Source organism: Pseudomonas aylmerensis (assembly GCF_001702265.1).
Classification (GTDB): domain Bacteria; phylum Pseudomonadota; class Gammaproteobacteria; order Pseudomonadales; family Pseudomonadaceae; genus Aquipseudomonas; species Aquipseudomonas aylmerensis.
The window spans coordinates 1-175,624 of the sequence record NZ_MAUE01000025.1 but is presented as its reverse complement, the minus strand read 5'-3'; the positions used below and the strand labels follow the sequence as shown (position 1 = coordinate 175,624).

At 59.8% G+C, this 175,624-nt stretch carries 183 protein-coding genes, 1 tRNA gene and 10 pseudogenes; 91 read left to right on the top strand and 103 right to left on the bottom strand.

All coding sequences use genetic code 11. The features are described 5' to 3' along the window. On the bottom strand, window positions 1-1,031 hold a 1,031-nt coding region (locus BBG20_RS17670), incomplete at its 3' end, for a DNA cytosine methyltransferase (RefSeq protein ID WP_141697300.1). Window positions 1,032-1,083: 52 nt separating this feature from the next. On the opposite strand from BBG20_RS17670, the gene BBG20_RS17665 reads away from it, so the two are divergent. Beyond that, window positions 1,084-1,686 carry a hypothetical protein gene (locus tag BBG20_RS17665; protein ID WP_065905535.1) on the top strand — a complete coding sequence of 201 codons (603 nt, stop codon included), beginning with the start codon at window positions 1,084-1,086 and terminating at the stop codon, window positions 1,684-1,686. Window positions 1,687-1,777: 91 nt separating this feature from the next. Here BBG20_RS17665 and BBG20_RS17660 read toward each other — a convergent pair whose 3' ends face one another. Beyond that, complete coding sequence (locus tag BBG20_RS17660; RefSeq protein ID WP_083221422.1) at window positions 1,778-2,296, bottom strand: DUF2303 family protein; 519 nt, start codon at window positions 2,294-2,296, stop codon at window positions 1,778-1,780. A 104-nt stretch (window positions 2,297-2,400) separates the two neighbouring features. On the opposite strand from BBG20_RS17660, the gene BBG20_RS31925 reads away from it, so the two are divergent. Continuing rightward, the gene (locus BBG20_RS31925) at window positions 2,401-3,156 is read left to right on the top strand and encodes a DUF4145 domain-containing protein (RefSeq protein ID WP_083221421.1); all 756 of its coding nucleotides are present in this window, start codon (window positions 2,401-2,403) and stop codon (window positions 3,154-3,156) included. Here BBG20_RS31925 and BBG20_RS17655 read toward each other — a convergent pair. The 11 genes from BBG20_RS17655 to BBG20_RS17610 form a co-directional block, all read right to left on the bottom strand. After that, entirely contained in the window at window positions 3,153-3,497 is a 345-nt protein-coding gene (locus BBG20_RS17655) for a hypothetical protein (RefSeq protein WP_065905534.1), read from the bottom strand. The two genes, BBG20_RS31925 and BBG20_RS17655, sit on opposite strands and share 4 nt — an antisense overlap. 69 nt (window positions 3,498-3,566) lie before the next feature. After that, on the bottom strand, window positions 3,567-4,037 hold the full coding sequence (locus BBG20_RS17650; protein ID WP_065905533.1) for a hypothetical protein: 471 nt from the start codon (window positions 4,035-4,037) through the stop codon (window positions 3,567-3,569). Next, a complete protein-coding gene (locus BBG20_RS17645; protein WP_065905532.1) occupies window positions 4,034-4,276 on the bottom strand; it encodes a hypothetical protein in 243 nt (80 codons plus the stop codon). The genes BBG20_RS17650 and BBG20_RS17645 overlap by 4 nt, the downstream gene beginning before the upstream one ends. Before the next feature lie 9 nt (window positions 4,277-4,285). Then, window positions 4,286-4,957 carry a 3'-5' exonuclease gene (locus BBG20_RS17640; RefSeq protein ID WP_065905531.1) on the bottom strand — a complete coding sequence of 224 codons (672 nt, stop codon included), beginning with the start codon at window positions 4,955-4,957 and terminating at the stop codon, window positions 4,286-4,288. Beyond that, window positions 4,954-5,820, bottom strand: a complete 867-nt coding sequence (locus BBG20_RS17635; protein WP_065905530.1) for an ATP-binding protein — start codon at window positions 5,818-5,820, stop codon at window positions 4,954-4,956. Before BBG20_RS17635 ends, BBG20_RS17640 begins: the two co-directional genes overlap by 4 nt. 10 nt (window positions 5,821-5,830) lie before the next feature. Then, window positions 5,831-5,971 carry a hypothetical protein gene (locus BBG20_RS32950; RefSeq protein ID WP_158267393.1) on the bottom strand — a complete coding sequence of 47 codons (141 nt, stop codon included), beginning with the start codon at window positions 5,969-5,971 and terminating at the stop codon, window positions 5,831-5,833. Continuing rightward, a complete protein-coding gene (locus tag BBG20_RS17630) occupies window positions 5,968-6,462 on the bottom strand; it encodes a hypothetical protein (protein WP_065905529.1) in 495 nt (164 codons plus the stop codon). The genes BBG20_RS32950 and BBG20_RS17630 overlap by 4 nt, the downstream gene beginning before the upstream one ends. 53 nt (window positions 6,463-6,515) lie before the next feature. Beyond that, complete coding sequence (locus BBG20_RS17625) at window positions 6,516-6,734, bottom strand: hypothetical protein (protein ID WP_065905528.1); 219 nt, start codon at window positions 6,732-6,734, stop codon at window positions 6,516-6,518. Continuing rightward, on the bottom strand, window positions 6,731-6,979 hold the full coding sequence (locus tag BBG20_RS17620) for a hypothetical protein (RefSeq protein ID WP_065905542.1): 249 nt from the start codon (window positions 6,977-6,979) through the stop codon (window positions 6,731-6,733). Before BBG20_RS17620 ends, BBG20_RS17625 begins: the two co-directional genes overlap by 4 nt. Window positions 6,980-7,520: 541 nt before the next feature. Beyond that, a complete protein-coding gene (locus BBG20_RS17615) occupies window positions 7,521-7,823 on the bottom strand; it encodes a hypothetical protein (protein ID WP_065905527.1) in 303 nt (100 codons plus the stop codon). A 63-nt stretch (window positions 7,824-7,886) separates the two neighbouring features. Then, window positions 7,887-8,126, bottom strand: a complete 240-nt coding sequence (locus BBG20_RS17610; RefSeq protein WP_065905526.1) for a hypothetical protein — start codon at window positions 8,124-8,126, stop codon at window positions 7,887-7,889. 452 nt (window positions 8,127-8,578) lie between these two features. Here BBG20_RS17610 and BBG20_RS17605 point away from each other — a divergent pair, with 452 nt between their 5' ends. Next, window positions 8,579-8,896 carry a DUF1654 domain-containing protein gene (locus BBG20_RS17605; protein WP_065905525.1) on the top strand — a complete coding sequence of 106 codons (318 nt, stop codon included), beginning with the start codon at window positions 8,579-8,581 and terminating at the stop codon, window positions 8,894-8,896. Window positions 8,897-8,986: 90 nt separating this feature from the next. Here the strand turns inward: BBG20_RS17605 and BBG20_RS17600 are convergent, their stop codons facing one another. The 5 genes and pseudogenes from BBG20_RS17600 to BBG20_RS17580 all read right to left on the bottom strand — a co-directional run bounded on the left by BBG20_RS17600 (window position 8,987) and on the right by BBG20_RS17580 (window position 12,173). After that, window positions 8,987-9,523 (bottom strand): V-type ATP synthase subunit E family protein, encoded by a 537-nt coding sequence (locus tag BBG20_RS17600; protein WP_065905524.1) that lies wholly within the window; start codon window positions 9,521-9,523, stop codon window positions 8,987-8,989. Continuing rightward, window positions 9,516-9,836: an STAS-like domain-containing protein gene (locus tag BBG20_RS17595; protein WP_065905523.1), complete on the bottom strand. Its 321-nt coding sequence runs from the start codon at window positions 9,834-9,836 to the stop codon at window positions 9,516-9,518. Before BBG20_RS17595 ends, BBG20_RS17600 begins: the two co-directional genes overlap by 8 nt. Then, window positions 9,808-10,536, bottom strand: a complete 729-nt coding sequence (locus tag BBG20_RS17590) for a hypothetical protein (protein ID WP_226940000.1) — start codon at window positions 10,534-10,536, stop codon at window positions 9,808-9,810. Before BBG20_RS17590 ends, BBG20_RS17595 begins: the two co-directional genes overlap by 29 nt. A 509-nt stretch (window positions 10,537-11,045) precedes the next feature. Beyond that, a pseudogene (locus BBG20_RS33220) lies at window positions 11,046-11,311 on the bottom strand (hypothetical protein). A 4-nt stretch (window positions 11,312-11,315) separates the two neighbouring features. Further along, window positions 11,316-12,173, bottom strand: a complete 858-nt coding sequence (locus BBG20_RS17580) for a S24 family peptidase (protein ID WP_065905520.1) — start codon at window positions 12,171-12,173, stop codon at window positions 11,316-11,318. Between the two features lie 106 nt (window positions 12,174-12,279). On the opposite strand from BBG20_RS17580, the gene BBG20_RS31920 reads away from it, so the two are divergent. The 8 genes from BBG20_RS31920 (at window position 12,280) to BBG20_RS17545 (ending at window position 17,422) form a co-directional block, all read left to right on the top strand. Continuing rightward, window positions 12,280-12,486 (top strand): Cro/CI family transcriptional regulator, encoded by a 207-nt coding sequence (locus BBG20_RS31920; protein WP_083221418.1) that lies wholly within the window; start codon window positions 12,280-12,282, stop codon window positions 12,484-12,486. Window positions 12,487-12,566: 80 nt separating this feature from the next. After that, entirely contained in the window at window positions 12,567-12,992 is a 426-nt protein-coding gene (locus tag BBG20_RS17575; protein WP_065905519.1) for a phage regulatory CII family protein, read from the top strand. Between the two features lie 69 nt (window positions 12,993-13,061). Next, on the top strand, window positions 13,062-13,922 hold the full coding sequence (locus tag BBG20_RS17570; protein WP_065905518.1) for a BRO-N domain-containing protein: 861 nt from the start codon (window positions 13,062-13,064) through the stop codon (window positions 13,920-13,922). Between the two features lies 1 nt (window position 13,923). After that, window positions 13,924-14,901 carry an SIR2 family protein gene (locus BBG20_RS17565; protein WP_065905517.1) on the top strand — a complete coding sequence of 326 codons (978 nt, stop codon included), beginning with the start codon at window positions 13,924-13,926 and terminating at the stop codon, window positions 14,899-14,901. Then, window positions 14,888-15,685 carry a hypothetical protein gene (locus BBG20_RS17560; protein WP_065905516.1) on the top strand — a complete coding sequence of 266 codons (798 nt, stop codon included), beginning with the start codon at window positions 14,888-14,890 and terminating at the stop codon, window positions 15,683-15,685. Before BBG20_RS17565 ends, BBG20_RS17560 begins: the two co-directional genes overlap by 14 nt. Further along, on the top strand, window positions 15,682-16,152 hold the full coding sequence (locus BBG20_RS17555) for a hypothetical protein (protein ID WP_065905515.1): 471 nt from the start codon (window positions 15,682-15,684) through the stop codon (window positions 16,150-16,152). Before BBG20_RS17560 ends, BBG20_RS17555 begins: the two co-directional genes overlap by 4 nt. Next, complete coding sequence (locus BBG20_RS17550; protein ID WP_065905514.1) at window positions 16,149-16,748, top strand: recombination protein NinG; 600 nt, start codon at window positions 16,149-16,151, stop codon at window positions 16,746-16,748. The genes BBG20_RS17555 and BBG20_RS17550 overlap by 4 nt, the downstream gene beginning before the upstream one ends. Next, on the top strand, window positions 16,745-17,422 hold the full coding sequence (locus BBG20_RS17545) for a hypothetical protein (RefSeq protein ID WP_065905513.1): 678 nt from the start codon (window positions 16,745-16,747) through the stop codon (window positions 17,420-17,422). Before BBG20_RS17550 ends, BBG20_RS17545 begins: the two co-directional genes overlap by 4 nt. A 116-nt stretch (window positions 17,423-17,538) precedes the next feature. On the opposite strand, the gene BBG20_RS17540 is transcribed toward BBG20_RS17545, so the two are convergent. Then, window positions 17,539-18,072, bottom strand: a complete 534-nt coding sequence (locus BBG20_RS17540) for a hypothetical protein (protein ID WP_141697299.1) — start codon at window positions 18,070-18,072, stop codon at window positions 17,539-17,541. Window positions 18,073-18,232: 160 nt separating this feature from the next. Here BBG20_RS17540 and BBG20_RS17535 point away from each other — a divergent pair, with 160 nt between their 5' ends. Both BBG20_RS17535 and BBG20_RS17530 read left to right on the top strand, forming a co-directional pair. Next, complete coding sequence (locus tag BBG20_RS17535) at window positions 18,233-18,604, top strand: chemotaxis protein (protein ID WP_065905511.1); 372 nt, start codon at window positions 18,233-18,235, stop codon at window positions 18,602-18,604. Beyond that, window positions 18,604-18,921, top strand: a complete 318-nt coding sequence (locus BBG20_RS17530; protein WP_065905510.1) for a hypothetical protein — start codon at window positions 18,604-18,606, stop codon at window positions 18,919-18,921. The genes BBG20_RS17535 and BBG20_RS17530 overlap by 1 nt, the downstream gene beginning before the upstream one ends. Before the next feature lie 47 nt (window positions 18,922-18,968). Here BBG20_RS17530 and BBG20_RS17525 read toward each other — a convergent pair whose 3' ends face one another. Together BBG20_RS17525 and BBG20_RS17520 are read right to left on the bottom strand one after the other, a co-directional pair. After that, the gene (locus BBG20_RS17525; RefSeq protein WP_065905509.1) at window positions 18,969-19,355 is read right to left on the bottom strand and encodes a hypothetical protein; all 387 of its coding nucleotides are present in this window, start codon (window positions 19,353-19,355) and stop codon (window positions 18,969-18,971) included. 67 nt (window positions 19,356-19,422) lie between these two features. Further along, window positions 19,423-19,629: a hypothetical protein gene (locus tag BBG20_RS17520; protein ID WP_065905508.1), complete on the bottom strand. Its 207-nt coding sequence runs from the start codon at window positions 19,627-19,629 to the stop codon at window positions 19,423-19,425. 73 nt (window positions 19,630-19,702) lie between these two features. Here BBG20_RS17520 and BBG20_RS17515 point away from each other — a divergent pair, with 73 nt between their 5' ends. From BBG20_RS17515 to BBG20_RS17420, 21 genes are all read left to right on the top strand, one after another. Then, a complete protein-coding gene (locus tag BBG20_RS17515; RefSeq protein ID WP_065905507.1) occupies window positions 19,703-20,326 on the top strand; it encodes a putative metallopeptidase in 624 nt (207 codons plus the stop codon). Between the two features lie 31 nt (window positions 20,327-20,357). Next, the gene (locus BBG20_RS17510; RefSeq protein WP_017479621.1) at window positions 20,358-20,819 is read left to right on the top strand and encodes a DUF2280 domain-containing protein; all 462 of its coding nucleotides are present in this window, start codon (window positions 20,358-20,360) and stop codon (window positions 20,817-20,819) included. Next, window positions 20,806-22,110: a terminase large subunit domain-containing protein gene (locus BBG20_RS17505; protein WP_065905506.1), complete on the top strand. Its 1,305-nt coding sequence runs from the start codon at window positions 20,806-20,808 to the stop codon at window positions 22,108-22,110. Before BBG20_RS17510 ends, BBG20_RS17505 begins: the two co-directional genes overlap by 14 nt. Further along, a complete protein-coding gene (locus BBG20_RS17500; protein ID WP_065905505.1) occupies window positions 22,110-23,570 on the top strand; it encodes a DUF4055 domain-containing protein in 1,461 nt (486 codons plus the stop codon). The genes BBG20_RS17505 and BBG20_RS17500 overlap by 1 nt, the downstream gene beginning before the upstream one ends. Further along, the gene (locus BBG20_RS17495; protein WP_404940342.1) at window positions 23,488-24,600 is read left to right on the top strand and encodes a minor capsid protein; all 1,113 of its coding nucleotides are present in this window, start codon (window positions 23,488-23,490) and stop codon (window positions 24,598-24,600) included. The genes BBG20_RS17500 and BBG20_RS17495 overlap by 83 nt, the downstream gene beginning before the upstream one ends. 8 nt (window positions 24,601-24,608) lie before the next feature. After that, window positions 24,609-24,926, top strand: coding sequence for a DnaT-like ssDNA-binding protein (locus BBG20_RS17490; protein WP_226939999.1), 318 nt, complete (start codon window positions 24,609-24,611; stop codon window positions 24,924-24,926). Window positions 24,927-25,173: 247 nt separating this feature from the next. Next, window positions 25,174-25,299 carry a hypothetical protein gene (locus BBG20_RS33335; RefSeq protein WP_264319398.1) on the top strand — a complete coding sequence of 42 codons (126 nt, stop codon included), beginning with the start codon at window positions 25,174-25,176 and terminating at the stop codon, window positions 25,297-25,299. Window positions 25,300-25,439: 140 nt separating this feature from the next. Further along, window positions 25,440-26,177 carry a hypothetical protein gene (locus BBG20_RS17485; RefSeq protein WP_065905541.1) on the top strand — a complete coding sequence of 246 codons (738 nt, stop codon included), beginning with the start codon at window positions 25,440-25,442 and terminating at the stop codon, window positions 26,175-26,177. A gap of 3 nt (window positions 26,178-26,180) precedes the next feature. Beyond that, window positions 26,181-27,158 (top strand): major capsid protein, encoded by a 978-nt coding sequence (locus BBG20_RS17480; protein WP_003218352.1) that lies wholly within the window; start codon window positions 26,181-26,183, stop codon window positions 27,156-27,158. Window positions 27,159-27,214: 56 nt separating this feature from the next. Further along, window positions 27,215-27,520 (top strand): HeH/LEM domain-containing protein, encoded by a 306-nt coding sequence (locus BBG20_RS17475; protein ID WP_065905503.1) that lies wholly within the window; start codon window positions 27,215-27,217, stop codon window positions 27,518-27,520. Window positions 27,521-27,530: 10 nt separating this feature from the next. Further along, a complete protein-coding gene (locus BBG20_RS17470; RefSeq protein ID WP_065905502.1) occupies window positions 27,531-27,908 on the top strand; it encodes a hypothetical protein in 378 nt (125 codons plus the stop codon). 2 nt (window positions 27,909-27,910) lie between these two features. Beyond that, complete coding sequence (locus tag BBG20_RS17465) at window positions 27,911-28,303, top strand: hypothetical protein (protein WP_065905501.1); 393 nt, start codon at window positions 27,911-27,913, stop codon at window positions 28,301-28,303. A 1-nt stretch (window position 28,304) separates the two neighbouring features. Next, a complete protein-coding gene (locus BBG20_RS17460; RefSeq protein WP_065905500.1) occupies window positions 28,305-28,889 on the top strand; it encodes a hypothetical protein in 585 nt (194 codons plus the stop codon). Then, on the top strand, window positions 28,886-29,305 hold the full coding sequence (locus BBG20_RS17455) for a phage tail terminator-like protein (protein WP_065905499.1): 420 nt from the start codon (window positions 28,886-28,888) through the stop codon (window positions 29,303-29,305). The genes BBG20_RS17460 and BBG20_RS17455 overlap by 4 nt, the downstream gene beginning before the upstream one ends. A gap of 68 nt (window positions 29,306-29,373) precedes the next feature. After that, the gene (locus tag BBG20_RS17450) at window positions 29,374-30,045 is read left to right on the top strand and encodes a phage tail protein (protein ID WP_065905498.1); all 672 of its coding nucleotides are present in this window, start codon (window positions 29,374-29,376) and stop codon (window positions 30,043-30,045) included. A gap of 2 nt (window positions 30,046-30,047) precedes the next feature. Then, window positions 30,048-30,428 (top strand): phage tail assembly chaperone, encoded by a 381-nt coding sequence (locus BBG20_RS17445; protein ID WP_065905497.1) that lies wholly within the window; start codon window positions 30,048-30,050, stop codon window positions 30,426-30,428. 17 nt (window positions 30,429-30,445) lie between these two features. Then, on the top strand, window positions 30,446-30,748 hold the full coding sequence (locus BBG20_RS17440; RefSeq protein WP_065905540.1) for a DUF1799 domain-containing protein: 303 nt from the start codon (window positions 30,446-30,448) through the stop codon (window positions 30,746-30,748). A gap of 27 nt (window positions 30,749-30,775) precedes the next feature. Then, window positions 30,776-33,826 carry a phage tail tape measure protein gene (locus tag BBG20_RS17435; RefSeq protein ID WP_065905496.1) on the top strand — a complete coding sequence of 1,017 codons (3,051 nt, stop codon included), beginning with the start codon at window positions 30,776-30,778 and terminating at the stop codon, window positions 33,824-33,826. After that, window positions 33,826-34,164 carry a phage tail protein gene (locus BBG20_RS17430; RefSeq protein WP_065905539.1) on the top strand — a complete coding sequence of 113 codons (339 nt, stop codon included), beginning with the start codon at window positions 33,826-33,828 and terminating at the stop codon, window positions 34,162-34,164. Before BBG20_RS17435 ends, BBG20_RS17430 begins: the two co-directional genes overlap by 1 nt. Window positions 34,165-34,175: 11 nt before the next feature. Next, complete coding sequence (locus BBG20_RS17425; protein WP_065905495.1) at window positions 34,176-34,928, top strand: phage minor tail protein L; 753 nt, start codon at window positions 34,176-34,178, stop codon at window positions 34,926-34,928. Between the two features lie 2 nt (window positions 34,929-34,930). After that, entirely contained in the window at window positions 34,931-35,722 is a 792-nt protein-coding gene (locus BBG20_RS17420) for a C40 family peptidase (protein WP_065905494.1), read from the top strand. Here the strand turns inward: BBG20_RS17420 and BBG20_RS32605 are convergent. Next, a complete protein-coding gene (locus BBG20_RS32605) occupies window positions 35,679-36,182 on the bottom strand; it encodes a hypothetical protein (RefSeq protein WP_141697298.1) in 504 nt (167 codons plus the stop codon). The genes BBG20_RS17420 and BBG20_RS32605 overlap by 44 nt on opposite strands. 138 nt (window positions 36,183-36,320) lie before the next feature. Here BBG20_RS32605 and BBG20_RS17415 point away from each other — a divergent pair, with 138 nt between their 5' ends. From BBG20_RS17415 to BBG20_RS17390, 6 genes are all read left to right on the top strand, one after another. Beyond that, window positions 36,321-36,743: a hypothetical protein gene (locus tag BBG20_RS17415; RefSeq protein ID WP_065905493.1), complete on the top strand. Its 423-nt coding sequence runs from the start codon at window positions 36,321-36,323 to the stop codon at window positions 36,741-36,743. Window positions 36,744-36,798: 55 nt separating this feature from the next. Next, window positions 36,799-37,392 carry a tail assembly protein gene (locus tag BBG20_RS17410; RefSeq protein ID WP_065905492.1) on the top strand — a complete coding sequence of 198 codons (594 nt, stop codon included), beginning with the start codon at window positions 36,799-36,801 and terminating at the stop codon, window positions 37,390-37,392. Between the two features lie 59 nt (window positions 37,393-37,451). Then, entirely contained in the window at window positions 37,452-41,024 is a 3,573-nt protein-coding gene (locus BBG20_RS17405; protein WP_065905491.1) for a host specificity protein J, read from the top strand. 334 nt (window positions 41,025-41,358) lie between these two features. Next, window positions 41,359-42,015, top strand: a complete 657-nt coding sequence (locus tag BBG20_RS17400; RefSeq protein ID WP_065905490.1) for a hypothetical protein — start codon at window positions 41,359-41,361, stop codon at window positions 42,013-42,015. Window positions 42,016-42,024: 9 nt separating this feature from the next. Continuing rightward, window positions 42,025-43,206: a hypothetical protein gene (locus BBG20_RS33215; protein ID WP_226939998.1), complete on the top strand. Its 1,182-nt coding sequence runs from the start codon at window positions 42,025-42,027 to the stop codon at window positions 43,204-43,206. Between the two features lie 5 nt (window positions 43,207-43,211). Further along, entirely contained in the window at window positions 43,212-43,586 is a 375-nt protein-coding gene (locus tag BBG20_RS17390) for a hypothetical protein (RefSeq protein ID WP_226939997.1), read from the top strand. A 32-nt stretch (window positions 43,587-43,618) separates the two neighbouring features. On the opposite strand, the gene BBG20_RS17385 is transcribed toward BBG20_RS17390, so the two are convergent. Continuing rightward, a complete protein-coding gene (locus BBG20_RS17385; RefSeq protein ID WP_141697297.1) occupies window positions 43,619-43,945 on the bottom strand; it encodes a hypothetical protein in 327 nt (108 codons plus the stop codon). Window positions 43,946-44,096: 151 nt separating this feature from the next. On the opposite strand from BBG20_RS17385, the gene BBG20_RS17380 reads away from it, so the two are divergent. Both BBG20_RS17380 and BBG20_RS17375 read left to right on the top strand, forming a co-directional pair. Then, a complete protein-coding gene (locus BBG20_RS17380) occupies window positions 44,097-44,630 on the top strand; it encodes a glycoside hydrolase family 19 protein (protein ID WP_065905486.1) in 534 nt (177 codons plus the stop codon). Then, a complete protein-coding gene (locus BBG20_RS17375; RefSeq protein WP_065905485.1) occupies window positions 44,627-45,103 on the top strand; it encodes a DUF2514 family protein in 477 nt (158 codons plus the stop codon). The genes BBG20_RS17380 and BBG20_RS17375 overlap by 4 nt, the downstream gene beginning before the upstream one ends. 49 nt (window positions 45,104-45,152) lie before the next feature. Here the strand turns inward: BBG20_RS17375 and BBG20_RS17370 are convergent, their stop codons facing one another. The 3 genes from BBG20_RS17370 to BBG20_RS17365 form a co-directional block, all read right to left on the bottom strand. Continuing rightward, a complete protein-coding gene (locus BBG20_RS17370) occupies window positions 45,153-45,539 on the bottom strand; it encodes a hypothetical protein (RefSeq protein ID WP_065905484.1) in 387 nt (128 codons plus the stop codon). Window positions 45,540-45,892: 353 nt separating this feature from the next. Then, on the bottom strand, window positions 45,893-46,249 hold the full coding sequence (locus BBG20_RS31905) for a hypothetical protein (protein WP_083221415.1): 357 nt from the start codon (window positions 46,247-46,249) through the stop codon (window positions 45,893-45,895). Window positions 46,250-46,590: 341 nt separating this feature from the next. Beyond that, on the bottom strand, window positions 46,591-47,268 hold the full coding sequence (locus BBG20_RS17365) for an SOS response-associated peptidase family protein (protein WP_065905483.1): 678 nt from the start codon (window positions 47,266-47,268) through the stop codon (window positions 46,591-46,593). Between the two features lie 84 nt (window positions 47,269-47,352). On the opposite strand from BBG20_RS17365, the gene BBG20_RS17360 reads away from it, so the two are divergent. From BBG20_RS17360 to umuC, 3 genes are all read left to right on the top strand, one after another. Beyond that, complete coding sequence (locus tag BBG20_RS17360) at window positions 47,353-47,562, top strand: hypothetical protein (RefSeq protein WP_065905482.1); 210 nt, start codon at window positions 47,353-47,355, stop codon at window positions 47,560-47,562. Window positions 47,563-47,658: 96 nt separating this feature from the next. After that, a complete protein-coding gene (locus tag BBG20_RS17355) occupies window positions 47,659-48,084 on the top strand; it encodes a LexA family protein (protein WP_065905481.1) in 426 nt (141 codons plus the stop codon). Beyond that, window positions 48,077-49,351: a translesion error-prone DNA polymerase V subunit UmuC gene (gene umuC / locus BBG20_RS17350; protein ID WP_065905480.1), complete on the top strand. Its 1,275-nt coding sequence runs from the start codon at window positions 48,077-48,079 to the stop codon at window positions 49,349-49,351. The genes BBG20_RS17355 and umuC overlap by 8 nt, the downstream gene beginning before the upstream one ends. Window positions 49,352-49,376: 25 nt before the next feature. Here umuC and BBG20_RS17345 read toward each other — a convergent pair whose 3' ends face one another. Then, window positions 49,377-49,586: a hypothetical protein gene (locus tag BBG20_RS17345; protein ID WP_065905479.1), complete on the bottom strand. Its 210-nt coding sequence runs from the start codon at window positions 49,584-49,586 to the stop codon at window positions 49,377-49,379. 227 nt (window positions 49,587-49,813) lie between these two features. Here BBG20_RS17345 and BBG20_RS17340 point away from each other — a divergent pair, with 227 nt between their 5' ends. Next, window positions 49,814-50,068: a DUF1652 domain-containing protein gene (locus BBG20_RS17340; protein WP_065905478.1), complete on the top strand. Its 255-nt coding sequence runs from the start codon at window positions 49,814-49,816 to the stop codon at window positions 50,066-50,068. 149 nt (window positions 50,069-50,217) lie between these two features. On the opposite strand, the gene BBG20_RS17335 is transcribed toward BBG20_RS17340, so the two are convergent. After that, window positions 50,218-50,304 (bottom strand) — tRNA-Leu (locus tag BBG20_RS17335). A gap of 340 nt (window positions 50,305-50,644) precedes the next feature. Between BBG20_RS17335 and BBG20_RS17330 the strand changes: the two genes are divergently transcribed. Continuing rightward, window positions 50,645-50,836: a DUF2188 domain-containing protein gene (locus BBG20_RS17330; RefSeq protein WP_065905477.1), complete on the top strand. Its 192-nt coding sequence runs from the start codon at window positions 50,645-50,647 to the stop codon at window positions 50,834-50,836. Between the two features lie 46 nt (window positions 50,837-50,882). On the opposite strand, the gene BBG20_RS17325 is transcribed toward BBG20_RS17330, so the two are convergent. Together BBG20_RS17325 and BBG20_RS17320 are read right to left on the bottom strand one after the other, a co-directional pair. Then, the gene (locus tag BBG20_RS17325; RefSeq protein WP_065905476.1) at window positions 50,883-51,164 is read right to left on the bottom strand and encodes a hypothetical protein; all 282 of its coding nucleotides are present in this window, start codon (window positions 51,162-51,164) and stop codon (window positions 50,883-50,885) included. 154 nt (window positions 51,165-51,318) lie between these two features. Further along, the gene (locus tag BBG20_RS17320) at window positions 51,319-51,846 is read right to left on the bottom strand and encodes a DinB family protein (RefSeq protein WP_065905475.1); all 528 of its coding nucleotides are present in this window, start codon (window positions 51,844-51,846) and stop codon (window positions 51,319-51,321) included. Window positions 51,847-51,971: 125 nt separating this feature from the next. Here BBG20_RS17320 and BBG20_RS17315 point away from each other — a divergent pair, with 125 nt between their 5' ends. Continuing rightward, window positions 51,972-52,664: a tellurite resistance TerB family protein gene (locus BBG20_RS17315; protein WP_065905474.1), complete on the top strand. Its 693-nt coding sequence runs from the start codon at window positions 51,972-51,974 to the stop codon at window positions 52,662-52,664. On the opposite strand, the gene BBG20_RS17310 is transcribed toward BBG20_RS17315, so the two are convergent. The 10 genes from BBG20_RS17310 to BBG20_RS17275 all read right to left on the bottom strand — a co-directional run bounded on the left by BBG20_RS17310 (window position 52,661) and on the right by BBG20_RS17275 (window position 61,278). After that, on the bottom strand, window positions 52,661-53,470 hold the full coding sequence (locus BBG20_RS17310; protein ID WP_065905473.1) for a hypothetical protein: 810 nt from the start codon (window positions 53,468-53,470) through the stop codon (window positions 52,661-52,663). The genes BBG20_RS17315 and BBG20_RS17310 overlap by 4 nt on opposite strands. An 18-nt stretch (window positions 53,471-53,488) precedes the next feature. Further along, entirely contained in the window at window positions 53,489-53,836 is a 348-nt protein-coding gene (locus BBG20_RS17305; protein WP_065905472.1) for a DUF2493 domain-containing protein, read from the bottom strand. A gap of 89 nt (window positions 53,837-53,925) precedes the next feature. Then, window positions 53,926-56,640 carry a magnesium-translocating P-type ATPase gene (mgtA, locus tag BBG20_RS17300; RefSeq protein ID WP_065905471.1) on the bottom strand — a complete coding sequence of 905 codons (2,715 nt, stop codon included), beginning with the start codon at window positions 56,638-56,640 and terminating at the stop codon, window positions 53,926-53,928. 223 nt (window positions 56,641-56,863) lie between these two features. Continuing rightward, on the bottom strand, window positions 56,864-57,157 hold the full coding sequence (locus BBG20_RS31900) for a hypothetical protein (protein WP_083221413.1): 294 nt from the start codon (window positions 57,155-57,157) through the stop codon (window positions 56,864-56,866). A 318-nt stretch (window positions 57,158-57,475) separates the two neighbouring features. Then, window positions 57,476-58,087 (bottom strand): LysE family transporter, encoded by a 612-nt coding sequence (locus BBG20_RS17295; protein WP_065905470.1) that lies wholly within the window; start codon window positions 58,085-58,087, stop codon window positions 57,476-57,478. A 74-nt stretch (window positions 58,088-58,161) separates the two neighbouring features. Next, window positions 58,162-58,953, bottom strand: coding sequence for an AraC family transcriptional regulator (locus BBG20_RS17290; protein WP_065905469.1), 792 nt, complete (start codon window positions 58,951-58,953; stop codon window positions 58,162-58,164). 27 nt (window positions 58,954-58,980) lie between these two features. Continuing rightward, window positions 58,981-59,124, bottom strand: a complete 144-nt coding sequence (locus tag BBG20_RS32945) for a hypothetical protein (protein WP_158267392.1) — start codon at window positions 59,122-59,124, stop codon at window positions 58,981-58,983. Continuing rightward, complete coding sequence (locus tag BBG20_RS17285) at window positions 59,121-59,606, bottom strand: arsenate reductase ArsC (RefSeq protein ID WP_065905468.1); 486 nt, start codon at window positions 59,604-59,606, stop codon at window positions 59,121-59,123. Before BBG20_RS17285 ends, BBG20_RS32945 begins: the two co-directional genes overlap by 4 nt. A 12-nt stretch (window positions 59,607-59,618) precedes the next feature. Next, window positions 59,619-60,902 (bottom strand): arsenic transporter, encoded by a 1,284-nt coding sequence (locus tag BBG20_RS17280; protein ID WP_065905467.1) that lies wholly within the window; start codon window positions 60,900-60,902, stop codon window positions 59,619-59,621. 19 nt (window positions 60,903-60,921) lie between these two features. Beyond that, window positions 60,922-61,278 (bottom strand): metalloregulator ArsR/SmtB family transcription factor, encoded by a 357-nt coding sequence (locus BBG20_RS17275; protein WP_065905466.1) that lies wholly within the window; start codon window positions 61,276-61,278, stop codon window positions 60,922-60,924. 179 nt (window positions 61,279-61,457) lie between these two features. Between BBG20_RS17275 and BBG20_RS17270 the strand changes: the two genes are divergently transcribed. The 4 genes from BBG20_RS17270 to BBG20_RS17255 all read left to right on the top strand — a co-directional run bounded on the left by BBG20_RS17270 (window position 61,458) and on the right by BBG20_RS17255 (window position 63,300). Then, window positions 61,458-61,673: a hypothetical protein gene (locus tag BBG20_RS17270; RefSeq protein WP_025856028.1), complete on the top strand. Its 216-nt coding sequence runs from the start codon at window positions 61,458-61,460 to the stop codon at window positions 61,671-61,673. A gap of 71 nt (window positions 61,674-61,744) precedes the next feature. Continuing rightward, on the top strand, window positions 61,745-62,440 hold the full coding sequence (locus tag BBG20_RS17265) for an AzlC family ABC transporter permease (RefSeq protein ID WP_065905465.1): 696 nt from the start codon (window positions 61,745-61,747) through the stop codon (window positions 62,438-62,440). Then, window positions 62,437-62,748, top strand: coding sequence for an AzlD domain-containing protein (locus tag BBG20_RS17260; protein WP_065905464.1), 312 nt, complete (start codon window positions 62,437-62,439; stop codon window positions 62,746-62,748). The genes BBG20_RS17265 and BBG20_RS17260 overlap by 4 nt, the downstream gene beginning before the upstream one ends. A gap of 198 nt (window positions 62,749-62,946) precedes the next feature. After that, window positions 62,947-63,300, top strand: a complete 354-nt coding sequence (locus tag BBG20_RS17255) for a hypothetical protein (RefSeq protein WP_065905463.1) — start codon at window positions 62,947-62,949, stop codon at window positions 63,298-63,300. Between the two features lie 145 nt (window positions 63,301-63,445). Here BBG20_RS17255 and BBG20_RS17250 read toward each other — a convergent pair whose 3' ends face one another. The 8 genes from BBG20_RS17250 to BBG20_RS17215 form a co-directional block, all read right to left on the bottom strand. After that, window positions 63,446-64,150 carry a YoaK family protein gene (locus tag BBG20_RS17250; protein WP_065905462.1) on the bottom strand — a complete coding sequence of 235 codons (705 nt, stop codon included), beginning with the start codon at window positions 64,148-64,150 and terminating at the stop codon, window positions 63,446-63,448. A 69-nt stretch (window positions 64,151-64,219) separates the two neighbouring features. Then, a complete protein-coding gene (locus tag BBG20_RS17245; protein WP_065905538.1) occupies window positions 64,220-65,842 on the bottom strand; it encodes an ATP-binding cassette domain-containing protein in 1,623 nt (540 codons plus the stop codon). Window positions 65,843-65,966: 124 nt separating this feature from the next. Beyond that, window positions 65,967-67,016 (bottom strand): DNA topoisomerase IB, encoded by a 1,050-nt coding sequence (locus tag BBG20_RS17240; RefSeq protein ID WP_065905461.1) that lies wholly within the window; start codon window positions 67,014-67,016, stop codon window positions 65,967-65,969. A gap of 78 nt (window positions 67,017-67,094) precedes the next feature. Then, on the bottom strand, window positions 67,095-68,174 hold the full coding sequence (gene modC / locus BBG20_RS17235; RefSeq protein ID WP_065905460.1) for a molybdenum ABC transporter ATP-binding protein: 1,080 nt from the start codon (window positions 68,172-68,174) through the stop codon (window positions 67,095-67,097). Between the two features lie 5 nt (window positions 68,175-68,179). After that, on the bottom strand, window positions 68,180-68,860 hold the full coding sequence (gene modB / locus BBG20_RS17230) for a molybdate ABC transporter permease subunit (protein WP_065905459.1): 681 nt from the start codon (window positions 68,858-68,860) through the stop codon (window positions 68,180-68,182). Further along, complete coding sequence (gene modA / locus BBG20_RS17225; protein ID WP_065905458.1) at window positions 68,861-69,619, bottom strand: molybdate ABC transporter substrate-binding protein; 759 nt, start codon at window positions 69,617-69,619, stop codon at window positions 68,861-68,863. It lies immediately after the preceding gene. Between the two features lie 119 nt (window positions 69,620-69,738). After that, on the bottom strand, window positions 69,739-70,797 hold the full coding sequence (locus BBG20_RS17220) for an NAD(P)H-dependent flavin oxidoreductase (protein ID WP_065905457.1): 1,059 nt from the start codon (window positions 70,795-70,797) through the stop codon (window positions 69,739-69,741). A 109-nt stretch (window positions 70,798-70,906) separates the two neighbouring features. Next, window positions 70,907-71,785 (bottom strand): alpha/beta fold hydrolase, encoded by an 879-nt coding sequence (locus tag BBG20_RS17215; RefSeq protein WP_065905456.1) that lies wholly within the window; start codon window positions 71,783-71,785, stop codon window positions 70,907-70,909. A gap of 174 nt (window positions 71,786-71,959) precedes the next feature. Here BBG20_RS17215 and BBG20_RS17210 point away from each other — a divergent pair, with 174 nt between their 5' ends. Then, window positions 71,960-72,550, top strand: coding sequence for a CGNR zinc finger domain-containing protein (locus tag BBG20_RS17210; RefSeq protein WP_065905455.1), 591 nt, complete (start codon window positions 71,960-71,962; stop codon window positions 72,548-72,550). Here the strand turns inward: BBG20_RS17210 and ada are convergent. The 4 genes from ada to BBG20_RS17195 all read right to left on the bottom strand — a co-directional run bounded on the left by ada (window position 72,547) and on the right by BBG20_RS17195 (window position 74,833). After that, the gene (gene ada, locus BBG20_RS17205; protein WP_065905454.1) at window positions 72,547-73,593 is read right to left on the bottom strand and encodes a bifunctional DNA-binding transcriptional regulator/O6-methylguanine-DNA methyltransferase Ada; all 1,047 of its coding nucleotides are present in this window, start codon (window positions 73,591-73,593) and stop codon (window positions 72,547-72,549) included. The two genes, BBG20_RS17210 and ada, sit on opposite strands and share 4 nt — an antisense overlap. A 75-nt stretch (window positions 73,594-73,668) precedes the next feature. After that, window positions 73,669-74,334 carry a DNA oxidative demethylase AlkB gene (gene alkB / locus BBG20_RS17200; protein WP_065905453.1) on the bottom strand — a complete coding sequence of 222 codons (666 nt, stop codon included), beginning with the start codon at window positions 74,332-74,334 and terminating at the stop codon, window positions 73,669-73,671. Window positions 74,335-74,337: 3 nt separating this feature from the next. After that, window positions 74,338-74,505, bottom strand: a complete 168-nt coding sequence (locus BBG20_RS32940; RefSeq protein WP_098467678.1) for a hypothetical protein — start codon at window positions 74,503-74,505, stop codon at window positions 74,338-74,340. 25 nt (window positions 74,506-74,530) lie between these two features. Further along, on the bottom strand, window positions 74,531-74,833 hold the full coding sequence (locus tag BBG20_RS17195; RefSeq protein ID WP_065905452.1) for a DUF1883 domain-containing protein: 303 nt from the start codon (window positions 74,831-74,833) through the stop codon (window positions 74,531-74,533). Window positions 74,834-75,045: 212 nt separating this feature from the next. Here BBG20_RS17195 and BBG20_RS17190 point away from each other — a divergent pair, with 212 nt between their 5' ends. From BBG20_RS17190 to BBG20_RS17175, 4 genes are all read left to right on the top strand, one after another. Further along, entirely contained in the window at window positions 75,046-75,396 is a 351-nt protein-coding gene (locus BBG20_RS17190; protein WP_065905451.1) for a hypothetical protein, read from the top strand. A gap of 164 nt (window positions 75,397-75,560) precedes the next feature. Further along, on the top strand, window positions 75,561-76,208 hold the full coding sequence (locus tag BBG20_RS17185; protein WP_065905450.1) for a c-type cytochrome: 648 nt from the start codon (window positions 75,561-75,563) through the stop codon (window positions 76,206-76,208). Beyond that, complete coding sequence (locus BBG20_RS17180; protein WP_065905449.1) at window positions 76,205-77,119, top strand: c-type cytochrome; 915 nt, start codon at window positions 76,205-76,207, stop codon at window positions 77,117-77,119. The genes BBG20_RS17185 and BBG20_RS17180 overlap by 4 nt, the downstream gene beginning before the upstream one ends. A 78-nt stretch (window positions 77,120-77,197) precedes the next feature. Continuing rightward, window positions 77,198-77,428 (top strand): hypothetical protein, encoded by a 231-nt coding sequence (locus tag BBG20_RS17175; protein WP_065905448.1) that lies wholly within the window; start codon window positions 77,198-77,200, stop codon window positions 77,426-77,428. 11 nt (window positions 77,429-77,439) lie between these two features. Here BBG20_RS17175 and BBG20_RS17170 read toward each other — a convergent pair whose 3' ends face one another. Beyond that, on the bottom strand, window positions 77,440-77,721 hold the full coding sequence (locus BBG20_RS17170; RefSeq protein WP_065905447.1) for a hypothetical protein: 282 nt from the start codon (window positions 77,719-77,721) through the stop codon (window positions 77,440-77,442). 144 nt (window positions 77,722-77,865) lie between these two features. After that, window positions 77,866-78,051: a hypothetical protein gene (locus BBG20_RS17165; protein ID WP_016969599.1), complete on the bottom strand. Its 186-nt coding sequence runs from the start codon at window positions 78,049-78,051 to the stop codon at window positions 77,866-77,868. Between the two features lie 309 nt (window positions 78,052-78,360). On the opposite strand from BBG20_RS17165, the gene galU reads away from it, so the two are divergent. Beyond that, entirely contained in the window at window positions 78,361-79,200 is an 840-nt protein-coding gene (gene galU, locus BBG20_RS17160) for a UTP--glucose-1-phosphate uridylyltransferase GalU (RefSeq protein WP_003173830.1), read from the top strand. Window positions 79,201-79,305: 105 nt separating this feature from the next. Continuing rightward, on the top strand, window positions 79,306-80,664 hold the full coding sequence (gorA, locus tag BBG20_RS17155) for a glutathione-disulfide reductase (protein WP_065905446.1): 1,359 nt from the start codon (window positions 79,306-79,308) through the stop codon (window positions 80,662-80,664). Here the strand turns inward: gorA and BBG20_RS17150 are convergent, their stop codons facing one another. Beyond that, complete coding sequence (locus BBG20_RS17150) at window positions 80,665-81,672, bottom strand: DNA-binding protein (RefSeq protein WP_065905445.1); 1,008 nt, start codon at window positions 81,670-81,672, stop codon at window positions 80,665-80,667. 170 nt (window positions 81,673-81,842) lie between these two features. Here BBG20_RS17150 and BBG20_RS17145 point away from each other — a divergent pair, with 170 nt between their 5' ends. From BBG20_RS17145 to ahpF, 3 genes are all read left to right on the top strand, one after another. After that, complete coding sequence (locus BBG20_RS17145) at window positions 81,843-82,775, top strand: site-specific integrase (RefSeq protein ID WP_065905444.1); 933 nt, start codon at window positions 81,843-81,845, stop codon at window positions 82,773-82,775. Between the two features lie 133 nt (window positions 82,776-82,908). Then, window positions 82,909-83,472, top strand: a complete 564-nt coding sequence (ahpC, locus tag BBG20_RS17140) for an alkyl hydroperoxide reductase subunit C (RefSeq protein WP_010210361.1) — start codon at window positions 82,909-82,911, stop codon at window positions 83,470-83,472. Between the two features lie 127 nt (window positions 83,473-83,599). Beyond that, window positions 83,600-85,165 (top strand): alkyl hydroperoxide reductase subunit F, encoded by a 1,566-nt coding sequence (ahpF, locus tag BBG20_RS17135; protein WP_065905443.1) that lies wholly within the window; start codon window positions 83,600-83,602, stop codon window positions 85,163-85,165. Between the two features lie 62 nt (window positions 85,166-85,227). Here the strand turns inward: ahpF and gloA are convergent, their stop codons facing one another. Beyond that, complete coding sequence (gene gloA, locus BBG20_RS17130; protein ID WP_065905442.1) at window positions 85,228-85,749, bottom strand: lactoylglutathione lyase; 522 nt, start codon at window positions 85,747-85,749, stop codon at window positions 85,228-85,230. Window positions 85,750-85,951: 202 nt separating this feature from the next. Here gloA and BBG20_RS17125 point away from each other — a divergent pair, with 202 nt between their 5' ends. After that, window positions 85,952-86,488, top strand: coding sequence for a DUF4946 domain-containing protein (locus tag BBG20_RS17125; protein WP_065905440.1), 537 nt, complete (start codon window positions 85,952-85,954; stop codon window positions 86,486-86,488). A 111-nt stretch (window positions 86,489-86,599) separates the two neighbouring features. On the opposite strand, the gene BBG20_RS17120 is transcribed toward BBG20_RS17125, so the two are convergent. The 3 genes and pseudogenes from BBG20_RS17120 to BBG20_RS33210 form a co-directional block, all read right to left on the bottom strand. Next, entirely contained in the window at window positions 86,600-86,965 is a 366-nt protein-coding gene (locus BBG20_RS17120; protein WP_065905437.1) for a histone-like nucleoid-structuring protein, MvaT/MvaU family, read from the bottom strand. Between the two features lie 198 nt (window positions 86,966-87,163). Next, window positions 87,164-88,705, bottom strand: a complete 1,542-nt coding sequence (locus BBG20_RS17115) for an EAL domain-containing protein (RefSeq protein ID WP_065905434.1) — start codon at window positions 88,703-88,705, stop codon at window positions 87,164-87,166. Window positions 88,706-88,749: 44 nt separating this feature from the next. Continuing rightward, window positions 88,750-88,943, bottom strand: a pseudogene (locus BBG20_RS33210) (LysR family transcriptional regulator); the annotation flags it as partial. Window positions 88,944-89,247: 304 nt separating this feature from the next. Here BBG20_RS33210 and hppD point away from each other — a divergent pair. Beyond that, complete coding sequence (hppD, locus tag BBG20_RS17110; protein WP_065905432.1) at window positions 89,248-90,324, top strand: 4-hydroxyphenylpyruvate dioxygenase; 1,077 nt, start codon at window positions 89,248-89,250, stop codon at window positions 90,322-90,324. Between the two features lie 55 nt (window positions 90,325-90,379). Here the strand turns inward: hppD and rarD are convergent, their stop codons facing one another. The 3 genes from rarD to BBG20_RS17095 all read right to left on the bottom strand — a co-directional run bounded on the left by rarD (window position 90,380) and on the right by BBG20_RS17095 (window position 93,759). Beyond that, the gene (rarD, locus tag BBG20_RS17105) at window positions 90,380-91,261 is read right to left on the bottom strand and encodes an EamA family transporter RarD (RefSeq protein WP_065905429.1); all 882 of its coding nucleotides are present in this window, start codon (window positions 91,259-91,261) and stop codon (window positions 90,380-90,382) included. Window positions 91,262-91,764: 503 nt separating this feature from the next. After that, the gene (locus tag BBG20_RS17100; RefSeq protein ID WP_065905427.1) at window positions 91,765-92,775 is read right to left on the bottom strand and encodes an aldo/keto reductase; all 1,011 of its coding nucleotides are present in this window, start codon (window positions 92,773-92,775) and stop codon (window positions 91,765-91,767) included. A gap of 81 nt (window positions 92,776-92,856) precedes the next feature. Continuing rightward, complete coding sequence (locus tag BBG20_RS17095) at window positions 92,857-93,759, bottom strand: LysR family transcriptional regulator (protein WP_065905426.1); 903 nt, start codon at window positions 93,757-93,759, stop codon at window positions 92,857-92,859. A gap of 101 nt (window positions 93,760-93,860) precedes the next feature. Between BBG20_RS17095 and BBG20_RS17090 the strand changes: the two genes are divergently transcribed. Further along, entirely contained in the window at window positions 93,861-94,565 is a 705-nt protein-coding gene (locus BBG20_RS17090; RefSeq protein ID WP_065905422.1) for an SDR family oxidoreductase, read from the top strand. Between the two features lie 77 nt (window positions 94,566-94,642). On the opposite strand, the gene BBG20_RS17085 is transcribed toward BBG20_RS17090, so the two are convergent. Together BBG20_RS17085 and BBG20_RS17080 are read right to left on the bottom strand one after the other, a co-directional pair. Continuing rightward, entirely contained in the window at window positions 94,643-95,494 is an 852-nt protein-coding gene (locus BBG20_RS17085) for a hypothetical protein (RefSeq protein ID WP_065905420.1), read from the bottom strand. Between the two features lie 170 nt (window positions 95,495-95,664). Then, complete coding sequence (locus BBG20_RS17080) at window positions 95,665-96,975, bottom strand: MFS transporter (RefSeq protein WP_065905419.1); 1,311 nt, start codon at window positions 96,973-96,975, stop codon at window positions 95,665-95,667. A 174-nt stretch (window positions 96,976-97,149) separates the two neighbouring features. On the opposite strand from BBG20_RS17080, the gene BBG20_RS17075 reads away from it, so the two are divergent. From BBG20_RS17075 to BBG20_RS17060, 4 genes are all read left to right on the top strand, one after another. Further along, window positions 97,150-98,256: a sugar diacid recognition domain-containing protein gene (locus tag BBG20_RS17075; protein WP_065905417.1), complete on the top strand. Its 1,107-nt coding sequence runs from the start codon at window positions 97,150-97,152 to the stop codon at window positions 98,254-98,256. Window positions 98,257-98,347: 91 nt separating this feature from the next. Next, window positions 98,348-99,487 (top strand): glycerate kinase, encoded by a 1,140-nt coding sequence (locus BBG20_RS17070; protein ID WP_065905415.1) that lies wholly within the window; start codon window positions 98,348-98,350, stop codon window positions 99,485-99,487. A 53-nt stretch (window positions 99,488-99,540) separates the two neighbouring features. Continuing rightward, the gene (locus BBG20_RS17065; protein WP_065905413.1) at window positions 99,541-100,611 is read left to right on the top strand and encodes a DUF1176 domain-containing protein; all 1,071 of its coding nucleotides are present in this window, start codon (window positions 99,541-99,543) and stop codon (window positions 100,609-100,611) included. Window positions 100,612-100,672: 61 nt separating this feature from the next. Further along, a complete protein-coding gene (locus tag BBG20_RS17060) occupies window positions 100,673-101,185 on the top strand; it encodes a GNAT family N-acetyltransferase (protein WP_065905411.1) in 513 nt (170 codons plus the stop codon). Here the strand turns inward: BBG20_RS17060 and BBG20_RS17055 are convergent. Then, window positions 101,182-101,874, bottom strand: a complete 693-nt coding sequence (locus BBG20_RS17055) for an aspartate/glutamate racemase family protein (protein WP_065905409.1) — start codon at window positions 101,872-101,874, stop codon at window positions 101,182-101,184. The two genes, BBG20_RS17060 and BBG20_RS17055, sit on opposite strands and share 4 nt — an antisense overlap. 437 nt (window positions 101,875-102,311) lie before the next feature. On the opposite strand from BBG20_RS17055, the gene BBG20_RS17050 reads away from it, so the two are divergent. The 4 genes from BBG20_RS17050 (at window position 102,312) to BBG20_RS17040 (ending at window position 106,920) form a co-directional block, all read left to right on the top strand. Beyond that, window positions 102,312-104,537 (top strand): cytochrome P450, encoded by a 2,226-nt coding sequence (locus BBG20_RS17050; protein ID WP_065905408.1) that lies wholly within the window; start codon window positions 102,312-102,314, stop codon window positions 104,535-104,537. Next, window positions 104,534-105,340, top strand: coding sequence for a class I SAM-dependent methyltransferase (locus BBG20_RS17045; protein ID WP_065905407.1), 807 nt, complete (start codon window positions 104,534-104,536; stop codon window positions 105,338-105,340). Before BBG20_RS17050 ends, BBG20_RS17045 begins: the two co-directional genes overlap by 4 nt. A 64-nt stretch (window positions 105,341-105,404) precedes the next feature. Then, on the top strand, window positions 105,405-105,947 hold the full coding sequence (idi, locus tag BBG20_RS31890) for an isopentenyl-diphosphate Delta-isomerase (RefSeq protein WP_083221412.1): 543 nt from the start codon (window positions 105,405-105,407) through the stop codon (window positions 105,945-105,947). Between the two features lie 478 nt (window positions 105,948-106,425). After that, a complete protein-coding gene (locus BBG20_RS17040) occupies window positions 106,426-106,920 on the top strand; it encodes a hypothetical protein (protein WP_065905406.1) in 495 nt (164 codons plus the stop codon). A gap of 45 nt (window positions 106,921-106,965) precedes the next feature. Here BBG20_RS17040 and BBG20_RS33510 read toward each other — a convergent pair whose 3' ends face one another. Both BBG20_RS33510 and BBG20_RS17035 read right to left on the bottom strand, forming a co-directional pair. Further along, entirely contained in the window at window positions 106,966-107,049 is an 84-nt protein-coding gene (locus tag BBG20_RS33510; RefSeq protein ID WP_404940343.1) for a hypothetical protein, read from the bottom strand. A 23-nt stretch (window positions 107,050-107,072) separates the two neighbouring features. After that, window positions 107,073-107,903: pseudogene (locus BBG20_RS17035) on the bottom strand (multiheme c-type cytochrome); the annotation flags it as partial. A gap of 171 nt (window positions 107,904-108,074) precedes the next feature. Here BBG20_RS17035 and BBG20_RS17030 point away from each other — a divergent pair. Further along, window positions 108,075-108,746: a DUF3313 domain-containing protein gene (locus tag BBG20_RS17030; protein WP_065905404.1), complete on the top strand. Its 672-nt coding sequence runs from the start codon at window positions 108,075-108,077 to the stop codon at window positions 108,744-108,746. 3 nt (window positions 108,747-108,749) lie between these two features. Here BBG20_RS17030 and BBG20_RS17025 read toward each other — a convergent pair whose 3' ends face one another. The 9 genes and pseudogenes from BBG20_RS17025 to BBG20_RS16980 all read right to left on the bottom strand — a co-directional run bounded on the left by BBG20_RS17025 (window position 108,750) and on the right by BBG20_RS16980 (window position 118,776). Next, the gene (locus BBG20_RS17025; protein ID WP_065905402.1) at window positions 108,750-109,724 is read right to left on the bottom strand and encodes a DUF3829 domain-containing protein; all 975 of its coding nucleotides are present in this window, start codon (window positions 109,722-109,724) and stop codon (window positions 108,750-108,752) included. Beyond that, window positions 109,721-111,268, bottom strand: a complete 1,548-nt coding sequence (locus BBG20_RS17020; protein ID WP_065905400.1) for a J domain-containing protein — start codon at window positions 111,266-111,268, stop codon at window positions 109,721-109,723. The genes BBG20_RS17025 and BBG20_RS17020 overlap by 4 nt, the downstream gene beginning before the upstream one ends. Before the next feature lie 43 nt (window positions 111,269-111,311). Beyond that, a pseudogene (locus BBG20_RS31885) lies at window positions 111,312-111,805 on the bottom strand (hypothetical protein); the annotation flags it as partial. Then, window positions 111,801-112,139 (bottom strand): annotated as a pseudogene (locus tag BBG20_RS17005) (transporter); the annotation flags it as partial. The pseudogenes BBG20_RS17005 and BBG20_RS31885, both read right to left, overlap by 5 nt. Window positions 112,140-112,213: 74 nt before the next feature. Continuing rightward, the gene (locus tag BBG20_RS17000) at window positions 112,214-113,614 is read right to left on the bottom strand and encodes a DUF1254 domain-containing protein (protein ID WP_065905394.1); all 1,401 of its coding nucleotides are present in this window, start codon (window positions 113,612-113,614) and stop codon (window positions 112,214-112,216) included. A 13-nt stretch (window positions 113,615-113,627) separates the two neighbouring features. After that, a pseudogene (locus BBG20_RS16995) lies at window positions 113,628-114,143 on the bottom strand (DUF1214 domain-containing protein); the annotation flags it as partial. Then, window positions 114,140-114,457 (bottom strand): annotated as a pseudogene (locus BBG20_RS16990) (hypothetical protein); the annotation flags it as partial. The pseudogenes BBG20_RS16995 and BBG20_RS16990, both read right to left, overlap by 4 nt. Window positions 114,458-114,689: 232 nt before the next feature. Further along, a complete protein-coding gene (locus BBG20_RS16985) occupies window positions 114,690-115,052 on the bottom strand; it encodes a response regulator (RefSeq protein WP_065905392.1) in 363 nt (120 codons plus the stop codon). Between the two features lie 193 nt (window positions 115,053-115,245). Then, window positions 115,246-118,776, bottom strand: coding sequence for a hypothetical protein (locus BBG20_RS16980; RefSeq protein WP_141697296.1), 3,531 nt, complete (start codon window positions 118,774-118,776; stop codon window positions 115,246-115,248). A gap of 286 nt (window positions 118,777-119,062) precedes the next feature. Between BBG20_RS16980 and BBG20_RS16970 the strand changes: the two genes are divergently transcribed. The 5 genes from BBG20_RS16970 to BBG20_RS16950 all read left to right on the top strand — a co-directional run bounded on the left by BBG20_RS16970 (window position 119,063) and on the right by BBG20_RS16950 (window position 125,636). After that, window positions 119,063-122,560 (top strand): response regulator, encoded by a 3,498-nt coding sequence (locus tag BBG20_RS16970; RefSeq protein ID WP_065905386.1) that lies wholly within the window; start codon window positions 119,063-119,065, stop codon window positions 122,558-122,560. Further along, the gene (locus BBG20_RS16965) at window positions 122,561-123,391 is read left to right on the top strand and encodes a CheR family methyltransferase (protein WP_371920652.1); all 831 of its coding nucleotides are present in this window, start codon (window positions 122,561-122,563) and stop codon (window positions 123,389-123,391) included. Then, window positions 123,388-123,993: a chemotaxis protein CheB gene (locus tag BBG20_RS16960; protein WP_065905383.1), complete on the top strand. Its 606-nt coding sequence runs from the start codon at window positions 123,388-123,390 to the stop codon at window positions 123,991-123,993. Before BBG20_RS16965 ends, BBG20_RS16960 begins: the two co-directional genes overlap by 4 nt. Next, entirely contained in the window at window positions 123,987-125,180 is a 1,194-nt protein-coding gene (locus BBG20_RS16955; RefSeq protein ID WP_065905381.1) for a hybrid sensor histidine kinase/response regulator, read from the top strand. The genes BBG20_RS16960 and BBG20_RS16955 overlap by 7 nt, the downstream gene beginning before the upstream one ends. Window positions 125,181-125,258: 78 nt before the next feature. Further along, entirely contained in the window at window positions 125,259-125,636 is a 378-nt protein-coding gene (locus tag BBG20_RS16950; protein ID WP_065905380.1) for a response regulator, read from the top strand. Window positions 125,637-125,734: 98 nt separating this feature from the next. Here BBG20_RS16950 and BBG20_RS16945 read toward each other — a convergent pair whose 3' ends face one another. From BBG20_RS16945 to BBG20_RS16935, 3 genes are all read right to left on the bottom strand, one after another. After that, entirely contained in the window at window positions 125,735-127,651 is a 1,917-nt protein-coding gene (locus tag BBG20_RS16945; protein ID WP_141697295.1) for a hypothetical protein, read from the bottom strand. After that, window positions 127,546-129,627, bottom strand: coding sequence for a hypothetical protein (locus tag BBG20_RS16940; protein WP_065905377.1), 2,082 nt, complete (start codon window positions 129,625-129,627; stop codon window positions 127,546-127,548). Before BBG20_RS16940 ends, BBG20_RS16945 begins: the two co-directional genes overlap by 106 nt. A gap of 405 nt (window positions 129,628-130,032) precedes the next feature. Beyond that, on the bottom strand, window positions 130,033-130,503 hold the full coding sequence (locus BBG20_RS16935; RefSeq protein WP_141697294.1) for a hypothetical protein: 471 nt from the start codon (window positions 130,501-130,503) through the stop codon (window positions 130,033-130,035). Between the two features lie 165 nt (window positions 130,504-130,668). On the opposite strand from BBG20_RS16935, the pseudogene BBG20_RS32600 reads away from it, so the two are divergent. Continuing rightward, window positions 130,669-130,734, top strand: a pseudogene (locus BBG20_RS32600) (response regulator); the annotation flags it as partial. 92 nt (window positions 130,735-130,826) lie between these two features. On the opposite strand, the gene BBG20_RS16930 reads toward BBG20_RS32600, so the two are convergent. From BBG20_RS16930 to BBG20_RS16905, 6 genes are all read right to left on the bottom strand, one after another. Then, the gene (locus BBG20_RS16930) at window positions 130,827-134,573 is read right to left on the bottom strand and encodes a hypothetical protein (protein WP_065905370.1); all 3,747 of its coding nucleotides are present in this window, start codon (window positions 134,571-134,573) and stop codon (window positions 130,827-130,829) included. 513 nt (window positions 134,574-135,086) lie between these two features. After that, complete coding sequence (locus BBG20_RS16925; protein ID WP_158267391.1) at window positions 135,087-139,298, bottom strand: YopT-type cysteine protease domain-containing protein; 4,212 nt, start codon at window positions 139,296-139,298, stop codon at window positions 135,087-135,089. A 244-nt stretch (window positions 139,299-139,542) separates the two neighbouring features. Further along, window positions 139,543-141,225 carry an ATP-binding protein gene (locus BBG20_RS16920; protein WP_065905365.1) on the bottom strand — a complete coding sequence of 561 codons (1,683 nt, stop codon included), beginning with the start codon at window positions 141,223-141,225 and terminating at the stop codon, window positions 139,543-139,545. Further along, window positions 141,222-142,724 (bottom strand): ATPase domain-containing protein, encoded by a 1,503-nt coding sequence (locus BBG20_RS16915; protein ID WP_065905363.1) that lies wholly within the window; start codon window positions 142,722-142,724, stop codon window positions 141,222-141,224. Before BBG20_RS16915 ends, BBG20_RS16920 begins: the two co-directional genes overlap by 4 nt. A 120-nt stretch (window positions 142,725-142,844) precedes the next feature. Next, the gene (locus BBG20_RS16910; protein ID WP_065905361.1) at window positions 142,845-143,903 is read right to left on the bottom strand and encodes a tetratricopeptide repeat protein; all 1,059 of its coding nucleotides are present in this window, start codon (window positions 143,901-143,903) and stop codon (window positions 142,845-142,847) included. 76 nt (window positions 143,904-143,979) lie between these two features. Then, window positions 143,980-144,873 carry a bestrophin family protein gene (locus BBG20_RS16905; RefSeq protein ID WP_065905359.1) on the bottom strand — a complete coding sequence of 298 codons (894 nt, stop codon included), beginning with the start codon at window positions 144,871-144,873 and terminating at the stop codon, window positions 143,980-143,982. 222 nt (window positions 144,874-145,095) lie between these two features. Between BBG20_RS16905 and BBG20_RS16900 the strand changes: the two genes are divergently transcribed. Genes BBG20_RS16900 through BBG20_RS16885 form a run of 4 tightly spaced genes read left to right on the top strand, consistent with a single transcriptional unit; the run spans window position 145,096 to window position 148,981 of the window. Then, on the top strand, window positions 145,096-145,863 hold the full coding sequence (locus BBG20_RS16900) for an SDR family NAD(P)-dependent oxidoreductase (protein WP_065905358.1): 768 nt from the start codon (window positions 145,096-145,098) through the stop codon (window positions 145,861-145,863). A gap of 11 nt (window positions 145,864-145,874) precedes the next feature. Then, the gene (locus tag BBG20_RS16895) at window positions 145,875-147,059 is read left to right on the top strand and encodes an acetyl-CoA C-acyltransferase (RefSeq protein WP_065905357.1); all 1,185 of its coding nucleotides are present in this window, start codon (window positions 145,875-145,877) and stop codon (window positions 147,057-147,059) included. A 9-nt stretch (window positions 147,060-147,068) separates the two neighbouring features. Continuing rightward, window positions 147,069-148,196, top strand: coding sequence for an acyl-CoA dehydrogenase (locus tag BBG20_RS16890; protein WP_065905356.1), 1,128 nt, complete (start codon window positions 147,069-147,071; stop codon window positions 148,194-148,196). Between the two features lie 11 nt (window positions 148,197-148,207). Next, the gene (locus BBG20_RS16885) at window positions 148,208-148,981 is read left to right on the top strand and encodes an enoyl-CoA hydratase (RefSeq protein ID WP_065905355.1); all 774 of its coding nucleotides are present in this window, start codon (window positions 148,208-148,210) and stop codon (window positions 148,979-148,981) included. Between the two features lie 139 nt (window positions 148,982-149,120). Here the strand turns inward: BBG20_RS16885 and BBG20_RS16880 are convergent, their stop codons facing one another. The 12 genes from BBG20_RS16880 to arnC form a co-directional block, all read right to left on the bottom strand. Next, the gene (locus BBG20_RS16880; protein WP_065905354.1) at window positions 149,121-150,272 is read right to left on the bottom strand and encodes an acyl-CoA dehydrogenase family protein; all 1,152 of its coding nucleotides are present in this window, start codon (window positions 150,270-150,272) and stop codon (window positions 149,121-149,123) included. A 3-nt stretch (window positions 150,273-150,275) separates the two neighbouring features. After that, window positions 150,276-151,379, bottom strand: a complete 1,104-nt coding sequence (locus BBG20_RS16875; RefSeq protein WP_065905353.1) for an enoyl-CoA hydratase/isomerase family protein — start codon at window positions 151,377-151,379, stop codon at window positions 150,276-150,278. Between the two features lie 142 nt (window positions 151,380-151,521). Continuing rightward, the gene (locus BBG20_RS16870; protein WP_065905352.1) at window positions 151,522-152,232 is read right to left on the bottom strand and encodes an HPP family protein; all 711 of its coding nucleotides are present in this window, start codon (window positions 152,230-152,232) and stop codon (window positions 151,522-151,524) included. A 183-nt stretch (window positions 152,233-152,415) separates the two neighbouring features. Further along, a complete protein-coding gene (locus BBG20_RS32595; RefSeq protein ID WP_257236856.1) occupies window positions 152,416-152,574 on the bottom strand; it encodes a type VI secretion system contractile sheath small subunit in 159 nt (52 codons plus the stop codon). A 289-nt stretch (window positions 152,575-152,863) separates the two neighbouring features. Continuing rightward, window positions 152,864-154,486, bottom strand: a complete 1,623-nt coding sequence (locus BBG20_RS16865) for an ArnT family glycosyltransferase (protein ID WP_065905350.1) — start codon at window positions 154,484-154,486, stop codon at window positions 152,864-152,866. A gap of 3 nt (window positions 154,487-154,489) precedes the next feature. Then, the gene (locus BBG20_RS16860; RefSeq protein ID WP_065905348.1) at window positions 154,490-155,869 is read right to left on the bottom strand and encodes a UDP-glucose dehydrogenase family protein; all 1,380 of its coding nucleotides are present in this window, start codon (window positions 155,867-155,869) and stop codon (window positions 154,490-154,492) included. Then, window positions 155,866-156,267, bottom strand: coding sequence for a 4-amino-4-deoxy-L-arabinose-phosphoundecaprenol flippase subunit ArnF (arnF, locus tag BBG20_RS16855; protein ID WP_065905346.1), 402 nt, complete (start codon window positions 156,265-156,267; stop codon window positions 155,866-155,868). The genes BBG20_RS16860 and arnF overlap by 4 nt, the downstream gene beginning before the upstream one ends. Continuing rightward, window positions 156,264-156,611, bottom strand: coding sequence for a 4-amino-4-deoxy-L-arabinose-phosphoundecaprenol flippase subunit ArnE (arnE, locus tag BBG20_RS16850; protein WP_065905342.1), 348 nt, complete (start codon window positions 156,609-156,611; stop codon window positions 156,264-156,266). Before arnE ends, arnF begins: the two co-directional genes overlap by 4 nt. After that, complete coding sequence (arnT, locus tag BBG20_RS16845; RefSeq protein WP_065905340.1) at window positions 156,608-158,263, bottom strand: lipid IV(A) 4-amino-4-deoxy-L-arabinosyltransferase; 1,656 nt, start codon at window positions 158,261-158,263, stop codon at window positions 156,608-156,610. Before arnT ends, arnE begins: the two co-directional genes overlap by 4 nt. Beyond that, window positions 158,260-159,144, bottom strand: a complete 885-nt coding sequence (arnD, locus tag BBG20_RS16840) for a 4-deoxy-4-formamido-L-arabinose-phosphoundecaprenol deformylase (RefSeq protein ID WP_065905338.1) — start codon at window positions 159,142-159,144, stop codon at window positions 158,260-158,262. The genes arnT and arnD overlap by 4 nt, the downstream gene beginning before the upstream one ends. Beyond that, window positions 159,144-161,135 (bottom strand): bifunctional UDP-4-amino-4-deoxy-L-arabinose formyltransferase/UDP-glucuronic acid oxidase ArnA, encoded by a 1,992-nt coding sequence (gene arnA, locus BBG20_RS16835; RefSeq protein WP_065905336.1) that lies wholly within the window; start codon window positions 161,133-161,135, stop codon window positions 159,144-159,146. The genes arnD and arnA overlap by 1 nt, the downstream gene beginning before the upstream one ends. After that, the gene (gene arnC / locus BBG20_RS16830; RefSeq protein WP_065905334.1) at window positions 161,132-162,169 is read right to left on the bottom strand and encodes an undecaprenyl-phosphate 4-deoxy-4-formamido-L-arabinose transferase; all 1,038 of its coding nucleotides are present in this window, start codon (window positions 162,167-162,169) and stop codon (window positions 161,132-161,134) included. Before arnC ends, arnA begins: the two co-directional genes overlap by 4 nt. 412 nt (window positions 162,170-162,581) lie before the next feature. Between arnC and BBG20_RS16825 the strand changes: the two genes are divergently transcribed. Together BBG20_RS16825 and BBG20_RS16820 are read left to right on the top strand one after the other, a co-directional pair. Beyond that, window positions 162,582-163,394 (top strand): M949_RS01915 family surface polysaccharide biosynthesis protein, encoded by an 813-nt coding sequence (locus BBG20_RS16825; protein WP_065905331.1) that lies wholly within the window; start codon window positions 162,582-162,584, stop codon window positions 163,392-163,394. A gap of 108 nt (window positions 163,395-163,502) precedes the next feature. After that, a complete protein-coding gene (locus BBG20_RS16820) occupies window positions 163,503-164,417 on the top strand; it encodes a site-specific integrase (RefSeq protein ID WP_065905329.1) in 915 nt (304 codons plus the stop codon). 92 nt (window positions 164,418-164,509) lie between these two features. On the opposite strand, the gene BBG20_RS16815 is transcribed toward BBG20_RS16820, so the two are convergent. Next, window positions 164,510-165,367, bottom strand: coding sequence for an SDR family oxidoreductase (locus BBG20_RS16815; RefSeq protein WP_065905536.1), 858 nt, complete (start codon window positions 165,365-165,367; stop codon window positions 164,510-164,512). A gap of 95 nt (window positions 165,368-165,462) precedes the next feature. Beyond that, window positions 165,463-166,365: a LysR family transcriptional regulator gene (locus BBG20_RS16810; RefSeq protein ID WP_065905327.1), complete on the bottom strand. Its 903-nt coding sequence runs from the start codon at window positions 166,363-166,365 to the stop codon at window positions 165,463-165,465. 114 nt (window positions 166,366-166,479) lie between these two features. On the opposite strand from BBG20_RS16810, the gene BBG20_RS16805 reads away from it, so the two are divergent. Beyond that, window positions 166,480-167,091, top strand: coding sequence for a LysE family translocator (locus BBG20_RS16805; protein ID WP_065905325.1), 612 nt, complete (start codon window positions 166,480-166,482; stop codon window positions 167,089-167,091). On the opposite strand, the gene BBG20_RS16800 is transcribed toward BBG20_RS16805, so the two are convergent. Next, entirely contained in the window at window positions 167,088-167,972 is an 885-nt protein-coding gene (locus BBG20_RS16800) for a LysR family transcriptional regulator (protein ID WP_065905323.1), read from the bottom strand. The two genes, BBG20_RS16805 and BBG20_RS16800, sit on opposite strands and share 4 nt — an antisense overlap. A 369-nt stretch (window positions 167,973-168,341) precedes the next feature. Between BBG20_RS16800 and BBG20_RS33640 the strand changes: the two are divergent. From BBG20_RS33640 to BBG20_RS16790, 3 genes and pseudogenes are all read left to right on the top strand, one after another. Next, window positions 168,342-169,058, top strand: a pseudogene (locus tag BBG20_RS33640) (HAMP domain-containing protein); the annotation flags it as partial. Then, on the top strand, window positions 169,050-169,913 hold the full coding sequence (locus tag BBG20_RS33635; protein ID WP_450091344.1) for a methyl-accepting chemotaxis protein: 864 nt from the start codon (window positions 169,050-169,052) through the stop codon (window positions 169,911-169,913). The pseudogene BBG20_RS33640 and the gene BBG20_RS33635, both read left to right, overlap by 9 nt. 4 nt (window positions 169,914-169,917) lie before the next feature. Further along, window positions 169,918-171,936, top strand: a complete 2,019-nt coding sequence (locus tag BBG20_RS16790) for a putative bifunctional diguanylate cyclase/phosphodiesterase (RefSeq protein ID WP_065905318.1) — start codon at window positions 169,918-169,920, stop codon at window positions 171,934-171,936. Here the strand turns inward: BBG20_RS16790 and BBG20_RS16785 are convergent. After that, the gene (locus tag BBG20_RS16785) at window positions 171,860-173,080 is read right to left on the bottom strand and encodes a multidrug effflux MFS transporter (RefSeq protein ID WP_065905316.1); all 1,221 of its coding nucleotides are present in this window, start codon (window positions 173,078-173,080) and stop codon (window positions 171,860-171,862) included. The two genes, BBG20_RS16790 and BBG20_RS16785, sit on opposite strands and share 77 nt — an antisense overlap. A 133-nt stretch (window positions 173,081-173,213) precedes the next feature. Between BBG20_RS16785 and BBG20_RS16780 the strand changes: the two genes are divergently transcribed. Further along, a complete protein-coding gene (locus BBG20_RS16780; RefSeq protein WP_065905312.1) occupies window positions 173,214-174,110 on the top strand; it encodes a LysR family transcriptional regulator in 897 nt (298 codons plus the stop codon). Here BBG20_RS16780 and BBG20_RS16775 read toward each other — a convergent pair. Further along, complete coding sequence (locus BBG20_RS16775) at window positions 174,087-175,283, bottom strand: iron-containing alcohol dehydrogenase (RefSeq protein ID WP_065905306.1); 1,197 nt, start codon at window positions 175,281-175,283, stop codon at window positions 174,087-174,089. The two genes, BBG20_RS16780 and BBG20_RS16775, sit on opposite strands and share 24 nt — an antisense overlap. A 19-nt stretch (window positions 175,284-175,302) precedes the next feature. Next, window positions 175,303-175,624: pseudogene (locus BBG20_RS16770) on the bottom strand (APC family permease); the annotation flags it as partial.

Sequence of the window (175,624 nt, the reverse complement as noted above, 5' to 3'; positions counted from 1 at the left end):
AAGGCACCACCCTTTGGATAGGAGGTGATTGTGCGCAGCGGCTCATCGGCAGACTGCACCGACTCACCCGACCAGTTCGCAATCGGCACAATGAAAGGCGCCGGGTTGTCGATGACGAACTTCTTCATGCCCTTGGCAACCCGGCGCAACGTTGCGTCGGCCAGGTCCTTCTTGCGGCCGAAGATGCTTTTGCCCAGGTCGGTGAAGTCGATGCAGTCAGCGGCGGTCTTCCACTTTTGCTGGCCCTTGACCGGGTTCTTCGCGTGAGTAGGCTCCGGCCAGACGATCGGCCGGCCATCGCACCGGGCGATCATGAACAGGCGCTCCCGGCTGGTCGGTGCGCCGAAGTCGCATGCCCTGATCACCTTCCACTCCACGACATAACCCATCCCTTCCAGCAGCGCCACAAACCGACGCCAGGTGCGGCCACGCTGCTTCGGATCAGGGACCAGGAACTGGTTCGATACCGGCACTTGCTCGCCCGGTGCGGCGATTCGGTTGGTGGTCTTTCCCTTCTTGGTTGGGTGCGGCACCTGGTCCAGGGTCACCACCCGCCCGCTGGCCTTGTCACGCTTGGCGATCAATCGGCCCCACTGCAGGATCTGCTTCACGTTTTCCAGGCTGATCACCCGGGGGCGCTTCTTGCCTCCCCACTTGAGGCCGATCCACGACAGGTTGCGTATCTCACGTTTGCGCGGCTGGCCGCCGGCAGCCTGGCTGTGGTGGGTGCAGTCCGGTGACATGTGGAACCAGCCCACGGCCTTGCCGCCGCATTCGGTGTCCGGGTCACCGTCGAACACGTCGGTGGTGAAGTGCTTGGCGCCTGGGTGATTTACGGTGTGCATGCTGATCGCCGCGGCGCTGTGGTTCTTGGCCACGTTCACCGCGCGGCCCAGGCCCATTTCCAGGCCGGTGCCGGCGCCGCCACCACCACAGAAGCAGTCGACAACGATCTCATCGTCCTGAGGGTTGAAGCCGAGACCGTATTGGGTTTTGAAATCGAAGGGGTGTTTCTTCTGTTGTGCGGACATAGGGATCCTCGCCGAGTATATTTGTCGATCGGACACGTGGGGGAAATGGATGATGCTTAACGATTACGGAAAGGCGCTGTTTAAGCCGCTGGTTTCGGTACAGAATTTTGTACTGGCAGGGAGTTTTATATTTGTTGTGTGGTTATTAATTAGGGTGTTCCATCTTAATAGCTCAGAGATAGCAAGCTGGGTTCAAGCGATTGGTTCGATAGCCGCGATTTTGGGCGCTTTTGCAATAAGTAATATTCAGGTCAAACGCCAGGAAGAGCAGAGATCAATAGTTTCTGAACAGAAGTTTAAAGCATTTTTCGCTGTAGTTAAGCACGCCGTAGATCACGCACGAGGTGTGAGGGACGCGCTCGAGACCTATGAGCTCAAGCGGGATTTCAAGTTGGGCTGGAACACTGGTTATTCAGAAATATTTAAATCGTCTGTGAAATCTATGGGGCTTATCCCTGTTCATGAACTCGGAGATTATGATTTGGTTATCGCACATAATCATATCTTGGCCGCGGTAATAAATATTTCAAAAAGGATAGAAGAGTACGTGCTAGCGGAAAATTTTGTTGAGCAAGAGTTAGAGGTGCTTTGTCTGAATGTCGCCGGGCAGACTGAGATAATAGACTTCTATTGGCCAAACTTTGAAAAAGCTTAGTATCTGTGGCTACCGCAGTCTGGAAAAAAACGGGCTTTCCTCTGGATAAAAGGTCAGGCGCTCGCAAGCGCCCTCAGTCCAGCCAAAAAGATTACTTCGTGTCGAAACTGCCCAGCGACAACACATCGGCTTCACCAATATTGCTTTGCAGCGCAGCTTTGAATTCCTGGGCGATGTCTTCGCGCTGGACCTCTTCGCCAACCCAACGCAGCTTGAGCACTGGCTGCGTGCCGCTGGTGATTACCGACAGGCGAAGAGTGATCACTTGCTCAGTCAGTCCCTCGAACGGGACGGTGCTGAATTGCAGGGAAACCGGCAGGGTTTCTTTGCTGCGGGCCTCGATTTGATCCATAGCGCTGCGGCTGGCGCTGGTCTCGCCCACGGTGGTTTCCGACTCGCTCGACGCGTTGATGGTGATAGTGCGCACGGCGGCAATGGCCTTGGCCACGGGGATGTCGGTGTCGCGGTGATCGCAAGCGCCGTCCCGGGTGGATACCTGTGCCTTGGCCAGATCGGTGACATATCCGGAGCCGCCAAAGCCCCAGAACGACAACCCGTCGCCGACGTAGGCATGGTTCCGGCTGTCTTGCAGGTAGAACTGATCGTCCATGGGTTATCTCCAGTCAGGCTGTCAGCCTCCGCGTCCGAAAACTGCATAGTGGCGAATTTATGGCGTATGTGGTTTATTTCGCCTCCTAAACATGGAGGTGGGGGATGTTATTGAAAAGGCAACAGCTGATTTATGGTTTTGCTACGTCAAATGTTCCAGCATATGGCTGCCCGTACTGTGAAGCAGGAGCGCTGCAGCTGGTTGGAAAACTAGATAGTCAAGTAACAGAGGCATCGAAGAGAGATCAGGATTATGAATTCGACCCTGATGGCGTCGTGCTGACATTTGGCGGTAAGCTCAAATGCGCTTCTTGCTCAGATGTAGTCTTCTTTACTGGGACCGGCGGGCTTGAGATCGAGCACTGCGTGGGAGCTGACGGTGGATGGGAGTCCGAGTGGGTGGAGTACCATAATCCACGATTCTTTTATCCTCCTTTGAAAATAGTGATATGCCCCGAAAAAACTCCCTACCTTGTCAAGGAGAAAATAGTTGCGGCATGTGAGTCTTTTTTTTCACAGCCAGACTCTTGCTGTAACAGCCTCCGCGCCGCGGCTGAAGAGATTCTTACTGACCTTAAAGTCGACCTTAATACGGCATCTGGTGGGTTCCTTCGGTTTTCGGATCGAATAAACAAACTACCTACAGAAAAAGAGGGGGTTAAAGCGTTATTCGACGCTGTTAGGTGGCTTGGCAACCATGGTAGTCACGCAGGATCAGTGCTTACGCGATCCGACGCGATGGATGCATTTGAAATTATGAATCTCTTGCTCGAAGAGCTGTACAGCGATAGCCGCTTAAAGGCCCAAGAGCTTGCTAGACGTATAAATCTAGCAAAAGGACCAGTAGGCAAACATAGCTAGCGAGTTTGTTGGTCAATTACGGGAGCAATAATTTCGTCACCTGGCTTGCGCTTGAGTTCTCGCACGCTCTCATTATGGAGTTCTCGCGCCACGTTTTCGCTAATCATGATTTCGTGGCGCGGATAGCTCAAGAAGGTGATCAACTCGTCGTCTGGCATTAAGTCCATCTTCATGATGGCGATCTGCAGGACTTCGCTGATGATCGGCGTTTTGCCTCTGGCGCGGATCCGGTCCATGGCCTGCTCGATGCCCGGCCTGACCTTGTGCCGCAACTCCTTCTCGGCGACCGCCAGCCGCTTCTGCGCAGCCTTGGCCGATCGTTCCTGCACAGTCTTAGCCATGGCCTACCTCTTCTATTCCGCTGGCCGGCAGTGCGAGCCAGGTTTGACGTTTGCGTTGCTGGGTGCGGGCTATGCGGCGCATGAATCGACCTTCACCTGGTGCCAGGCGCCGACGGCTTCGAAGATGCGCGCGGCGCGTGCCTCGTCCAGTGATATAGCCTCGGGAATGGCAATCCAACCCGAGGCCACCATCTGGTTTTGATTGGCCTCGTCGCGCAGCTTCTTGTAGCAATGATCGATCACGTCTTCCAGGTGGTCGGAGAGGTAAACGCCATCGGGCGCCACCTCCACTGACTTGCTGTATCGGTCACCGCGGGCGTCGATGCAGAGGGCGCTGAGGTAGATCGTCCACCGGTGCGGGATGCCGCATACGGCCTGGCCAATCTTCCCCGGCGCGATGTTCTTGAGCGACTTGTAGTTGATCATGCCCTGGCGGCCACTCGGGTCGATGTTCACCACTGCGACGTGGTTGGCGGCCAGCAGCGACCGGCAGGACCGGTCAATCCGGGCTTTGAGGTTGTGCGGCTTGCGCTTGCTCATAAAGCCTCCGCGAGTTTGCGCAGCGCTTCACGCTCGGCCCGGGTGATGGGCGGCTTGCGGCGCTTGAGGATGGTCTCGGGGTCGATCTTGGTCGAACGCTTGCCGGGGTCTGGATTGATCGGTGGGCTTTCGAGTTGCACGATCTTTCCGTTGGCTGCAAGGTACTGGGCAATCTGCTCGGAAAGGTCAAAAGCGGCACCACGACGCTGCTCGACCAGGTTTAGGTGGTTGCTGATCATGATTCCTCCTCAGCGCATTAGCGCCTTTCGAACAAATGGGTCAAGGTCTGACTGATTCAGGAGCCAGCGCCGATAGTCGCTGGGAAGGTCAGCAAAGGCGGCTCCTTTGTGCTTGCCGAAACCGATGACTTTGGGGATTCGCGCATCCTCTGATATCTGCCACAGCTCTTCCCAGTCACTAACCGGTCGCCCAAGATCGGCAGCGAGTTGGTCGAGAATTTTCACCAGCAGCAGCCGACAATTTTTCACGTCATCCAGCGCTGCGTGGGCGTTGCGGAGCAGGCCCGTCGCTTCGGCGCGGTAGTGCAGGTAGATCATTGCGGACTGGGTGTGGCTGTCGGCGTCTGGCCAGAGCTTTGAGCTCAGTGCTCGTGTACAGATGCGCTTGACGTCCGGCTCCCCGATGACGCGCCAGTCGTAGTCCACGTTGTGCCCGATCAGATATTCAACATCGTTCGGCAAGTTGAAGTCGGTGTGCGGATGGAAGCCAGCAAGCTCTTCGTCAAGGATGTGGCTGGTTGCCAGAGCACTCAACTCGATCGGCTTGCCAGGCTTGTATCGCTGGAGGAAGTCAGCCGTAACCGCGAGGCTGCTGATGCTTTCCAGTTGGAGCCATGCCGCCTCAATTAGGTGTGGATCGTTTAGGCCAGTTGTTTCGCTGTCGAAGATGTATGCGGTCATGCTGATTGCCTTTGTGGGGAGAGTTCATTTTTGCGCTTGTCTTTGGCTGCCACGACCTGCTGGACGAGATCGTCAACGCCGACGGCGATGGCTTTTGCGGCGTTGAACGCCGATTGCAACGAGGCCATGTCCTTGGCTGTGGCAATATCAGCTAAAGCATCCACCAGCAGCTCCTTGGCGCGCTCCTCAGGACTGACGCCAGAATTCAGCCAAGCCAGCAGGCGCGCGCCAGTGTCGGCGCTTATGAGCTCGGGCTGGACGAACAGCTTTGTACGGTCCTTGCTGGCAGTCGCCGTGTGGCCGTCGTGGGTGAGGTCCAGCACCACGGTGAATTCGTAGTCGGTGCCGTCGCGCTGCTCGGACTTCATGCCCAGCTTGAGGATTTTCTTACCCTCGCCCTGGACCGTTTCCGTCTTGCTCCGCATGGTGCAGATGATATGTAGTGAGCTGGTGAGGATCTTGTCTGTTAGCCGGCGGTGGCGCGGCGTTGTCTCGTTCCAAGCTGCCCAGGTATTGCCCCGGAACTTCTGGTGGGCGACCGTCTCGTTGATCTCAAGGCAGCCGCCGGAGCCAGTCCACTCGTGGGAATAGCTGTCGATGATGAGCGTGTCATAGCCGGCTTGCTCGGCAGCGGTGATCACGTCTATGTAGCGTTCTGGCGAATAGGGAGCGTGCAGTTCCATTGCGTCGAAGTCGACCAGATCCGCGTACAGCGATGCGCTTCCGTGCTCGGTGTCCAGTACCGCGATGCGACCGCTCAGTCCCTGTGCAAGAAGCAGGGCGGAGTAGGTTTTTCCTGATCCAGACGGCCCAGCAAGTGCCAGCCGTAGCTTGGCCTGCTTGCGTTCGGCTTTCTTGAACATTTGAGTTTCCTCAGCTTGGTTGGTTGTCCCACTGCCGCTGAATGCGGCGGGCGGCTTCTTCGTACTCTTTGCGCTCGTTGCCGGTGAACCGTTCCGGCGAGAACGCGCCGACAGTCACCCAGTCGAACTGGGCGGCCATTGCAGGGCTCATACGACTCTCCGGGGGCTCAGGCCCATAAGCTGAGATGCCTGGGCCATGGTCTGCGGTTGGATGACGCCCAGGTTGCTGGCCACCCGCTTAACCACTACCAGGTCATCCAGCGTCCGCGCCTTGTCGATGTAGCCGGCCAGGGTGACCAGCTTCGACTGGCTGGCTGTCAATGCCATGCCGAGGTGCACGACGCTGAGCTGGCGAACATCCCGGCCCACCGCGGTGCTGACCGACTCGAAAACCTGCTCCAGCTTCTTCTTGGCGAAGTTCGCCTCGACCTGGGCGCGCTTTCGGTCATCGACTGCGGCCGCAAGCCTGGCTTCCAGGTCCAGCACCATCTCGGCAGACTCGCCAAGCTGCTCAATGCGCTCGCGTTCAGCCTGGCGGTGGGCAGAATCAAGCTCTTCGCGCTCGATCTTGGCGGTGGGCGCAGCGTGGGCAATCGTCCGCAGATCGGCAGCCGATAGGAGGGATTCATTTTCTTGAGACATAGAGCCTCCGGCGCGGCGCCAGAAGGCACCGACGGCGATGGTTGAAATGCGTGTTAGGCAGCAGTTGCGCGGCAGGACTTGTAGATTTCGTCGATACGAGCCTGAAACTCTCGCTGCTCGGTATCGCTGATAACGCGCAGAAGGAACGCCAGGGTTATCGCTGAGCGTGCTGCAGCACTAGCGTTAGGCTTTCCGACCTCTTTGCGGAGCTCCGAAAGCTCGGCATTGATCCATCCGACGGCGGTATCGTGGTCACGCTGCTGTAGGCTCAACGGGGGCGCTCCAAGCTTCGTGCCAGGGTACAAGCTTCGTTGTGGTTGCGGCGAAACCCTTTCACCTTGCCGGTAGTGGAGTCGACGACGTGGAAGAACTCATTGCCGGCCGGGATCACCCGAAACATCGGCGACGTCTTCGGTGCGCTGGAGCCGACCAGGCCGAGGCAAAGCGCCAAGGCCATATTGCGGCGCTGATTCATTGCGAGCGCTACATCGCAGTAAGCGTGCTGACTTTGGATCATGGTCAACTCCATTCGTTGGTTCACCTGTATTCGTCAACACTCATGCCTCCCGCTGGTTGCCGATGGGCGCGGGGGAGGAGTGCTGACGTAATAGAGGTGGGGAAGAGGGCCCAGGCCCGCTACTGGCGACGGCCTGGGTTTGCAGCATCAAGTTGTCCTGGTGCGCTGGGGTGGTCTACCGGATACCCGGCCGATGCGCGGTGACATCAACGACCTACTGTCCGCTGCCTGTATGAGTGTTGGGCGCAGCCTTCAGGCTTGCCACGCCGCGCGGGTAAATCGATGATCTACTTCATGGCCGTATCTCCTGTTGTTCGCTCGCTGGGAAGGCAGTGGTCACCTATTGAGTCTGCATTGGAGATCGCTCGAACCTGGCTGGCGAGTAAACCGTCTTAGCCGCGTTGTTCGTCGCTCTGGCTCGGGTAAAGGTGGCCACCCTGCTATCTCGGGGTAGTCAGCCGAGCGATCTCCAATGCAGCCTGGTGCTGGGGAGTACCAGGGCCTCGGGCAGTTAACGACAGGCTGTCGTGGCGCTAGTTGTTCAGATGACCGCTGTCATGGTCTTGGTGCCGTCGCCATGGTCGGTGGTGAACATCAGCGGAGCAGGGCGGCCATTGCGGCGAATCAACGCATTCGCCTGTGCAAAAACTGGGTAGGGCTCGCCGGCCCCATCAGGCAGCAACGTGTTGCAGGTCAGGTTCGAGCAGTCTTCGCCATTCGGGCCTTCGCCATCGTGACCAATGGAAAAACTCGCCATCATCGCGATGCCGTGCTCCTTGCTGATCGCAATGACCTGCTGCATGAGCGGGCTGATCTGAGCGTCGTAAATCTGTTCTTTGTTCATGGTCATGCTCCGGTTGTTTTCCCGCTGCCCACCGCTCTGGATGGGCATCAGTGAAAAGGTCCGTCACACCAAAACGTTGTTGTCGTACTGCCGGGCGCCCGTGTCGCAATGGCTATGGCCTTGGGCAATGGCGTCGTAGTGGTAGAACAGCGAACCAGTAGCGCGGCACTCTCCGCTTTCTTCATCGGCGATCACGACCGCTGTGATCCGAGTGTTTCGAGCGCTGCTGGTGAAGTGAGCGCTGTATTCACCCATACGTGCGATGGTCTTTCCGTTTTCTTGAGTGCTGGTGAAATTGAACATTGCATCGCCCTCCAGGGCTCGGTTGTCATCCCAAGCAGCCCTCGCAAGAAGGCTGCTCAGTGATGCTTTCCGCCGTGACCCGCTACTGGCGTCGGTCACCGGCTTGAATCAAATGTTCTTCCAGCCGCGGGCCTTTCGGCTTGTTCTCCCGCTGGATAACTGTTCTTGGCGCTTTACGCTGCACGCCCGGGTCAGTTGCCAACCCTCTGAACCGTTTAGGCCGGTTCATCGCTGCCTTGAAACTGGGCCGGTGGTGATCCGGCAAGGGGTGAAACCAAAGAGCGGCGGGTTGTGAGGCCCTGGCGAGTCCCTGTTTGGTGACTCGATGGAGTGAAGATTAACCAGCGGTTATGTTGCGAGTCAATACCGGCGGTTAATTAATTTCGCGTAACAGAGATGTATGCTTATCGATTACTGGATATGTATACAGTTCTTGGGTGGGAGGTAATGGTATGGCTAAGGTGACAAAGCAAGCGCGACCAGTGGAACGCGAAGAAATAAGCGGAATGGAGCGCCTTGCACTACGCGTCTCATCGATGATCAACCACCCCGTGGCGCAGGCGCAGCGCTGGGTGACGATTCATCGCCTGGACACAGATGGGGATCGGGAGTGGGAAGAGGTGCTGAGCGTGATCGCTGACACTGACGAGCTTGAGTTGACGCTCAATGACGACGGCAGCGTGACGGTGAGATGGGAGCAGCAGGAAGTCGAGGTAGTGGGGAGGGGAGAGGTTGCATTCGAGCCGGAAGAAGGTGCGGCACCTTTCTGAAGGGCATGAAAAAGCCCGCTCAGAGGCGGGCTTTTCAGTAAGATCGGGAATACACAAGGAGATCGGCTTAGTGGTCAATCTGCATTATTATTAAGGAATATCAAGCTTATCAAGCTCCTGGCCAAGCTTGTGCTTCAATGAACCTGAAGCTGTTGAAATTGCAATGATTGTTGCGGATCTTGGCGCGGAAGATTCACGCCTATGTGACTGAAATTCCCCACCCGTGACGGCCTGCTTGAAAGATAGAAAATCGGAGCTCGCACGAGGCCAAAGAACTGCGCTATATCTGCTGAAGCGTGACGATATGTCCTTAATCTTTGTATTTATTACAACGCCAGACGTCCCCGTTTCGCTTCCTGGTTTCATCCAGTAATCGATAGCAAGAGCTGTCAATTCCTCAATGTCCCTGTGAATTTGCTCGACCCTTTGCCTTCGCTGGTCTTTCTCGCGATCACTGCTAGCCTTCGCCTCAGCTGCAAGTCTCAACCCTTCAGCTTTCGACTCAGCAGCAACCCGCAGCTCTTCTGCCCTAGAATTAGCCTTTTTCTGAGCGTATGCCGTCCAGATCGAGATAATTAAGGCGAACCAGGCAGGTACATCTCCCAAATCCATTCCGGGCTCAGGCATGGGCTGCGTCAATGTATTGCCAAATCTCATCTATAACGTAAGGATCTTCTTTGTAGTGAAACTTTAATTTCTTGTGAAGCGTTTCTTTGGTGAATTTTTTCAAGCGCACCAAGCCACCAAACGCCTCCTCAAGAAAAGAGGACCCGTAACCCATGGAGCCGTCCAGGTCTACCTCAACTACATCGTATTTAAGCAACCTAGGCTCCAGAAGGTCATCCCTAAACACCTCGCCAGAAAAAGCGCCATCAACGCGGTAACGCCCCGCTGGGTACTGACTGAACTCACTAGCGATTGCTATGGTTGTCATGCTCATCTTCCAAATCCTGCATTTCTTTAACCGGGATTGCCCATTGGATCACTGTCCCGAGTATAGATTCAGTGTACGCACCGTCTTTATATGTGGGCGGAGTGGTGGAAAAATCAATACCGACAGCTCCCATGTTGCTATAGACCGACAGGCGGCCACCAAGGTCCTGGGCGGCCTTGAGGATATTTCGCCTCATCCCTTTGCCACGATGGTCCTGTTCTGTACGCGTACGGCCAAGCTCAAGAGACCGCCTGATCATGTTCCTGTCTTTTTTACCTTCGGAAAGCATAGTGAGCTTCACTATGTCCTCAATCTGTTCTGCCCACTTCTCGGGCAATGTGACCGGAATGCCAAGGCCAAGGTCACAAAATGCCACATGCAACCATCCATCTAAGACCTCAGCAAAAACCCACCAACGTCGCTCGTCAGCGGATGCCGAGCCGCTTAACCTGTCTCCGCGAGGCCTAAGATAGGCGTGATGCACGGCATTATCCATGGCCTCGCCCACTCCTGTTACAAGTTTTTTGTAGCCTGCAGGTAACTGGGCTTGGATTATCTTCATAAGTGCATCAGCGCTTACCTGATTTACACTCACGTCTGAAGCATATCGCCATTTCGCGACCGTAGTGTCTTCATCAGTCACCTGAAGCCGATGCCGCTTTTCCAAAATGTCAAATAGACCGATCTGCTGGAAAACTTTTTCCACAGTTTCGTCTTTAGGATAACCGCATTTCAGTCTGCACCTACCTCGCAGTGACCGGGTTATCCTGTCGATCTCCGCCAGCATCAGCAACGTTCCGCAGGAATTAACCTTCTCCGTTTGGGCAAAACTAATTGTTACACTGCTGCGTCTTGTGCAGGCTTTCCTAAGGTTTCGGAGGAAAACCACAAGTTCAGCCTGGATATTTTTGTTATACAGACCAATCACTTTAGGGGCGATCAGAGGCTCTGGCCTTGTACCTCGTCCCTTCGTTTTAGTTCGCGAGGAGGGAGGTTTGCCTCGACACCTTGACGCGAGCCTATTCCTGGCAATACGTCTTTGTCGTGAAAAATAGTCATCCGGGTTGAGCTTCAAGTTTCACTCCTTGGTAATGGAACAATCTCTGCATCTCGATGATTTTCAATGCGTCAGCGATCTGCCCATCCTTGGTTCCACCTTGCGTTTATTAAATTGTTAAGCGCCTGGGTACAATGGTGTGCCAAATAATGGCGCGCTCAGTTGGCACTGGGCAAGCCAATCATCCAATCAACTTCCCTCCGTACTATCCTGACCGCCTTCACCTCATCCGCATAGCCGGCCATCCGATCCTCGTCAGCTTGAAGCACCGAGCACATCCTCGGCACGGCCTGGGTGTCTGCCTCATTGCCTGCCAGTCTCAGCCGCTCTGCAATCCTCATCAGCTCTACGGCTGACTACTTAAGGTCAGAGGTTACACCTTGAAGGTCTCGTTTAGGTCTTGGTTTGGCTTGGTCAGAGACATGATGTCACACCGGCTGTCCGTTCCACACGTAAAGCACCCGAGCGAGTATGTGGGTGTCATCCACACGAATTTCTTCTATGTCGTGATGCTTGTTGTCCGAGATCATCTTGAAGCGGTCCTTACCTTTCTTCTGCAGGCGCTTCACGTACAGCATGTCGTCATGAGAGAAGAGGTAGATACCGTCGCCTGTGAACTCCCGGATTGTGATGTCCACGAGAAGAGGGTCTCGATCCTTGATCGTCGGGGCCATCGATTGCCCCCACCCGGTGATCATCTTGAGATGGAAGTGCTCTTTGAAGGTGACGCCCAGGTCACGCAAGTGCTTTGGGCTGACCCTTATGTCCTGGAGCATTTCTGGGTATTCGTGCGGGATCTGCCCGCCGCCCATGGCCGCGCGAACGTCGTAGTGAGCAATCCACACCTCGTCACCTACTTGCCCAGGCTGGTAATACTTGATCTCCGTCGAGTCATCCGATTCAGCGGCAGCAAGCAGGCGTCGACGAGACTCCTCAGAAAGTCCCTTTCCCTGCTTCGTCAACATCTGTCGCACTAATTCAGCAGCAGAAAGTCCCGCGTCGGCCGATCCCTCCCCTCCGCTTGTCAGCCCGCTGATCTCTTTCGCAAGTCGTTTGCTGAATTTCTCAACAGGCACATCCAACAGGCGGGATAGCACTGCCGCGAATTTTGGATTGAGTGGATTGGTTCCGTTTAGATACATCGCGACAGCTGCCGCAGAAATATCCGCGGCCTCGGCAAGGCTCGCCTGGGTAAGCCCAAGCGCATTTTTCTTCGATACGAATAAAGCCTTGGCTGCTTCGCACTCGGCTTTCAGTTCGGGTGATAACTCTTTCTTTTTGCTCATCCGTGAAATTTAACCGTTGGTTAACTTAAAAGCGGCAACCGGCGGTATTGCTACAAATCTAACCGCCGGTTAATATTGGGCTGACAAATATTGCTGAGGCAACGACATGAAGAAGACGCCACTGCCAGAACTGGTTGAGCGAATTGGTCAGTCCGCTGTCGCCAAGGGCCTTGGCGTTAGCGCACCAGCCATTTCCAAAGCCCTGAAGGCTTCCAGGGAGATCCTTGTAATTGAACACGAAGACGGAAGGCTGACTGCGGAAGAGGTTCGACCGTTTCCGTGCCAGCTATCTGTACAAAAGAGAGCTGCCTGACATCCCTATCCGCCGTTCCATTGAACAAATGATCGCCTCTGCACCTGCAGGGCGCCACGTAAAGAATTTCGAGGTGTTACATGCAGGAATTGATGAAGGCGATCTATGACGTCGTGGACGACCACGGGGCAGGGCGGATTGCAGAGGGTGCCAGTTTCTCTTCGAAGACACTGCTTTCCCAGAAAGCGAACCCGGACTACGACAGCCACAAGCTGAACGTCCAGGAGCTGCACCGGATTATGAAGTTCACCCAGGACTTCCGCCCACTGAAGGCATGGGCTGAGGCTTTTGGCTTCGACTTGGTGCCGAAGGAAAAGCCCGAGGGCATCAACCTCAACACAGCACTGCTTCGCCTGCACGCCGACCTGGCCGATGTGACCCGCCTTGCGTTCGACGCCCAGGCCGATGGTCGCGTTTGCTCTCGCGAGAAATCCGAACTGCTCAAGGAGGCTGAGGAAGTGATCGTCAGCCTGGAAGTGTTCAAGCAGTCCGTGAAGGCAGCCTGAATTAAAGACACAAAAAAGCCACCGGACGAGGGTGGCTTTTTCTACAGCGGTAAACAACTGGAGCGAATCATGCACCAACACACAGAATCGATCAATAGCCCCAACATTTCCGCGCCACGTTTTTCGCAATCTGAAAACGTGGCGCGGATTAAACCAGTGACACCTTTCGACTTCCATGGCTTCCCCGTCCGCGTAATTGACGACGGCCACGGGGAGCCTTGGTTTATCGCCAAAGACATCGCCGAAGCCCTGGGTTACGCCAACACCTCGAAGGCGATCAATGTTCACTGCAAAGCGGTCAGCACCTGCCATACCGAAATGGGAGGTCAGGTCCGCGCAGTGCAAATTATCCCTGAACGCGATCTCTACCGCCTGGTGATGAAGTCCAAGCTTCCGGCCGCTGAACAGTTCGAAGAATGGGTGGTGGGCCAGGTGCTGCCGACCATTCGAAAGACCGGCTCTTACACTGCCCAGGAGACGAACAATTCCAAGGTCATTGGCGAACTCGCCATTCTGGAATGCTTCGATCGCCTGCTGAAGCCGGCGCCCTCCAGCAAAATGATGATGCTCGCCCAGATCGCCACCAACAACGGCCTGGACGCCAAGTTCCTCCCAGGCTACGCCGTCGACGCCGCGCCAGATGCCGCTGGCGGCTCTTCGATGCCCACCAAGGCAATTACCGCCCTAATCAAAGATCACGCCATCGCCAGCACCGCGCGCGCCTTCAACCTTGCACTTGAAGCCCACGGCTTCCTCAAGGTCCTCCAGCGCAAAAACTCCAAGCAGGAGATGGTCGACTTTTGGTCCGTGACCGAGAAGGGCATGGCCTACGGCAAGAACCTCACCAGCCCTCAATGCCCCCGCGAGACGCAGCCTCACTGGTACGTGGATCGCTTCCTTAAATTGGCCGCAAAGGTCGGGAAGGCCTGACATGCAATACACCGTCACGATTAACCAGGTGAAGGCGCTGGAGTGGGGGCTGAATTCTCAGCAGGCCCTGCTGTTCGCCTTCGTCTACGGCTGCCCGAGCTGGACCAAGCCAATCAAGACCGATGACGGGATCTTCTTCGCGCTGAGCAAGGCCAAGATCATCGAGGAGCTGCCGCTGCTCACCGATAAGCCGGACACCGCTTACCGCATGCTGAAGGCCCTGGAAGAGGCCGGTTTGATTGAGCTTTCCAGCACCTCGAACATCACGCTTTTCCGCCTCACAGAGAAGGCCGTCGAGTGGAACCAGAAGCTCGACGGGTCGGAAAAATATCCGACCCCACCAAACAATAAGGGTCGGAAAAAAATCCGATCTACCTCGGATAAATCTCCGAGCAAGGTCGGAAAAAAATCCGGGCAAGGGTCGGATAAATCTCCGACAAATCAGGATACCAATCATCAGGGTACCAATCAGGACACCAGTCAGAACTTGCAGGACCCCACCGGCAAGCCGGCTCAGTCCCGCGGCTTGGTGCTGGTGGTTGATCGTACCGATACCCCACGGGTCGAGATCCCCGCCGACATGCCGGGCCCCAAAGACCAGACCTGCAAAACCTTCAAGGTCTGGGCGAACTACGCCATGGCTTACCGCAAACGCTACAGCGCCTGGCCGGTGTGGAACGCAAAGGTCGGCGGCCAGCTCGGTCAGTTGGTTGACCGCCTCGGCGCCGACGTTGCCCACCACGTCGCTGCCCACTTCCTGAAAACCAGCGATGCCGCTGTGCTGCGCAAGTGCCACAGCCTCAACGAGCTGCTGGCCAACGCCGAGAGCTATCACACCCAGTGGGTGACCGGGCAGCGCATCAACGGCACGACCGCCCGCCAGATGGAACGGACAGAAGCGAACCACTCCGCAGCGGAGCAGGCCGCCCAGATGGTTTTGGCCAAACGCCAAGCAGGTGACCGCAATGAATACCTTTGAAATGAATGACCAGCAGGTTGCCGGATTGGCCGCCGCCATCTGCGCCACAGCCGAGGCCATGGGCCAGGAAATGAACCCGGGCACTGCCGCGATGATGGCTGAAGACCTCTGCGCGTATCCGGTGCCCGTCGTCAAAGCCGCATTGAAGGCCTGCCGCTTCGAGGTGAAGGGCAAGTTGGCAATGGCTGACATCCTGCAGCGCGTCCAGTCCTCCGACGGCCGTCCCGGCAAGGATGAGGCCTGGGCTATCGCTATGACCACCAACGACGAATTTGAAACCGTGGTGCTGACCGACGAGATCCAGCTGGCCCTGGCCGCTGCGAAGCCCATCTTGGATGGCGGCGACAAGATCGGTGCGCGCATGGCGTTCATCGATGCCTACCAGCGGTTCGTGGGCCAGGCCCGCGAGGATGCGAAGTTGGTCAACTGGCACGTGTCGGTGGGCTTCGACGCCAATCGCCGCATCCAGGCTGTGACCAAGGCGATGGAGCTGAAGAGAATCCCGCGCGAACACGCCCAGAAGTACCTGACGGACCTGAGCGTCGAGCCAATCACTGAGGACGGTCGCGCCATCGCCGGCTTGCTCACTGGCACCGTCACACGGCCAGAGCCCCAGCTTCGGCAGAAATTGGAACTGGTGAAAAACTCGATGCTGGATATGCGCAAGGCCAGTGCCGAACGGAAAACCGAAATGCGGATTGACGCGGCAAATGAGTTGGCGGATCGCAGGGCGCTGCTCATCAAGCAAGCTCAGGAACTGGAAGCGAAGAGGGCGGCGCCGTGACCGACAAGATCAGCGTCAACTGCCAGGCCAAGCTCTCTGAGGCTATCACCAAGTTGAGCGCCATGTACCGAGACAAGAAGTTCGTGGTGGTCTCCCTGCGCGCGGGCAAGGACCGCACGCTTGACCAGAACCGGTTGTGGTTCGGGATGTACAAGCGCATCGCCGAAATGACCCAGATCGGTGACGCGGCTGACGCCCGGCGCTATTGCAAGCTGCACTTTGGCGTGCAGATCCTGCTGAACGAGGATGCCGGCTTTCAGGCCGAGTGGTACCGGGTCATGCGCCATCTGCCGTACGAAACGAAGCTGGCCATGATGGGGGAGTGTCATCTGTTCGGCCCCGACGGTTTCCCGGTGACCAGCCTGTTCAATCGCGCCCAGGGCATCAATTACACCGACCGCATCGCCGCCTATTTCACAGGCCAAGGTGTGGTTTTCACTGATCTACTCAGCAAGGAGGCTGCATGATCGCCAAGCAACCCAAACCGAAGAAATGCAAGAACCCAGCGTGCGGCATCAGCTTTCCGCCGCAGCGCCTCGGACAGGCCGTATGCAGCCCGAAGTGTGGCTTGGCAATCAAGAACGTAAATCAGGCGAAGGCGCGTAAGTCTCTGGCTCAAGTTGAGCGGCGCGAGATCAAAGTCCGCAAGGAGAAGCTGAAGAGCAGGGCGGACCACCTGCGCGAAGCCCAGGCGGCGGTTAATGAGTACGTGCGCCTGCGTGACGCGCACCTGCCCTGCATCAGCTGCGACTCGACGCCTAACGACAACGACCTCATCACCGGAAGCCGGTGGGACGCAGGGCATTACCGCTCTGTTGGTGCCTGCCCAGAGCTGCGCTTTGAGCCGCTGAACATCCACCGACAGTGTGTGAAGTGCAATCGCAACTTATCCGGCAACGCCGTGGAGTACCGCATCCGCTTGGTGCTACGCATCGGCGCCGAGAAGGTGGCATGGCTGGAGGGCCTGCACGCGCCGTGCAAGTACACCGTGGAAGAGATCAAGGCCATCAAGGCCGACTACCGGGCAAAGACCAAAGAACTGAAGAAGGGGCTCGCAGCATGAAACTGATCAACGCAAGGCAGGTATGGACTGAGGCTCAGCACGAATCGAACGCGTCGATCAGCGCTGTGGCCATCGACAAAGCGCAATCGGTGCCGATCAAGAAGGGGCAGCGCATGCGCCGCGCTGAGGCTGTGTTCGCTGCGCTGGGGGAAGACAAGGAGGAGCGCATTCAGGTTGTGCGCCAGAAGATCAGCATCAGCGAAACCCGGCGCACACCTGCTGGCCGGTCAACCGCCCGTGCCGCTCACCTTGCCACCATCGGTAAGGTGTTGCGCGCCATCGACACACTGCCGTTCCAGGTGCAACAGTTTGGACACTATCTCTACCACCCGGCAATGAACATGCGGCACCTGCTGAATGCGGTACTGCTGATCACCGCCAAAGCGGCGCTGCCTGACCTGACTTCGGCCAAGCGAGTGAAGGCGCAGTACCTGGTTACCCTGGCCCTGCAATCGTACAAGGGGGAGGTCGCCGGATCGGCAGAGTGGGGGCCGGCGCGGGTAGCCGCTGAGATGCTGACATTCTTCGGCGTGACCATCGACCCGAAGAACTGGACGCGTGACTGGCTCGACCTGTGGAAATCCCTGAAAGAAGTTATCAGGGAAGTGGATATTCAGGCACAGCAGCCACTATGGCAGGTGATTCACTCGGAAAAAGATCAAGAGGCGGCATAATAATATTGACATGACGGGGTTTTGCGCGTACTTTCCCCACAGTGCACAAGTAACGCGAAACGCACACTAATTACTCTAAAACCCGGCCACCGAGCCGGGTTTTGTGTGTGTAGTTTTTATCCTTTCGTGTGATCTGCCGAGTCATCGTATTCTTGGTCTACCGCGTTTAGATTTTGGTCAACCTTGCTCAGGCAGTAAGCGTTAATTGCATTGCAGATTTGGAGTAGTGGATGAGTTCCCAGTACACCTGGGTCGTTTTTTTCGTAGATGTAACGCCACTCCACAAAAACTCTGTCGTACTGACGTAAACCCTCTCCAATATCACCGAAATATCCTTCACCTCTCGCAAATTGACCAATTGACTCACGCGCGTCTTCTGGCAAATTTTCAAAAATTTTGCTCAGGTGGTGACCTTGTCCCCCTGGTGCGATTTTTAGAGTGTCGTCACGGCCAATCGATACCGCTACCCCGCCTGGTTGCTCTTCTTCGTCGAGAATGTAGGTCATTGTTGCGTTGATTGATTTGAGAAATATTTCTGTCGCTAGGCAAATATTAATCATGCCTGGCACAAATAAGTTACTTTGGCCAGACTCGATTAAATGTCTTCCGGCCTCGCCGAATGCCAGCCCTTGATGGTAGATGGCGCCCATGCAGGGGTACGTAATCACTCGTTTGTATGTCGACTTCACTAGCGAATCCATTTGTTAGGTTGTTGAATTTTGATTATGCCTCAATCGTGTGGCACTTGGTTTTTCAGTTAACCAATCAAATCGAACCGCATGTTATGGCGTGCCTTTTTCCGGAGTAACTATGGATCCGACCGACCTCGGCCCAGGCACAGCTACCTGGCTGGGCGGTAGCGCCACCGTAGTACTGGGTGGGCTTCTTTGGCTGCGCAGGTTTCTCTCCAAGGACGCAACCGACCGGGCAATGGATAGCGCCGATATCGGCACGCTGAAGCGGCTGAACGAACTGCTGAACCAAGAGCGCGCCGCCCGCAAAGAGGCCGAGGCCCGCGCCGATCAATTTGCGAAAGAGCGGAATGACCTGGCCGCCGCCGTTGGGCGCATGGAAGGCAAGATCGAAGCGCTGACCAGCCAGGTCGCTCAACTCACTGACCGCGTGACGCAACAGAGCGACGAGATCACTCGCCTGCGCACCAAGCTGGGAGGAGTCGCCTGATGGACAGATGCGCATTGGAATTTATCGCCCGCCGCTGGTGGCGCCGGGCCGAAGTCTGGGCGATTGCCGTCGTGCTGGTTGGTGGTGGATCTGTTCTGGGTTACCAGGCCGCCTACTGGTCGCTCGCCGAGTACCAGAGCAATCAGGTCACTGACATTCGCAAGGCCTACGACACCGCAATGGGTGAGCGAGACAAGCGCCTGGAAGAGCTTACACGGCAGACCGGTACCGCCGCCGACAAGGCCACGAAGGCTGCAACTACTGCGGCCCAGGCTGCCGACAAAGCGGACGAAGCCCTCAACCGGGTATCGCAGTAATCCGCGCCACGTTTTCTAATGCGCCAAATCGTGGCGTAGTTCTTAAGCTAAGAGTTTGTCTTGAGAGATCCTTGAATATTGTGAAGCGCGTACGAAAGCTCGTGCTCTACCTCATGAAGTCCCTGGTTCCACTTTTCGCTACGTGGACTTGTATCGGTCCTCATTCGAAAGTTCGCGGACGTGCTCCTAACGGCTGGACCAAAGAAGAACTGCTCCAAGTCTGTTTTTGGAACTTTCCTGCGCGATAGTGTTTCGTGCTTGGCCGCGTCTTTGATCTCATCCTTCAGCTTGGTCAGCCGGATTTTTAAATGGTCGATGCTGTTTGACGACAGTTTTGACTTATCGGCGGCATCATCGATCAGGCTCCGGGCTTCGTCATGCCATCGCTGGAGCTCGGCAATAATGGCCAGAGCCTCGTTGTGGTCCAGTTCCATTTGTTCCTCCATCGTGCGCGCGCGGGCAGGTGTGCCGCAGGTGAGTGCGGCACGGGTGCCTAGCTATTTACGTCTTTTCAATTGCTGCCTGAATTTTATCTGCATAGCTCGACAACCTGTCCAGTTCAAATTCAAGGACGGTACTTGAGCTAGCAGTTATCTTTTTGGAGATTAAGTCGAGGGCTGATGCAACTGCAAAGTGACGCTTGCCCTTTGCGTCAGATTTGAAGTACCCAGGTACATTCAGGATTCCGTTAGGGCCAGTATCAGACATATTGCATTCCTTCCGTTGAGTTGATCCTCACCAATACCGGCAACGCGCCACTATTTCAAGCTCAAGGTGATCCATGGATAGGCCATACCCTCCATCGTCACTGCTTGAGCTGTCTGACCTATCCGACTTCGGCATACGCCTGACCCCAGCTCCCGAAGTGTGGGAGTGGCTCCAGGCCGAGATCCTCGCCGAGAGCGGCACCATTCACAACGAAGACCATGCCCACCTACTGGATGCAAACTTCAGGATCATGTGGGCGTCGTCGAGCTTCACCAAGCAGGGCCGCACAGTCTTGGGCCAGGCCGAACAGGTAGCGTTCCGTGCTGGCGGCTGGCAGAAGGCGCGGATGGAACAACAGATGCGTGATTGGTTCGGTGATGTGCCGGCCTTCATCATCACGTTGGCTGCTGATTACTGCGCGCAGTGCAGCGACCTTGAGTTCTGCGCCCTGATCGAGCACGAGCTGTATCACCTGGCTCACGCGACCGACAAGTACGGTCAACCTGCATTCACCCAAGACGGGGCACCGAAGATCAAGCTTCAGGGTCACGATGTCGAGGAGTTCGTCGGTGTCGTCCGCCGCTATGGTGCAAGCCCTGACGTTCAAGCGTTGGTGGATGCTGCAAACAGTCCTGCTGAGGTGGGGAAATTGAACATTGCGAGGGCCTGCGGAACCTGTCTGCTCAAGCTGGCTTAATCCTTGACAGCCCTTGACGGAAAACGAATCTATGGCAGCCCTGAAAGATGAGGTGAAGGCCTTTATTGTCCAAGCCCTGGCCTGCTTCGACACCCCCAGTCAGGTTTGTCAGGCCGTCAAGGAGCAATACGGCATCGAGGTGTCCCGCCAACTGTGTGAGCGATACGACCCAACCAAGTATTCCGGTCGAGACCTCGGGCAGAAGTGGAAGACCTTTTTTGAAGAGTGCCGTAAGCGCTTCAGGGAAGAGACTGTCGATATCCCGATTGCCAACCGTGCCTTCCGCCTGCGAGCCATGAACCGTTTCGTGGAGAAGGCCGAGACGATGAAGAACATCGGCCTGGCCATGCAGATCCTCGAACAGGCCGCGAAGGAAACCGGCGACATCTACGTCAACCGGGCCCGGAAGGAAGAGGTTGGCGATGAACCGGTGATCCCGACCCGCATCCAGGTCGACGTGGTGGATGCGAGGAAGCCGAATGCCGAGCCTTAATGTTCCGCAGGCTCAGTTCCTCACGCTGCCCCATAAATTCCGTGCGTTCGTTGCCGGGTTCGGCTCAGGCAAGACCTGGGTGGGATGCTCGGCACTGAGCAAGCACTTCATGGAGTGGCCCGGCGTTAACGCTGGCTACTTCGCACCGACTTACCCGCAGATCCGGGACATCTTCTATCCAACCATGGATGAGGTGGCCTACGACTGGGGGCTGAAGACCAAGATCAACCAGGCGAACCACGAAGTTCACATCTACAGCGGCCGGCAGTACCGCGGCACTGTGATTTGCCGGTCGATGGAGAAGCCGCAGACCATCGTCGGCTTCAAGATCGGCCAGGCCCTGGTCGATGAGCTGGACGTGATGAGCTTGCTGAAGGCTCAGCAGGCCTGGCGCAAGATCATTGCGCGGATGCGTTACAACTTGCCCGGGCTGAAGAACGGCGTGGACGTAACCACGACGCCGGAAGGCTTCAAGTTCGTCTACCAGCAGTTCGTAAAGCAACTGCGTGACAAGCCGGCGCTGAACGACATGTACGGCCTGGTACAGGCAAGCACGTTCGATAACGAGCTGAACCTGCCGGATGATTACATCGCATCGCTGATGGAGTCGTACCCGCCACAACTGATTCAAGCGTATCTGCGTGGCCAGTTCGTCAACCTGACGTCCGGCACGATTTACACGGCCTACGACCGCAAGCTGAACCAGTGCTTCGACACTGTGCAGCCGGGCGAGCCGCTGTTCATCGGCATGGACTTCAACGTCGGCAAAATGGCCGCCATCACACACGTCAAGCGCGACCAGGGACTGCCCAGGGCCGTGGATGAGCTGATCGACGGCTACGACACGCCCGACATGATCCGCCGGATCAAAGAGAGGTACTGGCAGCACGACGGCAACGATTTCAAGAAAACGTGCGAGATCAGGATCTACCCTGATGCCTCGGGCGACTCGCGGAAATCCGTGAACGCCAGTATCACCGACCTGGCCATGCTCAAGCAGGCCGGGTTCATGGTCATCGCGCCCGCGGCAAACCCGCCGGTGAAGGACCGTATCAATGCGATGAACGCCGTCTTCTGCAATGCGCAGGGGGGTCGCCGCTACTTGATCAACCCTTTTACCTGTCCTACCTATGCCGATGGCCTGGAGCAGCAAGTGTGGGGCGCGAACGGTGAGCCAGACAAAACCGCCGGCATCGATCATGCGAACGACGCCGGCGGCTACTTCATCCATCGCGAGTACCCAATTATCAAACGCACAGGCGGAACACGCCGAATTGGAGGCTTGGCCTGATGCCAGTGCAATCGACAAACCCCGACTACGACGCGCACATCGCCGAGTGGGAGATGATGGACGACGCGCTCGAGGGTGAGTGCGCCGTGAAGCGCAACGAGCGCAACCTGCCCAAGCCGAGCGGTATGGTTGAGGCTGAAAAGATCGACGGCGCCGGCAACAAGTACCTCTACGAGAATTACACGAACCGGGCTCAGTACGAGCACTGGGTGCGCGACTCGCTGCGTTCGATGATGGGCCTGGTCTCCCGGTTGATCCCGGAGATCGAGTTGCCCACCGGCCTGAAAGGGCTGGAGGATAACGCTACAGCCGACGGCTTCGGCCTGAAGCAGTTGTTCTTCCGCATGGTGCGCCAGGCCATTTCCCACGGTCGGGTACCGTTGGTGGTGAATATCGACGAGAGCGGCGAGCCGTATTTCTCGACTTACGCGACGCGCAACGCGATCAACTGGGACACCGCTGATCAAGGCGGCCGGCAGGACCTGGTGCTTTCTGTGTTCCGCGAGTTCCGCAAGAAGGGCGGCGATCGCTACAGCCATGACTGCATCACGGTTTTCCGTGAGTTCTTCATGCTAAACGAGGTCTGCTACACCGCCGTGCGGAATGAAGGCGGTGAGCTGATCGAGGACGAGAGGCCGCTGGGCACCACCGGTACCGACAACCGCCTGATCAAAGGCCTGCCATACCTGCCCGTGATCTACTGCGGTTCCACCGACAACTCCCCGGATGTCGATGAGGTGCCGCTGCTCACCATGGCGCGGGCCGCGCTGAAGTCCTACCAGTTGAGCGCTGACTACTTCACCTCGCTGCACCAGACCAGCCACCCGCAGCCGTGGGTCTCTGGTTTGGATGAGGCGGTGGAGCTGAGCGTCACCGGCCCATCGGCGGCATGGGACCTTGGTCCGAATGGCGAGTGCGGTTACCTGGAATTCCAAGGCGCCGGCATCGAAGCCGTGCGCAAAGCCATGGATGACCAGAAGAACGCCGCGCTTGAGGCAGGCGCCAAGGTCATGGACGTGGCCGGCACCGAGTCGGGCGAGGCGCGTAAAACACGCCAGAACGACCAGCACGCGACACTGCACAGCATCGTTATCACTGTGGCCGAGGCGGTGGAGCAGGGCCTGCGATACGCGGCAGAGTGGAAGGGCTACGACCCCAAGCAGGTCAAGTTCAAGGTGAACCCTGAGTTCGTGACCCCGGTGGTCGACGCCCAGGTGCTCGCCGAGCTTCTCAAGGGCGTGATGGCCGGCACGCTCAGCGCCGACACCTACTGGCAGTACCTCACCACCGGCAAGCTGCCGGACCGCCCATACGAAGAAGAGGCCGACCTGATCAGCGATGAACGCGAGTCGGCCGGCATCAACCTGGACAACGACGATGCCAACGACAAATCTGGTGCGGGCGGACAGCCAACTGCTGGAGCAGACGACTCGCCACTCGGTAATGCTGGAGCGGCTTAAGGCTGGCGAGGTCAAGAAATTTGAGAAGTACCTGCGCCAGATCGACAAGCTGGTGCGGGAGCAACTCACCCGCAAGGAGCTGACCACCTACAGCCGGGATCGCCTTGAGCAGTTCCTGGCCCGGGTGGACGGCAAGCTGCTGGAGATCTACAAGGCCTACGGTGACCTGGTGCAGGCTGATCTGGTCGACATCGCGCTTTACGAATCGAGTTTTGAGTCCAAAAGCCTCAGCAATGCGCTCTCCATCGACGCGGTGGTGCCGGCCAACACGGTGATCCGCGCGGCGGTGTTCTCCTATCCGCTGCAGGTGAAAGGTATCGACGGTGGAAAGCTGCTGAAGAGCTTCGTCAGCGGCTGGACGCGGACCGAGACAATGCGTGTGACGAACACGATCCGGCTCGGCTTCGGCCAGGGCCAGACCAACGCCCAGATCATCCAGGCGATTCGCGGCACCGCGGCGCAGAACTTCACGGATGGCATTCTGGCGGTGAGCAACCGCAATGCTGCTGCCGTGGTGCAGACGGCAATCCAGCATGTGGCCACGACGGCACGAATGGAGACGCTGAAGGCCAACAGTGACGTGGTTCTGGGCTACCGCTGGGTGTCGACGCTCGACCGCAAGACCTCTCAGCAGTGCAAGGGCCTGGATGGGATGCGCTTCGACCTGGGTAAAGGCCCGCTGCCGCCGGCGCATATCAACTGCCGGTCAACTACGGTGCCCACCACCAGGCTTTCGGAGATGTTCGCCAAGGACGCCACGCGCGCCTCGGTGGGCGATAACGGTGGGGCCCAGGTCGACGCCGGCCTGAATTATTACGAATGGCTGGCAACGCAACCGGCGAGCTTCCAAGACCATGCCCTTGGGCCGGTCCGAGGCAAGTTGTTCCGCGACGGCGGGTTGACGCCGGAGAAGTTCGCCAAGCTGCAGCTCGACAAATCGTTCAAGCCGCTGACCCTGGCGCAGTTGAAGGAAGCAGAACCTGACATGTTCACACGAGCAGGCGTTACACTTGGCGCTCAACCAGGTTGAGATAGCACATGCAGATCATCGTTGAGGACGGGAAGGGAAGGCCCAACGCGAATAGCTTCGTGCAGCTGGAGAAGCTGACCTTCTACCGCGACTACTACGGGTTCCGGATACCTGAAACTGAGGCTGATCAGGTCGAACTGCTGCTGCGCGCTGCGGCCGACATCAACGCTCGCCAATGGAAAGGTCGTAAGGCCAACCCCGATCAGTCGATGGCCTGGCCCCGGCGTGACTGCAAGATCGAATACCAGACGCTATCCGAGACGTTCGTGCCCTTTGAGCTTGAGTGGGGGCAGGTACGGCTGGCGGTCGAGCTGTACGCCGCCTAGCAGGGCCTCCAGATCGAAGAACCGACCCACTGCACTGAGCCGAGTGGACGGCGCACGCGCCTCAACCGCGATACGCCTGGGCTGCGCATGCGGCCACCGCCATACGCACCCAGCAGGACGCAGCTCGCTGATTACCTCGTAATGCGTGGTTTGTCTGTCATAAGTTGAAACGCTAATTTCTTGCCGAAATTTTTCGAAATGTATATAAAACCGCGCCGCTGTACCATTTCAATCAGAGGCGATCGACATGCCGGTAGAAATCGAAAACACAGAAATTGACGACGAGATCGAAGAGGAAGAGGGGCCGGAAGAGCTTGATCCGATGGATCAGGAAGGCTGGGAAGACAATATTGAACGCTTGAACGACCTCTAACGCTTCCTCATCGATTCAACCGAGTCAAAGAAACCGCCCTAGTGGCGGTTTTTTTAATACCAGAATTCACACCAAACCGCCCAATGGGCGGTTTTTTTATGCCTGCAAAGCGGGCTGACCAAACCCAAGGGGTGCACCAAGTGGCAGACGAAAACCAGATTGACCTTGAAGACCCGGCAGTTAAATCCGCGATCGCCGAAGCGGTGGAAGCGGCCACTCTGGGCCTCAAGAACAAAAATACCGAGCTGCTTGGCTCACTCCGGACCACCAAAACTGAACTGGACGGTTTCAAATCCCAGTTTGAAGGCCTGGACATCGCAGCCGTGAAGGGCCTGCTTACCAAGGTAGGCCAGGATGAAGAGACCAAGCTGATTGCCGAGGGCAAGCTGGACGAGGTCATCACCCGCCGCACAGAGCGCCTGCGCACCGACTACGACACCAAGCTGGCCGCCGAGAAGGCTCGCGCCGACAAGGCCGAGCAATTCGCCGCCAAGTACAGCGACAAGGTGTTGGCCGATTCCATCCGCGCTGCTGCCATCAAGGCCGGCGCGCTCCCTGAGGCTGCCGAGGACATCATCCTGCGCGCCCGGGGCACTTTCAAACTCAGTGAAGACGGCGAAGCGATTGCCACCGACCGTGACGGCGAGGTCGTTTACGGGAAGGACGGGAAAACCCCACTGTCCCCGCTCGAATGGGCGGAATCTCTGCGTGAAACAGCAACACACCTGTGGCCAAGGGCTCAGGGTGCCGGGCAGACCGGCGACAACGGTGGCAAGGCCACGAAAAAGTGGGGTGAGTACACGGAAACCGAACGCGCTGCGATCGCCCGTGACAACCCTGAGCTCTTCAAGAAAATCCAGGCCACCAAAGGAACCTAATCCATGGCAACTACCCAACTGACCGACATCTTCGTCGGTGACTACTACGCCTCGCTGGCGCCGGTTAACAGCCCGGAAAAGACCGCTGTTTATGAGTCGGGCATCGTGACTCGCTCCCCTGTGCTGGACGCGATTGCCTCCGGCAGCCAGGGTACCGCCGAGATCAGCTACTGGCAGGATCTGAACGCTGATGAAGCCCCGAACATCAGCAACGACGACCCGAACGACCAGGGTGAAGTCGGCAAAGTCACTCAGGACAGCATGCGTGCCCGCGTCCTGTACCTCAACAAAGGCTACGGCGTCACCGACCTGACCGCCGAGCTGGCGAACACCGAACCTCAACAGCAGATCCGCAACCGCTTCGGCACCTACTGGACCCGCCAGTGGCAGCGTTACACCCTGGGCGCGGCTCGCGGCATCATCGCCTCGAACATCGCGAACAACGGCGGTGACATGGTCATCGACGCGGGCGCGACCATCAGTGCCAACGCCTTCCAGGATGCTGCGTTCACCGCCGGCGATGCCGCTGACCAGTTCGGTGCGATCGGCGTGCACTCCGTGGTGATGAACCAGATGGTCAAGCAGGACCTCATCGAGTACCTGCGCGACTCCGACGGCAAGATCATCCTGGCCACCTACCTCGGCAAGCCAGTCTTCATGGACGACGCGCTGGTATATGGCGCGGGCAAGTACCTGTCCGTGTTCTTCGGCCAGGGCGCTTTCGGCTACGGCGAAGGAACTCCCAAGGTGCCGGTAGAGCTGGAGCGTAAGCCAGGCGGCGGTAACGGCGGTGGTGCCGAGGTGCTGTGGGAGCGGAAGACCTACATCCTCCAGCCCGCCGGCTTCAGTTGGAAGGGCTCCGAGGCTCAGAACCTCAGCCCAACCGCGACTCAGTACGCCGCGGCTGCGAACTGGCAGCGTGTGTTCAGCCGCAAGCAGGTTCCCTTCGCTGCTGTCATCAGCGGTACCACCACGCCGTAATCCGGCCCACACAACCTGGCGTCTTTATGGACGCCGGGATGCTTTTGAGGTGACTCATGAAAGTGATCTACACGGACAAGCTGGGCAAAGAGCGCGGCGTGTGCTACCGCCTGCTGAGTGAATTCTTCGGTGTCATCGGTTCCGCCACTGAGGTGGTCGTCGATGGCGATGCGCCGGATATCTTCGATGCTTACCAGGCCGTCGGCATCAAGGTTTCCGACGGCAAGGAGCAGGAAGCACCTGAAACCGACCCTCTCAAAATGAAGGTCCCCGAGCTGAAAGAGTGGCTGACCGCCAAAGGCATTGCCTTCGACGCGACTGCCAAGAAAGAAGACCTGCAGGCCCTGGTGCCAGCGGAATAAGGACAAACACATGACCGACTTCATCACCGTTGCCGATGTTGATGCCTCGCTGGGTCCTGACTGGGCCGGCACCGGTGATCCGGTCCTTGCTGTGGCCATGGCCAATGCCTGGCTCACAGCCAAGATTAAGCGGGCTGTTCCTGATCCGGTTCCGGCCGAGATCAAAATAGCCGGCGCCCAGGTTGCCAAAGAGGCAGCGGCGGGCAAGCTGTACACGGCCACGCAGAAGGAAGTGCAGAGCAAGACAGTATCCGCGCAGTCCGGCACGTCCGTGAGCAAGACCTACGTGGCGGGCTCTACCGATCAGTCGGCGGGCGTGAACTTCGCCCTGGCCTTACTGGAGCCGTGGATCAAGCGCTCCGGCGTGATGATGCTGAAGAGGGTCTGACCGTGGGCATGCGTGAAGATATCCAGGCCGAACTGGCCGAAGCGTTCAACGATCCTGATGGCTTGGCCGACGCAGTCAAGCCGGTCACAGGCGTGCGCAAGGTGGCGGGCGAGTACGACCCTGACCTGGGCGGCGAAACGCCGGAGATCACCGTGACGTACTCGGGGCGCGGCGTTCTTGGCAGCTACCTGTCCAAAGAAATAGACGGCTCCCTCATCCAGACCAGCGACAAGAAGCTGCTGGTGCTGCAAAACGAGCTGTTCGTATCGGAGGCTGGCGTTCCGACGGCGGTACCGGCTGCCCCGGCTATTGGCGATATCGTCAACGGGTTGCGGGTGATGAACTTGTCCGCCGACCCGGCTGATGCGACGTGGACGGCGCAACTGAGGAAATGACATGGCGACTCAATCCGGCAGCTTCGCCCTGAGCCTGGCCGAGTTCGCCGCCCAGACCAGCGAAGCCATCGATGCCAGCGTGCGTGAAATCATCATCGAGGTCGGAAGCAGCCTGATCCGCATGTCTCCCGTGGGTAACCCGGAGATCTGGGCGCAGAACGCAGTGGCCACCCAGTACAACAAGGCCGTCGACGATCACAACAGCGCGCTGCGTAGTGACCCGGCCAACCTCACGAAGGGCGGCAGGCTCAAGAAGGGCCGCAAGCTCAACGACGGCATGGACATCAAGGCGCCAGAGGGCTATGTCGGCGGCCGGTTCCGTGCGAACTGGCACATCTCGCTCGGCGTGGTCGAGAGCGTCACGTTCGATGAGGTTGACCCGAGCGGCACCGAGACAGTGGCTGCCCTGGTCGCTGCGATGAGCGATTTCACCGCCGGCCAGATGGCCTACATCATCAACAACTTGCCCTATGCGATTCCGCTGGAGTTCGGCCATTCCACTCAGGCCCCCGGCGGCATGGTCCGGGTAACTGTGGCTCGCTTCCAGCAGATCGTGCTGGAGGCCATCAGGAACAACCAGGTATGAGTCACGCAATCATCGCTTCAATCTACGAGGCCAAGCTCATCGCCTGGAACGCTGCCAGGTCGGAGAAGTTGAAGATCGTCTTCGAGAACACGGCGTACACACCGATGGTGGGCGAGACCTACCTGCGGGCTTTCACGATCCCGGGCGACACCGCGAGCAACACGCTCGGCGGCGACCACCGGCTGTTCACTGGCGTGTTTCAGATCAGCATCATCGCGCCGGCAGGCACCGGTAAGACCAAGACCAATCCGATTGCGGATGAGCTGACTTCCCTGTTCCCGCTTTACGTGCGGGATACCAAAAACGGGTTCGTCGTTACGCCGATGACACCTGTTGACCAGGGACCCGGCATCACGGGCGACTCAACCTACACCGTCCCGCTGTCGTTCTCCTACCGATCCGACACCACGCCGTAACCCGCCCGTTGGGCAAATCCTGAACCCGCCCTATGCGGGTTTTGTCATTTCTGCAAAGAGGAAAACCCATGTCTGTTTACTTCCCCAACGGGGCCACACTGGCGCTCTCGACCGGCTTTGCTGCTGCGAAGGTGATCACCAGCATCACGAACGCGAACCCTGGTGTCGCCACTGCGCTTGCCAACGGCTTTGCCAATGGCGACATCCTGCTAATTACTTCCGGCTGGGAAGATATCAACGAGCGCGCCGTGCGTGTCGCTGCAGCCGCTGCGGGAGCCTTCACTCTGGAAGGTATCGATACTTCCAACACGTCGTTCTTCCCGGACGGCATCAGCGCGGGCACTGCCAAAAAGGTCACCGGCTGGGTTGCGGTGAATCAGGTGATTGGCAACTCGATGTCCGGGGGGGAGCAGCAGTACTGGACCTACGCACCGCTCGAGGCGCGCCGTGACAAGCAGATCCCAACCACCAAGAACGCTCAGTCTTTTTCGTTCCAGCTCGCTGACGACGACAGCCTTGCCTGGTACGACGAACTGGACAAGGCCGACCGCGAGAAGGAAGTGCGGATCCTGCGTATGTCGCTGCCCAACGGCAAGACGATCTACTACGCCGGCTATCCATCGTTCAACAAGAGCCCAACGCTGGTGCGCAACGAAGGTGCGGCTGTTGCTTTCGGTTTCACCATCAATGCTGAAATCACCGCGTATCGCGCTCCAGTAGCGGCCGGCGGTGGGAGCTGATTATGGCGAAGTTCAAGATTGCTCAGGCCCCGACGTTCAAAGGGCTGGTACTCATTCCCGTCGTTGGGCAAGCGCCCGCGAAGGTTGAGTTCACCTTCAAGTATCGCGATCGGGTTGACCTTGCCGCACTTTTTGATGAATGGAATCAGCGCCGCAAGGAAGGGGTTGAGCGTCTCGGAGACAAGCCCTCTCTCTCTGATGTGGTGGCCCTCGACACCGAGCACCAGGTACACCAGATAAAGGATCTGGTGGTCGGCTGGGGGTTCGACGACAAGTTCAATGACGAGAGCATCAAGGCGCTGGTGACCTCGTGCCACGGCACAGCCGAGGCTGTTGTGGACGCCTACCAAGCAGCTTTCGCCAAGGCTCGCACGGGAAACTGATTCGCGCCGCCCGCGCTCTGTATGAGCCCCCACCAGACGCGGAGCAACTCGCCGTGTTCGGCCTGGATGCTGAGGATATGGAAGAAGAGTTCGAGATTTGGCCGTGCCTTTGGCCGGCTTTTTTCCTTTTCAACCGGATGTCGACTCAGTGGCGGGCGGGCGCTGGCGGCGCGATCGGTCTCGACTACAGCTGCATCCGCGACGTGGCCGGGTTCCTCGGCATCAAGAAAAAGAAACTCGCTGAAATCTTCCCTGACCTTCAGGTGCTGGAAGGCGAAGCCCTGCGCGTTATGGCGGAGGAAAGGGAAAACAGCGCGTAACCACGGGCACTTATTCAAGGTGAGTCGATGAACATTGCAGAACTCGGCGTCAAGATCGACTCGGCCGATGCAATCCAGGCGAAAACGAGTCTGGATGAAATGGCGAAGGCCGGCGGCCGGGCCGAGCAGTCCGCTGCTTCGCTGATGAACGAAATGCAGGCGCTGGAAAAGTCGCTGTCCACCAGCGCCAAAACCACCCAGGACCTGGCAAAGCAGCGTGACGCTCTCGCCAAGCTGACCAAGACCGGCGCCTATGGCGAGGCCGAGGCAGCGAAGATCTCGGCGCAGCTCGACAAGCAGCAGGTAGCCCTGGCCAAGTCCGCCATGGACGAGCAAAAGGCCCTGAACAGCCTTCTGGGTGCCATCGACCCGGCCCGTGCTGCACTGGCGAAGCTAGATACGCAGGTCGAGCAACTGGGCAAACACCTGGACGCCGGCCGCATCAGCCAGGATCAGTACAACACTGCCCTGGGTAAGATCGACAAGGACTACGCCAAACTCGAAAAGACCACCACGGGCTTCGACAAGCTACGCCTCGGCACCCGCCAGGCGCAGGAAAACGTCGTTCAGTTGGGTAATGCTCTTTCCTCGGGTGACTTGGGTAGCGGCGTGCGTGCGGTTGCTCAACTGGGGGCCGGGGCTGGAGCAGGCGCTGCCGGGTTGCTCGCCATCCTGGGACCGCTGGCGCTTGCAACAGCTGCTGTCGGTGGACTGGCCTACGCCTACCACAAGGGCAGTGAAGAACAGGACAACTACAGCAAGTCACTGATCCTCACCGGTAACTTTGCCGGTGTGAGTGCGGGCCAGCTGGGTGAAATGGCGCGCCAGGTCAGCGCAACTGTGGGCACTACCGGCCAGGCCGCCGCAGTCCTGGCAATGCTGGCGGACAACGGCAAGATCGCCGGCGAGAGTTTCGAGGGTATCACCCAGGCCGCCGTGTCGATGCAGGAGGCCACCGGTAAAGCCGTCAGCGAGACAGTCGCCGAGTTCGTGAAGCTTGCCGACGACCCGGTTAAGGCTTCCGCTGCTCTGAATGAGCAGTATCACTATCTTACGGCTTCGGTGTTCTCACAGATCGCCGCGCTGGAAGAGCAGCGCGACCATGCTGGCGCCGTAAAGCTTGCGACCGAGTCTTACGCTGACGCGATCAACGAGCGCACGCCGAAGATTTTGGAGAACCTGAGCTTCTGGGAGAAAGGTTACAACGCGGTCGCACGCGCTGCTGACAGCCTCAAGAACATCGGGCGCCCGGACATTGGCGCAGATATTGAGCAGGCACGCCGAGACCTGGCGAGCGCGCAGTCCGGCGACGTTGGTCTGTTCCAAAACAAGCAGGAGATGATTGATCTCTATCAAAACCGCTTGAATATGCTTGAGGACCAGAAGGCGGCACAGGCTGAAATTGCAAAGCTGGAAGGCGATCAGGCAAAAGCCCAACAAGCCGCGATCACCTCGATGCAAAAGGTTGACGCCCTCACCAAGTCCTCTTGGACGAATGAGCAGAAGCGTACCGACGCACTCAAGGACTACAAAAAACAACTCGACGATATCCGCAAGGTAGCGCCGAACGATCCGCGCCTGGCCCAGGCGACGGTCGACAAAAATATCGCCAACATCAACGACAAGTTCAAGGACCCGAAGGCCGCCGGCACCCAGGTCGATCTGACCAGTTTCAACAACGCCAAAAACGACCTGGCGGCGATCACTGACATCTACAAAAACTACCAAAAGGAACTGGAGGCGGCGCAGAAGGCTGGCCTGCTGTCTGAGGAAGATTATCTGCTGCGGCGCCAGGCGCTGATCGGCAACCAACTCGACCAAACGACGGCAGCCTACCAGGCCGAGATTGCCGCGCTGGAAGCCGCCAAGGGCAAGAAGACAACGTCGGCCGCGCAAAGCATCCAGCTGGACCAGAAGATCGCTGACGCACGCGCAGGGATGGTCAAGGCGCAGAAGGATGCCGACAGCCAGCTTGAGGTGTTGGCGACCAATGAGACTGGGCGACTCGCCAAGCAGGAGCGGGCGATCAGCACTTACGTGCAGGCGTTGGGCCAGCAACAGCGGGCTTTGGAACTGGCAGGCCAGCGCGCAGTGCTCGGCGTGGGGCAGGGCGATCGCCAGAACGCGCTCAGCGGCGAACTGAATAGCCAGCAAGACCGGTTTGCTCAGCAGTCGCTGGAACTCGCCAACCAAAAGTCCGACCCGTCGCGCAACATGTCGGAAGAGGAGTTCAAGCGGAAGTCGCAGGCGCTCGCTGACGCGAACAAGGCGGCTACCGACCAGATCCGGCAAAACTATGCGGACGTTGAGGCCGCTCAGGGCGACTGGACCAATGGTGCTACGTCGGCTTGGGCGAATTATCTGGATTCGGCGAGGAACATTGCTGGCCAGACTAAGACGCTGTTCGGTAACGCTTTCAGCTCCATGGAGGATGCAGTCGTCAACTTCGCCATGACTGGGAAGCTGTCGTTTGCTGACTTCGCTAAATCAATCCTCGCCGACATGGCGCGCATTGCCACTCGGCAGGCAAGTTCAGCTCTGCTCAGCAGCCTGTTTGGTGCTGGCCTCAGCTACTTCAGTGGCGGCGGTGGTGGAAATGGGCTGGCTGCGGGTTCAGCAGGGGCGAATTCGTCGAACCTCGGTGCATCTGCAGACGGTTATTCCAGCACATACTTCCCGCAAGCAAAGGGCGGCGCCTGGTCGGGCGGTGTGCAGCTGTTTGCCGATGGCGGTGCCTTCACGAACTCCATCGTCAGCAAGCCCACAGCGTTCGGCATGGCCAATGGCAAGACCGGCGTCATGGGCGAGGCTGGGGAGGAGGCAATTATGCCCCTGACCCGGACTTCGAGCGGCAAGCTTGGGGTTATGGCCATGGGCGGCGGTGGGGCTGGCGGAACGCAGATCAATGTCGAGGTGCACATCGATGGCGATGGCAATGCATCGTCCACCGCCGACGCACCTGGCTACGACCTCTTCGGCAAGGAACTGGCGACGTTCGTAGAGCAGAAATATCAGGAACTGCGCTCTAAGGATATGCGCCAGGGCGGCGTCATCAACAATGCAATCAAGGGGCGATGATGGCTATCGAGCGATTCATCTGGGCAACGGAGAAGGGCGCGGAGGGTGATATCACCCAGCGCGTCCGGGCCAAAAAGTTTGGCGATGGCTATGAGCAGACGGTCGAGGACGGACTGAACAATCAGTCGGAATCCTGGCCGGTGACGTTTACCGGTATGGCCGCGCGAATCCTGGAGATCAGGAAGTTCCTCGACAAGCACAAAGGGGCAAAGGCGTTTCTCTGGACGCCACCTCTTGGCGTGCTTGGGCTCTACAAGTGCAACGGCTACAAGCCAGTGCACCGCGGTGGCCAGGTCTACGCCATCACCGCGACTTTCCAGCAAACCTTCCACCCCTGAGATAACCGCCCATGGCACTGATCACGGACATCCAGAAACTGGTGCCCGGCGGCGAGATTCGCCTGTTCGAAATTGACGGTACCGAATACGGCGCCGATTACTTGCGATTCCACGGCCACGCTATCCCGCACACACCAGAGGAATTGCTGGCCTACGAGGGCTCCGAAGAGGACCTGCCCGCCAAGTCTATTATCTGGCAGGGGCAGGAGTACGCAGCCTGGCCGGTGCAGATTGAGGGTATTTCCTCGAGCAGCGACGGCACCGCCTCTCGGCCGACCTTCGCCGCCGGCAACGTCAACGGGCGCGTCACGGCGCTGTGCCTGGCCTTCGAGGACATGCTCAAGTTCAAGCTCACAGTCCGAGAGACCCTGGCCCAGTACCTGGATGCAGCCAACTTTCCGGACGGCAACCCAACCGCAGACCCGGCTCAAGAGGCGCTGGAGATCTGGTATATCGACCAGAAAACCAGCGAGGACGGGGAAGCCGTGGTCTGGGAGCTTTCCTCCCCGGGAGAGATCGACAATCACGGATTGCCCGGCCGCCAGATGACAACGTTCTGCCACTGGGCCATGACCAATGGTTACCGGGGGCCGGACTGCGGCTACACCGGCGCGGCCATGTTCGACGACGAGGACAACCCCACGGATGACCCAGCACTGGACCAGTGCAAGGGGTGCCTGTCGTCCTGCAAGCTGCGCTTCGGCGAGAACAACGAACTGTCCTTCGGTGGATTCCCCGCCGTGTCCCTAATCGCCCGGAGTTGACCATGCGCAAGCACATCATTGCGGCCATCCAGGCGCACGCGGCGGCTCAGTACCCGAAAGAGTGCTGCGGGTTGCTGCTGGCCATCGGCCGCAAGCAGAAGTACTTCCCGTGTCGGAACATCGCCACGGAACCGAACGAAGAGTTCCGCCTTGATCCAGAGGACTATGTTGCGGCGGAAGACCTGGGCGAGGTGATAGGCATCGTTCACTCACACCCGGACGCCACCAGCAGGCCGTCACCCCACGATCTGGCCATGTGTGAGGCTACGGCCTTGCCCTGGCACATTCTGTCTTGGCCCGAGGGCGACATGCGCACAATCACTCCCACGGCCAGCACGCCGCTACTCAATCGCCCGTTCGTGCACGGCGCGTGGGACTGCTGGCAGGTCTGCGCTGATTGGTACGCGCGGGAATGGGGTTTGGAGTTCGAAGCCTTCCAGCGCACCGATGGCTGGTGGGAGAGTGCGGAGAACGCCAGCCTATACGAGCAGCACTACGAGGCAGCCGGGTTTGTACGCGTCGACCGACCGCTGCGCGGTGACATGATCGTTATGCAGGTTGGCCGGACGGCTCACCCGAACCACGCTGGCATATACCTTGGCACCGAACCGTCGCTGCCTGGTGAGGATTCAGGTGTGTTCGGCCCAGGCCCGTTCCTGTTGCACCACCTGTACGGCAGGCCGTCGGAAATTATCGTCTTTGGCGGCCCATGGCATGACCGGGCGCGCCTGATTCTCAGACATAGAAAGACTATTGTTCAGGAACGCCTGGCTTCGTCGCAGCGCACCGTCTAACTTGCACTGCAAGTGATGCGATCATGGTGTTATCCTCGGGGTCAGTGATATTTGCTGAGGTTTTCAAATACTTATTGTAAATGCCTTCATCAAGATACGCCAAGGCTTGTATTTGCAGCTTTGACTTTAATTTTTTTGCAGGTGTTCTAATCTCGCGCTCAAAATCATTTGCTGCGATAGTTGCATCGCCAAGCTGCTTGTATATATTTAGTGCGTCATTGCAGTACTTGGTTCGGGCGTTGAACTCTCTTTCTTGAAGAAGTGACTCTTTTTCTTTGGCGGACTTAACATTTTCTAATGCTAATAATTGTTCCTGCTTCAGCCTCTCAATCGAAAGAGCACTTTCTTGCTTTAGTTTTTCTAGTTCTTTATTTGTTTGATTGTTTTCGTAAGTTGCATACCCAGCCGTAAGCGATGTAAAAATGACAGACACGACAGCAACCCAGTTAGCACCGCTCATTGAGTATTCTCTTTAGTAAAAGGCCGAATGATAGCGAAAGGCCTTCTTTTTTGCACCTTCGGAGTATGCCGAAACATGGAGCAATTCTGCCCCACGCCAACCGGTGCTACAGTTCAGCCAAACCAAAGAGGGAACGACATGCGGATTTTGATAGCGGCGGCAGCGGTGGCGATGCTGGCGGGGTGCGCCTCCACGGCAATTTCAGTGCGAGACGCAAAGCCGGTGCCGGCTGATGAGGTTTATGCTTTCCAGTCCAAGCCATCTGGCGAAAGCGGGAGAATTACTGTTGTGCGCGACTCCGGCGCCGTAGGTTCTGGCTGCGATATCGTCGTCTATGTAGATGGGCGCAAGGCTGCGAAAATTGGTACGGGTCAGCGTGCGACCTTTTATCTTCCGCCAGGCTCGCCAAATATAGGCGCCGGCCTCGCCGGATCAGGTCTGTGCGCAGGTGCCGCAATCCGTACCATCGCAGCAACGGTGCAGCCAGGTAAGGAAAGCCTTTATCGAATCAGCGGAGACATGGCCGGCTTCTACATCGGCCCCTATGTCGACTACGACTGAAAAACGAAAATCATAAAGCCGCCTCCGGGCGGTTTTTTATCGCCTGGAGAAAAAGATGCACGCGTCAGCGATCAATTACCAACCTATGACAACGATTCGTCTGCACGGGCAGTTACGGCAGTTCGGGAAGTCTTTCCGGCTCGCGGTGAGGTCCCCGGCAGAGGCAATTAAGGCGCTGTGTATCCAGATCCCCGGTTTTGAGCGCTTCCTATCAAACGCCAAGTCGCGAGGGTTGGAGTTCGCTGTGTTCCGCGATAAACGCAACATTGGTGAGAGGGAGTTGAGCTACAACGGTGCCGGCGACATTCGTATTGCCCCCGTGGTAGTGGGCAGCAAGCGCGGCGGCGTGCTTCAGACCATCGTCGGCGCGATCCTGATCGTTGTCGGTGTCATCTTTTCCGCTACACCCTTCGGTACGCCACTGATTGGCGCGGGTATCGGCCTTGTAGCCGGTGGCGTGATCCAGATGCTCAGCCCCCAGGCCGGCGGACTCAAGACAAGCGCAGCGCCCGAGAACACCCCCGGCTACGCCTTCGGCAGCGCGAAGAACACAACGGCCTCCGGCAATCCTGTTTCACTGTGTGCAGGCCGGCGACGCTGGGGTGGTGCGATCATCAGCGCCGCCATTTACGCCGAAGACCAGATGTAGCCAACACCCGAAAAACTGAAGCCGCCCAAGAGGCGGTTTTTTTATGCCTGGAGAAAAGCATGGGCGCAGCACGCAAGATCGATGTTTATGGTGCCAAGGGCGGTTCCGAGAAGCCTAAAACCCCAACCGAGGCACCAGACAGCCTGCGTTCCGTCGCCATTGCGAAAATGCTCATTGCGGTGGGTGAGGGTGAGTTTGACGGTGCTCCGACTGCCAAGGACATCTTTCTCGACAATACGCCGCTGCAAGACCCGCAGGGGAACATGAACTTCCCGAACGTGAAGTGGGAGTGGCGCAGCGGGGCTGTGGACCAGTCCTATATCCAGGGCATCCCATCGGTCGAGAACGAAACAACCATCAGCACGGAGCTGCGCAGCGGCACGCCGTGGGTTCGAGCAATCACTAATACCCAGCTCTCGGCTGTCCGTGTGCGCTTTGCCTGGCCTGCGCTCCAATCGGTGGATTCCGGCGGCAACATCAACGGCTACACGATCGGGTATAAAGTCGAACTCACAACGGATGGGGGCACATACCAGGAGGTTTTGAACGAGGCGGTGTCCGGCAAGACCACCAGCCTGTACGAGAGAACTCGCCGCATCAATCTGCCGCGCGCGACAACCGGGTGGCTTCTGCGGATCACCCGACTGACTGCAAACCAGAACAACAACAAAATCTCCGACACCATGCAGATTGCCGGCTTCACCGAGGTGATCGACGCCAAGATCCGGTACCCGAACACCGCGCTGCTTTACATCGAGTTTTCTGCTGAGCAGTTCCGCAGCATCCCGGCAGTGACGATCGAATGCGATGGCCGGAAATGGCAGGTGCCGAGCAACTACGACACCAGGTCGCGCACCTACACAGGTATCTGGGACGGAACCTTTAAGGAAGCCTGGACCGACAACCCTGTTTGGCACACTTACGGCATCACCACGAACGACCGTTTCGGCCTTGGCCGTCGTATCAAGCCGTGGATGGTGGACAAGTGGGAGCTCTACCGCATCTCGCAGTACTGCGACCAGCTGGTGCCGGACGGGAAGGGTGGCCAGGAACCGCGCTTCATTTGCAACCTGAACCTGCAGAGCAAGGCCGACGCCTGGTCGCTGTTGCGTGATATCTCGGCGATCTATCGAGGCATGACTTACTGGGCCCAGGGTCAGGTCTTTACCCTGGCGGATATGCCGCGCGCTACCGACTTCGACTTTGCCTACACCCGGGCGAATGTCATCGATGGCAAGTTCACCTACTCGAGCGCATCGGAGCGCACCCGCTACACGCGGGCGCTGATCAGCTACGACAACCCGGGGAACAACTTCGACACCGACGTCACAGCTGTGACCGATGCCAAGTTGCAGCGGCGCTACGGCGACAACCCGCTAGAGATAAGCGCTATTGCCTGCACCCGCGAATCCGAGGCCCAGCGCCGGGGCAAGTGGGCGCTGCTCACGAACTCCAAGGATCGGGCGGTTACCTTCAAGGTCGGCCTCGACGGGCGCATCCCGCTGCCTGGCTACGTGATCCCGATCGCCGACGAGCTGCTAGCCGGTCGGCCGGTTGGCGGTCGTATCTCGGCGGTGAATGGCAAGGTCATCACCCTGGACCGGGACACCCAGGCCAAGCCTGGTGATCGGCTTATCCTCAACCTGCCGGACGGCAAGTGCGAGGGCCGCACCGTGCAGTTGGTCAGCGGTCGGCAGGTCACCGTCACCGTAGCTTATTCCGTGCCGCCGGAGCGTGAGCTGGTGTGGGCGCTGGATGCTGACGACCTGGCCATCCCGCTTTATCGCGTGGTCAGCGTGGCGCGGCCGGAGCCTGGTGTGTTTGAAATCTCGGCAGTTCAGTACGACCCGAGCAAGTTCGATCACATCGACACCGGTGCCCGCCTGGAAGAGCGGCCAATCAGTGTTGTGCCTATCACCGTTGTTCCCGCTCCTGCGAGCGTCGACATCACGTCGAACTACTCCGTGGATCAGGGCCTGGCGATCAGCACCATGAACATCTCATGGCCTGCTGTGGCGGGCGCTGTCGCTTATGACGTGGAGTGGCGAAAGGACAGCGGCAACTGGATCAAGCTGCAGCGAACGGGCGCGACAAGCGTGGACGTCACCGGCACTTACTCGGGCGCCTACCTTGCCCGCGTTCGCTCGGTGAGCGCCTTCGAGATCTCTTCGATCTGGAAGAGCTCCAATCTGACCAACCTGGAAGGGAAGATTGGCTTGCCGCCGGCGGTGGCGTTCCTGACCACCACCAGCGAACTGTTCGGTATCGGTTTGAAAGTAGGTTTCCCACCAGGTGCAGAAGATACCCAGCGGACGGAATTTTGGTATGGGCAGGCGAATGATTTGGCGTCGGCTACCAAGCTGACCGACCTGACCTACCCCCAGGCGGACTACAGCATGCAGGCCCTCAAGGCTGGCGCGCAGTTCTTCTTCTGGGCGCGCCTGGTGGACCGGACCGGGAATATCGGGCCGTTCTATCCAGACGGCAACGGTGTGATGGGGATGGCCAGCGCCGATGCGGCGCCGGTGCTGGACCTGATCGCCGGCCAGGTCGGGCGCACGGAGCTCGGCCAGGACATCAACGACGAGATCGACAAGATCCCAGGCCTGCAGGCGCAGATCGATGCGCTTGATGGGCTGTCGGCATACGACCCGGAGTCTGTCTACCTTGAGGGCGACCTGGTGGTGGTTGGCAAGCGGATCTACCAGGCCACGCAGTTAGTGCCGGTCGATACTTCGCCGCCGAACGCTGCGTACTGGGTGGACGTGGGCCAGGTGCTTGTCACTGCCAACGGACTGGCGCGCCAGGTTGAGATCAACACCACCAGCATCACCGAGCTGGATGGAGTGGTCATGGCGGCCGCGTCGAGCCTTCAGGCTTTGCAGGCGGCATATCGGGATGACACCGGGGAGGGCGACCTCGCAGATGCGCTTCAGGGCTACAACGCTTCGGCGAGCTTTGCGCAAGAAGTGAAGACGCGCGCCTCGCAGAATGCGGCCATGGTGCAGCGCCAGACCGAGCTCACTGCTGAGGTGGGCGAAGTCAGTGGCTCGGTGAGCGAACTCGAAAGCGTGGTGGTTACGGATCGCGAGGCGACTTCTCAGGCAATTCAGCAGGTCAGGGCAGAAATCGGAGAGACTTCGGCGGCCGTGCAGGTCGTGAGCGAGGCCCAGGCCGATACCGACGGCAAGTTCAAAACGATGTACTCCGTGAAGATGCAGGTGAATGCCGACGGCCAATTGGTTGCTGCCGGCTTTGGCTTGGGTATCGAGCAGGATGAAGAAGGTGTGCTTCAAAGCCAGTTCCTCGTGAGTGCCGATCGTTTCGCCATTGTCAGCACGTTGGCCGGGGGCCAGGTGTTCACGCCATTCACGGTGCAGGATGGGCAAGTCTTCATGCGCTCGGCGTTCATCCAGGATGCTTCGATTGGTGTAGCGAAGCTCACCCAAAGCATCCAATCGGAGAACTATGTCCCAGGGCGATTGGGGCTGATGATCAATTTCGTCACCGGAGAGTTCGAGTTAAACAGCACCGTTGGCGTAGGTGGCCGTCAGACCATCAATAATCGTGGCGGGAAGGTCTATGACGAGAACGACAAGAAACGCTTCCAGTGGGGGGATCTTGAGGCATGAGTTACGGCATACGGGTATGGGGCGCGACCGGCGCCCTTGAGCTTGATGAGAATTCATTCACCGTGAGGATCACCTACTCGGCACTTGTTCAAAAAACAGCAGCAATTCAAAGTCGGTCGATATTTATACCAATCGCTGGGGTAACACCCGCAACGCATTCGGCGGTTTGCATTCCCGTTGCGGCATATCCTACCGACGCACAAGACAATAGAGGAATTCAATACACACCAATTGTGGGCAATGGCGGTGTTACGTTGTTCTTCGGCCAGCCGAGTACAAATTCTGGTCCGCTTGGTATTGCAGTGCAAAGACTGCTCGTTATGAGGTACAGGTGATGTCTTTTGGTATTGAGTTCTCAAATAACGATGACGTTGTGGTGCTTGACTCCGAGTTTGCCAGACTTGTAACTCTAGATAGAGGCACATGGAGCGGTAACGGATCGGGTGTGTTTGTTCCATTTGCGAAAGTAATAAACTCCGTTGAGCCGCCTCTTGTCTTCGTCAGGTTGAACCAATCGAACACGCTTTGCTTCTGCTTGATCACAGGATCCGCTGGCGCTTGGACGGGGTTTTCCTTCAGAGGCATCTCCGGCGTGGGCACATCAGGGGCGTGGTTTGCTGCAGCGTTCAAGTCGGAACCTACGGCGAGGTATGGGTTTCGAATTTGGGATGCCACATCAAAACTACTGTTTGATAGTGGAACTCCCGCTGCACAGTTCACACGCACTATCACGGGCTGGAGTTATCTCGGTGCTGAACAAACTAGCCAGGGGGTCTTTAGACTTAGCTGGACAGCATATAGCCCATTAAATATAGGTGATTATATGTTGTTAAACAACATTGCAATGGATATTGCTGGCAGCACATCTCGGCAAGGCAACATGTATGCAGTCTGGGACTACGGAAACAACAGGCTGGTCATGCAGGTCATTGGCGTTGACATCCAAACCTCCCTTTACACACCTGTAGTTTTCGCCAAGCCTATTTCTTAGGGGATTTATATGACCTGGTACAAAACAGGCACAGTTGCTGTGACACCTGGCAGCAATGCCGTGCTCGGCACTGGCACATCCTTCATCGCGAACGCTCGCGTCGGTGATGCGTTCCGCGGGCCTGACGGTGAGTGGTACGAAGTCATCAATATCGCCAGTAATACGGCGCTCTCGGTCGCGCCAGATTATCAGGGCGCAGCCGTGACTGCGGGTGCTTACTCGCTGGCGCCTATGCAGGGGTACGTCAAAGATTCGGCTGATGCCTTGCGGGCTGCCACTCAGGTGATTGCGAGTGGCGTTGCTGACATGCAGGAGCAGGTTGCGGCCGCAACCGAGGCGGCACAGTCAGCAGGGCAGTCGAAGGCTGTGGCCACTGATCAGGCGGACATCGCAACCACTGCCGCTGAGGCTTCGAGTGACAACAAGAACGCCGCGCAGCTGGCCGCTCAGCAAAGCCAGAGCTCAGCCCAGACGTCCGGGGAGGCTGCCGAACGGTCTGAAACAGCTCGTGATTCTATTATCCAGTCGGAGCAAGCGGCGGCAGCTTCAGCTGCTGCGGCTAAAGACTCCGCAGACCGCGCTGAAGAGGTTACCGAAGGCAAGGCAGCGAGCGGTGACAACAACGACATCACTTCGCTGCGCGCTCTGACTGCTGATGGATTCGACAAGTTGAGGCAAGGCCTCGCGGCAATGGTGGGCGCAACGCCAACTGCTGCGGGTGTCAAAGGTTTGGTGCCTGTGGCCTCAATCGCTGATCGACTGAAAGTATTGAGTGGTGCGGGAACATGGGTGCCATTGCCAACGGGCGGCATCTGGGGGGCGATTACCGGAACGCTCTCGGATCAGGCGGACCTCAAGACGGCCTTGGATTCAAAGATGACCGGGTCTCCACAGCAACTATCTACGGCATGGGTTAACTTTGACGGGATAACTGGTGCGATCAAAGGAAGCTACAATGTCGCAAGTGTGACTCGCAGTGCTGTCGGAACTTATCGCATAAATTTCATTACTCCTATGACGAACGTTAACTACGTGCCGGTATGTTTATCTAATGCATTGATTGCTACAGATCAGGGGAATCAGGCGTATCCTGTGGCTCTAAATCTTGCCTATGTTGACGTAGTAAACAGGGTTAGCGGAGCTTTTATTGATCGTCCTTTCTACGGCGTTTCAATTACTGGAGGAAGATGATGAGGATGTTATTTAACAATGAAGGATTTGTGGTCAATCTAGCTGAGGAGATTGATATTGACGAATACGCACTACTTATAGGCGGAACAATTGTGCAAATGGTTTACGATCGCCCTAGTGATAGGCATCAGGCGCTAATGACCGGCGAATGGGAAGTGCCGAAGGATGTCATTTACGCCGAGAACATTCTCACAGAAAACCAGTGGCGCGACTCGCAAATGCCACTGGCCCAGCAAAACGTCACTGCCATCGAGTACGGGGAGGAAGGCATTCCCGGCACTGCCCAGCAGTGGCAGAAGTATTGGCTGGCCCTACGAAAGTGGACGGCTGATAACCCTGATTTTCCCAAAAAAGAGAGTCGACCGATTAAACCACAGTGAGTAGATATCCATGCTAGATGGCTATTTCGTGCTTAGTAGGTTTCCATCTTCGCGGTGAGCAGAAAATCACTAAGTTCCTGATATTTTTCGGTCTTAACGATGGCCTCATTAAAGCTGGTTTTCAGATTAGGCAGGGGATGCGCTCTGACTAGCACTATCGCTTCGGATGATGTGATAAAATCTTTTATATCTGTCACATTTATTTTTCCGATATCCGGGAATAAGTGCTCGGCATACTTGGCTATTTCCAAACTGTTAGGGGTCCACATTCTGTTTGTTTTATAGCGGTTTACAGCTCTATAAAGGCAGCTAAGCAAGTCGGCTTGATTTGAACTTAGGTAAAAATTTTCATCGGTCATATTTCGTCCCTAAAATTTCCGGTTTATATCTGCGCAGTTTTTTAGCGCGCTACCAAGTGATATCTGAATTTCCGTAGACGCATCATTTGTCGCCGACTGAAAAACTCTTAAACATCCAACCCTATTATAAGCTTATTATCTGGAGACAAGCATGCCCATCATCCAGCAGCAGTTGCTGCAGATTCTACCGAACGCCGGCCGCCAAGCCGGCGTTTTTGTTCCTGTCCTGAATGCTGCCATGGGCAAGTACGGGATCGTTACCAAGCTGCGTATCGCCGCATTTATCGCCCAGGTCGGGCATGAGTCAGGCCAGTTGCGCTACGTGCGCGAGATCTGGGGGCCGACGGCGCAGCAGGCCGGCTACGAAGGCCGCGTCGATCTCGGCAATACCGTGCCGGGTGATGGCTCCAAATACCGTGGCCGGGGCCTGATCCAGATAACGGGCCGTGCGAACAATGCGGCTTGCGGCGAGGCGCTGGGCCTGGACCTGATCAATCAACCCACACTGTTGGAACAACCGCAGTACGCCGCGATGTCGGCGGCCTGGTTCTGGTCGATGCGCGGGCTGAATACGTTGGCGGATCAGGGCGAGTTCGTGAAGATCACCCGTCGCATCAATGGCGGCCTGAATGGGTTGGCCGATCGCCAGGCGCTGTACGAGAAGGCGTTGAAGGTGCTGGCATGACGCCCGGGCAGATCCTGGCCGCGATTCTGCTGGCGATGGTGATCACCGCCGCTGGCACTTGGCAGGTGCAGGACTGGCGCTACGGAGAGCAGCTTGCCGAGATCGACAGGGATCAAGCTGTCGCCCTCAAAAATGCGGGCGACGACGCTCGCCAAGAAGAACAGCGCCGTCAGGCAAGCGTGAATAAGGAAGCAAGCAATGCGCGAGAACAGAACAAGGCTGCAGATGTTGATGCTGGTGCCGCTGATGCTGCTGGTGACCGGTTGCACGTCGAAGCCAACCAGTTTGCCGCCACTTCCTGCGGCGATCCCGGAGCTGCCCAACGAGGCGCGTCAGCCACCCGCGCCGCTATGGTGCTCTCCGACCTGCTCCAGCGGGCTGACAAAAGAGCGGGAGAGCTGGCGGTTGCTTATGACCGAGCCCGAATAGCTGGTCAAGCCTGTGAGGCGTCATATGCTGCCTTGGTCAAATGACTGGAGCTGATCTGTGAAGCGCAGCTAACCTGACTCCGCCGCCAAATCACTAGGCGCTTAACAGGCTGCGTAGCTTCTCGTCGTCCAGAATGATGTCTCTGTCATGGGCCAACAAATTGGCGATTGTCGGAACCAATGGAATCAGCTTCGTCTGTCCCGTGGGTTCGGCGTAGTTCTTGCCACTGATCCAGAACGCACATCCACCGCCAAGAGAGCCGCTTTTATCAAGATAAATTTTTGACGGTTTGCATTGCTTGGTGAGCCGAACGCCGCTCACTCGAGCCAATGTGTAATGGTTCATGTGGCCTTGCCCCATATAAATAATCAGTGAGTCACCGACCTGTGGGGGCACTTCCAAAAAGTAAGCGCGGGTGCTGTCGTCGTCAAAGTTCAAACGGCGTCGGGCAAAAATTATGTCGAAGGGTTCTGAGTACATGATAGCGCTTCCTGAGTTGATGTCGGCTGTCTACTAGTCGACTCGCCGCGTGCTTGCTCAAGGCCAACAGCCTGAAGGTGAACGATAGGGCTCTGGTGACGGCTGTCGGTGAAGGTCTCGCTCAGAGCGTGCCCAACGAATTGTCGCCATCACCGATGCCGGCGACCAAGGACTGATCGCACTGCGGGCGTGTCAGGCTACGTCAGGGCGACCAATCGCTGGCCTACATTTGTGGGTGCAAAAATCAACACGCGCTTAACTCATGTGAGAAAAACGGAATAGGGCAGGGCCCAGATTTTTCGAAACAATGCACGTATGGCTAAGCGGAATAGACTGGTCAGCAGGCAAGGCGGTCAATCATCGAGAAGCTTTTTACCGTACTTGTAAGCGAAATAACCACCAAGCCCAATTGCTAAGGTTCCGCCTACCACCCAGCCGACAACTGGCACTGCGCTTGCCGCAGCAGCGGTACCTGCAATTACAGAGACCCCGCCTGCCATTCCCGCTCCGCCAGCCGCTACGGCTCCTCCACCAGCAGTTGCCAGGGCAGCTGTTGTCGCGGCTGCACCAGCTCCAGCCGTTCCAAGTGCCGCAGCCGCAGTAGCTGAAGCAGATGTAGCTGCGCCTGTGACACCAATAAATCCACCAATCCCCGCTCCGGCGGCAGCCCCTACACCAGCAGCAATTGCGTCATCCGTTTCAATAGCCATGCTTACCTTGTCATTTGCTGAGCGATTAAGTTGCTAATGACATCATATTGGCATCAATAAGTGAAGTGTTCCGGGCTTCGCGAGGTATCTCCGCCAGGGCGACATGGCGGCACAACACTTACCGGCGGGCGTCATTCCGCGCCACGCTTTACATCCACATAATTCGTGGCGTGCAATAGTCAAAAGTCTGTCTAAAACTACCTCGACTTATCACGGTTTCATTGGGCGAAACAGGCGCTATCACACTGGCCCGTTTTAGACAGCGGGTCGTTGTAAGCCACGCAGTCAGCGGCGCGCGACCGTCTCCAGCCCATGCCGCTACAGTAGTGGGGTGAGGGGTTTTAAATTGGGCTGATCAGCTCCGACCCTTTGTTCCGCACGTTGCCCACCGCCGGGCCGACCTTAAACCATTCGAAGGCCTCGGCCGGCTCGCCCTGCTGCAGCAACATCTGCTCGGCACGCTCCTTGGGCGTATCCGGGTCCAACCATTCCCGAGCCAGGTTCGGCGTCAGCACCACCGGGCGCCGGTCGTGGATGTCCACCATGCCGCCAGCGCTGTCGGCGGTGATGATCACGAATCCGTCATGCTCCCCCGGGCCTTCATCGCTGTCTGGTAGTTGGCCAATGGCTGCGCACAGCACGGGCTCGCCATCCCGCCGGCGTATCAGGTAGGGCTGTTTCTTCGGTCCGCCTTCGTCCACCCACTCAAACCAGTTATCGATCGGCGTGATTGCCCTGTGTGGCCAGATCGCCCTGAAGAACGGGCCGTGGGCCACCTTCTCGACGCGGGCATTGATGGGGGCGGCTCGGTCTTTGGCCCAGTGCGGTCTCCATCCCCAGCGCACCAGGTCGGCGTGCAAAAGATCGCCCTGCAGGTGGAGCAGGGCGACTTGGGTTGTCGGTGCGACGTTGTAGCGCTCGAGCGGCAATTCACCGACGGAGTTCGCCAGGGCATTGGGCATGCTCAAAGCCGCAACAAAGTCATGGATGCCGCTGTACTGGGAAAGTCTTCCGCACATAGTCGTCTCCGCTCGTCGGCCCCAGTGAACAGCTGAGGGCCAGGCCAATCTCTACACTGTAGACACTGGCCCCGGGTATTCGTCATGGCAATCAACATCGATCAAATCAACGCAATGGAGGCGTGGTTTTCCCTGCGAAACGATCCGGACTTCATCTCAGCCACGCCGGAAGAGCGTTACGAGAGGCGCCTGTCGCTGGCTGACGACATGAAAGAGCGCGGCATAATCGACAGCGACGAGTGGCGGGAACTCACAGAAGAGGCTGTCGCCGCGTACGCAGATGAGTTGGGCTGACGCGGCCGCCTGTCAGATATCTCTTACACCAAATTGACCGCAAGCCATATGCGATATTAACTGTACATTCGTACAGTATTTGCATAAGGCAGCACCATGAGCTTCAACATTCTGGGCCCAATTGCGGGCGGCGGTGCAAAACTGCCTCTCTGCTCGTTTCATGTGCCGGCCGGTTTCCCGTCCCCGGCGGCCGATCACATCGAGCAGCACATTTCCCTAGATGAAGTACTGAATATCAGGGCGCCCCATGTCTACCTGGTGATGATTACGGGTGAGAGCATGCAGGGCGCGGGGATTTTCGAAGGCGACCTGGCAGTGGTGGATCGCTCAATTGAGCCTGCGCACGGGCACATAGTTGTTGCCCTCCTGAACAACGACCCCATGTGCAAGCGGCTCTGCAAGCGCGGCAAGGAGGTGATACTGCTTTCCGAAAACCCGAAGTACCCGGCGCGATACGTGCTGGAAGGCGACGAGCTATCGATCTGGGGCGTGATCACCAGCACTGTGCGCAGCCATGTCTAATCCGCCAGTATTCGCTCTGATCGACTGCAACAGCTTCTACGCAAGTTGCGAGCGTGTATTCCGGCCGGACCTCGCTAAAACGCCGATTGTCGTGCTGAGCAACAACGACGGCTGCGTGATTGCCCGAAGCTACGACGCCAAGCCCTTTATCAAGATGGGCGAGCCGTATTTCCAGATTAAACAGAAGCTCAAACAGCATGGAATCGTCCCGTTCTCGTCGAACTACGCGCTTTACGGCGACATGAGCGAGAGAGTGATGTCGCTGATAGAGAGCATGGTGCCCGCAGTCGAGATCTACAGCATCGACGAAGCCTTTGCTGACCTCACCGGTATTGGAGGGCTTGACGCGCTCGGCCGGCAGATCCGCGCGCAGGTGCTGCGGTGCACCGGCATCCCCGTCGGCGTCGGCATCGCCAATACAAAGACGCTGGCAAAGCTTGCGAACCACACCGCCAAGCGCTTGCAGGCCCAAACCGGTGGCGTGGTGAACATCACTGATCCAATCAAACGGGACTGGGTGCTGCGCAATACCGATGTGTCCGAGGTCTGGGGTGTTGGCCGAAAAATGAAGCTCCACCTGGACACGATGGGCATCAAGACAGCGATGGACCTGGCCAAGGCCGACCCCTGGACGCTCCGCAAGAAATTCAGTGTTGTGATCGAGAAGACGGCACGGGAACTAGCAGGCACATCCTGCCTCGAGTTGGACGAGCCCGACCCACCGAAGCAGGAGATCTGCTGCAGTCGGATGTTTGGTAAGCGGTTGACCGACCTGGCGCCGATCAAGGAGGCCGTGGCCACTTACATGATGCGGGCCTCAGAAAAGCTCCGCGCGCAAAACTCGCTCTGCAAGAAAGTCCGGGTCTGCATCCGCACCGGCATGTTCAATCCGGATGAGGCGAAATACGCCAACGGGGTAGTGGTGGATATGCCGTACCCGACCGACGACGTGCGGCTGCTGACCAAAGCCGCCGTCGATGCCCTCGACCACATCTACCGCCCTGGATTCAAATACAGCAAGGCCGAGGTGATGTTGCTCAACCTGTGCCAGCCAGGCGAATACACGGACGATCTATTCGCGGTGTCCCAGCCGGCCGAGGCCACCCGGGTGATGAGCGTGCTGGACCAGATCAATGAAAAATGGGGGAGGGGAACACTGAGGTCGGCCAGTGTGCCGACGAACCCTGAGTGGGGGATGCGCCGGGAAATGATGAGCCAGAGCTACACCACGAAGCTCGATCAGCTGTGGTCGGTTGCTTGCAAGTAATGAAGCGCTCAGCGCCAGATCAACTTCACTCGGGCGACATGAGGACCGCCAGAGTCAGCTTGATGAACTCCTCGTTCTCATCGATGGTGTGCAGAGCGCCGCGGATGTTCTCCGCCACATCGGCTGAGCCACGCTGCTCGACCCAGTTCGATAACTCCATGATCGAGGCTTCGAGGGCCAGCTGGTTTTCGTACAGCCTGGAGAGCAGGCAAGGGAGCAGGTCTGAGTTTGGCATCGGCGTTCCTCTGGTGGAGTGAACAGCGTAGCAGCAGGTATTCAGAGTGGTTTCCCATAAAGCGGCAGGGGCAAATGACCGGCGGCTGTCGGAACAGCTACGAGGCGTGAACCACGTCTCAAAAATCAAACTAACATGTACTAACTTGAACGTTTTTACATTTAGGTTCCCTAAGCCACATCGCCGCGCCGAAAGGCCTCTATCCATTGGTTTTAAAGGGTCACGTGATGATCTCTACCTTAGAGTTACGCCATATAATTGAGACGGCGTTCCTTCCCACCAGGTGCGTGTGCTCCATCAGGTTTGACTCACTCAACATTCAGCTGATCGACCCTATGACTCAGCAGGAATTGTTGACGGTCGCCGGGGTTGATCCAAAAACTCTAGGATCAAGCCGCGCAATCGCCAGGCTCATCGCGGAGATAAAAGAGGAGGTAAGACTTCGAGGGGATGCTGCGCTTGAGGAAGTTGGCCAAGCCTGAAAAGGGAGCCCGTATGTATTCAGGGTTATTGAGGTTGGTGCTCGGTCGGCAGAACGCCGGAGAGGGGAATTGCGGAACACATCCCAAAATTGCGGAACACAAAAGATAAGGGCCTGCATGAAGTTCATCATGCAAGCCCTTGATATCTTTGGTGCCCGAACCCGGAATCGAACCGGGACGCCCTTACGAGCGGGGGATTTTAAGTCCCATGCGTCTACCAGTTTCGCCATTCGGGCGGCAGCGCGTTGTAGCAGGGTTGGGAATATATAGATCCGCACGCTCGGGCGCAAGGTCGAAGGGCAGCTTTCTTGCTGAAGGCTTGAGTGAAAAAGCTCGGCAGATCAGTGATCTACAGGGGGTATTGAGGCTATTAGGACGACTCCGCTGGCGACAGAACAAGAGCCATAAATGACAGCTTTGGCTACTTGCCATACCCGCCGGCCAGTAAGTGAATCAGCTGCAGCTTGGTGTTCATGAATGCAGCCATTTCGGTACGACACATGGTCGACTCCTGGGCCCGATGCGGGTGTAAGGTGGGGCTGCAACGCCAGAAAATCTCAGGAAAGCGAGGTGACTATGAGCGCTCCAATGCTGACGAAGCTGCATCTGAATGGCTACGACATCGTGCAGGTCAACCATGGACCGTGGCGGGTATGTACGCCCCAGGACCGGTTGGCGACCTTCAATTCCCGCGAACAGGCATTTGCGTATGCCGCTACCTTGCCAGGGTACAAGGCACGCAACCGGCCGGTGTCCAATGATGATTGAACGCAAAAAAAAGCCCCGGCCTGGCCGGGGCTTTTGCATGGGCAGCCTAGACGAAAGGCTGGCCGCTGAACCCGCGTGGCAGGCGCTGCAGGCCTGGCAAGTCGGTCAGGCGTTGCGTCCACGCGCTGCGCCAGTCGGTTGCGGTATGAGTCTTGGCTTTGCGTGACGCGCGTCGAGCGGCGTTGCGTTGGGTGCGGCGCGCTTCCTTGTAGGCTTCGGTGTTGCGGCAGGTGCGGCATTTGACCCGGTTCAACTCGGTGCTGGACGGGAGGTTGGTGCCGTGATGGCCGCAAGCCAGATGCCCGGCGACCTTGAAGTGAATGACCATGTAAGCGTCTCCTTCTTATGGGGTACGCGCATCGGTAGACCCACAATGCGCGCGGGGAGGGCGGGAGCGGAAAAATCCCGGCACCTGAAGTTACGACCCCATCGGTGGTGTGACGTTCGTTTATCCCCCCAAACGGATAGGTACGCGGCTACGGCTAGTCGATCAGCGCCAATAGATCGGTATCGCCCACATCCACGCCGGCCTGGGTCAGCAACGTCGTCACCTGGCCGCGGTGATGGGTCTGGTGATTGAAGAAATGCACCAGCAGGCTGAAAAACGGCTTGTCCGCCGCGACTCCGCGCATGTTGTGGTAGTGCAGGCGATGGTCGAGATCACCATCGCTCAAGCCGTGGGCCCACTCGATGATCAGTTCATCCAACCAGACGCGCCGGGACGCGAGTGCGCACAGATCGGCGAAGGCCAGGTGCTTGAGGTCGCGTGGTGCCTCGATGGCGCTCAACGGGGCCAGTGCCGAAAAGCCGACAGGGTGCAGCGCAAAGCGCTTGAGCCAGACCGTATCGCCCAGCACCAGGTGGTTCAGCGTGCCGAAGATCGAGCCGAAAAACGCTTGGCGGTCCTCCAGCAATGCGGCGTGGTCCAGGGTGCCGGCCGCGTCATAGACCTTGCGATTCATCCACTGGTTGTAGGTCGCCATCAGTGCGATCTGTTCGATACGGTTCACGGGGTGTGTCTCTTGTTGGCGGGATCGCGCCATCATAAGGCGTGGCCGCCCGGCGGTCATGGTGTTCCCGCAGTGGCGGGCTATGGTTGTTAGACGCCAACACCACGCCCTGGGAGGGTGAAACCATGAACACCAGCGACTTACTTGAACAACTGCTGCGCGCCGGGCAGCCGGGCGGTGGCTCCGCGGGCGGTGGTCTTGGCGGGCTGCTTGGTGGTCTGTTGAAAGGCACCAACAGCGCCAATGCGCCTGCCGGTGGCGGCCTCGGTGGGTTATTGGGTGGCTTGGGCGGCATGCTTGGGGGTGGAGCTGCCGCGCGCCCGGCCCAGGGGCGTACTGGCGGGATGAACTATGCGGCGTTGGCCTCCCTGGGAATGATGGCTTTCCAAGCGTATCAGGCCTGGCAGAGCCAGCAGGCGGCCAAGCCACAAGCGGCATTCCAGACCGTCGACCAGCTCCACGGCGCCGAAGCCGAAGCCCACAGTCACGCAGTCTTGCGTGCATTGATTGCGGCCGCGAAGGCCGACGGCGAGATCGACGAAAAAGAGCGGCAGTTGATCTCGAATGAAGTACGCCGACATACCGACGACCCACAGTTGCAACAGTGGCTCGACGCCGAAGTCGCCAAGCCCCTGGATGCGGCGGATTTTGCCGAGTTTGCGCAAGACCCGGCAGTGGCGGCCGAGATGTACCTGGCCAGTGTGCTGCTGGTCGATGACCAGCAGGAAGCCGAACGCAACTACTTGGATGACCTCGCGGGGCAGTTGCAGATCGATCCGCAGTTGCAGTTGCGGTTGGAGCAACAGGCCAAGGCCTAGAACCGCAGTGTCGCACCGGTGGTCAGCCACTGGTCGCGGGCGCCGGTCAGGCTGCGCCCCAGTATCAGGTCGACGTCGACAAATTCCCCCAGGTGCAGGCGCGGTCCGGCCTGCCAGGCCTGGTCGCCGCCGGCCTGGCCATAGCGCTCGGCGATCAGCGTCAGGGCGTGCGCAAGCTCGTACTCCAAGCCGCTGCCCCAGGTCAGGCGATGTTGCTGATCGCCGTCGTTGTAGGCATGAGTCCAGCCGGCGTTGAGGTTCAGGCGCAAGGCTTCAAAGGCTTGCCAGGTGAACGGGACGTTCAGGTCAGCGCCATCAAACCCGTGTTGTCGATCCAGCGCCAGGTGCGCGCCAGCGGAAACGGCGATTTCCACGCCCAGGTCTTGTCGGGACAGCACCTGGGCCTTGAGTTGTGGGCTGACCTGAGTCTCATGGTCGGCCCGTGACAGCGCCGTGCCCCATTGCACAGAGGGCATGGCGGCGAAGGTGCAGGCCGGCGACAGCGTCTCGCTGTGGGTGCTGCCATCGTGGCGATTGACGCTGTACCAGGCGTCGACGTTGCATGCTCCTGGCGCATTGATCGCGCCGTCGTCGACCACGTAGGCACCGCCGGCCGCGTGGGCTTTCGACACCAGGGCCACCAGCAGGATCAGGCCCAGCGTGAGGCCGATAAAGATCAAATTGCGCCGCAGCGCCCGACGTTTCGCCGGTGGCAACAGCAGCAGGCTATTGCGCGCACCGCGATAGTGGCGCGCACGGTATTTGGCAAACCCGTCGGGGCGTTGAGGGGTGTGTTTTTTGTGCATGATGCACCTCGCGTGAATTCAGCTTTCTACGGTGAGTACCGAGATACCGCTGGCGTTGGCCTGGCAGACCAGCTCGAAGGTGTCATCGCCACCGGGCAGGGCGATGACCACATCGGGGCGGCTGTCGGTCAGCATGAAATGGTTGCGTTGGCGTTCCGCCTGCTTGCCGTGGTGTTGCCAGTTGGGCGGGTAGCGCACCACGTCGATGCCCAGCTCGCGTGCCCATTCCTCGATGTCGCTGCCGAGGAACTGGTTGCCGCCGTGGATCAATACCTGCACCGGGCGCAGGCGGTGGTAAGCGTCCAGCACCTGGCGGGACTTTTTGGTGTCGGCGTAATGACGACCTGCACAGATCAAGACGCGCATAAGAAATTTCCTTGCAATGCAAACGCTGCCTGGGTGTAGGAGCCGGCTTGCCGGCAAGCCGGCTCCTACGAGGCATGGCAGGGTGAAACTCAGTACCACTGCTTGAAGCGGCGGATGTAGAGGGTTTTCATCAGTTGGGCCACGCAGCAGTAGGCGAGAAGGGTGCCGACCAACCACGGGAAGTACGCCAGCGGCAGCGGTTGCAGGCCGACCAGGGTGCCCAGCGGCGAGAACGGCACGTAGATCCCCAGCCCGATGACCACGGCGGTCATCATCAGCACCGGCCACGCGGCTGTGCTCTGGAAGAACGGGATCTTGCGCGTGCGCAACATATGCACCACCAGGGTTTGCGAGAGCAGCCCCTCGATAAACCAGCCGGACTGGAACAGGGTCTGCATTTCGACACTGTTGGCGGCGAACACGTACCACATCAGCGCAAACGTGGTGATGTCGAAGATCGACGAGGTCGGCCCGATCCAGATCATGAAGCGGCCGATGTTCTTGGCATCCCACTTGCGCGGCTTGGCCAGGTATTCCTTGTCCATCTTGTCCCACGGCAAGGCCAGCTGGGAGATGTCGTACATCAGGTTCTGCAGCAGCAAGTGGATCGACAGCATCGGCAGGAACGGAATGAACGCACTGGCGACCAGCACCGAGAACACGTTGCCGAAGTTGGAGCTGGCGGTCATGTTCAGGTACTTCATGATATTGCCGAAGGTTTCGCGGCCCTTGAGCACGCCTTCTTCAAGCACCATCAGGCTCTTTTCCAGCAAGATGATGTCGGCCGATTCCTTGGCGATATCGGTACCGCTGTCCACCGAGATACCCACGTCGGCATCACGCAGCGCCGGTGCATCGTTGATGCCGTCACCGAGGAAACCGACCGTGTGACCGTTGGCCTGCAAAGCCTTGAGCACTCGGGATTTCTGCAGTGGCGTGAGCTTGGCGAACACCGTGCGCTCTTCCACGCGGCGCAGCAGGGTCGCGTCGTCCATCGCTTCGATTTCCACCCCCAGCAGCGGCTGGCCTGGATCGAGCCCGACCTGGCGGCAGATCTTGCTGGTGACCACCGCGTTGTCGCCGGTCAGCACTTTGACCGCCACGCCGATTTGTTGCAGCGCGGCAATCGCCGGGCCCGCGGTTTCCTTCGGTGGATCGAGGAAGGTCAGGAAGCCCTGGATCACCAGGTTGCGTTCATCAGCGGTGGTGTACTGCTGGCGCGCCAGCGATTTTGGGATGTGACGGTTGGCCACCACCAGCACCCGGAAGCCGTCTTCGTTGTAGTCGTTGGCAATCGCCAGCAACGCTTCGCGGCGGTGCTCATCCAGCGGCACGGCCTTGCCTGCCTCCATCACGTGGGTGGAAATGCCCAGCATCTCCTCCACTGCGCCCTTGCACACCAGCAGGTGGTCGTCGGCGGCGTCCTTGACCACGATCGACAGGCGACGGCGCACAAAGTCGAAGGGCAATTCATCGACCTTGCTGTAGGCAAATGGCACTTGGAACTTGGGGTTCTGCTCGGCGAACTGCACCACGGCCTGGTCCATCAGGTTCTTCATGCCGCTCTGGTGATAGCTGTTGAGCCACGCCAGGGACAGCACCGCGTCATCCCGCTGGCCAAAGGCGTTGACGTGATGCTCGAGGATGATTTTGTCCTGGGTCAGCGTGCCGGTCTTGTCGGTGCACAGCACGTCCATCGAACCAAAGTTCTGGATCGCGTTGAGGCGCTTGACCACCACCTTGCGCTTGGCCATGGCCGTGGCGCCCTTGGCCAGGTTGGCGCTGACGATCATCGGCAGCATTTCCGGGGTCAGCCCCACGGCCACCGCCAGTGCAAACAGGAACGCATCGCCCCAGTCGCCCTTGGAGAAACCATTGAGCAGGAACACGATCGGCACCATCACCAGCATGAAGCGGATCAGCAGCCAGCTGACGCTGTTCACCCCGCGATCAAAGGCGGTTTGCACCCGCGAACCGACAATCGCCTTGGCCAGCGAGCCAAAGTAAGTACGTGGTCCGGTGGCGACTACCACGGCTTTGGCGCGGCCGCTGACCACATTGGTGCCCATGAAGCAGATGTTCGGCAGGTCCAGCAGGTTGCCCTGGTCGGCGGCCAAGGCGCTGGCGGATTTTTGCGTGACCTCACCCAGGGTGTCGTATTTCTCCACCGGCAAGGCTTCGCCGGTGAGCACGGCCTGGCTGATGAACAGGTCGCGGGACTCGATCAGGCGGATATCGGCGGGGATCATGTCGCCGGCCGACAACTGCACGATGTCGCCGGCTACCAGTTCGCGCATCGGCACTTCGCGCAGGGCGGGCTGGCCGCCCACTTGCTCGCGGCGCAGCACAGTCGCCGTGGTGCGCACCATGGCTTTCAACGCTTCGGCGGACTTGGCCGAGCGGTGCTCCTGCCAGAAGCGCAGCAGGCTGCTGAGCAGCACCATGGTCATGATGATGATGACTTTGGTGGGGTCGGCCTCTTCGCCATCCTGCATCGGCAGCCAGCAGTCAGTGAAGAAACTGATGCCGCCCAGGGTCAGCAGCACATAGATGAACGGGTTGTTCAGGGCCTGCAGGAACTGGACGATGGCGTGAGGCGGCTTGTCGTGCGCCACTTCGTTGTAGCCTTCGCGTTGCAGGCGGGCAGCGGCGTCCAGTTCGGTCAGGCCATCCTGGGTGGCGCGAACGTTAGCGAGGGTGGCGGATAGGCCGTTGTGGGCTTCGCGGGCGGCACGCATCGACAGTTTGGTGTCGGCGTCGGTGCCCTTTTTCTTCTGCAGTGGCGTGTTTTTTACGGCGCTCATGGTGTGTACTCCTGTCGCCAGTTGTCGACAAAACAGGCCCGTTACTTGCCTGCATACAGGCGAGTGAAAGCCGGCCGAGCCGCTAACTTGGCGATCGGTTCAAATAAGGTGTTTACCTAACTTTGACGGCGGCGTTAGTTAACTAACGCGCAGCCGATTACATCTGGAAGTGTTCATGAGGAACTCCAGGGTATTGATCAGATAGTTGCTGTTTCCAGCGGGGTTAAGCTGCGCGAGCGCTCACATACAGACCGAGCATCAAGCCAGCTTGCGCCAGGCGGGAAACGGTCGGTCTCTGTGGGTCTTGAGGGTCGGCGTGATCCCAGTGCTGCTGCAATTGGCCAGTGGCTGGGCAGATACGCCAGTGCGCCAGCGGGTGGGCCGGGCGCACTTGAGGGGAGGGTACGGCAAGTGGCGAGCGGGTCGGCGAAAAACCCACGGGCTCGCGGCACAACTTGGCGCGCAGGGCGGCGGCCAGTGTGCGTACATCAGGTAAAACAAAGGCTTGGAAGGTCATAACACACCTCGGGACCGGATACGCATCCGGCGAGGCAGTTACGGAGGAGCATCAAGCTCTAGCGCAGCTTACCGGACCTGGAAGGCGAGTCCTGTCATATTCTGGGTTTGGCGCCCGATGCCCGCAAACGCGGTGCTCGGACAGCGACTAGATACTGTGTCCATTGGCTTCTTTTGTGAGGTTTAAAAAAGGCCCCAGTAGCGGGCACGGGCAATCTACTCAGGCAGTTACAAAATGTCAACGGATGATTAATTAAATAACCCGCGGTTCAGAGTTCATTCAGATAAGAGGCACTCTGAAGTTGCCGGTTATATAACTTCATATGCCCTGTGTCGCGAGAATAGCCAGATAGATCAAGACCACGCCGCAGGCGCCGTAACTGATGCGTTGCCACAACGGCGAAGCGTTCTGGCGCAACAGATTCACCAGCGCCGCAATCAAAAAGCACGACAACACCGAGGCCAGCATGAACCCCGCAAAAAACGTCAGCGTCTGCCCGTGGCTGGGTGTCGCGCCGACGATGCCGGACAAGGCGCTGCCCAACGCGCCCCAATAGACGATGTTCTTCGGGTTGGCCAACGAAATCGCCGCGCCTACCGCCAGCGCATTTTTACCGGAGCGGGCTACGTTGCTGTCAGCTTCGGGCAGGTGCCAGGCGTCGAGCAGGCTGCGCACGCCCAGCCAGGCCAGGTACAGCGCACAGACCACCGTCAGCGGCACGCGCACCGCGTCATGCTGGATCAGCAACGCGATACCGGTAAGCCCGATCACCGCCCAGACGGCATCGCCCACCAGCGAACCGACCTGCACCAGCAAGGCTGGGGTGAAACCGTGCAACAGGCCACGGCGCAGGGTTTCCGCCAGCACCGCGCCGGGAGAGAGGCAAAACACAAAACCGAATACCAGCGCGTAAAAGAAGATCGTCAGCATGCCCGCGTTCCTTCAAATGATGCCGGGCAGTGTGCGCAGGGATGGGTGTGCAGTCTTGAACCAGATTGCGCTGTTCAGCGTTTCACTACGCTCTGGTAGCGACCGGGAGTGATGCCGTAGGCCGCGCGAAAATGCCGATTCAGGTGGCTCTGATCGGCAAAGCCCAGCGTGTGCGCGACTTCACTGGCCGCCACGCCGTTGCGCAACAGGCCCTTGGCACGGCGAGTGCGCAATTGCATGGCCCATTGCCGGGGACTGAGCCCGGTTTCTTTCTGGAAGGTGCGCAGCAGATGGAATTTGGACAACCCCAGCTCATCGCCCAACTGCTCCAACGGTACGGACTGATGCAGCTGTCCGGCGAGCAGCTCCTGGGCGCGGCCGATCAGGCTTTTGCCAGTGGCCGCGGTGCCGGGCAGGCGCACACCACTGAGGCCGACCACTTCGCCGAGCAACAGCAGCAAAGCCTCTTCGTGCAACTCGCGCACCCGCGCATCGCTACTCAATGCGCCTTTCACCGCCGCCGCCAGGCGCTGGGCCAGGTCCGGCTGGACACACAGCGAGCGGTCGAACTCCACCTGTGCCAGCCCCAGATCACCGGCCAATTGGTCGGCGGTCACGTACAGGCTGACAAACTGCCAAGGCGCGCCCTCGGCAGCGCCGCCGCCCTGAATCTGCCCGGGGTTATACAGGGTGATCGAGCCCGGCCCCGCCGCAAACTCGCGGCGGTCCAGCCAGACTTTTTCCTCGCCCAGCAGGTTCACGCCGATCACGCACTCATCATGGCTGTGGCGCGCAAAGGTCAGGCCGGTGCAGGTCGTGCTGCTGAGTTCGTAGTTGCCCAGCCAGGCGTGTTGCATGGCGCTCATCGAGGTGGCTCGCTAGGAGTGAGGGCCTCAGCATACGCTGGCAGCGCGGTACAAATCGACCGTTGATTGTTCGCGGGTCGACCCGTGCAGCAGCAGGATGCGCGGGGCCTGGGTCGAATCCAGTGGGCCGGGCGGGAGCAGCGATACATCCAGGTTTGGCAGGGGGCTCATGGGTTCTCTGGTGACAACTGCGCAATGCGCTCAAGTTGTGTTTTCAGGTCAGCAGGGCTGAGGTCGGCGACAGGCAGGGCGAAAAATGCACGGCAGCGTGCGGCGATAATCGCCAGCGTGGCATCGAATGCGGCTTGGATCGAGGCTTCATCGCCTTGCACGTCGGAGGGATCCTTCAGGCCCCAATGCGCCTTCACCGCCGGCCCGAAATAAACCGGGCAGGCCTCGCCGGCGGCTTTGTCACACACGGTGATGACCACGTCCGGCGGGCTGCCTTCAAAGGCCTCGTTGCCTTTGCTGTACAGCCCCTTGGTGCTGATGCCCGCCGCCTGCAACGTGCCGAGGCTGCGTGGCAGCACCTGGCCCTTGGGGAAACTGCCGGAGCTGATCGCTGCAAAGCCGCGCGGCGCCAGGTGATTGAACACGGCTTCGGACAAGATGCTGCGGCAGCTGTTGGCGGTACACATGAACAGGACTTTCATTGCTCGATTCCTTCAAAGACTCAGGCGCAAGGCGAGGGCGGCGAGGGTGATCAACAGCACCGGCAGGGTCAGCACGATCCCGACCCTGAAGTAGTAGCCCCAGGTGATGGTGATGCCTTTGCGCGCCAGGATGTGCAGCCACAACAACGTGGCGAGGCTGCCGATCGGGGTGATCTTCGGACCCAGGTCACTGCCGATCACGTTGGCGTAGATCATCGCGTCCTTGACCACGCCCACGGCATGGCTGGACTCGATGGACAGCGCGCCGATCAACACTGTCGGCAGGTTATTCATCGCCGACGACAACAACGCGGTCAGCACGCCCGTGCCCATGGCGGCGCCCCATACGCCGTGCTGCGCAAAGGTATCCAGCCAGGTCGCCAGGTAGGTGGTGAGCCCGGCATTACGCAGGCCATAAACCACCAGGTACATGCCCAGGGAGAAGATCACGATTTGCCAGGGCGCTTCCTTGAGTACTTTGCGCGTGGAAATCTTGTGGCCCTTGGCGGCAATCACCAGGAGCAGCACGGCGCACGCCGCCGAGATGGCACTGATCGGAATGCCCAGCGGTTCGAGGGCAAAGCAACCGACCAGCAGGATGCCCAGCACCCACCAGCCGGCGCGGAAGGTGGCGCGGTCGTGCACGGCACTCGCAGGGTCTTCCAGGTCAGCCGGGTCGTAGGTCTGCGGGATGTCGCGGCGGAAAAACCACAGCAACACCGCCAAGGTTGCGGCGACGCTGACAAGGTTCACCGGCACCATGACGGCGGCGTATTCGTTGAAGCCGATCTTGAAATAATCCGCCGAGACGATGTTTACCAGGTTCGACACCACCAGCGGCAGGCTCGCCGTGTCGGCGATAAAGCCTGCGCCCATGACAAACGCCAGGGTCGCGCTCGGGGAAAAACGCAGCGCCAGCAGCATCGACATCACAATCGGCGTGAGGATCAGCGCCGCGCCGTCGTTGGCAAACAGCGCCGAGACCAGGGCACCGAGCAGCACCATATAGGCAAACAAGCGCCGGCCGCGTCCACGGCCCCAGCGCGCCACATGCAAGGCGGTCCAGGCAAAGAAGCCGGCTTCATCGAGCAACAGGCTGATGATGATCAGTGCGACAAACGTGGCGGTGGCGTTCCAGATGATGTGCCACACCACCGGGATGTCGGCCAGGCTGATCACGCCGCAGGCCAGGGCCAGGATCGCGCCCAGCGTGGCACTCCAGCCCACGCCGAGGCCCTTGGGCTGCCAGATGACCAGCACGATGGTGAGGATAAAAATAGCAACTGCGACAAGCATGAATAAACGCTCCGTTGGCTCAGCAGCAGGCGCTGGCCCGTTGTGGTCTGTCGCCCATTGCTTCCAGGCGTTGTGCGTCGCTGTGCAACCAGGTCTGGTTGGCTTGCAGGGTGGTCTGCAACACCTCGGTCACCCAGCCAGGCAGCGCCGGGTTGAGGCGGTAGTAGATCCATTGGCCCTGGCGACGATCCAGCACCAGCCCGCAACTGCGCAGTTGCGCCAGGTGGCGGGAAATTTTTGGCTGGCTGTCGTCCAAGGCATGGATCAGTTCGCAGACGCAAAGTTCGCCTTCGCGCAGGATCAACAACGTCAGGCGCGCGCGGGTGGCGTCAGCCAGGCATTTGAACAATGTGGGTGGAGAGAAGAGGTCCGACATGCGCAGGCCTGTTTGTAATATATGGAAATACGAATATACGGATATCCATATATTTAGGTCAAACCTTGTTTCAATTGACGTGGATCAAATCCGCGGAAATCAGCCACAAGTGTTTGAAATTAAAATGAAACAAGAATGTCCTAAAGTGCCTGCCCATTGCTGATGAAGGATGACCCCGCGTGACCCGTGCCACTCGCAACCTGCGCAAGACCCTGGATTCCGTCGCGGAAAATAACGAAACCGCGGCGTTCGACCTGATGCGTGCCGTCGAAAAACTCGGCGATGAAGTCCTGCGCCAACGTCTGCTCAATACCATCCACCGCCTCAACCAGGATGCCCACGAACTGCGCGAAGCGCGGGATTCGGTGGAGCAGGTGTCGGTACGCCTGGCCTGAGCAAGATCGTTCAAGACAAGCCCCTCGTTGCGCTGGCATGCTTGTCGACTGTCTGTCGATGAGCCGTCTCCATGCCTACTGCCTTACCTCATTACGCCTTCGCTCGCGGCGCAATCGCCGTCATTCCCCTGTCCCTGGCCTGTGCGCCCTGGGGCCTGCTGGCCGGTTCGATGGCCATCGATGCGCAATTCACCCCACTGCAAGCCCAAGGTTTGTCGGCCATCGTGTTTGCCGGCGCGGCGCAGTTGGTCGCCATCGGCATGGTCAAGAGCGGCGCCAGCCTGATCTCCATCGTGCTCACCACGCTGCTGCTGACATCCCAGCACTTGCTCTACGGCATGCACCTGCGCCCGATTATTTCCCCGCTTAAAAGCCGCTGGCGCATGAGCCTGGGCTTTCTGTTGACCGACGAATTCTTCGCCCTGGTCAGCCACTACGACCGCGAAACCTTCAATCGCTGGTATGCGCTGGGGGTCGGCCTGACGTTCTACATCGCCTGGAACCTGTTCACCCTGGCCGGCATCGTGCTCGGCAAAAGCATCCCCGGCCTGGATCAACTGGGCCTGGAGTTCTCGATTGCCGCCACCTTTATTGCCTTGATCACGCCGGTGGTGCGCGACGTGCCGACAGTGGTCTGTGTGGCCGTGTCATTGTTGTGTTCAGTGTGGTTGAGCTTCCTGCACTGGGAGTCGGCGGTGGTGGTGTCCGGCGTGCTGGGCATGAGTGCCGGGTTTGTGTGCAAACGCCTGGGAGTAGGGCAGCGATGATCTACCTGATGATTGTGGCCATGGGCCTGGTGGTGTTTCTCAACCGTTACCTGTTTATCGAGCCGCGCTTGCCGGTGCGCCTCAATCGCGGGGCGCGCGAGTTCCTGGGGTTTGCGGTGCCGGGCATGCTCACGGCGATCTGCGGGCCGATCATTTTTCTCGCCGACCACCAGCTCAACCTGAGCCCGTCCAACCCTTACCTGCTGGCAGCCATCTGCGCGGTAGGGCTGATGTTCTGGACGCGTAACGTGTTGATCACCGTGCTGCTGAGCATGGCGTTGTTCTACCTGTTTCGTTGGTGGCTCTGACGCACAGGCGAAAAAAAGCCCGCGGGAGAGCGGGCAGAAGGGAGACTTCTTAAAAATGAGCCTGCCGACTATAGGCGGCGCGATCGCCCCTCACAGTGAAACTAAATTCATGCTGCGTGCGGGGCAGGTTTCTGCCTGGCTTTCGCATCGACGGTTCCGCTAATGGTAGAGTCGCGTTTTTTTCCAAGGAACGATGGCATGCACAAGGTCGTAATAGGCGCATTGGTACTGGCCGCCCTGGCCGGTTGCGCGGGCTCGAAGATGAAAGAGGCGCGCGCCGGCAACCCCTACAAGACCATGACCTCGGACAAGGCCACCCTGGTGGTTGCCGAGTGCATTCAGTTCGGTTGGCAGGATGAAAGTGTGTTTGGCGTCGACGCCGGCGGCTTCAAGGAGCCCACCGGAGCGGGTGGTTTTACCGTCTACACCACCGCTGGCGATTACTTTGTCGACGTGCTGAGCGCCGGCGCCGGATCGACCGTCAAGTACTACGCAGCGCAAGACAACATGCCGGCCAAACGCCGCCTGGCGGCCCTCGCGACCTGTCTGTAATCCATTGCCTTAGTGCTTTTAGGAATCGCCCGGCGGGACAGCCGCCGGACATTCGCTTATGATGCACGCGCTCGCCCGACATGATGGCTCTTTACCAGTACACGGACGTCGAGGCCTAAACGTCGGGCGAGCATCCTTTCAACCCTTAGCGCGGCATAAAACCCAGGTGCCAGCGACGGGGAATCTTCAGCGACACCAACCCCAGCACCCCCGCCAATGCGCCGCTGACCCACAGCGCCCGCAGGCCCAGCTGTTGTTCCAGCAGCGCGCCAATCACCGCTCCGATAAACATCCCCGCCCATGGAATCAGTTGCACCCGCCAGCCGTTGCGGCGTTCGCCGAGCATCCAGCGACCCAGCCCACGCCCGAAGCGTGACAGCGCTCCGGTGACGTAGGTGAGACCCACCGGCAAGCCGTTGACCTCTTCCACTGCCGCATTGAGCATGCCCATCGCGATGATCGCCGCCAGCAGCGCGGGCAACGTGTCGGCGAAGGGCAGCAGCGCGCCGCCGCAGAGCAAGGTTGCAATGCACAACAGCAAAGGCAAGGCATGCCGCCGGCTGAGGCGGCTGACCACTACGCCCAAGGCGTTGCCCACCACGAATGTCGCAACCAGCAACAGCAGGCGTGCGGTCAAGCCGAGATCGCCGGCACTGATCGCCACCGCCAGGCGCGTGGTGTTGCCGCTCATGAACGACACAAAGTCACCGCTGGCCATAAAGCCGATGGCGTCGGTCATGCCCGCCAGCACCGACAGGCTGGCCACCAGCATCAGGCCGACGCGACCCCGCCAGCGCTGTTGATGGGCGAGTGCGGCATTGGCGAAGGGCTTGCGCGGCGAAGGTAGCATGGGGCCGGGTTCCTCGGTGAGATTATCCGGCCACTACCGTAGGACGCTTTGCGGCGCCATGCAATGACCTCAGACACTCTCCAGGCGCCACCCCTCCGGCTGCCAGCGTAAATGATGCGTCGGCCGAATCGCCTGCACGAACGCCGGGTCATGCGAGACCACCAGCATCGCCCCGTCGAACCCCTGCAGCGCCTGCTCGAAGGCGAGCACCGATTCCAGGTCAAGGTGGTTGGTAGGCTCGTCGAGCAACAGCAGTTGCGCGGGCGTTGCTCGCCACAGGGCAATTGCCATCGCGGCCTTCAAGCGCTCGCCGCCGCTGAGTTGGCCGGCCGGCTGGGTGACCCGTAATGCATCCAGTTGCAGCAAGGCCAGGCGCGTGCGCAACTGGGCTTCGGCCAAGGGGGTGTCGAGCAGGTTGAGTTGGTCGATGATCGAGCGTTGGTCGTCGAGCAGCGCCAGATGCTGGTCGATGTAGGCGCTGGGTACCGGCACTGTGCATTCGCCCCTGACCGGCTGCCACAGGCCTGCCAGCACTTTGAGCAGAGTGGATTTCCCACAGCCGTTCGGCCCTTGCACCGCCACGCGCACCGGCCCGATCAAATCGAGTGTCAGCGGCGGCTGTGACAGCCAGGGTAATTGAACCTCGGCCAGGGCAATCACGCGGCGGCCATTGGGCACTGCCGAGCCGGGCAAGGCCAGCAGGGTCGGTGTTTCGTCCTCGACGCGCGCGTAGGCCTCGCGCACTTGATCATCCAGCTCGCTTTTGTGCGTGTGATGCGCGCTGCGCACAGTACTGACGATTTCGGTGGCGGCGCCTTTCCAGCGCGCCTTGGTAAAGCGGTCGACATTGGCCGTCTCGGCATGTTTGCGCGAGCGCGCGGCATTGCGCTGCAGGCTGTCATGATCCTTTTGCAGGCGCCGGCGTTCGCGGCTGCGCTCCAGGCGCGCGTGTTCCAGCGCGGCGATGGCGGCGTGCTGTTCGGTGTCGCGCTGCAGGCGATAGGCAGCATAGTTGCCGCCATACACCTGAGTACCGAGCGGCGACAGCTCAATGATGCGCCCGAGGGTGTTGAGCAATTGCCGATCATGGCTGACCACCACCAGGCCGCCGCGCCATGCCTGCAGCACCTGCAACAGCCAGGTGCGGCCGTCGCCGTCGAGGTGGTTGGTAGGTTCATCGAGTACCAGCAGTTGCGGTTCCGCGAGCATCGCACCGATCACCGCGACCCGCGCCAGCTGGCCACCACTGAGCTGATCGGCGCGCGTGTCAAAACCAAGCGCGGCCAGGCCTGCGGCGTCCAGGGCGGTGCGCAGACGTTCGGCCAGGTCCCACCGATCATCGATCACCTCAAGATCATCGACCCGCGCCACGCCCGCCGCCATGCGTGCGAGGGCCGCCAGGGGCTCGGCGGTACCGGTGATATCGGCGACGGTTTGCCCAGCATTCACCACCACGGCCTGCGGCACGTAAGCCACGCGAGCCGAACAGTCGAGCGAACCGGAGGAGGGCGGCAATACCCCGGCGATCAATTGCGCGAGGATGCTTTTGCCGCGGCCATTGCGCCCGACGATCCCCGTGGGGGTGTGATCAATGGACAGGGACAGGTCGTGCAGCAAGGTTTCGCCATTGGCGAATTGGAAGCTCAGGTGTTGCAGTGAAACCAGGACGGGCAGCCGGTTGACGTCAGTCATCAGCACCTCCAAAAAAATGTCGGACAGGCCAACAAGCACGCCAGGCGGCTCGTTGCAGATACATTTTGGAAGGCTTAGTGGTTCACGTCGGCGGTCATCCCGGGCGTCAGAAGGGAGACAGAGCCTAACCTGCCTTGGCTTTTTCTGGCAAGTCGGCGCTCAGTTTCTCCAGGAACATGGCCAGCGCAACTTCCTCGGCTTTCAAACCTTTGCGCAGGCGCGGCTTGGGCAGGCGGGACAGTTCACCCAGGCTGAAATGCTCCAGCACGGCCGGGTGGATATAGCACTTGCGGCACACGGCCGGGGTGTTGCCGAGTTGCTTGGCGACATCCTTGACCATCGCCACCACATGCCGTTTGGCGTCGGATTCCGGCTGCCATTCCAACTCGCGCAGCACTGCCAGCGCCATCGCGGTACCGGCCCAGGTGCGGTAATCCTTGGCGGTGAAATCGGCGCCGGTGAGGCTGTGCAGGTACGCGTTGACGTCATGCGAGCTGACCGTGTGGCGCTCGCCGTCCTCGTCCAGGTACTGGAACAGGTTCTGCCCCGGCAACTCCAGGCAGCGCTTGACCACTGTGGCCAGGCGCCGGTCCTTGACGCTGACCTGGTGCTCCACGCCGCTCTTGCCGCGAAACTGGAACTGGATCTCACTGCCCTTGATGTCGACATGGCGGTTGCGCAGGGTGGTCAAGCCGTAGGATTTGTTGTCCCGCGCGTACTGGGTATTGCCGACGCGGATCAAGGTCGCATCCAGCAGCATCACCACGGTAGCCAGCACCTTTTCGCGGGTGAAACCGGGCTCGGCCAATTGCGCTTCGAGTTGCTTGCGCAGTTTGGGCAGGGCGTTGCCGAATTCCTGCAGGCGTGAATATTTGTCGGTGTCACGCACTTCGCGCCAGCGCGTGTGGTAGCGGTATTGCTTGCGTCCCCGCGCGTCGCGACCGGTCGCCTGCAGATGGCCGCGCGGGTCGGCGCAGATCCACACGTCGGTGTAGGCCGGGGGCACTGCCAGGGCATTCAGGCGCTTGATCTCGTCGGCATCCTGGATGCGTTCGCCCTTGGCATCGAAGTACTGGAACTTGCCGCGCAGGCGCTTGCGGCGGATGCCGGGTTGGGTGTCATCAACGTAATGCAGGTCGCGGGGCAGGTCGGCGGGCAGCGCGGAGTCGGGCATGGTGCAGGTTCCTTGGCAACAGATCAGGCCGGTATTCCTGATTGACCGTAGCCGTTTGCGGTCGTGCCAAAAGGTTTTTTACGCGAGCACCGCCACCGCCTTGATCTGTGCCCATAGCCGCTGACCGGGGTGCAGTTGCAGCTGATCGCGGGAGAACCGCGTGATCCGCGCGAGCAGCGGCGTGCCATCGGCTTCCAGGCGCACCAGCACGTGAGCACTGTTGTCTGCCGGGATTTCCTGGGTGACCGTCACCGGCAGGCGATTGAGAATGCTGCTGGCTTCCTCGGCTTGCAGGCTGAGGCTCACGTCCCGCGCCTGCACCTTGACCCGCAACGCCTTGCCCAGCGCCAGCGGCGCATGCGCCACGCGCAGGTGCTGGGCACTGTCCGGCAGTTGCAGCGTGAGCAATTGGTAATGATCGTCGTAGGCGCTGACGCTGCCGTTGATGACCACGCCAGCGTCGTCGCCCAGCGCCATCGGCAGGTCGAGACGCGCCAGGGTTTCGCCAATCGGGCCGCTCGCCAGGGCCTTGCCGTCGCTGAGCAGCACGATGTGATCGGCCAGGCGCGCGACTTCATCCTGGGCATGGCTGACGTACAGCACCGGGATGTCCAGTTCATCGTGCAGGCGTTCCAGGTACGGCAGGATCTCGCCTTTGCGCTTGCTGTCGAGCGCGGCCAGCGGTTCGTCCATCAACAGCAGGCTTGGGCTGGTCAGCAATGCACGGGCGATGCCGATGCGCTGGCGTTCACCGCCGGACAAGTGCTGGGGATGGCGATCCAGTAGATGGCTGATCCCGAGCAATTCGCTGGCCTGGGCCATATCGACCCGCCGCTGCGCGCGCGGGATGCGCTTGAGGCCAAACTCCAGGTTCGCCCGGACCGACAAATGCGCAAACAGGCTCGCCTCCTGGAACACGTAGCCCAGGGCCCGTTTGTGCGGCGGCACGAACAGCCCGGTGCGGCTGTCCTGCCAGACTTCATCGTTGATCTGCACAAAGCCCTCTTCGGCACGCTCCAGCCCGGCGATACAGCGCAGGCAGGTGGTCTTGCCGGAGCCGGAATGCCCGTACAACGCGGTCACGCCGCGTCCGGGCAAATGCAGGTCCACGTCCAGCGCAAAGCCTGCGTATTTCACATTGAGGCGCACATCAATCATCGGTATCAGCTCCAGCCCATCTTGGATTTACGGCTGGAGTAGAGCGCCAGCAACACGAGGAACGCGAACACCACCATGGAGCCGGCCAGCCAGTGGGCCTGGGCATATTCCATGGCTTCGACATGGTCGTAGATCTGCACCGAGACCACGCGGGTCTTGTCGGGGATATTGCCGCCGATCATCAGCACCACGCCGAATTCGCCGACGGTATGCGCGAAGCCGAGGATGGACGCGGTGATAAACCCCGGGCGTGCCAGGGGCAGGATCACGGTAAAGAAGGTATCCCACGGGTTGGCGCGCAAGGTCGCGGCCACTTCCAGCGGGCGCGTGCCGATGGCGGAGAAGGCGTTTTGCAACGGCTGCACCACAAACGGCATGGAATAGATCACCGAGCCAATCACCAGCCCGGCGAAACTGAAGGTCAGGGTACCCAGGCCCAGCCATTGGGTGAACTGGCCGAAGTAGCCATGGGGGCCCATCGTCAACAGCAGGTAGAACCCAATCACCGTCGGTGGCAGCACCAACGGCAAGGCCACGACTGCACCAATGGGGCCGCGCCACCAGGAGCGGGTGCGCGACAACCACAGGGCAATCGGAGTGCCGATGACCAGCAGGATCACGGTGGTCAGTGACGCCAGTTTGATGGTCAGCCAGATAGCGGAAAAATCGGCACTCGACAGCGGCATTTACTGGGCCAGCTCGTAGCCGTAGGACTTGATCACCGCAGCGGCTTTCGGGCCCTTGAGGTACTCGACCAGGGCTTTGGCAGCGGCGCTGTCCTTGCCTTTGTTGAGGATCACTGCGTCTTGCTTGATCGGATCATGCAGGGACGCCGGCACGATCCAGGCCGAACCGCTGGTGACTTTGCCGTCCTTGTAGATCTGCGACAGCGCGACGAAACCCAGCTCGGCATTGCCGGTGGAGACAAACTGATACGCCTGGGTAATGTTCTGGCCTTCGACGATCTTGTCCTTGACCTTGTCGGTCAGGCCTTCTTTGGCCAGCACTTGGGTCGCGGCAAGGCCGTAAGGTGCGGCTTTCGGGTTGGCGATGGACAGGTGCTTGAATTGGTTTTTCTTCAGCACTTCGCCCTTGGCGTCGACGTAACCTTCCTTGGCCGACCACAATGCCAGGGTGCCCACGGCGTAGGTAAAGCGCGAGCCTTTGACGGTGTCGCCTTCGGTTTCAAGTTTTTGCGGGGTAGTGTCGTCGGCACTCAGGAACACTTCGAACGGCGCGCCGTTCTTGATCTGGGTGTAGAACTGCCCAGTGGCGCCGTAGGCTGCGACCAGCTTGTGGCCGGTGTCTTTTTCGAAGTCGGCGGCAATCGCCTGGATCGGTGCGGTGAAGTTGGCGGCAACGGCCACCTGGACTTCATCGGCGTGGGCCGAACCGAAGGCGAGGGCGGCGACCAGCATGGCCAGGCGTGAGGCGTGAATCTTCATGAAGCAGCTCCTTGAGGATTGTACGGCTTGTTATAGGGAGAAGGCTTAACCGCTATGTATGGGAATATATAGCGGTTGGCCATTGCCGGTACAGTGCAAAGTTGCTTCAGCTGCTGCCGCTAGTTGAGCTTGGCCAGGGCCTGTTCGGCCAGTTCGCGGGTCAGTTCGTATGTGGGGGTTTCCTTGCCCAGGCGTAATGCCTGGCCCGCCCACAGGTTGCTGAACCCGGCTTCGTCCTTGGCCTTGAGCGGGATCAACGCGCCGCCGGACGTGGGAAATGCCGGCGCTGCCGGGTTGATCGCCCCCAATTCACGCATCACGCGGTTGACGATGCCTCGCGCCGGGCGGCCGGTGAAGAGGTTGGTCAATGCGGTTTCGCTGGCCTGGGCTGTGCGCAATGCATGGTGGTGGGAGGCGCTGACGTTGGCTTCAGGGGTGAACAGGTAGGCAGTGCCAATCTGGACGGCCGAAGCACCGAGGGCAAATGCCGCGACAATCCCGCGCGCATCCCCAATCCCCCCGGCGGCAATCACCGGCACGCTGACGGCGTCGACGATTTGCGGCAGCAGGGCGAACAGCCCGATCTGGGTATTGAGGTCGTCGCTGAGAAACAACCCACGATGGCCGCCGGCCTCGATGCCCATGGCGATGATGGCGTCGCAGCCGTGCTGTTCCAGCCAGATCGCTTCTTCAACCGTGGTGGCAGACGACAGCACTTTCGCGCCGGTGGCTTTTACCCGGTCCAGCAGAGATTTTTCCGGCAAGCCGAAGTGAAAACTCACGACCTCGGGGCGAAAGGCTTCGACCACGTGGCACGCGGCTTCGTTGAACGGCTCACGGTTGGACACCGGTGTCGGCGCATCGAAATCGGCGCCCAGTTCGCGGTAGTAGGGTTCCAGCAGCGCTTTCCAGCGTTTGTCACGGGCGGCGTCGGCCGGGGGCGGCTGGTGGCAGAAGAAATTCACGTTGAGGGCGCGCGTACTGGCTTGGCGGATAGTGCTCAGAGCCTCGCGCAGTTGCTCGATGCTCAGCGCCGCGGCGGGCATCGAGCCCAGTGCGCCGGCGTTGCTGGCGGCAATCACCATGGCGGTGGTGGTAGCTCCCGCCATCGGGGCCTGAATGATGGGTACGTCGATGCCCAGCAGGTCGAGAATGCGCGTGTCTGGCCAGGTGCTCATGGGGTGCGTCTCCAGCGATAGTGAGGCTTTGCGCTGTTTTAGCAGGGCCCTTGGCACCCGGCCAGTCTGTTTTATTCACTGGACGAAGCGGGCGTTTCGTGGTGCGCCATCAGTTGATGGCATCCCCCAGCACGGCATGGATACGCTCGGCGATACGGCTGGCATGGGTTTCCAGGGCAAAGTGGCCGGTATCCAGCAGTTCGACTACCGCGTTCGGGTTGTCGGTTTTATACGCGTGGGCGCCAGGCGGGATGAAGAACGGATCGTTCTGGCCCCAGATCACCAGCGTCGGGACCTGAGTGGCCCTGAAGAATGCCTGGAAGGCCGGGTACAGCGTGAGGTTGTTGCGGTAGTCGAGGAACAGGTCCAGCTGGATTTCGTCATTGCCGGGACGCTGCATCAGCAACACGTCGAGCATGTAGGACTCGGGCGCAACCCACTCCGGGTGGTCTACACCGTGCAGGTATTGGTAGCGCGTGCCTTCCAGGCTGATTACCGCATTGCGAATCACCTCGCGATTAGCCTGGCTCGGCTCGGCCCAGTAAGCCTGGATCGGTGCCCAGGCATCACCCAGGCCTTGCAGGTACGCGTTGCCATTTTGCGAGACCAGCGCGCTGACCCGCCCAGGGTGCGCGACTGCCAGGCGCAGGCCGACCGGTGCGCCGTAATCGAAGACATACAGCGCGTAGCGGCTCAACGCCAACGCATCGACAAAATGCCCCACGGTAGTCGCGAGGTTGTCGAAGCTGTAGACGTACTCGCGTTCCTCCGGCACCTCGGTGAAGCCGAAGCCGGGGAGGTCCGGCGCGATCACCCGATAGCGGCTGGCGAGCAGCGGGATCAGGTTGCGGTACATATGCGACGAGCTGGGAAAACCGTGCAACAGCAGGATCACCGGGGCGCCAGGGTCGCCGGCTTCGCGGTAGAACATGCGTACGCCATCGACGTCGACGTGATGGTAGTGAACAACGGGGGCATGCGTGGTCATGGTAAGTACGCCTATTGTAACTTGATAAAGTTGATATACGGGTTACCGTGTTAAAAAGCTGCGCTTAAAAAGGTAACCTGTCAAATTGTTTTATCAGGTTAGTGTTTTGTCGTGAGTAACTATCCAGGCGAGCCAATAGCGGTTACCATTCCAGCGCTCTCAAGAGGATCGATCATGGCCATTTCCCCACCCCCTGCCGTCCCGCTGGAACCCTACGTGCTCGCCGATGACCCGGTGCTGGACATGCTCAACACGCGCGCCAATGTCGATGGCCAGCCTTTCGAGTTCTGGCAACACGATGCGGATGTCGAGCGTTGGCTGGTGCGTCTGGGATGGGCCGAGGAGGGGCGCGTGCCGACGTTCGAGCACGGGGCTTTGCTCGCGGCGGCCTTGAAGTTGCGTGAAGTGATTCGGCTGTTACTCGAACAGCGCAAGGCCGGTACGCAAGGCGACCCCGAGCCCCTCAACGGTTTCCTGCGCAAGGCCGTGAGCCATCCGCAATTGGCGTGGCCGGCGCCCGGTGAACTGCGGCTGGAGCGTCAGCGCAAACTGCAAACCGCTGAACAGTTTCTCGCGCCGATTGCCGAGGCGGCTGCGGGTTTGCTGGTGGGTGGGGATTTCAACCTGATCCGTACCTGCGAACATCCGGAATGCGTGCTGTGGTTTTACGATCGCACCAAAGCCCACAAGCGCCGCTGGTGCAGCATGGCGTTGTGTGGCAATCGGCATAAGGTTGCGCAGTTTCGCAAGCGCCAGTCGCTCTAGACTTCGCTTTCGCGCGCAAGCAACTGGCGTTTACGCTCGACGCCCCAGCGGTAGCCCGACACATCGCCATTGCTGCGCACCACGCGATGGCAGGGGATCGCCACCGCCAGGCTGTTGGCCCCGCAGGCCTGGGCCACGGCGCGAAATGACTTGGGCGCGCCGATACGCTCGGCGATCTGCGCATAGCTGGCCGTGCTGCCCACCGGAATCTCGCGCAGCGCTTGCCAGACCCGTTCCTGAAACGCCGTGCCGCGCAGGTCCAGTGGTAAGTCCAGGCCCAGCGCGGGTGCCTCGATAAACCCGACCACCTGGGCGATCAGTTGCTCGAAACGGCGGTCGGCGCCGACCAGGTTGGCCTTGGGGAATTGATCCTGCAGGTCACGCACCAGTGCGTCCGGATCATCCCCGAGCAGAATGGCGCACACGCCGCGCGCGCTTTGCGCCACCAGGATGGCGCCCAGCGAGCATTGGCCGACGGCGAACAGGATCTCGCTGTTGGTGCCCCCGGCCTTGTAGTCGCTGGGCTTCATACCGAGCAACCGGTTGGCCGACTCGTAAAAGCGGCTGTTGGAATTGAAGCCTGCGTCGTACAGCGCGTCCGTCACCGAATGCTGGCCCTTGAGCCCATCGCGCACTTTGCGTGAGCGGTGGGCGCTGGCGTAGCCCTTGGGGGTCAGGCCGGTCACGCTTTTGAACACGCGGTGGAAATGAAAAGCGCTGAGGCCGGCCTGCGCCGCCAGCGTGTTGAGGCTGGGCGCGGTGTCGGCCGACTCGATGTGCCGGCAAGCATCGGCCACCACTTGCGCGTGGTGCGCGGCCAGTTGCGTCTGGTCGCCGGCCGCGCGTTTGCTCGGGCGATAACCGGCCGCCTCGGCGTGCGCGGCAGTGTCGAAGAACTCGATATTTTCCGGGCGCGGCAACCGCGAGGCGCTGCTGGGGCGGCAATACACGCCGGTGGTCTTCACGCCGTAGACGAACAGCCCATCGGCCTTCGGGTCGCGGGCGAGAATGGCAGCCCAGCGCGGGTCTTGTTCGGTAGTCATGCTCGGCACTCTTGACGGATTCTGGCCAGATTAGACCTGCCGCGAGGGCCTGGCACTCCGAAGCTTGCGGTCAAATCAGCCAGCGGCGCGAAAGGTCAGGTTGATGCGCTGCGGGCCCATGACCGGATGCACGCCTTCCTTGATCGGCATCACCCCATGAAAGCGCAGGCGATCGACGCCGCCCCAGACCACCACGTCGCCATGGAACAGCGAAATCTTCTGGGTCTTGCCGCTGCGTTCATGGCCACCAAACAGGAAAATCGCTGGCAGCCCCAGGGAGACTGACACTACCGGTTCACTGTAGCGGCGTTCGTTTTTGTCCTGGTGCAGGGACATCTTCGCGCCCGGCACATAGCGATTGATCAGGCAGGCATCCGGCCTGAAGTCGACGAAGCCGGCGTCTGCCGCGGCTTCCATGGCCAATTGGCGCAAGGTCTCCGGCATGGACGGCCAGGGCTGCTGACTACGCGGATCGAGGGGGGTGTAGCGGTAGCCGGTCGCGTCGGTGGTCCAGCCCAGGTCGCCGCAACTGCTCAAGGCCGCCGACATGGTGAAGCCGCCGGGCGTTACCATCTGTCGAAACGGCGATTGGGCCAGCACGCGGCGCAGCTCTGGCAGCAGTCGTTCAATCCAGGGCAGGGCGTAGCCCCTAAGGACGTAGGACTCTTCGCCGATCTGCTCGCGCCCAGCCGGTTGCTGCAGGGCGTCATCGGCGAACAGGTCGGCGGTGGGGCCGGGCATGGCTTACAGCGCCTTGCTCACATTGATGTCGGTGATTTCATCACTGGCATCGTGGATTTTGGCCAGCGCTTGTTTGGCTTCCTCCACGCTATTGGTGTGCAGTTGCGCGAATTCGAAGCGGCGTTCGCCGTTGAGTTTGTACTTGATGACGTATTTGGTAGTGGCAGTCACGATCATTTCCTGGAAAGGGTACGGGTCAGCTCAGTTTCGAACTGGTACGGCGCACGATGCGAATCTTGTGCGACAGCGCGGGCTTCTTGGTGACGCTGATCGCGCGGCGCGTGACCACGTCGAGGGTAATGTTCCAGAACCCTGTGCTCGGTGCGGTGATCTTGGCAGGGAATTTGTCGAAGGCGCCACCGTGGTAGGTATGGCGGCCGCCATTCTTGAAGCTGCGAAAGTTCGCATCACTCATCAGACGAATATTACAAGTCTGCGAGCATTCGATGACGACAATGTCTCCCTCGTTGAGGTGCTCGCGCTGGTGGATGAATTTCATGCGGGTGTCTCCGGAAGGGCTTTTTCTGAAAAATCAGAACGATACGTAGGTTAAGATGGAGTTTATCAGCCCCAGCGCGTTTATTATCGGCCCGTGTTCGATCGCGTCGACAATTTAAAACAGTTATTTACCGAGTTATCAGGGATAAATCCTACTTGGGCGGGAGAAATTTACCATCCCCGCTGTCGTAGGGTCTTTATCGGAGGTTTTATATGAAGTGGAGTGTGTTGGTTCTGGCCTTGGCGATAGGTGGGTGTGCTTCGGTTGCAGATATCAAGCAGACGCCGCCGACATTGGCTGTCATCTCAGGGAAAAAACCGCAGGAATATGCCGCTTGTGTCGTGCGCAAATTGTCCACCACGCGCCGTCCGCCACAGATCGAGCCGCATAAGGACGGTGTTCAGGTCATCGTGCCGCAGAAGTTCTCGGCAGATCCGTCGGCCATTTTCGAGATCGAAGAGCGCTCCAGCGGCAGCAGCATCAAGCTCTACGAGAGCATGTCCAATGTGCCTATTCGTCCGGGTGACGTGAAGAAGGCTGGCGAAGAGTGCATTTCCGGCTGAAACCGGCCCTTTACCCCGCAAGTTCGAATTCGATAAAAGCCTGACCCTGCCCCTGGCAGCGTCAGGCTTTTTTTTTGGGTGTTGTTCCTATGCGTTCATTCCCCTACCATTTGTAGGCTTATGCCATAAATGCCTAAGCATATAACTATAAAAATGGAGTCGTGATGATGTCATTGGAACGCATGCTGATGGGCAGCGCGCTGCTGTTGATGTTGGGCAATGCCCACGCGCTGGACGGGAACAAGATTTTTACCGAGGGAGGATCGCAGGCGGGCGCCATGCCCTGTGTCGCCTGTCATGGCGCTGACGGGCTGGGCATGGCGGCCGCGGGCTTTCCCCGCTTGGCCGGTTTGCCGGCAGCGTACACGCGTAAACAGCTGGAAGACTTCAAGCGCGCCAGTCGAAGTCATCCGGTGATGGAGCCGGTGGCGAAAGCCCTGACTGACGCGGAAATCGATGCGGTGAGCCAGGCCTTGGCCGCGATGCCTGCGCCTGCGCCGACCGTGGCGCATCGCAGCGAAATGCCGAGCAACCCCGCGCAGAAACTCGCCCTGCAGGGCGCATGGGAGCGGCAGATTCCGGCCTGTGTCAGTTGTCATGGACCGGCCGGCAGCGGGGTCGGCGATGCCTTTCCGCCGTTGGCCGGCCAGCCTGCGGCCTACCTGAAGGCGCAATTGTTGGCTTGGCAGGGCGGCACCCGACACAACGATCCGAATGATCTGATGGGACACATCGCCAAATCGCTGACGGCAGACGAGGTACAGAGCGTGGCCGAGTATTTCGCGGGGCTCAGCCCGGAGGTGAAGCCATGAAAGCCTTTATGTTGCTCGGAATGCTGGTCGTGTTGCCCGCGCATGCCGCGACCATCGCCATGGAAGACCAGTCGCAACTTCAACCGGCGACCGCCCACCCGCCAGCCGCGCCTTTCCAGCCACCCCAGGAAAGCGAACTGCCTGACAACGCCTACGGCAAGCTGGTCCGGCAAGGCTACGCGTTGTTCGTCGATACCCAGCGGCTCGCGCCACAGTTTGTCGGCAACGGCCTCAATTGCAGCAATTGCCACCTCGACCAGGGACGCCTGGCCAATTCGGCGCCGCTGTGGGGCGCTTATCCGATGTACCCGGCCTATCGAAAGAAGAACGACAAGGTCAACACCTTTGCCGAGCGCTTGCAGGGCTGCTTTCAGTTCAGCATGAATGGTGGTACGCCGCCCGCAGCCGACAGCCCCGAGATCACTGCGCTGTCGGTGTACGCCTATTGGTTGGCCAGCAAGGCGCCCTTGGGCGTCGAGTTGCCGGGGCGCGGCTATCCCGACGTGGCGCAACTGGCCAAAGGTTACGACCTGGCGCAAGGCGCGCAGGTGTACAAAGGGCAGTGTGCGGTGTGTCATGGCGCCGAAGGGCAAGGGCAAAAAGTCGGTGACAGCTACGTGATGCCGCCGCTCTGGGGTAAGGATTCCTACAACTGGGGCGCGGGCATGCACCGAATCAACACGGCGGCGTCCTTCATCAAGCACAACATGCCATTGGGCAAGGGCGGCAGCCTGAGCGATCAGCAGGCGTGGGATGTGGCGGCCTACGTCAACAGTCATGAACGGCCGCAGGACCCGCGGCTGATCGAGGGTTCGGTGGAGAAAACCCGGGTGAAGTTTCATGCCAATGATGGGGTCAATCTCTACGGGCAAACCGTAGATGGCGTGCTGATCGGGCAGGGCATCCGTTAAACTGTCGGCCATTCACTGCAAAAATGCCGCGCAACCCCTGGGTTTGCGCGGCATTGGTCTTTTCCTGGAAATAATCTCATGAAGCGCGAACACGTCAGAGCTCACCACGCCGAGGGTCAGATCTCGGCCACCCATGTCATCCAGAATCCCGCCGATCTGGGCGAGTGGATCGTATTCTTCAAGAAAAGCGGCGGGCGCAGTTTCTTCCTGGTCGATGATCAGGATGAAGTCGAGTCATTCGAGCGCCTGGATGACCTGATCGAGACCATTCGCGGCCTGGGCATCAAGTTCGCCGAAATCCACATGTAGGACACGCGTGCCTACTTGCACACCACCACGACGCTGCGGCTCTTGAAGTTGCCGACATCCTTGCCCAGGGTCTTGTCGTCCTCGCTCAGCGCAGGGGTGCCTTCGGTACCGACGATGCGGTAGCCGGTGCCGGCACAGGACGCATCAGCCTTTTCGTAGCAACTGGCCCAGGAATTGGCCTCGCCGGAGCAGTCGATGGTCAGACCTTGTTCACCGTTTTTCAGGTAGACGTCAGAGGTGGTGGTGCAGCCGGCCAGCGCCAGTACCGCAATCAGTGCCAGGATCTTGTTCATGTGGGTTCGTCGTCAAAGGGTGTTGGGAGGGGCGCGCTGACAGTGTCGTTGGGCGTTTTCGGCAGATTATAGCGATCTGCCACCTAGGTACAGACAATCGCAAAAAAGCCCCGTTCAACGGGGCTTCTGGTCGTGTCGCGAGCCTTACTTGCCTTTGGGGCGCTTGCTCGACGCGTGGCCAGCTTCGTCCACAAACACTTCGGCTACCGCAATCGCTTCACGCTCGGTCGCGAACGTCCCTGCGACGCTGTCTCCGTGGAAGTTGATCAAGTGCCAGCCATCTGCTCGCTGAGTGATCAAGTAGCCGTTCACGCCTTTTGGTTCTGACATCTATTAAGAATCTCGTGGTCTGGTTCAAGGGCCTAATGATAGCGCCAAATGTCGCGGGTCAGCGCAAGTTATTCTAGGTCAGTGTTACGGGTTGAAAAGCGTGCTAAAAAGGTTGCAGGCCTTGGTGACGACAAGGTGCAGGCAGTTTTGGCCGTGTTGGTGATAACGCTCTTCGTAAGATAAGCGGAACTTACGCTGACATTTTTTCTCTATGTTGACATCGCAACGCCAGCAGGACCCATTGTAAGGTGACTGCGGCCTGATTAGACTGCGCCGAATTCGTACGCACAGCCCTTTGTAAGGACCCATATGATCAAGAAATGCTTGTTCCCAGCAGCCGGTTACGGCACTCGCTTCTTGCCAGCGACCAAGGCCATGCCCAAAGAGATGCTGCCGGTGGTGAACAAGCCACTGATTCAGTACGGCGTCGAAGAGGCACTGGATGCCGGTCTGAACGAAATCTCCATCGTGACTGGCCGTGGTAAGCGCGCGCTGGAAGACCACTTCGACATCAGCTACGAGCTGGAAAACCAGATCAAGGGCACCGACAAGGAAAAATACCTGGTCGGTATCCGTAAACTGCTCGACGAGTGCTCGTTCTCCTACACCCGTCAGACCCAGATGAAAGGCCTCGGCCACGCCATCCTGACTGGCCGCCCGCTGATCGGTGACGAACCGTTCGCCGTGGTCCTGGCGGATGACCTGTGTGTCAACCTGGAAGGCGACGGTGTGCTGACCCAGATGGTCAAGCTCTACCAGAAGTACCGCTGCACCATCGTTGCGGTCATGGAAGTGAACCCGACCGAAACCAACAAGTACGGCGTTATCGCCGGCGACGACATTGGTGATGGCCTGATCCGCGTTCGCGACATGGTTGAGAAGCCAGCACCGGAAGATGCGCCCTCGAACCTGGCGATCATCGGTCGTTACATCCTGACCCCGGACATCTTCAAGTTGATCGAAGAAACCGAGCCAGGCAAAGGCGGCGAGATCCAGATCACCGACGCCCTGCTCAAGCAAGCCAAAGACGGTTGCGTGATTGCCTACAAATTCAAAGGCCAGCGTTTCGACTGCGGTGGCGCTGAAGGCTACATCGAGGCGACCAACTTCTGCTACGAGCACTTCTACAAGACTGGCAAGGCTTACTGATTCACGGTAAGCGTCGCCTGCTCTAAAAAAGCCACCTTCGGGTGGCTTTTTCGTTTTTCAGCCCCATGTAAGTCGGTATGCTGATGTCCTGCCGAGGAGAGTGAAATGGCCTACGATTTTGACCTGTATGTAATTGGCGCCGGTTCCGGCGGTGTTCGCGCGGCGCGCTTTGCTGCTGGCTTTGGCGCCAAGGTGGCCGTGGCGGAAAGCCGCTACCTGGGCGGTACCTGCGTTAACGTCGGCTGCGTGCCGAAAAAACTGCTGGTCTACGGCGCGCACTTTGCCGAAGATTTCGAGCAAGCCAGCGGTTTCGGCTGGTCGCTGGGTGAGGCGAACTTTGATTGGGCGACGCTGATCGCCAACAAGGACCGCGAGATCAATCGCCTCAACGGCATCTACCGTAATCTGCTGGTCAACAGTGGCGTGACGCTGCATGAAGGGCATGCGCGCCTGGTGGATCCGCACCAGGTGGAAATCAATGGCGAGCGCTTCACCGCCAAGCACATCCTGATCGCCACCGGTGGCTGGCCGCAGATTCCGGAGATTGCCGGCCGTGAGCACGCAATCGGTTCGAATGAAGCGTTCTTCCTCAAAGAGCTGCCCAAGCGCGTGCTGGTGGTGGGCGGTGGCTACATTGCCGTCGAGTTCGCCGGGATTTTCCATGGTTTGGGTGCGCAGACCACGCTGCTGTACCGCGGTGACCTGTTCCTGCGCGGCTTCGACGGTTCGGTGCGCACGCACCTTAAGGAAGAGTTGACCAAGCGCGGCCTGGACCTGCAATTCAATGCCGACATCGAGCGCATCGACAAACAGCCCGATGGCAGCCTCAAGGCCACGCTGAAAGACGGCCGTGTACTGGAAGCTGATTGCGTGTTCTACGCCACCGGCCGCCGCCCGATGCTGGACAACCTCGGGTTGGAGAACACCGGGGTCAAGCTCGACAAGCGGGGCTTTGTCGAAGTCGACGACCTGTACCAGACCGCTGAATCATCGATCCTGGCAATCGGCGATGTGATCGGTCGCGTACAACTGACGCCGGTGGCCCTGGCCGAAGGCATGGCCGTGGCGCGGCGCTTGTTCAAGCCTGAGCAGTATCGCCCGGTGGATTACGCGATGATCCCGACGGCGGTGTTCAGCCTGCCCAACATCGGCACCGTTGGCCTGACCGAAGAGGAGGCCAGGGACAAGGGGCATAAGGTCCAGATCTTTGAAAGCCGCTTCCGTCCGATGAAGCTGACCTTGACCGATTGCCAGGAGAAAACCCTGATGAAGTTGGTGGTCGATGCCGACACCGACAAGGTGCTGGGCTGCCACATGGTCGGCCCGGATGCCGGGGAAATCGTGCAGGGCCTGGCGATCGCGCTCAAGGCGGGCGCGACCAAGCAGCATTTCGACGAGACCATCGGCGTGCATCCTACGGCGGCGGAAGAATTCGTCACCATGCGCACGCCTGTGGCCAACTGATCAGGCGTTGGGTGTTGCCTCTGGCGTCGTCGCAACGACGGCGGCCAGGCGCAACGCCTCTATCGTCGCCTGGGCCTTGATCAGGTCCAGTTCCAGGGTTTTATGGTTGTGTTGCTGTTCGGTCAGCGCGTCCTGGCGTGACTGGCTTTCCAGCACGGCTACGCGCAAACGCTCTTGCAGCAGCGTGCGTTCGCTATCAATCAGGCTGACCTGTTCGCTCAACGCGAGCTGTCGAGCCTGATCCTTGCGGCTTTGCTCCTGCAAGGCGCTCAGCTCCTTCGCCGTGACCCGGTGCTCGATCAATAGCCGCTCATTGTCGCGGTGCAACTGGGTGATTTCATCCTGACGCACCATGGCGCTTTGCTGGGCCTGGCGCAATTCGGCTTGCAGTTGTTGCAGCTGGCCCTCGTGGCGGCGCTGTTCCTGTTCGCGCTGCTCCTTGATGGCGTTGCGGTAGTGCTCCAGCGCATCGCGGGCGTGCAGGTGCTTTTCTTCCAGTGAACGAATCTGTTCGTCCTTGTCATTGATGCGTAGTTCGTAATCGCTGCAGGCCTGGCTGAGCCCGGCGTTGCGGGTTTGCTCGGTCTGCAGGCTGGTGCTGGCGGTTTGCAGGGCTGCGCTTTCTTCCGCCAGGGCGGCGGCCTGGATATCAAATTGCTGCTGGAGCTGGCCTTGGGCTTCTTCAAGTGCCTCTACCTGGGCGAGCAGGGCGGTTTTCTGCTGCTCGAACTGCGCCAGGGCCAGGTCGATGGGCTCCTGGGCCTTGTCTTTCAGGCGCTGGGCCAGGCGCGCGACCAGCTCGCCAAGCTCGTCATCAATCGGCGCCTCGGTAATGGTGAGACGGCTTTCACTGTCGTCCAGCTCCTTCAAATAGCGATGAATCGTGGTTTTCGAGCCGGTATTGCCCATTTCGATGCGTACTGCATCGATGCTGGGGTTTTCGCCACGGGCGAGGATTGCCAGGCGTGCCGTTTGAACTACTGCTTTGTTGATGCCGCCGCGAGCCATGGGGTCTCCGTCGATTTAGTACTGTGGTATGTAGTATGTATATACGTACTATAACATGAATGAAGTCGCCTTTAAATTCATGATTTAACGAATGGGATATTCGCGTATTATCCCGTGTCATAGCCGTTTTGGTTGCCGACACACCCCATTGCCGTACGAATAGGCCCTGCATGAGCGATCTGGATCGTTACCTCAACGCGGCAACCCGCGATAACACGCGCCGCAGCTATCGTGCGGCGATCGAGCATTTCGAGGTGAGTTGGGGCGGGTTCCTGCCGGCCACCAGTGACAGCGTCGCGCGGTATCTGGTGGCGCATGCCGGGGTGTTGGCAGTCAACACCTTGAAGCTGCGGCTCTCGGCGTTGGCGCAATGGCACACCAGCCAGGGGTTTCCCGACCCGACCAAGGCGCCGGTGGTGCGCAAGGTGCTCAAGGGCATCCGCGCCGTGCACCCTGCGCAGGAAAAGCAGGCTGAGCCGCTGCAGCTCCAGCAACTGGAGCAGGTGGTGGCGTCTCTCGACGCCGAGGCTGCCCGCGCCAGCGCCGATCAGGATCAGCCGCGCCTGCTGCGCGCCAAGCGCGACACCGCGCTGATTCTGCTGGGCTTCTGGCGCGGCTTTCGCAGCGATGAGCTGTGCCGCCTGCAGATCGAACACGTACGCGCCACGCCCGGTGCGGGGATCAGCCTGTATCTGCCCCGCAGTAAAAGCGACCGCGACAATCTCGGCAAAACCTACCAAACCCCGGCGCTGCTGCGTCTGTGCCCGGTGCAGGCCTACAGCGAATGGCTCAGCGCCTCGGCCCTGGTGCGTGGTCCGGTGTTTCGCGGGATTGATCGCTGGGGCAACCTGGGCGAGGAGGGCTTGCACCCCAACAGTGTGATTCCACTATTGCGCCAGGCGCTGGAGCGCGCCGGCCTGCCTGCCGAGCAGTACACCAGCCACTCGCTGCGGCGCGGCTTTGCTACCTGGGCGCATCGCAGCGGCTGGGACTTGAAGTCATTGATGAGTTACGTCGGTTGGAGCGACATGAAATCTGCCATGCGCTATGTTGAAGCGACGCCCTTTCTCGGCATGACCTTGGCGACGCAACCGCTGCTTTGAGATTTCTTCTATTAATACAGTTACCTGATAGGGAAAACCAATCGTCAGCATCAGGTTTGCCAATGAGCCAACCGCCGAGAAGGTGGGTAGGATTCACCTCATCAACTTCTTAACCCCTGACGGAGAGTCAACGATGCCTATCATCAACAGCCAAGTAAAACCGTTCAAAGCTACCGCATACAAAAACGGCAACTTCGTAGACGTGTCGGACGCTGACCTGAAAGGCAAATGGTCGGTAGTCTTCTTCTACCCAGCCGACTTCACCTTCGTTTGTCCAACCGAACTGGAAGACCTGGCTGACAACTACGCCGAATTCCAGAAACTGGGCGTCGAAATCTACAGCGTTTCCACCGACACCCACTTTGCCCACGCTGCCTGGCACAACACCTCGCCAGCCATCGGCAAAATCCAGTACACCATGATCGGCGACCCAACCCTGACCATCTCGCGCAACTTCGACGTGCTGATCGAAGAAGCTGGCCTGGCAGACCGTGGCACCTTCGTGATCAACCCAGAAGGTCAGATCAAGATCGTTGAGCTGAACGACGGTGGTGTTGGCCGTGACGCTTCCGAGCTGCTGCGCAAAATCAAGGCTGCCCAGTACGTTGCTGCCCACCCAGGCGAAGTGTGCCCAGCCAAGTGGAAAGAAGGCGAAGCCACCCTGGCTCCGTCCCTGGACCTGGTCGGCAAGATCTAAGTCTGTGAAGTATCAAGGGCGGGTTTCCGCACTTAAGTAAGCTGCATCCGCCCTCAAAACGCCCGGGCGAGATTCGCTCGGGCGTTTTTTTGTCTGCAATAAACCGAATTAATAGGAAATCGCCCGTATGTTGGACGCCAATCTTAAAGCTCAGTTGAAGTCATACCTGGAACGGGTCACCCAGCCGATCGAGATCGTCGCCTCCCTCGACGACGGTGCGAAATCCCAGGAAATGCTGGCCCTTTTGCAAGATGTAACCAGCCTCTCCACGCTGATTACCCTGATCACCGATGGCAACGATGCGCGCAAGCCTTCGTTCTCCATCAACCGCCCGGGTGCCGATATCAGCCTGCGTTTCGCCGGCATCCCCATGGGCCATGAATTCACTTCGTTGGTGCTGGCCCTGCTGCAAGTCGGTGGCCACCCGTCGAAGGCCAGTGTCGAAGTGATTGAGCAGATCCGTGCGCTCAAGGGCGAGTTCAGCTTCGAGACGTACTTCTCGCTGTCGTGCCAGAACTGCCCGGACGTGGTCCAGGCGCTGAACCTGATGGCCGTGCTCAACCCGAACATCCGCCACGTCGCCATCGACGGCGCGCTGTTCCAGGCTGAAGTCGACGAGCGCCAGATCATGGCGGTGCCAAGTGTCTACCTCAACGGTGTGAACTTTGGCCAGGGCCGTATGGGCCTGGAAGAAATCCTCGCCAAGCTCGACACGAGTGGCATCGAAAAGGCTGCCGAAAAAATCAGCGCCAAAGACGCCTTTGATGTGCTGGTGGTCGGCGGTGGCCCAGCCGGTTCTGCGGCGGCTATCTACGCCGCACGTAAAGGTATCCGCACTGGTGTAGCGGCGGAGCGTTTCGGCGGCCAGGTGCTGGACACCATGTCCATCGAGAACTTCATCTCGGTGCAGGAAACCGAAGGCCCGAAACTCGCCAGCGCCCTCGAGGCCCACGTGCGTCAATACGACGTGGACATCATGAACCTGCAGCGCGCCAGCAGCCTGGTGCCAGCGAAAAATGCCGGCGACCTGCACGAAATCCGTTTCGAAAGCGGTGCGACCCTGAAGTCCAAGACCGTCATCCTGGCGACCGGCGCGCGCTGGCGCGAAATGGGTGTGCCAGGCGAGCAGGAATACAAAGCCAAGGGCGTATGCTTCTGCCCGCACTGCGATGGCCCGCTGTTCAAGGGCAAGCGCGTGGCGGTGATCGGCGGCGGTAACTCCGGCGTTGAAGCGGCCATCGACCTGGCTGGTATTGTCAGCCACGTGACCTTGCTCGAGTTCGACAGCAAGCTGCGCGCCGATGCGGTTCTGCAGCGCAAGCTGTACAGCCTGCCCAACGTTGATGTGATCACCAGCGCGCTGACCAGTGAAGTCAAAGGTGACGGCCAGAAAGTGACCGGCCTGGCCTACAAGGACCGTGACAGCGGCGAGTTCAAGACCATCGACCTGGAAGGGATCTTTGTCCAGATCGGCTTGCTGCCTAACACCGACTGGCTCAAAGGCACCGTCGAGCTGTCGCCCCGTGGCGAGATCATTGTCGACGCCCGTGGCGAGACTTCACTGCCAGGCGTATTCGCCGCCGGTGACGTCACGACCGTGCCGTACAAGCAGATCGTGATTGCCGTAGGCGAGGGCGCGAAGGCTTCCCTGAGCGCTTTCGATCACCTGATCCGCACCTCCGCCCCGGCGTAAATCCGGCGCCGCAAATGAAAAACCCCATGAGCGATCATGGGGTTTTTTATTGCGTGGGGCTTTTACAGCGGCGCTGGCTGAATGATCTCGACCCAGTACGCATCCGGGTCCTTGATGAACGCCAGGCTTTTCATGCGGCCATCGCTCAGGCGTTTCTGGAAGTCGCAACCCAGGGCTTCGAAGCGCTCGCACGCGGCCACGATATCCGGCACCGAGATGCAGATATGGCCAAAACCACGCGGGTCGGTGTTGCCATTGTGGTAGGCGAAGTCGGCGTCGTTTTCGGTGCCGTGGTTATGGGTCAGTTCGAGGATGCCCGGGATCGACTTCATCCATTCGGTCCGTTGTGCGACATCGGCCGGGATCTGGGATTTGTCGACCAGGGCCAGGAAGTACAGGCTGAATTCGGCTTCCGGGAAGTCGCGTTTCTCAACCAGGGAAAAACCCAGGACGCGGGTGTAGAAATCCAGCGACTTGGTGATGTCCTTGACCCGCAACATGGTGTGGTTGAACACAAAGTTTGCAGTGGCGGTGTCAGGTTGGGCGGTGACGCCCGGGAAGGTGTTCAATTCGTGCAGGCTCATGGGCCCTCCAGAAAAAAATGGGGCAAACGCGGCTCCAGTGAAAAGCGAGGAGCGATCCCTTGGCTTGCGGCAGGCATCCGTGCAGCCGAGCCATGATACGCAAGGCTCGGCGGTGGCGCCAAATGAAAAAGCCGCTGCAAGCCTTGCGAGCTGCGGGTGGCGGGCTCACACTTTGTCGCTTGAACCTTGGGTATTTGTCGCAATGATCGAATTTCGTAAACCGCTGTTGAGTGCCGTATGCGTGCTGTTGGCCAGCCCCGTGGTCATGGCGGCCGATCCGGAAATCCATTGGCCCAGCGGCTGGCAGGTGGAAGAAGTCGTGCCTGACGACCAGGCCCCGGCAGTGCCCGCCACGGTGTCGCGTCAACGGGCGATCAAGAACGATGAAAACGGCACGACCTTGATGGTCATGGAACTGACCGGTACCCCCATCGAGGCCGGGCATAAAGTTAATCTTCAGGGCGTATTGCTGGAAATGCGCAAATCCATCCAGAAGGACTTTGCCCAAGGTGGCTATCAAAGCGTCTGCACCAAGATGCACCCAACAACATTGAGCCGACTTGACGCGTTGGAAACTACTTGTGTGATTACCGAGAACGGACGACACGTGCTGTCACAAACATTGGTCGGCGCTGTTGATACCGATAAGGCCTATGTTTTTTCATATGCGGGGCAGGCGCAAACCTACGAAGCGAGCAAGGATGAAGTCAGTTCGGTGCGCGACAGCCTGAAACTTTAAATCGGTTATGTCGATCGATCTTGAATACGGTGAAATGTTATTTAAGTTTGCGTTCGAATCCTCCAATAAAAAAGCCCCGCATCGGCGGGGCTCTTTATGGGTAGTGCCTGATCACTTGCGCAGCCATGACTCTACAGTGGCTGCACCGTGCTCTTCTTTCCAGGCCTTGAGGCCGCGGTGGTTGCCGCCTTTGGTCTCGATCAGCTCGCCGGTGTGCGGGTTCTGGTAGACCTTGACGACGCGTGCGCGGCGCTGTTTTGGTGCGGTGGTGGCTGCAGCGCTGGTCTTGCCCAGGGTAGGGTCAAGGATGGCGATGATGTCACGCAGGCTCTTGCCGTAAGTCTTCATCAGGCCCTGGAGCTTTTCTTCGAATTCGATTTCTTTTTTCAGGCCGGCGTCGTTCTTCAGGGATTCCAGCTGGGCGAGCTGCTCTTGAAGGGCTTTTTCTGCTGCGCGAAATTCGGCGAGTCTGGACAAAATAGGTACTCCAATAGTGTTGTTGGCTGATATCAATTACAGACAAAGCTATAAGCCAAGCGCTTTAAGGCAACTCAGGAAAGACGCCTTCCTGCGAGTTCTGCACAGGCAGGAAAAATTGTAGTAGTTAATGCGCTACGAGTAAATCACGTCTTTTGTATTACTTACATTATTTCAACCTGTCTAGTACCGGGCTATTCATTGGTGGTCCAGGGATTTAATCAATTCATCGCTGGGCACAGGCTTTCCGAACAGGTAACCCTGCAGGAAATCCACGCCACGCGCCGCCAGGTATTCGCATTGCTCGACTGTTTCCACGCCTTCGGCAACGATGCCCAGATCGAGCTTGCCGGACAGTTCTATGATGCTGTCGAGAATATGCCGGGAGAGTGCATCGGCGCCGATCATGGCGACAAAACTCTGATCAATCTTCAAATAGTCCACATTGAAGTTGCGCAAGTAGCCCAGGCTGGAATGGCCCGTACCGAAGTCGTCAATGGCGATCATCACCCCCAGTTCATGCAACGCATCGAACAGGCGGCGGGTAATATCCGTGGGTTCGATCAGCTCGCGCTCGGTCAACTCCAGTACCAGGGTGACCTGGCCAACAGGAAAGGCTGCCAGAAACTCTCGGCAATCGTCCACCAGCGCCAGGTCCTGGCAGTGGCGGGCGGTAATATTCACGCCAATATGAAACCCCGGGCTGAAGCGCGCCGCGTGGGGTGCCAGTTGCGCGGCGGTCTGGCGGAGCAGGGCGCGCGTCATCGGCACAATTAGCCCGCATTCCTCGGCGAGTGGAATAAACAGGTCCGGGCGTACCAGGCCTTCCTTCGGGTGTTTCCAGCGCATCAGCACTTCACAGCCCGCCCACTCCCGCGTGTCGCCGCGTACCACGGGCTGGAAGTACGGGATGAATTCATTCGCCCCCAGCGCCCGTTGTAATTCATGGGTTGGCGCAGTCACGCGCTTTTGCAGGGCGTGCGCAAGGACGCCGGCCAACAGGCCAAAAAACACCACCAGGCTGAACATTGCAGGGTATCGGTCCTGCATATAGCGCCACACTTCACCGGCCGGCATACCGGCGTCGACACTGTAGCGATAGCGCTCGGACGCCAGGTGATGATGGGCCACGGCAAACACCGGTACCTGCGTGTTGCGCACTTTGCCGTCGGCACCCAGCCAGTTGGGCCCGACCTGCAGGATCAGATTCGCATAACGGCTGATCAGGCGCAGCGCGTTGGTCAGGTGGTAGCCGTCGATCGAGGCAAACGCGGCCTTGTCGCCCTCCACCAGGCGGTACACCAGCAAGGCCGTATCCGGCGTCACCGGGTTGCCGTTCATCAACCACAGCCGCCCATCCACGTAGTCATCCGGGTTCACCCGCGACTCGTACTGGCTGCCGAACAGCGAGCTGCAATAGATGTTTTTCTGCCAGGACAATGTGGTTGCGCGCACAAACGGCCGGCGTGTGACCTGCTCGCGCAGTGCCAGCTGCGCACTGCTGTCGCACGGCTGTCCGGCGAGTGGCAGCAATTCCTGGGCGGCGAGGGCGGTGTTGTCGAGCATCAGATCGAATTGGCGCACGGCTTCCTGCGCGGTCTGCGCGGTGCTTTTCTCAAGGGTGCGTTCGGCTTGCCAGTGCAGGATGAGCACACCCAGCAGGATGGGCAGCAGCCCGCACAGCACACTGATCGAATGGCGAGTGAAGGACTTTCGAGGGCCTGTGACAGTCAGGGGCATGAATTCCGGGCCTGTTGCGCGAGAGGGCGGTGACGGTAGGGCAGTCAGGGATGCCCGGATGATAGACGGCCCGGTTCAAATATGCTCGTCAGCCCCAGCGATTGTGCGATCTCGATAAAGGCCAGGGCGGCAGGCGAGGACTGCCGGTGGTCCAGCACCGCCAAGCCGTTACGGCGCGACACCCGGGCGACAGCGGCCGGTATACGTAGCGCGGGTCATGATCGCGCGGCAACGCTGCTGGGCAGTTACCTGTGCAACAAACCGCTTGCGCAGGCCAAGGCAATAGGGATTTGATGAAGACTGCGGACAAACACGGTTACGCTGTGTAGAATCGATTTACGCATACAAGAATATGGACTTGCGCTCACGCAAGCCTCGGCCGTCAGAGACTGATGACACCATGAAGCTACTCGGCTCCCCCCTCATCTTTGGTGACTTCCTCGCCCGCAGTGTGCGAGGCCTTTCCTGCGCGCCTCCCTTCGACCTCATCCTTGCTCGCAACTAATCAATTGCTACCCAACAAGAATGATGAGGCACCGAACATGACCGACCATTTAGACAACCCAATGGGCCTGATGGGCTTTGAATTCATCGAATTCGCATCGCCGACCCCGGGCACCCTGGAGCCGATCTTCGAGATCATGGGCTTCACGAAGGTCGCGACCCACCGCTCCAAGAATGTGCACCTGTACCGCCAGGGCGAGATCAACCTGATCCTCAACAACGAGCCCAACAGCATTGCCTCCTACTTCGCGGCGGAGCATGGCCCGTCGGTGTGCGGCATGGCGTTTCGCGTCAAGGATTCGCAGCAAGCCTACAACCGCGCGCTGGAGTTGGGTGCGCAGCCGATCCATATCGAAACCGGCCCGATGGAACTGAACCTGCCGGCGATCAAAGGCATCGGCGGCGCGCCGCTGTACCTGATCGACCGCTTCGGTGAAGGCAGCTCGATCTATGACATCGACTTTGTCTACCTCGACGGCGTAGACCGCAACCCGGTCGGTGCCGGCCTCAAGGTCATCGACCACCTGACCCACAACGTGTATCGCGGCCGCATGGTCTACTGGGCCAACTTCTACGAGAAACTGTTCAACTTCCGTGAAGCGCGCTACTTCGACATCAAGGGTGAATACACTGGCCTGACCTCCAAGGCCATGAGTGCGCCGGACGGCATGATCCGCATCCCGCTGAACGAAGAGTCGTCCAAGGGCGCCGGGCAGATCGAAGAGTTCCTGATGCAGTTCAACGGCGAGGGCATCCAGCACGTGGCGTTCCTCACCGACGACCTGGTCAAGACCTGGGACGCGTTGAAGGGCATCGGCATGCGCTTCATGACCGCACCGCCGGACACCTACTACGAAATGCTCGAAGGCCGCCTGCCGAATCACGGTGAGCCGGTCGATCAACTGCAATCGCGCGGCATCCTGCTGGACGGCTCGTCGATTGAAGGCGACAAGCGCCTGTTGCTGCAAATCTTCTCGGAGACCCTGATGGGCCCGGTGTTCTTCGAGTTCATCCAGCGCAAGGGTGATGATGGCTTTGGCGAAGGCAACTTCAAGGCGCTGTTCGAATCCATCGAGCGTGACCAGGTGCGTCGTGGTGTACTGACCGCCGACTGAAGGTAAAAAAGCTCGGCCGGGATTGCTCCCGGCCGGGCTTTTTATTGCCTGCGGATCAGGCTTTGCGCTGACGCACCAGATGCTTGAAGCCTTCATACACCAGCACCATCACCGCCAGCCAGATCGGGATATAGGTCAGCCATTGACCACCCTTGATCCCTTCACCCAGCAGTAACGCCACTGCCAGCAACAGCACCGGTTCGACATAGCTGAGCAGCCCGAACAGGCTGAATGCCAGCAACCGGCTGGCGATGATGTAGCTCACCAGCGCCGATGCGCTGATCAGGCCTAGCGTTGGAATCAAGGCATACAGCTTCGGATAGGCGTCGAGCACGGCAAACCCCTGTTCGCCGCTCTGCACGAACCACCAGGCCACTGGCAGCATCAGTGCCATGTCCAGCCATAGACCGCCCAGGTGATCGGTGGACAAGTATTTACGCACCACGAAGTAGACCGGATAGCCGATGATCACGACCAGCGTGGCCCAGGAGAAACCGCCGGCTTGATACAGCTCATTGAGCACGCCGAGCGCGGCAAACACGACGGCGATCTGCTGCAGGCGCGACAACCGCTCGCCGTAGACCAGGCGTCCCGTCAATACCATGGTCAGCGGCAACAGGAAGTAACCCACCGACACATCCAGGCTGCGCCCGTTCAGTGGCGCCCACATGAAGAGCCACAACTGCACGCCGAGCAATGCCGAAGACAGCACCACGCCGCCGATCAACCGCGGCTTGGCCGCCAGCCTGCGCAGCAATTCCCACACACGGCGCCATTCGCCGCTGACGATCATGAACACCGTCATGCACGGCACGGTCAGCAACATGCGCCAGCCGAAAATCTCCAGGCCGCTCAACGGCGTGAGCAGCGACGTGAAGTAATACATCACGGCAAACAACACCGACGCCGCCACGGATAAAACAACACCTTTAGACACACTGTCCTCGCCAAAACCGGTTGCTACAAAAGAAGAGAGAAATTCAGGAGGGGATTATGGAGCTTTTGACGGGAGACGGTTGCGCTGTTTTGGGGCGTTTTGCGCGAAAATTTTCATGGGCCGAGGTTTGGAGGGGGTGATAGAGACAAACCTCCTTTGATGAACCCACTTCCCATGGCGGGCCAGTTTGTTGTGGCGAGCGGGGTTATTGTGGTGAGCGGGCTTGCCCCGCGTTGGGCTGCGAAGCAGCCCCAGTCAGCGAGCACGCGGTGGATCAGGTACTCCTCGCCGACTGGTTTTGGGGCGGCTTCGCCACCCAACGCGGGGCAAGCCCGCTCACCACATGAAGCCTAGTCACCACACCAAGCCTGTTTGCCACATGAAGCTGTTTGCAGCCACAAGCCTGTTCACCACAGAAAGCCCGCTTGCCACAACAAGCCCGCTCACCACAGGAAACAGCTCAGCACAAAAAGCCCCGCTTGCTACAAGGCACTATTCCCCGCTTACAAACGAGCTATCCGCCCGGACACAAAGTGCCCCACATCATTGAACCCCGGCGTGGACGAGTGCCCGGGCGTCACCAGCGAATCGATGAAGGCTTCATCTTCCGCCGAGATCTTCACGTCGAGCGCGCCGATGTAGGCATCCCACTGTGCTTCCGTGCGCGGCCCGACAATCGCCGAGCTCACCGCGGCATTGTTGAGCACCCAGGCAATCGCAAACTCGACAGTCCCCACGCCACGGCCTTGAGTGTACTGCTGGATCTGCTGGGCGATGCGCAACGACTCCACGCGCCATTCGGTTTCCAGGATGCGTTTGTCCTGGCGCGCCGCGCGGCTGCCGGCTTCGGGGGTTACATCCGGCGCGTACTTGCCGCTGAGTACGCCACGCGCCAATGGGCTGTAAGGCACCACGCCCAAGCCATAGGCGGCGGCCGCAGTGATCTGCTCGACCTCGGCCTGGCGATTGACGATGTTGTACAGCGGCTGGCTGATCACCGGCTTGTCCACGCCCAGGCGCTCGGCGACGCGAATCACTTCGGCGATGCGCCAGCCGCGATAGTTGGACAAGCCCCAATAGCGGATCTTGCCCTGGCGGATCAGGTCACCTATCGCCGACACCGTGACGTCCAGCGGCGTGTCGTGGTCTTCGCGGTGCAGGTAGTAGATGTCGAGGTAGTCGGTATCCAGGCGCGTCAGGCTGGCTTCCAGCGCATTGAAGATGCGCTTGCGGCTCAAGCCACTGCGATTGGGCAGGCCGTCGGTGGGGCCGATGGCGACTTTGGAGGCCAGCACCCAATCCTCACGATGGCGCGCAATGGCCTCGCCGACGATTTCCTCGGAGCGTCCGCCGGTGTAGACGTCCGCGGTGTCGATAAAATTGATGCCCTGGTCCCAGGCCTTGTCGATGATGCGCAGCGAGTCCTCGGTGTTGGTCTGTTCGCCAAACATCATGGTGCCCAGGGTCAGGGCGCTGACCTTCAGTCCGGACTGGCCCAATGTGCGGTAAATCATGCAAAGCTCCTCAAGGCAGGGAAACGTGACCTATGCAATACCAGACTCGAGGGCTCTGGAACAAGCCCTGCGCGCGTTTCTTCATTCGTGCAGCAACGCCTCGCAGCGTGCCTGCAAAAACCGGTGCAGCACTTTTACCCGCTCCGACACCTGCAGGCGGTGCGGGCACATCAGGTTGAACGGTGTGGGTTCGCCCTGCCAGTCAGGCAGCAACGGCACCAGCCGCCCGGCGTTGATGTCGCGGGCAACATCCAGGTTGGCCTTATAGGCGATACCGTGGCCGGCCAGGGCCCAGCGGCGCACGATCTCACCGTCATCGCTGAGGTAGTCACCGCTGACCTCGACCTCCTCCAACTGTGCGCCCTGGCGGAAATACCAGGTGCTGTTGGCGCGCCCGCGACGCATATAGCGCAGCGTGCTGTGCTGCGCCAGGTCCGCCGGTGTGCGGGGTGTGCCGTGGCGTGCGAGGTAGTCGGGGCTGGCGCACGCGATGCGGTGGTGGCCGGGCACCACCGGCAGCGCCACCAGGCTGGAGTCCTGCGGCACGCCAAAGCGCAGGGCAATGTCAACGGTGTCGCGAAACAGGTCGGCGTTGCTGTCATTGAGCAGCAGTTGCAGGCGGATAGCCGGGTGTTCGACCTTGAATTCATCCAGCCAGCCCAGCAATACGTTGCGCCCGAAGTCCGAAGGCGCCGCCAATTGCAACAAGCCGCTGAGGCTCTGGCCTTGCTGCTTGATCGCTTGCTCGCCCTCGGACAGTGCTTCCAGCGCCACGCGCACGCTGTCCAGATAGCGCCGGCCTTCTTCGGTGAGGCGCATGCTGCGAGTCGAACGCGCGAGCAGGCGAATACCCAGGCGGGTTTCCAGGCGTTTGAGCGCGATGCTCGCCGCGGCCGGCGTCAGGTTAAGGCTGCGTGCGGCGGCCGAGAGACTGCCGGTGTCGGCGGTGCGTACAAACACGTCCAGATCGAGGATTGAGCTCATTTGTAAAAATCCTTTAAAGATCTTGTCGTTTTACCGGGATTTTTCGTCGATTGCCAAGCTGGGAAGATGAACGCTCACTTTCTGACCCAGGACACTTCTTCATGACTTCTACCCTCAACGGCAAAACGGTGATCGTCATCGGCGGCAGCAGCGGTATTGGCGCCGCCGTGGCCAAGGCCGCCGCAGCACGGGGCGCCCAAGTGGTACTGGCCGGGCGTCGTTTGTCTGCGGGCAACGAAAACGGCCTGCGCAGCGAGCCGGTAGACGTTACCGATGCCGCTTCGCTGCAGCGACTGTTCGAAAGCGTGGGGCGGTTTCATCATCTGGTCTATACATCCGGGCCATCGGTGCGCGCCAAGACGCTGGCCGAGACCGACCTGGATGAGGCCCAGGCAAACTTCAATGTGAAACTCTGGGGTTCACTGCGGGCCATTCAACTGGCGCTGCCGTTTCTCGACGAGCATGGCAGCATCAGCCTGACCTCCGGGCAGTTGGGGCGTAAAGCGGCGGCTGGCCAATTCATCAAGACCGGCATCAACGCCGCGACCGAGGCATTGGGCAAGCAGTTGGCTAAAGAACTCGCGCCACGGCGCGTCAATGTGATCAGCCCCGGGGTCATTGATACACCGGCCTATGCGGGGTTGACCGAAGAGCAGCGCCTGGCGATGTTCGCCAAGGCCGGCGGCGCCTTGCCGGTAGGGCGTGTCGGGCAGGCTGGGGAAGTGGCGGCGGGGTATGTGCTGGCCATGGAGAATGGCTTCATGACCGGCGCCGTGATCGACATCGACGGCGGCGGCTTGCTCTGATTGCCGGTGCGAATGCCAATCCTCAGGCGATGCGGTCGGGGGCGAGCCCCGACCGTTGCGTCTGCAAAGGCACTCGTTCAATCAGCTGGCAGTGGTTCGCGGACATTGAAGTTGCCCTTGACCTTAAACGCCTTGCCGTCTGGCTTAAGCATTGAACAGTTGAAGGAACCTTTGGCGTGTCCGCTTTTGGGCAGTCCAGTCAGCGTTAATATGCCGTCGTAAGCGCGCATGATGCCCAGTCCATTCAGATCAGCAAACACGATGCCGACATCAAGTGCGTCATTGCCGAGTTTGTGTTTGCCGAGAGTCACATTTTCATAAACCTGGATGGAAAGTAGATATCGATTGGGTGGCAGGGCCTGGGTTTGCTCACCTATCACGAGATAGTAGTAACGCCCACCCACCCAATCCCAATTTTTCTCGATGCTCAGCACATTGGCATTGAACGACGGCGTTGGAAGGGGGTAGTCAGTGAACGCAGCGGTAAATTTGCCATGGGCCGTCTGGAGCTCCAGGTGACCTTGGCTGGCGATGATCGTACCGGCTCCATTGTTTGCGGCAAAATTGAAGGTTGCCTTCATTCGACCGTTCTTCAGCGATACCCTGATCTCACCGTTTACAGAGTGATAAGCCGGGCCGTCGGCACGGAACTGACCGACGGCCTGGTCAGGCTGTTCAGTTGGACCGAATGGAAAATTATGCTGTTTACCATCGTCAGCGAAGTTGCTGGGCAACACGATATAGAACAGATAACGCTCAACGGGTGAAATAACCTGTTCTACCGAAATCGTCCATACATTGTCTTCATTCTTGAACAGGTGCAGCTTAGCGTCATCAGCATTAAAGAAGTGGTTGGTCGCGCCCTTCACATTGGCGTAGAAAAAGCCGCGCGTCGCGGTAATCTCGGGTTGGTAACTGAGTAGGCTCATCGTGTTGCTCCTATGGTTAGAGGCAATCTGATGCTACCTAGGCAAAAAACATCGATCTACTGTCAAAAATGACAGGTTTAACCGTCAGGGTTTTAATTCCGAAAAGACTGGAAAAAGACGTGCTGACCCTGAGCCAAGGCGCACACGTCTTTAACTTCCAGAGCTGCCGGTTAGCTTTGCAGCGTTCGCGTCATCCGCAACGCCAGCACGCTACCCGCCACGATCACCGCCGCCAGCAAGTACAGCGCCACATCCGTGGAGCCGGTGGCATCTTTCACGAAGCCGACGATATACGGGCTGAGGAAGCCGGCCATCTGGCCCATGGAGTTGATCAACGCCAGGCCCCCGGCCGCTGCGCCGGCACTGAGCATGGCGGTCGGCACTGGCCAGAACATCGGCAGGCCGGTGAGGGCGCCCATCGTCGCGATGGTCAGGCCGAGGATGGCAATGGCCGGGGTGGTGGCGAAATTCACCGCGATCACCAGGCCGATCGCGCCCATCAACATCGGCACCACCAAGTGCCAGCGGCGCTCTTTGCGCAAGTCCGCCGAACGACCGACCAGCAACATGAAGACTGCAGCCAGCAGGTAGGGGATCGCGCTGAGCCAGCCAATCACCAGGTTATCGCTGAACCCCAGGTTCTTGATGATCGACGGCAGCCAGAAGTTGATCGCGTACACGCCGCTCTGGATGCAGAAGTAAATCAGGCCGAACGCCCAGATCGCCGGGTTCTTGAACACTTCCGCCAACGAGTCGGTGGTGGTTTTCGGCTTGTTCGCGAGGTCCGTCGCCTGGTCGGCTTCCAGCACCGCGCGTTCGTGCGGCGTGAGCCACTTGGCGTTGGCGAAGCTGTCGCTGAGCAGGAAGTAGGCGAGGGCGCCGAGGATCACGGTCGGGATGCCCTGCAGCAGGAACATCCACTGCCAGCCCGCCAGGCCGCCTTGGCCGGCGGCGAAGTGGTTGAGGATCCAGCCGGAAAACGGGCTGCCGAGCAGGCCGGACACCGGGATCGCCGACATGAACAACGCCATGATCCGCCCACGGCGGAAGGTCGGGAACCACTGCGAGAGGTACAGCACCACACCCGGGAAGAAGCCGGCTTCGGCCGCACCGGTAAACAGGCGCAGGGTGTAGAAATGCGTCGGCGTGGTGACGAACAGCAGGCAGGTGGACAGGGTGCCCCAGACGATCATCATCAACGCGATCCAGCGCCTCGGACCGAATTTGGTCAGCGCCAGGTTGCTCGGCACGCCGCACAGCACGTAGCCGATAAAGAAGATCCCGGCACCCAGGCCGTACACGGTTTCGCTGAATTTCAATGCATCGAGCATCTGCAACTTGGCGAAGCCAACGTTTACCCGGTCGAGGTAGTTGAACAGATAGCAGATGAAAATGAAGGGGATCAGGCGCAGGGTAATGCGCTTGTAGATGGCGTTTTTATCGTCATCGGTGGCCAGTGTGGCAGCGGCGCTCTGTGACATGGGGAGTCTCTCTTTATTATGATTTTTCGCGATGCGCAGGTAACGTTGATCGCCCAAAGAGTCTCAGCCACGTGGCAGGGTGCTGTCTTTGTGCTTGCGCACAGTGAAGCATCAATTGCGCTGTGCTGATGAACAACCTGCGTTTTCAAGCACTTCTTTCAAGGAGATGGCCCCATGTTCGAGCTGGATCATGACCTGGCTCAGGATATCGTCGATCGCACCATGGCGATCCTGCCGCACAACGTCAATGTCATGGACAGCCAGGGCCTGATCCTTGGCAGCGGTGAACCGGAGCGCATCAATACCCGCCATGAGGGCGCCCAACTGGTCCTGGCCAATGGGCGCGTGGTCGAGATCGACGGGCAGACCGCCAAGCACCTCAAGGGCGTGCAGCCGGGCATCAACCTGCCGCTGATGCACGACCAGCGTCTGATCGGCGTGCTGGGCATCACCGGTGAGCCGGAAGGCCTGCGCACTTACGCCGAGCTGGTGCGCATGACCGCCGAGATGCTCGTCAGCCATCGGCACCAGCAGGTCGAACAACAATGGCGGCGCCAGCGCTGCGATGACTTGCTGGCCTTGCTGCTCGCCGACACTGGCGACTCGCCGCGCCTGGTGGACGAGGCGCAACAACTGGGCCTCAAGCCGCAGCTGCCGCGCACCCCGTACCTGTTCGAGCTGGGTGTGGGGCAATCGGCGGAGGCGTTGAGTGCCTGGCTGACGTCGCGCTATCCGGACAGCTGGTGTGTCAGCTCGGCGCAGTTTTCGCTGCTGTGGTGCCGGCCTGCCGCGCTGCAGGTCGACAATCCGCGCTTGTTGGAAAAGCTCGAAGGCCTGGGCTGGCACGTTCTGCGCGTGGCCGTGGGTGGGCAAGCCGATGGCTTGGCGGGGCTGCGCCGCTGTTACCGGCGTGTCGGTGATCTGCTCGCGTATGGGCGCGATATCCTGCCGCAATCGCGGCTGCTGACCCTCAACCGTTATCGCCTGCCCGTCATGCTCTGGCGCCATCGCAATGACGATGCCCTGGACGAATTGCTCAAGCCGCTGCACAAGGTGCTGGCCAAAGACACCAACGGCCAGTTGCTCGCGACCTTGCGCAGTTGGTGCGACCACGACGGACAAAGCCAGGCGTGCGCCGACGCCCTCGGCATTCATCGCAATAGCCTGCGTTATCGCATGGAGCGCATCGCTGAGCTGAGCGGCGTTGATCCGCTGACCCTGGACGGCATGCTGGCGCTGTACCTCGGCGTACAGCTGCTGCCCCAGGCTTTGTCGGAATGAACAACAAACCTGAGCCAGACTTGTGCATCGGACCGGCGTCATTCCCGAAGCCAACTGGCAGCATGGGCGTCATAAAAACCGGAGAAAGCCCATGAAAATCATCATCGCCCCCGACTCGTTCAAGGACAGCCTGAGTGCCGAGGGCGTCGCCCAGGCCATTGCCGCCGGGCTGGCGCAGGTCTGGCCGGATGCGCAAAGCGTCTTGTGCCCCATGGCGGACGGTGGTGAAGGGACGGTGGATGCGGTGCTTGCGGCCTGCAACGGCGAGTTGCGGCGCCAGGCGGTGCGGGGCCCGTTGGGGGCCACGGTGCAAGCGCGTTGGGGCTGGTTGGCTGACAGCCACACCGCGATTATCGAAATGGCCGAAGCCAGCGGCCTGCAACTGGTGCCGCCGGGCCAGCGGGATGCCTGCAGCAGCAGTACGTTCGGCACCGGTGAGCTGATCCGCGCCGCCCTCGACCTGGGTGCCCAGCGCATCATCCTGGCGATTGGCGGCAGCGCCACCAACGATGGCGGGGCCGGCGCGATGCAGGCGCTCGGCGTGCAATTGTTCGACGCCGATCACCAGGCCCTGGCACCCGGTGGCCTGGCCTTGGCTGGACTGGCGCGGATCAGCCTGGAGAACCTTGACCCACGGCTGGCGCAGGTACGCTTTGAAATCGCCGCCGATGTGAATAATCCACTGTGCGGCCCCCACGGCGCGTCGGCGATATTTGGTCCGCAAAAAGGCGCCAATCCCGAGCAGGTGCAACAGCTGGACGCCGCCCTCGGCCACTTCGCCGACCAGTGTGCCCAGGTGTTGCCCAAGGATGTGCGCGATGAGCCCGGCAGCGGCGCCGCCGGCGGCCTGGGTTTTGCCGCCAAGGCGTTTCTCGGTGCGCAGTTCCGGGCCGGGGTGGACGTGGTCGCCGAGCTGGTCGGCCTGGACGCCGCCGTACGGGGCGCCGACCTGGTGATCACCGGTGAAGGCCGCTTCGACGCCCAGACCCTGCGCGGCAAAACCCCGTTCGGGGTCGCGCGCATTGCCCGCCAACATGGGGTGCCGGTGATTGTCATCGCTGGCACCCTGGGCGATGGCTACGAACAGATGTACGCCCATGGCGTGAATGCCGCGTTTGCCTTGCCGTCGGGCCCGATGAGCCTGGAGCAGGCCTGCAGTGAAGCCCCGCGATTGTTGGCCGAGCGCGCGGCGGATATTGCGCGGGTATGGCGCACGGCTGCCGGGCGCTGACTTGAACCCTTGAACATGGGACAATCCGCGCCTTTTTGACACGGAGAGTCCCCATGCTGCGCCCCGCATTCCTGGCCATGCTGCTGGCTGGTATCAGCCCTCACGTCCTCGCCCAACCCGCGACTGAAACCGTACCGCTGCTGCGGGAAATCAAAAACTGGGTCACCGGTTGCGACAACTTGCGCAATTGCCACGCGCTCAGTTCACCCAGCGGCGTCGATGAAGAAGACTACAGTTCGCTGACCTTGCATATCTTTCACCAGGCAGGTCCCGAAGGGTACTTGCGCCTGCGCTTTGATCACCGCGGCGAAGACCTCGACCTTTCCACCTTGCTGCTGGATGGCCAGCCCTTGGGGCAGGCATTGACGCGCGACTTGCATGTGGAGCTGGACGATGAAGGCGGCGACCCCGAGATGCACTTCTACAGCGTCATCGAGGACGCGCCGGCGCGGCGCTGGTTGCAGCGGTTGCGCAATGGCCAGCGCCTGCAGTTGCCCGGCGATGACAACGCGAAGGTGTCGCTGAGCGGGCTGAGTGCTTCGCTGTTGTTGATGGACGCGGTGCAGGGGCGGGTAGACAACGTCACCGCGCTGGCCCGGCCGGGCAAGGCTGCTGCCAGCGAGGTGCCGGCTCGCCAGCCGACCCCGGTGCTGCGCAAGTTCCCGACCGCCCCCGCGCTGACCGCGCAAGAACAGGCCGGCCTGGCTGCGGCGGCGATCAAGGCGCTGACCAACACCGACACCGAAATGAAACCCGACGCCGAGGCCGGGGCCTTGAGTGCCGACCAGGCCATGATGGTGGTGCGCACTGACTGCGCGGCCTACAACTGCGAGTACGAAATCAGCAGCCGTGAGCGCAAGCCGCCTTACACCGAAACGTTGCTGAGCATTCAGCCTTTGCCGTTGGACGGCGCCGCGTTCGAAGGCTCCGTGGGGTATGACGAAACCACCGGCACCTTGAGTTATTTCTACAAGCTGCGCGGGATCGGTGATTGCGGTGCGGGCGGGGTCTGGGTCTTTGACGGCAAGGCGTTCCAGTTGCGTGAGTTTAAGATGATGCCGCGCTGCACCGGGAGCCCCTACGGGGATTGGCCGGCGTTGTGGACAACCCTGCCGGCGCCCTAGCCAGGCAGCGTGCGTGGCCTCTACACTGGTCGGCCACGTGTCTTTCAAAGGATGAAACACCATGCACGCCCCTGAACCGCATATCGTGATCCAGCGCTTTGGCGAAACCCACCTCGAAGGCGTGGCTGCGCTCTATAACGATCCGGCCGTGTGCCGACAGGTGCTGCAGATGCCGTTTCAGTCGGTAGAGGCCTGGCGCAACAAGCTGGTCACCGACAATGAGCGCCGGCTACAACTGGTCGCCGTGCACGGCGGCGAGGTCATTGGCCAGCTGGGCCTGGAACAGTACCCACGCGTGCGCCGGGCGCATGTCGGCTCGTTCGGCATGGGCGTGGCGCCGGCCTGGCAGGGCAAGGGCGTCGGGTCGCGCTTGTTGGCCGCCGCGCTGGACGTGGCCGACAACTGGATGAACCTGCGCCGCGTGGAACTGACGGTGTACGCCGACAACGAAGCCGCGCATCACCTGTATCGCAAGTTCGGCTTCGAAGTCGAAGGGCGCATGCGCGACTACGCCCTGCGTGACGGTGTTTTTGTCGACACCTTGAGCATGGCGCGCCTGCGCCAATCGGCTTAATCCTGCAGTGCAAACGTCACCGCAGCCTGCGCATGCAGCTCGGTGGTGTCCAACAGCGGCAGCGTGCTGTGCTCGGGCTTGACCAGCAGGCTGATTTCCGTGCAACCGAGGATGATCGCCTGGGCGCCCCGTGCGGCCAGGCCTTCGATCACCCGCAGGTAGACCGCGCGTGACGCATCGCTGATCACGCCGACACACAATTCGTCATAGATGATCCGGTGCACGGCCTGGCGCTCGTCGGCGTCCGGCACCTGCACGGTCAGGCCCTGGGCGGCGAGGCGCGTCTTGAGAAAGTCCCGCTCCATGGTGAACGCCGTGCCGAGCAAGCCGACGGTCAGCGTGCCGGCGGCCACGGCAGCGGCGCCGGCCGCATCGGCGATATGCAGGAAGGGAATCGACACCGCCGCCTCGATGCGCGGCGCGACCAAATGCATGGTGTTGGTGCACAACACCACACACTCGGCGCCACCGGCCTGCAGGCGAAGCGCGGCATCTTCGAGGATCAGCGCGGCGTCATCCCAGCGCCCGGCATGCTGGGCTTGTTCCATCGGGCCGAAATCCACGCTGTACATCAACAGTTGCGCCGAGCGCAGCGGGCCGAGCTGGTCGCGCACGCGCTGGTTGATGATGCGGTAGTACTCGGCGCTGGACTCCCAGCTCATGCCGCCGATAAGGCCGATAGTGCGCATGCGATGCTCCTGACAAGGAAAGTCGCTTCACCTTACCCAGCGGCTGCCGATTAGTCATACGCAGTTGCCAACTCATTCACCATAGCAGTTCAAATAACGGCGTTTGCCGATCGCAGCCAGCGTGCTGGGGGACTCGTCCATACCTGTAAGAAATGACAGTATATTTCGAATCAATGCGCGTATCTAATCAGCAGTGGCGAGCAATCAATACACCTGCCAGACCGCTGGGACGGGAGGGGTAGGGATGGCGGTTCACCCCCCCACACTCTGAGAGGCATTGTCCGGGTCGACTTAAGGCAATGCCCACATTTCAAGAAATTAGCTTCAAGTAAGATCAGGCCGGTTGAAGAAACTACGATCTATTCTGCTTCGTCGTGACGGCAGGCGTTGCAGCCGGAGCCCAATCTTATAAAAAGTTGATTCAGGAGGAATCCCTCATGGCATCGCAACCCTGCGAAGGCGATCCCGGCACCGGCCAACGCGATCACTTATCACCGACACCGCTCATTATTCCCGAAATCCATCTGCCTTTCGCTGGTCCGCCACCGCGTTCCGACCGTGAGCCGTTGCGTGCACATGCTCTCGCCTGGGCGCAGCGGTATGGCTTGATCGGACGCCGCGGTGCGCATCGGTTGAGTACCACTGCGCTGCTCGAACTGGGCATTGCGCTGTGCGGAAGGGCGCCCACGCCACAAGCCGAGATTCTGGTCTGCTGGTACCTGTGGGCGCTGATCCTCGATGACCGAATCGATGATGGCCCTTGGGCGGAAAAAGGTGCACTGGATCGTTTCATCACCGCGGTACAGGCTTTGACCGACGGTTGCGAGGCTGATCCTGCAGCTGAAACCAGCCGTTTTGATGACCCGATGCTCAGTGTTCTGGTCGATGACCTGTGGCCTCAGACCCAGCGTTTGGGGGACGACCATTGGCGAAATAGGCTCGTGCGGCATTTGATCCAACATCTGCGAGCGCAGGCGACGCTGGTCCGCGTGCGGGAAACCGACACGGCGCTCACGTTGGCCGAGTACCTGCCTTTACGCCGTAACTCTTTCGGCGCACTGTTCTTCTTTGATCTCATCGATGCGGCTGAAACGCTCGATCCGTACGCGGATGCAGCGGACACCGAATGGTGGAACACGCTGCGTGAGCACGCTGCCGATATAATTGCCTGGACGAACGACATCCATTCGATTGCCAAAGATGTGGTGTGTGGCGAGCGCTTCAACCTGGTGTCGATCCTTGCCGATACCAGAAGCCTGGACTGGCCTGCCGCGATTGAATCGGCCCATCAGATGGTGAACACGGCGGTTGCGCAGTTCACCGCGGTCGCCGCCCAGCCTGCGAATCATCGGCGCTCCGCCGCGACTGACCCCGATCGGCTGCGCCAGGTTGTCCGGGCGGCGGGCGACTGGCACCGGAGCGTTTCTCGCTATCACCTGCAAGCTGCCGACGCTTCGGCACAGGATAACCGGCAAGTGGATCTGAAACTGACCCCGCCGACCCTTAAATCCCGTCAATTCGAAGTCGACCCGTACCCATTGTATGAGCGTTTGCGTACCTCGTTACCGATCGTTTACGACGAGCCCACCGATGTGTGGCTGGTCAGTCGGTATGTGGATGTGAAGGCGGCGCTGACCCATCCTGGGGCGAGCAACAACAACTACAGTTGGCAGATTGGACCGTTGCTGGGACACACAATTGTCACTATGGACGGATGCGAGCACGCTCAGCACCGAGCGTTGCTGAGTCCATCGTTTCGCAGCAATGCCCTCGCGGCGCTTGAGACCTCCATCATCGCGGTAACCACAGACCTTCTGGCGCAAATGCAGGGTCGACGTCAGGTGGACCTCATTGCCGATTTCACCGCGGCACTGCCCGTGCGGGTGATGGCTCGCGCACTGGGTCTCCCGGCTGAAACCCGCGAGGAAGTGGAGCGGCTTAAACGTTGGTGTGCCGTGGGCTTTGCTTATATGGGCAACTATCGACAGGACCCGGCACTGTTGACCGGTGGGTTATCCAACCGAGACAGTTTCTACGACTTCATCCAGCCACACATCGACGCCCGCCGTTCTGAACCCTCAGATGATTTGATTTCGCAGCTCCTGGCGGCTCAGATCGACGGCAAGCCGTTGTCGGAGACGTTCGTCCGGTCCTACTGTGCGATCCTGATGACGGCGGGTAGCGAGACCAGTCACGGTGCGCTGGCGAATCTGATTGTCAACCTGCTGAACGAGCCGGGTGTCAAAGACGCGGTGATGGCCAATCCAGAGCTGATGGATAATGCGCTCGCCGAAACCCTGCGACGCAACCCGCCTTTGCAACTTGTACTGCGGGAGGCCCGTGAATCGCTGCAGCTGCCGTCGGGAACGATTCCTGCCGGAGCGACCCTGGCCTGTCTGATCGGCTCGGCCAACCGTGATCCAGACCAATTCACCGATCCGGACACTTTCAACATGTCGCGCACCGAACACGCAGCCAGCCATTTCGCCTTTGGCGCGGGGCGCCACTTCTGTCTGGGCTCAATGCTGGCACGGATGGAGATCACGATCAGCGCTCGCATGCTGCTACAGGCCTTTCCAAACCTGCGCTGGGCTCCTGGGTTCAAGCCTACCGAGCACGGATTCCTCAATCGGTGCCCTGGACGACTGGAGGTCGCACTATGAGCACTACTGACTTCACTGAGGATACCGGCTACACCAGCAGTTATCTTGCCGATCAGCACGCAGGCCAATTGGCCCGTTTACGCACCCTGGAGCGTGCTTTTGACCCCTTGAGCCAGGAGGTTTTTAATCAGTTGGATCTTACGCACACGTCTGCCATCCTCGATCTCGGCGCCGGTGCCGGATCCTTCGCGAGATGGCTGAGCAAGCGATATCTCGACGCGACGGTCACTGCCACTGACATCGATACCCGATTCCTGGCCGATATTCCCGGCATTCGGGTGCTGACCCACAATGCGGCGACTGATGGTTTTCCTGCTGCCTCCTTTGACGTGGTGCATGCTCGGGCGCTGCTGTGTCACCTCAGCGAACGCGAAGAAATCTTGACGCGAGCCGCAACCTGGGTCCGCCCGGGCGGTTGGTTGGTGATCGAAGACGTGAGTCTGCAACCGAGCTTGAGCACTGCGAACCCGCTGTTTCGAAAAGTAGCCGAGGCCGGAGTCACCCTCCTGGAGCAGACCATCGGCTCCAACATGCGCTGGGCTGATACGCTTGCCGCTGGATTACGTGCTCGGGGACTCTCCGGCGTCGGGCAGCGTACCCTCGAAGGTCGAATCGGTGACAACAGCCTCGCCGATGCCTTTTGGGCTGCAACCACCGCCCAGGCTGGACCGGCGCTGCTGAAACTGGCGTTACTCACTCAAGACGACCTTGACGCCATGGCCCGCCTGCGTGCCGATCCAGGGTTCGACGAGGCAGCGCTGACGTTCGTCAGCGCCTGGGGGCAAGTCCCCTTACCTGAGTAAACCTCGCGCACTGAAAGCAGTGTGCGGGGGAGGGCATGCGTAATTGCACGGAAGGGAATGCACAATGAACAATGATGTAGTGTTAGTTGACGCTCAGGATGTACAGATCGGAGTGTGTGACAAACGCACAGCACACCTGGGAGCGGGAAAGCTTCATCGCGCATTTTCAGTGCACCTGATCGACAGCGATGGGCGTCATCTACTTCAGCGTCGTGCCGCCGGAAAAATGCTCTGGCCAGGGTTCTGGTCGAATGCGTGCTGCAGTCATCCGGCTCCGGGAGAGACTATCCTGGATGCCGCAGCTCGTCGTCTGCGTGAGGAATTAGGCGTCACGGCCTCGTGCCGTTTTTTATACAGTTTTGAGTACCATGCGCGCTTTGGTTCAATCGGCGCGGAACACGAATTTTGTCATGTATTGGTTGCGCAATCTGACGCTTTGGTCAGCCCGGCACTTGAAGAAGTCAGCGAGATCAAGTGGTGGACACGAGCCGAAATATCCGCGCGCCTTTCAGAATCGCAAGAACAGTTCACTCCCTGGTTTCGAATGGAGTGGCGTCAGCTTTTATCGGAGCATCCCTCTTTCGATACACCTGTATTGCAGGCCTGATCAAGCCGCAATGGGCGTCATGCGAATCCCCTGAAATCCTCAATCCCAGGCGAGGATCTTGCGCGTGCTGCAGTGTGTGCCTGTAGCACGCAACACCGTCATGACAGGTATAAACCTGTTAATTCTAACAGTAGACGGTAAGCGTTTTGGCGCTGTTAATGGAGGTCAGGCCTATTCCATGCAGGCTTGATCCATTGATAGACGAAGGAATTGCATATCGACTACGGCGCTTACGTTAACAAGCGCGCCGTTCATCGATCAGCCGTGGCGCAATATCCCGCCGCTGAAACGCCAGCCCAGGGCTGACACGTCAACCGCACCTTCCATTGCATTCCACGTTGAGGCCGGGGCGCCCGGGTTGGAGTTGATCCAACGGTCAGCGACGAGCCGCGCCTCATGCTGGTGTTTAGTCATACGCTGAGTGGCCGCATCTGCCATGATCAGGCTTCGCAATCTGGCTCACCCAAGGAAATCCGCAATGGACGATGTACAGCAACTGGGCGAGATGCTTCGTCATTACGCTGATAGCGAAGCGCACAAAAAACAGCAATTTGACCTGCAGTCGGCGCGCTGGACGCACAAGCTCAGCGAGTTGTTCGGGCAGATCGAGCAGTGGCTCGAACCGGTCAAGCAGGTGGGGTTGCTCGAAGTCCACCGTGAGCCCTATGTGGCCAGCGGGCCGAGCGTGCCGGTCGAGGCCTCGACCTTCAAGACCGAGAAGCTGACCGTGCAGATCACCGGCAAACCGGTGGAGTTCGTGCCGGACGTGATGGGCGTGGGCGGCTTGATTTCCGTCGCCGTGATGGGCCTGACCGCTGCGCGCCACGGCAGTGTGTCGCTGGTGCTGGCGGCGGATAAAAATGACTGGATCTGGAAGAAAACCAACGGCCTGAAAGACCCGGACACTTTTGCCTTCGACGCCAACTTCCTCGCCTCGCAATTGCAGAGCCTGATTCCGCGCGAACGCGGCTGAGGCACACGGCCCTCGCCGGCACGTCGGTGCCGACTGAGGACGTGTCTATTTCAGCGCCGGGTCGCCGGGGTTGAGCGCCTTCCAGCTTTGCAGCACGGCCTGCGCCTTGGGTTCCTGGCCATTTTCCAGGTAGTACTGGATCAGCGACAGCCGCGCAGTGCGGTGATAGGGCTGACGCTTGAGCAGGTCTTCCTCAAATCCACGGCAAACCCGGCGTGCACCGCATCAGTGTTTTTGGCGGTCCACTGCAGGTGGTTGGAGGCCGGGCCATGACAGGCCTGGCAGCCCACGCCGAGGCTGTTCCATTGACCGTTAAAGCGGTTGTTGAGCGCATCGAAGTTGCGTTTGTAGCCGGTGGTGTGGCATTCCACGCACATGAAGTTGGCGTTCTGGTTGGGTTTGCTCCAGTGCAACGGGCTCTTGAAGGTGACGCCCTGGCCTGGATAGAGATGAAACCAGCGGCCTTTCTGTGTATCCCAGGCCACGCCCAGGGCTTGCAAGCGACCGTCGCCGACTTCGAGCAGATATTGCTGCAACGGTGCGATGCCAAAGGTGTAGGCCACCTTGAAGTCGACCGCCTTGCCATCGCTGCCCGGGGTGTTGGCCCAGAACTCATCGCCGCGTTGATAGAACCGCGTGGTTTCACCTTCGGCACTGAACGAGGCGTTGTTGAAATCCGCCGGGACCGTCTGCGGCGTGGCGGGCTGCATCGCCAGCTGGTGGTGCGAGCCTTGCCAGTCCTTGGCCTGGGCCTGGTGGCAGCCCTGGCACTGCTGCTCGTCGACCAGTTGCGCAGGGGGCGCGATGATCACCGGTTTGGTCGCCGCCACGGGCGCCGGAGCCGGTAACCGAGGCGTGCTGGCCTGCAGGAAAAACCAGATACCGGCCATGGCCGCCAACAGCAGCACACTCAGCACGGGGTACAGGTAACGACGGGGCGAATCACGGAGGGGTACGACAGGCGCTTGTTTGGGCTTGGGCATTCCGACTTCCGCTGTCTTGATGCATGGACGCTCTACGGCGTTCTTAAGCTCCGTGCAGCTATGACGCTGGCCGCAGTCCTGTCAAACGGGCAGGTGAAAAAGCACTATTTCTCCAGGATTGGCTATACCTACAGCTCAGTGTTTTGACGAAGACCGCCAGGGAGTTCAATGATGAAACTAAGGCTAATGATCAGCACCGTGTGCATCGCAACCCTCGCCATGAGCGGTTGCGCCAGCAAGGTCACGCAACCGGATGAGTACTCGGGTTTTCTCTCCGACTACAGCCAGCTCAAGGAGGCCCATTCGCCTTCGGGGGCCGAAGTGATGCGCTGGGTCGATCCCAAGCTGGACCTGAGTCACTACAACGCGGTGTACATCGAACCGACCCAGTTCTACCCCAAGCCCCAGGCCACCGCGAAAATCCCGGACAACACCCTCAATGGCATCAACACCTACTACAACCAGGCGCTCAAGCGTGAGCTGGCGAAGTCGTTGCCGCTGGCCAATGCCCCCGGCCCTGGCGTGATAGTGGTGCGTGCGGCGATCACTGCGATAAGCAGCAAGACCGAGTCCCTCAAGCCGTATGAGTACATTCCGGTTGCCCTGGTGGCGGCGGCGGTGAGTACCGGCACCGGCATCCGCGACCAGGAAACCACCCTCGGCACCGAGGCACAGTTCCTCGACGGCGCCAGTGGCAAGGTGCTCGCCCAGGTCGTGCGCAAAGGCACCGGCAAGCCACTGGCGAACGACTCGCAGGTGATGAAGGCCGACGATGTCAAAAGCGTCACTGATGGCTGGGCATCGGACCTGCATCAGTCTTACCTGAAGCTGAAAAAGCACTGACGCTTAAAACGCATTCCTGGCCGGTTTGTTGTAGTAGCTGAGCAGGGCATCGTAGCGGCGGGTGACGAGGTAATAGTCGTCACTCAGTTGCTGCGGTGGGGCGTGTTCGTGCCAGTGCTGGGTGAGCGTGCGCAAGGCTGACAGGTACGCGTCGGCCGGCTCGTTCAGGGTGTACCAGAGAAAATGGGCTTCTTCGTCGAGCTTGCCGCCCGGATGGGTACGCACATATGCGCGGGCGCTGTCTGCCGCCTGTTGCACGGTGTCGGCCAAGGCTGCCACGGCAGGCGGCGTCAGGCTGGCGTTGCGCATGCCTTGCTCGATCTGGTTCACAGCCTGGCGCGCGGCGATCATGTAATTGAGCACCTGCCAGTGCATGTCCCGGCCGAAGCGTGCCTCGATCAACGCCAGCTGCGCCGGGCGCACCGCCATGTCGGCCTGCTCCAGCGGCGTGCGCAGCGCGGTCGAGGCCGCCAGGTAGTCCTGGCCTTTCTCGGCCAGTTGCAACGCATACTGTTTTCTCACGGCTTCGACGAGGATTTGCTGTGCGGCAGACGTCCACTCCGGCAGCGTGACCCGATCAGCCAGCGAGGTGAAGCTGTTCAGGCTGGCCGCGTAGGTCGCGGCGGGCCCGAGCAGTGGGCTGTCGGGTTGCTGGCGCCGCAGTTTCAGGGTGTACAGCTCAGAGCAGACCGACGCGCGGATATAGCGGGCATCGGGCTCGCTGCGGTCGCCGAATTTATCGTAGCTGCGCACTTCCTCCTGCCCGGTACTCATGAAGTAGTAGGCCAGGCGTGTTTCCCGATCGACGCGGTTTACGCAATCAATGATCGGCGCAATGGCGCTGGCCGCCGCGGTGTAGGGGCTGTCGCGCTGGTCGAGCCACAACTGGGCGTATTGCAGCGGTTTGGTGGCGCCGGCTACGCCGAGCAAGCCCAGGCCGAGCACCAGGCCGATAGGCACCAGCCATTTCGGATTCATTGCGTAGCCTCCTGTCCATACCACTGCGCCTCGGTGGCGGGGGCCTGGCACGCGGTGTCGGTGCGCGGCATGCGACTGCACAGGCGTTCGGTCCAGGGTTGCAGGCCCTGGTTGCGGGTGACGCGGTGCTGGCTGTCGAGCAGGGCCAGGCCCGCGTACAGCACAATCCCCAGGATCACCAAGAGTGCCATGCCCAGTGCGGCCCAGCGCGGATTGCGCGCGGTCCACGGGGTGTGACTGTTCATCAAGGGGCGCTTGATCACGCCGATAAGCGCCAGCACCGCCACCAGTGTCAGGCTGGCAAACGGGCTGAAGACATACCCCAGCGTGGCGGCGAGGATCAGTCCAGGCACCAGGTCCCGTATCGGCAGCAATGGCAAGTGCGTAGGGCTGAGCCAGCGGGGCAGGCGTTGACTGAGCTGCTCATCCAGCACGCGGTACTGATGGGCCAGCGGGCGCCAGGCCTGCCAGGCCACGCCGGCGCCGATCACTGCCGCGAATGCCCATAACACGCCGTAGCCCAGCGTCGGTACCACGTTGCCGGCCAGGGTTTCGGCCTTTGCCAGCGCGCCGACCAGGCAACTCAGCACCAGCGCGACGATCCACGGCCAGGTGTCCATCGCCGTGTCCCAGCCTTGCCAGAAATACACAGTGCCGCCGGGCATCGCCTCGGCTTCGGCCACGTGGTCGGCGTAGATGTCGGCGCTGAGCGCCTGGCAGGCTTTCCAGTCGTGTTCGTTGAAGCGCTGGGCGAAGGCACGCCGCTGGCCCAGGCTCAGCGGTGCCAGCAGCAACCGCGCGGCCCGTTGTTGCGGGGTGTTGGGGGCTTCGGCCGCCAGGGCACGCTGGCGCGCCATGAAGATTGGCGCTTGCTGGCGCCGCAACAGCAGCGTCCACTCGTCTGCCGGGCAGTCATGACCCGCGCCGCCGTGCCAGTGCTGGCCGGCGCAGACTGCCTCGAATACGGCGCTCGACCAGTAGTGACTCTGCGCCAGCAGCCGCGCCAGCCAGTGGTTGAACCACTCGGCATGTGGGTGATTGTTCACCCACGGGTGCTCGTCGCGCGCTGCATAAGCGGCCAGGAACGCCGCCTCATCCTTGTGCTCCAGAGCCTCGCGCAGCGGTTGCTGCAAGGCCGCGCGGTGCTTGCGCTCGAGCTTTTCGACCAGCTCGGCGGGCAATTCCAGGCGCTGCCAGGCGGTCAGCCAGTTGAACGTTTCAAAGGCCCAGCGCGTGTCTTCGGGGTTGAGGTCGCCTTCGATGTCGCGCAGCAGCAGGTGGATTTCGAAGTGCAGGGCGCCGCCATTACCGAGCGCCGCCTGGTAACGCTCGGCCAGGGTCTCGCCATGGGTCTCGATGATGACTTCGTCGGCTTCCTGCGGGTCCTCGCTCCACGTCAGCGCGGCCTCATAGGCTTCGCGCAGGCGCTGGAAACCCTCGGGGTCGTCATCCGGCCGGGTCTTCTTCAGCAGCGCCGCGTAAGTGCGCTTGATCGTGCGGCTATCGGCATCCGGCGGCAGGCCAAGGACATTCCAGCAAGTCATGTGCGGTGCAACTCCCTAAACAATCGCGCGCACATTACCTGTTTTACGGGGTGATAAACCAGCGGTAGTAGGGGTTGGCGCTGTCTTGCTGCAAAACATCGCGAATATCCCGGCCCCAGGCATCGCGGTCGCCGTCGTAGGCATGCAGGCTCGCGCGGTAGAACTGCAGCAGGCGTTGCTGCTCGGCGGCCACGGTGCGGCTGAAGGCTGCATCAGCATTGACCAGCGGCGCCGGCACCCGCAGGTCGAGCAACGCCGGCAGCACCCGCGTGATCTCCTGGCTGCGCACCCACGGCGCGTATTCGATGCGCGGCTGGTCGTCGGTGACCGGCAATGCATCGGCAGCCATTGCGCCAGCAGGCCCTGTTTGCCCAGGCGCGTGGCCGCCAGTTGGTAGAAGTCTTGGGAATACAGGTTGACCATGCCAGCGGCGGAGGGCGGCGGCGGTTCCAGGGTTATCAGGTCATAGGTTTGCGGGTTGCGCAGCAGTTCCTGGCGACCGTCGCGCAGGCGTACCTCCACGCCCGGGTCACCCGCCGTTGTGCTTGATGCCGTCGAAGAAGCGCGCATTGTCGAACGACGCCGAGACATCCGCGTACGGCTGGATGAACTGAATGGCGCTGTTGCGCCCGTCAATGCCGAACGAGCGCGCGTAGCGGAACAGGTAGAGGTCGGCATTCAACGACAGGCCGGTGATCGGCAGCGTGGTGTCGATGGGGGTGTTGGTGTCGACTCGGTTGTAATAGCCGAACACCATGTTCAAGTCAGTGGGCGTGTTCTGCCAGTCCCTGGCGTTGTCGGCAAATCCCATGCCTGGCACCAGGGCCAATGTCGATGCACAGAACGCACTCAGTCGGGCACGTGAAATCATGGCGCTACTCCTTGTCGGCCTGATATCTGGGGCTACATGCCCGGTCTACCCCTGTTGCGACCGGGCAGGCAGTGCTACTTCAACGGGGTCAAGGGCGGCAGTTTCCATTGACCATTACCCACCTCAGGCTTGGGCAGGTAAATCCGCAGTACCGCGTAAAACGGACCGGGTGGGGCCGGCAGCCAGTTGCTCTGCTCGGCCTTCGGTGGTTCGTGATGCTGCAACGCCAGGGTCAGGCCGCCATCGGCGTCCAGCTTGAGGTTGGGCAGCATGCGCGAATTGATCAGGTAGCGTTTCTTGTGGTTGGGCACCAGCAGCTTGGTCTTGCCGTCGTACATGGTCAGCGACCAGAACGCGTCGGCCGGTGGCAGCTGGTCCTTGGCGAAATGCACAGTGTAGCTGTGGCGTGCGCCGTTGGCCGGCTTGCCCTCGCTGTCGACGAAGTAACCCAGGTAGGCGGCCTCATCGGTGGAATTGCCGAAAATCCCCATGTCCGCACCGGCGTAGCGGTACAGGTAGTTGTTCTGCAGGTGATCGCGGCTGCCGAACAGGTCACCGCTGCTGACCTGGTGGGTGTCGACCTTGTCTTTCTTGAAGGCGGCGAATTCGGCGCGGGCGTCGGCAATCCCTTCTTCCAGGGACTTGCGCTGTTCAGCCGTCAGGTCCTTGACCTTGAACGGCGCGCCGGGGGCGATACCGATCTTGGCAAAGCGCGCCAGCAGGTCTTTTTCACTGTCCTGGGGGGCGGCGAAGGCCAGCATGAAGTTCAGGTAGCGAAACAGCTGCGGGCCTTCCGTCATGGTCGCCATGGGCTTGGGCCATTCGATCTTCGGTGCCTTGGCCGGCGCCGCTTGCTTCACGTAGCTGCTCAGCGGCTGCACCTTGTAGCCATTCTGGATCTGCTTGACCTTGTTCAGGTCCTTCTCGTCAAACAGTTGCGTGCGGTACAGGGCATAGGCGATGTTGCTTTCGCTGTAGACCACGCGGTCGATGTCGACCGGCTGCTGACCTTTCCAGTCCGGGCCGGCGATCATGTAGTGGCCGCCGTTATTGCCGGTGCTGCGCGTGCCCAGGTAGGCGAAGTTCTGCGTGTAGAGGTCGATCAGCTGCACCGAGTAGTAACGGTTGTCTTCGATCTTGGGCAGGGTCAGCACTTGCGGCTCGCTGCGCAGGTCCAGCCAGACAAAGGAGTAGGGCGTGTCCGAGTTCGGGGTGACGAAAGCGCTGTCCTTGGGCGTGAAGACCTGGGCGGTGTTGCCGATATGGTTGAACGGTGCCTTGAAGTTGGCACCGCCCTTGTCGACGGCTTGGGTGTAGAGCGTCTTGTACATTTCCACCACCGGGTAGCCATACAAGTAGGCTTCCTTGGCAATGGCCCGGGCTTCGCTGGGCGTCGCGGTGAAATCGGCCCAGGCGCCGGTACTCATGAGTATCGAGAGGCTCGCCAACAGCAGGCGCGTCGGTTTTCTGATCATGTTGTTGCGTCTCTTAGGGAACTGGGGTGATGTCGTCGAGTTTCCAGCTTTTATCGAAGTAGGCCTCGGTCGGCGCGTACAGTCGGAAATAGCTGAACCAATGTTTGCCGGGGAGAGTTTGCACCCAGTTGCTCTCGAAGTCTTTTGGCGCGTGCGGTCCGAAGTAAAGATCGATCGATCCATCGGGGTTTTTCTTTAAATCCTGGCGTGAAGACAGGTCGGCCTTGCGTTGTGGGTTGTCGATCAGGCAGCGGCTGTCGATGTCGTAGACCGTCAGTGACCAGAATTGCCTGGCGGGTGGATTGGCGCCTACATGCAGCGTGTAGTGTTTGCCGCCGTCGAGCCATTGGCCGTCTTTATCGGTGTCGGCGCCGAGGTAGGTCTGGCCCAGGCCCGGGGTCTTGGACACCATGCCCTTGGTGTTGGTGACCGCCTCGTAGAACCAGGCGCTACGTTCCCACCGCTGGTCGTAGTAGCCAAGATGCTGGGAGGGTTCGACGATGTTCAGCACTGTGTCCCACTGCCGGTCTTGAGCAGGAAAATATCGAACAGGTTGAGGTCGCCGATGCCGGTGCTGTAGCCACTGTGCGGATCCGGGCGGGTGCTGATCGGCAGCGTGGCACGCAACAGCTGCGGCACGCCGATGAAGTCCGACGGTGCAATCGGCAATGTACCGCGCAGCAACAGGTCATTGGTGTGCGCGTTGCTGTCATACAACCTGGGCGTGTAGTAGTCCTGCAAGTTGGCGCCCGGCGCCAGGTTGAGCGGGTTGTTACTCTTGTTGGCGGTATCGGCGGTATCGGCGTGTGCAGAAAACGTCGGCAAGGTGAACGCGGCCAGCATCAATGCTGGAACAAGCGATGATCTGGACATGACAATTCCCCAATTCCATGGTGACTTGCCCGGCAACATCTGCGTGCTCGGGCTGCCCCGCGTCATAAACGCTGCAGGACCTGTCGATTGAAATTAGCAGCTATATCCAGACGCGCTAGCAACCCGAATGAATTAGTTGTTTAGAAAGGGGAAGAGCAGTGGCCTACCGCTCCAAAGAGCGATAGGCGGCAACGGGGAAGTGTCAGACTGCCAGTATGACTTTGACTTTGTCGCGCAGTTGATCGATGGAAAACGGCTTGCCAATCACGTGCATGCCCTCGGGCACATCGATGCTGTCGGCATAGCCGCTGGCAAACAGGATCGGCAGTTCAGCACGCAGTTCGCGCACTTTGGTCGCCAGTTGCTTGCCATCCATGTCCGGCAGGCCGACATCGGTCATCATCAGGTTGATGACCTTGCTGGAGTCTTCCACCACTTTCAGGGCCTCTTCGGCGTCGGCAGCCTCCAGCACCTGGAACTCCAACTCTTCAAGCACATCGACGATCAACATGCGCACGATGGCATCGTCTTCGACGACAAGGATGGTGGGGGCGGTGGCGGACATAATGAGGGTTCCCGAAAAGTGAGGTGCAGGTCGTGCTCAGTGCAAAGACCATCTTCTAATGAGTGGCTTCGATCCTGGCAAGTTCCCGCAGCAGGTCTTCATTGTGAAGGCAATGGACAAGAATGTCCCGCTCGGGAGCGGACCCTGCGCCTCACGTGGTCGAGTGAGGCGAGGGCTATTCACGTGCCAGGCATTATAACGGCGTCATCAACTGCGCTACGGCCGCACCGTCAACCTTGTCGGCAGCCAAATCGCGCGCTTGGAATTCGCTGACGTTGTAGGTCAGCGTGCCGTGTTTTTTGCCATAGGGCCTGCGCGTCACCGCAGTCAGCCCGCTGCTTAACGCTTTATCCAGGCCTTCCTGCATCGATTGCAATGTTTGGAATTTCACCAGCCCTGCGTCCGGGTCGTAAAAAAACCATTCTGTTTCTCCGTTCTTGACCTTGATGCCGGCTAACAGCCCATGATCTTTCTCACCGATCCTCAGGGTTTTCGAGGTGGGGGAGTTGGTCAGGTCTTCGATGATTTGCGCGGCCGTGCATTTTGTGACGGTTTGGTCCAGGTGAAAGCTTTTTTTGTCGCCGACCACATCTTGAAAAGTTCTCAGGGTCTTGATGAAGGTTTGCGATTCGGGGGTCAAGGGCGCGTCGGCGGCGCGGTACAGGTTGGTGAGGAACACGTCTTCTTTGCCATGCTCGATCGCCAGCGCCATCGTATTTGCCATTGCCGCGCACTCGCCGCGGGAGGCGGGGTCGACATGCGCGTGGTAGTGGGTCTGTGACGCCGGGAATAACCGCACACCGGGTGCATCGACGTCACAGTTCAGAAGATGTGAGGCGTATTGTGCATTCTCTATGGCCTTCGACTTGATTTCCTTGGCAAGCATGCCAATTTCTTCCGCAGTCCGGCCGGGCTTGGAAATCAGTTCGATGAGCCCTTGCGCGCTGATATCTGGGTAATAATCGCGAAGACGGGTCACATCGCCACTTTCAAAGCCACGATTGAAATCAGCGCGATTATGCGGCCACTGCGCACGCTCGAGGTTGTTCTTGAACCCTTCGTGATGAGGCCCGATCGGTGCTCCAGCGTCGATAGGGCCTGGCCTGCCATTCAGAGGGGTGAAGTGCTGCAAGGGCGCGCCAAATGCCTCCTGCTTGAGCGGATTGTAGGCGTACCAGTTGCCATTGCGATGGACAGCGACCCCGTCGACAGAACCCTCGGCGACTTTATACGACCCCAGGGCTGCCGCCCCATATTCCTTGTTGGCCGCCTTCAGCAGGTCATAGCTCCCCGATGCGCCCCGAACCTTGTTGATCAGCCATTGGCCTGAATGGCTGAACATTCTGGCGCCCTGGGTCGCCAATGCGGCTGTACCGATGGCCAGGCCCTTGGCGCCGCTCAAAGGGTTGAGTGCGCTGATCAGGGCGCCGCCGATGATGCGTCCCGCGTGCGCAGCCTTCACCGCAGTGGAGGCACCCGTCGAGGCTACCTTGGCGACTTTTGCGCCGGCTCCGTAGCCCGCGGTCAAGAGACCGAACGCATCCAGGCCAAGGTCGATAAGGCCCGACTCGTAGTCACCCTGGCGAAAATTGACAATGGCCGACCTCAAGGGAATCAAATTGAGGAAAAACTCCTTGACGCGCTCACCCCCGGCTTTCTGCTGATCCAGTGTCGTGGTTCCAAAGGCTTGCGTGCGTTGATCATGGCCACCGATATCCAAGTGTTTAAAAAAAGCGTCGGCGAGGTAGTGTGTGCGTGCGGAAGTAAAGCTCAAAGGGACTGGCGCCGAATCCACCGGTGTTTTTTCAGGCGCTTGGCGGTCATGGTCATCCGGTATGAATTTTTCTATGCGGGTCTGGATATTGCTGTTGCGTTGATCGCCCCGGGTAATCGCCGCTTCCGAGCGCTTGATGATGCGGCTGTTTAAAATGTCCACTTCATACACGCACACCTGCGGTTTTCCATCCACCATTCGCTGCGTTTTTATCAGCAACTCATTGCGTCTGGAGCGAAAGACGGGCGGGTTTATAAACCCTGTATCAATGACATATTGGTTTTTTTGGTAAAGATCAATTTTACCCAGTTCGAGGTTTTTTCGATCTTCCAGGGGCAGTTCAGAGATCAAGTGCCTTATTTGGGTCTTGACGCCTTTTTCCAGGGAGTCGACAGCGGTTTCGTACTGGCCGAGAAACTCGCCGTTGACGTTAAGCCTGGGCCGCTCGTTGATCGCGTCGATGGGGATTCGGCTATCGTCGGTTTTCCAGCGGACATTGATCCCCATCATCGCCATGTCGAGCATCGAATGCTTGCCATCCAACTGCTTGGATTTGTCATCCGAAACCGTCGTGAGACATTTCTCCTCGAACGGTAGGCCTTCGCCAAACTGTTGCTTGAGCTTCTCCAGGGCAATCGCTTTGCGACTTGGAATGCTGGCCCCGAGTAATTCAGAGGCCGTGGTTCTTTCGTTGATTTGCTGATTGAACGCGGTCCTGACGGTTTCCACCTCCTGCGGGGTGTAGAGCGCGTCCTCTTTCCTGGCGACAAGGCCATTGATCACGCCCCAATCCAGCAGCAAGGCCTGGGTGATGTGGTCCGGGGGATCATTCAGCGCTTGTGCCGCGCTCATGACATGGCCGTAGCTCATCTGTGACGCCGTTCCCGGCGCAATCGCCTCGATCTTGGCCACTGCCCGACAGAAATTGACCCAGGCCTGGCTGCCATTGACCACGCTGCCGGGAATATCCTGGACCAGCAACTGCGGCGCCACGCGTGCCAGCAACACGTGGGTGGCGAGTTTGGCTTCGGCCTGCGTGACCCGGCCGGCAGTCACCAGATGGCGACTCAGCCCATCGACGACAGTGGCCGCGGGCATGCCCCAATACGCTTCCTGACCCAGATCAAAGCCGGCGACCGACTGCCGCCGGGGTTGCTCGACGGACTCACGGTCCAGGCCAATGTTAATGGCGGCCATCACGTAATCGCCGAGGCTGGTGGGCGTGGCAATGCCATTCAGGCCGTCCTGCACGGCTTGGCCTATCGCCTGGGCCTTGGGTGACTTGAGCAGGGTTTGCAGGGCCTGGGCCGGTTCCTGCAATTGGGCCTCCGACAACGAGGCGGCGTTTATCAGCGCACCCAATGCGCCTCGGGCCAATCGCGTCTGGGTGTCGGAGGAGGGGGTCTGGTTATCACTGCGCAGGATGCTGGAATCGACAATGACCCGGACCTTGCGTTGCTCCTCCTGCGTCAGGGGATGGGGCCAGGACAGCGATCCGCCGAGATTGCCCTCTGGCTGTTGCAGGGCGTGAGCGTGAGCGGCTTCGGCCAGGTGAGCCAGGTCGGATCGGGTCTGAGGGATGGGCAAATCATGATGCTTGATAAACATTTCGAGGCTGACAGAGGGCACGCCGCCCAAGGCGTTGAACCGATGATCGTCGGAGCGCGCATCAATCGCGACCTGAGTGTTTTTCAAATGGGCCAGCACGGCAGAGGGCGCCGCGTCCTCGGCCAGGCTTTTTGCCGCGCGGGTCAGCTGTTGTGCCAGGTTCTTCCAATTGCGTGCGTTTGCTTGCGCACGCGACTGGGATGAATCCGATGGGGGCGCACCTGGCGTGTTCGCCGGGGGGGTGTCGTTTACGTCGGCAGCCGTGTGGGTAGATTGCGCTGACGTTGCAGGATGGGCGTGCTCTGTGACTCGGGGCTGTAGTTGCGAAACGGACGAAGACATCATCGTTATCACCTTTGCAGATTAGGATAATCGCCTACAAAAAAGCCTCACTGCGCGTGAGGCCTACTGCAAATGAGTGACGAGCCGAACTGAGCAGTTCCGGTGGGACCGCCTGCAGAAATGTCATAAATGTTTTGGTTGGGCGGATGTAACAGACTTGGCGGGCGGCACAGGTCGTGGCGCAGGAATCTGTACGCTTAATCCTCAATACACATTAGAAACGTAGCCCTGTACCGCCACTTTGGGGCAAACTCCCGGTTTTTCCATACTTGGCCAAGGCATGCCCATGACTCCTGCGTCGTCCGTCGATGAAAAGAGCTTTCGTACACTGCTCAGCCGAAACGTGGCTTTGCCCCTGGGTGTGGGCGTGCTCAGTGCGGTGTTTTTCGTCTGTCTGATCACCTATTTGCTCTCGGTTATCCAGTGGGTGGAGCACACCGACCGGGTCATCAACAACCTCAACGAGTCGTCCAAGCTGACGGTGGACCTGGAAACCGGCTTGCGCGGCTTCCTGATCACCGGTGACGAGCATTTCCTCGACCCGTATGAAGTGGCCAAGCCGCGCATCATTGGTGATTTACACAATTTGCAGGAGCTGGTGGCGGATAACCCTCAGCAAGTGGATCGGCTCAAGCGCCTGGAGGCGATGCAGGCCGAGTGGAACAAGTACGCCCAATCGATGATTGACCTGCAACGCCAGAGCGGCGATTACCGGGGGGCGGTGAAGTCCGGTCGCGGCAAGAGCCTGACCGACGCGATTCGCCAGGAATATGCAGACGCCGTGGAGATGGAGCAGCAGTTCCGTGTCGCGCGCAATCAAGATGTCACCCGCACCACCGTGATCAGCGTTACCGCTTACCTGGCTTTCGTGCTGGGCCTGAGTGGTTTTCTCGCCTATATCGGTCGTAAGAATTTACTTGCACTTTCAGATAGTTACAGCGCAAACCTCGCGTCACAACAGAAGATCGCGCGGCGCCTCGAACAACAAGCCTGGCTGCGTAACGGCCAGACCGAACTGGCCGAACAGGTGCTGGGCCAACTGACCCTGAACATGCTCGGGCGCAACATCCTGCAATTCTTTGCCCAGTACATGGGCTCGGCCGTCGCCGCGTTGTATGTGCGTGAGGAGCACGGCGGCCTCAAGCGCGTGGCCACTTATGGCTTCTCCCGCGAGCAGGAACAGTTGGAACAGTCGATCTACAGCGACGAGGGCATCGTCGGCCAGGCTGCCCAGCTGGACCGCCTGATTCGCCTCGACGACGTGCCGGTGGATTACTTCAAGGTCAGCTCCGGCCTTGGCGATGGCCCGACCCGCAGTGTGCTGGTGGTGCCGACCAGCGACGACGACCGCGTCAATGGGGTGATCGAGCTGGGGTTCCTGCGCCCGCTGGAAGAGCGTGATGTAGAGCTGCTGGAGCTGATTGCCGGGAACATCGGCACATCCATCGAGGCCGCGCGTTATCGCCAGCGTCTGCAGGAAGTCCTCGCCGAAACCCAGCAGCTCAACGAAGAACTGCAGGTGCAGCAGGAAGAGCTCAAGACCGCCAACGAGGAACTGGAAGAACAGTCGCGCATCCTCAAGGAGTCCCAGGCCCACCTGGAAACCCAGCAGGCGGAGCTGGAGCAGACCAACGAGCAGTTGGCCGAACAGACCCAGACCCTGGCCGAGCAGCGCGACGCCATGGACCGCAAGAACGTCGAGCTCAACCAGGCCCAGCTCGAGCTGGAAGACCGCGCCGAAGAACTGCAGCGCTCGAGCAAGTACAAGTCCGAATTTCTCGCCAATATGTCCCACGAGCTGCGCACGCCGCTGAACAGCTCGCTGATCCTGGCCAAGTTGCTGGCGGAGAACCCGCAGGAAAACCTCAGCGCCGAACAGGTCAAGTTCGCCGAGTCGATCTATTCGGCCGGCAATGACCTGCTCAACCTGATCAACGACATCCTCGATATTTCCAAGGTCGAAGCCGGCAAGCTCGAAATGCGCCCGGAAAACTCCAGCGTGGCGCGCCTGGTCGACGGCCTGCGCGGCATGTTCGAACCGCTGGCTGCCGACCGCAAGCTGGGTTTCCAGGTGGAGGTCCAGGAAGGCACACCGGCGATGCTGTTCACCGACCGCCAGCGGCTGGAGCAGATCCTCAAGAACCTGCTGTCCAACGCGGTCAAGTTTACCGAACAGGGCCAAGTGAGCCTGTCGGTGTACCGTGCGGCAGGCGAAGGCATTGCGTTCAGCGTGCGCGACTCCGGCATCGGCATTGCCCCGGACCAGCAGGAAAGCATCTTTGAGGCCTTCCGCCAGGCCGACGGCACCACCAACCGCCGTTATGGCGGCACCGGCCTGGGCCTGTCGATCTCGCGCGACCTGGCCAGCTTGCTCGGCGGCTATATCAGCGTGACCAGCGAGCCTGGCAAGGGCAGCGTGTTTACCCTGGTCTTGCCTGAGCAGTACGTCGAACGCCAGGATGACGCCCCGCCTATCGAGCAGCCGCGCCAGGTGGTGGCCGCCCCTGCGCCCAAGCCCATCGCGGTGTCGCCGCTGCCGGTGGCCGATGCGCACCTGATCCCGCGGTTTGCCGATGACCGCGACAAGGCACCGTTCACCACGCGCTGCATCCTGGTGGTGGAGGACGAGCCGAATTTCGCCCGTATTCTCTTCGACCTGGCCCATGAGCTGGGTTACCACTGCCTGGTGGCCCACGGCGCGGACGAGGGCTACAGCCTGGCCGAGGAATACACTCCGGACGCGATCCTGTTGGACATGCGCCTGCCGGATCATTCCGGGCTGACCGTGTTGCAACGCCTCAAGGAACACGCCAGTACCCGCCACATCCCGGTGCATGTGATTTCCGTGGAAGACCGCGTCGAAGCCGCCATGCACATGGGCGCGATCGGTTATGCGGTGAAGCCCACCACCCGTGAGGAGCTCAAGGACGTGTTCGCGCGCCTGGAGGCCAAGCTGACCCAGAAGGTCAAGCGCGTGCTGCTGGTGGAAGATGATGACCTGCAGCGCGACAGCATTGCCCGCTTGATCGGCGACGATGACATTGAAATCACCGATGTTGGCTATGCCCAGGCCGCCCTCGACCTGCTGCGCACCAATATCTATGACTGCATGATCATCGACCTGAAGTTGCCGGACATGCTCGGCAACGAATTGCTCAAGCGCATGGCCACCGAGGATATCTGCTCGTTCCCGCCGGTGATTGTCTACACCGGGCGCAACCTGACCCGCGATGAAGAAACCGAACTGCGCAAGTATTCGCGCTCGATCATCATCAAGGGCGCGCGCTCGCCAGAGCGCCTGCTGGATGAAGTCACACTCTTTCTGCACAAAGTCGAATCCCAGCTGTCCCATGATCGCCAGAAGATGCTCAAGACCGCCCGCAGTCGCGACAAAGTCTTCGAGGGGCGCAAGATCCTGCTGGTGGACGACGATGTGCGCAACATCTTCGCCCTGACCAGCGCCCTGGAGCACAAAGGCGCCGTGGTGGTGATCGGGCGTAACGGCCGCGAGGCCATCGACAAACTCAACGAAGTCGAGGACATCGATCTGGTGCTGATGGACGTGATGATGCCGGAAATGGACGGTTACGAGGCCACTGCCCTGATCCGCCAGGACCCGCGCTGGAAGAAGCTGCCGATCATTGCCGTGACGGCCAAGGCCATGAAGGACGATCAGGAACGCTGCCTGGCGGCGGGTTCCAACGATTACCTGGCCAAGCCGATTGATCTGGACCGTCTGTTCTCGCTGATTCGCGTATGGCTACCGAAGATGGAACGCATTTAAGTGGAGCGAAGTTTTTTGGAGAAGAGCAGCGATATTGAGCTGCGCCTGTTGATCGAGGCGATTTACCTCAAGTACAGCTACGACTTTCGCGACTACTCCGGTGCGTCAGTCAAACGCCGCGTGGCGCACGCCTTGCGCCAGTTTGATTGTGCGACCATTTCGGCGCTGCAGGAGCGGGTGCTGCACGACCCGGCAGCGTTCATGCAACTGCTGCAGTTCCTGACGATTCCGGTGAGCGAGATGTTTCGCGATCCGTCGCACTTCCTGGCAATCCGTCAGGAAGTGGTGCCGCTGCTCAAGACCTACCCGTCGATCAAGATCTGGATCGCCGGCTGCAGCACGGGGGAGGAGGTGTACTCCATGGCCATCCTGTTGCGCGAGGAGGGCTTGCTGGAGCGCACGATCATCTACGCGACGGACATCAACCCGGCGTCCCTGGACAAGGCCAAGCAGGGCATCTTTTCCCTGGAGAATGTGCGGGCCTACACCGCCAACTATCAGCAGGCCGGTGGCCAACGTTCATTTGCCGACTACTACACCGCGGCTTACGATTACGCGATCTTCGATAAGTCGCTGCGTGAGAACGTGACATTCGCCGATCACAGTCTGGCGACCGACAGCGTGTTCTCAGAAACACAATTAATTTCATGTCGTAACGTATTGATTTACTTCAATAAAAAATTGCAGGATCGAGCATTCGGATTGTTTCATGAGTCGCTGTGCCATCGCGGCTTCCTGGTGCTGGGCAGCAAGGAGACCCTGGATTTCTCCGCCTTCGGCAAACAATTCGAACCCTTGGTCAAACAGGAACGGATCTACCGAAAACTATGACTCAAGCGACTGCCAACCCGCCATTGGTCGCGGGTATAGAGGCTATCGTCATCGGTGCATCCGCCGGTGGTGTCGAGGCGTTGCTGAAGGTTTTTGCCGAACTGCCCAGAGGGTTCGGGTTGCCGATCATCACGGTGTTGCACCTGCCCGATGAGCGCCGCAGCCAGTTGGCCGAAGTGTTTGCCCGCCGCCTGGCCATGCCGGTGGTGGAAGCGCGCGACAAGGAAGTGATCCAGCCTGGCACCCTGTATTTTGCCGGCCCTGGTTATCACCTGTCGGTGGAGCACGATCGCAGCCTGTCGTTGAGCCAGGAAGAGCGCGTACACCATTCGCGGCCCGCGATCGATTTCCTGTTCGAGTCCGCCGCCGATACCTACGGCCCGGGCCTGCTCGCCATACTGTTGACCGGCGCCAACCAGGACGGCGCCCGTGGCCTGGCCCACGTCAAGCAACAGCGTGGAACTACCGTGGTGCAAGAACCCACTGAAGCACGTGTTGCCATCATGCCCCGTGCAGCCCTGGCGCTGCATACACCTGACCACATTCTTACGTTGAGCCAGATTGGCTCACTGTTGGCTTCCCTGGAATATTCCCCATGTTAAGTACTGTCCAGGCCAAACTGCTGATCGTTGACGATCTGCCGGAGAACCTGCTGGCCCTCGAAGCGCTGATCAAGCGCGAGGATCGCCAGGTCTTCAAGGCATTGAGCGCCGATGAAGCCTTGTCCCTGTTGCTGGAGCACGAATTCGCCATGGCGATTCTCGACGTGCAGATGCCCGGCATGAATGGTTTCGAGCTGGCCGAGCTGATGCGCGGTACCGAAAAAACCAAGAACATCCCGATTGTGTTCGTCAGTGCCGCCGGCCGCGAACTCAATTACGCCTTCAAAGGCTACGAAAGCGGCGCCGTGGACTTCCTGCACAAGCCGCTGGATATCCATGCGGTGAAGAGCAAGGTCAATGTGTTCGTCGACCTGTATCGCCAGACCAAGGCAGTCAAGCAGCAACTCGAAGCCCTGGAGCGCGCGCGTCGTGAGCAGGAACTGTTGCTCACGCGCCTGCAGGCCACCCAGGCCGAACTGGAGCAGGCGGTGCGCATGCGCGATGATTTCATGTCGATCGTCGCCCATGAAGTGCGTACGCCGCTCAACGGCCTGATCCTTGAAACCCAGCTGCGCAAGATGCACCTGGCGCGGGACAATGCGGCCGCGTTTACCCTGGACAAGATGCACGCCATGGTTGACCGCGACGAACGGCAGATCCAGAGCCTGATCCGCCTGATTGAAGACATGCTCGACGTGTCGCGCATCCGCACCGGTAAATTGTCGATTCGCCCGGGGCGTTTTGACCTCGCGCAACTGGTGCGCAACCTGGTCGAGAACTTCGCGCCGCAAGTGGCGGCGGCGGACTCGTCCATGCACCTGGTGGCTGAAGAACCGGTGGAAGGCAACTGGGACGAGTTCCGTATCGAGCAGGTGGTCACCAACCTGCTGACCAACGCCTTGCGCTACGGGGCCAAGAGCCCGGTGGATGTGCGCGTATACCGCGAGCACGGCGAAGCGCGGGTAGAGGTGCGCGACCGTGGCATCGGTATCAGCCAAGAGAACCAGAAGCGCATTTTCCAGCAGTTCGAGCGGGTTTCCGCCAGCCAGGTGGCGGCGGGCCTGGGCCTTGGGTTGTTTATTTCAGAGCAGATCGTTGCAGCCCATGGCGGCACCATCGAGGTCGAGAGCCAGATAGGCGAGGGCGCCTTGTTTCGGGTGTGCCTGCCCCTTGAGCCGTCGGTATGAAATCAATCGTCACCCCGACGCAACCTCTGCGTGACCCCATGGTCGTAATTGCAGCAATTGACCGGACAAAGGCTTCCCATGAGTGAAGATGCACAAGATGTCGTACTGATCGTCGAGGACGACGAATCCATTATGTTTGTGCTGGGTGAGTACCTGGCAGGCCTGGGCTATCGGGTGTTGAAGGCAATTGACGGGGAGCAGGCGTTCCAGATCCTGGCGACCAAGCCGCACCTGGACCTGATGGTCACCGACTACCGCCTGCCGGGCGGAATTTCCGGCGTGCAGATCGCTGAACCGGCGGTCAAGCTGCGCCCGGAATTGAAAGTCATCTTTATCAGCGGCTACCCGCAGGAAATCCTCGACTGCAACAGCCCGATCACGCGCAATGCACCGATCCTGGCCAAGCCGTTCGATCTGGATACGTTGCAGGAGCATATCCAGCGCTTGTTGGCTTGACTCTATTCGCTGTTTTTACATGTTTTTGAATCCCAGCTCGCGTCGTCCGCGCACCACGGACGACGCGGAGCTGTTTGCGTACACACCGATCTAACGCGCTAGCCGGCAGTATTCCATGGTTTTTTGCCGTAGAACGCGGGGCGATAGTTGATCACTTGTTTTACCTGTTTGTTGCCAGATAGTCCGTCGCTGACGATGTCGACTCGCTTGTGTTCATTATCGACTTTTAGGATTCTGTCGACTTTTCCTTCGAAGTCTCTTTTGAGTTTTTCTTCCGCGATGGTTAAAAGAGCGTTCTTATCGAGCTTTGGATTTTTGATTTTAGCGATGTGCAGATTAGCTTTAAATGGTCTCTCGAAGTCATTGGTTTTGACCGTGACGGTGCCTTCGAAGGCTGCCACAGGCTTGCCGGTCAGCTCACCAAACTTGGCCGCAAAAGAATGGGTACCGGCCTCGCCAGAAAAACAGGTAACAAATCGTACGCTGTCGTATTTCTTCGGATCGATACCGTGTTTCTCAAGTAGTTTGAGAAATTGTGCTGGCGTGTAAGAGTGCTCGGCGAAGTCTGATACAGTCGAGCCAAGATTGAATAATTTTTTTAGCGGGTTTCTTTCCCAACCATGCGCAACAATCGTCAATCGGGACGTGCCTTGAACGTCGTTTACAAAAGTGAATATTTCTTTGTCAATCGCTTTTATGTCCCTCATCGCGCCGCCCATATCCACGACGTTGTCAACTGCCAGTTGCCTTCCGAGTAAAGAATAGCGGTCATTCGCGCCGCCGGGGTTCATGCTGAAGCCCTCAAGCGGTCGCCCATAAACCTTATCCGCCTTGGCCGAGTAGCGGTAAACTTTTCCGGTACGGGTATCCACTTTGGCAAGTGTCTTGTACTGGCTCACCCCATTGGGCCCCTTCACCGTCAGTTCGGCGACATCCGCTCTCGTCGCCAAATGCAGCAAGTCCGAGTTGCGAATGGCACCACTCAAGGATTTTGCCCCCTTGCCAGCCAGCTTGGCACCTCCAATCGCCAAGTCACCCAGCCCGTCGAGGGGGTTAAGGGCGCCAATGGCCCCTCGGCCGACTATTTTGCCCACATGAAGCGTTTTGCCCAGCAATGAGGCGCCGACTTGCAGGGCTTTGGCGCTCTTTGCCGCAGCACCTATCCCCGCCATAAATCCAAATATGTCCAGCGACAGATCAAGAATACCCTCGCCAATTTTCCCTTCCTGAAAGTTGATAATTGCCGATCGCAGCGGAATCAGGTTGAGCATGAACTCTCGAAACTTCTTGTAGAAGGGCACTTCGGTATCAAAGGTCGTCAGTCCCTGCGCTTCTTTTTCAAAAGTTTCGATATCCGAGTTGGTTATAAATGCATCCGCTATGTAGGACGTCCGCTCACTGCTGTAGCTGTTGGGAACCACGGGAGCGTCGTGTTTTTCATCGGTTAAGCCTGGGGGGTACGGACGTGACGAAACGGGTTTTACTTCTACGAAATTTGTGCCTGGGTGGGTGTGATCGAGTGGAAACTTGCCAGGCTGGAAATCTCCAAGGTCAGTACGTTCGAGGATTCGATCATTCTTTAGGTCCACCTCATAGGTGAGAGGCGCCTTCCCGGTTCGTTCAATTTTGAACAGCAAGTTATTATCGGTATTTCTCTTTGGTATCGGCCCCATTGAGTAGGGTGTGTAGGTTATGCTGTCCTCTCGGACAATAGTGATTTTGCCTTCCTCAAAATCTTTCCGAATGGCCAACGGCTGTTTAGATATCAAGCTTTTGAATTGAACGCCGAGGCTTTTCTTGATTGCCGTACTGTAGTCTCGAAACGTTGCTTTAAAACTACCCGACACATCAGGCAGTTCTTTTAAGACGGCAAGCACGCTGCGGGTATCAATATCAGCGGATGAAGAAACTAATGCAGCGACGACGTCACCGGTATTATGACGAATGTTATCGCTGACGTTGTTTCGTACAATCGGTGCATCCTGCACACTTCTGCCGTCGAGATACAGGTCCATGATCGAGTAGGGCCTGGGAAATCGGGCACGTCAGGTTCGAAGCTCATGCATTTTTTATCAAACAGCGCCGGATCCATGTCAGGCAACGCGTTCTTCAACGCTGCCAATGCGATGTCCCTTGCGATCGGCATCGGAGTACGTTGCGCCTGGGAAGCAGCGCTCAGTTCTTGAATCTGGCGATTGAAAGCGTTACGCACGGTCTGCATCTGTGGGTCGTTCTGGGGGTATCCCAGGCCATTGGCCAGCGCCCAATCCTTGAGGGCGTTTTCCTGGGCAACATATTCAATCTGACGCTCCTCGGCAGAGACCGGTGCAATGGATGCGTGGAGCATGACCTGCGCATAGTTCATGGTTGCAGTCGAACCGGGTGCACTGGCTTCAAGCCGATCTACGGCCGTGACAAAGCTGACCCAACTGTGAGTGCCATAGATCAGCTTGTCAGGGATGTCCTTGACCAGAAACTCAGGCGCCCGGGTCGATAGCAGCAGGTGTACTTGAATATTCGCCTTCTCGGGCGACGAGGCTCTGCCCAAGGTCGTGACAATTTCCTTGATTATTTCTGCGGCGTTCTTACCGTAATTGTACGAGGTTGCCAGCATGCACCCGCCAAGGCTGGCTTTTGGTGACACGCCCGGTGGGCTTCTGCGAAAGCTCTCATCAATGCTCAAGGCTGCCAGCAACCAATCTTCGGCACTGCCTTTGATCGCCATCGTTTCGAACTCGGCCATGATCGCTTCGCCCAATGCCTGGCCTTTCGGAGACTGGATCACCCGGTCGATCACCCGTTGCGGGTCCTGCAACTCGGCGGGCCCAAAGTTCATGCCCTGCATCAAATATTCCAGCACGCTGTTGAAGCGGCTCACATCTGGGTCTGTCCTGAGGTACGTCAGCAGTTGCTGCTGGCCGTTGCGATCAAGCGGAACCGGCCAGGTGAGTGCGCCCCCATAGTTTCCATAAGGTGAGCTTTTGGGTTCTGGAGCGAGCAGGGCACTCACAAGGTTTTCCACCTGCAGTCCAGTGGTTGGGATATCCCAGCCATTGGTTTGCAGGTACTGCTTAAGGCTGATCTCACCTGATGTGCCAGCAAGCGTTTTCGCATAGGTGCTGTCGGGATCGACCGGGATTGTATTCTTCTCAAGATGCTCACCGATCAACGACGGTGGCAGGTCTCCGGTTTCCAGAAAGGTAACCATCTGCATGAAACCCTGGGCTGCGTGGCGCTGCGTATTGTGGTTAGCCAGTACCGTCCTCTGCCTGTCGAGGCTTTCTTCGCTGCGGGCTTCATGAAGACTGGAAAATTGCTCCAGGGGCAGTTCTTGGAAGGCCTTGTCCCGCTCCAGCTCTGCGACCCGCTGTGGCACTTCACCGGGCAGCGTTGCACGCTCCCGATAGAAACGCCCCACGAGCCATAATGGCGCGCTGTTGCTATTTTCCGACAAGGGTGGCTTGAATTTCGAAAACCCATAATTCGCGGCAATGACTTTGCCGGCCTGCATGACCGGACCGCTCACCTCTGCCCAGCGCTTGTCGTCTTGCCCACGGCTCTGCAGTAAAGGATTGGAGGTAATGTGATGCTGAACCTTGTAGGAAATTTGGCCTGTTTCAGGAGATATCTGAACCGTGCGGGTATCGATCCCCACAGATCTCATCCAGTCGCCCACATCCGGGGACTGCATGGCGCGCCCCAGTTGTGCCCACCACTGGCCAAAGGTGGAATGTGGCGGAATGTTTTCCAGCATAAGCTCGCTGTCCCGGCTGGCGATACCGGTGATTTGTGGCAGTGTGCTGGCATAAAGCGCCGCCAGTTGAGTGTCGCCAGTGGCGCGAGAGGTATTCGAAAACGGGGAGGGTGTCGGGGTATCGCTTTCGGGGCCGATGCCAATGCCCGTAGTCGGCTGATCAACGGGAACCTGGGGGAAGGTGGAATTCTGGGTAGGTGTGCGAGGTGTCTGGGCTGCGGAGTTCGGCATCATCATCGGTGTGGTTCATCCAGGTCTTATTCAGAGGGTACCAGGGGCACATTTCATACCCTCAGGTACAAACCTTCGTACCCAAACCATGATGAGTAATTCCACGCTTCGCCTGGCCAATGATTACAGGCTATGTTCGTGATGGGCGGTGACCCTGCGAACGCAGTCAGGCCCGAATCATCTCCCTCACCTTACGGATGTATAGGCAGCATCAACGCGTTTTTCCGGCACGGTTGCCTGGCGATCGTTGGCTCAGTAGGCTCGGTACCTACCGGCGGGGCAGAGGATCAGGTTGCTGGAGCCAGCCTCAGCCCCGCCGGCCAAAGGCGCGGGAATACGTGAATGCAGTCCTGCATCGTTGGCTTGATGGAGGACCGGCGTCGAAAGCTCGACGCCGCTGATTTCATAGGTTCAAGGTGCCAATTTTTTCACATTGGCATTAAGTGTGCTGGCGGGTGTGTAGGCAAATTGCCAACCCGGGTTGCCCCGGAGCCCATCGAGGAAGTCCTGCAGGCCTTTGCTTTTGCCATTGCTAAGGGGGAACACTGATATCTCGCCGCTATATTCGGGCGGATTGCCGTTTCTGATCATCGCCACGTCCAGTTCCGGACCATTGATATTGAAAAGATACAGCTCATCGTTTTTTGTTTTTTTTTTGTAGACGGTATGCCCGAATTCTCCGCCTTGGTTGGCATGCTTGAAATTAATCAGCCCAGACTCTGTGATGACTTCGGCATTGAACGTCGCCTTCAGACTGTCTTGTTTGATGTCCATCAAGTCCAGATAGCGTTGTGAGTAATTAGCACCCTCACGATTTGTACTTGCTATGACCGCGTCAAGTACTTCGGGCGAAAAGGTTTTTTCAGATTGACCGATGAGCACGGAAGACTCGTAACAGATTCGCTGTTGATTGTCCGGCGCCTGTTAGAAAATTTCCCAATTCTTCCGTAATTCTGCGTTAGAGAGAGAGGCGTAGTGCCAGAAAGCGCTAGGGGGGCATACAGTTTTTTGACATCTGCGCTGAACACACTGTTTTTTTGCTGCCAGGCACCGATTCTGGCCAAGCCGTTCGATCTGGATACGTTGCAGGAGCATATCCAGCGCTTGTTGGCTCGCTGGTTTCACGTGTTTTTGAACCCTAGCTACGCGTCGTCCGTGCACCACGGACGACGCGTAGCTATTTGCGTCCACACCGATGTAACGCGCTAGGCGGCAGTTGAGGTAAAGTTGAATTTTAGCGGGCGATAGTAAAGCCTGATGGATTCCGAGTATTCACTGGTTAAATAACTGTCCCCTGGCATGGGAGCTTTTTTAGGGTGAACATTTAAAGAGGGCTGCAGTCGCCTCAGCACTTCTTTTTTGATCTCCTCTGTTAAGTGGGGGGAATTTGACCTCGGACCTGCTAAAAGGAAATCAACATCCTGAGGCTCCAAATCGGCATGGAGTCGGCCTTGGAAAGCCTTGACGTTACGCTTGATTAACCCGCCGAATTGACCCCCGAAAGAATCGGCACCTCCGTTACCAGAGTGGCACATTAACAGGCGCACGTTATTATAACTCTCCGGGTTGATATTGGAGGCCTTGAGCGTCGCCAACAGTTCGACAGGGGTATTGCCCTTGCCGTTGTAATACATTTTCATAGGTTCATCAAGAAGCAGCTGCCCGTAATTTGGGTTAACGCCATGTGCACAAATATTAAGGCGCTCCACGCCTTTGTATTCGTCCACATATGTGAAAATACCCACCCCGGGCGCATTGAAGTCCTTGAGTTTTCGACCAAAATCCATAGCATTATCTCTGGCCAGACTCCTTTCCAGATGGTTTCGCTTCACTCTTAGCACGACACCGTCTGTGCCCAACGTGTCATCGATATATCTTGCCGTTTCAGGTGTAAAGTTATCCAGGGGCTTGCCATAGACTTTGTTTTTAACAACATCATAAGGTACCCATTTACCCGCCGTTTCGTTGTATTTGGCCGTGACGCTTACAGGTTCGGTACTGCCAGCCACTTTATACGTTCCCATTGCAATATCGTGCCGGTTAGACAGTTTTATCAAATCGACGTTATCCGCAATGCCCATCAACTTGCCGAAACGCTGGGGGCCGATGGTAGTGAGTTTTTGTCCGCCTTTTCCCACCAGGCGAACCAAGTCATCCAGGCCACCTACCGGGTTTGCTGCGGCAAGAATGCCTGCGCCGGCCATTTTGGCAATGCTCAAGGATTTGAGCGCCCCGCGGGTGCCCATTTTGCCAATATTACTGGCAACCTTTCCCGCAGGGACCACGAAACTCAAGCCATCCATGACAAACAGCATGGCGGCCTGTGCAGCGTCCCCGTCAATAGCTGCTTCGATGGCGTTCTTGAACGGAATCAAGCCCAGCAGGAACTCTCGTCCGGCGATGTGTTGTCGGGTGGTTTCCTCCAAGGCGCTTTCCCCGTGGGCAGCATTCTTGAATGTTTCATAGTCAGGTGTGAAATGTTGGCTGGCCGCCAGTTCAGCAAGGTATTCGGACTTCCCACCGAAATAAGACATCGGCATGGCGTTGACCGAACTGTCCTGAGGGGGCGGCACCCATTCTTTTTCTGGCGTTATGCGATGCAGCTGTATTTGCGAGGTGGTCGACTCGCCCCGAGGCGGTTTACCGGTTTTGTAGGCATTCCAATCAAGGCGGTGAGTTTTATTTATTTCGGTATTCGCCAGCGGTTTCACACCGCCAAGTTCCAATTGACGGGGAAGATCCGTGCGTTTACGAATCAGCATGCTATTGGGGAAAACCTCGTAATGGCAAACATTGCCCTCGTGCTCAGAGCGAATTAACAATCCACCTAATCCTTTCGCAACGATTTCATCCGCGGAGGGGATGAGATGTGAAGCATGACCGGTGATGGCCGGGCGTAAGTAATATAATTCCTGCTTACCAAACTCAAGATGCTTACGGTCCTCCTCAGGCAACTTCGAAAACATATTCTTCAGCAGGTTTTTATGGCTGACTTTCATTCCATGGTGGTAGGCGTCGAATCTCGTTTTGAAAGTAAAGTTCGGGTCCGTCAAGCCTTTGCTGGTGAGGTCATTAGCCGACAGGCTTGAATCGATAGATCTCCAGCGCCCAGGGCGCAACTCGTTTGACATATAAACGTCGACCGGCGAGAAATAACGATTGTCACCGTATTGCTCGTTGGCCGATTGCAGGTAGTTCCTTTCCAGCGGTAGCGTCTCGCCAAACACTTCCTTTAACTTTTCCAGCGCTATGTCACGGCGGGTCGGCATGGGCGTCATGAGGTGCTGGGAGACTTTCGACAACTCTTCAACTTGCTGATTAAAATGTGTCTGGCACAGCTTTAAATCTTCCAGTGAGGGAGTATCGCCCGCTTGATTGCCGATGACGCTATTGAGCTTCCCCCAGAGCATCAGCGATTCATTGGTAAACACGTTCCTGAGCGCTTGCTCATCACTGCTGAGCGGTGTCAGGTTGGCGCGCTCCATAATCTGAGTGAAGTTCATTTGAGCACTGGCCCCAGGCGCCTGTGCCTCAATGAACTTGACCGCAGCCCTCAAGTGCATCCACGAATTGGAGCCATAGGTAACGCTACTGGGGATGTCCTTGACCAATAGCTCCGGGGCGGCACGGGATAGCAGCAGATGCGTTCCAATGGGGGCTAGCCGTGCCGACGTTTTGCCGGTGGCGACCAAGTGGTCCGACAGTGCCTGCTTTACGCCCGCCAAGGGTTGACCGTAGAGGCGGTCGGCCGATAGATCGAACCCCGCCGTATGATGCTGTTTAGGCGTAAATACAGATTCGTTGTCCAGGGTGGTCATGATCGCGGTCAAGGCCCAATCCTGGAAGGTCTCCTCCGTTACTGCGGCGCCCATTTTTTCTTGAAGCGCCTTGCCCAACTCAAGCGCCTTGGGAGAGCCGAGGACATCCTCAATGACTCTGCGAGGGTTACGCAGGTCGTAAGTCTCAAGCGGCATCCTCTTCATGAGGTAATCCAGTGCGCCCTTCTTTCTGACAGCCGGGTTTTCCCCGTCCAGACCAGGAAGCTTCAAGTTGTAGAGGACATGGCTGTAAACGTGTGTCTGCGACTCCAGATCCAGCGGTGGGGACCAGGATAATCCGCCGCCGAAGTCTCCATGGGGAGGCTCTTGCAGTGTCGGTATATCCAGGACTTCAATCATATTGTTCAGTTCAACGCGGCTTTTGGGTAGCTGCCATCCATTGCCCGAGATAAAGGCTTCAAGGCTGACAGTGTCGCTGACTTGCTCCTCTTGGTTAAGGCTGTAGCTGGACAGGGGATGAACCTGCAGCAATGTGTCTTTCAAATACCTGGCGATCTGCGCTGGGTCATCGTTGGGGAGGGCACGCAGCTTGGCCCCCAGGACGTGTTTATCCTGGGCATCTCCCAGCGCTGTCTGCTCATGCGCCAAGGCTTCATCAGAGCGCTCATGAACCCGCTTGGCCAGATCAGCCGGCGGTATCGGCTCAAATATTTTTGTCCGCTCCAGTTTCGTGGCGCGCTCTGCCAAGGTACCCATCGACCAAGGCCGCCTGGGCTCGCCATAGAACTTGCCGATTGTCTCCAAGGGGGCGGATGAACCGGAGGTGGGCGCTGTAATCGCTGTCTTTCCAAGCCCCAATACGCCCGCAGCTTTCATGACAGGCGCCATGAAAACAGGCCACGACTTATCCTGCTCGGGGCCCCATAAGGATTTGCGTTCGCCATGAATGTAGCAGGAGATCTGGTCGAAACCCGGATAAATCTCGATGGGTTTCGATAGATCGATATGTTTGCTTTTGGCCCACACGGTAAACGGTGGGCTCTTGATCGCGTCATGAAGATGCGACCACCATTTGCCGAACGACGAATCCTTAGGAATATTATCTAACGACTCCTGCAGGATCCCGTTTTTAATGCCATCGCGCAGGGCGTTGGCATAGAGTCCGGCGAGCACACTATCTCCTTGAACGTATCCACTAAGATTCGAACCTTCAGGGGGCGTCTCTAACGGCCTACTCCTGCGCTCGGGTGTTGAGCTGTTCGCCTGAATACCCCCTGACACTGCATTGACTGGAAGGGGTCTCAGGGAATTGCTGGTTGATAACATGCTCGCCTCGCTTCGCGTACTAAAAATATGGCCGTGTCATATGTCATGGTATGGCCCTATAAGTTGTTCAGCTTGGGCGGCGGGTTCCACAGCAGACATAGAAAGACTTATATGTTTACTAATAGGCGGATATACCCCTTGGGGCGGGCGGTTTTTAAAGAGAATTGATGAGCCCGAAGTTTAAGTCGCCAGGCTTTCGGGCTGAGTGCGCTATTGTCAGGTCGGCAGACAGGTATATAGCAAGTTGGCATCCGTCTTTTCTTTTAAATCTGCAGATAAATCCTGTGCGGCGTTATAGTTGCCGCAGCGGCGTCGAAAGCCCGACGCCGCTGATTTCATAGGCTCAAGAGGAGAGGTGCCTTAGCTCACCATAAATGCCGGCGGTATGTCGCCTTTGACATAAAACACCTCTAACTCCTGCCCATTCAGTTTTTCAACGGCTTGCAGAAGAGTTGCCTTAGTGATTTTTTTATCCCTGACCAGTCTTTCACCGTCTTTGAGAACGATATCGACCACCGTCCGAAATGCGTCCGGGTCTTGGGTGGTGTCGACCGTAAAGACGGGCACCTTCTTCGTGGGGGTTGAGTACTGGGTGGCAAAACTATTGGCTTTGGCCTTGCTCGCGCTGAATGACATGACTTCACCGCCACTGCCTGATGTTCTCGCCGTATGTTGGATAATCGCAGCCAGATAGTCGTCGCCGGACGAGTCCGTTCCCGCTGCACGCCTGAGGCCGGTCGCGAGAGTATCCCCGGTAGCAGTATGCCCCCGGAATATTTGGTTTGGGACGGCGAAGTCAAATTTCTTCAGTTCCTCAAGGGTTCGGACACTTGCCTTGGCTCCGGGCGTGGCAAGATGTTCACTGAGTAAACGAACCATGAACTTTTCAGCACTTCTTTCGCTGTCTGGTCGGATGGCCAGTCGTGCGTCATAGAGCTTTTTAACATCCGTACTCAGCACACTGTTTGTTCGCTGCCACGCGTCAGTATGGTCGAAGACCTTGAACTCCAACTTCGCGGGGTCAGTGCTATGAGTCACGTAGCCTGGCTTCAGTTTCGTGTCGCGAGTCAGTTTCTCCAGGGCCTTTTCCATGTCCTGGGCATTGGAAAATTTCGCAAGCCCATGATTAGGGTCATAGAAGTAGAAACTCTTTCCTGTGTCATCAACCCTTACCCCGGCCGCCATGGCGTGACCAGGAGAGTCGATCATGATTGACTTGGATACGCTGGCGTCGGCCAGCTCATTCACGATGCCTTGAATCGTGTCCTGACGCACTGTCTGCTGAGCATGGAAAGCGCTTCGTGCGCCGACTTGGGTTTGGATCTTGCTCAGTTTGGCAGTAAATTCCCTGGAGGCCGGATCGGCCGGGTAGGCCGCTGCACTGAGCATGTTTTTGATCAATAACCGTTCTTTGCCTTCTGCCATGGCGTCCGCCATGACGCGCGACAGCGCGGCACATTGGCCATCGGACAATTGCGCGGTCTTGGAAAGGTATATGACTTGAGGCATAGGTATTACGCTGCCGAGCCCGGGTTCTATGGCGTCGATAAAACGAGCTGAGCCACCTCGACCGATTTGGTAAGAGAGATCGTCGAAGCGCTTGAGCAGCATCCCGACCTCCTTGGCAGTAAGGTTTTTGTTGCCAGCCAGGGTGATGATATCTGCGGGCTTCATGGAATTTGAAAACCCCGTGATAGTTTGCGGGTTTCCTGATTGGTATCCGCTTTCAAACTGAGCTTTTTGCGGTCCAGTGCGATGGTCGTTAACGGTCTTTTTCCAGCTTTTGACAACGGCCTCATCGAGTGTCTTTCGGGGGCTGTCCGCAGTCGCCCATTTCCCCAATTCTGCCATTTGGGCCTGCAGCGACGGCAAGAAATCCTCCAGCGGTGCGCCATAAGGTTTCAGTGACAAAGGATCAAGTGCGTACCACTTGTTATCTTTGAACGCTGCCGCGCCCTGCACAATTTCGCCTTGATGCTTGAAGGTACCCATCGACACGCTGTCCAGGCCGTTAGGCGCCGTGAGCAAACCGCGGCCAGACAACTGCAGAGAATGAACACCGTCATAGAGTGACGATGCTGCGGATTTCGCACCTTTGGTCAACAAGCGCGTCAGGTCCGCTACGTCAGCGAAAAGATTGGCGTCTTTCAGCACGGCGCCGCCGAATTTTTTAACGCCTGTCAGCAGCCCTAAGGCGGTTTTTTTACTGGTTCTGTTAACAATGCCACCGCCTTTGGCGCCAGGATTATAAAGCGATATCAGATCCAGCATGGCATCGCCGATGGCTTCGTCCCATTTACCCTCAATCGCGTTTTCGATAGCGGACTTGAACGGAATAATGACATTCAGAATGCCGTTGTTGAGTTGATGGTTTTCCCGGTATCGCTTCTCAAAGTTTGTTTCACCTGAAGCATCTGTCTCGAAACTGTCCTTGTCGCTGAAAAAATGCTCGCTGACGGTCGTGGCAATCGCATCGGTCTTAGTGGTGAAAAATGTCTTGAGGGGGGCTGTTGTCGAGTTCGGTTCGTCGGCGCCGGGGGTACCTGATGCGGGCTGGATCTTGACCCGATCAATGATGACGGGGACTTTTGGCGGTGGCAGCCCTCCGTGCCCGATCCCATACTTATCCAGATCGAACGGCAGCCGTGTAAACCCTTCGATATATTTATCGCCGTCTACCCCACGGGCGATATGGGTTGCACCGATTGGCAGTTCTTCAGGCAGGTCGGTTTTTTTGCGAATGGTCTGATCGCCTATAGAAAACTCATAGTAGGTGGTTTCCTCGCCACGCACCGTTTTAAACAATAGGCAACTGCGCCCAATATTTTTGTATTGTTTTTGACTGATGTCATCGTCGCTATCCTCACGCAGGGGGAGGCGGACGGAGTAAGCCGTTACGCCGCCGAATTCAAAGTTTTTTCGGTCTTCTAAAGGGAGTCGTGAAATTTGACTCTTTATCCGTGAGGTAAAGGCTTTTTTTACCCCGTCGAAATAAGGCGTGAACGTTTCCTTAAATACTTCTTTGATATCAGGAAGCTCATCGAATTTAGGCTCGACTTTTTTTAGAAGCTCCTTGTCAGAATCAGACCTGAGCGTATCGGTCTTGAGCCGACCCGACATATATAGATCAATAATCGAGTACGCTATGCCACCTCTGTTTTGGCGGCCCAGCTTGATGAATTCTTTCTCCAGAGGGACGTCATCGCCCAGTACTTTTTTGAGCTCGGCTTCTGCCAAGGCTTTTCGGGTCGGCAGCGGTGAGGAGAACACCGCGAGGCGTGTACTGAGCTCTGTTATCTGCTGGTTGAATTTGCCCTGCGTGTGTTCAATCGCTGCCGGGTCGTAGTTGTCATCGTCATTCTTGATGAGAAAACCATTGACGATACCCCAGTCAACCATGGCGTTGCGTCGCGCAAGGGCGGCTTGCACCGCTTGGCGCTCGCTAACCGGAGAGGTGTTGCCGAACTCGATCACTTGGTCAAATGTCATGGTCGCCGCAGTACCGGGCGCCTGTTGCTCAATGCGCGAGACGGCAGCACTGAACACCGCCCACTCGTTGGAACCGTACACCAGGTTCTCAGGCAACTGTTTGACCAGAAACTGCGGCGCGACCCGCGAGAGCAGCATGTACCCCCTTAGGTCAGGGACATCGGCGTTTTGACGTTCCAGATGGTCATTGACCGCTGCGATGATCGCCGAAGCGGGTTTGCCCCAATTGTCGGGCTGGTTCAGCTCATAGCCTGCGATACGGTTGCGTTGTGTTTCGGGCGTGATGCCCAGTTCCAGTGCCAGCGCTGTCATCAACCATTCATTGACACTGGTTGGGGTTGAAATGCCCTGCAGTTCGGCTTCCAGTTTCTGACCCAGTGCCTGCGCCTGGGGGTTTGCGATCAACTGATCAAGTACCTTGCGAGGGGTTACGGGTGAATCCGTGTTGGTGACAGCGTGTGTGATCAGGGACTGAATGCTGGTAGTGGCTGATTCGTTGGCGATAGCGCGCACGCGGTCTTGCTGGGATTGAGCCAAGGGTATGGTCCGACCCAGCAGCCCCCCGAAATCACCCAGCGCAGGCGGTGCGGGCAATGGCATGGCAATTTTCTGGGTCAATCGCAAGGTCTCTTGCCAACTGGTGGGTAACGGCAAGCCCAGCGCCTGGATGTACCGTTCAGCGCTTATGCTTTGCCCTTCGACAAGGTTGTTCTTGCGCGCAATGTAAGAGTCTGGTGGCAGGGTTATCTGCAGCGATCTAAGTCGCCGTTCAGTGCCATAGTATTGATGTTTCTGCAATTCACCTGTTTTAGTCAGACCGTCGATAAGCGCTTGTTGGCCCATGGCATCAGCCGCCGTCATCGAATGTTTTTGCGGCGGTGGTGGCAGCTGGTTCTGGACACTGTGTTGGGCGAGCAGCGATCCTTGCCCGATGCTCCGAATAGCTCGTTGATTACGTACGGGATCGATGTCCCGCTCGGAAGAAGATTCAGCAAGAGGCGCTTGGGGCGAAGGGGAAGTGGGTGTTTGCGGGGCGTTCTGAAGATGCGGGCGGGGAAGAGTAACGCTATCAGGTGAAATCATGGGAGGCATTCTCTGAGAGGCAAATGAACATACCGCGGGTGTTGTAACTGCGCCCGCGGTATAACACTTGGTATTGGCATCAGCCTCTAGCGTTCCAACTCTACCCTTTGCCGGAAGTTTCTATGTGCGCTGTCGACGCCGATACAAACGGCGCCCCTGCGTATTAGTGCCTAATTCATCGCCATCAACGTAAATAGCTCGTCAGCGGACCCGGTCGGTCCCAGCGTTTCGTTTAACCTGCGCCTCATTCCCTTATCTGCAGGTGAATCATCTCCCGCACCTTCGCCGTCAACAAATCAAAGGTAAACGGCTTGGTGATCAACTGCATGCCCGGGTCCAGGAACCCGCCCCGTACCGCCGCATGCTCGGCATAGCCGGTAATAAACAAAACCTTTAAGTCCGGGCGAATTTGCCGGCCTATTTCGGCCAGCTGGCGGCCATTCATGCCTGGCAGCCCCACATCGCTGATCATCAGGTCGATGCGCTGGCTGGACTCGATGATCGGCAGCGCATTGTCGGCATCGCCGGCTTCGACGAAGGCGTAGCCCAACTCGCTCAGCACCTGGCTCACCAGCACGCGCACGGCGGGGTCGTCCTCGACGATCAGCACGCACTCGCCGGCATTCGCGAACGGCAGTAGGGCGGAGTCCAGCGGCGTATCAGCCGTGACTTCACCGACAAAACGCGGGAGAAACAGGCTCACGGTGGTGCCTTTGCCCACCTCACTGTGGATGGTCACATGGCCATGAGATTGGCGTGCAAAACCGTAGATCATCGACAAGCCCAGGCCGGTGCCCTGGCCGATGGGTTTGGTCGTGAAGAACGGGTCGAATACCCGCCCCATGAGGCTTTCCGGAATCCCGCAGCCGGTGTCGCTGACGCTCAGTTCCACGTAGTCGCCGGGGTTCAAGGTGCCATACGCGGCGGTGAACACGCTGTCGAGGTGGCGGTTGCTGGTTTCAACGATCAGCCGGCCGCCGTCGGGCATGGCGTCGCGGGCATTCAAGACCAGGTTGAGCAGGGCGCTCTCCAGCTGATTGGGGTCGGCTTCGGCGGTCCACAGCCGGTCCTCCAGGCGCATGTCCAGGGCAATGCTCTCGTTGATGCTGCGTTGCAGCAGTTCGCCCATCGAAGTGACCAGCTCGTTGATCTGCACTGGCTTGGAATCCAGCGACTGGCGCCGTGAAAACGCCAGCAGGCGGTGAGTCAGGCCGGCAGCGCGGTTGGCCGAAGTCACTCCCAGGTCAATCAGGCTGTCGAGGTCGTCCAACTTGCCGCGCGAGACACGCCGCCGCAACAGCTCCAGGCTGCCGATAATGCCGGTGAGCATATTGTTGAAGTCGTGGGCGATACCGCCCGTCAACTGCCCGACCGCTTCCATTTTCTGCGATTGGCGCAACGCTTCTTCGTTGCTGCGCAGCTGCGCGGTGCGCTCCTCGACTTGCTGCTCAAGGGTTTCCAGGGTGCGCTGCAGGCGCAGTTCGCTCTCGCTGAGGTCAATCAAGCGGTCACGCGCGTCGTATTGCCGGCGGCGACCGCGCAGGGCCGCGCTCACCAGGCTGATCAGGGTGATGGGGTGGAACGGCCGCTCAAGGAACGTGACATTGCCGAGCAGGCCACTCAGGTGCGAAGAACCATTCTGTTCGCTGCCGCCGTGGTGGGTCATCAGCACGATGGGCAGGTCCGACCAGGCTGGCTGCTGATGCAAATGCTCCAGCAACGGCTCCAGGTCCGCGCCCCGCAGCGCTTCGGCCGCAATGATCAGCAGGCCGGCACCTTGCTCCAGGGCCTCGCACAGCATCGGCAGGCTGCTGGCAACGATGCCACTGTAGCCGGCCTCGTTGAGCATCATCAGCGCCAAAGTACCGTCGCGGCCCATAGGCGCCAGGACGATGGCGCGCTCGGATACGGGTGAAATAGCCGTCACACGCCCTCATCCTTGAGCAGAGGCGAGCCTGCGCCCATGTAGGTTGGAATGCCACGCAACACGCCCTGGAAATTATCCAGCGGTTCGCCGACGGTCATGCCACGGCTGCTGATACGGTATTCGCGGATGGTCGACTCGTGGGAGCCGGTGCGTTTCTTGATGATCGAGATGGCACGGCGCACCTTGCCCAGCGCCTCGAAGTAACGCAGCAGAATCACGGTGTCCGCCAGGTAAGTGATGTCGACCGGTGCCTGCATGTCGCCGACCAGCCCGTGCTGCGCGACGGTCATGAAGGTGGCCGCGCCCCGGCGGTTGAGGTACAGCAGCAACTCGTGCATATGCAGGATCAGCGCGTTCTCTTCCGGCATGGCCGCCTGGTAACCGTTGATGCTGTCGATGACCACGGTCTTGATCCCACGCTCGTCGACACAGCGGCGTACCCGGTGCGAGAACTCGCCGGGGGACAGCTCGGCGGCGTCCACTTGTTCGATCAACAGGTTGCCGGTGGCTTGCAGGGCGTCGAGGTCGATGCCCATGTTTTTCATGCGCTCGAACAGCAGGCCCAGTTCTTCATCGAAAATGAACAGCGCGGCTTTTTCGCCACGGGCCACGGCAGAGGCGGCAAAGATCATCGAGATCAGCGATTTGCCGGTACCGGCCGGGCCGAGGATCAGGCTGCTGGAGCCGGTCTCCACGCCGCCGCCCATCAAGGCGTCCAGTTCTTGGATGCCGCTGCTCAAAGTCTGGCGCACGTAACCGCCGCGATGCTCGGCGGCCACCAGCCGCGGGAACACGTGAATGCCATCCTGCATGATGGTGAAGTCGTGAAAGCCGCCACGGTATTTCTGGCCGCGGTACTTCACCACGCGCACGCGTCGGCGTTCGGCGCCGTAATTGGGTGTCAGCTCTTCCAGGCGGATGACGCCGTGCGCCACGCTGTGCACGGTTTTGTCGAGGGATTCGGTGGTCAGGTCATCCAGCAGCAGTACGGTGGCGTCATAGCGCACGAAGTAGTGCTTGATCGCCAGGATCTGCCGGCGATAGCGCAGCGAGCTTTGTGCGAGCAGGCGGATTTCCGAAAGGCTGTCGATCACCACGCGGGTCGGCTTGACCCGTTCCACCACTTCGAAGATCTGCCGGGTGGCTTCGCCCAGTTCCAGGTCGGAGGAGTACAACAGGCTCTGCTGGTGCTCGGCATCCAGCAGGCTCTCAGGCGGGGTCAGTTCGAAGATATGGATATTCTCGTCCAGGTCCCACCCGTGGGACTTGGCGCCTTGGCGCAATTCGCGCTCGGTTTCGGACAGCGTGATGTACAGCGTTCGCTCACCTTCTTTCGCGCCGGCCTGCAGAAAGTGCAGGGCGACCGTGGTTTTACCGGTGCCAGGTTCGCCTTCCAGGAGAAACAGATGGCTGCGCGATAGCCCGCCGGAAAGAATGTCATCAAGACCTTCGATGCCGGTGGCTGCTTTTTCGGATAACAACGCTTTGGATGTAGACAAGAAGTGCCCTCAGGTCACATACGAGTAGAGGATGCGCGCCCTGGTGGACGCGCCATGTTCTCTTGACCGTAGCGCTTTGCGGCGGTTCAACCTGTTCCTGGAAAATACGGCCGGTGATGTCTACAGACCCTGTTGCAGGGCCGGATCGTCGGGGTTTTGCTGTTCGAGCTGGGCCAGCAGCACCTGCACGTTCTGCAATTGGCCGCTTTCTTTCCAGTAGGTGACGAGCAGCACCCGCGCCTTGCGATTGGCCGGGTGGCGCTGGATGATTTCTTCCAACTGGCGCTGGGCCGCTTCCTGTTCCTGCTGGGCGTGCAGGGTGGTGGCCAGGTCGTAGCGGTAATCCTGATTGTCCGGCTCCAGCTCCACGGCCTTGGACAGGCCCAGCAGCGCATAGGGGCGCTCGCCGTGGTGCAGCAGCCACATGCCCAGCGCATGTTGCAGGTAAGCCGATTCAGGGTGCGCCGCCAGTTGCCGCGCGAGCAGTTGACGGGACTCGTCGGTCTTGCCTTGCTTATCCAGCAGCTCGATCTGCGCGACCACCGCCTGCAAGTTGTCCGGCTGCAGGCGCATGGCCTGTTCCAGCGCATTTTGTGCATCGGGCAGCAGGGCGCTGTGGATGTATAGGCGCGCCAGTTGAATCCAGCCCTCAGCCGTTTCCGGCTGGGCCTTGAGCTTCTTCACGAACTCATCCAGCACCTGCTGCAAGGGCCCGAAATACAAGCCCAAGGTGTCGGGCGAGAGACCGAGCAACGCATTGGCGGCGGCAAAGCGCACGCCTTGTTCGGGGTCATCCAGGGCAGGGCCGAGCAACAGCGTGCGCTGGCCCGTGGGCACCAGGCCGACAATGCTATGGATAGCGGCTTCGCGTACCAGCGGCGAGTCGCTGGCGAGGTCTTTATCCGCCAGCTTCAAGGCCTGGGGGCTGGGGTAGTTGGGCAGTTCGGCATGCAATGCGGCGCGGCGCTCGGGCGACAGGTCCGGCCGGCCCAATTGCTGATAGAGCACGCGCGCCGCGCCCGGCTCGCCGTTATGCGCCTGTTTCAGCGCTTTCGCGTAACCATGGGCAATGGCGGGTGGCACGGCCACCGGTGTGGAACGGGAGAAATACCAGGTGATCAGTACAATCAACAACAGGGCGCACAGGCCGACGATGGAGTAACGGCGTGACTTTGACATGCAGGCGTCCGAAAGCTTGGGCAGCTAGAGCAAAGCCATCAGCTTCGGCCAGACCAGGGCAGGTGTCAAACCCGCGTCAGGTCAGCACGTATTCCACCGGCTCGAGCGGCGGCGGCAAGTCGGTTTCGCCGAGGGCCGCGAGAATCTCGCGCTCCAGGGTGCGCAGGATCGCGTTGCAGGGCAGGTCGTTTTCGTCAAAGCCGAAAGGGTCTTCGAGATCATCGCCGATCTCGTCCAGGCCAAAGAAGGTGTAGCTGACAATGGCGGTGAACACCGGCGTGAGCCAGCCCAGGGGCTCGGCCATGGCGAACGGCAACAGAATGCAGAACAGGTAGATGGTGCGGTGCAGCAGCAAGGTGTAGGGGAAGGGCAGCGGCGTGGCCTTGATCCGCTCGCACGAGGCCTGCACCTGGCTGAGGCTGACCAGCCGGGTCTCCAGTTGGGTGTAGCGCCATTCGCTGAGCACGCCCTGTTCGGTCAACACGGAAAACCGCGCGCCGACCTGCTGCAGCAGCTTGTCGGGGAGGTTGGGGTGGCGGGTGTCGACGTCGCTCCACGGCTTGATTGCCAGCGCTTCATCTTCATGCCGCAGGCGGGCGACCAGGCCGTGCGCAAAACCACCCAGCGCGCGCAGCAGGCCGGCGCGCTCGGCCGGGTCACTGAGCACCTGGGTCTCGCGGATCAGCGAGCGTACATCGATGATCATCTGCCCCAGTTGCTTGCGGCCTTCCCACCAGCGGTCATAGCAGGCGTTATTGCGAAAGCTCATGAAGATCGACAGCGACAGCCCCAGCAGCGTGAATGGCGTGGCGTTGACCTTGGAGAAATACGCCGGGTGCAGGGTTTCCACCAGCACGATCACCGAGGCCAGCAACGTGACCAGCAGGCTGCGCAGGGCAATGCGCTTGGCTATCGAGCCTTTGAGGGAGAACAGGATACCCAGGAGGTTGGGTTTGGGACGCACAATCATCGGCGGGACAGGGCTTCTTCGGGGACGCGGCTTCAGGGGGTGTAGCCCCTCAGATTAGAAGCAAGCGCGACAGGCGTCCAATCGCTTGGACTGACTGGCCGATAAGCAGGATTGATGACTGGCCAAACCAGTCAAGCAGGTTGAAAGCTTTGACCATTGCTGCGCCAGCGTGCGGGAGCGACTATTTCCACGATTCGGTCCTTCTGGTTCAAGGAAACAATAATGCAGATTGAAAACAAGATCTTCCTGGTCAGCGGCGGCGCGTCAGGCCTGGGCGCGGCCACCGCAGAAATGCTGATTGCCGCCGGTGCCAAGGTGATGCTGGTGGATTTGAACGCCGACGCGGTGACCGCCAAGGCCACGCAGTTGGGCGAGAACGCACGCAGCGCCGTGGCCGATATCAGCCAGGAAGCGGCGGCCGAAGCCGCCGTGCAAGCGACCGTTGCCGCCTTTGGCGGCCTGCATGGGCTGGTCAACTGCGCCGGTGTGGTGCGTGGCGAGAAAATTCTCGGCAAGAACGGCCCTCACGGGCTGGCCAGCTTTGCCCAGGTGATCAACGTCAACCTGATCGGCAGCTTCAACCTGCTGCGCCTGGCGGCAGCGGCCATCGCTGAAACCGAAGCGAATGCCGATGGCGAGCGCGGCGTGATCATCAACACCGCCTCGGTTGCCGCGTTTGATGGGCAGATCGGTCAGGCTGCCTATTCCGCCTCCAAAGGCGCGATCGCCAGCCTCACGTTGCCGGCCGCTCGCGAGCTGGCGCGCTTTGGTATCCGCGTGATGACCATCGCCCCGGGTATTTTCGAGACGCCAATGATGGCCGGCATGACCGCCGAAGTGCGCGACTCGCTGGCCGCAGGCGTGCCATTCCCGCCGCGCCTGGGCAAACCTGCGGAATACGCGGCGCTGGTCCGCCACATCATCGAAAACAGCATGCTCAATGGTGAGGTGATCCGTCTCGACGGCGCCTTGCGCATGGCCGCCAAGTAAGGAGAATTTCCATGACTGATCCCATCGTAATTGTCAGTGCCGTGCGCACCCCCATGGGCGGCTTCCAGGGCGACCTCAAGGGCCTGACCGCGCCGCAGCTGGGTTCTGCCGCGATCCGTGCCGCGGTCGAGCGTGCCGGCATCGCCACCGATGCCGTCGATGAAGTGCTGTTCGGCTGTGTGCTGCCCGCCGGCCTCGGCCAGGCCCCGGCGCGCCAAGCGGCCCTCGGCGCCGGACTGGACAAGTCGACGCGCTGCACCACCCTCAACAAGATGTGCGGTTCGGGCATGGAGGCGGCGATCCTGGCACATGATTCGCTGCTGGCCGGCAGCGTCGACGTGGTGATTGCCGGCGGCATGGAAAGCATGTCCAACGCCCCTTATCTGCTCGACCGCGCCCGCAGCGGCTACCGCATGGGCCACGGCCGCGTGCTCGACCATATGTTCCTCGACGGCCTCGAAGACGCCTACGACAAGGGCCGCCTGATGGGCACCTTTGCCGAAGACTGCGCCGCGCACAACGGCTTTACCCGTGAAGCCCAGGACGCCTTCGCCATCGCCTCGTTGACCCGTGCGCAAGAAGCGATCACCCATGGCAGCTTCGCCGCCGAGATCGTCCCGGTGCAGGTCACGGTCGGCAAGGAACAGAAGACCGTCCAGCACGACGAACAACCGCCCAAGGCCAAGCTGGACAAGATCGCCAGCCTGAAACCGGCGTTCCGCGAAGGCGGTACCGTGACGGCGGCCAACTCCAGCTCGATTTCCGACGGTGCGGCGGCCTTGTTGCTGATGCGCCAGTCCGAGGCGCTCAAGCGCGGGCTCAAGCCGCTGGCGGTGATCCATGGTCACGCGGCCTTTGCCGATGAGCCCGGGTTGTTCCCGGTGGCGCCGGTGGGCGCAATCCGCAAGCTGATGAGCAAGACCGGCTGGAGCATCGATGAGGTTGACCTGTTCGAGATCAACGAGGCCTTCGCGGTGGTCACCCTGGTGACGATGAGCAAGCTGGAAATCCCGCACGCCAAGGTCAACGTTCACGGCGGCGCCTGTGCCCTGGGCCATCCGATCGGTGCCTCCGGCGCGCGAATCCTGGTGACCCTGCTCGCGGCCCTGCGCCAGAAAGGCCTCAAGCGTGGCGTGGCCGCGATCTGTATCGGCGGCGGTGAAGCCACGGCCATGGCCGTTGAATGCCTGTATTAAGGAAACCCTATGCTGCCCAATGACGAACAACTGCAGATCAGCGACGCGGCCCGGCAATTTGCCCAGGAGCGGCTGAAACCGTTCGCAGCCGACTGGGACCGCGAGCACCGTTTTCCCAAGGAAGCCATCGGCGAAATGGCCGAACTGGGCTTTTTCGGCATGCTCGTGCCGGAACAGTGGGGCGGCTGCGACACCGGCTACCTGGCCTACGCCATGGCCCTGGAAGAAATCGCCGCCGGCGACGGGGCCTGCTCGACCATCATGAGCGTGCACAACTCGGTGGGCTGTGTGCCCATCCTCACGTTCGGCAACGATCAGCAGAAAGAGCAATTCCTCAAGCCGCTCGCCAGTGGCGCCATGCTCGGCGCGTTTGCCTTGACCGAGCCCCAGGCCGGTTCGGATGCCAGCAGCCTGAAGACCCGGGCGCGCCTGGACGGTGATCACTACGTGCTCAATGGCTGCAAGCAGTTCATCACCTCCGGGCAAAATGCCGGGGTGGTGATTGTGTTTGCGGTGACCGACCCGGCCGCCGGCAAGCGCGGCATCAGCGCGTTCATCGTGCCCACCGACTCGCCGGGCTACAGTGTGGCGCGGGTCGAAGACAAGCTCGGCCAGCACGCCTCGGACACCTGCCAGATCCTGTTCGAGGACGTGAAAGTGCCGGTGGCCAACCGCCTGGGCGCGGAGGGCGAAGGCTATCGAATCGCCCTGGCCAACCTCGAAGGCGGTCGCGTGGGTATCGCCTCGCAGTCGGTGGGCATGGCGCGCGCCGCCTTTGAAGCCGCCCGCGACTATGCCAGGGAACGCGAAAGCTTCGGCAAGCCACTCATCGAGCACCAGGCCGTGGCGTTTCGCCTGGCCGACATGGCCACGCAAATCGCCGTCGCCCGGCAGATGGTGCAGTACGCGGCGGCACTGCGTGACAGCGGCAAGCCGGCGCTGGTGGAAGCGTCCATGGCCAAGCTGTTCGCCTCGGAAATGGCTGAAAAAGTCTGTTCGGCCGCCTTGCAAACCCTGGGCGGTTACGGTTACCTGAGCGACTTCCCCCTCGAGCGGATCTACCGCGATGTGCGGGTCTGCCAGATCTACGAAGGCACCAGCGATATTCAACGCATGGTCATCTCACGCAATCTCTAAGGAGCCGATACATGAGTTACGAAACCATTTTGCTCGAAGTCCAGGGCCGCGTCGGGCTGATTACCCTCAATCGCCCGCAAGCCCTGAACGCCTTGAATGCGCAGTTGGTCAGCGAGCTGAACCAGGCGCTGGACGGCCTGGAAGCCGATCCACAGATCGGCTGCATCGTGCTGACCGGCTCGAAGAAAGCCTTTGCCGCCGGCGCCGACATCAAGGAAATGGCCGAGCTGACCTACCCGCAGATCTACCTGGACGACCTGTTCAGCGACAGCGACCGCGTAGCCAACCGCCGCAAGCCGATCATTGCCGCGGTCAACGGCTTCGCCCTCGGCGGGGGCTGTGAATTGGCGTTGATGTGCGACTTCATCCTCGCCGGTGACGGCGCCAAGTTCGGCCAGCCGGAAATCAACCTCGGCGTGTTGCCGGGCATGGGCGGCACCCAGCGCCTGACCCGCGCGGTGGGCAAGGCCAAGGCCATGGAAATGTGCCTGACCGGGCGCTTTATCGATGCAGTGGAAGCCGAGCGCTGCGGGATTGTCGCGCGCATTGTGCCGGCGGATGAATTGTTGGAAGAGGCCTTGAAGGTTGCCACATTGATCGCCGGCAAATCGGTTCCGATCAGCATGATGGTCAAGGAAAGCGTGAACCGCGCGTTTGAAGTGAGCCTGTCCGAAGGCGTGCGCTTTGAGCGCCGGGTGTTCCATGCCGCGTTCGCGACCCTGGATCAGAAGGAAGGCATGGCGGCGTTCGTGGCCAAGCGTGCGCCGGCGTTCAAGGACAAGTAAGCCCCCCATCACTGACACCGATGGTCCAAATGTGGGAGCGGGCTTGCTCGCGAATACGGCTAATCAGTCACTGCAGCTTTGACTGACCTGGCGCATTCGCGAGCAAGCCCGCTCCCACATGGGGGGTGTGGTCTTTCAGTTAGAGAGGATAGTTCTTCAGTTCCCGGGCAATCACCATCCGCTGTATCTCGCTGGTCCCTTCGTAAATCTGCGTGATCCGCGCATCGCGGTAGTAGCGTTCCACGGGATAATCTTCCAGATACCCATACCCACCGTGAATCTGCATCGCCGAGGAGCAGACCTTTTCGGCCATTTCCGAGGCGAACAGCTTGGCCTGGGAGGCTTCCGACAGGCACGGTTTGCCGGCCGAGCGCAGGCGCGCGGCGTGCAGGATCAACAAGCGCGCGGCGTTCAGGCGGGTTTGCATGTCGGCCAGCAGATTGGCCACGCTCTGGTGCTCGATGATTGCCTTGTCGAACTGCACGCGGTCGCGGGCGTAGACCAGCGCAGCTTCAAACGCCGCGCGGGCGATGCCCAAGGCCTGGGCGGCAATGCCGATGCGGCCGCCTTCCAGGTTCGAAAGCGCAATCGCCAGGCCTTTGCCGCGCTCACCCAGCAGGTTGGCCTCGGGCACGCTGCATTGGTTGAGGGTGACGGCACAGGTGTCGGAGGCGCGAATGCCCATCTTGTGTTCGGTACGGTCGACGACAAAGCCTGGGGTGTCGGTGGGCACCAGGAATGCGGAGATACCTTTCTTGCCCAATTGCGGGTCGGTCACGGCGAACACGATAGCGAGCTTGGCGCGCTTGCCGTTGCTGACAAATTGCTTGGCACCATTGATCACCCATTGGCCATCGCGCAACTCGGCACGGGTGCGCAGGTTGTGCGCTTCGGAACCGGCCTGCGGTTCGGTGAGGCAGAAGCAACCAATTGCCTGGCCACTGGCGAGGTCGGCCAGCCAGGTCTGTTTCTGATCCGGTGTGCCGTAGTTGAGAATGGGCCCGCAACCGACTGAATTGTGGATACTCATCAGCGCGCCGGTGGCGCCATCGCCGGCGGAAATTTCCTCGACGGCCAAGGCATATGCGACGTAGTCGACATAGGTGCCACCCCATTCTTCAGGGACCACCATGCCCAGCAGCCCGAGTTCGCCCATCTTCGCGACCAGGGCATCGTCGATCCAGCCGGCTTTCTCCCAGGCCTGGGCATGGGGGGCGATTTCGCCACGGGCAAAGTCACGCGCCATGTCGCGAATCATCACTTGTTCTTCTGTGTATTCAATATCTTGCATGGCTTAGTTCGCAACCTTCTCGAAGTGATGGAAGAAGCTCTCGACATGGGTGTTGTCCAGGCCGTGCAGCGTGGGTGGATTCCAACGCGGGGCCTTGTCCTTGTCGATGATCAGCGCACGAACGCCTTCGATGAGGTCGCCGCGTTCAAACCACTGGCGGTCAAGGTGCAGTTCCAGGGCAAAGCAGCGTTCCAGCGGCAGGCGCCGGCCGCGACGCAGCATTTCCAGGGTCACGGCCATGGCCAGCGGCGAGCGGGTGTGCATCAGTTGGGCGGTAGTGAGCGCCCATTCATGGCTGTCGGCGACCGTCACCTGCTGCAATTGCTCGACGATACTCGGTATATCCGGCAGGCCGAAGAAATGGTCGATGGCCGGGCGCAAGGCGGCCAGCGGCGCGTCGGGCAACTGTTGCACGGCGAATTTGGCCAGTACGCCCTGCAGGTCCTTGAGCGGCGACTCGTGCCATTGCAGGCGGTCGAGCTTGTGGTCGAGGTCGGCCAGCTTCGCGCTGTCCAGGTACCAATCGGCGAGGCCGCAGTAGAGGGCGTCGGCGGCGCGAATCTGCACGCCGGTGACGCCGAGGTAAATCCCCAGTTCGCCGGGAATGCGCGGCAAGAAGTAGCTGCCGCCAACGTCCGGGAAGTAACCGATCGCCACTTCCGGCATGGCCAGGCGGCTGCGCTCGGTGACCACGCGCAGATCCGCGCCCTGCACCAGGCCCATGCCGCCGCCAAGGACAAACCCGTCCATCAACGCGAGGACGGGTTTGCGGTAATGGTGGATCGCCAGGTCCAGCGCGTATTCCTCGACGAAGAAATCTTCGTGCAGGGTGTCGCCGTTTTTGAAGCTGTCGTAGAGGGAGCGAATATCACCGCCGGCGCAAAAGGCTTTTTCGCCGGCGCCGCGCAGCACCACGGCATGCACCTGCGGATCGTCGGCCCACGCCTGCAGCTGGCGGGCGAGGCTGCGGACCATGTCCAGGGTGATGGCGTTGAGGCCGGCAGGGCGGTTGAGGGTAAGGTGGCCGATGTGGTTGCGCACTTCGGCCAGGACGTCGTCTTGAAGGATATCGGCGCTGCTTGCTTGGTTTGAAACCTGAGCAGTCATCTGTAACTCCCTGCTTTTATTGTTCTTTATCAAGAGGTTCAGCGAAGAACCATCTCGCGATCGTACCAGTGCAAATTTGCCCAGTACAACCTTCAATCATGCAGGTCGTTTTTGCATTTATGCAGCAGGCCGCGTGTCTGCGTCAGGGGATGCGGCTGGCCAGCACTTCACCAATACTGCGGCGCCGTGCGTGGGTTTCTGCGGCGTGGATCAACTGTTCCAACTCGCTGGGGGCGACATCGTAGAACTGCTCCATGTCGGCCAGCGCGAGCTTCAGGTCGGCAGCGGTAATGGCCGGGTCTTGAGCGGCCCGGGTGTCTGGCAGGACCACCGCGGGAGCCTCGACCGCGCCCTTGGGGTAGCGGGTGCGCGTGGCATTGTTGTAGGCCAGTGCACAGGCGAGCAGAGCGCCGGCACCCAGCAACACCGCGCCCATCTCATGCCAGCCGAGGGCGGCCGAGGCCGGGTCGGCCAGTACCAGGGTCATGGCCAGGCCACCGGCAGGTGGATGCAGGCAGCGCAGCCAGCACATCAACACCACCGTCATGCCCGCCGCCAGGCACGCACCGCCTAGGGTGCGCCCAAGGACGCGGGCCACCAGCAAGGCCACCACGCCGGCACACAGGTAGCTGCCGATGATTGACCAGGGTTGCGCGAGCGCGCCGGATGAGACCGCAAACAACAACACCGCCGAGGCCCCGAGTGGCCCCAGCAGGTGCAGGGCCACGTCCATGCCAAACACTTGGGCACATAACCACACGCTGAACAGCGTGCCGAGCGCCATGCCGATGGCGGCACGACTCCATTCGGTGGGACGGGTATTGATAGCAGCAGGGAACCAGCGAGCGAGCATTGACAGGCATTCCATAAACGACAGGCAAAAAAAAGGCTTGTCTGGTTGCCCGGAAAAGCCCTTTGAAAGTTCCAACATTGGGGGAAGGAACCTGTGCAGTGTGCCGTGCCTGTCGACACCGCGCCAATGCATATTAATGCAGGTTAAATCCAAAAATAATGCAGTTAAGTGAGACTGCCACACTTACAAAAGAGGGACCTGCACACTGAGCTTGCCCAGGACGCGATCATCGGTCTCGTCGTTGAACAAGCGTTTTCGCAGATCCGCCTGCAGCCCGGTATCACTGGCAAGCGGGCCCTTGAGCGCCACCAGCGCGTCGCGTAATTCCATCAGCCGCTCCAGAGGCGGGACTGGCAAATAGCCAACGTGAACGAGATCGGGCTCCGGGGTCGCGTAGACGCCCGGCGAAACATCATCTGACACGGCATTGTCCTCTTATTGGATAGGCTGCGGCGTACACCGCGGGCCTACAGCTTCCTTGTTGTTATGCATGACCCGTGGCGGTAAATGATTACCACACATGGCATTCGAGTTTACCGTTGGGTTTCGGGCGCGGGGAAGGGCAATGGTCGCAGCAATTACGCATAGCTGCGTAGGAGTTTTCTGCGTCGGGAGCCCCGACGCAGAGCACTCAAGGGTGTGGGGCCTGTGCCAGGTGCAGCAGCACGTAGGGGTTGCGGTCGAACTCACCGCTCAGGGTCGGCGTGAGGGCGCGAAAGCGCGGGTCTTTCAACCCTTCGAAATCCGCCTCGCTCATCACCAGCCAGGCCGGCCCTTGTATCGGGTTCAGGTCAGCAGGGTTCTGGGTGAACAACGGTACCTGGTCGCAATCAAGGTTGACCATGTATTTGATGGCCTTGGCGTCTTTACCCAGGCCGTGCAATACCACGGGCGCGCGCTGCTGCATGACCTGCTCGTGCACCTGCAGGGTAAACGTGCGGGTGTCGTAGAGGCTGCGCTCCAGCGGCTCGACCACGCCGATATAGCTGGCCCACACCGCCAGTACACCGGCCAACGCCGGGCCCAGCGGGCGCAGTTGCGCCTTGAACAACGCCAGCAAAGCCACGACCTGCAGCGCGCCCAGCAGGCCAAACATTGGCCCCAGATGCTCCAGCTGCTGCGGATAACGTGTGCGTGCGAACAACAACCCGGCGATCAGCAGCGTCGGAAGCAACGTCCAAATGCCCAGCATCAGCCTGCGCAACTCGGCAAACAGCCGACCCTCGGCAACCTGGAACGGATAGGCCGCAATGATTGCCGCCATGGGCAACATCGGCAGCACATAGCGCGCCTTTTTGGCCTGTGGGATCGACAGGCCAAGCATCACCAGCAGGCCGGCGGCCGCGCAGTACAGCACCAACTGCAAGGCCGGCTCCGGCGTACGCCGGCCGCCGAGGGCGATTGCCAGCAGCACCAGCAGCGCCACGGGATAGGCCATGGCGTAATTGCCCAGCGAACTGGTGAAGTAATACAGCACGCCGCTGGAGCCTTCGCTGCCGTCCATGCGCCCCAGGAACTGCATGCGGATCACGTCCTGCATGAAGCTCTCACCGCCGCTGAGCTTGGCCATCAGCAACAGCAGGCCGACACACGCCACCAACAGCGCCAGCGCCAGCAAGCCAAAACTGAACAGCTGCCGCCATTGCCGATTGATCAGGTAGTAGCTGCACAGCACGCCGGTGGGTATCACCAGGCCAATCGGCCCGCGAATCGCAAAGCCGAGGATCAGCAGCAGGTACAGCCAGTGCAGGCGCTTGCCGGCACCGAAGTGGTCATGCGCGTAACCCAGGTAGAACACGGCCAGGGCAATCGCGGCGAGCATCTGGTCGAGGGATACCGAGCGGGTTTCACTGATGAAGGTACTGCTGAGCAGCAATACCGCGATGCTCAGCAGGCCCCAGTGCCGGGAGTAGGGCGCCGTGAGGCGATACACCAGCACCACGATCGCTGCCGAGGCCAGCGCCGTGGGCAACCAGGCCGTGAGGCTGGTGACCTGGCCCAGGGGCAACGACAGCAACCAGGTCAGCAGTGTCGAGGTGGCCAGGTAATCCGCATACGGCTGCCCGTAGGTGGTCGGGAAAAAGCCCGGCCCGTGGCGCAGCATCTCCTGGGCAAACACCACGAAGCGGGAGTCGAAGCCGATAATCGCCTGGTGCCAGCTGCCAGCGATGAATAACGCCAGCGCCAGCAACCCCAGCAGTAGGGATTGGCGGCGAATCGTCGGGCTCAGCAGGGACGGTTGAGCTTTGTTCACGTATCAGGCTTCCACAACCTGTGGCACCCACTGTTGCTGCGGAATCGGCAACTGGCACGAGTCGCCACGGCCCATCGGGAAGTACTGGAAGCCTTTGCGCGCCAGGCGCTCGCCGTCATACAGGTTGCGGCCGTCGAAGATCACCGGGGTTTTCAGGCGCTGGTGGATCAGGTCGAAGTCCGGTGCCTTGAACTGCTGCCATTCGGTGCAGACGATCAGCGCATCGGCGCCGCTCAAGGTCGACTCCGGGGTGCCCATCAGCATCAGGCGCGGGTCATCGCCGTAGATGCGCTGGGTTTCCTGCATGGCTTCCGGGTCGAACGCGCGTACGTTGGCGCCGGCGGCCCACAGGGCTTCCATCAATACACGGCTGGGGGCATCGCGCATGTCGTCGGTGTTCGGTTTGAACGCCAGGCCCCAAAGGGCAAAGGTCTTGCCGCGCAGGTTGCCCTTGAAGAACGCATTGATACGCTCGAACAGCTTGCTCTTCTGGCGCTGGTTGATCGCTTCCACGGCTTCCAACAGGTCACTGGAGCAGTTGGCCTGCTTGGCACTGTGGATCAGCGCGCGCATGTCCTTGGGGAAGCACGAGCCACCGTAGCCGCAGCCAGGGTAGATGAAGTGGTAGCCAATGCGCGAGTCGGCACCGATGCCCAGGCGTACGGCTTCGATATCCGCGCCCAAGTGCTCGGCCAGCTCGGCGATCTGGTTGATAAAGCTGATCTTGGTCGCGAGCATGCAGTTGGCGGCGTACTTGGTCAGCTCGGCGCTGCGCAGGTCCATGAAGATGATGCGGTCATGGTTGCGGTTGAACGGCGCGTACAGGTCGCGCATTACGTCACGCACTTCTTCGCGCTCGCAGCCGATGATGATGCGATCCGGGCGGCGGCAGTCGGCCACGGCCGAGCCTTCCTTGAGGAATTCCGGGTTGGAGACGATATCGAACTCCAGGTGCCGGCCAGCCAGGTGCAGGGCCTTCTCGATGTGCGCGCGCAGGGTGTCGCCGGTGCCCACCGGCACGGTGGATTTTTCCACCAGGATCACCGGCTCGATACGGTGGCGGGCCACGGCATCGCCTACCGACAGCACGTATTTCAGGTCGGCCGAGCCGTCTTCATCCGACGGCGTGCCCACGGCAATGAACAGCACTTCGCCGTGTTCGACGGCCAGCTTTTCATCAAAGGTGAAGTGCAGGCGCCCGCTCTCCAGGTTCTCCTTGACCATCGCGGCCAGCCCCGGCTCGAAGATGCTCACATGGCCTTGCTGCAACAGCTTGACCTTGTTTTGATCGACGTCCATGCAGATGACATCGTGACCGACTTCGGCCAATACGGTGGCCTGCACCAGACCGACGTAACCACTACCAAATACACTGATTTTCATGGGGCATTCCTGGGACTTGTAGCGCTAGCACGGCGAGAGTTGATAACCAGCACACCGAGGATGACCAAGGCCACCCCCAGGGTTTTTGAAATCGAAAAGTGTTCGTTGAAGACCGGCAGGCTGGCCGCCAGCAGGTACACCAGCGCGTAGCTGATGCTCAGCAGCGAATAGGCCCGGCCCAACGGCAGGTGTTTGAGCGCGCCGAGCCAGCAGAGCATCGACAGCGCATAGGCGAGGATCGCCAGCAGCACCACAGCCAGGGCGCCGAGGTCGATCTGCGCCGTCAGCCATTCGTTGGGCAGCGGCAGGCGCGTCATGCTCCAGCGCATGCCCAGTTGGGCCGCGCTGACCAGTGCGACGCTGCCCAGGGCCAGGGCAAACCCCTGGACCCGGCTCATACGTGACGCCCCAGCAGCACGACGCCGCCGATTACCAGCGCCACGCCCAGCCAGTGACGGCCATCGATGTGTTCATGGAACACAAAACGCGCCATCAGCGTGACCAAGACAAAATTCAGGCTGAGCATCGGGTAGGCGATGCCGACCTCCAGGCGCTGCAGTACCAGCAGCCATACCAGCAGGCCCAGGCCCAGGCACACCAGCGCCGCCCACAGCCACGGCGAGCGCAGTTTCAGCGCCCAGCCGTCCGGTAGGTCGCGCCAGCTTTCCACGGCGAACTTTTGCGAGACCTGGCCCATGCAGGTCAACAGGCAGGCGGCCAATAGCAGGAGGAGGGTGATCACGGCTGCACCTGCGGGAAGATCAGAATCACGATATTGCCTTGCTCATAGCGCTCGCCGTCGGTGGGCAGCAGCGCTACTTCGGCGATTTCATCGTCGCCTTTGACGCGCATCACCACACCTACCGGCCCTTGTTTGCGCGCCTCGCTCATCCATTGCTGGACCTGGCGGGTGTCGACCTTGTGATGCCCGGCATCCGGGTAGGCCAGGCCGTACTTCACTTCGCCGACCGTGTTGTACAGCGTCACATCCGGGCGCTGCAGGCGCCACGCCAGGGCCGATGCCGCGCCGAGGTCGTTGCTGAGCAACGCCGTAGCCGGGCGCAGTGCCTGCAGGTGGTCGATGATGAATTGATCCGGCGTCTTGTTGTAGACCACCGAATGCGGCAGTGCGGCCGGCAGCAGGGCGACCATCAGCCAGCTGCCGATCACCGGCGCGGCCCACAGGTGCAATGGCCGTGCAGCCTGCAGCAGGTTGACCAGGATCCAGCCGAACAGGAAGACAAACACCAGCACCAGGCTGAAGGTTTCCTGGCCATGTTCGTACAGCGGCTTTTTCAGTTGGAACCAGCTCAGGGCGAGCAATACCACCACGCCGAGAACCAGGTTCAGCCAGCCGTTGAGGCGCAACGCGCGACCGCGGCCCTGGGCCAGTTTATCCGCCAGGGTGTTGCCCATCAGCAAGGCCAGCGGCAGCAGGCACGGCATGATGTAGGAGGGCAGCTTGCCTTTGGCCAGGCTGAAGAAGGCCAGGGGCATCAGCAGCCACAGCAACACAAAGCCGACCTTCGCCGTGCGCTTGTCTTGCCACGCCTGCTTGAGGGTGGACGGCAGCAGGGCGACCCACGGCAGCGAGAACGCCACCAGCAGCGGCAAGTAATACCAGAACGGCTCGGCATGCTGGGCGTCGTCGCCGGCAAAGCGCTGGATATGCTCGTGCCAGAAGAAGAAATTCCAGTAGTCCGGTTCCTGCAGGTGCACGGCCAATGCCCACGGCACGCTGACCACAATCGCCACCGCTACGGCGACCAGGCCATAACCGAGCAGTTCGCGAAAACGCTTCTGCCAGATTGCGTAGGGCAGGGCGATCAACACCGGCAACAGCCAGGCCAGGAACCCCTTGGTCATGAAGCCCATGCCACATGCCAGGCCCAGCACTGCCCAGGACCACAACCGGCCGCTGCGCGTGGTGCTGTCGAAGCAAAACCACAGGGCCACACCGGTGAGGTTGACCCAGAAGGTGAACTGCGGATCCAGGTTGGCATAGCCGCCCAGGGCTGCGACGCTGACAAAGCTCATATACAGCACGGTGCTGATCAGGCTTTTTTGCGGGTCATTCCACAACCGGCGTGACACCAGGTACACCAGCAGGATGCTCAGGCCGGTGCTCAATGCCGACGCAAAGCGCACGCCGAACAGGTTCTGCCCGAAGATCGCCTGGCCCAGCGCGATCATCCAGTAGCCGGCCGCAGGCTTTTCGAAATAGCGAATACCCATGAAGTGCGGCGACGCCCATTTGCCGGTCAGCAGCATTTCCTGGCTGATCTGCGCATAGCGGGTTTCATCCGGAATCCACAGGCCGTGGGTGGCCAGCGGCAGCAGATAAAACACGCCGAACGCCAACAGGAGCAGGGGCAGGGCCCAACGACGGATCATGCCTGTTGCACTCCGAGCCAACCCTCACGGCCGCTCAGGGCGCCGCGCACCAGCTGCTGCTGGGGCAGGGTGGTGACGTCGGCAGGCAGCAACTCGCCCAGCGGTTGGAAATCGATGCCGCGCTGCCCTGCCTGGGCCAGCAACTGGCGAAAATCATTGGCCATCAGAATCCCTTCTACTTCTGCGTGGATGGTGTAGACGTTGAGCTTCGACTCCGCGAAGCGCTCGAGGATGTAGCTATTGAAATCCTTGGCAGCTACCACCGGCCCGACGACTTCGTCGAAGGTCGGCAGGTCGACCGGAATCTGTGGGGTGCCCGCGCTGCCATCGGCCAAGGTTGGCCTGAACAGGCTCGTGCCCCGACAATCACTGTTGTAGCGGAAGTTGAACCCTTGCTTGGCCTGCACCACGCGTTCATCGGCGCGCCAACCGGCGGCCGCGGAACAGTCGATGCGTTCACCCAGGATATCGCTCAGGGTGTCGACGCCGCGCCGAATCTGCTCGACCAGTTGTGCGTCGCTCCAGCGCCCGGTGTTGGCCTGCCAGCCATGGTGATCCCAGGCATGCAGGCCGACTTCATGGCCGGCGGCCTTGGCCTGGCGCATCAAATGCCCCAGGTCACGGCCGATCGGTTTGCCCGGCCAGGCAGTGCCGGCGAGCAAAATATCCCAGCCATACAGGCCGGCAGCGTTGGAACGCAGCATCTTCCACAGGAACTGCGGGCGGATCAGGCGCCACAAGTGGCGCCCCATGTTGTCCGGCCCGACACTGAAGAAGAACGTCGCCTTGACCCCGGCTTCATCCAGGGATTCGAGCAGTCGCGGCACCCCTTCACGGGTGCCACGGTAGGTGTCGACGTCAATGCGCAAGCCTGCCTTCATTACTTCTTGTCCGCGATTTCGAGCATGGCTTCACGCAGGAAGAAGTCCAGGGTGTTGCCGATGGTCTCGCTCATCTCCACGGTCGGCTCCCAGTTCAGCAGGCGCTTGGCGTTTTCGATGCTTGGCTTGCGGTGTGCCACGTCCTGGTAACCGGTGCCGTAGAACGCCTTGCTCTCGACGTCGCGGAAACCGGCGAACGGCGGGAAGTTGCCACGCAGCGGATGCGCTTCGAACTGACGCAGCAGCTCTTCGCCCAACTGGCGGATGCTGGCTTCGTTTTCCGGGTTGCCGATGTTGATGATCTGGCCGTTGCAGACATCGTTATCGTTATCAATGATGCGCGCCAGGGCTTCGATGCCGTCGGCGATGTCAGTGAAGCAACGCTTTTGCTCGCCGCCGTCAAACAGGCGGATCGGCGTGCCTTCCACCAGGTTGAGGATCAACTGGGTGATCGCGCGGGAGCTGCCGATACGCGCCGAATCCAGGCGGTCCAGGCGCGGGCCCATCCAGTTGAAGGGACGGAACAGTGTGAAGTTCAGGCCCTTGGCGCCGTAGGCCCAGATCACGCGGTCGAGCAGTTGCTTGGAGACCGAGTAGATCCAGCGCTGCTTGTTGACCGGGCCGACCACCAGGTTGGAGGTGTCTTCGTCGAAGTACTGGTCCTGGCACATGCCATAGACTTCGGAGGTCGACGGGAAGATCACGCGCTTGTTGTACTTGACGCAGTAGCGCACCAGCTTGAGGTTTTCCTCGAAGTCCAGCTCGAACACACGCAGCGGGTTACGCGTGTATTCGATTGGCGTGGCGATAGCCACCAGCGGCAGGACCACGTCGCACTTCTTGATGTGGTACTCGATCCACTCGGTGTGGATGCTGATGTCGCCTTCCACGTAGTGGAAATTTGGGTGGCTGCGCAGGCGCTCGATGGCGTCGGAGCCGATGTCCAAGCCGTAGACTTCGTAGCGGTCGTCACGCAGCAGGCGCTCGGACAAGTGGTTACCGATAAAGCCGTTCACACCGAGGATCAGCACGCGGGTACGGCGCGGCTTGCGGCCGGACTCGGCGCCACGCAGCACGGAGCCGTCGACCAGGCCGAGTTCATTGGCCAGGGATGGGCCGGCCAGGTACAGGCCGTTGTCATTGCGTTGGCCGAACTTGACCACCAGCGAGTCTTCACCACAGGCGATGCGCAGCGGGTTGACGCTGATCACGCGGCCCGGCGCCAGGCCTTCATTGCCCTTCACCACCTCGGCCTGCCAGACGATCAGCTTGTGCTCGCCCACGGCGCAGAAGGCGCCCGGGTACGGTTGAGTCACGGCGCGAACCAGGTTGAACAGTTCTTCAGCCGGCTTTTTCCACTCCAACTTGCCGTCGGCAGCGGTGCGACGACCGAAGTAGGTGGCCTGGCTTTCGTCCTGGGCGGTTTCAGTCAGCTTGCCGGCGGCCAGTTGCGGCAGGGCGTCACGCAGCAGGTTGCTGGCGGCGTCGCGCAGTTTGGCGTGCAGGGTCAGGCCGGTGTCGGTGCGCTCGATGGCGACCTTCTGCTGGGCCAGGATCGCGCCGGCATCGGCACGCTTGACCATGCGGTGCAGGGTCACGCCGGTTTCGGTTTCGCCTTTCACCAGCACCCAGTTGGCCGGTGCGCGGCCACGGTATTTGGGCAACAGCGAACCGTGCAGGTTGAACGCGCCTTTGCTGGCGGTGGCCAACAGGGCTTCGCTCAGCAGGTTGCGGTAGTAGAAGGAGAAGATGAAGTCCGGTTTGAGCTTGGCAATACGCTCGATCCACAGCGGGTGGTTGGCGTCTTCCGGCGCGTGCACTGGAATGCCGTTACGGGCGCACAACTGCGCGACGGAACCGTAGAAGTTGTTTTCCTTGGGGTCGTCGGCATGGGTAAACACGGCAGCAATGTCGTAGCCGGCAGCCAGCAGGGCTTCAATGCCTGCACAGCCAATATCGTGGTAAGCGAAGACAACGGCGTTTGAATTCATGACGAAACCTGATCGGAAGGAGAAGTAGAAGTGGTATGGGAAGACACCAGGCCGTCGACGACGACCACGGGTGCCGGTGCTGCCGGTTGGTTGCGCAGCACTTTTTCAATGAAGAACCGAGGGCGGGCACGCACGTCGCTGTACATGCGGCCCAGGTATTCACCCAGCAGGCCCATGCCGATGAACTGGCCACCGGTGAACACGAACAGCACGGCGAACAGCACGAACAGGCCATCACCGGCCCAGTCGGCACCGAATGCCAGGCGCATGACGATCAACGCGAAGGCGAAAAAAACGCCCAGCGCCGCCAGGCTGAAGCCGACGATGGACAGCAGCCGCAGCGGGGTGGTGGTCATGCAGGTCAGCAGGTCGAACATCAGGCTGATCAGGCGCATGGCGCTGTATTTGGATTCGCCGTGCTCGCGCTCGGCGTGGTGCACCAGGATCTCGGTGGTGTGGCGGGCAAAGCCGTTGGCCAGGATCGGAATGAAGGTGCTGCGCTCGCGGCAGGCAAGCATGGCGTCGACGATGGTGCGCCGGTAAGCGCGCAGCATGCAGCCGTAGTCGGTCATGGCCACCCCGGTGGAGCGTTGCACCGCCAGGTTGATCAGGCGCGACGGCCAGCGGCGAAAGGCCGAGTCCTGGCGATTGTTGCGCACGGTGGCGACCACGTCGTAGCCCAGCGCGGCTTGTTCGACCAGGCGCGGGATTTCTTCGGGAGGGTTCTGCAGGTCGGCGTCGAGGGTAATCACCACTTCGCCCCGGCACTGCTCGAAACCGGCCATGATTGCGGCGTGCTGGCCGTAGTTGCGGTTGAGGATCACCGCGACCACCTTGCTGCCGTCTACGGCGGCAGCGTCTTCCAGCAGTTGGGCCGAATTGTCGCGGCTACCGTCATCCACAAGGATGATTTCGTATTCGTAGGCCAGTTGCTGGCACGCTGCGGTGGTGCGACGCAGCAATTCAGGCAGGCTTTCTTGTTCGTTGTAGACCGGGATGACGATCGACACGCAATGAATAGGGTAGGGTTTCAAAGATTCATGACCTCGGGGGTTAGCGCAACTTGGAGCGTGGAAACATCAATAAACAGTGGGCAAACGTCTAGACCGTAGAAGCAGGGACGGTGCTAAAGGTGAAGCGTAATCAACAGGTTAGACGGTGTTGCGCAATTTGCTATTAAGTTTCACGTTCAAGATTAAGCGCAAAAATGTTGAACAGATATGAAAGGCAGATGAAAAACTCGTTTATTTGACAGGTAGACAGCTAGGGTTCAGCTAAACATCCACGGCGTTGTCCGTTGAATTGGCTGGCGAAATAGGAACGGCCGCGCAGGTGTTTGGTTCAACGCAAACGTGCGTCCTGTGCGTTGGCACTTTATTCAAGAATCTTCTCTGCAATGCGCCCCAAGTGCCGGTAAAGTAAGCCGTCTCTTGCCAGGGTGATCGGATGAATAGCGTGCAGCTTTTACGCGGCCAGTTGCGGCCAGTGTTGATGGGATTGTTGATGACCGTGGCGTGCGTCACCACGGTGCGCGCCGACGACGGCGTGGCGCTGACCAGCATCGACCAGGTGCCGGACGGGGTGGAAGTGCGTGGCAAGCAGATCGCCGCGTATACCTGGGACGATCGCCAGGGCAAGAACCTGCTAGTGCTCGCCGAGCAAGTCAGCGAGCGCGACGATGACGGGACCCAGTCGGCCTTCGTCTACGCGGCTCAGTACCTGATCGATGGCAATCGCCCCAAACGCGTGTGGATGCTCTACGACGACGTGCAGCACTGCGAATTCGACGCCGCCCTGCGCTTCGACCGGGAGGCGACCAAGGTCACCGACCTTGCCGGCGATGGCATCACCCAGGCGACCGTGGGTTACTCGCGCACCTGCACCAGCGACGTCAGCCCCAATGAATTCAAGTTGATCATGCACGTGGGCAAGTCGCAGAAGTACCGCCTGCGCGGTGTCGACCGGGTCGGCGCCAGTTGGTGGGACGAAGAAGCGGGCGCCCTGCGCGGCATGCCGTTGCCCAAGGATTGCAGCGTGGCCGGCCAGCAGGCATTGGTCAGCCAATACAAGGAGCAGGGCACCGAGTTGCCCTTGCCGGGCTGCTATGGCGATGAGAAGGATTTTGCCAAGGCCCCCGAGGCGTACCTGACCTTTATGCGTCAGCACTGGTTCGCGCTGATGCAGAAGCAGGACACGGATTGGAGCCAGGCCCAGGCTCAACCGCAAGACCCCACCGAGGATGACGGCAGCGCCCCGTGATGTGGTGCGAGGGCTTTTGCTGGGGTAGACTCAGGCCTCGCCAATTCACTAAATACCTCGATTAAACAATGGCTTGGTCGAGGTATTTAATCCAAAGGCTGATCTACCTTGACTGAGTCTATCCGCAACCCGCTGACCCTTTACCTCACCCGCCTGGCACCCTCCAGCCAACTGACCATGCGCTACGTGCTGCAGGACGCCGCCGACCGCCTGGGCTTCGAGGACATCAACCTCGAAGACATCGACTGGCACCTGCTGCAGCCTGAACACGTGATCGCCCTGGTCGCCGCCTTGCGCGAGGACGGCTACGCGCCCAATACCTCATCGTTGTATGTGAACGCCGTGCGCGGGGTGATGAACGAGGCCTGGCGCCTGAGCCTGATCAGCCAGGAACACCTGCTGCGCATGCGCACGGTCAAGGCCGCGCCCGGTACCCGCCTGGGCCAGGGGCGCAACCTGCGACGCACACTGATCCGCGAAATGATGGAAGTCTGCGCCGCCGACCCACGCCCACAGGGCCTGCGGGACGCGGCGGTGATCGGCATCCTGTACGGCTCGGGCATGCGCAAGTCGGAGTCGGTCAACCTCGACCTGGCGCAGATCAATTTTGCAGAGCGCAGCCTGCGGGTGATCGGCAAGGGCAACAAGGAGCTGGTCAAGTATGCGCCGGACTGGGCCTTCGCCAAGTTGCAGGCCTGGCTGGCGTTTCGGCGCGAGCAGCTCAAGGAAGGTGAGCAGGACGATAGCTTCCTGTTCAATCGCATCCGTCGCGGCAGCCACATCACCCGCGAACGCATTACCAAACATGCGATTTACTACATTGCCCGCCAGCGCGGCGAGCAGGTGGGCGTGAAGATCATGCCCCATGATTTCCGGCGCTCGTTCATCACGCGGGTGATCGAGGAACATGATCTGTCGATCGCACAGAAGCTCGCGCACCACACCAATATCCAGACCACCGCCAGCTATGACGTACGTGACGACAATGAGCGGCGGCGGGCGGTGGATCGGTTTGATCTGTAGAGCGTTTTTTGTGGGAGCCGCGCTTGCCCGCGATGCAGGCGCCTCGGTCTTCCTGAGAAGTCGAGAGGCCGACACCGCCGGCAAGCCAGTTGCTACAGGATGGGTTTGCCGCCGGTGACGGCATAGCGGGAACCGGAGATGTAGCTGGCTTCATCCGAGGCAAGCAGCACATAGATCGGTGCCACTTCCACCGGCTGGCCAGGGCGGCCCAGCGGGGTTTCGCTGCCAAAGCTCTGGACGTCTTCGTCGGGCATGGTTGCCACGATCAGCGGCGTCCAGATCGGCCCAGGTGCCACGCTGTTTACCCGAATCCCCTTGCTGCCGAGCAATTGCGCCAGGCCGCCGGTGAAGTTGGCAATCGCGCCCTTGGTCGCGGCATAGGCAAGCAGGGTCGGCTTGGGCATGTCGGAATTGACCGAACTGGTGTTGATGATCGAGCTGCCGGCCTGCATATGCGGCAGTGCCGCCTTGCAGATACGAAACATCGCGGTGATGTTGATATCGAAGGTCTTCACCCATTCCTCATCCTCGATCTCTTCGAGGGTTTCATGGGTCATCTGGAACGCCGCGTTATTCACCAGCACGTCAATGCGGCCGAACTGTTCGACCGTCTTGTCGACCAATGCCTGGCAGTTGGCTTTCTGCGCGATATCACCGGGCAGCAGCAGGCACTGGCGGCCCGCTTCTTCAACCCAGCGTGCGGTTTCCTTGGCGTCCTCGTGTTCGTCCAGGTAGGCAATGGCAACATCGGCACCTTCGCGGGCAAACGCGATGGCCACCGCGCGACCGATGCCGCTGTCGGCACCGGTGATCAGGGCGATCTTGTTGGCCAGTCGGCCGGAGCCCTTGTAGCTCTTCTCGCCACAATCGGGATAAGGCTCCATTTTCTTCTGGGTGCCGGGCACGGCTTGGGCTTGAGGGGCGAAGGGTGGGCGTGGATAGTCAGTCATTTCAATCTCCATAGCGCATCAAGGGTGCTATGGGGTTAGTAGTTTTGGCGACGGCGATAGTTGTAATGGATGCCTGGCGGGCCCGACGAATGGTCTCAACCCGTGGCGGGTAAAAACACCAGGCCCGGCAGGTCGATAGCTGGGATATGTCCGCTGAGCGCATCGCGCAGCGCCTGCACTTGCTGGGTGTGCCGAGTCTCTTTCGGCCACACCAGGTAGTAGCCATCACCGGAGGCGACGGCCTTGCCGTACGGCAAGCCGATCAACCCGTCGCGGACATCGTCGGCCACCAGGTGCAGGTCGCCGATGGACACACCGTGGCCGCGCATGGCCGCCGAAATGGCCTGGTCGAGCGTGTCGAAGACCTTGCCGCGATCCAGGTTGATCCGGGCTTCCAGCGGCAGGGCCGCCAGCCAGCGGCGCCAGTCGCGACGGTCGGGAGTGGGATGGATCAGTTCGGCGTGCGGCAGTTCGACGTCGATCTTGCCCGGTGCGCAGATGGGGATCAGCCACTCATCAAACAGCTTGTACGCCTGCACATCGGCACCGAAATGGCCGTTGCCAAGCAAAATCGCGCAGTCGTAGGGCTCGGCGTAGAAGTCCACGCTGTCGAAATCCATCCAGACACTGGCCAGTTGCACGGTCAGTTCGGCCTTGAGAAGGTCCAGCGTGTGCAGCAGCCAGCGCATGGTCAGCGTGGAGGGCGCCTTCAGGCGCAAGTTGCCGGTGCCGGCACGAAACGGTGCACAGGCTTGTTCGATGATGCGAAAACCAACCTTGAGTTCCTGCGCCAGCCGCTCACCGGCCGCGGTCAATTGCAGCCTGGGCCCGTGCCGCTCGAACAGCCGGCAGTCAAGGATGCCTTCGAGGGTCTTGATATGACGACTGATCGCACTTTGAGTCAACGATAGCTCTTGCGCCGCGCGGGTAAACGAAGAGGAGCGTGCCGCGATTTCAAAGGCGCGCAGGGCATACAGTGGCGGGATGCGTTCGGCCATGGAGATTATTCATTGTGATAAATACTCATAGTAGGTCACAGGCTTTTGCGTTTTTCAACGCGTGCCTGATGCCTCACGCTGCCAGCCCCTGAACCCCACAAGGCGGCGTGCACCATGGACACTTCATTACTGCTGGTCTACCTGCTCAGCGTCTTCATGCTGATCGCCACCCCGGGCCCGGTGGTGGCGCTGATCATCACGACCAGCCAACACGCCGGCACCCGACATGCGTTGTGGACGGCTGTGGGGACCAACCTCGCGTCGCTGACCCTGGCAGTACTGGCAGTGCTGATTTTGGCGGGCAGCCTGTCGGTCAGCCCGGCACTGTTGAACGGCATCAGTGTTATCGGCTGCCTGTTCATCTTCTACCTTGGCATCCAGGGCCTGCGTAGCCCTGCAGGTCAAGCGCCTGCGGCCGGCCGTCGCGGTGGCACTGTCGGCACCGGCTTCCTGGTGGGCATCTCCAACCCCAAGGACATCATTTTCTTCGTGGCGTTTTTCCCGCAGTTCATCCAGGTAGCCGATTCGTTCAGCCGCAGCGTGACGCTGTTGACCCTGGCGTGGGTGGTCATCGACTTCCTGGTGCTGGCGTTCTACATCGCCATTGCCCGCAGGCCGTTTGCGCTGAAGTACCGCGGCGGCATCAACCGGGTGGCCAGCCTGGTGTTGCTTGCGGTGGCAACAGTGGGGATCCTGCATGCAGCTGCCGTCCTGCGCAGCCACTAACGCAGGCGGCAGATTGCGGCCTTGTCGATCATGTGGTTGAGCACTGCCAGGGCAGCCTTCGACAAGGATTTCTCATTCGGGTAGACCGCGTAGAAGCCTTCGGTGGGCAGGTAGTACTCCGGCAGTACGTGCACCAGCTCTTTCTGTTCGAACTGGGTCATCACGTTGTTCAACAGCGCAATGCCCAGGCCCTGGTGCGCGGCATTGATCAGGCCGAGCATGGAGTCGGAAGAAAACCGGCCACGCACCGGCAGGCTGTAGGTCTGGTCCTGGCGCTTGAGGGTCAGCAGGTTTTCATGGGTCTTGCCCAGGTACTGCAGGTGTTCATGCCCGGCCAGGTCGTTGAGGGTCTGCGGTGTGCCTTGTCGCGCCAGATAGTGCGCACTCGCATATAAGCCCAATGTCACGTCGCGCAACTTGTGCGTGACATAACTGCTTTTTTTCGGCTTGCCCACGCGCAACAGCAGGTCGATACCGTCTTCGGTCAAGTTAGGTTCAATATCGGAGACGATCAGTTCAAGTTCGATGTCCGGGTACTTGTCCAGGAAGACCTGAAGGAAGTTGGTTTCCGAATATTCAAAGAAACTCGTCGACACGTGCACGCGGATGGTGCCGCGCGGTTCGCCATCCATGTGTTTAATCGATTCAATGGTGGCGTTAAGCGCATCAATGTTGGCGCTGCTCTGTTGATAAAGAACATCACCCGCCGGCGTGCAGCGCAGCGCGCGGGTCGACCGGAACAACAGCGGCGTGCCCATGGCCTGCTCCAGGCTTGCAAGGCGTCGGCCCAAGGTGTTGGCGGGGATGTCGAGCCTCTTGCTGGCCAGCGACAGGCTTCCGCTGCGGACGATTTGAACGAAGATAGCGACATCATCCAGCATAATTAACCTTGGCGCCCCTGCGGACCGAATTAATAATAAACACACCCAGTACGCTATAGCGGAATGGGGGAGGGTGATATATAAAACAGCGCTGTTTTGAGCGGCGCGATCTTACCGGTAGTTCTGCGGATAATAAATAACCAAATATGGATTTCACTCATCCATATTTGGATTTATCGCAGTTTGTTTATTCTTCGTTCAGCCAATGCTATTGTTTGATGGCACTTTGACTCAAGTTTCGGCGTGCGCCTGATAACTGTGCGAGTCGTGCACCCATTAGATTAATTCCTGCACAAATCACTATCGCATTTCCGCGAGGGTGAGGCGTTTCTGCGCCGTGGGCACACTGAAACAAAGAGGCTGTTGGCTATGTCGCGTGGATTTGCATTGGAGCACCTGACCGTCTCCCGGAAACTGGGGTTGGGGTTTGGCCTGTTATTGGCGTTGGCGGTGCTGCTCGCGTTGACTGGGCTGTATGGCCTGCGCAGTGATGGGCAATCGCTCAAGCGCATCAATCGCCTCGGCAATCTGTTCGATCAGACCGTGTTCTCGCGCGATGCCAACTTTACCTACGCCTTGACCACGGACACGGCCCAACTCGCGCGCCGCGATGCGAGCCTGGAGAAGATGCAGAAAATGCTGGCGAGCATCGTCAGCGATGTCCACGACGGTGACTGGCCCCAGGAAGACCTCGGCAGGATCCGTCGCCTGGATGAGAAGCTGCACGCATACATGACCGCCCAAGGCCAGGTAGAAACCGGGGTGAATGTCGGGCCAACAGTTCTCAAGTTGAACGCCGCGCTGGCGGCGCTGCAAGGCGAGATCAACGAGCTGTACGACGCAGAAGCCGTGCGGGCCAAGCGCAGTGTCGAGGCGGTGGTGATTGTGTTGGGGTCGATCACCTTGCTCGCGCTGGTGTTCGGTGGATTGCTGGCCTGGCGCATCGGGCACCAGATCGTCGTACCGCTGCGACAGACCCTCGAAGCTGCCGAGCGTATTGCCAATGGCGACCTTACCGTCGAACTGCACAGCGAGCGCGCCGACGAACTGGGCCAGATGCTCCGTTCGATCAACCACATGAGCCACCGCCTGCGTGATGTGATTTCGCAGATCGGCACCAGCTCGCACCGGCTGGCGGCGTCCTCCAGCCAGTTCGCGGCGATTACCTTGCAGACCCGCGCGGGTATCGAGAGCCAGAAAAGCGAGACCGACCGGGTCGCGACGGCCATGACCGAAATGACTGCGACTGTGCTCGAAGTGGCCCGCAACTCGGAGTCCGCCGCGCACGCGGCGAAGGCCGCAGACACCCAGGCCAGCAGTGCGCTCGGGGTGTCACAGCAAGCGGTGCAGCAAATCGAAACGCTGGCACGCGACGTGGGCCTGTCGGCGGAATCGATGACGCGCCTGCATCAGGAAAGCGAACGCATCGGTGGTGTGCTGGATGTGATCAAGACCGTCGCCGGGCAAACCAATCTGCTGGCGCTCAATGCGGCCATCGAAGCCGCCAGGGCCGGGGAGGCGGGCCGCGGCTTTGCGGTGGTGGCGGATGAAGTGCGCAGCCTGGCCCAGCGTACGCAGCAGTCATCGGAGGAAATTGAAAGCCTGATTGCCGGGCTGCAGCGTATCGCCGCAGAAAGCTCGCGAATGATGCAGGCCAGCGTGGTGCAAACCCAGTCGACTGTCACTGGCGTGCGTGACACTGGCGCAGCACTGGCGACGATTACCGAGCAAGTGGCGGGAATCCAGCAGATGAGCCTGCTGATCGCGACCGCCGCGCAAGCGCAGAATACCGTGGCCGACAGCATCAACCGCAGCGTGACGACCGTGCGTGAAGTGGCCGACCAGTCGGCCCAGGCGAGCGCCGAAATGGCCGACTCGAGCGCCGACCTGGCGCAGCTGGGGGGCGACCTGCAGCAATTGGTCCAGCGGTTCCAGGTCTAACCCCATGGGCAAGACGCTGGAACCCCACGGCTGGCTATTACCCGACGATGCCCCCTTGCGCCGCAGGGGCCTGCGTTCGCTGGCGCTGCTCGGCCGGGTCTCGCTCAGTTTTGTGCTGATTCATCTGCTGGTGACGGTGCTGTTCACCGTCAGCGGTTATCGCTTCAAGGTGGCCGCTGACGAGGCGTTGCTGGGCACGCGCCTCAATGCAATTGTGCAAGCCTTGCCGGTGGTTATCGGTGATGACTACCTGCGTGAGTTACTCGCGCAGGGACCGTTCGATGCACCGCGCTACGAGGCCATGCTGCAACGCCTGGACAGCTACGCGAAAAAAGCCGGGGTCGATTCGATCTATGTGCTCACGCAGCGCCAGGGCCACACCCTGTTCGTGATGGATTCAGCCAGTGCCGAGGACATCGACAGCGGCCGCTACGGCGAGCACCTGAGTGCTTACGCAAGCGCACCGCCGCAGCTGGCCCAGGTGTTTGCTGAGCGGCGCAGCGCGGTGGTCGACTATCACGATCAATTCGGCGATTTCCGCTCATTGTTCATGCCTGTCACCGGTCCCGAGGGCAGCCAATTGGTGCTTGGCGCCGATGTGAGTCTTGCGGACGTCGAGGCTGAGCGTCGTGGCTGCCTGGTGTTATTCCTGGGCATTGGGCTGGTGACCTTCCTGCTGGGCTTGCTGGTGATTGCCAATCGAGAGCTACGGATCTCGCAACTGGCGTTCGAAGACCCGTTGACCGGGTTGCCCAACCGCACGCGCTTTATCATGAACGTCAACCAGGTGATCGAGGCCGGTGACCGGCCACTGGCAGGGCTGACGGTGGCGATCTTCGACATCTGCGACGTCAAGCGCATCAACGCGCTGTACGGCTATGCCGATGGCAACGTGTTGCTGCAAGGCGTGGCCAGGCGTTTATCGGCGGTGCTGAACGCCGGCGAGTTGCTGGCGCGATTGCCCTCCGACGGTTTCGCCTTGCTGCTGCGCTGTGATGAAGAGATCTGCCTGGCGCGCCTGGCCCGCACACTCGATCAACCCTTCAGGCTCGGCGGGCAGCACTCGGTGATGGTCAAGGCGCGCCTCGGGCTGGCTCGCTACCCCGTACATGGGCGCTGCGTGCAGGACCTGCTGTGTTATGCCGAAGTTGCACTGGATGCGGCGCGCAGCCAGGCCGTCAGCCATGTGTTCTACGACCCGGAACTGGAACAGCGGCGCCAGCAGCAGATGGCGTTGCTGGATGATTTCGACCTGGCCATCGAGGCCGGGCAAATGCGCGTGTTCCTGCAACCCAAGGCCAGCCTGCAGGACCGGCGTATCGTCGCGGCCGAAGCCCTGGTGCGCTGGCAGCACCCGCGGCTGGGCCTGATTGCGCCGGGGGTGTTCCTGCCGATCATCGAGCACAACGGGCGCATCTGCGCGCTGAGCCTGTGGTTGTTGCAAGAATGCATGCAGTTGAGCCGCACGTCCGAGATCCGTATCAGTGTGAATTTAAGCGTACAGGACCTGGAGTCGGCGACATTCCCTGCCCAGGTCGAGGCGCTGCTCAAGCACACCGGCGCCAACCCGGCACTGCTGGGTCTGGAAATCACCGAGTCGAGTGCCATGCACAAGCCCGAGCAGGCCTTGGCGGCGCTGCGTGCATTGCGCCAGCTGGGTTTTTCGTTGTCGATCGACGACTTTGGCACCGGCCATTCGTCCCTGGCCTACCTGTCTCGCCTGCCGGTGGATGAGCTGAAAATCGACCGTTCGTTCATCACCCACCTGCACCAACCCGAGCAGCAGGCCATTGTCAGGGCGATTATTCAGCTGGGCCTGATCATGAACCTGCGACTGGTCGCGGAAGGTGTCGAAGACCCGCAGGCCTGCGCCTTATTGGCGGCGTTTGGTTGCCATGAAATCCAAGGTTACATGATCGCCAAGCCGATGCCCGCGCCGCTGTTTTTCAATTGGCTGGCGGCGTGTGCGGCACGCTGGACGCCAGATGCGGGGGCAGGCGCTGCAAGGTCCACAGTGTCGTGAGCAGCGCCGCGACCGCGCACAGTGCGATGCCGATCAACATCGGCGCCGGCGTGTGGTCGGCGAACACGCCCACTAGGGTCATCGACACGGCGGCGGTTACCATCTGGATGGCGCCCAGCAGTGCCGACGCCGAACCCGCCACCGCGCCGTGGTCTTCCAGGGACAATACGCCGGCGGCTGGCAACAACAGGCCGAGAAAGCCGAAGCCGATAAACAGCAGCGTCATCATCAGGGCGAGGCTGTCGCTCCACAGGGTGGTCACAGCGAGCAGGACCATCACCGCCGCGACGCTGACCACGGACCAGCGAATCAACGGCGCCAGGCCGAAGCGCGCACTGAGGCGTGCGGTGAGCTGGCTCATGGCAAAAAACGACGCGGCGTTGAGAGCAAAGCACAGGCTGAACTGGGTCGGAGTCAGGCCGAAATACTCGATGTACACGAACGGCGCGCTGCCGATAAACACAAAGAATGTCGCCAGGCCAAACCCGCAGACCACCGACAAACCGGTGAAGACCGGGTCGTGGAGGAGGGCGCCGTAACTGCCGAACGCGCTGCCCAGGGTCTTGCCCAGACGCCGCTCGGCGGGGTGGGTTTCCGGCAGTTGTACGACGGTCATCACCAGGCAGAGCACAGCCACCACAGCGAGCACGACAAACACTTCACGCCAGCTCCACAACGAAATCACCAGGCTGCCGGCCAGCGGCGCAAGGATCGGCGAGACGCTCATTACCAGCATCAGCAAGGCCATCAGGCGCGCGGCTTCGTGGCCGGTGTACAAGTCGCGCACGATGGCCCGCGGGATCACCATTCCGGCGCACGCCCCGAACGCCTGCACCGCGCGAAAGCCAATCAGCACTTCAATGCTCGGGGCCAGCGCGCTACCGATGCTGCCCACGGCAAAGATCACCAGGCCGGCATAGATCGGCAGCTTGCGCCCGAACACATCGCTGATCGGGCCATAGAACAGTTGGCACACGCCGACGATGATGAAGAACACCGTCAGGCTCATCTGCACCGCCGCCGGCGACGCCTGCAGGCTGGCGCCGAGGGTCGGCAGGGCCGGCAGGTAGATGTCAATGGCGAAAGGTCCGACGGCGGTGATCAACCCGAGCAGGAGGGCGAGGTGGGCAATACTTCGAGACATGGAATATCCGGGCTAGGGCGTGCAAAAGAGCGTCAGCTTAAGTTTCGTACCGCTGGCACACAAGCAAGATTGACGCTGGCGAAGCGCTCGCGTTGAATGAGCCCCTTCATAAGCCTGCACTCAGGGAATTGCTGTGCTCAGAAATGTCACGGACATGGATTTGCGCCTGCTGCGCATTTTTGCCGTAGTGGTCAGGTGCGGCGGGTTCACAGCGGCCCAGGCCGAGCTGAACATGAGCCAATCGAACATCAGCACGCATATCTCCGGCCTGGAAAAACGCCTCGGTTATCGCATTTGCGAGCGTGGCAAAGGGGGCTTTCGCCTGACCGAAAAAGGCCAGCGCATCCTCAAGGCGTCCTCGGCGCTGTTTGGGGCGGTGGATGCGTTTCGTGATGAGGCCCAGGATTTGGCCGGGCGCCTGGTCGGCGATTTATACCTGGGCCTGGCGGACAACATTGCGACCTTGCCCACGGCTCGTATCGACGCGGCGATTGCACGGTTCTATGCGCGAGAGCACGACATGCACCTGCACATCTTCGTGAACTCGCCGACGGAGCTGGAACTGGCGGTGATCGATGGGCAACTGGACATGGCCATCTCGTATTTCAGCCGGCCATTGCCGACCCTGGACTACCAGCCGCTCTACAGTGAGGCAATCGGCATTTTTTGTGGCCGCACGCACCCGCTGTTCGGCGTCGATTCGCCGAGCGTAGACCAACTGCAAGCCTGTGACTGGATCAAGCATGGCTTTCTGCCCGCTGACCAAGTCCTACCGGTGGTGCCCACGCGCGCGTCGGCCACTGCATACCACATGGAAGCGGTGGCCCACGGTGTCCTCGCCGGGACACACCTGGGGTATCTGCCGGCGCATTACGCGGCGCCCTGGATCGCCAGTGGCCATATGCGTGCGCTGCACCCCGACACCCTGCATTACGCGGTGCAACACAGCATGATCACGCATATCGGCCACCCACGCAGTGAGGCGGTGCGCGCGTTTATCGAGGATTTACGCGTCGAGCACGAGCGCTAATTCGCCATGCACCGCGTTGCGGAAGATCTGGCTGTATTCATCGGCACTCAAGGGGCGGGCATTGGTGTCGGAGGACGAAATATCGGCCACCGCCTGCTCACCGACCCACGGCGCGGCGTCTGCCTCCAGGCCGATCTCGCCGAGTGAATGGGGAATGCCCAGCTGCCTGCGTAGCTGCAGTATCCAGCGCAGGAAACCGTCGAAATCCGCTTGGGGCAGTTCCAGGTAGCGCGCCAGGCGGGCGATGTCATCACTGATCACCGCCCGGTTGGCCACCATTACATAAGGCAGCAGGATCGCATTCAACAACCCATGGTGGCGGTGGTACCGCGCACCCAGCGGATGGGCGAGGGCGTGCACACCGCCGAGGCCTTTCTGAAATGCCACCGCGGCCATGGCGGACGCGACCAGCATGCCTTCGCGCGCCACCATGTCCTGGCCATCCGCGCAGGCGGCGGCCAGGTGCTGCTGAATCAGGCGCACGCCCTCGACGGCGACCCCGGCCGACATCGGGTGATACAGCGGTGAGCAGAACGCTTCAATGTGGTGGGTGAGGGCGTCCATGCCTGTCGCGGCAGTGAGCGCCGGTGGCAGTTCACGGGTGAGGATCGGGTCGAGAATCACCGTGGCAGGCAGCAGCTCCGGGTGGCTGATCACCTGTTTGATGTTGTGTTCGCTGAGGGTCAGCACCGCTTCACGGCCCAGTTCCGAACCGGTGCCGGCGGTGGTCGGCAAGGCAATCAGCTTCGGCAACTCCAGGCGCGGAAAGTCCGCCAGGCTTGGGTAGCGCTCGATCACCTGGGACCACTCGAAGCGTTCGAGACCATGCCGATCGACAGCCGCGAGGCTGATGCCTTTGGCCGCGTCCATGGCACTGCCGCCGCCGAGGGCGATCAACGAATCATGGCCGCCAGCCTGGAAGGCGCTGACGCCGCGCGCGACGTCCTCCAGCGTGGGGTTGCTGTGAATGTCACTGAACACGGCGAAGGGAATATCCGCTTCGATCAGGTGCGCCTTGAGTAAGGCCAGTGGCTCCAGGGCGAGCATGCCCGGGTCGGTCACCAGCATAGGTTTGCGCATTTCGAGCAAATTGCAGCGTTGCGCGAGGACCGCCAGCGCGTCGGGCCCGCAGAAGATTTCGGTGGGGTAATTCCAATAGTGAAGGACTGACATCTGAAACTCCGTGTCCAGTTTATTGAGCGCGCAATTGCGCGGTGACGCCGCGTTGATACGGCTTGGCCCAGAACAGGTAGATCAAACCGAGCACGGCCAGTACCGAGAACACCAGGATCACCGCCCATACCTGGAACCACGGCGCGTCTGGCGGTGCCAACGCCACCCGCGGCCAGGCCACGTTGATGCTTTCGAATATCAGCCAGGCAAAGGCCGCGACGTTGACCGGCAGGCCCCAGCGCCCAAGGCTGAAGGTGCCGGGCTCGGGTTTCCAGCGGCCGTTAAGGCGAGCGAGCAGGGCGCAGGTCACCACGATCAGGAAGACAAAGAAGAACCCGCCA

Coding starts and splice junctions, on each gene's coding strand:
- BBG20_RS33635 (WP_450091344.1), top strand. CDS start 169,050: ATGAGCCACCGCCTGCGTGATGTGATTTCGCAGATCGGCACCAGCTCG.
- BBG20_RS17240 (WP_065905461.1), bottom strand. CDS start 67,016: ATGCCCGACTCCGCGCTGCCCGCCGACCTGCCCCGCGACCTGCATTAC.
- BBG20_RS17145 (WP_065905444.1), top strand. CDS start 81,843: ATGAGCGATCTGGATCGTTACCTCAACGCGGCAACCCGCGATAACACG.
- BBG20_RS16880 (WP_065905354.1), bottom strand. CDS start 150,272: ATGCAAGATATTGAATACACAGAAGAACAAGTGATGATTCGCGACATG.
- BBG20_RS16950 (WP_065905380.1), top strand. CDS start 125,259: ATGAGTGAAGATGCACAAGATGTCGTACTGATCGTCGAGGACGACGAA.
- BBG20_RS17660 (WP_083221422.1), bottom strand. CDS start 2,296: ATGGACGATCAGTTCTACCTGCAAGACAGCCGGAACCATGCCTACGTC.
- BBG20_RS17635 (WP_065905530.1), bottom strand. CDS start 5,820: ATGTTCAAGAAAGCCGAACGCAAGCAGGCCAAGCTACGGCTGGCACTT.
- BBG20_RS17610 (WP_065905526.1), bottom strand. CDS start 8,126: ATGTTCAATTTCACCAGCACTCAAGAAAACGGAAAGACCATCGCACGT.
- BBG20_RS17170 (WP_065905447.1), bottom strand. CDS start 77,721: ATGAACAAGATCCTGGCACTGATTGCGGTACTGGCGCTGGCCGGCTGC.
- BBG20_RS17520 (WP_065905508.1), bottom strand. CDS start 19,629: ATGTCTGATACTGGCCCTAACGGAATCCTGAATGTACCTGGGTACTTC.
- BBG20_RS17115 (WP_065905434.1), bottom strand. CDS start 88,705: ATGCCCCTGACTGTCACAGGCCCTCGAAAGTCCTTCACTCGCCATTCG.
- BBG20_RS17215 (WP_065905456.1), bottom strand. CDS start 71,785: ATGACCACGCATGCCCCCGTTGTTCACTACCATCACGTCGACGTCGAT.
- BBG20_RS16790 (WP_065905318.1), top strand. CDS start 169,918: ATGGGCAAGACGCTGGAACCCCACGGCTGGCTATTACCCGACGATGCC.
- BBG20_RS17400 (WP_065905490.1), top strand. CDS start 41,359: ATGTCTTTTGGTATTGAGTTCTCAAATAACGATGACGTTGTGGTGCTT.
- BBG20_RS17220 (WP_065905457.1), bottom strand. CDS start 70,797: ATGAGCACCTGGCCAGACACGCGCATTCTCGACCTGCTGGGCATCGAC.
- BBG20_RS17075 (WP_065905417.1), top strand. CDS start 97,150: ATGTTCGAGCTGGATCATGACCTGGCTCAGGATATCGTCGATCGCACC.
- BBG20_RS17190 (WP_065905451.1), top strand. CDS start 75,046: ATGAAGTGGAGTGTGTTGGTTCTGGCCTTGGCGATAGGTGGGTGTGCT.
- BBG20_RS17600 (WP_065905524.1), bottom strand. CDS start 9,523: ATGCCTGAGCCCGGAATGGATTTGGGAGATGTACCTGCCTGGTTCGCC.
- mgtA (WP_065905471.1), bottom strand. CDS start 56,640: ATGAGCGCCGTAAAAAACACGCCACTGCAGAAGAAAAAGGGCACCGAC.
- BBG20_RS17255 (WP_065905463.1), top strand. CDS start 62,947: ATGCACAAGGTCGTAATAGGCGCATTGGTACTGGCCGCCCTGGCCGGT.
- BBG20_RS17180 (WP_065905449.1), top strand. CDS start 76,205: ATGAAAGCCTTTATGTTGCTCGGAATGCTGGTCGTGTTGCCCGCGCAT.
- BBG20_RS17330 (WP_065905477.1), top strand. CDS start 50,645: ATGAGCGCTCCAATGCTGACGAAGCTGCATCTGAATGGCTACGACATC.
- BBG20_RS17030 (WP_065905404.1), top strand. CDS start 108,075: ATGAAACTAAGGCTAATGATCAGCACCGTGTGCATCGCAACCCTCGCC.
- BBG20_RS17150 (WP_065905445.1), bottom strand. CDS start 81,672: ATGGCTCGCGGCGGCATCAACAAAGCAGTAGTTCAAACGGCACGCCTG.
- BBG20_RS17370 (WP_065905484.1), bottom strand. CDS start 45,539: ATGTACTCAGAACCCTTCGACATAATTTTTGCCCGACGCCGTTTGAAC.
- BBG20_RS17385 (WP_141697297.1), bottom strand. CDS start 43,945: ATGACCGATGAAAATTTTTACCTAAGTTCAAATCAAGCCGACTTGCTT.
- modC (WP_065905460.1), bottom strand. CDS start 68,174: ATGATTGATGTGCGCCTCAATGTGAAATACGCAGGCTTTGCGCTGGAC.
- BBG20_RS17480 (WP_003218352.1), top strand. CDS start 26,181: ATGGCAACTACCCAACTGACCGACATCTTCGTCGGTGACTACTACGCC.
- BBG20_RS17415 (WP_065905493.1), top strand. CDS start 36,321: ATGCGGATTTTGATAGCGGCGGCAGCGGTGGCGATGCTGGCGGGGTGC.
- BBG20_RS17560 (WP_065905516.1), top strand. CDS start 14,888: ATGAATACCTTTGAAATGAATGACCAGCAGGTTGCCGGATTGGCCGCC.
- BBG20_RS17445 (WP_065905497.1), top strand. CDS start 30,048: ATGGCGAAGTTCAAGATTGCTCAGGCCCCGACGTTCAAAGGGCTGGTA.
- BBG20_RS17090 (WP_065905422.1), top strand. CDS start 93,861: ATGACTTCTACCCTCAACGGCAAAACGGTGATCGTCATCGGCGGCAGC.
- BBG20_RS17615 (WP_065905527.1), bottom strand. CDS start 7,823: ATGAACAAAGAACAGATTTACGACGCTCAGATCAGCCCGCTCATGCAG.
- BBG20_RS17410 (WP_065905492.1), top strand. CDS start 36,799: ATGCACGCGTCAGCGATCAATTACCAACCTATGACAACGATTCGTCTG.
- modB (WP_065905459.1), bottom strand. CDS start 68,860: ATGCCGCTGTCGAGTGCCGATTTTTCCGCTATCTGGCTGACCATCAAA.
- BBG20_RS17525 (WP_065905509.1), bottom strand. CDS start 19,355: ATGGAACTGGACCACAACGAGGCTCTGGCCATTATTGCCGAGCTCCAG.
- ahpF (WP_065905443.1), top strand. CDS start 83,600: ATGTTGGACGCCAATCTTAAAGCTCAGTTGAAGTCATACCTGGAACGG.
- BBG20_RS31920 (WP_083221418.1), top strand. CDS start 12,280: ATGAAGAAGACGCCACTGCCAGAACTGGTTGAGCGAATTGGTCAGTCC.
- modA (WP_065905458.1), bottom strand. CDS start 69,619: ATGAAGATTCACGCCTCACGCCTGGCCATGCTGGTCGCCGCCCTCGCC.
- BBG20_RS17500 (WP_065905505.1), top strand. CDS start 22,110: ATGCCAGTGCAATCGACAAACCCCGACTACGACGCGCACATCGCCGAG.
- BBG20_RS17000 (WP_065905394.1), bottom strand. CDS start 113,614: ATGATCAGAAAACCGACGCGCCTGCTGTTGGCGAGCCTCTCGATACTC.
- BBG20_RS16905 (WP_065905359.1), bottom strand. CDS start 144,873: ATGATTGTGCGTCCCAAACCCAACCTCCTGGGTATCCTGTTCTCCCTC.
- BBG20_RS17360 (WP_065905482.1), top strand. CDS start 47,353: ATGGCAATCAACATCGATCAAATCAACGCAATGGAGGCGTGGTTTTCC.
- BBG20_RS17595 (WP_065905523.1), bottom strand. CDS start 9,836: ATGAGCATGACAACCATAGCAATCGCTAGTGAGTTCAGTCAGTACCCA.
- BBG20_RS17655 (WP_065905534.1), bottom strand. CDS start 3,497: ATGGCTAAGACTGTGCAGGAACGATCGGCCAAGGCTGCGCAGAAGCGG.
- BBG20_RS17570 (WP_065905518.1), top strand. CDS start 13,062: ATGCACCAACACACAGAATCGATCAATAGCCCCAACATTTCCGCGCCA.
- BBG20_RS17050 (WP_065905408.1), top strand. CDS start 102,312: ATGGCATCGCAACCCTGCGAAGGCGATCCCGGCACCGGCCAACGCGAT.
- BBG20_RS17280 (WP_065905467.1), bottom strand. CDS start 60,902: ATGCTTGTCGCAGTTGCTATTTTTATCCTCACCATCGTGCTGGTCATC.
- BBG20_RS32950 (WP_158267393.1), bottom strand. CDS start 5,971: ATGAGCCCTGCAATGGCCGCCCAGTTCGACTGGGTGACTGTCGGCGCG.
- BBG20_RS17245 (WP_065905538.1), bottom strand. CDS start 65,842: ATGACTGACGTCAACCGGCTGCCCGTCCTGGTTTCACTGCAACACCTG.
- BBG20_RS17365 (WP_065905483.1), bottom strand. CDS start 47,268: ATGTGCGGAAGACTTTCCCAGTACAGCGGCATCCATGACTTTGTTGCG.
- BBG20_RS17315 (WP_065905474.1), top strand. CDS start 51,972: ATGAACACCAGCGACTTACTTGAACAACTGCTGCGCGCCGGGCAGCCG.
- BBG20_RS16925 (WP_158267391.1), bottom strand. CDS start 139,298: ATGATTTCACCTGATAGCGTTACTCTTCCCCGCCCGCATCTTCAGAAC.
- BBG20_RS17405 (WP_065905491.1), top strand. CDS start 37,452: ATGGGCGCAGCACGCAAGATCGATGTTTATGGTGCCAAGGGCGGTTCC.
- BBG20_RS17510 (WP_017479621.1), top strand. CDS start 20,358: ATGGCAGCCCTGAAAGATGAGGTGAAGGCCTTTATTGTCCAAGCCCTG.
- BBG20_RS17125 (WP_065905440.1), top strand. CDS start 85,952: ATGATCGAATTTCGTAAACCGCTGTTGAGTGCCGTATGCGTGCTGTTG.
- BBG20_RS17515 (WP_065905507.1), top strand. CDS start 19,703: ATGGATAGGCCATACCCTCCATCGTCACTGCTTGAGCTGTCTGACCTA.
- BBG20_RS31905 (WP_083221415.1), bottom strand. CDS start 46,249: ATGGCTATTGAAACGGATGACGCAATTGCTGCTGGTGTAGGGGCTGCC.
- BBG20_RS16985 (WP_065905392.1), bottom strand. CDS start 115,052: ATGTCCGCCACCGCCCCCACCATCCTTGTCGTCGAAGACGATGCCATC.
- BBG20_RS17055 (WP_065905409.1), bottom strand. CDS start 101,874: ATGCGCACTATCGGCCTTATCGGCGGCATGAGCTGGGAGTCCAGCGCC.
- BBG20_RS17070 (WP_065905415.1), top strand. CDS start 98,348: ATGAAAATCATCATCGCCCCCGACTCGTTCAAGGACAGCCTGAGTGCC.
- BBG20_RS16980 (WP_141697296.1), bottom strand. CDS start 118,776: ATGTCTTCGTCCGTTTCGCAACTACAGCCCCGAGTCACAGAGCACGCC.
- BBG20_RS17025 (WP_065905402.1), bottom strand. CDS start 109,724: ATGAATCCGAAATGGCTGGTGCCTATCGGCCTGGTGCTCGGCCTGGGC.
- gloA (WP_065905442.1), bottom strand. CDS start 85,749: ATGAGCCTGCACGAATTGAACACCTTCCCGGGCGTCACCGCCCAACCT.
- BBG20_RS16890 (WP_065905356.1), top strand. CDS start 147,069: ATGCTGCCCAATGACGAACAACTGCAGATCAGCGACGCGGCCCGGCAA.
- arnF (WP_065905346.1), bottom strand. CDS start 156,267: ATGAGCCGGGTCCAGGGGTTTGCCCTGGCCCTGGGCAGCGTCGCACTG.
- BBG20_RS17065 (WP_065905413.1), top strand. CDS start 99,541: ATGCTGCGCCCCGCATTCCTGGCCATGCTGCTGGCTGGTATCAGCCCT.
- gorA (WP_065905446.1), top strand. CDS start 79,306: ATGGCCTACGATTTTGACCTGTATGTAATTGGCGCCGGTTCCGGCGGT.
- BBG20_RS17505 (WP_065905506.1), top strand. CDS start 20,806: ATGCCGAGCCTTAATGTTCCGCAGGCTCAGTTCCTCACGCTGCCCCAT.
- BBG20_RS17430 (WP_065905539.1), top strand. CDS start 33,826: ATGGCTATCGAGCGATTCATCTGGGCAACGGAGAAGGGCGCGGAGGGT.
- BBG20_RS17550 (WP_065905514.1), top strand. CDS start 16,149: ATGATCGCCAAGCAACCCAAACCGAAGAAATGCAAGAACCCAGCGTGC.
- ada (WP_065905454.1), bottom strand. CDS start 73,593: ATGACTACCGAACAAGACCCGCGCTGGGCTGCCATTCTCGCCCGCGAC.
- BBG20_RS16940 (WP_065905377.1), bottom strand. CDS start 129,627: ATGATGATGCCGAACTCCGCAGCCCAGACACCTCGCACACCTACCCAG.
- BBG20_RS17375 (WP_065905485.1), top strand. CDS start 44,627: ATGACGCCCGGGCAGATCCTGGCCGCGATTCTGCTGGCGATGGTGATC.
- BBG20_RS17425 (WP_065905495.1), top strand. CDS start 34,176: ATGGCACTGATCACGGACATCCAGAAACTGGTGCCCGGCGGCGAGATT.
- BBG20_RS17435 (WP_065905496.1), top strand. CDS start 30,776: ATGAACATTGCAGAACTCGGCGTCAAGATCGACTCGGCCGATGCAATC.
- BBG20_RS17630 (WP_065905529.1), bottom strand. CDS start 6,462: ATGTCTCAAGAAAATGAATCCCTCCTATCGGCTGCCGATCTGCGGACG.
- BBG20_RS17640 (WP_065905531.1), bottom strand. CDS start 4,957: ATGACCGCATACATCTTCGACAGCGAAACAACTGGCCTAAACGATCCA.
- BBG20_RS17495 (WP_404940342.1), top strand. CDS start 23,488: ATGCCAACGACAAATCTGGTGCGGGCGGACAGCCAACTGCTGGAGCAG.
- BBG20_RS16785 (WP_065905316.1), bottom strand. CDS start 173,080: ATGTCTCGAAGTATTGCCCACCTCGCCCTCCTGCTCGGGTTGATCACC.
- BBG20_RS16970 (WP_065905386.1), top strand. CDS start 119,063: ATGACTCCTGCGTCGTCCGTCGATGAAAAGAGCTTTCGTACACTGCTC.
- BBG20_RS16910 (WP_065905361.1), bottom strand. CDS start 143,903: ATGTCAAAGTCACGCCGTTACTCCATCGTCGGCCTGTGCGCCCTGTTG.
- BBG20_RS17165 (WP_016969599.1), bottom strand. CDS start 78,051: ATGTCAGAACCAAAAGGCGTGAACGGCTACTTGATCACTCAGCGAGCA.
- BBG20_RS16870 (WP_065905352.1), bottom strand. CDS start 152,232: ATGCTCGCTCGCTGGTTCCCTGCTGCTATCAATACCCGTCCCACCGAA.
- BBG20_RS16800 (WP_065905323.1), bottom strand. CDS start 167,972: ATGCTGGATGATGTCGCTATCTTCGTTCAAATCGTCCGCAGCGGAAGC.
- BBG20_RS31900 (WP_083221413.1), bottom strand. CDS start 57,157: ATGACCTTCCAAGCCTTTGTTTTACCTGATGTACGCACACTGGCCGCC.
- BBG20_RS17540 (WP_141697299.1), bottom strand. CDS start 18,072: ATGGGCGCCATCTACCATCAAGGGCTGGCATTCGGCGAGGCCGGAAGA.
- BBG20_RS17530 (WP_065905510.1), top strand. CDS start 18,604: ATGGACAGATGCGCATTGGAATTTATCGCCCGCCGCTGGTGGCGCCGG.
- BBG20_RS17210 (WP_065905455.1), top strand. CDS start 71,960: ATGGCCATTTCCCCACCCCCTGCCGTCCCGCTGGAACCCTACGTGCTC.
- BBG20_RS16875 (WP_065905353.1), bottom strand. CDS start 151,379: ATGACTGCTCAGGTTTCAAACCAAGCAAGCAGCGCCGATATCCTTCAA.
- BBG20_RS17535 (WP_065905511.1), top strand. CDS start 18,233: ATGGATCCGACCGACCTCGGCCCAGGCACAGCTACCTGGCTGGGCGGT.
- BBG20_RS16860 (WP_065905348.1), bottom strand. CDS start 155,869: ATGAAAATCAGTGTATTTGGTAGTGGTTACGTCGGTCTGGTGCAGGCC.
- BBG20_RS16775 (WP_065905306.1), bottom strand. CDS start 175,283: ATGTCAGTCCTTCACTATTGGAATTACCCCACCGAAATCTTCTGCGGG.
- BBG20_RS17355 (WP_065905481.1), top strand. CDS start 47,659: ATGAGCTTCAACATTCTGGGCCCAATTGCGGGCGGCGGTGCAAAACTG.
- BBG20_RS17175 (WP_065905448.1), top strand. CDS start 77,198: ATGAAGCGCGAACACGTCAGAGCTCACCACGCCGAGGGTCAGATCTCG.
- ahpC (WP_010210361.1), top strand. CDS start 82,909: ATGCCTATCATCAACAGCCAAGTAAAACCGTTCAAAGCTACCGCATAC.
- BBG20_RS17390 (WP_226939997.1), top strand. CDS start 43,212: ATGTTATTTAACAATGAAGGATTTGTGGTCAATCTAGCTGAGGAGATT.
- BBG20_RS17455 (WP_065905499.1), top strand. CDS start 28,886: ATGAGTCACGCAATCATCGCTTCAATCTACGAGGCCAAGCTCATCGCC.
- BBG20_RS17250 (WP_065905462.1), bottom strand. CDS start 64,150: ATGCTACCTTCGCCGCGCAAGCCCTTCGCCAATGCCGCACTCGCCCAT.
- BBG20_RS17265 (WP_065905465.1), top strand. CDS start 61,745: ATGCCTACTGCCTTACCTCATTACGCCTTCGCTCGCGGCGCAATCGCC.
- BBG20_RS16825 (WP_065905331.1), top strand. CDS start 162,582: ATGAATAGCGTGCAGCTTTTACGCGGCCAGTTGCGGCCAGTGTTGATG.
- idi (WP_083221412.1), top strand. CDS start 105,405: ATGAACAATGATGTAGTGTTAGTTGACGCTCAGGATGTACAGATCGGA.
- BBG20_RS17645 (WP_065905532.1), bottom strand. CDS start 4,276: ATGATCAGCAACCACCTAAACCTGGTCGAGCAGCGTCGTGGTGCCGCT.
- BBG20_RS17345 (WP_065905479.1), bottom strand. CDS start 49,586: ATGCCAAACTCAGACCTGCTCCCTTGCCTGCTCTCCAGGCTGTACGAA.
- BBG20_RS17490 (WP_226939999.1), top strand. CDS start 24,609: ATGCAGATCATCGTTGAGGACGGGAAGGGAAGGCCCAACGCGAATAGC.
- BBG20_RS17285 (WP_065905468.1), bottom strand. CDS start 59,606: ATGAAAGTCCTGTTCATGTGTACCGCCAACAGCTGCCGCAGCATCTTG.
- BBG20_RS17620 (WP_065905542.1), bottom strand. CDS start 6,979: ATGATCCAAAGTCAGCACGCTTACTGCGATGTAGCGCTCGCAATGAAT.
- BBG20_RS17450 (WP_065905498.1), top strand. CDS start 29,374: ATGTCTGTTTACTTCCCCAACGGGGCCACACTGGCGCTCTCGACCGGC.
- BBG20_RS33335 (WP_264319398.1), top strand. CDS start 25,174: ATGCCGGTAGAAATCGAAAACACAGAAATTGACGACGAGATCGAAGAG.
- BBG20_RS17085 (WP_065905420.1), bottom strand. CDS start 95,494: ATGAGCCTACTCAGTTACCAACCCGAGATTACCGCGACGCGCGGCTTT.
- BBG20_RS16960 (WP_065905383.1), top strand. CDS start 123,388: ATGACTCAAGCGACTGCCAACCCGCCATTGGTCGCGGGTATAGAGGCT.
- arnT (WP_065905340.1), bottom strand. CDS start 158,263: ATGATCCGTCGTTGGGCCCTGCCCCTGCTCCTGTTGGCGTTCGGCGTG.
- BBG20_RS16885 (WP_065905355.1), top strand. CDS start 148,208: ATGAGTTACGAAACCATTTTGCTCGAAGTCCAGGGCCGCGTCGGGCTG.
- BBG20_RS16815 (WP_065905536.1), bottom strand. CDS start 165,367: ATGACTGACTATCCACGCCCACCCTTCGCCCCTCAAGCCCAAGCCGTG.
- BBG20_RS17340 (WP_065905478.1), top strand. CDS start 49,814: ATGATCTCTACCTTAGAGTTACGCCATATAATTGAGACGGCGTTCCTT.
- BBG20_RS17545 (WP_065905513.1), top strand. CDS start 16,745: ATGAAACTGATCAACGCAAGGCAGGTATGGACTGAGGCTCAGCACGAA.
- BBG20_RS31925 (WP_083221421.1), top strand. CDS start 2,401: ATGTTATTGAAAAGGCAACAGCTGATTTATGGTTTTGCTACGTCAAAT.
- BBG20_RS17305 (WP_065905472.1), bottom strand. CDS start 53,836: ATGCGCGTCTTGATCTGTGCAGGTCGTCATTACGCCGACACCAAAAAG.
- BBG20_RS17650 (WP_065905533.1), bottom strand. CDS start 4,037: ATGAGCAAGCGCAAGCCGCACAACCTCAAAGCCCGGATTGACCGGTCC.
- BBG20_RS17020 (WP_065905400.1), bottom strand. CDS start 111,268: ATGACTTGCTGGAATGTCCTTGGCCTGCCGCCGGATGCCGATAGCCGC.
- BBG20_RS17575 (WP_065905519.1), top strand. CDS start 12,567: ATGCAGGAATTGATGAAGGCGATCTATGACGTCGTGGACGACCACGGG.
- BBG20_RS17665 (WP_065905535.1), top strand. CDS start 1,084: ATGCTTAACGATTACGGAAAGGCGCTGTTTAAGCCGCTGGTTTCGGTA.
- arnA (WP_065905336.1), bottom strand. CDS start 161,135: ATGAATTCAAACGCCGTTGTCTTCGCTTACCACGATATTGGCTGTGCA.
- BBG20_RS17185 (WP_065905450.1), top strand. CDS start 75,561: ATGATGTCATTGGAACGCATGCTGATGGGCAGCGCGCTGCTGTTGATG.
- BBG20_RS17060 (WP_065905411.1), top strand. CDS start 100,673: ATGCACGCCCCTGAACCGCATATCGTGATCCAGCGCTTTGGCGAAACC.
- BBG20_RS17040 (WP_065905406.1), top strand. CDS start 106,426: ATGGACGATGTACAGCAACTGGGCGAGATGCTTCGTCATTACGCTGAT.
- BBG20_RS16945 (WP_141697295.1), bottom strand. CDS start 127,651: ATGGACCTGTATCTCGACGGCAGAAGTGTGCAGGATGCACCGATTGTA.
- BBG20_RS17295 (WP_065905470.1), bottom strand. CDS start 58,087: ATGCTGACGATCTTCTTTTACGCGCTGGTATTCGGTTTTGTGTTTTGC.
- BBG20_RS16805 (WP_065905325.1), top strand. CDS start 166,480: ATGGACACTTCATTACTGCTGGTCTACCTGCTCAGCGTCTTCATGCTG.
- BBG20_RS17325 (WP_065905476.1), bottom strand. CDS start 51,164: ATGGTCATTCACTTCAAGGTCGCCGGGCATCTGGCTTGCGGCCATCAC.
- alkB (WP_065905453.1), bottom strand. CDS start 74,334: ATGCCCGGCCCCACCGCCGACCTGTTCGCCGATGACGCCCTGCAGCAA.
- BBG20_RS33215 (WP_226939998.1), top strand. CDS start 42,025: ATGACCTGGTACAAAACAGGCACAGTTGCTGTGACACCTGGCAGCAAT.
- BBG20_RS17580 (WP_065905520.1), bottom strand. CDS start 12,173: ATGAGCAAAAAGAAAGAGTTATCACCCGAACTGAAAGCCGAGTGCGAA.
- BBG20_RS17045 (WP_065905407.1), top strand. CDS start 104,534: ATGAGCACTACTGACTTCACTGAGGATACCGGCTACACCAGCAGTTAT.
- arnD (WP_065905338.1), bottom strand. CDS start 159,144: ATGAAGGCAGGCTTGCGCATTGACGTCGACACCTACCGTGGCACCCGT.
- BBG20_RS17460 (WP_065905500.1), top strand. CDS start 28,305: ATGGCGACTCAATCCGGCAGCTTCGCCCTGAGCCTGGCCGAGTTCGCC.
- BBG20_RS17470 (WP_065905502.1), top strand. CDS start 27,531: ATGACCGACTTCATCACCGTTGCCGATGTTGATGCCTCGCTGGGTCCT.
- umuC (WP_065905480.1), top strand. CDS start 48,077: ATGTCTAATCCGCCAGTATTCGCTCTGATCGACTGCAACAGCTTCTAC.
- BBG20_RS16810 (WP_065905327.1), bottom strand. CDS start 166,365: ATGGCCGAACGCATCCCGCCACTGTATGCCCTGCGCGCCTTTGAAATC.
- BBG20_RS16895 (WP_065905357.1), top strand. CDS start 145,875: ATGACTGATCCCATCGTAATTGTCAGTGCCGTGCGCACCCCCATGGGC.
- BBG20_RS17100 (WP_065905427.1), bottom strand. CDS start 92,775: ATGATTTACCGCACATTGGGCCAGTCCGGACTGAAGGTCAGCGCCCTG.
- BBG20_RS17195 (WP_065905452.1), bottom strand. CDS start 74,833: ATGAAATTCATCCACCAGCGCGAGCACCTCAACGAGGGAGACATTGTC.
- BBG20_RS32945 (WP_158267392.1), bottom strand. CDS start 59,124: ATGAGCCCCCTGCCAAACCTGGATGTATCGCTGCTCCCGCCCGGCCCA.
- BBG20_RS17260 (WP_065905464.1), top strand. CDS start 62,437: ATGATCTACCTGATGATTGTGGCCATGGGCCTGGTGGTGTTTCTCAAC.
- hppD (WP_065905432.1), top strand. CDS start 89,248: ATGACCGACCATTTAGACAACCCAATGGGCCTGATGGGCTTTGAATTC.
- galU (WP_003173830.1), top strand. CDS start 78,361: ATGATCAAGAAATGCTTGTTCCCAGCAGCCGGTTACGGCACTCGCTTC.
- BBG20_RS17380 (WP_065905486.1), top strand. CDS start 44,097: ATGCCCATCATCCAGCAGCAGTTGCTGCAGATTCTACCGAACGCCGGC.
- BBG20_RS17095 (WP_065905426.1), bottom strand. CDS start 93,759: ATGAGCTCAATCCTCGATCTGGACGTGTTTGTACGCACCGCCGACACC.
- BBG20_RS17420 (WP_065905494.1), top strand. CDS start 34,931: ATGCGCAAGCACATCATTGCGGCCATCCAGGCGCACGCGGCGGCTCAG.
- BBG20_RS17080 (WP_065905419.1), bottom strand. CDS start 96,975: ATGTCACAGAGCGCCGCTGCCACACTGGCCACCGATGACGATAAAAAC.
- BBG20_RS17565 (WP_065905517.1), top strand. CDS start 13,924: ATGCAATACACCGTCACGATTAACCAGGTGAAGGCGCTGGAGTGGGGG.
- BBG20_RS17605 (WP_065905525.1), top strand. CDS start 8,579: ATGGCTAAGGTGACAAAGCAAGCGCGACCAGTGGAACGCGAAGAAATA.
- BBG20_RS17475 (WP_065905503.1), top strand. CDS start 27,215: ATGAAAGTGATCTACACGGACAAGCTGGGCAAAGAGCGCGGCGTGTGC.
- BBG20_RS17275 (WP_065905466.1), bottom strand. CDS start 61,278: ATGTCGGACCTCTTCTCTCCACCCACATTGTTCAAATGCCTGGCTGAC.
- BBG20_RS32605 (WP_141697298.1), bottom strand. CDS start 36,182: ATGAGCGGTGCTAACTGGGTTGCTGTCGTGTCTGTCATTTTTACATCG.
- BBG20_RS16900 (WP_065905358.1), top strand. CDS start 145,096: ATGCAGATTGAAAACAAGATCTTCCTGGTCAGCGGCGGCGCGTCAGGC.
- BBG20_RS17290 (WP_065905469.1), bottom strand. CDS start 58,953: ATGAGCGCCATGCAACACGCCTGGCTGGGCAACTACGAACTCAGCAGC.
- BBG20_RS17310 (WP_065905473.1), bottom strand. CDS start 53,470: ATGCACAAAAAACACACCCCTCAACGCCCCGACGGGTTTGCCAAATAC.
- BBG20_RS16955 (WP_065905381.1), top strand. CDS start 123,987: ATGTTAAGTACTGTCCAGGCCAAACTGCTGATCGTTGACGATCTGCCG.